The sequence below is a fragment of the Brevibacillus daliensis genome (assembly GCF_021245735.1).
Lineage (GTDB): Bacteria > Bacillota > Bacilli > Brevibacillales > Brevibacillaceae > Brevibacillus_B > Brevibacillus_B daliensis.
This window is the reverse complement of record NZ_JAJISB010000001.1, coordinates 230,687-461,372: the sequence shown is the minus strand read 5'-3', so window position 1 is coordinate 461,372 and position 230,686 is coordinate 230,687. Positions and strand designations below refer to the sequence as shown.

Below are 230,686 nucleotides of genomic sequence, written 5' to 3'. Positions count from 1 at the left end.
GGGAAAAGTTTGTCTAATTGCCCCTATTGCGACGGCTGGGAGCTACGGGATCAACCGCTTGTCGTTGTTTCAGAATATCCGACCGTTTTTCATACGGCCAAACTACTCCTCAATTGGAGCAAGGATTTGGTCGTCTGCACGAACGGTCAGGCCCCCCTATTGGACGAGCAAAAAAAACAGCTTCATTCAAAGGGAATCGTGGTGATGGAGCAACCTGTTGCGGCTTTCATCGGCCAAAATGGGCGGCTTGAGCAGGTTCGCTTTGCGGATGGAACTCAAGTCCCGAGGACCGGTGGCTTCGTGTTTCCTAAATTCGTGCAAAGTGCACCGTTCGTAGAAAGTTTGGGCTGTGAAAAGACGGAGTTGGGCGGGATCAGGACTGACGAATCGGGAAGAACCTCGATACCTGGATTATATTCCGCTGGAGATGCTTCATACTTCCTACCTTCCCAATTGATTTTTGCCGCTGCTGACGGCAGCCGAACCGCTATGGGTGTAAATATGGATTTGACGAAGGAAGATTTCGAATGACGCATTAACCTCTATCTTCTTGTATTCGGGGGCTTTGTTGTGGAGCCGCCAAAGTAGGTCTACATGACAGGATAAGGCGAGCTGTTGCTTTGTTTAACAATAATTATCACAGGAATGAGTTAGCGTATGCTTCCCACGAAATTCTAACTAGAGGTGGTATAAAATCGTCCGAGTTTAGGGGTATTGCTATGAGGAGGTGATTACTGGCAGATGCGTACGAAGCAGTAAGAGCAAGAAATGGTAGAGATTTTACGATTACATGCTTGAAGAAATACAGGATCTCCGATGTACTGAGCGGATGAGTGAGTTGTTCATTCAGAATATGTGTATCAAATTATAAATGGGAGGAAGTTACAAATGACCATTTGCCACACTACGGATACTACCTTTAAAAATGATTTAAAAAGCGAAGGCCTTACACTAGTCAATTTTTGGGCACCTTGGTGCGGGCCCTGCCGTTTTTTTGGAACCATACTCGAAGATTTTGATCGGGAATATAGCAACGAAGTGAGAATCCTCAAAGTCAATATAGATGAACAACCCGAAATCGCCAGTCATTTTGGAATTATGAGCATTCCAACTACTATTCTGTTTAAAAATGGCGAGCCGATCGACAATATAAATGGAGCTGTTAGTATCGAAAAAATGAAACAATTCATATCCAGTAAAAAAAATTAGCACGACCTGAAGAACAATAAAATTTCCGAACTGGTCAAACAACTTAAAGGTTAACGAAAAATACTTATTACCAATTTGTTCTTTTATATTTCATGTTTCTTACCTATAAGAAACGTCCCGTGAAGAAGCATGGTTGTCAGCGTCTCCCTTTGAAGTCTACCTAGCTTCACAAGAAAGACCAGGGATCAAAAATCTGTCAAAGAAGCCACTACGTGTTTGGCCTCTTTGGCAGATTTCCCTGGGCTTTTTTGATAGATAAGAATTTATAGAAATTCTTAACTGCATAAGTGCAACTAAGGCTTTACCTGCGCCAGAGGCTTGGTAAAGCCAAGTTTTCTAACTGTATCAGAAAGTATAAACTTCGAAGGCTCATTTCCTGATACGCATGAAAAACATCCTCTAAGGAAGAACCAGCTTACGAAAGGACTTCGATAGAAGTTTTCTTATGAAGCGGACAGTGAATCCAACAGCGAACTTCAACAGGAGTGTAGCCGACAACCATGCTTCTTCCGCCTCCGGTCTCCGAATATAATAAAACCTACCAATCATATACAAAAGGGCAGTTTACAGTTTGCCAGCACCTATTCCACCAGTCACCACGTCTGTAAAACACTTGGTTTGTTTCATGCTTTTTACCAATGGTTTAAAAGTATATCGATTAGACCAAGGCATATACTGTTTGTATAAACGGATGGGGGTGAGCAAATGCAAACAATTTCCGTGCTGCTCCAAAAGAAAAATGAACGTTCCTTAGAACGTTTTCGAAATATATTGGATAACTTGTTAGAGCAATTGTCAGCCGAGCCTGTCAGAGTTAAGTGGGAAGAACATGAGACATTCGCTTACCATGAATTTCGCTTTGTTAGCTGGTCGAGAGAAGAATACACATGTGATTCTCTCGACTTTCTACGTTCATTCGTAGCATTAAGTCTGACGGAATGGACCTTGCAGGTTGTGGAAGTAGATGTGTTAAAAAGCTTTTTGAAGCGAAGAGAAGATACTTCTCTCGTCCAAAAATTTGATGAAATTTACCCATATATACAGTTTGTCTTCCATGAATTGGACGAGCTTAGAGAAAGCCTAAACAGAACCACACGCAGGGTTGCTGTTTTCGAGCAATATTACGAGTACTTGGATATGGAAGCGGCTATCTATGTAGAAGGTTTTGTCACATTCCGTTTAAAAAATTACTTGATGCTTTTGAACAAGGCATTGGTGATGGGGATGGAGCAATATCATCAGGACAAGGAGTATCAGGAGTTCGTTGAATTGTTACGTCATTTTGTATCCAAACAGGAACAAAAATACCCACTTGTTCATGTTGTACAAGCCTCTAAGGGAGAGTACATGGTTTATAATGAGCAAGACGAGAGAATTAATGTCGATGAGTGGAACAGTATCTTTCATTTTGATCGAGAGAGGCAAGAGGATTTTATTGTAAGTACCTTGATTACGTTAGCACCTGAAAAGATCTTTGTTCATCGTATTGACAGCAATAGTCTAATGGGACAAACCTTACGTACTATTTTTGGAGAACGCGTTATCAGTTGTTCCAGTTGTGCACATTGTCTGACCACTCAAGAATCCTTGACTTCCTTTTCACCGCTTACTATAATACATAAATAAACCATAGTGAAAATACAGTGAGAAGGACATGGATGTTATATCGTTCGTCATAGAGAAGCGGGTCATCGGCTGCAAGCCTGCTACGTAACGAATAATAATCTACCCCCTTCAAGTAGCTGCAGGGAAAGGCAAATGCCGATTAACTGCTAGCCGGCTTTATGCCGTTATCTTTTTCTGGAGGGATTTACGTTCCTGTTTATTTGGCGTAAATCTGAACTAGGGTGGTACCACGAGAATAGCGCTCGTCCCTTTATTGGGATGGGCGTTTTTTGCGTCTTCGAAGATGAGTTATGAAGAGGCATGTAGTTACTATTTATGTAGATGAGAAAGGAAGGAACAACAATCATGGCACAGGTGAAAATTACATTTCCAGACGGCGCTGTAAGAGAGTATGAAGCTGGTGTATCCGTAGAAGATATCGCAGGCTCAATCAGCACCAGCCTAAAGAAAAAAGCAGTTGCAGGGAAAGTAAACGGTAAGGTAGTAGACGTTTATGCTCCAATTAATGAGGATTCCCAAGTGGAAATCGTGACACTTGATACAGCGGACGGCCTAGAGGTATATCGTCACAGTTCTGCTCACTTACTGGCACAAGCGGTAAAACGTTTGTATGGAGCTGATGTAAAGCTAGGTATTGGACCAGTTATTGAAGATGGGTTCTACTATGATATGGACATTCCGGTTAGCTTGACTCCAGAAGATCTGGGCAAAATTGAAGCGGAAATGAACAAAATCATCAAGGAGAACTTGTCTATCGAGCGCAAGGAAGTTAGCCGTGAAGAAGCATTGGGCATTTTTACAGAGCTGAACGATCATTTGAAACTGGAACTGATCCGTGATCTGCCAGAGGATTCCACGATCACAATGTATTACCAGGGCGAATTCTTTGACCTGTGCCGTGGACCGCATCTTCCTTCCACTGGACATATTAAATCCTTCAAATTGATGAGTATCGCGGGTGCTTACTGGCGCGGAAACTCAGACAATCAAGTGCTTCAACGCGTATACGGAACAGCTTTCCCGAAAAAAGCGGACATGGACGAGTATCTGCACTTCCTGGAAGAGGCGAAAAAACGCGACCATCGTAAACTGGGTAAAGAATTGAACTTGTATATGTTCTCCGAAGAAGCTCCTGGTATGCCATTCTACCTGCCAAAGGGTATGACTGTTCGTACTCAGTTGGAGAACTTCTCCCGTCGTCTGCAAGAGTTGGCTGACTATGAAGAAGTACGTACACCATTTATGATGAACAAACGCCTGTGGGAGCAATCAGGTCACTGGGATCACTACCATGAGAATATGTACTTCTCTGAGGTAGATAACACTACGTTTGCCCTTAAACCAATGAACTGCCCAGGTCACATGTTGATTTATAAGAGTGAAATGCACTCCTACCGTGATCTGCCAATCCGTTACTCCGAGTTCGGGCAGGTGCATCGCCATGAGTTCTCAGGAGCTCTAAATGGTATGCTTCGCGTTCGTACATTCTGTCAAGATGATGCGCATGTGTTCGTACGACCTGATCAGATTGAAGAAGAAATCACGAACATGATTCAATTGATTGATAAAATTTATAGCGTATTTGGTTTCACATATTCCATTGAGCTATCCACACGTCCAGAAGATTCCATGGGATCTGATGAGCTATGGGATCTTGCAGAAAACTCCCTGAAAAATGTGTTGGATAAAATGGGTCGTGAATATGACATAAATGAAGGCGATGGAGCATTCTACGGTCCAAAAATTGACTTCCAGATTACGGATGCATTAAAACGTAGCCATCAGTGCGGAACGATCCAACTTGACTTCCAATTTCCTGAGAAATTTGACCTGAGCTATATCGGACAAGATAACGAGAAGCATCGCCCAGTTGTTCTTCACCGTGCCATGTATGGTTCTATTGACCGCTTCATTGGTATTCTGGTTGAACATTATGCGGGTGCATTCCCAACTTGGTTGTCTCCAATCCAGGCTCGCCTGATGACAATTAACGAGGTACACGTACCATTTGCCAAAGAAGTTCGCAAAAAAATGATGGAAGCTGGCATTCGTGTGGAACTGGATTCCCGTAATGAAAAAATCGGTTACAAAATCCGTGAAGCACAAATGGAAAAAATTCCTTACATGCTGGTTATTGGGGAAAAAGAGATGGAAGAGGGAGCACTCTCTGTTCGTAAACGCGGGGAAGGCGACTTAGGCAGCAAACCGGTTGATGAAGTAGTTGCTCATCTTCTGGAAGAAATTTCTACCCGTAAATAAAGATCAGGCTTGACAATTGCCTATTGTACCTGTAATATTATGTAGGTGTAAAACACACATTTCGAGAATCAAGCAGAAGCGCCCTGCTTCTCACCTGAATCGACGTCTAAGTAGACAGTTGACGGGTCTAACGTAGGCAAAGCCTCCGATTCATTTCGTTGTATTTGCTAAAGGTGAGACTAATGCGGGCGCTATGGCGTCCGCATTTTTTGCATGGACGACTTCCTATACAGATCGTCCATGCGGGTTGAAAAGCCTATTTTCAACTAAAATAGATAGCTTTTCTACTATCCGTTTTTGCTCTCGAAACAATATGGAGGTGGCAAATCATTAGCAAGGATCAAATGTTGGTGAATGAGGCGATTCGTGCTCGAGAAGTTCGCTTGATTGGTCAGAATGGTGACCAGCTAGGTGTAGTACCGATCAGAGAAGCACTGCGTATTGCTCAAGAAGCAGAACTAGATCTTGTAAACGTAGCTCCTACTGCTAAGCCGCCAGTATGCCGTATCATGGACTTTGGTAAGTTCAAATATGAGCAGGCGAAAAAAGAGAAGGAAGCTCGCAAGAATCAAAAGATCGTCGAATTAAAAGAAGTTCGTTTTTCTTCTAACATTGAAGAACACGATTTTCAAACGAAACTTCGCAATGTGCGTAAGTTTCTGGGAGATGAAGACAAAGTGAAATGCACTATTCGCTTTCGCGGTCGTGAAATCACCCACTCCGGAATCGGGCAGCAAGTGCTGGAGCGCGTAGCAGCTGATGTGGAAGAAATCGCAACAGTTGAGCGTAAGCCTAAAATCGAAGGTCGTAGCATGATCATGATTTTGGCTCCGAAAACGGATAAATAGGATACGAGACAGGAGGATTTTCTAATGCCTAAAATGAAAACTCACCGTGGAGCAGCAAAACGTTTCAAAAAGACTGGTAGCGGTCGTCTAAAACGTGATTCTGCTTACACTAGCCACTTGTTTGCTAACAAAAGCACAAAAGCTAAGCGTCATCTTCGCAAAGGCGGTTTGGTAGCTAAAGGTGACCAAAAACGCATTGAACAATTGCTTACTTACATGTAAGATCTGGATTTTTGCTCTTATCTTTTACGAAAATATAGCTAGCATGAGCTCCATAAGCGTCTGAATGAAGCGGACCGCCATGCTAAAGATCAGGAGGAATTAATTATGCCAAGAGTTAAAGGTGGCATTGTGACACGTCGTCGTCATAAAAAAGTATTGAAAATGGCCAAAGGATACTTTGGTTCTAAACACCGTCTGTTTAAATCCGCTAATTCGCAAGTAATGAAATCTCTGATGTACGCTTATCGCGACCGTCGTCAGAAAAAACGTGACTTCCGCAAACTGTGGATCACTCGTATCAACGCACAAGCTCGCATGAACGGTTTGTCTTACAGCCGTCTAATGCACGGTTTGAAATTGGCTGACGTTGAAGTAAACCGCAAAATGCTAGCTGACCTAGCTGTTAACGATAAAGCTGGTTTCGATAGCCTAGCTGAAGTTGCAAAAGCTAAACTGAACGCGTAATAGTGTTCAGTGTGAGAAGGACTGCCGATTATTTCGGCAGTCCTTTTTTGTCTATGTTTACTGGATTACGCTCATATTTTCGAAAATACCACTAGTAGGAATATATGCGACCCGGAAGTATTGGTTCCGCACCTCTATACGAAGTTCGATGAGGCAGGTCAATTTACGGATGAGATGGGCAAGCAATTGCTCGAGCAATTAATGGGCAAATTTGTAGAAAAAGTCGAACGACACATGCAGGCGTAAAAACAATCCCCACACCCGTTAGTTGGGTGTGGAGATTTCTACATCGGTGAGCAGTTTACATGAAGGGCCACTTTCCACTTGGGAGGTGGCTTTTTTGGCATATTTTTCAGGGACATACTCTAATCTCCAAAATAGGCTTTTGCAGGAGGAACCAATCAAGGATGATCTGTCATACATGTAGTGTATATTCGCTGATGGGTATTCATGTATTGGATAGCTTCACCCATTCGGCAAAAGTTTACTAAGTATCATATTTGGATGCTGGAGGTAGTAATCATGGATGATTTCCAAAACGAACTTAAAAAGTTGAAGGTTGACAAATTCGAGGGTAGAGATGTATCGCCTTGGGAAAATGAAAGTGAGCAAGATGCAATGCTAGTTCAGAGAAGATGCGGACGGTGTCACCACTGCTCGTGCAGTTGTTCCTGTAGCTGTTCATGCAGTTCATGCAGTTGTTCGTGCAGTTGTTCCTGTAGCTGTTTTTGCATCTTCTTCAATTGCTCTCGATGCAGTCGTTGTTCCCGTTGCTTCTAGGTTCCTAAAGGCAACTTTGAGTTACCTGAGAAAAAGAGATAGCCCCTGCATAGTCAAAATGTTTGGATAGCAGGGGCTATTTCTCTAAAAGTTCAGGTATGAGGGACAAATAGTCATACATAAGATTACGGTGAAGGTGTTGACGCGTCATTTTGGGAACGGCTAACGGTAAGGAGGAGTAACATGACACAATTAGACTCTTCTATGCGTCTGAAAGTGAAAAGGGATACTTTTTTTCTCCCTGATGCAAAGGGAAATGTGTATTTTCGGAATAACGTAGGCTCATTTCGTATGGAAGGCAATGGCATTGATCAGTGGATTGAAAAACTGTTGCCGGTGTTTAACGGGGAGAACACGTTGGGCGAGCTGACGGACAGATTGCCGAAAGAATATCGAGATCGTGTGTTTGAAATCGCAGAAAATTTATTCCAAAATGGTTTTGTTCAGGATGTGAGCCAAGATCGCCCGCATCAGCTTACGGACAAGATTTGCAAAAAGTACGCTTCACAAATTGAATTTATAAGTAATCTGGCTGATTCTGGTGCTTATCGTTTCATGTCTTATCGTCAGGCTAAAGTGCTGGCGATCGGCTCCGGTCCGATCTTTGTCTCATTGATTGCGGCGTTGCTTGATTCCGGCTTGTCCAGGTTCCACATGCTGGTCAATCATGTGCTGCCAACGAATCGCCAACGGATAGAGGAACTGACATCTCATGCCCGCAAGACGGACCCCGAGGTAACCATAAAGGAGCTTGTGCTACAGGTGGAGGGATTAAATACTTGGCGCGAGGCTGTGCAGTCGTTTGATGCGATTTTGTACGTATCTCAGGAGGGTAATGTAGAGGAACTGCGGGGCCTTCAAGCTGTTTGCAGGGAAGAGGGCAAGGTGCTGCTAGCTGCGATCTGTGTGAAGCAGGCGGGTGTGGCGGGACTGCTTGTGCATCCAGACTCTGAGGAATGCTGGGAGTCGGCGTGGCGCCGTATACACCAATCCGCGCTCGTAAAAGACGAAAGGCTGCATGCATTTTCTTCTACTGCAGGAGCGATGCTGGCGAATGTGGTCGTATTTGAATTGTTCAAGTTCATTACGGCGGTGAACGAATCGGAACCGAAGAATAAGGTCTACCTACTTGATCTGGAGACGTTGGAAGGAAACTGGCATTCGTTCATGCCTCACCCGTTGGTGACAGGAAAAACGAAGGTCGAATGGATAGAAGATCTTGATGGACACCTCGAACAAAAAAAGGACCCAAGTGAGTCGAATGGTCTGATCCCTTACTTCAGCACACTGACATCAAGAGAAACAGGGATTTTCCACATCTGGGAGGAGGGGGAATTGAAGCAGCTTCCTTTGTCCCAGTGCCGCATTCAGGCAACGGACCCGCTGTCGGAGGGACCGGCCGAGTTGTTGCCGGAGATGGTGTGCACAGGTATGTCACATGAGGAGGCTCGGAAGGAAGCGGGGCTGACCGGAATAGAAGCGTATGTATCTCGTATAGTTCCCGTGTTCTTGACGGGACAAAAGCAAGATCCACATGATTTTGTCGGAGTCGGAGCGGGGGAGACCGCGGCGGAGGGTGTCAGCCGAGGGTTGCAGAAGTGTTTGCTCCAAGAAATGAGCAAGCAGAAGATGGAGGAGAATCCTCATTTTTTTCAGGTGCAGTTGAGTACGGTAGAAGATGATCATTGCCGTTTTTATTTGCAAGCATTAACCACCATACAAGGAACACCGAGGATCGGATTAGGAACAGAGGTATTCGGTTTCCCTGCAGTGTGGGTCGGTTCGGGCAATCGCTGGTTTGGTAGTGTAAGTTTGAATGTGACCATGGCGTTGCGTAACTCGTTGCAACAAGCCTTGCTAGTGACACAAAATCAGGCGGAATTTCGCATGTCGCTTGCGTTGTCCCGTGCATCCGTTCGTCTGAACGAACTGGAGCTAAATAGCCTTACGATTCCTGGACTAGACGATACAACGCAAACGGAAGTCTTGCAGTCCGCCCTACAGGTTTTGAAACGGAATCGTATGCGGCTTTTCCTCTTGGATTTGGCTATTGAGCCATTTTTGAAAAAAGAGCTGGCAGGCGTGTATGGAGTGGTGCTGCGTGAGGAGGAGTCCCGGTGAGTACAGTCGTTTTGGTTGTTGGAGAAGGGCGGCTAGCGGATTTCGTATGCAATGAACTGTCTGCTCCATACGAGGTTGTCCGTCAAAATGATTTGAAGGTCGGAATACCGAAAGGCACGCAAATGGCTCTGGTGTTGCACGATGCCTGGGACCCATTCATACATCGAGAGGCCGAAGAAGTGTTGCAGCCTTCTGGTATTCCCTGGCTGCGCGGTTTTGTTTTATTTGGTGAAGGCACGGTTGGACCGCTGGTTCGCCCTGGTGCACCGGGGTGTTCCCAGTGTGCGGATCTGCGGTATCTGATGGCGGGACGCGACCGCAAAGAGATGTGGGAGCTGCAACAGCGGCGGCTGGGTGAACACAGGGAAGCATCTCATGATGCCTGGGCATCGCATACGGGACTTTTGCAGATGGCTCACGTGCTTGTGGCAGAGACGAAGAGAGTGCTGACGGGCGGGCAAGCCCATTTGGAAGAACGGGTGTTTTTGATCAACCTGAAAACGTTAAAGAGCTCACGCCACTTCTTTCTGCCCGAACCTGCATGTGAGTTTTGCGGTCAAATGCCCGATGATTCTTTGCTAGCAGCTCAAATTACACTAAAACCCAATCCGAAGATCAGCGTCGACAGTTACCGCTCTCGTCCAATGGATGAACTCAAAAAAGTTCTGAGTAAAGATTACCTGGATTACCGGACAGGCTTTTTGAATAAGAAACTGCGTGATCTGGTGTCACCTTTTGCCGATGTAAGTGTGAATCTTCCGTTGTTCACAGGGGACGAGGGAACAGCAGGTCGGACTCATTCTTATGAGGATAGCGAGATGACGGCCATATTGGAGGGCTTGGAGCGGTACTGCGGAATTGCACCTCGCGGTAAGCGGACCGTGATCCGCGACAGTTTCCACAATCTTGCGGATCAAGCGCTCGATCCCGTCAAGGTAGGGCTGCACACCGAGGAACAGCATGAGAGGCCTGATTTTCCATTCGTACGGTTTGATCCGGACCGACCTATGTACTGGGTATGGGGCTACTCGTTCTTGCAAGAGCGCCCGATTTTGGTTCCGGAGATGCTTGCCTATTACGGTATGGGCGATGAGGATTGCTTTGTGTTTGAAACATCCAACGGATGCGCGTTGGGTGGCAGTCTGGAAGAGGCTATTTTCTACGCCATTTTGGAAGTGGTGGAGCGCGATTCATTCCTGATGACTTGGTATGCGGAGCTTCCTCTTCCGCGCATTGACCCCTTTTCGATTCATGATCAGGAATTGTGCTTGATGCTCGAACGCTTGCAGGCGGTGGCCGGTTATGATGTCTATGTGTTTAACGCGACGATGGAGAATGGGATTCCCAGCGTTTGGACACTGGCGAAAAACAGGAAAGAAAAGGGAGTCAATCTGATCTGTGCGGGCGGCGCTCATCCAGATCCTGTGCGGGCGTTGAAAAGCTCAATCCACGAATTGGCCGCCATGTTGCTGACATTCAACGAGAAGTTTGAGGCGAACCGGGAAGAGTATGTGCGTATGTTCCACGATCCGTTTCTGGTGAAAAAGATGGAGCATCATTCTATGCTATACGCTTTGCCGGAAGCGGAAGAGCACCTGCAATTTTTGCTGAATGATCATCGTCCATTGCGAACGTTTGAAGAGGAATTCATGCAGAAGCCAAAGTATGGCGACTTAACCGATGATTTGAAGTCCCTTCTTCAGACGTTCCACCGATTGAATCTTGATGTGATCGTGGTGGATCAGACGACACCTGAAATCTTGCGGAACGGACTGTATTGCGTAAAAGTGCTGATTCCGGGGATGTTGCCGATGACGTTCGGACATCACCTGGCCCGCGTTAAAGGACTGGATCGGGTACTACAAGTGCCCATGGAGCTTGGATATACGAAGCAGCCGTTAACGTATGAACAGCTCAATCCACATCCGCATCCGTTTCCATAAATCGTGACCAGGAGGGAAAAGGATGAGGCTGGATACTTTTCTGCACACTCTTCATTTCGACACAGAAAAGGCAATACCACTTGACTTCGAGGTGGACTGGGAAGACGCACCCTTGCCATTTAAGCTCTACCGTGGCTTGCCTGTCATCCCGTTGTCTGGGGAAATACCGCTTACGCTAGAGGGGCGGCAAGCGATCACGAAACCAGATCTGCGAGAAATGAGTCATTTTCTCTGGTACGTATACGGTCTGACTCAATTCAGCGAGTCTGTCTTTGATCTGAATCCGATGGAACAAGCTTTTGGACCGATACAATCGTACCGGCGGTTTGTTCCGTCTGGCGGTGCGAGGTATCCAAACGAAATATACGTATATCTGAAGCTGGAGGGTGCCCATACCGGTATCTACCATTATGATGTCGCTCACCAGCGATTGGTTTTATTGCGTAAAGGAAATTTCGATGACTATATGGCCCGTGCTCTCGGCAATCGCTGTGATCTATCGACTTGTTTTGCGACCGTTTTTGTGACGACCATGTTTTGGAAAAATTTCTTTAAATACAATAACTTCGCCTATCGCCTGCAAGGCCTGGATGCTGGCGTGCTGATAGGGCAATTACTCGAAGTTTCGAAACGGTTTGGCTATGAATCGGGGGTATACTTCCAGTTTCTCGATCGCGCGCTTAACCATCTGCTGGGGCTGTCAGAACAGGAGGAGAGCGTCTATGCGGTCATCCCGTTGTCGGTGGAGCCGGGGAGTACGTGGTTTGGGAAAGGGAATGGCGCAGATGGAAGCGTCACGGCCGCTGAATTGTGCCGGGAGTTGTTAACGGTAAAGCATGATCACTACGTGCGGTCGCAACGGGTTCTGCCATACCCGATGCTGATCCAAATGAACGAAGCGTCCCAACTGGAATCTCTACAATCGTTTCGGCGGTTTGAAGGAGAAAAGAACATTACTTATGAGGGCAACACAGTGGCACTCCCTCAAGTAGGGCGGTTCTTTTATGATCTGGGCTCGGCCTGCAGAAAAAGGGTTTCGCCGGAGAAGGGTTTTGTTTTGGGCAAGGTAAGCCAACAGCAATTGGCTACTTTACTACAAGAGGCGACTGCTTCCTTCCAATATCGAAACGATTTGGATGAGGACCAGGAGAACCGCCAACCCCGTGTCTTCCTGTATTGCTGTTTGTACAACGTAGAAGACATTCCGGACGGTGCCTACCGCTATGACAGTGAAGCCCATGCGTTGCGGCAGATACGACTTGGCGATCATCGGCTTTACCTGCAACAAGGCATGAGTCTGGACAATGTAAATCTGTTTCAGGTACCGCTCTGCTTTCATGTGGCAGGGGATAAAGATCACCTCAAAGCAGCACTGGGGTACAGAGGGTATCGCATCCAGCAGATGGAGGCGGGTATGCTCGTGCAACGTTTGCTTTTGGCGGCTACTGCTCTCGGCATGGGCGGGCACCCGCTGCTTGGCTATGACGTGGAGTCCTGTGATAATCTCAATCGGATGGATTCGCATGGAAAAACCAGCTTGATCCAGATTCCAGTTGGTCCCTATCGTCCGAGGTCCCGATTGGAGGGGGGGTTGCATGGCTAGGGGTGAATGAGAAGAAGCAAAAGGTTGTCGAGATATCACTCGGCAACCTTTTTGTATATGAAAACCCCCAGTTCGACTGAGGGTAGACAAGAATTATGAGCAGCTAACGATGAAAGAGATAATCGACCCGTTTACGGGTGAGTCGGTGAAAAAGGGCAGATAAAAAAGCCCTTAAGGGGTTTGCCCGTGACAGCACGCGGTTGGCAGTAGGCGCCTGCTTGTAACATGCCCTTATAGGGCTGATGGAAGCCACCATCTAAGCCGGTGGTTATAACTTGTATGTGTAAGTGATTAGGAATAGAGTTAAAATAAGTACATAATGATCGGCAGGGGTAAGCCCATACATTCGCAAATACTCTAGTGTTGCTTTAAAATAAAGTTTGTTCAAAAACACCTCATAAACCAGTATTTTACGCTAAATAAAAGAATCCATTTTGAAAAAAGATTGATCAAAATGGATTCTTCTCTAACAAATTTATATTTAGTCTTCATAAAAAAGTTTGATCATTTTAGCTGCGTTCTTCAACTAAAGCACCATAGAGTTTAATAACCTGATTTACTGATTATATCTTCAATTTTTCATATTTAACTACATAGATATAGTTTTTGTTGCAACTGTTTGTTGAAATGCCTGATCATGCTCAACAATAACCATTGTGGGATTAAATCTTTGAATAAGCTCTTCAATCTGCATGCGCGAATAAATATCAATAAAATTTAACGGTTCATCCCAAATATATAAATGAGCTTTTTCACATAAACTTTTGGCTATAAGCAGCTTTTTCTTTTGTCCACCAGAATAATGAGATATATCTTTCTCAAATTGAATTCGGTCAAAATCCATCTTACGTAGGATGGATTTAAATAAGGTTTCATCAATCTCATGCTCTTCAATAAAGTCCGATAACAGTCCCTTCAAATGAGAAGTATCTTGTTGGACATAGGAAATAATGAGGCCTGAACCTAAATTCATTGAGCCTGTATGATGTATCGGATTTCCTAGAATTAGTTTTAGGATACTACTTTTTCCGCTTCCATTCTTTCCATCAAGTACAATTCGGTCACCTTGTTCAACTTTAAAGCTAATTGGCTTATTCACTATTTGGTCATCGTACTTAACAGACACATCGTCCAAAACAATCAATTCATTTGACTTAAATTCCAATGGTTCTAATTTTATTGACTCAGTTTTTTCCACATTTTTTAGCAGTTTTGACTTTTCCTGAATAGCTTTTTGTTGCCTTGATTCAAGGTTCTTTGCTCTCTTCATCATCTTTGCCGCTTTATGTCCTACAAAACCCTTGTCCAACTTAGAACCCGAATTCGTTGTCCCATTTTTGGAAGCTTCCACTTGATTAGACCAACCTGCTGAACGCTTTGAAGACTGTTCTAATCTCCCTATGTCTTTTTGTAGACGCTGATTTGTTGCCTCTTCGTGTTCCTGCTGTCTATCAAAATTTAACTTCCAAGAAGAATAGTTACCACTTTGAACTTCAATATTTGCCCTATTTATAGATAAAATATGGTCAACGCACCCATCTAAAAAGATTCTGTCATGTGAAATTAAAATAAACCCTTTTTTCTTCCTTAGATAATCAGAGACCACCTTTCGGGCATCAGTGTCTAGATGATTGGTTGGCTCATCAATTAATAGAAATTGACCCTCAGTCAAAAAAAGTGCTGCAAGCAACACCTTTGTTTGTTCTCCATTTGATAATGTTTTAAATGGTCGGTACATGACCTCAGCATCAACATTTAGATAGGATATTTCACGAAGAAATTCCCAATCTTCTGCTTGGGGGCAAATTTCTTCAAAGATTTCATGGGTATACTTGTTTTTATCCGAAACTGGATAAGGGAAAAAATTAAATTCTACCGAAGAAATGATTTTCCCACTATACTCATAATTCCCTAATAATAAATTAAAGAATGTTGTTTTACCTCGTCCATTTCTACCGATAAATCCAAGTTTCCAATCCGTATCTATTTGAAAGTTTACACCTTCAAAAATATTGTCAAAGCTACCTGGGTAAGAAAAAGTTAAGTCTTGAACTTGTATCATTGACATGATAATTCCTCCTTTGTATATGAACATTTTTTACTTTTTATACAAAGTCGGCACATCCATCTATTCTAAATTACTCCGTATAAGTTTGATGGATATTAACGACTTATACGGAGTATTACATGCGTAACAATAGTGTCTGAATCGCTCATTTCTCTCTCTCCTTTATTTATTAGATTAAAGTTACAGATTAAAAAATATCAATCTTAACTATGAGAGAATAAAAAATCCTCCCAATTTGTAATTGGAAGGATTAGTCTTTCACTTATATTAAATAAGTTCTTTTTTGCCATTGGAATCATGACAAATAAAGTGTAAACTGATTTATAAAAATGGATAGACTAACCCTATATTTTGTAGTTTGAAGTTATTCATTTCAAATAAAAATATAGATTAGTTAATCATTGTCCATCCATCAGTCCTCTCATAATTGTACTTTTATAGTAACAAATTTTTTTATGGAATACAATTCAGCATCATCTTAACCTCAAATTACTGCTTGTTGCTCTTTTGATAATTTCCATACAATTGACCACAAGCAGCATCTATATCAATTCCAAATTGACTTCTAATGGTCACATTAATACCTGATGATTTTAATTTTTTGTAAAAATTAACAACATGACCTTCATCAACTTCACCGAACCTTAAAGGAGAACTGACGGTTGGGTTATATCTGATTAAATTTACATGATATAAACGTCCTTCTTTATATCGACCTTTTATTAGACTTACTACTTCTTTAGCATGGTCAATAGAATCATTCACACCAGGTAACATAATATAAGCAATATATACTTTTCTTGATGTTATTCGTATATGCTCATCTAATGTGTCCAATACATCTAATAATGGATACCTATCATTAATCGGCATCAACTTACTTCGTTGGTCATTAAAAGGAGAATGTAACGAAAACGTCAAATTGACTTGCGGATAATTCAGAGTCATTTTTTTTATACTTGGTATAATACCAATAGTTGAAATAGATAACCTACGAGGGCTTAAAGCAAACAGCGTCGGATCAGTGAGTACATCTAAGGCATCAAAAACTTGTACATTGGCTAACGCTTCTCCCATCCCCATAAAAGAAATACTATCAATTGAGTGACCTTGTAAGTAAAAATGGAGGATTTGGTCAGTTATTTCATCTGAAGTCAAATTTCTTTTTAATCCAATGTCACCTGTTGCACAAAATTTACACCCAAAATTACATCCGCACTGAGAAGATATACAAAATGATTCCCACCCAGCTTTATATTTCATATTTACCGTTTCTATTTTTTCATTTCCTGAAATTTCAAATAAGACTTTAGTGACTTGCTCAGAATGTTGTTCCTTTAAAGGAACAACATCTAAAATAGACTCTCCAAATTCCTTAACTAAAATTTCTCTTAACGATTTTGGAAGTACATTAATTTCGTTGAATTTATTTATCCTTTCTTTAAAAATGGCATTCAATATTTGTTTCATTCTAAAATTAGGGTAATTATGTTCCCTTAAAAATTCTTTTATTCTTCTATACTTATTGCTTAGTTTTAATTGCATCTTTCTCATCCTTCCATACGACTCTCTAGTTTTATAGGAGTAAATAGAAAGGAGTTGTCTATCCCTTAAGTTAAAAATAAACGCAAAAAAAGCACCGATAGAATTATCGGTGCTGAACTTTAAATAAAAAATATGCACAAATAAATAAACAAGGACACTAAGTCATTGCTTTGTAATTTATTTGCCATAGAGGCAAAGCTCCGATAACTGTTTTTATATGGTTGTATAGCATAAAAAAGGACAGACTACTCCCTTTGTCTGCTAAATCATTACCAATTTTCACATTTTTACCAAACAGAATTCTAAAAACAGTTAACATTGCTTGCACCTCCCTTTGTCCAATTTATTATTGAGTAAACTATCATAAAAGTGAGTATATGTAAAGTGTAATTCGAGAATAACTAACCTGCCTATATAGTTAAAGAAAAAAATTCTGCAAAAAAGAATTTTTAATCAATCTTTATTTTAAATAATCGAACTTTGTTTTAAATGATCAACCTTTTTTATAAAACTACATCTAGTAGGCATAAACGTGACAAAAAGGGAGTGCGAAAAATGGCCATCAAAGAAGTAACCGTGGAAAACCTACAGTCAGAGCATATTTGCTGTGCGATTTCAGACAAAAAAGGTGAATGTGGAGTCGCATCCAAAAAAGCATGGTTACAAGAGCGAATGTCGGAAGGTCTTGTTTTCAAGAAATTGGATGTAAGAGGCAAAGTCTTTATCGAATACGTCCCGGCTGAATATGCGTGGTGTCCGGTCGATGCAGAAGGATATATGTACATAAACTGCTTTTGGGTGTCAGGACAATATAAGGGGCACGGTCATGCCAAGCAATTGCTTGAGGAATGTATAAATGACGCTAAAGCGAAAGGTCGAAGGGGACTCGTTGTTTTATCCTCGAAGAAGAAAAAGCCATTCTTATCAGATGCAGCATTCTTATCATACAAAGGCTTTACAGTATGTGATACGGCAGCCCCTTACTTCGAGCTCATGTATCTACCCTTTCAGGAATCAGCAGAGCAACCCAAATTTAAAGAAGTAGCTAAACATGGTAAAATAAGTGAAAAAGGAATTGTTTTGTACTATTCCAATCAGTGTCCTCATACGGAAAAATATGTCCATCTTATAAAAGAGATCGCCTGTGAACGGCAACTGAATTTTACACTAATTAAAATCGAGACCACCAAACAAGCACAAGAATCCCCAACGCCTTGGACTACATATGGTTTATACATAGAGGGTGAGTTTATCACCAATGAAATATTGAGTGACAAAAAATTTCTAAAGATACTGGAAGAGAAAGGATGTATAGATAAACCTGAAGAAAAAGTGAAAGAAAAAGAGAGCAAACAGTAAATCATCTTTAATACTTGATAATATGCTGCCAATGTGGAGGTAACTCTTCTGTCCGTAGATGCTCATATTTGATTAGCCTGGTTTTACCCGGTGATATGGAAAAGGTTAGTTGATCCTGCCCAACACCAATGTGTGGTCCGATAACAGGGGAGACCATTAAAACGACAGTAAATCCAAACTTACGATAACCGCCAATTCGCTCTGCTTTTATTACTTTTACTTCATACGGGTACACGTGAGGTGATGTTGTCAGTATATCAGAATAATAGTGATGTACAGCTTTCTCAATGGAAGGACCAAGCATTGTAATAAAAATATCCTGATACAGCTCTTCAGGAGAGCCTTTGGGATAAAGAGGAATAGAAGAAGCTTCACCAATGGGAAATATAGGAAATAATGCTATGATAGCAAGTGTAATGGCTATTACATATTTTTTCATGGGTGACCTCCTTCTTTACTAGGCTACCCACTGAGAGGAGGAAATACATATGGTGGCAACGACAGGTTATGAAATAATTTTACTCAGTGTAAAACTAATAATGTTTATTTTATAGTCTTCAAAAAAGCGGACATTATAATTAATCCTTCTCACCAAAGTACAATCAACCAAGCGATCAGAAATTTCTTGACAGTCAGGGTGACGTCTGATAAATTGTAAATCAATACAAATTGAATAGCGATCTTCTTATCCAGAGAGGCGGAGGGACTGGCCCTATGATGCCCGGCAACCACTCGTTATGAAATATGACGAGATGGTGCTAATTCCTGCAGAGCGTAACAGCTCTGAAAGATAAGAAGGATTTGCTTGCGGATTCTAATGGCGCGACCAAAGCCTTCTTTCTTAGGAAAGAAGGCTTTTCTTTTTGATTTTATAAAGAGAGTAATGAGGGGAGAGAACCATCGTGCATATTGAAACGCGGTTGGTCCAAATCGGAGTAGGAAAAGAAAAAACAACAGGAGCGGTTAGTTTTCCCATATATCATGCAACAGCTTATCGTCATCCAGCATTGGGAGAAAGCACAGGATTTGATTATACGCGTACGGCTAATCCAACTCGGTCCGTGCTAGAAGAAGCCATTGCCGATTTGGAATCTGGAGACGGTGGTTTTGCCTGTTCGTCAGGGATGGCTGCGATTCAGACTATCTTGGGATTATTCTCATACGGAGATCATTTAGTTGTATCGCTTGATCTTTACGGAGGAACGTATCGTCTGTTTGAACAGGTTCTAAAGCGATATGGCATCACAACAACCTACGTAGATATGTGTAACCCAAAGCTAGTGGAAGAAGCAATCAAGCCAGAAACAAAGGCATTGTTCGTAGAAACGCCGACTAATCCACTTATGCAGATTACTGACCTTTCAACAATTGTGTCGATCGCCAAAAAGCACAATGTACTCTCCATTATCGATAATACATTCATGACGCCTTATTATCAGCGGCCATTGGAGTTAGGAGCAGATCTGGTTTTTCATAGCGCAACCAAATATTTAGCTGGACATAATGATGTACTGGCGGGATTGATTGTTACGAAAGGTGCGGAACTTACAGAAAAAATCCGTTTTCTGCATAATTCAATTGGAGCTGTCCTAGGTCCGCAGGATTGCTGGCTGATTATGAGGGGATTAAAAACCCTTGCACTAAGGATGGATCGTCATCAGGCTAACGCCTATAAGGTTGTGAGTTTCCTTCAAAACCATGAAGCTGTATCAGAAGTTTTTTATCCTGGACTTCCTACTCATCTTGGCTATGATGTGCAAACACGTCAAGCAAGCGGTTATAGCGGGATGGTTTCTTTTCGAATCAGGGATAAAGAGGATGTAGCCGTATTCTTGAAAAGTCTGAACATCATTTCTTATGCGGAAAGCCTTGGTGGTGTGGAATCGCTTTGTACATACCCGTCTACACAGACACATGCGGATATTCCTGTAGAAGTTAGGGAGTATGTCGGTGTTTGTGATCGATTGCTCCGCCTCTCTGTTGGGATTGAACATCCGAAAGATTTAATTGCTGACCTGGAGCAAGCCTTGGATCGATGTTTAACAAAAGAGGAGTGTTTACGATGAATTTTGCGACGAAACTGCTTCATGGTACGTGCGGGATCGATAGGGAAACAGGAGCTTCCAGCATACCTATTTTTCAAGCATCTACTTTTCATCAGTATGATATTGATCATCCAGGGCAGTTTGACTACGCGAGATCTGGTAATCCAACCAGGCAGGCGCTAGAAGAAGCTATTGCGGTACTTGAAGGTGGGGAACGGGGATTTGCTTTCGCCTCTGGAATGGCTGCTATTTCCAGTGTGTTTCTACTTTTTAGCAGTAATGATCATATTGTGGTTGCAGAGGATGTATATGGGGGTACTTTCCGCTTCCTTACTACGGTATTAAAGCGAATGGAGATTGAAGTTACCTTTGTTGATACTACGAATCTGCAAGCGATTGAGAAAGCGATTCGTCCTAACACCAAGGCGATTTATTTGGAGACACCATCCAATCCAACCTTAAAAGTAACAGATGTAGCTGGTGCAACAGCTATCGCAAAGCGTCATTCCTTACTAACCATAGTAGACAATACCTTCTTGACACCTTACTACCAACGTCCGCTTGAGCTAGGAGCCGATATTGTCATACACAGTGCGACCAAATTCATCGGTGGTCACAGTGATGTGGTTGCAGGATTGGTCGTAACAAAAACAGAGGAGATCGGAAACAAATTATATGCTATTCAAAATGGGTTCGGTGCCATTCTCGGGGTACAAGACTGCTGGTTGGTTATGCGTGGGTTGAAGACCTTGAAAACAAGGCTGGACCAAGCAACACGTAATGCTGTACAGATTGCAGACTATCTTTCTCAGCACCCTCTAGTAAAGCATGTCTATTACACAGGCTTATCAAGTCATAAGGGGCACGCGCTCCAAAACAGTCAGGCTAGTGGTCACGGAGCTGTTCTTTCTTTTGATCTGGGTGGTCGTGAGCAGGTTAAGGCATTATTTGAAAACCTGAAGCTTGCCTTGGTAGGAGTCAGCTTGGGTGGAGTGGAGAGTATTTACTCTTATCCCGTGCAAATGTCACATGCCTCTATGCCAAAAGCGGAACGAGAAAAAAGAGGAATTACGGACGGACTCGTGAGACTATCAGTAGGGGTTGAAGATGCAGGAGACATAATTGCTGATCTGGCTCAAGCATTGCAGATAGCAGCATCCGTCAAGTTTAAAATAGAAGCATGATGGGTAATAAACTGGTGCAGAGATGTGCCAGTTTTTTCTATTTCTATAGGTCGGGAGCTATGGTTTTTTGGAGAATTATTATAATTTTTTGTAACACTTAGAAGGTCAAAATTGTCTTATAATGGAAATGAACAATACTATCTGTTAACGTTCCAGGGGGACTATGCTATGAAAAATCTTTCCTACCGAATACTTTTATTATCAGGTTTGTTGTTTATTTTAAGTTCGTTCACAGTTATGTTTGGATTACCATCAGAAAAGACGGAGGCACTAGGCGTTGATGAGGTAGTAATGGCTAACGAGAAGGTCCAGGATAAAACACTTCAGAAGACAGAGCCTGCGACTAGCATCCCAACAGAGGAAGAATGGAGTATGAGAGAACAAGGATTTTATCTGTATGTAGATGAGAAAAATCCGAGTAAGCTTATGCTTAAACAAAACGGTCATGACCGTTTTGTTGGACCGCAAGAGGTTTTTTATCAATCGATATCTTCCACACTATCTAACGTAATGATTACACAAGATTCCACGGAGCCAGATCTTTTTTATATCTTGTTTCAAGAACAAAAGAACAAAAGCAACACTCAGCATCTATTCGTCTTAGATCGGACAAAGGGATATTTTGAAATGAAGAATCTCCCGCAGGCAGACGAAGCAGATTATCAATTTATTCGTTCGCCAAAAGGGGATAACGTGCTGCTTCTCGTAGAGACTCCAGCACATGAGGCTGTGGTAGGTTATCTGGACATGGCTAAAAAAGAAGTTATTCCATTGACTGGTAACATAGCCAAACACAACTTTTCTTCCGAAGACATCGTAGGCATGCAGAATGAATGGGTGGTAGAGTGGAGAAATAATCAGGAGATTTTGGTTTATAAGAAAGGCCTGTCATCCATTGATTTTACTACGAAAAAAATAAAGAAGCTGCCAATCAAAGATATAGAGCACGCTACAAAACCTGTGAAAAAATTAAAGAGGATAGAAGGGTTTCCAGATCTGATGCTGGTCGAAACTGGCTATCATGTCTATGATCTCTCTTTCCAAGGAAATCAAGGTTTATACCTACTCGATGTAAAAACGAATCAACTCCATCAGGTTGGCAAGGAACCAGGTGAGAAGTATGATCGCTATATGCTAGGGGTATTAGATCAGCATTTATATTATCTTGATACGGTTTCTACTGGAGAAATGGTTACAACAAGCATCAAGTCATACAACCTAGAAGATAAGAAAGAAGAGCAAGGTTATATGATCGGAACGCCAGTTTCAGATTTTGCATTAATAAGACCGTCTGGGGTGTTCTCACCTCAAAAGAACCTGCTAGCTTTCTTAGCATTACGAACGGATTATAAGGAAGATGAGGTTACTCCCTATACACTTTATATTTGGGATGTAAAAAATCATCGAGTAGTAGCGGAGAACCCACTCGATCATCTCCCAGAAGGTATGATATGGGTAGATGAAAATACGATTCAACTCATTCAATCTACCATCCATCTACCATAATCCCTCCTCTTTTTTCAAGATAAGTTACAAGGGAGCACCAGCTTATGGTATTAGAAAATTGTAAATTATTGTATGATTGATTCATAAAGGGAGATGATTATGAAGAAATCAGGGACAGCACAGGTAATGTCGGGATTCATCACGACGGCGATGATCATGACTGGATGTGGCTCTGAAACGAGCTCTAGTAACCTGCAATTAAATAGCGAGTGGTCATCAAGTGATGCTGAATCAGTTGAACCAGAGGTATTGTCATTATCGGATAGTAGTGGTTGTGGAGAAGAGGTTGACTTGCAACATCTTCAAGAGACCTATCCAGGATTGGATTTAACCAAAGTAGAAGATTATATAGAAACGAATTGTATCGCATATGACGAAACGGAATTCGTGGAGTATCTGGATGATATCTCGATCAATGGCGAAGATACTACTTATGATTCCACATATTCTAGCATTCCGCTTGCTATGTTTCTATTCGCAGGTACGGCTGCCGGATATAGTAGCATAAAAGGAAAAAGTGGTACTTCTAATAAAATTGGAAGTTCAGCAAAACCAACTAGCCCACGTTCAGGATCAGACTCTGATTTCGGATCATCATCTGGTATGAAATCTGGTTTCGGTTCAGGAAGCAGTTCAACTGGCTCGTAAAATCCATTACTAAAAAAAGGGCCTTTGCAGATTACATCTTGCAAGAGCCCTATTTTCATTTTATTCCAAGGTTTGAAAAACATATCCTCTGCCTTTTTCTAGATATTTCTTTTCGATGATTGTACTTTCTTTTATTTCTTGCGAGGGAGAGAACTGTCGTTTTGCCAAGGTTTGCGCATACTTAAAAGCGGCATCGTCTGAATCTGCAATAACTACAGCTACCAGATTTTTTTCATCCGTCGTACTAATTTCCACATGATACAAAAACATGGCGGTCACCTTTTTCTCTATCTAGAGGGGTTTCCCCTCAGATTGCATGATATACATCGGGATGATCCCTGTTATGATGCAGATACACTTGCAATCACATCAGAGAAATACTCTTGAATTCTGGGTGTACCGACTCGTCTAGCAAACTGATGGAATTTTTCCTCTGCTAGACGCTCTTTTTTATATAGTTCCAGCAGTTGAGCAATAACAGGAGCAACACGATCTGCTTTTACACGCCCCTTAAGACGGCTATTAAACTGTGCATCTGGTCCAAGACTTCCCCCGACAAAGAAATCGAAGGCATCTACCGTCCCACTCTCTGTTTTAACCAATGAGCCTTGCAGACCAATATCCGCGATCTGTTGCTGTCCGCAGGAATTGGGGCAGCCAATCATATGCAAACGGACAGGCGTATCCAATTCGACATGTTCATCCAGCCAGGTAGCGATGGAGAGCATGCGTGCCTTTGTTTCAACAATAGCCAAATTACAGTATTCGTTCCCCGTGCAGGAAACTGCATAGCCAACAAAAGTACGAGGAAAAGGTGTAAGCCGTTGTAACAGTGGCTCAGCTAGCAAGCTTTCCAGTTTTTCGTCGGGAATGTTAGGGAGAATGATATTTTGTGAGTTGGTAGTACGAACGGAACCACTGCCATAACGATCAGTCAAATCAGCCAGTTCAGCGAAATCTTCTGCTGTAAGCCTTCCTACAGGTAGGAGGAGACCCACATAATTCAGTTCGTCACCTTTTTGCTTATGAACACCAGTAAAATATCCAGCATTCCAGCCATCAGTCCGATCTTTCCCTTGTTCAGGCAGCGAACCAATCAGTTCCAACAATTTTTCTGTAAATTTTTCCGGTCCCCAGTCAGCCATGAGGAATTTCAGACGGGCTTGATGGCGCTTCTGGCGATAGCCATTATCACGGAAGATTTTCGTAACACCGTCTGCTACCCTAACCACATCTTCAGGCAGAACAAAAATTCCTAGTTGCTTTGCCAGATACGGTTTGGCTGAAAGACCACCGCCCACCCAAACATGAAAGCCAATACGCTCTTCTCCATCGATCACTTTGGAGGCAGGAGTAAACGCCAAGTCATTTATCTCTGCATGTCCTGTATTGTAGATATTTCCTGAAATAGAGATTTTATATTTTCGAGGCAGGTTATCAAATTCCGGATTGAGCAAGAAGTGTTTCTCCAATTGCTCAACAAGCGGTGCGGTATCGATTAGTTCATGAGGATCAATGCCGGAGAGTGGATTCCCAACGATTGTGCGAGGTACATCGCCACAGGCCTGATAAGAGAAAAGACCTACTTGCTCCAAACGGTCAAAAATATCAGGAAGAGACTGAGTGGTTAGCCAGTGAAACTGTATGGCTTGCCTTGTTGTTACATCAACAACATTACGGCCGTAATCACGACTGATTGCTGCTAGAGCACGCGTCTGTTCGGAAGTAAGGATGCCCCCAGGTATTCGAACGCGCATCATGAAGTGACCTTCACCTTTTGGCTTTTGCTCATAAACCCCTGCCCATTTAAAAAATACGAGATCTTCTTCACTAAATGCACTGTACCCTTGCGAAGCACGTTCACGAATGGTCTCAATAATCGACAAGCCTTCACGATCCAGTTTTGTCAGTTCAAAAGCGCTTAATTTGCTTTTATCTGATTCCCATGGGCGCTGCTGTTGATCTGCCATACCTAGTCCTCCTTTTAATTCATACATTATTTGTCGGAATACTTTGAATTGAGTATACTCGCTTGAGAAGGTATGGTCAACGAGAAAATAATGAATTTACATAATTGACAATCAATGGAATTGGAACTACTATGATAGACAGACAAAACAAAACCAATAAAATACATCGGAATTATATGTATTTATTGAAATCAGTAGGCAAGTATCCATCATGCAAGTACCAACATAAGATAGAACGTAAATGTTGTGAAAGAGGGGTAGAAGTATGAGTATGGAGTATTCCTTGCCAGAGCTTGAGGATCTGGCTGCAAAATTTGAAGAGGAACAGCCCGAAAAACTTCTTGCTTGGGCAACGGCGCAATTTGGGAATGATATTGTGCTGGCATCCAGCTTTGGTGCTGAGGATGTAGTTCTCATTGACATGTTACAAAAAATTGCTCCCGGTACACCTGTGTTTTATCTGGATACGAACAAACATTTTACAGAAACATACGAAACGATTGAACGAATAGAGAAGCACTATCAGGCATCATTTATTAGAATATTGCCACAAATTACATTAGAAGAGCAGGCAAACTTGTATGGAGATGAGTTGTGGAAATCAAACCCTACGTCTTGTTGCAATCTGCGAAAAGTGGAGCCATTAACACGCATTCTGGGAGAGTACACTGCCTGGATTACAGGGATACGGCGTGATCAGGCGCCAACGCGTGCCCATACGAAAAAGGTGGAATGGGACAGCAAATTTAATCTAGTTAAATTCAATCCGTTAGCCGCCTGGACGAATGATGATGTCTGGGCATATATCAGGGAGCATCAGGTTATTTATAATCCACTTCATGATCAGTATTATTCAAGCATTGGATGTGAGGTTTGTACCCGTCAGGTATTACCTGGTGAAGATCCACGAGCTGGACGCTGGTCAGGATTTGAAAAAACGGAATGTGGCCTGCATAAATAAACGGCTAAAAAGGAAAGGTGATAGGGACGTGGCAGAACGCGCATTAGCACATGGGGGATTACTGATAAATCGAATGATTTCCCCGAAAAGGCTGGATGAGTACAGGCAGGCAAGTAGACATTACAGAGTCTGGACAATTGATGAGTGGACATTATCTGACATTGACTGTATCGCCATTGGAGCATTCTCACCATTAACCGGGTTTCTAACAGAAGCAGAATATAACAGTGTTGTGGATAAAATGCGATTGCCTGATGATACGATCTGGTCTGTACCTATAACACTTGCTGTGACAGAAGAGTACAGCGACTTGGAAAAAGGTGAAAAGCTACTCTTACGCGGGCAAGATGGCATTGATTATGCAATTTTAACCGTAGCCGATGTGTATCAGCCTAACAAGCAAAAAGAGGCTCTGCATGTTTATCGGACAACGGATGTGGCACACCCTGGTGTCGCCAATTTACACGATCGACCAGATTATTACGTTGGAGGCAACATTGAGGTATTGCAGCGTCCGAAACCGGAGCAATTTGCTGATTACTACTATACGCCAAGCGAAACACGGAGAATGTTTAAAGAACTGGGATGGCGAACAGTGGTCGGGTTTCAGACACGCAATCCGGTACATCGGGCTCATGAGTATATCCAAAAAGCAGCAATGGAAATTGTTGACGGGTTATTTCTAAATCCATTGGTTGGACAGACAAAATCGGATGACGTACCTGCGGCAGTACGAATGGAGAGCTACTTTGCTCTGCTTCAAAAATATTATCCGGAGAATAGGGTTTTTCTAGGAGCTTTTCCTGCGGCTATGAGATACGCCGGTCCTAGGGAAGCGGTCTTTCATGCTATGGTGCGCAAAAACTATGGCTGCACTCATTTTATAGTTGGTCGTGATCATGCGGGAGTGGGCGATTACTATGGAACGTATGATGCACAACATATTTTTTCTTCTTTCTCACCTGATGAACTAGGAATTACGCTGCTCTTTTTCGAACATAGTTTTTACTGTACGGCTTGCCAGGGGATGGCAACAACGAAGACCTGTCCTCATGAAAAAGAGCATCATGTCGTTCTCTCTGGAACAAAAGTGAGAGAGCTACTTAGAAAAGGGGAGACACCTCCGCCCGAATTTTCTCGACCTGAGGTAGCTTGCATCTTAATTAATGGCCTGCGGGAGAAAGAGTCAGTGGAAAGAGAAAAAATCAAAAAATAATCATGATCCCTAATTTGATTTATCAAAAATATTTAAAATAAGGCAAAAAAATGCAGAGATCATGGCTGATTTCTGCATTTTTTTCGTTGGTATAAAGTAAATGTCAGGTTATTAATTCGAAAAGATTTATAAAAGAAAGGATTGTAAAAACTGAACATTATTTAAAAAATACAGAAAATTATAAGGAGAAAATATACATTAATATCCAGTTAATTAGCATGTGGCAAAAAAAAGTACAGATAAAACAAAGTATTTTTGTATGCGCTTTCATTCAAGGGATTCAATATGAATCAGCTTCCTACTGAGCAATCGTTCGGAAAAAACTTCGAAAAAAAGATTTTGATTTCATTGACACTTATTTTGACGGTAGCTATAATCATTCATAACACTTATTTTCAGACAATTTGAACCTTTCCTTAAGGCTTCAAATATTCATACATTAGCTTTGATGAGGACAACATCATTTACCTCTTCTTTCACAGAGAGTCTGGATAGCTGAGAACCAGACAAGAATGTAATGATCGCTCACCTCTGAGCTGTTCGCTGAACGATGAAACATTCATTTAGTAGGTGGAACCGAATGACGCTCGTTATCGCGTTGACAGTCAGTGTAGCTTTGCTAACTGAGCTGTCCAAGGCTGATTATCCGTGAGGAATCAGCAAATTTGGGTGGTACCGCGAATCCTTTCGCCCCAATTGACAACTTTTGTGTGTCGGGGGAGAAAGGATTTTTTTGTATTTATTTTTAGTAATTATGTAAGATTGCTTGAAATGAGAGGGAGGAGAGAACATGATATCGACCGCTGAACAGACACGTCTGTTGCCGGAAATGAGATTTGGGGAAGAATTGACAGGGGCAGAAACCCTACTACGTTGCTTGCTGCTGGAAGGTGTTGAACATATTTTCGGTTACCCGGGAGGTGCGGTTCTCCCAATTTATGATTCACTTTATTCCAGCAAGCTAAAACACATTTTGGCAAGACACGAACAAGGTGCAATCCACGCAGCTGACGGATATGCACGAGCAACAGGAAAAACTGGTGTAGTAGTAGCAACATCTGGCCCAGGCGCAACAAACTTGGTCACGGGTATCGCAACTGCACAAATGGATTCTGTGCCACTTGTTTGTATAACAGGTAACGTGCCACAAAATCTAATCGGAACGGATGCATTCCAGGAAGCGAACATTACGGGAATTACCATGCCGATTACCAAACACAATTACTTCGTGAGAGATATTCGCGATCTGCCAAAAGTAATTAAAGAAGCATTTTTTATTGCATCAACAGGCAGACCAGGTCCTGTATTGATTGATATTCCGAAAGATGTATGCAACATTTCAGCTCCTTTTTATCCAGCTGAAGAAGTAAATATTCATGGTTACCATCCAACACGAATTCCAACAGATGAGGATATGGAGGCGTTTGTGGAAGCGATCGGAAAAGCAACTCGCCCTGTCATTCTTGCTGGCGGAGGAATTCTTGCAGCAGGTGCACATGAGGAGCTTTTGCAATTTGCAGAAAAAACGCGCATTCCTGTAATCAGCACATTTATGGGATTGGGGAACTTCCCGGGAACTCATGAATTAGCGCTAGGCATGCCAGGTATGCACGGCAATTTTACAGCTAATCAGGCACTCATGAATGCGGACTGTGTAATTGGACTTGGAGCACGTTTTGATGACCGTATCACAATGGGACGAACGAAAGAGTTCGCACCGAATGCTACGATTGTCCACGTGGATATCGATCCGGCAGAGCTTGGTAAAAATGTAGAGACAGCCATTACTGTAGCAGGTGATGTGAAGAGCACCCTGACGAAAGCTCTTCCAATGGTAAAAGCAAATGCATCTGAAGCGTGGATTAAGCAATTACACATGTGGCAAGAACAATATCCATACAGCTATAAAAAAGATGGAACTTTGAAACCACAAGAAGTACTGGAAATCATTTATGAATCAACAAATGGGGAAGCGATTGTAACCACGGATGTTGGTCAACATCAGATGTGGACAGCGCAATACTATAAATTCAAAAATCCTCGTTCATTTGTTTCTTCCGGTGGACTAGGTACGATGGGCTTCGGTTTTCCAGCGGCAATTGGAGCACAAATGGCTTTTCCTGAACGCACAGTAATTAGCGTTGTAGGTGATGGCGGATTCCAGATGACGAATCAAGAACTCGCAATTCTCGCACAATATAAGTTGCCAGTTAAAATAGTTATCATTAATAACCAATGTTTGGGAATGGTTCGTCAATGGCAAGAAATTTTCTATGATCAACGTTACAGTTCCATTGATCTTACATGCAGTCCAGATTTCGTAAAATTGGCGGAAGCTTACGGTGTAAGAGGAATGAGAGCGACTACGTCTGAAGAAGCTCGTGCAGTATGGCAAGAGGCTCTGGATTATAACGGTCCAGTTGTTATTGACTTCCGTGTTGCATCTGGTGAAAATGTTTTCCCAATGGTAGCAGCTGGTTCAACCTTAGATCAAATGATGTTGGGAGATGAGGAATAAAATGGAGCGTCATACATTAGCAATTCACGTAAACGACCAACCCAACGTGTTAACACGAGTTGCCATTCTATTCGGACAGCGCAACTTCAATATCGATAGCATCACGGTTGGCGCAACCGAAGAGCCTGGTCTCTCCCGTATGATTATCACAACAAACGGTGATGAAAAACAGTTGGATCAGTTAATTAAGCAAGTCTCTAAATTGATTGATGTCATATCCGTCGATCATTTGAGTAAAGATCCAATGGTAGCTAGAGAAATCGCTTTGATTCGAGTTCAGGCAGCACCAGCTGTTAGAGCCGAAATTAATGGAATTGTAGAACCTTTCCGTGCCTCTATTATCGATATTGGACCTGAATCACTAATTATTCAGGTAACAGGGGACGTTGGCAAGGTAGATGCATTGGTTGCATTGTTGCAACCTTACGGAATTCAGGAGTTAACGCGCACAGGGACTGTCGCCATGTCGCGTTGTCTTAATACATCACTTATTTATGCGTAACACGTAAAAAAACAAATCACAACATTCTGGGAGGAAACCCGATTATGAAAATGTATTATGAACAAGATGCTAACCAACAAACGCTAGCTGGAAAAACAATTGCGATCGTAGGCTATGGTAGCCAAGGTCATGCTCAAGCACAAAACCTTCGTGATAGTGGAAATCGTGTCATTATCGGTCTTCGCCCAGGGAAATCTTGGGATCAGGCAGCAGAAGATGGTTTTGAAGTTTTCACGGTAGCAGAAGCAACAAAACAAGCTGATCTCATTCAAATCCTTCTTCCAGACGAACATCAAGGAAGAGTGTATAACGAAGAAATCAAGCCTAACCTGAAAGCAGGAGCAACGCTTTCCTTCTCTCATGGTTTCAATATCCACTTTGGTCAAATCGTAGCTCCAACTGATGTTGATGTAATCATGGTAGCTCCTAAGAGTCCAGGTCACCTGGTTCGCCGTGTATATGTTGAAGGCTTTGGCGTACCTGGTCTGGTTGCGATTCACCAAGACAACAGCGGTAAAGCAATGGAAACAGCTTTAGCTTATGCTAGCGGTATTGGTTGCACGAAAGCTGGTGTTATCGAAACTACTTTCCGTGAAGAAACAGAAACGGACCTGTTCGGTGAGCAAGCCGTACTTTGCGGTGGGGCAACTGAGTTGGTTAAAGCTGGTTTTGATACATTGGTTGAAGCAGGTTACCAGCCTGAGATCGCCTACTTCGAATGTCTACATGAATTGAAGCTGATCGTTGACTTGATGTATGAGGGTGGTCTAGCTCGTATGCGTCATTCCATCAGTGATACAGCTGAATACGGTGACTACAGTGTAGGCAAACGCATCATTACAGAAGAAACTCGTAAAGAAATGAAAAAAGTACTGGCTGAAATCCAAGATGGTACATTTGCACGCAACTGGATCTTGGAAAATCAGGCAAACCGTCCTGGATTCAATGCAACTCGCCGTATTGAAAGCGAACATGGCATCGAGCAAGTGGGTGGCAAACTACGCGACATGATGGCGTGGATTGACAAGAAATAAGGTAGACAACTCACAAGTATAACTACCCTACAATAAGTAAATATGCAATGTAAGCTAGCCCAAAGTGGGCAATGAAAGAGAACTGGGAGGAGGAAATGTAATGCGTACTATAGAGATTTTTGATACAACGTTACGAGATGGAGAACAATCACCTGGAGTAAATTTAAGCCTAAATGAGAAGGTGGAGATCGCCCTCCAACTCGAACGACTAGGTGTATCACGAATCGAGGCAGGTTTTGCCGCTGCTTCTCCTGGGGATCTTTTGTCCGTGGCAGAGGTGGCAAAGCGAGTCAAGGATGCGACTGTTATAAGTCTGTCTCGTTCTAAAACAGTCGACATTGATAAATCATATGAAGCAATAAAGCATGCTGTAAACCCAGGAATTCACGTTTTCCTGGCAACATCACCCATTCACCGTGAACATAAACTGCGTATGAGCAAAGAAGAGGTAATTGAAAATGCAGTTGCCTCTGTCAAATATGCGAAACAATATGTTTCCCATGTGCAGTTTTCTTGTGAGGATGCAGGACGTACTGAGATTCCTTACTTGGCTGAGGTAGTTCGTGCAGCAATTGCTGCCGGAGCAACTGTTATTAACCTACCTGATACGGTTGGATACTTGACACCTGCTGAATATGGCAATATGTTCCGGGAAATAAGAAGAATGGTTCCTGAGGTAGATGGCATTAAGCTAAGCTGTCACTGCCATGATGATTTGGGATTAGCTGTAGCAAACAGTCTTGCTGCGATTGAAGCAGGCGTAACTCAGGTAGAAGGAACCATTAATGGAATTGGAGAGCGTGCAGGTAATACTTCATTAGAAGAAGTCGTGATGGCTCTTGAAACTCGCAAAGATTACTTTAACGTGCATACGAACTGGCATCTGAAGGAAATTGCTCGTACTAGCCAGCTTGTGAGCCGATTGACGGGTATGATTGTACCTGGTAATAAGGCGATTGTTGGTGCAAATGCATATGCTCATGAGTCAGGTATTCACCAAGATGGTGTACTAAAAGAGAAATCAACATATGAAATCATAAAGCCGGAAACAGTTGGATATAAGTCAAACCTGCTGGTTCTTGGCAAGCACTCAGGTCGCCATGCTTTCAAGGGTAAACTGGAGGAGCTTGGATACCACCTTGAATCAGAGCAAATCGACAAAACTTTTGCAGAGTTCAAGATTTTGTGCGACAAGAAAAAAGAAGTTACAGATGACGATATTCTTGCCTTGATTGATGCAAAAATGGCTGAGCAAGAAGAGTTATACAGTATCGAATCCATTCAGCTTGCATATGGAAATCAGACGACACCAACTGCTAGCGTAAGAATCGTTACGTCAGATGGTGTAGTTAGAGAAGAAGCATCGGTTGGAAACGGTTCAGTTGATTCAATTTACAAAGCGATCGATCGAGCAGTAGGTGAGGATTTTACCCTGATTGATTATCGAATTGTATCAGTTACAACTGGTCAAGACGCACTGGGTGAAGTATTCGTCCGCTTACAGCAAGGCGAACTTTTTTCTCAAGGACGTGGCGTGAGCACCGACGTTCTGGAAGCAAGTGCAATTGCTTATGTTCGTGCCATTAATAAGTTAATCAAGCAACGCGGAGATGTTTTTGAACCAATTGCCTAACGTTTTAGGCTACATGGGGGAAACAAATCCAAGGTTCTGGTTCATGGATAGAGTGATACAGATAGAACGTGGGTTAGACGAGTTAGAGAGAAGTAGAGACAAGAAGAAGACTGAAGGAAAGCGAGAAGAGCTGGCCATGACAAAAACATTTAAAATTGCCGTCCTGCCTGGGGATGGTATTGGTACTGAAATAGTAGCAGAAGCGGTCAAAGTACTTGAGGCAGTAACTGAGCAAACCGGTCATTCTTTTGAAATTTCCTACGGACGCATTGGCGGTTGTGCGATTGATGAGGATGGTACTCCGCTTCCAGAAGCTACCGTTCAAATCTGTAAAGATGCTGACGCTGTACTGTTAGGAGCTGTAGGTGGTCCAAAATGGGATAACAATCCTGGACATCTTCGTCCAGAAACAGGCCTTCTTGGAATTCGCAAAGCATTAGGATTATTTGCGAACCTACGTCCGGCTACTATGCACAAAAGCCTGGTAGAAGCTTCATCCCTAAAACCTGAAGTAGTATCAGGCGTTGATTTGATGGTTGTTCGTGAATTGACTGGTGGTATCTATTTCGGAGAGAAAAAACGATACACGGATGAAAACGGACAGGATACAGCTGAGGATCTTTTGATCTATCGTGAAGATGAGGTAGAACGCATCATTCGCTCCGCATTTGATATTGCACGGAAACGGAATAAAAGACTGGTTTCTGTTGATAAGGCAAACGTTCTGGAGAGCTCTCGTTTATGGCGTAAGGTAGCAGAACGAGTAGGTGCGGATTATCCAGATGTGGAGCTGACTCATCAGTTGGTCGATTCCTGCGCTATGCAGTTGGTTCGTGCACCGAAACAGTTCGATGTTATTGTGACAGAAAACATGTTTGGGGATATCTTGAGCGATGAAGCTGCGATGCTAACAGGTTCCATCGGAATGCTTTCCTCTGCCAGCTTGGCAGAAGGTAGCTTCGGGTTATATGAGCCAGTGCACGGTTCAGCGCCTGACATTGCTGGAAAAGGCATTGCGAATCCATTAGCAACCATTCTTTCCGTAGCGATGATGCTTCGTTATTCGCTTAACCTGGATGAAGAGGCTGGTCGAATTGAAAATGCAGTCTGGGCAGTCCTTGATGCGGGTCATCGCACAGGTGATCTGACAGATGATCGCAGCAAAGCGCTAGGAACAGTTGAGATGGGGCAATTGGTTCGTGAAGAAATGAAGAAACAATTTGTCTCTAAATAAAATAGGAATTGTTGTGCAAATGACCTACGATAATGTATGTCACGGTATAACAAGGAATGGAACTCCTACTGGAATGAATAGCCAGTAGGAGTTTTTAACGTAACTCTGGCACTTTCAGAAAAAACGAAAAGACCGTTCCCTGGTGGAATACCGGGAAACGGTTTTTGCATGAGGATCTCTTGTTTTATTCAACAGACTTCTATTGTGAAAGAGATTCTTGCACCTCACCATAGGAAGGAATTCGAATACCATCAGGTACATTAAATGATCCCCCATTATGCTGAATGACTGCAGGATTTCGAATGGTGAAACTGATTTGTATATTTGAATTCCCTAGATAATTCGTGCCGTTGCCTGTTGGCATGTTATCAATGAATTCGCCATCATACACGAGCTTGCCGTTATCGTACATTTTTCCTGTACCACTTAGGATACCATTAGCGAAGTCACCTTCGTAGGCAATAGATCCGTTCATGTAGAATTTTCCTTTACCGTGGTAAACACCTTGTTGATGCTCTCCATCGTAGTAAATTGTTCCATCTTCATAGAACTTGGCCTTACCGCCTCCTAAATCACCAGAGATGAATTGGCCTTCGTAAGAAAGTCTTTGATCATCTGTAATGAATTTTCCTGAACCATGATACCTGCCTTTGTTAAAAGCTCCGATATATTTCATGTTCCCATTCTGATGAAATTCAGTACCTTGGCCATTTGGGAGACCGGACTCAGACGACACTTGTCCTGAAAATAGTATTTGGCCATTCGGGTAATAAATTTTTCCTATGCCTACTTTATTATTCTCTTTATTCGTTATTTCGGAATATCGGCTTCCGTCTTCATTATAGCCGGTCAATTGAATGACATCGTTCGTTCTTGTTCCTGCCGATCGAACACTTCCATTTTCAAAATAGGATTTGCCTACGAAATTAGGTTTTCCATTCAGAAATTCTCCTTCATATCGTTTGTTCCCATTCTTGTAATATGCTGTACCTTGTCCATTAGCAACTCCGTTAACAGTCTCACCTATGTACTTGTACGTCTCATCATAAATGTTAATTGTTGTTTCTTTGATGGTTGTCTGTTTTGCAGTTTTAGTTGGTGGTGATGAAGCAACCGTTTTTGAATCAGCTGCGGATACTTCTTTTGGTTCACCTTGAGAAGGAGTGACTTGATTTTCTTCTAATTGACTAGTTGGGTTTGTTTGATCCATAGTAGCTGTCGAAGCATTTACTGGCTGTACATATGCTCTAGGCTCAGACCCTTTTATCTCTTTGTAGAATTTATAATAAAGTACTCCATTAAATGCGAGAAGTGAGACTAATATAAATATAGGTAGAATTTTTTTCATGATATCGTAATGGAGACTAGTCTTTATGAGCTAACTACTCCATTGATCCTCCTTTCCATATTTTTTGATGTTCCCAAATTGTTCATCCATTATTAAGTATCGACAGTAAAGGCTAGATTAGTTAGTACTTTTTATCTAGGAGTTATTGCTCATTTGTAGGAAAGTAAAATATTTTTTAAATATTTTATATATTAATGTATAAAAAGTAGTTGTATAATACAGGTATCGTATAAAAAGTAGGTGACAGGCATGGAATCCATTTATCGTGACAAACGACTCTATCTCTTATTACTAGCTAACATTAGTTCATCGATTGGAATCGGTATTACATCAATTGCATTGCCGTGGCTTTTATTGCAAAAATCTGGCGGGGAAGTTATCATGGGCTATCAAATGTTAGCAGGAACATTATTGCTATTTTTCATCAGTCCGTATATGGGAATTGTGATTGATCGTTATTCCCGTAAAAGTTTGATCCTATTGAGCGATGTATTCAGCTTTGTCATTTTGTTACCGCTTTCTGTCATAGCTATTATAAGCGGTCAGCTTTCAACAAGTATTCTGGTTCTGATGATGTTTGTCCCTAGCATTTATTATTCGATTCAATATCCTGCACAAATGGCATTTTGCCAGGAGATTTTCAACAGAGACCAGTATTACCAATTAAACAGTGCATTAGAAGTACAAGGACAGACTGCATCGATGATTAGCGCTGGGATTGCTGCACTATTGGTAGGGAAAATCGACATTGGCTATATTTTAGCTATTAATCTTATTACGCATGTTATTGGCTACGTGGCAGTAAAAGTGATCCCTTATCAACAGAAAAAGGATTTGGAAGTATCTACTTCAGGGCGGATTGGGATCAAGACTGAATTCAGTGAAGGATATACATACCTACGCCAACATAAGAAGATGTTTTTCTTTATGCTGTGCTCCATGTTCCCGTTTATTGTAATTATGATGGATAACTATTTGGCACCTGTGTATGTCTACCAAACGTTAATGGAAGGTGCTCATATATATGGCATTTATTCAATTGTATATGCAGTCGGTGCCATATTAGGTGGTATTATGATACCAATCCTACTGAAAAAAGTAAGCATGTTTCAGACCACTGTAATCATGTTGTCCATCTTTATCGTTGGTTTACTAGGTATTGTGTCTGTTCAGACTACCTATGTTTTTATCACAATGAGTCTCTTGTTAGGGCTCGGAAACGCAGGCTCTCGTGTTACACGCAAAACGATGATGATGCATGTAATCCCATATACGTTAATGGGAAGGGTAAATGGGTTTCTTAACACGAGCGGTTTAGTCCTTCGATCACTGCTACTTTTGGGTTTCACCAACACGATCAGCTTTACCGGCGCTATTTTTTCTTATACGTTACTAACGATGTTTATGTTGGGTGGATTAGCCATCATTATTTCAACGAGGTCCATTTTTAAAAAAGAAGAAATGCCTTCTACTTAAGTAAGTCGGGAATTGCCCATGAATCACCAAAATGTAAGGAGGTTTATAACATGGGAAAGAAAATAGTTTCATTTGCTTTAGTTGCAATGATGTTGATGACATTTGGTTTTCGTGCATCAGCACAAGATGCTTCTGACAACTCGACCTTGTTGCTATATTGCTATAGTGTGCCAATCATAAATGTAATAAACATCATTTAATTATCTAAGATAAAATGTTGTTGTAAATAACAAAGCGAAATGGATAGGGGCCTCAGAAAATTTCTGAGGCCCCTATCCATTCTTTTTCGATGACAAATTGAAACGGCAACTATTCCATTTCAAACCATAGTGGGTCGTCGTTATCGACACCACCGTTATAGTTGATGAGAATCTCTTCTCCTGCTTTAATATCTTTATAAGCATAGAAATCAAACGTATCATTCTCAAAGTTGATTTCATAAATGGCATTAGGTTGATACGAATGGTTAAACAGCATTCCATAACCTAGCAGAATGGCAGTATGCTCTTCTCCATATTCAAACGCGTAATCGGCAAGTAAGGTTTTTTCGATATGCTCATGCTCTTCATTAGGATAAGCAATAACAGGTGCTTGATGGATAAGTGCGCCTTTAGCAATATGCTGCTTAGCGAATACCCCTCTATTAAACTCACCATTACTAAGTGTTGACTTCTTTATTTCTATCATTGAATAGGTACCTACACTTTTTCTAGAAGTTATCTTTCAGTACTTAGTGTGACAGGTAAATGAAACAAATGCAACAAGTAACTGATATTACCATCATACTAGTTGCTATCCAATCATGATTTTTCCACTCGGATAGCGGAAATACTCTTTACGTTTTCTTTGTGCAAGAGCAAAAGCAATCGTTAATGGACCGACCCGCCCAATGAACATAGTAATGGTTATAATTATTTTTCCAAGAGGCGATAGCTCAGGTGTTACTCCCATGGAAAGACCAACCGTAGCGAATGCAGAAACTGACTCAAAGAGAAGCATAAGGAAATCCTGCCCTGGCTCCGTGATCGTCAGCATCATCGTTACTCCAATAACAATAAACTGAGCGATCATTACCACTGTTAGTGATTTATAGATCATGGTAGGTAGAATGCGTTGACGGAAAAAGACAACATCCTCTTTCCCTTGGATTTTTACTTGATTGGTAAAGCAGTGATGATCATTACAAGTATCTATGTAGCATTCTCAAAAAATAGCAGATAAGCCACTATCTCTGCAACGATTTATTCTATAGCAAAAACCCCCTGAGAATAACTCATGGAGGTAAACATGCATCATAACTTCTGTTTAACGGAAGAGGGCCATTTGATAAGGGCATGGGGATATGCTTTTTGTAGAACCAGTTCCAGCTTTTTGTAATCTTCAGAAGTTAAATGGTGATAGTTAGAAGTGGGCGAAGGGGTAAGAATAAGATGTGTGACACTTCCAGATGTTTTATTGTCCCTTGTAAATTTTTCACCCTCAAATGTTGCCGATTTGTAGGTGATCCAAAGATTGCGTCTTATATTATGGGATGCATCCCATATGTACATCTGGCCTTTTTCTTGTGCTTGTTTAAAAAGCCGCTTTGGGTGGAAATATCTGCGTGCAAGGGTGTAAAACAGGAGAAGAATGCTTGAGCCTAGGAGAATTTTCACTAAGAGTGACATGTCGAAACGGGAAGCCCCCTTTCTCAAGTTTTCTAGTGTATACGAAAGAATTGAGGGTAAGTTTCAATAAAAAACTTTAAAATAAGTTAGTTACTTGATTTTTGTAAGTAAGGAAAGTAAGATAGCACTATACAAAGAAATATCGAATAATCCTGAAGGAGTGATTATATATGTTTACCATTTACCCTGCTGCTTCTAGATTTGTTGCCGACCATGGTTGGTTGAATTCCTCATTTAGTTTTTCTTTTGCTGAATATTACGATCCTGCTAACATGAATTTTGGTCCGATGCGTGTTTTAAATGACGATTATGTTAAGGCCGGATATGGCTTTGGAACGCATCCTCACAAAGAAATGGAGATTGTCAGCATTGTTTTGGATGGCGCGCTAAGCCATAAAGATAGTACAGGTAACGAAGAAACATTGTTTCCTGGGGAAATCCAACGCATGTCAGCGGGAACTGGAATCCTGCATTCCGAATATAACGGTTCCTTGGATGGCACAACGAACTTTTTACAGCTCTGGTTCGAGCCAGCTACTTATGGTTTAGCACCTTCTTATGAGCAGTTTGCATATGAACAAGAAGCGATGGTGAATGTATTGCTACCTGTCGTTTCATCGAAAAAACAGGAACATCGAGTAGCAACGATTAATCAAGATATGACTATTTATCTCTCCAAGCTGCAAGAGGGGAAAAAGCTGCAATTCACACAAGAAGTGGGACGTCGTATTTTTCTGTTTGTCATCGAGGGTTCACTAACTCTGGATGGTGATAAAAAACTGGAAAGACGTGACTCTGCTCGAATTACTGATCTACCTGAGCTTTCAATTGAAGCGAACAAGGACAGCTATTTCATGTTGATTGATTTACCTTACTAGAAGAAAACTGCATACTACTAAGATATCCGCTTTATCAAAACGATGATAAAGCGGTTTTTTCTGTGAAAAACGTCTCGACGTTTTTCATGAAATTGGAATGTGACCGCTTGCGGTCCACCAAAACTGTCATGACCGTTTTGTGTATAAAAATTTTACTATCCGACGAATCCATGAGAAAATAAGTAAATCATTGACACAGGAAAAGGAGGGATCATGAGTGAGCGTAAAAGAACATAAAGAGAGTGCTCCGACCAAGATTGGCGTGATGGTGATAACAGTTTCTGATACTCGTACAGAGGAGACTGATAAGAGCGGTCACTTAATGAGAACCTTACTTGAGGAGCATGGTCATCAAGTCACTATATATAAAATCGTCAAAGACAGCCCGGCTGAAATACGAATGGCGATAAACCAAGGAGTAGAGCATAATGAGGTGGATGTTATTCTGCTTAATGGGGGTACTGGTATTGCCACTCGCGACCAGACTTATGAAGCAGTGAAGACAATCCTGGATAAAGAGATGCCTGGTTTTGGCGAGATTTTTCGCATGCTAAGCTACAATGAAGATATCGGGTCCGCAGCAATATTAAGCAGAGCCATTGCTGGTACTTACCTTGGTAAAGGAGTCTTTTCTACACCAGGCTCAAGCGGAGCAGTTAAATTGGCAATGACAAAATTAATTTTACCCGAACTGGGACATGTTGTCAGAGAACTGCGGAGAACGATATAATGGATTGTTATTTTAAAGGAGTGTACAAGTTGTAATGAAGATAGTTTTAACTACATTGAATGCCAAGTTCATTCATTCATCCCTTGCCTTGCGTCTATTACGCAGTTATACCAAACCTCATTACCCAGATATAGAACTGGTAGAATACACCATCAATGATTTGATGATTAATATCGTCGGAGATATTTATAAACGAAAACCTGATTTACTAGCTTTTTCTGTTTATATCTGGAATATTCGTGAGACCCTTGACGTAATCTCCAACATCAAGAAAATTTGTCCAGATATACCGATTGTATTGGGAGGACCAGAAGTTTCCTATGATACGGACCATTGGATGAGAAACCATAAGGATATTGATGTAATTGTTATGGGGGAAGGTGAAGCGGCCTTCCTGGACTTATGCAATACGTATAATGAAGCTCGCCAAACAGGAAACCCACCAACTCTTTCTAATGTAGAAGGAATTGCTTACCGTGACGGAGAACGGGTTCGTTTTTCGATGCAACGAGAACAAATGAAGGACCTTAATGTTATTCCTTCTCCGTTTGAGGATAATCTGGATGAGCTAACGAATCGAGTTGTCTATTATGAAGCATCTAGAGGATGCCCATTCCGTTGCCAATACTGCTTATCGTCACTTGAAAAAGGTGTCCGATATTTTGAGATTGACCGAGTGAAAACAGAATTAAAACGTCTGATCGATCATGGCGTAAAAACCATCAAATTTATCGATCGTACTTTTAACATAAATAAACAGTATGCGATGGAAATTTTCCAGTTCCTGATTGATAACCATAATGGTACGATTTTTCAATTTGAGATTACGGCTGATATTTTAAAACCGGACGTGGTTGATTTTCTTGCTGAGAATGCTCCTCCAGGAATCTTCCGCTTTGAAATCGGAGTGCAGTCAACCAATGATGAGACCAATCGTATCGTAGAGCGTCGTCAAAATTTTGAGAAGCTAAGTTATACAGTGAAGAAAATTAAGGAATCTGGAAAGATTGTACAGCATCTGGATTTGATAGCAGGACTTCCAGAGGAAGATTACCAGTCTTTCCGTAATACATTTAACGATGTATTTGCCCTTCGACCAGAAGAATTACAGCTTGGTTTCTTAAAAATGCTACGTGGGACTGGCGTTCGAATGAGGGCACAAGATCATGGCTATGTGTATATGGACCAAGCTCCTTATGAAATTTTGGGAAATAATGTGTTGCCATTTGAAGATATGCGCAGAATCAGAAGAACAGAGGATATTTTGGAGAAATACTGGAATGACCACCGTATGGATGAGACGTTGGAATGGATTCTTCCTAGACATTTTGAATCAGCCTTTGATTTCTTCCAGGAATTCGGAAACTATTGGGAGGCACAAGGTTGGGGGCGGTTAGGCCATCAGCTGGAGGATTTATATACCCGTTTAGACAAGTTCCTTGAGGCAAAAGGGGTAAGCAATAAAGAACATGCACTTAGCATGATGAAATATGATTATCTGCGCCAGCAAAGATATCGTCCACGTAAAATCTGGTGGGACGACCATGTTGGAAAAAGTAGATTAAAAGAAATCTATAGTGAAGTGGCTGAACGTAGAGAGGCATTACGTGAGGATTTCCGGGAATCAGCTCGTACAGAAAAAGAGTATGCGAAACACACAACTGTTGCACATGTATCCTTTGACATTGAACTTTTTGAAAGAACAGGTGAAGTGGTAGAGGGAGAATATGCATTAGTTATGTATTATTCATTCAAAGAGGATGTACCAAATACATTCGTCTGTGTGGCTCTTCCGAATACAGCTGCGTAAAATCGAAGCGAATTTCTTATGTTTTTTTTAATAGTGTAACAATTTGGAGCAGAATAACGTATTACGTATGTCTATCCAGATAAAGAATCTGTGTGTAAAGGGGAGCTTTTTACCAGATGAATATAGATATTCTTGTACCGGTGATAGAGCAATACGGTTATGCTGCTCTGTTTTTTATGCTCTGGCTGGGTATTGTGGGATTACCTGTACCCGATGAACTAGTCGTCGCTTCAGGTGGACTAGTCGCTGCTCTTGGCTATCTTGATCCCGTTTTAGCTTTTGTCGTCGATTATCTCGGGGTTGTTTCTGGATTATCCATCGGGTTTTTCTTGGGGCGCTTTATTGGACCTCCAATTCTCGCAAGGTTAGCCAAAAAGAAGAAGCTTGGACCTTATATAGAACGATCGAGTGCGCTAATAAATCGATACGGAACCTACTCCATTTGTATCAGTTATCTGCTTCCGGTTGTTCGTCATGTTGTGCCATACGTAGTGGCTGTAGGTGGAATGAAGTTTAGAACGTATGCATTATTTGCCTATCCTACTGGCTTTGTATGGACATTAGCTTTTTATAGTGCAGGGTACTTCTTCGGTAATCATATCAGTACGATTATCGATTTATCCCGTCGCTATGGATTTATTTTACTTGGCATTGTTGTGGCGGCTATTGTAGTGATTATTATCCTCCGCTATTTCAAGTCTCAAAAAAAAAAATTATAAAGTGAGGAAGGAGAGTAACAATTGATTCCAGGGCAGTTGCATAAACATAGGAAACAACGCTCTTTTCTCCTTGTAGCTAGCTGGTTGTGTATCGTTACAGGTGTTCTTTTGACCAATGTGTGGATTTTTTTACTGGGTATGAGCATCATTAATCTGTATTCATTGGTGCTCATGCGTAAAGACAAGCTGCTTGCTCGCACGCATCGAGGCTTTCGGATACCGGAGAACACTTTTTTCTTGCTCTCAGCTCTGGGAGGGGCTACAGGCACAGGTTTAGGCATGCTTTGGTTCCGTCATAAAACAAAGCATGCTTCATTTTGTATTCTGGTTCCCGTTTGTTTATTATTACAATATGGCTTATTACTCGTATATTGGCCGTTTTAACAAGTTTTACTCCATACCATACTATACATCAAGGCTAACTTGTGAAAGGAATGATAAACATGGATCAGCAAACAGAACAAATGCTTCGAGAGTTAACAGAATGCTCAGGAGTTCCAGGTTTTGAACAAGAAGTTCGTCAAGTAATGAAAAAGTACATAGAGCCATATGCAGATGAAATTTCCTACGACAACTTGGGTAGCATAATCGCCAAGAAAACAGGGGATGAGAACGGGCCTAAAATTCTGATTGCCGGACATCTGGATGAAGTAGGATTCATGGTATCCAGAATTACAGATGATGGGTTTCTTAAATTTCAACCATTAGGCGGTTGGTGGTCCCAGGTTATGCTTGCCCAACGCGTACGTGTTCAAACGAAGGATGGCTATCTGGATGGAGTAATTGGTTCTGTCCCTCCGCATGTTATGCCTGTTGAACAACGCCGTAAAGTAGTAGAAATTAAAGACATGTTCGTTGATATCGGAGCTTCCAGTAAGAAAGAAGCGGAAGAGTTCGGTGCACGTCCTGGTGATGCGATTATTCCGGTTTGTCCGTTTACTGTAATGAAAAATCCTAAAATGTTGATGGCAAAAGCTTGGGATAACCGTCTTGGTTGTGCAGCTGCTATCGATTTAATGAAAGGATTGCAGGGCGTGGAGCATCCGAACGTTCTGTATGCAGCAGGTACAGTAATGGAAGAAGTAGGAACTCGTGGAGCTTATACAGTAGCTAATACGGTAAAACCTGATATCGGGATTGCTGTCGATGTAGGAATTGCAGGCGATACACCAGGCATTAACAAAAATGATGCGCCTTCTAAAGCTGGTAAAGGTGTAGAAATCGCCATGTATGATGCCCGTCTAATTGCACCGCAAAAATTGCGCCAATTCGTGATTGAAACAGCAGAAGCTGAAGGAATACCGTATCAGCTTACTACTATTCCAGGAGGAGCAACGGATGCAGCAGCGTTTTCTCTAACAGGAAGCGGCATCCCTTCCATAGCGCTGTCTGTAGCAACTCGTTACATCCACAGTCACGCATCCATCATTCATTATGATGATTATCAAAACATGGTGAAGCTGCTAGTTGCACTAGTGAAGCGCCTGGATGCAAAGCAAGTGGCTGAATTGACTAGTTTTGAGTAAGAGAAGTTATTAATAATGCCGGTCATCCAGGCTATCGATGGTATCGATGCTTGAGATGCCGGTTTTTTTGTTTTATTAGAATACATTCCCTATTCAAGAATTAGAAAGCACAGGACGACTCTTGATACGATTTCACGCTCACCTTAGAGTGGGCTTTTTTTATTTTGTTGTTACTGTAATCAATAATACCAAATTGACAATTGAATACAGTTACAGTAAACTGTAAACAATACACTTTAGTGTAACTAGTACAGTTGAGTGTCATTGGAGGTGTGTCATGAAAAGTTATACCGCTAAACAAATAGCAGAAGTTCTCCAACAAGACGACCCACGCATGAATTTACGAACGGTAAGGTATTACACGCAAATTGGTATGGTACCGCCCCTTGAATTACTCGGTAATAAAAGGGTATACACGGATAATCACATTCACTACTTTCGCGCTATTATCACCTTGTCAAGAACTGGCGAAACTTTGGCCTCCATACAGGAAACTTTGAAGAAACTTTCATTGGAGGACATTGAAAAAATCAGTCAGCAAATGGCACTGTATGAATCTAGCCGAATTATTGAAAACGAAACACTGAAAATAACTGATGATGTCATTATAACGATAAGCCCTCGGATTTCTGCTGAGTTAAAACAAAAAGTTATTGATTCGGTATCTCAGGCATTAAGGGGTGAAAATCAATGATGATTGAAACTAAATTAGCCAAGTCATTAATGGAGAACGAAGAAGGAATGAATCACTTATGGATACAAATCCTTTGGGAAGAATCTGTTTACCAAAAATCTGAAATGCAGATACAGCTTCCAAAAGGGATTTATCGCTCACATAATCTCAATGGTTATGCCGAGAATGAACGAAAACAAATTGTGCTTGATTCAAAGGACAAAGAGGTTATGATTGAAATTTTCACCCAAGACGCAATTGCTTGTGGTGAAGTGATAATTTCTGTGACCTTGTTTTCATGTGAAAAATCGATAAGCAAAGAAATACCAATTCATTTGGTAAGTGAAGATGAAATGGATATGGTCGAGATTGACGAACAAGTTGTCGAGCGAATTAAAGAATTAGGTAATGCCAATTTCCCACCCACTAGTGAAGATACAAATATCGTTTTCATTCAAACAAAGGTTTTGGAAGCAAGGAATAATGAGTTTTCATACTTAGAAAAGAAATACCGTGTTGATTACTGAAATGAAGGGAGTGTAAATATGAATCTAATTCCTTACGTTGTCGAGCAAACCTCTAGGGGCGAACGAGCCTACGATATTTACTCAAGGCTTTTGCAAGACCGAATCTTATTTGTGTCCGGTGAAATTACTGACGAGGTTGCTAATAGCGTTATAGCGCAGCTTCTTTATTTAGACGCTACTGATTCGGGGAAGGATATAAACATGTATATTAACTCGCCAGGTGGATCCATTACAGCAGGTATGGGAATTTATGATGCAATGCAGTTAGTGAAAGCTGACGTAACAACTCTATGTGTTGGTATGGCAGCTTCTATGGGTGCTTTTTTATTAGCAAACGGAGCGAAAGGAAAACGGCTAGCACTCCCTAATAGCGAAGTCATGATTCACCAACCTCTCGGCGGAGCACGAGGTCAAGCAACGGATATAGAAATAAGCGCTAAACGTATTATTCGATTACGAAGTAAGATAAATCACATACTGGCTCAACAAACGGGTCAAGCACTTGAAAAAGTTGAACGAGATACCGACAGGGATAACTTTATGGACGCCCACGAAGCAAAGGCATACGGGCTAATTGACAAAGTAATTCATGTGGCTCAATAACGGCAGAACGGTGGGTGGGGTTCGTGGAGAATGAACAAATTGAATATACCGTAGAATACCAAGACACTTATGGTGTGTTATATTTTGAAAATGTGAAAGCATTTAACCTATCCGATGCAAAAATGAAAATTCGTCAAAGATTCCCTGACGTCTTTATTAGAGCGGTTACAACTGTTCCGAATAGCAATGGAGATGATCAACAGTAATTACGATAGACCGTGCATGTATTGACGGTCTTTTTGTATGTACATAGATATTTAATAGTAACTACTTAGGAAGAGGAACAGAATAGTAGCATTTGATGAACAGTCCGTCCATTCACCAGCATAAATGAAAAGTAATGATATACTATACCTACATACATACACATAGAACTGAACGCAAAAGGCGTTCTTTTTTTCATTTCATTCTTTTCGTGGGAAGTGTAAATGATAGAGAGGTACAGTAAGGAGGAATAATTATGCTCATGCGCTTTTTTCGGCATCCATATGTATTTTTTCTGTATATGTTTATTGCACTTTCAGAAGCGATTGTTTTTTTTGTGGTAGCAAAAGGATATCCGAAGGGAGTAGCGGATGTGGGGCTGTTTGCAGTCGTTCTTGGATTTTTAGTTGCGGTATCGATTGCTTATGTGCTTCGTAGAGGCGAAGAATTAACATTGAGTAGCTTGCATCGAACGAAAACGTTTATGTCCGTTACCATTTTTGCCTGTCTGATTGTACTACCGGTGTTATTTTTCATGCGTTTGCCTTAAGGGAAAAAGCTGTTATCACTTAGTCTAGAGAAAACTTTTTTCATTTGATGGAAATAAAACAGGGAACATGCATGTTCGGTACAAGTCCGACAACAAGTTCCCTGTTTTCATGAAATAATAAAACGTGTTTACACGGGGGAATCAGTTTTTGCAGGGATGTGCTCAGAAATCGTCTGCACCATCTGGTCCTTTTGGGCTTCACCACTGTTTTGCCAAAGCACTTCGAATAAAACGCCAAGACCAGGAAGGGTTTTTTCCATTCCACTTGAAATAGCATCGTTAATGGTTTCTTCAACAGAGTCAGGACCAGATCCCTGCATTTTGTACATGATTGCCTGACGTAGGTTAAGTGAGTTAATATTCATCAATAGACACTCCTTTCTAGGTAAGAGAAACAAAATGCTTGTCATAGTATTCGTTGACCTCATGAATACCATTCAAAAAGAAGCTTCGCCTTTTGTCGGAAGATCAGCCCTTATGATATAATCAATGTGAAAATTCGGGAGGTAAAATCATGTCAAAACAATTTGCCATAATCGGATTGGGACGTTTTGGTTCCAGTGTGGCTAGGGCCATGTATGAGATGGGTTATGAAGTAATGGGTATAGATGAAAATGAAGAACGAATTAATGAAAATATTCAGTATGTAACACACGCGGTAGCTGCAGATACAACCGATGAAATAGCGTTGCGTGAGATTGGAATCCGCAACTTTGATGTGGTGGTCGTCTCTATCGGAGAAGATATTCAGGCGAGTATTTTGACCGTGCTCACTTTAAAAGAGATGGGCGTGAAAAAAATTGTTGCGAAAGCACAAAATGAACGCCATGGTCAGGTACTGTACAAGGTAGGAGCAGATCGTGTTGTTTTCCCTGAACGGGATATGGGAATACGTGTAGCGCACAATCTGATTTCCGCCAATGTGCTTGATTTTATTGAGTTAGCCGACGACTATAGCGTAGCGGAGGTAGTTGTAGCTCCATCGCTCGTCGGACAATCTCTGCGAAATATAGATGTACGTGCGAAGTTTGGTGTCAACGTAATTGCCATTAAGAGTGGAAGTTCCTTTAACATCTCACCAGGACCGGATGATGTTATTCATACAGATGACATTCTGGTAGTCCTTGGACATAATAAAGATCTAAAAGAATTTGAGGAGAAGGCATAAAACGATGAGGGAAGAACATATCAGCTCCTTACAAAATCCGTTGGTCAAGCGACTACGTGAACTTCAAAATAAAAAAAATCGAGAAGGTAAAGAACGCTTTCTCATTGAGGGTGAGCATCTGGTTGAAGAAGCCCTTTTGTCAAAAATGGAGCTTACGATTCTTATGTATGATGCAGATCGAGGGTTGCCTGCTACAGTAGAAAAAGCACTGTCTCAGTATCCTTATCCGGTCAAACGAATTACAACCAATCAGGCAGTATTGGAAAAGGTCTCTGAAACAAAAAGTCCTCAAGGAATTGTAGCTGAGGTGAAAATGCGTTCTCATGACTGGGATAAAAAATGGACATCCCTCAAGCAGGACGATTTTCTAGTGCTAATGCTGGACGGCTTGCAAGATCCAGGTAATGTGGGAACGATCTTACGTACAGCAGAAGCAGCAGGCGCAGACGCCATTCTTTTGGGCAAGGAAAGCGTTGACTTGTATAATGGCAAGCTCCTTCGTTCTACGATGGGTTCTGTGTTCCGCCTGCCTATCTTTATTGATGATCTAGCGACGGCAGCAAGAGAAGTTAAACGTGCAGGAGGTCGTCTATTGGTAACAGCGCTAGGGAAAGAGAGTAAAGCATATGATGAACCGCTTTATTCTGGAAAAGTAGCGATTGTAATTGGTAACGAAGCACGTGGAGTTTCAACTGAAATGCTAGAAGAAGCGAGTGATCTGGTTCACATCCCTATATATGGGCAAACCGAATCACTTAATGCTGCGGTAGCTGGCGGGATTATGCTGTATGAAGCTGTGCGTCAACGTAAACAAAAATAGATGATGATTGTACGAGTGAAGGCTGTCGATAATTCGGCAGTCTTTTTTCATACCCTCTGTTCTCTGATATTCCTCTGACAAACTGTTGGTATGATGAAAGAAAAATGGATTGTAGAGAGAGATAAAGGAGGAAGAAAGATGAAAGATCCAAGACTTGCAAAAATCGCTACCAATTTAGTTTCCTACAGTTTGGATGTTCAACCAGGTGAAAACATTTTGATTTGGGTATTTGACGATGGTGAGCCGTTGGCAGCAGAGCTGATGAAACAAATTTATGCCAAAGGGGCTTATCCTCATCTGAGAATGCAGCGCCAAAGCCTGCACCGTGAATGGCTTACAGGATTATCTGAAGCACAGGTCAAACAACAGATTCAATGGGAGCAGCCTTTTTTATACGGAATGCAAGGTTTTGTGACTATTCATGGTGAGCTAAATGATAGTGAACTAAGTAATGTTCCAAAAGAAAAATTCAGCATCTACGCCAAGGGTTATCAGGAGGTTTTTCAACATATGGACAATAGGAAAAAAGGCGTACGAATTAATTATCCAACAGCTTCTCTTGCCCAGAAGGCAAATATGTCTACGGAAGCCTTCACAGATTTTTATTTCGATGTTTGCTCCCTTGATTATCAAAAGCTGCATGAAGCAGTAATGCCCCTTCACAAGCTGATGGATCAGACAGACCATGTACGGATTATTGGACCAGGTACCGACCTTTCTTTTTCGATCAAAGGGATTGGAACTACGATTGCAGTAGGGAAGCGAAATGTTCCGGATGGAGAAGTATATACATCACCTGTCCGTGATTCCGTAAACGGAGTCATTTCCTATAATACCCCAAGTAATTACGAGGGTACTTCGTTTGATGACATTCGCTTTACATTTGAAAAAGGACGGATTGTGGAGGCAACAGCTAATCACCGTGAAAAGCTGAATAAGGTGCTGGATACGGATGAGGGAGCACGTTTCATCGGTGAATTCGCTATTGGGATAAACCCCTATATTCTCCACCCTATGAACGATATTCTGTTCGATGAAAAAATCGCCGGTAGTTTTCATTTCACACCAGGAAGTGCTTACGAGAAGGCAGATAACGGGAACCGAAGCAGTATTCATTGGGATTTAATCTGTATTCAACGACAAGAGTATGGTGGTGGCGAAATCTGGTTTGATGATGTGTTAATTCGAAAGGATGGATTGTTTGTCCATGAAGATCTCCTAGGATTAAATCCTGATCAGTTGAAACTATAGATGGATAGATGTGAAAGACGACCTTAGAGGCATTGCCTTTAAGGTTTTTTCTAGTATTTTTGACTGTAGTGGGTATGCAGAAGAAGCACAATTTTTGTCTGCGAACTCGTTAAGGTCCAGCAAGGGTGTCATGACTGTCCGCTACACAGCAAAGAGTGCGGAAAGTGCAAAAAGAAGAGTATGCTACGCAGTATTTCATGGGTTGCACTTTTTAATCCGCACTCTTTGTTATGTAGCTAGGCAGGACCTTAAATAGTTCTGGACAAAAAATGTGCTTCTTCTGCAAATGGCTTCAACGGAAATAAAATACAAAAAAACCAAAAGCATGAAAAACCAGATTCTCTTTTCACACGGAGCGTCTTGGCGAAGCCCGACCCAGCGGAGCACGATTCATCGGGAATAAGAAGTGAAACCCAGCAAGTCTTACAGTGAAGACATCGTTTTGCGCTTCCCCGATGAATCGTGCGGAGCGGACAGTCCAACTCCTTGCGGGGCGAAGACTTTTAGCGAAGGGTGAAAAGAGAATCTGGTTTTCTCCACGAAAGCAGGATGAAAGCAATCTTTTAAAATCCCAGAAAGTAAACGGAATCAGATTGGATACAGAGTGATTCTGACGCAGTTGAAGATAAAGCTAATAAATCGACGACGAAAGAGGTTTACATAAGGGGAAATCATGAAAGGATAATAACAAAGCACGTTTTATACTGAAATGAATGTCGGAGCAGGCTCCAATACGAAAAACGAGGAAATTGAAAATGAAATCATTAGAACGAATGCTGAGCTAACCAGAATGGTTCAGGAAAAAATCCTGCAAATGGAGAACTAATTCTACAACTGAATCTTTGCAAGTTGATAGGAGTACGGTATAATTAATCATTGTATATAATGAAATGCATGGACTGAGATTAGTACACAGAAGGTACATAACGTTACAGGGAGAAGGTGCCGAGACTGGAAGCACTTTTACGTTAGCACTGTGGAATTCACTCACGAGCAGTTCTCTGAATGGCAGGAATGCACTCGCATGGCCTAGTAGGAAGAACCGGACATCCCCCGTTATGGATATGGAAGGTGAGGCATCAACGTATGTCTAACCAGGGTGGTACCGCGGATAAATACTTCGTCCCTGATTTTATGGGGAGGAAGTTTTTTTGTTTTTCTTTGACAAAAGATTGTAAAGGAGAGATTGTTGTGCAAACGCGTTTACAGCAAATGAAAGAACACGCTCTTGACAAGCTGAAGCATGTAGCAGAAGCGCAGGAACTACAAGAGCTTCGTGTGAAATTCTTAGGTAAAAAAGGGGAGCTAACTGAGATTTTGCGTGGAATGGGTGCGCTATCTGCAGAAGAGCGTCCGAAAATTGGTCAATTAGTTAATGAAGTTCGTGAAGCAATTGAGGAAACCATCGCAAGCAAGCAGAATGAGATCGAAAAACGTATCCTGGAAGCTAAATTAGCGAAACAAACAATCGATGTAACATTGCCAGGTTTGCCAGTAGCGACAGGTACCATGCATCCGCTTACTCGAATCATTGAGGAGCTGGAAGATATTTTTATTGGTCTTGGCTTCGAGGTTGCCGAAGGTCCTGAAGTAGAGCTTGATCATTACAATTTCGAAATGTTGAACCTGCCAAAAGATCACCCAGCTCGTGACATGCAGGATTCCTTCTACATTACGGAAGAGATTTTGCTTCGTACGCAGACTTCTCCGGTTCAAGCACGTACGATGTTGAAAAAAGAAGGTAAAACACCAGTAAAAATCATTTGCCCAGGTAAAGTGTACCGCCGCGATGATGACGATGCGACCCACTCCCACCAGTTCACACAGATGGAAGGACTTGTGGTTGGTAAAAACATCAGCATGAGTGATCTGAAGGGTACGCTATTAACATTTGCTCGTCAAATGTTCGGAGAAGACCAACAGATTCGCCTGCGTCCTAGTTTTTTCCCATTCACAGAACCTAGCGTAGAGGTTGACCTGCAATGTGTAATTTGCCATGGCGAAGGTTGCCGTGTATGTAAACAGACAGGTTGGATCGAAATTCTGGGTGCCGGAATGGTTCACCCACGCGTTCTAGAGATGGCTGGCTACAATCCGCAGGAAGTAAGCGGTTTTGCTTTTGGAATGGGGATTGAACGTATCGCCATGCTGAAATATGGCGTAGAGGATATTCGTCATTTCTACACCAACGATGTACGTTTCCTGCGTCAATTTAACCGTTCCTAAAAACGGCTCACTGAAAGAAAGGGGATTATCATGAAAGTATCTTATCAATGGCTAAAAGAGTATGTAGATATAAATGATCTGACACCGCAAGAGCTAGCTGAAAAGTTGACTCGTAGTGGAATTGAAGTAGAGGGGATAGAATCCCTTAACGCGGGTGTAACTGGTGTAGTAATCGGCTATGTACAAGAACGTGAAAAACATCCTGACGCAGATCGTCTAAGCGTGTGTAAAGTGGATGTAGGCAAGGAAGAGCTTCTCCAGATCGTTTGTGGTGCACCGAATGTAGCACAAGGACAAAAAGTTCCGGTGGCAATGATCGGAGCTGTTTTACCTGGTGACTTTAAAATCAAGAAGTCCAAACTGCGTGGTGTTGAATCCCAAGGGATGATCTGCTCGGCAAAAGAATTAGGCTTAAACGATAAACTACTTTCCAAGGATCAGCAAGAAGGGATTCTTATCCTTCCAGAAGACGCGGAACTAGGTATGGATGCAACAGAATACCTAGGCCTCGATGATCATGTATTGGAGTTAGGTCTAACTCCAAACCGTTCTGACTGCTTAAGTATGCTTGGCGTAGCTTATGAAGTAGCAGCCATTCTTGGACGTGAGGTAATCTTCCCAGATACGAGCGTGGAGGAAAATGGCGATGCGAATCCGCTTAAAGTAGACATCGTGGCTACAGAAGATTGCTATCAGTACGCAGGCAGACATTTCACTGGAGCTACTATCAAGAGTGCTCCACAGTGGATGAAAAATCGTCTGATGGCAGCTGGTATCCGTCCGATCAACAATGTGGTTGACGTTACGAACTATGTATTGCTTGAGTATGGCCAACCACTTCATGCCTTCGATGCAAAGGAAGTAGCAGACCACCATATCGTTGTTCGTCTGGGACAAGAGGGTGAAAAACTAACTACCCTGGATGATCAGGAGCGTACCTTGGACGAAGAAACATTGGTAATTGCTGATCCAACTAAAGGTCTTGCTGTTGCAGGTGTAATGGGTGGAGCTAATTCGGAGATCGTAAGCGGTACTGAAGAGATTATTTTGGAATCAGCATATTTCACTCCGAAAACGATTCGCCGTACAGCGAAAATGCTAGGAATGCGTACAGAAGGATGCGTTCGTTGGGAAAAAGGCGTAGACCAGACACGAGTACGCCAAGCGGCTGATCGTGCGGCACACCTGATTCAAAAGCTGTCTGGCGCAAAAGTATCCAAAGGTGTTGTAGATACAACTGTAAAAGTTGTAGAACCAGTAACGGTTTCTGTCACACTGGAAAAAATAAATATTCATTTAGGTACTGACATGGATGCCTCCATAGTTGCAGACATTTTCTCTCGTCTACAATTCGAATTGGATCAAAAAGAAGAAGCGGGAACAGTTCTGTTTACAGTAACCGTACCAACCCGCCGTGGTGATATTACTCTGTCAGAAGACCTGATTGAAGAGGTTGCTCGACTGTTTGGTTACGACAACATCCCGACTACGCTTCCAGGTGGCGAAGTAATTCAAGGTTCTCTAACGAGAGAACAGAAATTACGCCGTATGGTTCGCAATCATTTGATTGGAGCAGGACTTCACGAAACCGTTTCTTATGGTTTATTGCATCCAGACAAATTGGCTAAATTTAGTGGATTACAGGATGATCGCAATCTTCGTCCAGTACCATTAGCTATGCCATTAAGTGAAGAACACAGCGTTCTTCGTACCAATTTAATTACGAGCCTGGTTGGAACGGCTATGTACAATAAGAACAGACAAACTCATGATCTAGCTTTCTTTGAACTGGGGCAAGTGTTCTTATCTGAACAAGAGCAATTGAATGAGCTTCCAGAAGAACGCTTATATCTAGGAGGTTTGTTAACAGGTAATTTCATCTCCGTAAACTGGATGGGTGTAAAGGCACCTGTAGACTTCTATACAGTAAAAGGTCTGATGGAATCTCTGTTGTCTCGCCTTGGTATCAATCAGCAATCTGTTCAATATGTAGCGAACAGCGAGCGTAAAGGAATGCACCCGGGTCGTACCGCAGACGTTCAAATTGACGGAAAGACGGTTGGTTTCTTAGGGCAACTACACCCGCAATCAGAAAAAGAATTTGACCTGGATGAAACATTTGTGTTCCAGTTTGACTTAGAAGAGCTGTTCCAATATGCAAATACTTTTAATGATTACAAGTTGTTACCTAAATATCCTGCTATTACTCGTGACTTTGCATTGGTTGTTGATCGTAGCATGCCAGTTGCCAAGCTGGAGAAGCTTATCCGTGAAGCTTCTGGCGAGCTTTTGGAATCTGTAACACTTTTTGATGTATATATGGGAGATCGAATTGCCTCAGATAAAAAGAGCGTGGCATACTCCATCGTATACCGTCATGCAGAGCGTACTCTTCAGGACGAAGAGATCCAGCAGATAACAGCGAAGGTCATTGAAGCATTGACGGAGGCAGGAGTAGAATTACGCTCTTAATCCATCAAATGGAGATCATTTCCTTGACGAAATGTGTCATTTTCAGTAACCTATAAAGTAATGAAGATTAGTCGGCCATTTCAAGGAGGAAGACTCCGTGCAGGATGACGTGAAAAAACGTTTGACAGTGGAAATATATGGTCAACAGTACCGATTGAGTGGGAAAGCTAGCACCAATCATATGCGGATGGTAGCTGGTTATGTTGACGATAAGATGAAAGAGATCGCGCAAGGTAATTATCGTCTCGACTCAGCGAAAATTGCCGTGTTAAGCTCGGTAAACATTGCTGATGAATATTTCCGTCTGCGGCAGGAGTATGAAGATCTGCTCAGATTGCTTCAAGATGATGCAACCTATAAAACGGATCGTGATGAATAACTACTACTAAAATGCGTAAAGGCTGTTGGGAGTGCAAGTTCCCGACAGCCTTTTTTCAATGTGTATTTGTAATTAGTGGTTATGTTGTTTAGACATCAAGCTGTTTAATGGTTCGGTAGTGGGTTCCCACGTCTTTTTTTTATCATTTGGGATAGCTGCCTTGCCAGCTGATAAGAGCGTACATTCATGGAAGGCAAAGTGCTTGCATCCCAGGCATTTAGAAGGAGTTAAGTTAGATAGGGCATAAGTGAGGGCTTCCCCTGTATGTTCATAAAAATTGTCCTCTCCTATCACTTGATCCAGCCCTGTTTTTCTCAGTACCTCACGTGGTTGGTCCTGAATACTTGAAAACAATACGATTCCATCATTTTTTTTGAAGTCTGTAACGACGCTAGCAAGATTGGATTCACCCGTCGTATCCATAAAGGGAACCTTCCCCATTCGTAAAAGTAATACTTTTGGTCGATAATGAATCGTGTTCATTATCGATTTTTCAAAGAGGGCAGCTGCACCAAAAAATAAGGCACCTTCAATCGTATAGATAGCAATTTGTGGACAATCATGTCCATCCTTAACCATATGAGGAACTACTTTTTCATGTTTTAACGTTGGGTCAGGCAAGACCTTAGCAACTGTAAGGATTTCACTCATACGCTTAACGAACAGAATAACAGCTAGAATCAGACCAACTGCTACAGCAGTGGTTAAATCAGTAAGTACAGTAAGAGAAAAAGTAACGGCGAGCACAAAAGAATCGCTCGTTTTTGTTTTTAGGATGTGAATAAACCCCTTACGCTCACTCATGTTCCATGCGACTACCATTAGAATAGGTGCCATACTCGCTAGTGGAATAGTAGAGGCTAATGGAGCAAAGATGAGCAAAACAAATAAAACAACTACACTATGAATCATTCCCGAAAAAGGACTTGCAGCACCACTTTTAATATTGGTAGCAGTCCTTGCAATTGCACCTGTTGCTGGAATTCCACCAAACAGTGGAGTCACAATGTTAGCGATCCCTTGCCCAATCAGCTCCCGGTTACTATTATGTTGTTTTCCTGTCATCCCGTCTGCAACTACTGCTGATAATAGGGATTCAATCCCACCAAGCATTGCTATGACAAATGCCGGAGGAAGTAGCATCATTATTTTCTCCCACGTAATTTCCGGGAAGTGAAAACTAGGAAGTGTACTTGAGATCGCACCATAGGTTGAGCCGATGGTTGCTACTCTTCCTTCAAACAGCAAAGCAGCAAGTAAACTAGAGAGAATCAGGCCGATAAGTGGTCCAGGAATTTTTGGGAAAAGTTTTGGCGTTACGATAATAATAGCTAAACAAAAGATTGCAGTAATAATGCTATAAATATTAATTGTGGAAATATGAAGTCCAATTTCTGTCATGTTGGAAATGAAATCTTCATGTCTTTCCAAGCCGGTTAAGCCCAAAAAATTGGCAATTTGTCCGGTAAAAATAATGACAGCAATTCCTGCTGTAAAACCAATTGTTACAGGTCTGGGAATGAATTTGATAAGTGCACCTAGCTTGAGAATCCCCATCAGAACAAGCATAATTCCTGCTAACATACCAGCAATTAGCAGATTCTCAAATCCGTACTGCATGACGATGGCAAATAAAATAGGAATAAATGCACCAGTTGGACCACCAATTTGGAATCTTGATCCACCAAATAAAGATATCAGAAAACCAGCAATGATTGTTGTGTAGATCCCATTCTCGGGACTAACGCCAGAGGCAATAGCAAAAGCCATCCCCAAAGGAATGGCTATAACACCAACTATTAACCCTGCAATGAGATCCCGTCGAAAATGTGTTGCATGATAATCAGAAAATCTTCCCGACAGCTTCATTATTTCTAACCTTCTTTTTATTTATATATTTGATTATTTGAATATATAGGGGACTATACACTCGTTACCGATTCTTGTCAATGCGAGATTATCACAGACAAGCGGCGATGCATTTCTTACTGTATCAAAATGTATAAACTTCGAAGGATCACTTCCTGATACGCATGAAAAACACCCGCTAACGAAGAACTAGCTTCTTCGAAAGGACTTCGTTAGAAGTTTTTCTTATTCATCACGTATATTTTTCAGGACTGAAATGGCATCTACTAGGTGATTGTCAAATATTTGTTTGGTCACGCTCAGTAGATCGATGATAAGAGGGTCCCGGAGTGAGTAGATTACAGAAGTACCGTCTTTCCTGCTACTCACTACATTCTTATTGCGAAGGACAGCTAATTGCTGTGACACAGCGGAGCCTTCCGAGCCTACTATTGTTTGGATTTCATTTACATTCTTATCACCCTGGCTCAGTATCTCAAGAATACGGATTCTCAGAGGATGCGCCAATGCCTTGAAAAAATCAGCTTTAAACTGTTGGATATCCTGATTCATACTTTGTACTCCTAACAATTTTAAATGTATGAATAGGATAACATAGATCAGAAGCCAGGTAAAAAAAGAATGGGGAAGATTAATTATTTCGGCTTAATCAAAAATGAATAAAAAAACCCCCTATATCTTACTTGGAGCCCATCCTCAAAAGGGAAACCTCCAAGTAAGATATAGGGGTGTATGTTTTCCATCTATGGAACTTAACTTGATTTTTCGTTGATCATGCTTTTACCTTTGTTAAGCAGATTCTGGATTTGTTTTCTCTTCTTCATATCGATTTCGCGGATGCTCACGACATTCATCAGAGCAGGAGCGTTTATATTTTGGTTCACACTCTGTGCAGCAGAAGTGCTGAACGTTACAGAACGGATTGGCACAGTTCACATAACGATCTTCTTCTTTTCCACAGTAGTGACATTTCCCGATAACTACGCTATCCTCTGTATGATTAATCTCAACTGAGATACGTTCATCAAAGACATAACATTTACCATCCCACAAACGGCCCTGTACTTCTGGGTCTTTCCCATACGTGACAATTCCGCCGTCCAGATGGTATACATCCTGGAAGCCTTGTTGCATGAGGATACCGGTCAGCTTCTCGCAACGAACGCCACCTGTGCAATAGGTAAGAACTTTTTTATCTTTAAACTGCGACATGTTTTCGCGAATCCACTCAGGAAACTCACGGGAGGAGTCTACTTCAGGGCGAATTGCACCGCGAAAATGTCCCAGATCATACTCGTAATAGTTACGTCCATCCAGAATGACTACATCATCTTCTTGCATCAACTTGTACCATTCCTCGGGGGAGAGGTACGTACCCACGATTTCATTCGGGTTAACATCTTCCTCAAGGCGCCAGGTTACTAGCTCTTTTTTAGGACGGACAAATATTTTTTGGAACGCATGCGTATCTGATTCATCAATCTTGAACCACATATCAGAAAAGCGAGGATCGCTCTTTACATATTCCATGTAGGCATCTGTCTGTTCAATTGTTCCCGAAACAGTTCCATTAATGCCTTCTGGTGCTACGAGGATTCGTCCTTTTAATCCGATTTCCTTGCAGAAAGCCAAGTGCTGTGCTGCATATTCCTCGTGATTCTCTACTTCAACAAATTTGTAATACAGTAAAATACGGTACGGTTTTTGTACTTGCAAGGTACAATCCACCTTTCTATTACTATTATGAATTTTTTTGTAACGGTGATTATAGCATAGAAGTCACAAAAATACCTTATGGTGATGTAGGAAATAAGGGAAGGAAGTGTTTTCCTTTCCTATTTTTAACAAGATGAAAGAAAGTGGCAAATGGGTTTGAGTACTCCCACGGCTTTCAGATCCAAATGATCCAGAAGTTATGGACAAGCTACTGCCATGGTCACCGTCGCTTCTAATGACCTGTCGGGTATTTATTCTCCAACTACAATTTTTCTAGCCCTCTTTTTATCATGTAATGTACCTCTCGTGAGTACATTTAAGGTAGAAAGGGGGTGAGTGAATTGGCGACACGGTTTATTAAGATAGCTGTCATTTATTTTGTACTGGCAATTGTTTTAGGTGTCTACATGGGGATGACAAAGTCGTTTCAATATGCCTCCGTACATGCCCATTTGAACTTGCTCGGGTGGGTGTCACTTGCTTTGGTAGGACTTATTTATCATATGTATCCACAGGCTGCCCGAACAAAACTGGCAAGCTGGCATTTCTGGCTGCATAATTTGGGGCTACCCATTATGCAAGGTTCATTGTTTTTGATGATCCTAACAGCAACAGAAAGCTTTGTTATTGGAACGATAGTTGGATCAATCATTGCAGGGGTTGGAGTATTGTTCTTCGCGTGGAACATTTGCTGTAATGTGAAGAGATGAACATAAAAAGAAAAAAACAAAAAGGAACAGAGCATCTACAATCAGGATGCCTGTTCCTTTTTGTTTATTCACAGTGATTTCTAGGGGCTAGTCGACTTTTCCTTTATCTCCGTTATTCATATCCATTTTGGATTTAATCGGAACGAACATATCGATAATCCCAATCACCAGTGCAGCAAGTAATGCTCCCAGTATGGTCACACGGAAACCTGTAATGAAAAACTGAGTGAAATAAATGACCGCAGCACTAACTAAAAAACCAACAAAACCCCGGTTGTATGGAGAGATATTGTTACCAAAGATTGCTTCAATCGCCCATCCAATCAACGCGATGATCACAGCAGCCAGTAAGGCTGTCCAAAAACTGCTAACAGCAAAACCAGGAACAAGGAAGCCGACAAACATAAGAACAATTGCGGCTACGATAAAACGAATCACATGACGCATGAATGTCATGAGGAGTTCCTCCTGTCTATAGATTTCTTCTCTTACATTGTGTCTATTTAGGAGAAAAAGTATGTAAAAAGCAGAAGGAGAAATTTTTTCTATTATAGAAGTTCGTTCGCCACGCCAATAGATGGAAGCGAGGTATTAACACATGATATAATAGTATGATGTTATTCATGAAGGAGGCAGCGTTGTGGAACGAAGGATCTTAAAGACGCTGGAATTTGATAAAATCATCTCCATGCTGATGGAGAAAACCACGTCAGAATTGGGGAGAGAGCTGGCAGCCGAGCTTGTACCCTTTACCAATATAGAAGAAGTACGTCACGCTCAAAAAGCTACTGAAGAGGCGAGTACCGTTCTTCGGTTAAAGGGCAGCGTACCGATGGGCGGTATCAGAAATATCCGTGGACCTATTGAGCGTGCCAGACTTAACTCGATGTTGGCACCTGCTGAGCTACTTGATATTGCCAATACGATCCGCTCTGGTCGTCGGTTGAAAAATTTCCTTACCGATATGAGCGAAGAACAGGATATCTTTATTCTACGTGGTTTGGTTGACCGTATCGAAGGAATGCGCGAGTTGGAAGACGAGATTCGTCGTTGTATTGATGAGAGCGGCGAAGTGATGGATAGTGCCAGTGTTGAATTGCGCCAGGTTAGACAAGAAATCAGAAGCTTAGAATCACGTATTCGCGAAAAGCTGGATCAGATGACGCGGTCTTCCTCTACGCAAAAAATGCTGATGGAAAACATCGTTACGATCCGTGGAGATCGATTTGTTATTCCGGTTAAACAGGAATATCGCTCCCATTTTGGTGGTATCGTTCATGATCAGTCAGCATCTGGAGCAACGCTCTTTATCGAACCAGAAGTGATTGTAACCATGAACAACAAGCTTAGAGAATCACGCTTGCAGGAAGAAAGAGAAGTAGAAAAGATCCTATATACGTTAACCGTGCAGGTTGCTGATCATTTAGAGCTGCTTAAAGAAAATCTTGAGGTATTGGCTGAGCTTGATTTTATTTTTGCCAAAGCACATTTAGCTGAGAGTATGAAAGCAATCAGTCCGAAGCTAAATGACCACGGCTATTTACTCTTGAAAAAAGGACGCCACCCGCTAATTGATCGCAATGTGGTCGTACCGCTAGATGTAGAGCTAGGAAAAAGCTACACCGGTATTGTGGTAACGGGTCCAAATACCGGAGGTAAAACCGTTTCCATCAAAACGATCGGACTGTTATCCCTCATGGCAATGGCAGGATTACATATTCCAGCTCAAGAAGAAAGTGAAATGACTGTTTTCTCCTCCGTGTTTGCTGATATTGGAGATGAGCAGTCCATTGAACAAAGTTTATCCACCTTCTCCAGTCATTTAACCAACATCATTCGGATTCTTGGACAATTGGATGAAAGAAGTCTTGTCCTTTTTGATGAATTAGGTGCAGGTACTGACCCTACAGAAGGTGCAGCACTAGCGATGTCCATTTTAGACTACGTTTTGTCCAAAGGTTCAAAACTGGTAGCTACAACGCACTACAGCGAGCTAAAAGCATATGCCTATGATACACCAGAAGTAATTAATGCCAGCGTTGAGTTTGACGTACAAAGTCTACGTCCAACCTATCGCTTACTCGTTGGGGTTCCTGGTCGTTCCAATGCTTTTGCTATTGCTAGTAGGCTCGGTCTTGATGCGGAAATTATTGCTCAGGCGCGTCGTTCCGTTTCCCAAGAAGAAAATCAGGTGGAAAAGATGATTGCCTCACTTGAATCCAATAAGAAAACAGCGGAAAAAGAACGGGAAGAAGCCGAGCAACTACGCAAACAGGCAGAGGAATTGCGTGGTCAATTGGAAGAAGAGCGCCGTCAATTTGCTGAGACCAAGAATCAGTTGCTAGAAAAAGCGGAGGATGAAGCGCGAATTGCCGTACAGCTTGCTAGAGAAGAAGCAGAAACCATCATTCGAGAGTTGCGTCAGATGAAGAAGGAAGGCGTCGATTTTAAAGAACACCGTTTAATCGATGCGAAACAGCGTCTTGGAAATGCTGTGCTGGAACTTGAAAAAGAAATAGTGAAAAAACCAGCCAAAGCTGTTCGTGCTACTCAAATTAAAGTGGGCGATGAAGTGATGGTAGACAGCTTTGGACAAAAGGGAACGGTTTTGGAGAAGGTATCTAATTCTGAGTTCCTTGTTCAGCTGGGTATCATCAAGATGAAAGTGAAAAAAGATGATATGCATCTTGTTAAAGAGACGAATACATCTAAACAGCCTGTCCAATACACAACGATTAAGCGGGATCGAAGCCATGTGAAAATGGATCTGGATTTAAGAGGTTACAATGTGGAGGATGGCATTCAGGAAATCGATCGTTATCTGGACGAAGCGGTTTTAGCTGGTTTTCATAATGTCTCCATTATTCATGGGCATGGCACAGGGGTTTTACGCAAAGGAGTTCATGAATTCCTGAAAAGCCATCGAAGCGTAAAATCATATCGCCTAGGTGGACAGGGTGAAGGTGGCGTAGGTGCTACTATTGTGACATTGAAATAAGGCGAGGTGTAATTACGTGACAGCGTTATTACAGAATACGTACGTGTCAACGGCAGCATATTTTGCTATTGCTGGTATGGCGATGATCCTGTTTTTATCCATCTTTGAACTAGTTACGAAGTATGGTGTCTGGGAAGAACTGAAAAAAGGAAATCTGTCCGTAGCAATGGCTACTGGGGGGAAGATTTTCGGGATATCCAATCTGTTCCGCTTCTCAATGGAACAACAAGAAACGTTAGGGCAAACGTTGCTTCATGCCGGATATGGCTTTATTTTACTCTTGCTAGCCTATCTTGTATTTGAATTTATGACACCTGTCATAAACGTGGACGAGGAGATTCAGCGAGATAACAAAGCCATTGGATTAATATCCATGATGATTTCTATCGGATTCTCATATATCATAGGGGCAAGCTTAATTTTATAAGGAAATCATACATCTAGAATGGGGTAGGCAAATTCTGTGAACGTCTATCCTTTTCATAGGTATGGCTGTATAATTAGGAGTTGAGAAATCAAGACTCAACTACCTCTTTGGTAAAAAGGAGAGGAAGTATGTTAAAACTCGCAAAGGTACTGATAGTTTGTTGCCTGGTTTTCTTAGGTTTGGGAATATACTATCTGTCTTAAATGACATCCACTTGAGAGAAATGTAGAAAGAGGGAATAACTATGGCTTATCCTATTCGTGTTGCAGTGGTAGGTATCGGATTTGTTGGACTTCCACTCGCTTTGACCTATGCATTGAAAGGTGCGAAAGTACTCGGTATAGATGTATCTGAGCAATTGGTGAAAGAGACGAATGAAGGAAAATCTCATCATCTAGAAGCATATAATGGCAAAGTGTTGCCTGAAATTTTAAAAGAGAATGTAGAAGCAGGAAATTTCCGTGCCGTCACCTCTTATGAAGAAGCAAAAGACGAAGTAGATAACTATATTGTGACGGTTGGTTTGCCAGTTAAAAATGGTGATCCAGAATTACAATATTTGAGAAGCGCAATGGAAACCCTTGGACGGAATCTGAAAAAAGGCGATCATGTGATGATCCGAAGCACAGTGGTTCCTGGTACGACACAAGAGGTTGTACTACCTATTCTTGAAGAAGCAAGCGGGATGAAAGCAGGAAGCGATTTTTACCTAACTTACTGCTCAGAGCGAATTGCTGAAGGACGAGCATTTGAAGAGTTCATGAAAATGCCTGTAGCAATGGGTGGAATTAACGAAGAAAGCGCTCAAAAAGGGAAAGAATTGCTTTCCTTTATTTGCGAAGCTGAAATCACATTGACAGATATTCGCGTTGTAGAAGCAGCAAAAGTAATTGAGAACATTCAGCGCGATGTTAATATTGCGATGTCTCAAGAATTCGCTCGATTTACAGAAGCGTTCGGTATAGATATTTTTGAAGTAATTAAGGTTGCTAATACGCATACACGCGTTAACCTGCTAACACCAGGCCCTGGTGTGGGTGGCTACTGCTTACCTAACGCCTACTACTATTTGTTGCCTAAGGCCCGTGAAATGAATGTAGGATTGCCACTGCTTGCTACTGCTCGCAACATCAATGATGGTATCCCGACAGTACTTGCTGGAATGCTGGAAGAAGCGTTGATTTCTAATGGCAAGCGTCTTGGTGAGAGCAAGGTTGCTGTACTTGGACTTGCTATGAAGGATTTCTCCAATGATGATCGCATTAGTCCGATTAATGATATGATCGCTATCCTACAGCAAAAAGGAACTGAGATTGCTTCTTATGATCCAGCTGTTCCGTCCTACTACGCACATAAGAAGGATCGTCTTGAGGACGCTCTTCATCAAGCTGATGCTGTGATATTAGCTGCGATGCAGAAAGAATTTACTGACCTTGATTGGGAAGAGTTAGTAAAAGGCATGACAGATTCACCTGTTTTGATGGATTTGAAGAATCGTATGCCGCGTGAACTCGATAAGAAGGTTAAAGTAGTTCGTATCTAAATAAGCAACGCCCCGACTCTCCCGTGATGGGAAGGTCAGGGCGTTTTTTATTACTGTAGTGGGTTATGCAGAAGAAGCACATTTTTTGTCTATGAACTCGTTAAGGCCCTGCAAGGGAGATATGACCGTCCGCTACTTGGTAAAGAGTGCGGAAAGTGCAAAAGGGTGCGAATACTAAGCAGTGTCTCACAGGTTGCACTTTTTTATCCGCACTCTTTACCAAGTAGCTAGGTAGGACCTTAAATAGTTCTGGACAAAAAATGTGCTTCTTCTGCTAACAGCTTCAGGGGATTAATGACTTGCATTAAAACCAAAAGCATGAAAAACCAGATTCTCTTTTCACACAGAGCGACTTGGCGAAGCCCGACTCAGCGGGGCGAAGACTTTTAGCGAAGAGTGAAAAGAGGAGCTGGTTTTCTCCACTGAAGTAGGATCAAGATGATCCTTAAAAACCTAGCAAGAAATATCCTTGTTGAGCGATATTAGCAAAAAGGAACTCCGCCAGCAAGGTTCATCATGGCACGCATGGTTTTATACATATCATACTGATCCTTGGCAATGTAGGTTACGAATGTTGAATCAGTTGATAGGACGGTACCCGGTACACTTGCAGCCATTTCAGCCATACCGTAATGAGAGAAATCAATTTTTAACTCCATAGGAACCTGTGTAGTAAGAGGTGCAATTTGTTTAGCATTTTGCAGAGCCAGACTTGCTTGCTCTGTTAAGACATCGAGCGATTCTTGACGAGATAGGCAAATAGCAGATGTACGAGAGGCTGCTTCCTTTACAATGGCTGTATGTATGGACGGAATAAGGCTTTTTGCTTCTTCGGCAATCAGGTTATCCCCAGATACCATACAAACAGGTACTCCTGTAAGCCCCGCATAAATGGCATTAAAACCAAATTCGCCGACAACGGAACCGTTCACATACAGATTTTTGATAACGCGAGACATGGTGTGGCTAAGGATGCCTGGTACACCGTGACGGGTGTGGTATCCGATAAAAAAGGCAGCGTCAAATGTTTGATCGAGTCCATGGACCATCGAATGATCACGAGGGGTTCCACGAAGAAGACGTGCCTTCGGATGCAAGTCCTCCCATAAGATATTATTAAAATTTTCATGACTGTCTGCAACAAGGATTTCTGTAGCACCAGCAGCCAGAGCGCCTTCAATGACGGCATTAACATCCTGGGTCATATAGTGACGACCCTGTTGGTAATTAGAGCCTGTCTGCGGATTTATGTAGGATGGATCGGTAATTCCAGAAATACCTTCCATATCACAAGAGATATATAATTTCATGGTACATGCACGACCTTTCTTCATTTTCATCTTTATTGTACAAGGATTCTGAATATGAGGCTAGTAGTAAAAAGAATAAAGAAATGCCTGAGAGCTTTTACTCCCAGGCATATGTAGTCATTATCTTGCGCTCTTAGCTACTAAGCGATGGTACAAATCCAATGTTAACTCTGCCATTTTATCAATCGTAAAGCGCTGTTCCACCATGTCACTCGCCTGTTCCACCAGCTTTTGTTGCAAGTCCGTATCTGCCTCTAGGGTAATCATCGCTTCTGTTAACTCTTCAGGAGACGCAGGAGTAACGAGGAGACCGGTTTCTTGTGATAAGACAAACTCTGGTACACCACCAGCGCTGGTTGCAATTACAGGCAGATGGGAAGCCATCGCTTCGACAATGGTATAACCAAGCCCTTCATAAAGTGCCGCGTGGACATACAGATCAATAGCATGCAAGCAGCGAGGCACATCGGTACGGAATCCAACAAAACGTATAAACGAAGTGATTCCTAGACGATTAGCCTGCTCTTCTAGGGAAGAACGTTCAGGACCATCCCCGATAATGACTAGATAGCTGTTTGTTGCATTCGTTTTCTTCAGATATAGGGAAAAGGCATCCAGTAAGTGAGGGAGACCTTTAATTTGTACAATTCGACCCACATTCCCAAAAACAAAAGCATCTTGAGGGAGATTCCATTCTTCTCGCAACGCTTTTCGATCTACTTCTTTCTCCATATGAAGCTGGTATGGAGTAAGATCCGTACCATTGTAGATGACCGTAGTTTTGGAAGCAGGTATGCCATCCTCTTGAATTAGCACGTCTTGCAAGGCGCGACTCACAGTGATAAAGTGATCGTTCCATTTGCGTGTGCGCTTTTCCATCTGGGTGGTAACAAACGAAGCGAAAGGGCTCACGTAATCATAGCGTAGATTACTGTGAACGGTAGTAATTGTGCGATACTGAAGATTACGCACCGCCAATCTGCCCAAGAAGTTCGCTTTCACACCATGCGTGTGTACAATATCAGGATCCATCTTTTCTATTTCGTGTTTGACACCCTGCAGAATGCGCATGTCAAAGCGTCCATATGTATGAAGTGTTGTTACGGTGATACCGGCTTCGCGCAATTTTCTCGCAAACAATGCATCGTAAAAGCATACGACGGCTACTTCTACCTTCTCCTTTGAAAAAGAAGTAAGCAGATTGAGAATATGCTGTTCAGCCCCACCAAATTCCCCACCGCCGATAATGTGGAGGACACGTAGTTTGCTTTTCATGAAATCCACCCGAACCTTTCCAACAGACCATTTTCAATATACCAGAAGAAGCCATGATTCGCAATAAGACCGCGGTTATGGTATGGTAATTTGTACATAAGAAGCTGGTAAGAGATAAGGAAGGTACCAATGGAAAAGAAACAGTCTGTGCTCATTATTTCATATTTATTTCCACCTATCGGAGGTGGAGGAATTCCCCGTGCATTAAAAATGGCTAAATATTTGGGGGAATACAATTGGAATGTGCATGTATTAACGACAGATCCTGCGTATCATGCCACACTTGATAACTCGCTATTGGCACAGGTTCCTGCGGATGTACAGATTCATCGTGCCAAGGAGCTGACATCGTTACTACGTAAACCTGCCCCTGCTATAGCGAAACAGACTACAGGTAAAACAGAGCAAGGAACGGAATCGAAGGGCGATTCAACAAACACAACCAATAAGGAAGAAGTTACCACTACTCATACGGTTTCTACTCCTTCTGCACCATCACTGCTCGGAAAGTTTAAAGGAAAGGCGTTCTCATTTGCCAAAAAGATCAAGTCTTATATACTTATTCCAGATGATCAGATTTTATGGTATCCAGAGGCAGTTAAAGCAGGCAGAAAGCTTTTACGTGAGAAGAAAATCGATGTCATTTTTTCGACGTCAGGACCTGTTACCAATCATCTGGTTGCCAGGAAACTAGCGGAAGAATTCGGCTGTAAATGGATAGCAGATTTTCGTGATCCGTGGACGCAGAATATGCATCGCTCTGGAATCGGATGGCGTGAGCGACTTGAAGAGAAGTTGGAAGAAAAAGTGATGCGCAAGGCAGATGTGATTACCACGGTAACGGCTACCTTTGCCAAAAACTTTACAAATAAATATCCCTCGCAGATTCAGCGAGTGGAACTGATATATAACGGATTTGATCGTGCAGATTTTCGTGATCTTATGCCGGTTAAAGAAGTCCCAGGTCGTTTCCATGCGGCATATGCCGGGATTCTCTATCAAAAAAGAAATCCCCGTCTTCTACTAGCTGCAATCAAAGAATTGATTGATGAGGGGAAGGTGAACTCAAACGAGATCAGTCTCTCCTTTGCTGGAGTATTTGATTACCCTGGCTATACAGAGAATCAGGACTGTGTAAATGCTTTAGGTCTACAGGATGTGGTTAGAGTGCTGGGTAATCTACCACATAAGGAAGCGCTAGGCTTGATGAAGGGAGCGGACGCCCTGCTCATGATCGGTGACGTAACACCTGATGCCGGGGCATATATTCCTGGCAAGTTGTATGAATATATGGGCGTAGGAAAACCAATCCTTGCGCTACATATGCCAGGTGAGGCAGCGGATATTATACGCAGCTTCCAATTGGGACAGGTAGCTGACCCAATGAATAAGGAAGCGATCAAAGAAGCCTATTACAAGCTGTTTCAGGCATGGAAACAGGAGCAGGAGACTAGCACCGAAACGAAGCGTGACGAGAGCTTCTACGATCGTGTGAGGCCGTATGAACGCCGTGAACAAGCAGGACAGCTAGCTCGGTTGATGAATGAAGTAGTGGGACAAAAAACGGAACGTGATCAGGCTGATCCTACAATGTAGAAGACCTATGTCGAAATGTTAGAAACAGCCACCACATAGCGGCTATAATTCAAAAAAGGCTTCACCTGTTTCTCCTCATGGAGAGTAGGTGAAGCCTTTACTTATATGATTGGTTTTATTCTTAAACTAGTCCAACAGGTATTTCTCAACTTCAGTCATCGGGGTCAATTGTAGATTTTCACCGTATTTGAAGAACTTGAAGTTAACCTCTTGGTCCATATAACCTGCTCCAGGAACTGGTACGATAATCCAGGTTTGATAACTGTGAATCAATCCATCTTTTTGTCCAATCCCAAATGTTGTTTTGATCGTGGTATTCTCCAGAATTTTATCCAGATCAGGACGTCCAGCCAACTCGTCTTGTAGCGGCTTGAATAGATCGATGTTACTATTTTCTACCCATTCTTTTCCTGTAATCTTGATTTGATAAGGAGTAGTCATGGTACTGATTACCTTTTCTTCAGGCATCTCGACAGCGCGATCTAAGAACGGAATCCAGTCATCAAAGCCTTTGAATACATCGACAGGAATTGATTCCTCACGAGCTGTAATCCAGCTGCCACCTCGATAAATATACTTATCATCGTTATTACGATAGTAGACAAACTCTTGAGCAGCAATGCGGCCCGTAACCTGATAGGAATCAGAATCTGCTACAATCCCATCAAACATACTGGTTAACTCGCGAGACATCATACGGTTTTTTACATATCCGCTGAACCAGAATTTTTGAGCTTCTGGGTCGGTTTTTGCTTTACTTAAAGCAGTTTGAAGTACTTGAGCAGGATTTTTTTCAGGTGTTTTACCTGGTTGTTCTGTTTCAAGTTTTACGAACTCTTTAGGGGCTGATTCATACGTACAGCCGGAGAGCAGGGCAAGAGCTGTCACACTTGCTAGCAAGTGTTTCCCTGGACGTTTACGAAGCATGGCGAACCCTCCTTACTATAGCGAATGCGTACAGCCCTATGGTGATAGCAATACTGATCGGGAATACAGGTATATTGTGACGTTTGAAGACCCAGATGCGATGTGTATTATACATGGACGCTATCAGTTCATTCTGCTTGTCTCCGTCAATATCGCCCACTTGCATTTTTATTAATGGCATATAGATTTTCCAGTTTTGTTTAAGCCCTTCTGGCGTGTAATCAAAACCTGTGAGATAACGAGTATTAAAGTTACTTACCCAGCTTTTTGTCTGGGCGATTAATTCAGGTTTTTCATTTTTGCCGATACTAGCAAAATTGGTCAAGCGGAAGCTCTTGTCTTTATCTTCGCTCTTCCAAAGAATCTCCCATGTATCGTTATCGCCAGGACGCAAGATATAGGATGGTACACCACCAACAATGAGTTCATCGAAACCATCATGATCAATGTCAGCGACCACGATATCACTCATTGTAATACCACCTTTTAGGGTCTTACGTGGTAGGTGATAAGCCTCTTGTACCAATCCGTCTGGCTTAACGGTTAGAACAGTAATATCCTCATCCAAAATGAGAAGCCCCTCGTCACCGTTAGGAAGACGTATCGTATCAAGGATAGTGGTTCCACGAGTCTCATAAAGGAATGACACCTGATTAAACTTCCCGCTCAGAATTCCATTTTTTATTGTTAGGTCATGGAACTGACTAGGCTTATCAAATTCATTTACCTGGTTTGTAACCCCACCTTGTTCTAGAAGCTTACGATCAATTTGGGCAAGGTCTAGCAAGAGAGCACGATAAGGTGCTGTACCCGATTGCATCATTGCCTCTGTATAAGATTGACGCTGTACAGTAGGCACCAATTTATCATTCAGCTGGGCATAGTATGGGAAGCCAGGATAATCGGTTGGCATTTGTGCCTGCGCTCTCTTCCACTGCTCGGGTGTAAAGTCAGACTCCTTCATGCGAACCATTTTATCTCCATTCCACTTCAATGCATACAGAGAAATAGGTTCTTCTTTCAAATAGAGAAGTTCTTCAGCAGAAGCTTTTTTCTCCTCAGCTGTTTCTGGAATTTTCTTTTCTTCATCAACAACCTCGTCAGCGTTCCCATAGGTGAGAATCTCCATCACACCGTCACCATCAATATCGTACAGGCTAAGTGGGAAGTAATCGACCCATTCTCCTTTATACAGACGCTCCGTCTCATCCATCAAATAAAAGTTATTAATGGCATATAACGTATCTCGGTTATATGTGAAATTGGTCAGGCATGCCACAATGATCATGGCAACGACTGCATTCCACTTATGCTTGCCATAAAATTTAACCAGAAGAGAAAGACCTACAATGGCTATAATAGCGCCTCCTACGTAGGCAGTAAGTTCTCTCTCATCCAGAGAGGTAAGAGCTTTATCCAGTAATAGAAAACCTAATGTAAACACTACAACTTGTCGACGTTCTTCCGGTCGAATCAGGAAGTACGTAATAACCATTAATGGAACAAAAATAACGACTGCAATCAGAGATAGTTCCAGAAAGGCAACCTTTACCACCAGGTTATAGACGACAAACAGTGCGAAGGCGTAAAGCGCCCAGTATAAGGTTTGCAGCTTAAACAGCTGTCGCATAACATTCACCTTTTTCTCGTTTATGATCTAGTGCCAATCTTTTTGTTAGCGTAACGGAAGTCTAGCGTAGCGAGCGCCGCAACCATTCCGCCTAACAACCAATAGAAGGTAGACATAAACGGCACTTCAAAAATATTTTCCGCAAAATTGTGGAAGAACACGGCAAGGAATCCACAGAAAAGCCCCAGTCCTGTGTAAAAATACGGGGAGTTTTTCCATTTCAAGGTAAGCCTCCCAGCATAGGTAACAACACCTAGCATGACAGAAATCATCAGCCCAAGACCGATCAGACCAGTTTCTGCCAAAGTTTTAAACATATAGCTGTCTGTGTAAATCGTTCCGAAATATCGGGAACCTACTGCTCCGCCCCAATGTCCTGGTCCTGCACCGAACAACGGCTCCATACGCATCTTGTGATAAGCGTTAGTCCAGCGAGCTACCCGACCGCTGTCGCTGCTTTTTTCCCAATAGTCAGCAGAGAATAGGTTGGTTATACGGCTTTTGACTGAACCAACTACAGGTGTTGATTCAGGTATGGCGATTAACAACACCATCCCAAGGACTGATGCAGCAATAATGGATAAGAAGACTTTACGATTGACAAAAGCCGAGCCAATTACCAATACACCAAGTAGAGCAAACCAAGCTCCACGAGATGAGGTTGCAATCAAAGCTGCCAGCATGATGAGACTAATGCCAGCCCAGATTAATTTTGATTTGCGCGTATTGCTTTGCAAAAAGAAACCAAAGGCAACAGGAAGTGTAAAAATCATGTAACTGCCTAAAACGTTAGGACTTGTTACAATGGAATAGGCACGAGTCGTAATGTTTTCATTTTCACCCTGCCAGGAGCTGCTTGTCTCCACTCCCAAAAATACTTGCAGCACCCCAATAAATGCAACAAAAAATCCAACAAAAGCAAATACTTTCAGATAGGTATTCAACTGTTCTTTAGACTCTATCAGGAAAAAACCGATAAAGAAGGCAATCATAAACTGATATATCGCCCGGAATCCTTCAATGCTGGCATTAAAATTGGTCATGTCCATAAACATAAGACCTAGTCCAAAGGCAAATAAAGCGATGAACAGGTGTTTAATGCCGGGCAGGGAACGGTTACCTTTCATATAAGCAATCAAGGTAAAGATCACGAGGACAAACAGTACGCCATCATCCCACAAAGATGCTACAACCGGAATCGGCAATATTTTACGCAACACGTAATCAATGATAGGAAAGGCAAAAAGCAGGTAAATCCAGCTGGTCGGAGTTAGCACCAGCTTCTTTAAATTCGTATTCAAGAGAAGTCCCCCTACACATATGTTCGACCCTACTATTATAATGAATGTTAAGATAGGGTAGCAAGGAAAGAAATCAGATGCTGTAATCACGCCCATGCATGATGAGCAAAGAATTAGGAGTTATGAAGCTGTGAATCTATTAAGAACCGCAACCATGATTGTAGCATTAACATTAATTGGCCGATTGCTTGGCTTTGTACGCACGTTATACGTTTCTAATCTGTACGGCACAGGAATGGAAGCAGATGCTTATTTTCTCGCGTTAACTATTCCCATGACATTGTTCATGATCATTCCAGGCGCTATCAATGCTGTGTTGATCCCAACGATGCGCGGTGTACTTGAAGATGGTAACAAGGAACGGGTATCTAACCTGTATCATAAAATGTTAGCCGTCATAGCTGTTGGCTTCTTTTTGCTAACTGCTCTAGGTATGTTATTCTCCCCACAAATTGCATCTATGTACGGCTTGGTTGGGGAAAAAGCAGATATTACGATTAGACAGCTGTACTTGATGTGGCCATCCGTCTTTTTTATCGGGATTGCTGGACTGTGGGCAAGTGTGTTGAATTCACATCAACATTTTTTCACCCCAACATTAGGATCTGTTGCAAACAGTGTTATCGTCATAATTGGTATGGTAGCCCTGGTTCCTCTAAGTGGTGTAGATGGCTTGTCCATCGCTACGACGCTAGGATACGTTGCAGCACTGCTAGTAATGATCCCGACCATGCGTAAATTTGGTTATAACCAACGCTTTAATTGGCATTTACGTGATGACGAGGATATGAAAAGCATGGGGGAACGCGTTGTTCCCATTATGATCGGTTCTATCATCTCGCAAACCACGATTTTCCTGGAACGAGGTCTTACCACGGGACTGGGAGACGGTAAAGTAGCTGCACTTTCGTATGCCAACCAAATTGCTCAGTTACCGATGGCAATCTTTGTCGGTGCCTTTACCTTGCCACTGTTCCCGCTACTGGCCAACTATGTAAAGCGTAATGAGATGCACCTGATGAAAGCCACATTGCAAAAAGGGCTTTCCTACCTGCTCATTCTCTTACTTCCGGTTACGGTTGGTTTTGTGCTGTATGGTGAACCTGTGATCCGCTTGTTATTCGTACGAGATGCAGGTGCGTTTGGTGATACAGCAGTTGTCTGGACGTTTACCGGGCTTGTATTTTATGGTGTAGGTCTTTACTTTTTAGCAGCACGCGACCTGATTACTCGTGCCTTTTATGCACTGGAAAATACCCGTACGCCAGTTATTATCGGTGCGATTGGAATAGGTGTTTATCTCCTTTCAGCTTATTTGTTCATTCCACCACTTGGTCACGGAGGAGTAGCACTAAGTGCTTCAATCTCTGCAATGGCTCAAGCGGGATTGTTGTTCCTTATGCTTTGGAAAGCGGTAGGTAAATTGCTGGACAAAGCCTTTTTACTTACATTGATCAAGGTAGTGATAAGCTGTGCAGTTATGTCAGCCGCTGCTTATGGATTAAACAGTATGCTATCCACTGTAACACCAGTTATTCAACTGCTAGTCGGAGTAAGTATTTCTATACTGGTTTATTTTGCCGCACTTTACGCGTGCAAGGAACCATTGATACATGAGATAGTAGGCAAATACTTGAAACGCTTCAAGAAATAAAGGTGTCCCATAAACAGGACGGTTCGTGCTTCGTTTTCGTTACGCATGATATGACAGGGAAGAAGAGACGAATCAGTAGTGGGAGGGAAGTACATGCAAAAAAATGATTAACAAAAAGCATGGGTCTTATGGACTGCGCTTATGGACATTTACAATTGGCATCTATCTTATGTTGAGGCTCCAATCAAAGAAATTGAAGTAACCTTGCAAAAATAAATGAGATATCCCAGATAGCAACTACTATTATCAGCTATGTGGGATGTCTGTTTTTGAGAATTGCTCAAGTTTCTAATTAGAACTGACGAATGAATGTAGAAGAACTCATATTCCATTAAGGAGGATGAATACCTTTGAAGACAACGGATCCATATAACATTCTCTGGCTTCTTCCCTTTATTTTTGCCCTACATAACTACGAAGAATATTATGGTTTGTTTATAACAACAGAGCCAGTAAGCTTCCTCACTGACAACTTTTTAGGGGATTTGGTAGGCGGTTTATACGATCGAGATACATTTTTAGTAGCCATTATCTTTCTTAGTGTTTCTGTTGCCCTGCTGGTCATACTGGAGTATCTGATTCGTAATCGAGTCACATTTGAGCTCATTTTGTTAGTAACAGCTATTTTACTTGTGAATGGGTTATCACATATCATACAAGCGATTATTTTCTTTACCTATGTGCCTGGACTGATTACGGCAGTATTGCTCCTTATTCCTTATATGTCTTATCTCTTGTACGTGTGGAAGAAACAGGGGAGGATAAATAGGAATGAAATGGGGAGAAGCTTATTAAAAGGTGCTGTATTCATGGTTCCCATTATTGTTGGAATCTTACTATTATCGAAATTTTTCGTGTAACGAGAAGGCTTTGAACAAACAAAAAGGTCATGCCCGTTTTGTTTGAACGCAAGCGCTCACATCCAATTTTATGAAAAACGGCTCGACGTTTTTCACAGAAAAAAGCTCAAAAAATGAGCTTTTAAAGTAAGACAGACGTTATTTTTTCTACAACTACACGATTCAGTTCATTCGTATCCTGATATTGTGAGGGATCGATTGGTTCGTGGAAAGTAATTTCAACCTGAGCTGGTTTGATGCGGTTACCATTGTCTTCCATTAGCTTACGCGTATCCTTCAAGGAAACAGGCACAATTTTTGCTCCTGATTTTGTTGCCAATCTGAGGCTTCCTGGCTTAAATTCACCAGGTTGGTTGGATTTACTTCTTGTACCTTCAGGAAAAACCGAAAGGGAGTATCCTTTTTTTAGCAAGTCTACGCCTTCTGAGATCGTTTTAATTGATTGACGAGGGTTATCTCTGTCCATGAAAAGACAATTACCCATTTTCATAAATTTCCCAAGTCCAGGAATATTCTCCATCTCTTTCTTGGCGATAAAACTCATTTTATTTGGAGAGGAAAGAAACAATACAGGAATATCCATGTTACTTTGATGATTGCTAACGAATAATACGGCCTCGTTTAGAGGGACGTTTTCTGCTCCATTCACCTTAATTTCTGCTCCTGCAATCTTCATCAGTCGTTGCAAGCTAATCGTTCCTAGCTCGTAATAGGTTTTGATACGGTTTCTGACAGCTTCTTCACCTTCTAGTTTTGATAGACGTTTAATGATGGGCATCTTACTGATGATGTAAAGAAACATGTAAGTATAATATTGTAGGGTTCTCATGAATAACAACAACTCCGTTTACTATTTTGAATGTAGTATTGTCTTTTTTAACAAAAATCCCTTCGACTAAACATAGTAAAGATTATGGGAAAGAAAAACAAGACTTTCGTATAAATCTTACAGAATCTTTCATAGATAAATGGGTAATCTTTCTTGAAATTGGCACGGAAAAACTATTTACCTTCATTTTTATCCATGAAGTCATGCATCTAGGTACATTGACTAGCTTAGTAAGAGTTATTTCGCATAAGTAAGTATTAAGAATGGAAAAATGCCGTTAGGGAGAGGTATTCCCCTAACGGCATTTCAATATATAGGAGCCTATTAATTAAGCTTCAAAAGCTTAGCACATGTATGACTTCATCCACTATTTAATCTTATATACATCGTCGGAATTTAATCCAAAACGATCAGGAGAATCTGCACGGGACTCTACAACTAGCCATTTGTCATTATACTTTTTCAGTGTATATTCCCAACACTGTATATCCTCACCATGGTCACTTACTTTATTCAATTCGAGGTTTTTCCATCTGTCTTCATAAACCTCGAGTACCAGGATAGTTAGAGACCCATCCTCCTTGGTTTGCAATGTTCCAAAATCTACTTCAAGCCGGATGGTATCGCCAGCAAACACGTCCTTGAAAATAGCAGGTGATTCTTTAAATTGGGCTATTTCTCGTTCATAACTTGTTAACTCGAATCCTTCAGGGTGAAGATAGGGGCGGAGCGGATCAAGCGATTCTTTCTTTCTGGCATAAGTAAGCCAAGCTTTGTTATAGTCGGAAAAAAGAGTAACGATTTCTTCTTTTAATCCATCAGCCTTCGAGACAGTAAAAGGAAGATCAACAAACTCTTCGCTTTTTAATATAGTACCAGTCTCAGACAATTCGCCTTGTGCTGTAGTTGCTTTTACCGTAAACTCCAGGTCTTCCGCAGGTACATTATGGATGGTTGTTACAACACCATTAAAACTTTGCTCAAACGTAACGGGTAGTTGCTGTCCCTTATGGAAAAGGATAGCCTGCTTTAAATTGGTATAGATTTTAATATCACGAATGGGAAATTCAACAGTAACCGGTTTAGATAGTCCATACATGACTGTCAACTTGGTTTCGGCACTCACTGTTCCTAGCATGGTTGAAAAACTTCCATTCAGCGTATATTCCCCGGGAAAATATGGACCTACCAAGAAGGTGTCAACACCTGGAACCTGTCCGGCTTCAATTGGCTTGGTAGTTTGTTCTGTCGCCGGTTTTTCTGTCGCCTGTAGCTTGATCTCCACACCAGACTCTCCAGTGGTAAGCTTCGTTCCAACGGGGCCTGTTACAGTGACGTAGGAAGGCCGAACCTGGACCTTGTATATTTTCCCTTCTTTTTTCAATACAAGTAAAGCGCTTGCTACTTTCTCATCAGTAAGGGCTTCTGGTACATAAGTCTCATTTTGTTGATAATAACGAGCCTGATCTTTCATATCCTCCATATAGGTTGCGAACGTTTCTTGATATTCCTTTAGCGTTGCCAGGATGTTAGCTGCATTTTTTTCATGAAGAGCCGTTTTTCCTTTTACATCATCAGGGATGGTGGTCAACTCCAAAAATTGCTTTACATTCCCTTCTTTAACAGCTAACTCGAATTTGTTTACAACCTCAGCAGGATCGTGGAAAGGGGAGACTTTTTGTTGCTGATAGATAAAATAGCCTATGGCCAGAATAGCGACTAACACTACTGGCACAGCAATTTTCCATTTCATATGTAATATGTAACCTCCTATCGGTGCTTCTTCTACTATTTTAGGGGATTGCATGTGGTCATTCAATGAGAGAAAGGATGCAAATCACCTGCAAATGGATAGCCACATTAGTAAAACAATCTCACACAGTGTAAAAATAAGTAACCCGGCAGTAGATATACTACCTGCCGGGTTACTAGATTAATTTTTTTGGTAGACACAGACAACCATTTTCACAAAGTATTCTCGGAAGAAAGGAAGCTTGGCAGCTGATGCAACGATGTTACGCAGAGGCATTTCCTTTTCGTAAACCGCTGGATACCTCACACCCTTTTGGATGTTACGGAAACGTTTGATTGTCATGCGATTAATGTAGGAAAAGTACTCGGAACCGTCAGGACGCTTGCTAATACGGAACTCTAGTCGATCTTCTCCATCGGGAAGGTCTTTTACGAGCTCTCGGTAAGCGTTAATAAGGGTCTGATCGGAAAAGAAAGAATGAACCCACGGGAAACCAATCGCATCGGACAAGTGGGCACCAAATGGGTGGTAATATGGCGGGAAGTTGATATAAAGAAGTCCGCCTTTTTTAAGGACGCGGAAGCATTCTTCCAGGGTTTTTTCTGGATTATCGACATGCTCCATAGCATCGTTCATGATGATTGTGTCAAACGTCTCATCTTCAAACGGCATGGCTGACGCATCCCCCGTCATAAAAGAAGCAATGTCATCCAGCCCTTTTTCTTTGGCAAATGCATTTCCTTCTTGCGCATAGTGAGGAACGATATCTATTCCGATAATTTTTTTTGGGCCAAACGTAGCGTAGTAGCATGTTTTACCGCCACCCCCGCAACCTATGTCCAGCACGGTTTTGTCCGTAAACATTTGTTGTTGGGAATGGAACGGCAAGAAAAACTGGATGGTTTGATCACCTTTTTGAAACTGCCATTCGGTATAGCTCATTTTCCCGTCATTAGCCAGATTAAATGGGTGGACGGGTAAAGGGAACAGCTTATTTAAACTTAGTAAAAGTGAGGTAGAGAGTGACAAGATTTGTTCCTCCTTATAAAAACGACAACGATTATTTCTTTGTGGCTAATGCTTGCAGCACAAGCTGGCTGCTTTTCATTGCATCTATTTTTAACAACTCTGCTTTTTCACGAATGATAGTTTGTTCGCGCTCAGGATTTTCCATTCGTTCGCTAATGAGGTCAACGAGAGACTTTTCATCAAGATCCTTAATGTGCCCTGCGCAGACCATACCAGCACGCTCTACAAATCGGTCGATTTTTGGGTCATAGGAAATTCCTAAAAACGGGATATGTAGCATACATGCGAGAATTAATGAATGAAGCCTCATCCCCACTACGTAATCAGCATGCTTTAATACGCTCATAATATCGTGGAAATTGACATGCTCAGAAATAATAGCAGCACCTGGTTGTTTCATCAGAGACATGATTTCTTCCGATGGCGCAATATCACTAGGGAAATGCATAGGTAAGAACAGGACATTCCAACCACGTTCCCGATAAAAATCTGCAGCATGAGCAAAAACCTGCTTGAAACTCTCTTCCGACTTCCAGTTACGAACAGAGAAGATCACGAGGGGTCGGGATAAATCTTCGAACAGAGGATCAATCAGATCGTGTCCACGCTTAGGATCAATATCGTCCGGATGAATGGTTAAGGCTGGATCAGCTGTAACAAATACAGGGGCCTTTTTCACTCCACATGCTTTAAAATCTTCGCCAGATTCATGATCACGCACGGTAATAATATCTACGTGATTCACAACCTGCTTGATCATTTGTCTGCTAAAAGACTTTAAAATCGGTCCGAAGCCTTGGGCATAGAAAACAACAGGTTTGCCAAGCATCTTGGCAATCATGGCAATCCCCAGATAGTAGAGTACACTTCGTGGGCTTGTCACATCCTGCATCAGAGTACCTCCTCCCATAACCAGGAGGTCACTTTTTTTCAACTCTCTTATGATCGTAGATAGGCTCCAACGATTATGAGCAGGAATCCCAAACAGCGATGTTGTCAGCTCAGGCTGATTCGACAACACAGAGAGGGACATATTCGGTTGTTCTCGTTTCAGTGAGCTAATAATACCATATAAGACAACATCGTCCCCGGCATTGTTAAAACCATAATAACCGGAGATGAGAATTCGTGACATGAGAGAACCTTCTTTCTATTCAAACGTACTGGCAACAGCACTGATTACTGGTATACAATTTGTAATGCATCACGTTTCGGCACATCCTCAAGTATAATAGAGAGGGAACCGGTAAGTAAAGCAAGGCAATCGAACTAGCTCAAATAGCTGACACCAGCCCATACTAATAGGATAGCTAGAATGATAAAAACGATCATGACATAAAGCATAAAATTATTCTTTCGTCTACGACGGAAAAACTCATCAAACATGGTGTTGGACCTCCCCTTCGGTACAACTTTTCTGTCCGTTCATATTACCATGTTAGGAAGGGAATATGCTAGATTTTTACCAGAAAGGAACAGATTGATGCAAAACTATTGGTTAAAATACACCCTGCAATTACCACAGGAATTAGAAGAAATCTTTTCATATGAAATGATGGAGTCTAGCTATACGTTAGGCTGGATTGAACCACAAGTAGAAGTAATCGTTACAGAGAATGGCTATGACTATGAAGAGAAAATGGAACAACCCATGACGGCTTTTATCTTTGAAGAAATCACAGAATCTGAAGAGATACATAAAGATAAAATGACGCAGTACCTGTCCCGATGGGAAGGGAAGATTAAGGTAGTAAACGTAGAAAAGGTAAAGGAAGAGAATGAATCGTGGAAAGAGGAATTCCAGACGGTTCAGGTAGGGGATTGGGTGATCGCTCCTTCATGGGAAGAGGGGGAGGAAGTGCAATCTGTTGATCAGATTATGTATATCGATCCGGGAGCAGCATTTGGAACGGGCTATCACGGAACAACCCAGGATATTATGCTCTTTTTGCAACAGATGAATCTGGAAGGAAAAACAGTATTAGATGTAGGAGCAGGTTCTGGTATTCTCTCTGTTTTTTGTCTATTAAATGGAGCAGCAACGCCTGTTTATGCAGTAGATATCAATCCGGAGAGCTGTTACGAGATCAAGAATAATCTTGCTCGTAATCAACTGGCTGAGGATTGTATTACACTAAGAATTGGCGATGCAGCGACAGATGAGCAACTAATGAGTTTGGAGCAATTTTTTGATTTCACATTTATTAACATTGGCGGAGACGAGGATATTGCTATGCTTCCTTTGGTTTTGCGTACCTTTAAGCCTGGGGGAACACTGATTTTGTCGGGAATTGTGGAATGGATATTACCCAAGGTGGAAGAGGCTTATCGTGAAGCCGGGTTTATAGTGCAAGACAAAAGACAAAGCGATGAATGGGTGACTCTGTTAATGAATCGCGTAAATTAAGTTTTGGCTTATGCCAGTAGATTTTTTTCTTTCCATTACATGGAATTGTCAATAGCTTGGCTTTGCATTGATGGCAGTAAGGGAGCAACTGCGTTCGCGATGAAAGAGCTAAATACCAATGATTTCTTCGCCATCATGAAATTGATTCAATTACTAAAAAACAGGGTGCCATTTAGTCACCCTGTTTTCTAGTTGTATTGGTAAAATACTCTTCGAAGAGTTATGTCCTGATACGCATGTAAATCATCCTCAAAAATAAGTACTAGCTTCTTCGAATGATTTTCGAAAGAAGTTTTTTTATTTTTACCGCACAACTTTCGAAGCAAAAGAAATCTCATCTGTTCGCTTCGTTTCCCCAAAAAACTTGAAAATTTGATTGTGATGAGAAATAATTTGCGCGGCGCTAAGCTCCTCCGTATCAAAAGTACTGTGGGCATCTGTAACAACTGTGACTTTGTAACCTAAACCAAATGCACGGCGGCAAGCGGTATCCACACAAATCTCTGTCTGAATGCCACATAGAAAGAGATGAGAAATCCCTAGTTTATTCAAATCGATAAGCAATTCAGTTTGACAAAAGGAATCTGCTGTTTTTTTCTGAATAAACACATCATTCTCTTCAGGAGCGAGGTCAGGATGGATTTCCCATCCATGTGTTCCAGGTTCGAATGGAGTGCCAGCAGGCGAGTTATGTTGAACATAAATGACGGGGACATCATTAGCACGAGCTTGTTGAAGCAGCTGCTTAATATTTGCAAGCAGAGATTCTCCTTGGTAAACCGGATCTGATTCTTCAAACATTGCTTGTTGTACATCGATTACGACGAGTGCAGGTTTATGCATAGCTGACCCCTTTCCGGTAAATGTTTCTATTATTCTATAAGACTATCACACAGATTCCCTCCGTGACATGAGTATGTAGTCATACCAAGTATGCAGATGTGACAGGAGACGGAGTGAAGGATAAGGTCCTACTGGTTGGAGACAAAATGGGAGGAGCAATGAATCTTCTCGCACAAAATTTACACATTGTCGCACGTACACCATGATTGGTTCGAAGCAAGACTATTTTTTTTGTTTAGAAATTGTATAGTTGAAATTAGTACAATAGTCATACTAATGGTTAAAAAGGAATTAGGAAATGGGGGTATTTACGCCTGTATAAAAAGCTTTGAAATCTTCCAGTCAAAGATTCATTACAAAATGGTTTGTTGTTTACACAATGGAAGTGTCATATCTTAATCATTTTCTTTCACTCTGTCTAGCGAATGATTAAAGCTATCATATGACGAAAAAAATGACCGATGGAAATATATAGAACGTGATGGGATGGAGTAGTCATGCGATTTGTTAAATCTTCATTGTTACTAGCGGCGTTGATTCTAGGGATGTTACTAGGATATTTTTGGAATTATTTAGCCGTAGCTAAGACAGGAGGGGGAAGTATCAACAACGGACAATCCCCCGGCGTACTACCGACAGAACAGTTTATGATCAGTCATATGACGAATACGAACGGGTCGATTAAAACTAATCTAAAGCACCAGAAGAGTAACGACGAGGGTATAGCTCTAGGGGAAGAGGCGTTGTCGGAATCGCTAGGACTGTGGATGATGTATGCGGTCGAAAAAGACAACAAGCTTTTGTTTGAACAAAGTGTCGAGGTGTTACGCACATACTTTTGGCAGGATGATGGCTGGGTTGCCTGGAAGACTGGGGCTACACCGAAATCTGTACATGCAAATGCGCTGGTAGACGATTTGCGTATCGCTGAAGCCTTGTTTCTGGCAGCCGAGCGATGGAAGGAGCCGGAATACGAGGACCTGGCCAGAAAGATTGGAAATAGTCTGGAGGAAAAACAGTATCGCAACGGGTTGTTCACCGATTTTTATGACAGAAATGCAAAGTGGACAAGTGATGTGCTGACGCTGTCCTACTTGAATGCAGCTTCCATGTCGATGCTGCAAAAGCTGAACAGTCTGGATGGGAAAAAGGTTCAGGAGAACATCTCTTTCCTAGAAAATCTGCCCATGCAAAACAATTTTTTTCCGTTTTCCTACAACCTGACCGAGAAGCAGTATCGTTATCATCAAGAAGTGAACTTGATCGATCAGCTGTACATCGTGCTTCACCGCGCGCAGGCTGGTACCACCTCCCCGGAAGTGTGGGAGTTTATAAAGCAGGAGTTCACAAAAAACGGACTGCTGTATGGCAGGTACGACGCAATAACCAAAAAGCCAGCGGTTGCCTATGAGTCTCCTTCCGTATATGGTCTGGCCATCATGTCCGCCATCGAGCTAGGAGATGCGGATTTTGCCAAAGATCTATATTATCGTATGCTACGCCACCAAACGCGCAATCCGCAAAGTGAATGGTTTGGGGCTTACATGGATTACAGTACGATGGATACCCATTCTTTTGACAATCTTGTTGCGTTGCTGGCGGAAAGGAAGTTGTACAATGAAGGACTATTACGCTAATCGTCGGAACTACATACTGTTTCAGGTTGTCATGTTTTTGTTTCTGGTCCTGCTGTGTCTGTTTGCGGCGGGAGTGGAGGAAATGACCACCACTAACTGGATACTGCTCGTGTGTACCTTGCTGATCAGCATGACAGGAATGCTTGGAGGACTGCTGGTCGGCTTGGGCGTAGGTCTTGTCGTTCTGTTTATATTCGGCAGCCTACTGATATGGAACGTATTTGCCTCGGTGCCAATTCCGCTTTCGGTCAGAGAAATTGTTCTCTGGATGGCAGCTTTTCTCGCCGCGGCTGTTACTTCCGGTCAGTTGAACAGGGCAGTAACAGGGATTTTGGCAGAAAATAAGGAGATGAACGGGAAGTTTGATGCCTTGGTCGCAATCGACGAAGTGACAGGGTTTGATAATGAAAAACGGTTTTCCTTCGATCTGGAGGAAGAGTTCAGTCGATCGCGACGTACAGGCGTACCTTTTTCGCTCTTGTTGGTACAGGTGAAATTCTTCGAACAATTTCGGGCTCTTTACGGGCAGAAAGAAGCGGATTACTTGTTGGTAACGTTGGCTAATATCTTCCGCAGCAATACCCGTATCACCGACCGAAAATTCAGGATTTCCCCAGACACATTCGCTATACTTCTGAACAACAGTGTGGATGAAAATGCGCAAATTGTCGTACGCAAGATTGAAAAGCTACTGCAGCATCACACGCTGCATAATAAAAAAAAGCAAGTGACGCTTACGATCTCCTTTGGACTAACGGACTACAGGGATGATGTGAGCGACCATCTGGAGTTGGTTGAGAGTGCAAAGCTGGAGCTTACTCAATATATACAATAAAAAGAAAATATCGGGACTGTTCCTTAGTCTGGTTCTGCTGCTACTTACGCTCTCACCGCTCTCTGCCGTACACGCAAAGGACGAGGGAGCAAAAGAGATCAGCGTGCTCGTAGTTTATTCAACGGACACAGGCGAGATCACAGAGGAAGTGCGAATGCTTGATTTGATGCTGGGCCATTTTACCGACCGCATTACGTTTGTCAGTGACGAGTCTTTGAGCGAAACGGATATGCAGGGGGCTACACATTTGGTGTATTTCGGCAGCTTCAAGAAAAGCTTGGGTACCCAGGCGAGACAACTTATGAGCGGATTTAGTGGTCCGTTTCTCACGATCGGCAAAAACGCAAAGCAGCTGGGTGAGCGATTCTCGTTTCTCACTGTCAGCGAGCAAGTGGAAGTCAATATGCTTTCTTTGGCTGACGCCCCCGACCGGGAGCGATTGGATCAAAATTATATGATTGAAACGGTGACACTCAAGCAGGGTGAGACACTTGTCCACGCGTGGAAGGGAGAGTATTCGTTTCCCTTGTTTGTAAAACAGGGAGAGACAGCTTACTTTGCCACTAACAATCTAGCTGAGCCGTTTCATAGATACTTTGGGGAGGGCTTGCACTCCTTTTTTCCTAACACTCATAACGCGGGGCATACGGCTTACATCCGTCTGGAAGACGTCCATCCTTTCTCAGACCCTGCTTTGGTGAAGCAGGCAGGAGATTATCTGGCCGATAAAGGAATCCCGTTCATGATCGCACTGATTCCTGTCTACACTGATCCCGAAACACGTAAGATGTACCATCTGAAGGACAAGCCCGAGATGGTGGAGGTGCTGCAACATCTACAAAAGAGAGGTGGGAGCATCCTCCTTCACGGGTATACACATCAGTACAGGGCGTCCGAAACGGGTGAGGGTTTTGAATTTTGGGATGTGGACAACAATATGCCAATTTCCGGTCCTCCTGATGTAGAGGTTGACGTGAAAGAGCGGTATCATTTTGTATCCAAAGAAGATTACGATGCCTACCAACAAGAACAGGTAGCGTTTGAAGAAAGATATACTAAAACGCGTCTGGAAAAGGGACTACAGGAGCTGGAGGAGCTGGGGCTTTATGCTCTAGGCTTTGAGGCACCCCACTACACGATCAGTCAACTAGGATACGAGGTCGCCTCCCGCTATTTCGGCTATGTAGCGGGACAGATGCAGCTGGGAGATCGAAACTGGCAGATCATGAGTGCGGCACCGTATATGTCACGCCCAACTTTTGTGCATGGAATGACCGTATTGCCAGAGACCGCTGGATTTTATGACCCTGCCTCTGAGACGCCGCTGGATGATTTTAAAAGCAAAGTAACGGATGCACGGTTGGTCCGTGACGGTATGATTGGCATGTTTTATCACCCGTATCTGGGCACGGATCACTTGCAAGAGATGATCACGTACATGGAGACGATTCCCGACTTGCGTTGGCTTGATTTGCAGCAATTGAGTGAATGGAACCCAGATGCGCACAAACAGATCAACTCACCCAGTGTCACACAGCAAAAGGAGCAGCCCCGATCGCAGGAAGAACTAGCGAGGGTCCTTCCGGATTTTGCTGAAACGGAGCATGTAGAGAAAATCCTGTGGGGAATCGCGGCACTTGTTTCCATCATGGTTGTGCTATTTTTGCTCTATACACTTCGCAATCGGTTCCAACTACGAAAACAACTATTCCAGGAGCGTGATCTCAATGGCTAATACTGTGTTCTACATCTCGCTTTCGGTCATTTGGATTATGCTTTTGTACCACATGTTTCTCATGCAAGGCGGGTATTTTCACTTCCTGCGTTTCACTCGACCAATACCAGAGTGGGAACGGACCAAACAACCGTTACCTCGAGTAAGTGTGTTGATCCCCGCACATAACGAGGAAGTTGTAATCGAGCGGACCATCAAGTCGATGATCCGGCTAGATTACCCCAAGGATAAGCTGGAAATCATCGTAATCAATGACAACTCGAAGGACCGGACAGGTGAGATCGCTGATGGGTACGCCAGCAAGTACCCGTTCGTTAAAGTGGTGCACACCAAGCCTCCTCACGCCGGAAAAGGCAAGTCAGGTGCGTTGAATCAGGGATTCCAGCATTCGACGGGAGATGTAATTGTCGTATATGACGCTGACAATACGCCTGAGCGAAAAGCGGTCTACTACCTGGTGCTGGCCCTTTTGAACGATCCGGAGGCAGGCGTGGTGGTGGGTAAATTTCGCGTCATTAACGCGGCAAAAAACTTGCTGACCCGCTTTATCAACATCGAGACGATCTGTTTTCAGTGGATGGCACAGGCAGGACGTTTTCATTGGTTTCGTGTCACCACCATACCTGGTACCAACTTCGCCATTCGTCGCCATTTGATCGAGGAACTGGGCGGCTGGGACGAAAAGGCGTTAGCGGAGGATACCGAGTTGACGATCCGTGTCTATAACAAAGGCTACAACATCCGCTTTTTCCCGGCAGCTATCACGTGGGAGCAGGAACCGGAAAACTGGAAAGTATGGTGGAAGCAGCGTACGCGCTGGGCCCGCGGGAATCAGTACGTCGTGCTGAAATTCATGGGCCGCTTATTTACGCTGCGGAAAAAAAGTATCATGTTTGACCTGATTTACTTTTTCTTTACTTATTTTCTGTTTTTCATGGGTGTCATCGTGTCCGACATTCTGTTTATAGTCAATCTGTTTGTTGACCTTCAGCTCAACGTGGGCATCGTTTCGGTCATCCTGTGGGTTTTGGCGTACTTTTTGTATGTGACAGAGGTCATGATCGCATTGAGCATCGAAAGAACCGAGCTGAACATGAAAAACTTCCTGATTGTACTGTTCATGTACTTTACTTACTCCCAGTTGTGGATTGCTCTCGTTATTTACGCGCTGTTCCTCGAAATCAAGCGAGTGCTGTTTGGTCAGGAAGTGAAATGGTACAAAACGGAGCGTTTTGAAGTAAAGAAAAAAATAAAGCAAGAGAGGATAGAAGTGGAGAAATGAAACGTTCATGGAACCAATCAATTGCGCTGCTGACGGTTTCCACTTTGTTGGCCGTCCAGCTGCCATCAGTCGTGTCTGCCCAAGTGACACCGACAAAAATTCCCGTTACTGCGGCTACCGAGATGGGGAATGTCACCTTTACACGCGTGGGGGACGGGAAAGTAGCCAGCTATACCCCGAATGCGTCCAGTTCTTCCCCAGGGTACTTGTATCGATTTATCTCGGAACCGTTAACGCTGAATGGTGTTGACGCTTCGCATGACTATTACTACAATGTGCCCAAGGCAACGCTTGGGACAAATAACTACCTGGAGCTTTCCTTCAGTCATTCAGAGCTACTGATCGATTCACAGTCTACATTGACGGTAAGCATTGATGACAAGCCTATTAAAAGCTTGTTTTTGACCGAAGAGACCAGTCGTCAAGGCAAGATTCGTATTCCGTTGGGACCAGATGAAACAAAAGCCGGATATCACAAGATTACCGTGAGCAAGCACAGCCTCGTATCCGATGATTTGTGCAACGACGATTACAATCCGGCCAACTGGCTGAAAGTAGACCAAGCGTCGTCTGTGTTTATTGATACGAAAACTGCCTGGTCATCCAATGACTTGCTGAATGACTTTCCCCACCCTTTCGTTGAGCCAGGCGTGTCCAGTGAGGTATACGGCGCGATCGTGGTGCCTGACACTGCATCTCCCGGCATAGTTTCGTCCGCCTTGGAGTTGGCCACCTCCCTTTCGTCTTACACGGCCGCACACAATTCCATCCCAGTACTGACCGAGTCGGAGTGGGCGAAACAAGCGAAACGACAACACGTCATCGCACTCGGAGGTATAGGTGAGTGGAAAGGGCCGATCAAGCAGCTGGTAAGCGACCAGCGCGTACAGCCAAAGGAACAAGCGCTCTCTATTGACTACTTTTCGATGCAAGCAAGCAACTCCAATCAGACAAACCTGCTGATGCTGGTAACAGCGACGGAGGAGAAGACGATTCAGGAAAAAATAGGAGTACTGACCGACTCTACGTTAACTAGACAGCTTTCCGGAAATCAAATGAATGTTCATCAAACCCCGGTGGTAAAACAGCTAGGGGAAACGAAGCCGAAGCAGCTGACTCTGTCATCGTCTGGCTACGATCACGTGAATCTCAATGCGATGAACGACAAATCAAACAACATGAGGCTTACCATTCCTTCCTCCTGGAAAGTGACGGGGGACGGCTCGCTCGATCTCAAGCTGAAAGTGTCGCCGTTGTTGCTGCAGGATGCAAAAGATCAGGAGAAAAACAAAGCGGATAAGAGCAACAAACGTGATCATAACGGGTTGACGGTGTATGTAAATGGAGTGCCAAGCGCCATTTCTTTGGCAAAGCTGGCTGAGGAAAATAAAGAGAGCGATGTATACACGGTCAGCATCCCAATCTCGGCAGAGTTGCTTGCGGAAGAAGGTAACGTCTTGACCGTTTCACTTGCGGCTCATATGGAACAAAAGGGTGCAGCTTGCTACCGTGATGAAAACAATGGACGCTGGATTTTTGTAGACAAGGAAAGTGTGCTGAACGTACCTCATGAGGTTGCTAAGGAGCATAGCTTTCAATACTGGCCAGCTCCATTTGCGGATGATCAAGGTCCTGACCGGACAGCGTTTTTGCTGCCAGAGAATGTAGGGACCGGATATCTTTCCCAGCTGTCGATGCTTGCAAACGATCTGGTAGTCGACTCCGTTTCAACCGCAGATATTCCTGTCTTCCGTGAGCCTTTGCAAGAGGAAGAGAAAAAGCAGCTGGCCGAATACAATCTGATTGCTGTCGGGGATCTCAGCCAATTTCCTTCACTCAGGGAAAAGCAAACGGAACTGTTAGTGCAGACTGAAGGGGAACAACTGCAGCTGGCTCCGTACAGCGTGTTGAATGAGACGACGATGTACGCTGCTTGGATTCAGCCATCACCGTGGAACAAAGAAAATGCCTTGGCCATCTTCCAGTCTGCAGACCGCAAGATGACGGGTAGCTCTAACCTTCACCCGGACATGTTCACCCACCTGAAAACATCCCATCAGGATGGACAAGTTCTGGTGATGAGCAAGTCGAAAGAGATTTTTACGATTGATGTGAATCAAAAATCGGGGAGTAAGAACGAGAGCGATTCATCCCCTCTTACGGAAAAGCTCCCGCTTTGGTTGATCGTACTGATGCCTACCGTTTTCATTGGCTTGCTCATTATATTTTTACGTATGTGGCGCAAGAAAAAGCTGAACAACTCTGACAGACGGGAATAAAATAAAACAGCATAGCCAGTAACCGAAGAAAAGGCATTCCTAGCGTCAGTCGACTAGGAATAGCCTTTTCTCTTGTTACTTATGCATTCTTTTTAAGCGAGCTTGGAAAGTTACTGCTTTTTTTGTAAGAATTATGTGATAATATAACCAAAAAATGGTGTAAGCAGGAGGGATTTCATTGCAAGATCCAGTCGTAGTGGTAGTGGCAAAGAGAACGCCAATCGGCACATTTGGTGGTATGTTTCAAGATGTTTCAGCTCGTAAGCTGGCTGAATTGACAATGAGAAATATTGTGGAGACAGCAGGAATTGATCCGACGATTATCTCTGACGTAATTATGGGTAACTGTATTCAGCGTACCGATGAGCCGAATATAGCACGAACAGCAGCACTTGATGCAGGTTTTCCCAAGGAGGTTACTGGTTGGACCGTACAGCGGCAATGTTCTTCGGGCATGCAAGCAATTATATCAGGATATCAGCAAATCACGCTGGGCGATAGTGAGGTGGTCTTGGCTGGCGGTGTGGAAAGCATGAGTTCAGCCCCTTATGTGTTAAAGGATGCTAGATTTGGCAAAAGACTGATGCATGGACAGATGACAGATGGCTTGTGGGAGCTATTAACTGATCCACATCACAATATATTAATGGGAGAAACAGCAGAGCGGCTGGTTGATTTGTATGGAATTACTCGGGAAGAGCAGAACGAGATCGCTCTTTCCAGTCATCAAAAAGCCTCCTTTGCAAGTAAATCGGGCAAGTTTGAAGACGAAATTATCCCAATTGAGCTAATAAAACGAAAAGAATCCATTACCATTACGCAAGATGAACATATTCGTCATGATATTACGGAAGAGGGGTTACGAAAATTAAAGCCCACATTCCGCACGGACGGAACAGTAACAGCAGGGAATTCCTCGGGATTAAACGATGGAGCATCTGCTGTACTGATGATGAAGAAAAGCAAGGCGCACGCCTTAGGACTAACACCTCTTGGAAAAATCGTCTCCTATGCCTGGGCAGGTGTGGAAGCTGATCTAATGGGGTATGGACCCGTTCCAGCTGTCAAAAAAGTTTTTGGAAAATCGGGTCTTACCCTTGCAGATATGAACCTGATTGAAGTGAATGAAGCATTCGCTGCGCAGTATCTTGCAGTAGAAAAGCTGTTAGAATTAGATCGCAGTATTACCAATGTAAATGGCAGTGGCATAGCACTTGGTCACCCTGTTGGCTCAACAGGTTCTCGCCTTATTGTTACTTTGCTCCACGAGCTGAAAAGACGAAACCAAACCTATGGTCTCGCCACACTTTGTGCTGGTGGTGGAATGGGAATGGCGATGGTAGTGGAGAGCATGTAGTTCCTCGTCGATTGATAGAGAAATCCCCCACCCTTTGCATAAGATCCCAACTTTTGGACAAAGTAATGGAGCATCAACATGATGCTTCTGGAAAGAACGATATTACTATCGCAACAGTGAAGGGGGGATCAAGAGCAATGAAGGTAAAACAAAAAGAAACCATGAAAAAGGTAATTGTAGTAACCCTGTGTGTTGCGTTTCTTGCCTTGCTTGCCTACGCCGGTTCATCCTGGCAACAATATAAGGAAACTTCTCAAAAATTGCATGGGTCGCTTCCAGCTGGCGACTCTTTTTCTTCTATTGTGAACACAGTGTTGTAGATGGTTCATTCTTGCCTCTATATAAATATAAACTTATTCCAGAACAAGATTTATATGGAAATGTCGGACTATTTCGAATAGAATATACAAGTAAGAGAGATTGTGAATGGGAATGATATGGGATAGATAGGGTATCAAAGGTTGGAGGGAAAGTGATGACAATTACCAAGCCTTGGTTATCTTGTTACCCAGCAGAAGTTTCCGCTACATTGGAATATCCCCGTGTTCCATTGACCTACTACTTGGAGAAAGCAGTACAGGATTATCCACACAAAAATGCCCTTTCCTTCATGGGAAAGCGCATGACCTATCAAGAACTACTTCAATATTCGTATCGGTTTGCCCATGTTTTGCAAGCAAACGGTATTAAAAAAGGTGACCGAGTTGCTATCATGCTCCCCAATCTGCCTCAAACGGTGATAGCCTTTTATGGTATCTTGTTTGCGGGTGCTGTTGTTGTAATGACCAATCCGCTTTATACGGAGAGGGAATTACTTCATCAATTAAAGGATTCAGGCGCATCAGCTATTGTCGCTCTTGATCTTTTGTATAAAAGAGTGATGAGTGTAAAACCGGAAACTGAGATTAAAACCATTTTTGCAACTGGTATTAAAGATTTTCTTCCCCCACTTAAAAAAGTAATATACCCTCTTGTCCAAAAATTTGATAAAAAGGCAATACCGGTTCCTGAAATCGCTTACACAAATGAAGTCGTTGATTTTGTCGGTGTAGTAAAAGAAGCAAAGACCGATCCTGTTTCTGTTGACGGCGATTGGGAAAACGATTTGGCTGTCCTGCAATACACTGGTGGTACAACAGGAATCGCCAAAGGTGTAATGCTCACACATCGAAATTTGGTAGCGAATGCGATACAATGTGATGCTATCATGTATCGGATCAAAAAAGGGGAGGCAAAAATCCTCGGTGCCCTGCCTCTGTTCCATGTGTATGGCATGACAACTGTAATGAATTGTGGCATTCAAAAAGCTGGAGAAGTGATTTTGATCCCAAAATTTGACGCTACTATGATCCTGAAAACCATTCAGAAAGAACAACCTAATTTGTTCCCAGGTGCACCCACCATGTATATCGGGCTGATCAACCATCCAGATATTCAGAAATATGATTTGTGTTCCATCGAGGCATGTGTGAGCGGTTCTGCTCCTCTTCCACTAGAGGTACAGGAACGGTTTGAGCATATAACAGGTGGTAAGCTTGTTGAAGGCTATGGATTAACAGAGTCGTCTCCAGTAACACATTCCAATAACTTGTGGGAAAAGCGTATTAATGGAAGTATCGGTATTCCATGGCCTGATACAGACGCTTGTATTATGGATGCTGCTACAGGAGAGCAATTACCTGTAGGCCAGATAGGTGAACTGGCAGTCAAGGGTCCTCAGATCATGAAAGGCTACTGGAACCGCCCGGAAGATACCGCCATGGTACTACGAGATGGATGGCTTTTGACAGGAGACATCGCGTATCAAGATGAAGAGGGATTTTTCTATATAGTTGATCGGAAAAAAGATATGATTATTGCTGGTGGTTATAATATCTATCCACGTGAAGTGGAAGAGGTGTTGTTCGAACATGTTTCTATTCAGGAAGCGGCGGTCATAGGAGTACCTGACCCTTATCGCGGAGAGACGGTAAAGGCTTTTGTTGTGATGAAAGAAGGCCACAAAATGAATGAGGAAGAGTTAGATCAATTTTGTCGAACAAAATTGGCAAGTTATAAAGTACCTCGCAAATATGAATTCCGTGAAGAGTTACCCAAAACGATGGTAGGAAAAGTGCTTCGCCGTCAGTTACAAGATGAAGAGAAGAAGCGTATGGCTGATGAAGAAAGCACGAGCAAACTGGGATAGGTATTGATTCTGGTTCCATTACAAATTTTCCGAACGGGAAAGTCCACTTCTTCAGGTGTGGGATGAGAGTGAGGTCGGATACGGAACACCACTAAAAACCGTAAGGTTTTGTGGTGCTTCAAGTATCCAAAAATTTCACTCTTTTTTGTTGTGCATCTGTTGTAGTTTTTAGATAGCACTGATACAATAAATATATGAATGAATATAGGGGTATCGCCAACATTTCGGAAATTTTGTACGCTAAGAAAATTTTCAACTTAAAAAAGTCGGATTCCTGTACGCTAAGGAACCGACTTTTTTATATGGGATACTGCCGACAACAACATAACTTCCGTTGTAAGATTGATTTCCATACGTGCATCTAACTTTTCATTAGTTTCAAGAAGTATTTCTTCTAAATTAGAATTAACAATAATGCAATTGACACCATCAACTCTTGTCCCTAATGCCATCTATTGAACCACATCATCAAAGATTTCTTCTGAAGCAAGATGCTCTAAACTTGATACTGCAACTATATGCTTCAGAGTTATTGTTTTTACTCATTATAAAAATATTGTGAAGTAAAACAACTTCTGATTATGCTTATTATGTAAAATAACTTAATAATCTATCAAAAGAATTGATCTCGGCATATGGTTTTATTTCGGTATCATTCTTGATCATATGTGGATTGAACCATATGCCCTTTATATTTGCATTTTGACAACCACCAATATCCTTTTCTATGTCATCTCCAACGAATAATGCGGCTTCCGGTTGCACATTAAGCTTATTTAATGCTAATTCAAATATGCGTTTGTCAGGTTTACTAAATCCCACTTCTTCAGAAATAATTATTATATCAAAACAACTATTTAATTTAGTGTTAATTATTTTAGCTTTTTGTCTCTGAGTTGAGCCGTTTGTTATAATTGCAACTTTAACATGCATCTTTATAGTATTTACGATATTTATAGTATTTTGGTTTATAGAAAAACAATGAGGAAAATTATTATTCCAAAAATCTTGAATGTAATTGCGTGGCAATCTATATTTTGGTGGAAATTCATCAAAAAATGATTCCAAAACTTTTATTTTATCACTATAGCCATAGCCTCTATTATCATATTCCTTGAATTTTTGTAACATTTCGTTTTTTGCTGAATGTTTAACATCCTCATAACACTTTTCTAAAATAATTAAAAACATTTTATCTACTGCCTTATCCCTATTAAGTAAGGTATCATCTAAATCAAATAGCATTGCTTGATAACCTCTCAAATAACTTCACAGCCTTTCTCACATTATATAAATAATCCCTAGTTCGCACCTTCAAACTAATTTGTAACAACTGATGCCATAATATCAAAAATGTGGTAGATATAAAATAGGTATGAAAATTTTATTGTTTCCACAACATCATCCAACGTAACGTTCAGTCGTCTGAACATTTGAAAAGGATTTTTCATCATCAGAAACCACTTTCCCTTTTTTTATACTTTGTGCATTTGGGAAACTATTTCTTCCAACACCAGAACCCAAATCTAAAACACTGTCCTCTAAGGAAGAACCAGCTACTTCGAAAGGACTTCGATAGAAGTTTTTCTTATCATGCAGCGTTCTGCTTTGACGGGTTTCACAATAGCTTTCTTTCCCAATAAAAAAAAGCGGTGAAGCATTCGTTAATTTCTTATACGGACTGTTTTCCCCTAATATGTGTGTGGTATTATAGTGTGGTGCTTGGATTCAGCTTGGATTATAGCTTCTTTTTTCTCATAATAGATCAGTTAATTGAGATATAATATAATCTAGTGAATGGAAGCATTAACCCTTGAAAGTATGATGATTACGGTTTGAAAGAGGCTTGAAAAAAAGCAGCTTATTTCATATGATTAATTAATTTTGTGAAGATGAAAGAGAGTGGGAATTATGGGTCGCAAGTGGAACAATATTAAAGAAAAAAAGGCGTCAAAAGATGCAAGCACAAGTCGCGTATATGCAAAGTTTGGAAAGGAAATCTATGTAGCGGCCAAACAAGGTGAGCCAGATCCAGAATCGAATCGTGCGTTAAAGGTCGTTCTTGAGCGTGCAAAAACGTATAGCGTGCCTAAGGCAATTATTGACCGTGCGATTGAAAAAGCAAAAGGTGGATCAGACGAAATTTATGACGAGCTTCGTTATGAAGGCTTTGGACCAAATGGCTCCATGGTGATCGTTGATGCGCTGACAAATAACGTGAACCGTACCGCATCTGAAGTGCGTGCTGCCTTTAATAAAAACGGCGGTAACATGGGAGTAAGTGGGTCTGTTGCCTATATGTTCGATGCAACGGCTGTTATTGGTCTTGAAGGAAAAACAGCAGATGAAATGCTTGAAATACTAATGGAAGCAGATGTAGATGTTCGTGATATTTTGCAAGAAGAGGATACAGTTATCATTTATGCTGAACCTGATCAGTTCCATGCCGTGCAAGAAGCATGTAAAAATGCTGGTATCACAGAATTTACAGTAGCTGAACTAACGATGCTTGCGCAAAATGAGGTAGAACTTCCAGAGGACGCTCAAGCTCTATTCGAAAAAATGATTGATGCAATTGAAGATCTAGACGATGTTCAACAGGTGTACCACAACGTTGATCTAGGTGAATAAGAGTTGGAATGAAAGCAAGCAGACCTTTGTCAGTAAACAAAAGTCTGCTTGTTTTTGTGTTCAGGTAATAATTCTTCATTCGCAAAGATAACACATACCCTAACAATACGTGGTTTTTTTGTTGGGTGATGTTCCGTCGAAATCCTTGACAGTGAATTAGGTTATTCCTAAAATAAATCATACTATTTTGGAATATAAAAGAAAGAAGGATACGGACATGAAGCAGAACCTATTTGATAATCCAGATTTCTTTCGAGATTTTCAACATAATCGTTTATCAGGGGAATCGGAGAATGATTTGATTGAACAACCAGCCCTTCGTAGTTGTCTTCCTCCATTAAAGGGACTGAAAGTTTTGGATCTTGGCTGTGGAGGAGGGCAATTTGCCAGGTACTGTATGGACCAGGGAGCACTTGCTGTGACGGGTGTAGATCTCTCGAAAAACATGCTGGAATATGCACATACACACAATGATCTTGCCGGAATTACCTACATACATGGAGCGCTTGAAGATATCGAGTTGCCAACCAATTATTATGACCTGATCGTGAGCTCGTTAGTTATGGATTACGTGCGAGATTATGAAAGTGTAGTAAAAAAGATAACTCAAGCTTTGAGTGATAGAGGATATTTTGTATATTCAACGTTACATCCTCATATTACTGCCCGTAAATTGGTAGAAGGGTGGGTGCGCGACGAGAAAGGGAACAAACATTACTGGCCACTTGATAATTATTTGGAAGATGGTCGTCGCGAGATGTATCTAGTAAAGGATCAAAAGGCAACTTTTTATCACCGTTCCATGTCAACTGCAGTTAATACCTTGATTAAAGCAGGGCTCATGTTACATGAAATAATTGAACCAACTTGTACGCCTGAAGGATTACTACGACAGCCACATCAAATATCCGAGATCAGACGGCCCACGTTTCTTATTTTAAAGACACAAAAAGTTTATTTAACTAAAGAGTAGGAATGAAAAAGACGAATTCATTTAGAATTCGTCTTTTTCTCATTCGACTTCTTTTAGCATTTTTTCAATGTTCACTAATCGCTTGTTTAAATCATCTACTCTCTTTTGAAGCGTTAAAGTATTTTCACGTTCAAGCATTAGCTTTTCATTCGCCCTTTTTTCATAACCTTTAATTGTTTTTAAGATAAAATAAATAACTAAAACAACAAATGCGATGGGAACTATTAATCCCAGTATCCCCGTAATACTTGATATAATCATTTACTCTTCTCCCTTAGTAATTATGTGTTTTTATTTTTCAATGTTAGTGTTGATGCTAAGCTAGAAATCATTTCCTCGTTGATTTCTAAATGAAATGAATTAAGCATATAGTATTTCGCTGTTTTTCCACTTTCTAAAATTTCCATGCTACTTGAAACTAATTTTGCCTCCTCTAGCTTTTGTAAGTGGAGATAAAGTAAAGGCCTACTCATACCTAACTCACGTGCCAACTCACTTACATACTGTCGTCCTTCTGATAAAACCGCAATAATTTTTAATCTGTGAGGATTCGATAAAGCTTCCAAAAACAAAAGTAACTCATGACCGTAATTAAAATGTATCATATGTAAGTATTTTATTACATGTATAGGTTAATAGCAAATGTTTTTAATATAGAACTGTATGGTGAGTATGGAGATACGATTCTGAGGACGGTGATTGGTTTGAAAATATTCTCTTTCTCCTCTTTCTTACGGAGCGGACTGTCAAAACTCCCAGTAGGATGTCAACAGGAGCGTAGTTGATATCTATGCTTCTTCCGAAGTACCCAAACGACATAAATTTCCTTTCCTCCATTGACACTCGAACAGCCCATGATATAAACTACTTATGAATGAATAGTCATTCATTTAATGCAATTCAAAATAAACTAACATACATCCTAGAAAATCAAAGTGGAGGGTAATATGGCCAAAAAAACGGGGGAAAAATATCAAGCCATTATAAATGCAGCCGTCAAGGTGATCGCCGAGCACGGTTATCACAACGCGCAGGTATCAAAAATCGCCAGAGAAGCAAAAGTAGCGGACGGCACTATTTATCTCTACTTTGAGAACAAGGATGATATCCTCATCTCGCTATTTAATGAAAAGATGGGACAGTTTGTTGAGAACTGCAAAGAAATGTCTCAGAGAGCGAGTCACGTATCAGAAAAGCTCCGTATCTTAATTCATTCGCATCTTAACCTACTGGCAGAAGATTACGATGTGGCGATTGTGACTCAAATAGAATTACGACAATCTAACCCAGAAGTAAGCCAGGGGATAGGAGAAGTGTTGAAATCCTATTTTAATCTAATCGATGAAGTAATTCGTCAGGGTATTGAGGAAGGTGTATTCCGTTCTGATATCGATGTCCGATTAGCTAGAACGATGGTTTTTGGCACATTGGACCAGGCTGTTACTTCATGGGTTATGAAAAAAAGCAAGTATGACCTTGTCTCTCTTGTTGATCCCATTCACAATCTCTTTCTTAAGGGACTTTGCAAGGAATAAACTGGTGTATAAGCGAAATCCTGGGGAAATTTTTCTTTTTCTCTGGGGTTTCATTTGATACAATATTTCCAGTTCCTATTTTTTGCACATAGACTGATCGGGCGCTCAATCACCCGTTCTTTTTGAAGGGAGACCTGTACATGTCTTATCCGAATGTAAAGCTTTCAAAAGAGAATCATGTTGCAGTGATTACGATAGACCATCAACCTGCTAACGCACTGAACCAAACCACGTTGAAGAGCCTGGGGGAGGCTTTGGATGATTTGGCATCAGATGATCAGGTGAAGGCGGTAGTACTTACTGGAGAAGGGCGCTTTTTTATTGCAGGAGCAGACATCAAAGAATTCACTGAATTAGATGAACAAAAAGCAGTGGCGGTCTCAGAGGTTGGTCAACAGCTATTCAACAGAATGGAAACCTTTTCTAAACCAATCATCGCAGCTATTAATGGAGCGTGTTTGGGCGGTGGCTTAGAGCTAGCTATGGCTTGCCATATCAGATATGCAGCTCCTGAAGCAAAAATGGGTTTACCTGAATTAAATCTAGGTATTATGCCTGGATACGGGGGAACGCAAAGACTTCCTCTTCTTGTGGGACGTGGAAAGGCAACAGAACTAATTCTTACTTCTCAATTGATTGATGGAGAAGAGGCGTTTAAAATTGGTTTGGTAGATGCTCTTTTCCCAGTTGAACAAGTGGTGGAAGAGGCCAAAAAGCTAGCGAACAAAATTTCAGAAAAAAGCGCAATTTCAGTTAAATTATCACTTGATGCTATTCATCACGGACTTTTACATGGAGTGGAAGCAGGATATAAACAGGAAGCTAAGCTGTTTGGACAGGTTTTCACGACAGAGGACCGGAAAGAAGGCGTCGCTGCATTTATAGAGAAGAGAAAGCCGAACTTCACCAATCGTTAGGAGGTAATACACATGAAAATCTTGGTAGCCATGAAGCAGACGTTTGACACAGAAGAAAAAATTGTGATTCAAGATGGCAAAATTAGTGATGACGGTGCAGAAACCATTATTAATCCGTATGATGAATATGCGATTGAGGAAGCAATCAAGCTCCGTGATGAGCATGGTGGAGAAGTTGTTATCATCTCAGTTGGTACTGATCGCGTAGAGAAAGAACTTCGCACCGCACTTGCGATGGGTGTAGATCGAGCAATTTTGGTAGATGACGAAACGTTGTTTGGTGATGAATATACCACAGCTAAAGTCTTGGCTGCCGTTGCTAAAAAAGAAGGATTTGACCTGATTCTGGGTGGCCAAATGGCTGTTGATTCAGGGGCAGGACAAGGTGGTCCCAGGTTAGCTGAAGAATTAGGCATCAACCATGTCTCTACTGCCGTAAAAGTAGAGATCGATGGTGAGAATGTACGTGTAGAGCGAGATGTAGAAGGAGATCTGGAAGTAATTGAAACCACTTTGCCTGTTCTAATTACAGCACAGCAAGGTCTTAATGAACCACGTTACCCATCTCTTCCTGGCATTATGAAAGCAAAGAAAAAACCTTTGGATCATTTATCCGCTGATGACCTGGGAATTTCTGTAGCAGATATCTCCGCTAAAACCGAAATTATTGAGCAGTACTTACCTCCGAAAAAAGAGGCTGGTCGTATTTTATCTGGCGATATTCCAAGTCAGGCATCTGAATTAGTACAATTGCTTCGTAATGAAGCAAAAGTGATCTAAGAGGAGGGACTCCCCAATGAAAAAAGTACTTGTTCTAGCAGAAGCTCGTGATCAACAATTGCGTAATGTTTCACTGGAAGCTTTGGCGGCAGCGCGTATTATTGCAGAGGGTGGCGAAGTGGTTGCAGCTCTATTTGGAAGTGGTGCTGATGAATATGCGGTAGCACTGGGCGAACACGGTGCGAGTAAATTATATGCCGTAAACAATGAAAAATTGGATCAATATACTCCTGATGCATATACGCAAGCTTTTATAAAAGTATTTGGTGAAGTACAACCAGACTCTATTGTAGTAGGACATACGTCAATTGGTCGTGACATTGCTCCTCGAATTGCTGCTCGCTTAGGCTATGGTTTAGTTACTGATGTGACGAGTGTAGAAGCAGGTCCGGTGTTCACGCGTCCCATATATGCAGGTAAAGCATTTCAAAAACGTGCCTTCATGGATGACAAAATTTTCATAACAATCCGTCCGAATAATATTGCTTTGGGAGAAGCAAATTCAGGTGCTCCCGCAGAAGTAGTATCGATAGATGTGGAAATTAAAGATTTACGTACAATCGTAAAAGAGGTCGTACGCAAAACATCTGGTAAGGTGGATTTGTCTGAGGCGAAGGTAATCATCGCTGGTGGTCGTGGAGTGAAGAGCAAAGAAGGATTCCAACCACTTGATGAATTGGCGGAGGTATTAGGCGCTGCAGTAGGGGCTTCTCGTGGTGCATGTGACGCTGACTATTGTGATTATGCTTTGCAAATTGGTCAAACGGGTAAAGTTGTTACTCCTGATCTATATATTGCGTGCGGTATTTCCGGTGCAATTCAGCATTTGGCTGGTATGTCTAATTCCAAAGTAATTGTAGCGATCAATAAAGATCCGGAAGCACCAATTTTTCAGGTAGCTGACTACGGCATCGTGGGTGATTTGTTCGAAGTGGTTCCGTTATTGACTGAAGAATTTAAAAAGGTACGTGTATAAGTGATAATCTTTTGCTGCCGAGTGAAAACCGGCAGTCTTTCTTTTAGCATTAATGATTTGATAAGGATGATTCGATTTATGTAAAAAAGGTTAAGATATATCCTAGAATAGGCGTTGAAAGTATTTTGACTGATAGTCATTTTTGGTGGTTGATGATATACTTTCAGAAGACTAAATAGTTGGCTTTTCAGTAATTTTTCTGAAGAGTGAAGGAGGATATTCATATGGCAATTACAAACGCATCTGATCAATCATTTTCACAGGATATCGAACAAGGAACTGTACTTGTAGACTTCTGGGCACCTTGGTGTGGACCATGCAAGGCGATCGCTCCTGTACTTGAAGATATGGATAAAGAAGTTGGCGATAAATTAAAAATCGTCAAAGTAAACGTAGATGACAACCCTGAATCAGCAGGTAAATTTGGTGTAATGTCTATCCCAACATTAATCATATTTAAAGATGGTCAACCAGTTGACAAAATGGTTGGTTTCAAACCAAAAGAAGCGTTGATGGAAACTGTAAACAAACATCTGTAAGCAATTGAATGATGAGACCCGGCTCCTCTAACAGGACCCGGGTTTTTTCATGAATGCTATTTAATCAATTTCTTTTTTTGTTAGAAACAAAGCACACCAAACCAATAGATACAAGTAGCCGATGATTGAATAAATTGTCTATTGTATAACATAACTGATAGTAAAATTTAATTATCTCAAATTTTTGTTGCAATTTTATCTTTATCATAAAGTATGATTTTCTTTCGTTTTCCATAACGAATAGGGATGCGTAAAAGAGAACGTTTGTGCTAGGATTAAGAGTGGGAAATATCCTTATCCTTGCAATAGGAAGAAAGGAGTGTAACGTGAGTCAATTAAAGGACAAATTGGCAGTTTTGCCAGACAAGCCGGGTTGTTATATCATGAAGAATGCAAGCGGTGATATCATTTATATCGGGAAGGCGAAAGTGCTAAAAAACCGCGTGCGCTCTTATTTTACCGGCAGTCACGACGGAAAAACACAACTTCTTGTCAGCGAAATTGCTGACTTTGAATATATAGTAGTAGGTTCTCCAATAGAAGCGCTGATCCTTGAATGTAACCTGATTAAAAAGCATAACCCACGGTACAATATTTTGTTAAAGGATGATAAGACATATCCTTATCTCAAAATTACGAATGAGTTACATCCTCGCCTGGAGATTACACGGCGTATTGTAAAAGATAAAGCAAAATATTTTGGACCGTATCCCAATGCGACCGCTGCTCAGGAAGTGAAAAAGCTATTAGACAGACTATATCCACTGCGCAAATGCAAAAATATGCCGAAGCAGGTCTGCCTTTATTATCACATGCATCAATGCATGGCGCCATGTGTCTACGATGTTGACCAAGCGGAGAATACGCGTATTGTAGAAGAAATCACGAGGTTTCTGGATGGTGGTCATAAGGCGACCAAGGAAACGTTAACGGAGAAAATGATGCAGGCTGCTGAAGACATGGAATTCGAACGCGCAAAAGAACTTCGTGATCAGATTATTAGTATAGAAGCGGTAATGGAAAAGCAAAAAATTACCCTTACAGATACTGTTGACCGAGATATATTTGGTTATCATACGGATAAAGGCTGGATGTGTGTGCAAGTTTTCTACATGCGTGGTGGAAAACTACTGGAGAGGGACACAAGTTCATTCCCATTCTATGGTGAGGCTGTAGAGGATTTTATGTCCTTTGTCGCACAGTATTACTTTGATAAACAGCATGCCTTGCCAAAAGAAATATTACTTCCGGAAGAAAGTGAATCTGAATTGATTTCTGAATGGCTAGGTGTAAAAGTACTTACACCTAAACGAGGTAAAAAACACGACCTAATTGATATGGCTGAGGAAAACGCAAGGATTGCTTTGGAAGAGAAATTCGCTCTGCTTGCAAAAGATGATGCTAGAACTGTGCAAGCCATTCAAAATTTGGGTCAAAGTATGGGGATTGGGACTCCTTATCGGATCGAGGCGTTCGATAATTCCAATATACAAGGAGCAGAGCCTGTATCTGCGATGATCGTCTTTACAAATGGTAAGCCAGATAAAAAAGAATACCGCAAATATAAGATTAAAACGGTGGTTGGTCCTGATGATTATGGGTCCATGCGTGAGGTAGTGCTTCGCAGATACAGTAGGTTGCTGCGTGAAAATCTGCCGCTCCCTGATCTGGTAGTCATTGATGGAGGAAAAGGACAAATCGGTGCCGCCATGGATGTATTGGAAAATGAGCTGGGGCTGTATATCCCTGTATGCGGGCTTGCCAAGGATGATAAGCATAAAACCGCAATGCTCTTGTTTGGAGATCCACCAGAACCAATTGAATTGAAACGAGACAGCCATGAATTTTATCTGTTGCAGCGGATTCAGGATGAGGTGCATCGTTTTGCGATTTCATTCCACCGGCAGTCCCGTTCCAAAACGATGCTCTCCTCTCAATTAGATGAGATTCCGGGTATTGGTGAGAAGCGACGCAAGAAGTTGTTCCAGCATTTTGGCTCGTTGAAAAAGATGAGAGAAGCAAGTATTGAGGAATATCGACAGCTAGGAATTGGAGATAAGCTGGCTCGTGATATTATTACTCATTTGCGAGGAGAAAAAGAAGAATAAACATATCGCGCATCCACTCTGCAAAGAATGGATGCGATTTTTTTGTGAGCCTCTCCAAAATGAAATGTGTACGAGCTTACCTCTATATATATCTTCAAGATAGATTACTAGGTATCCTCATTCATTAATCGGTTGATTTGTTTTGAGGCCAGCCGTTCTAGCCAGCGCCACGGAAGCACTCGCTTCATAAACAAAAGGCTGCGAACACCTTTACCTACCGGATATCGCAAGGTTGGTACTGATGTATGTATAATGCGCACGATCATCTCAATCACCTGGTTGGGGTCTTGCGAGGAACTGGAATTATGTTCAGCTATTTTGCGCATATTGGTCATAGCGTTACGGTAATCATCGTTGGACGGGAGGGCTACGCTATCTGCTAAACTTTTTTGCCAGATATCAGTTTGAAAAGAACCAGGTTCCACCAGAACAACCCTAACTCCAAAAGGACGCATTTCCAGTCGGAGTGATTCAGTGAAGCCTTCTACTGCATGCTTGGAAGCGGCATAAGGACCAAGTGCCGGAAACCCAAATTGACCACTGATGCTGCTCATGTTAATGATGAGGCCATCTTTTCTTTTACGCATGGAGGGAAGTACCGCCTGCGTAACGGAGATGGTACCGAATAGATTGGTTTCAAATTGTTTACGCCACACTGAAAGCGGAGTAATCTCTGTAAAACCACCCTGTGCGTAGCCAGCGTTGTTTATGAGAATATCTATTTTTCCATAGGATAAAAGCGTATGTTGTACGGCTTGCGAGACGCTATCTTCATCCGTTACATCGAGATAAAGAATTTCTAAACGATTGGCAACGTTTCGGTGTTTCGCTTCGGATAAGAGAGCATCCTGTTTGGTGAGATCTCGCATGGTAGCGACGACCTGATAGCCTTGCTCGGCTAGAGCCAGGCTGATTTTTTTACCAAAGCCACTGGAGCATCCAGTGATGAGTACAACAGCAGAAGACTTATCTATTTCAATTCCCTCCCATCTTCCATAATTGTAACATGAATATGTAAATTGCTAGTTTACCATTGTTTCGAGCCTTCGGTGTATGCTATAATTCGGAATAATCTCATAGCAGTAACCTCACTTCCCTATTACAGGAGTGAGGTAGAGGCGCAAAAACCATGAGTACTTCCCGGAGATGTGGGCATCTATGAAGGGATAGAAAAGGGGAATTTGCCGAAGTTTGTGCGTATTACCCATATCGCACATGCTGGGCTTACGTTGAAAAAGCGTAAGACTGTCATTTTCTTGTCACCCGGCAGGAAGATGGAGAGCTATCTCACCGGGCTGATCAGGTAAAAGAGTATTCTTTTATGATGATTGGTTCGTGATGAAGGGGAAGGAGGGTCCGATTATGTCCAATATGGGCAACGATGAAGGCTCCTTTGTCGTTGTCCTTTTTATTTTTATGGAATGTTATTGAATCATAAAGAATAAATAACTCAACAGAGCCTAAAGGAGAGATCACAATGGGTATTGTCGTGCAGAAATATGGGGGAACCTCTGTAGGGACGGCGGATCGCATCCATAAAGTTGCCGAGCGAATTATACGATATAAAAATGAAGGCCATCAAATGATTGTCGTAGTTTCAGCCATGGGGAAATCAACAGATGTCCTTGTTGATCTAGCTAAAGAACTACATACAAATCCGCCAGCTAGAGAAATGGATATGCTACTGGCAACAGGAGAACAGGTAACCATCGCTTTGCTCAGCATGGCGCTTCAGAACCGTGGGTACGAGGCGGTTTCCATGACAGGCTGGCAGGCTGGAATTACCACTGAACCGATTCATGGTAGAGCACGTATTCACCAAATTGATAATGACCGTATCAAACAGGAGCTAGAACAAGGTAGAATAGTAATTGTTGCAGGTTTTCAGGGTGCAAGTAATACAGGGGAAATTACCACACTCGGACGTGGTGGATCAGATACTACTGCTGTTGCGCTTGCTGCCAGTTTACAAGCAGAATGTTGTGAAATTTATACGGATGTTTCAGGTGTATTTACGGCAGATCCACGCATTGCCCCGTGTGCGCAAAAGCTAGACCGTATCTCTTATGATGAGATGTTGGAATTAGCGACTTTAGGAGCGGGTGTTTTACATCCCAGATCGGTTGAAACAGCCAAAAAATATCAAGTTAAACTAATAGTGAGATCTAGCTTTACAGATGAAGAAGGAACGATCGTGGAGGAGGAAAGCAACATGGAAACAGGAAAAGTGGTAAGCGGAATTGCTCACGATACAAGTGTTGCATCAATTACGGTAATCGGAATGCCTGTAAAAGTAGGAATGTTGTCCAATTTATTCAAAACCTTAGCTATTTCCGGAATTAACGTGGACATTATCATTCAAAGCACTTATCATGACAAAGCAAATAATATTTCGTTCACGACTTCAACAGAGGATCTCCCGAGAGCTATCCAAACACTACATGCTTATCAGGAGGATCTTGGATTTGAGTCTGTAGAGTATGAAGATGATCTTGCCAAGGTTTCTATTGTCGGAGCAGGTATGATTACGAACCCAGGCGTAGCGGCAGATATGTTCTCACATTTATCTGAACAAAATATCCTGATTCGTATGGTATCCACCTCAGATATCAAAGTTTCTTGCGTCATCCCACGGGATCAGATTTCGCTTGCTGTATCTACTCTTCATCGATCTTTTGGGCTGGATGTACAAGAAGCAGTTGTGCACGGATAACTGCTTGTAATAGAAACTCCCTTGAAAGCCAATCGAGGCTACAAGGGAGTTTCTATGTAACGTTATAAGGATGTATTAAGTCAAAATAGATTGACAATTCCTTACTGTCAAAGTATGATTATGAAAATTGCATATGATTCTCTTATCAAGAGTGGTGGAGGGACTGGCCCTATGAAACCCGGCAACCCCGTGTAAAAAGCGGAGAGGTGCTAAATCCAGCAGGCTAATTGTCTGGCAGATAAGAGTGGGTAAATGTTCCTAAATAATCCCCCTCTTCCCTGCGAAGAGGGTTTTTTTTCGTGAAAAACGTCGCGACGTTTATAAAATTAGATGTGACCGCTTGCGGTCCAACAAAACGGTCATGATCGTTTTGTTTTGCAAATAAAGACAGTTTTTCGCATTCAGGCAACCCGTTTCTAGATGAATGGGGTAGCAATTCAAGGATGAGTACAGAAAAATCATTTTGTGATCTAACAAAGCGGTTAGGTCCATTTTGCAGCGTGTAGGAAATCAACTGGACATGAAGCTTAGCGCTCATCATTGTTCATTATCTATAAATGGGACGCAGGATGGCGACAAGTAGGAAATAGGAGGAATTGCATTGAAAACAGCGACGATTCATGACCTGGAGCTAGAGTGTGGTGAGGTTTTATCTCATGTGGAATTGGGATATACAACAAGCGGAACCTACGATGCTAAGCGGTCCAATGCGATCTTGGTCTGTCATGCTTTAACTGGAGACAGCCAAGCGGTGCGAGACGGAGATAAACCTGGATGGTGGGATGGTTTGATCGGTCCAGGAAAAGCAGTAGATACCAATCAATATTATGTTATTTGTAGTAATGTTCTAGGAGGTTGTTATGGCTCAACAGGTCCAGCCAGTATCAACCCAGCTACAGGTAAGCCATATGGGACTTCTTTTCCTGTTGTAAGCGTGCGTGACATGGTAAAAGCTCAATATAAATTAGTAGAACAACTGGGTATTACCAAATTGTATGCAGTAATTGGTGGTTCGATGGGTGGTATGCAGGTGTATGAATGGGCAGTACAATACCCTACCATGATGGAGTTGGTTATGCCTATTGCCACATGTGCCCATCTTTCAGCAATGGCGATTGCTTATAATGATGTGGCTCGTCAAGCAATCCGTAACGATCCAGATTGGAGGGGCGGACATTATTATCCAGAGCCAGGCCCTATACGTGGATTATCTACAGCTCGTATGGTTGGGATGATTACGTATCGAACAGCTGAGCTTTTTGAGGAACGCTTTGGTCGTACCAGACAGCGTATGGAGCACGATAATCTGACGGAAACTACTTTTGAAGTTGAAAGCTATTTGCGCTACCAAGGTGACAAGTTGGTACAACGTTTTGATGCCAACAGTTACTTATATTTATTGAAGGCAATGGATACCCATGATATTGGGCGTGGACGTAATGGTCTTGAAGAGGCTTTAGATCAAATACAAGCAAAAATCGTTTGTATCTCTATCGCGAATGACTTGCTTTATCCAGTCCAGCATCAGATGTGGCTCTCCTCCACCTTGAAGCAACAGGGGAAAGACGTGGATTTTTACACGATTGATTCTATTTATGGGCATGATGGTTTTTTAGTTGAATTCGAAACGATGGCTCAGTTGGTGGGGCCGTATTTTCCAGTGAGAAAAGAAGTAGAGAGTTCGCAATTAATTGGTCAATGATTGATGAGTTAACCCAGTTCTTCCAAAAATTTTCTTCATTATAATAAGAGCCATACAAGATTTCAGATTTCGCGGCTATGCTGTGTATATTCTGATTTCTGCATATGGCTCTTTTTTTACTTCTTTTTCATGTATGGTTACTCTAGCTTCTACTTCTTGTTGAAGCAAAGTGCTGAATGCCCCTGCAAGAATACCTGCTTCAAATTGCAAGGAACGCTCTAGTCTCTCTCTTTTCCTCATTTGAAAGGAATCGTGGCGTAATTCATAAACAAGAGAGATTGTATCAAGATCTATAGTCGTGGGATCTAGCTGTCCAAGCCCCAATCTGATAAAGCTGAAAATAATTTCATCAGGACTCTGAGGTACTAGTTTTGCCCCGACATCTTTTCCCATCCAATATAAAATGGCAGCTTCACTCTCTCCTAATAAGGCTTGCGTAATCGTTTCTCGAAAAAATAGATAGCCAAGATACGGCATGTTGATTTGGCTTACTTGGCGCTGCTGCTCTGGTGTAAGGTTTTCTAGAACATTGTGCAGTTGATCCGATGCTTGTCTCATATTCTCCCCTGCTTTCTCGTCCTTTGTACTCTAGTCTATGAATCTATGTTCATAAAAATGACTTAGTTATGTATTTTTAAGATGGTTAAAAGTATAGAGAGGTCATTAATGAAAATAGATTAAAACAAATTCAACATTGTATTAAGTCTATTCATGACCTTGACGCTCCCAAGACTGAGGAGTACAATTGTTTTTGGTCACATAATTTCCAATCTTTCTTCTATCTTTCGACACATTTGAGCGTACTCTTTATGTTTTGGATTGACAGACTTTTATAATCATTTCGTAAACATTTATTATTTAGTAAAATTACGTGATTGTGAGAGTGATTTTTGAACGAGGGTTAAGGCGTTCTTCCAAAGCAGAAAAGGTCGGAATTGTGTCTGAAGCCCGCCCTTGCTGGGGCAGGCAAAATCAGCAAGGAGATAACAATATCCACACATCATTGAAGGGGGGACCCATGTATGGCAAACAAGAAAAGCTTTGCTCTTCACAAGCTTCACACACTTTTAGGCTTGTTTCCGATCGGATTGTTTGTTGTCTTTCATTTGACAGCTAACTTTCAAGCAACAAAAGGTCCGGAAGCGTTTAACTCAGCGGTACAAATGATTGAACATGCACCATTCCTACTTTTTTTAGAGTTTGGTCTCATCTATTTGCCAATCTTGTTTCATGCGATTTACGGGTTATATCTAGCTTTCCAAGGAAAGCCAAACAATTCACAATTTAAGTACTACCGTAACCAAATGTACTTGTTGCAGCGTGTTACAGGTGTTATTACACTTATTTTCGTTGCTTGGCACGTTTGGCAAACTCGCATTCAAAAAGCGTTTGGTGCTGAAGTTAACTTTGACATGATGGCTGATATTCTAAGCAACCCATTCATGATCGTGTTCTATGCAGTTGGTATCCTGTCTGCTGTGTTCCATCTCTCTAACGGTATCTGGTCATTCCTGGTACACTGGGGCATTACGGTAGGACCTCGTTCACAACGCTTCGCAAGTATTTTCAGCATGATCGTGTTCGTTGCTTTATCCTACGTAGGGCTACGTGCCATGTTTGCATTCGTGTAAGAGAAGGAGGAAGGAAAGATGGCGAAAGGTAAATTGATCATTGTCGGAGGCGGACTTGCAGGTCTCATGGCAACAATTAAAGCAGCAGAAAAGGGTGTGCCCGTTGAGCTTTTTTCCCTAGTTCCAGTAAAGCGCTCTCACTCAGTTTGTGCGCAAGGCGGTATTAACGGAGCGGTTAATACGAAAGGGGAAGGTGACTCTACTTGGGAGCACTTTGACGATACAGTTTATGGCGGTGACTTCCTAGCGAACCAACCACCAGTTAAAGCCATGTGTGATGCTGCTCCTGGTATCATCTACATGCTAGACCGTATGGGTGTAATGTTTAACCGTACTCCTGAGGGTCTACTAGATTTCCGACGTTTCGGGGGAACACAACATCACCGTACAGCGTTTGCTGGTGCAACTACAGGTCAGCAATTACTATATGCTTTGGACGAGCAAGTACGCAGATACGAAGCAGAAGGTCTCGTTAAGAAATATGAATACTGGGATTTCCTCGGTGCAGTTCTTGATGATGATGGCGTATGCCGCGGTATTACTGCTCAAAGCCTACGTTCAGGTGAAATCAAGTCGTACCGTGCTGATGCTGTCATTTTGGCAACAGGTGGCCCTGGTATTATCTTTGGTAAATCTACGAACTCCATTATTAACACAGGTACAGCAGCATCTATCGCATATCAGCAAGGTGTTGTGTATGCGAATGGTGAGTTTATCCAGATTCACCCGACTGCAATTCCAGGGGATGACAAGCTTCGTCTGATGTCTGAATCTGCACGTGGCGAAGGTGGACGTATCTGGACATATAAAGATGGTAAGCCTTGGTACTTCCTAGAGGAAAAATATCCAGCGTATGGTAACCTTGTTCCTCGTGATATCGCAACTCGTGAAATTTTCTCTGTCTGTGTAGATATGAAGCTTGGTATCAACGGTGAAAACATGGTTTATCTGGACCTTTCTCATAAAGATCCGAAAGAACTAGATGTTAAACTAGGCGGTATTATTGAAATCTACGAAAAATTCGTTGGTGAAGATCCTCGTAAAGTACCAATGAGAATTTTCCCTGCAGTTCACTATTCCATGGGCGGTATGTGGGTAGATTACAACCAAATGACGAATATTCCTGGATTATTCGCAGCTGGTGAGTGTGATTATTCTCAGCACGGTGCAAACCGATTGGGTGCTAACTCCCTATTATCAGCTATCTTTGGTGGTATGGTTGCAGGACCAAATGCAATCAATTATATCAACTCACTAGAAAAATCTTCAGAAGATTTGCCTAGTAACTTATATGATTCCTTTACTAGCAAAGAACAGTCGAAGTACGATAACATTCTGAAAATGAATGGTACAGAAAATGCGTATCAGATTCACAAGGAACTGGGCGAAGTGATGACTGATAACGTAACCGTTGTTCGCTACAATGATCGTCTGCAAAGAACAGATGACAAAATCGTGGAGTTGATAGAGCGTTACAAAAATATCAACATCAACGACACACAAGAATGGAGCAATGCAGGAGCTCAATTTACACGTCACCTGTGGAATATGCTTGTCTTAAGTCGTGCGGTTACACAAAGTGCGCTGAATCGTAACGAATCTCGCGGTGCTCACTATAAGCCAGAATTCCCAGATCGTGATGATGATAACTTCATGAAAACAACAATGGCGAAGTTCAATCCAGAAACAACTGCGCCTGAAATCTATTATGAAGATATTGATGTTTCCTTGATTCCACCACGTAAGCGTGACTACACAAGTAAGAAGAAAGGAGCGAACTAACTCATGGCAGAAAAACTGGTCCATCTGATAGTGACCCGTCAGGATACGCCTGATTCCACTCCTTATAAAGAAGAATTCAAAATTCCGTATCGCATCGGGATGAACGTTATCTCAGCACTGATGGAAATCCAGCGTACACCGGTCAATGCTCAAGGTCAAAAAACCAAACCGGTTATCTGGGAATCCAACTGTCTGGAAGAAGTATGTGGAGCTTGTTCCATGGTTATCAATGGTAAACCACGCCAAGCCTGTTCAGCTCTGATTGATAAATTGGAACAACCAATCCGTATAGAACCAATGACAACTTTCCCTGTGCAACGTGACTTAACAATTGACCGTAGCCGCATGTTTGATGCACTGAAACGTGTTAAAGCTTGGATTCCAATCGATGGTACACATAATCTTGGTCCTGGACCACGTATGCCAGAAGTTGATCGTCAATGGGCATATGAATTGTCCAAATGTATGACTTGTGGGGTATGCCTTGAGGCTTGTCCGAACGTGAATGACAAATCTCCGTTTATCGGTCCGTTTGCCATTTCCCAGGTTCGTCTGTTCAATGAGCATCCTACAGGTAAAATGAACAAAGCAGAGCGTTTGGAAACATTGATGGATGAAGGCGGTATCAGCTATTGCGGTAACTCGCAAAACTGCGTAATGTCTTGTCCTAAAGGCATTCCACTAACGACTTCCATCGCTCATATGAATAAAGAAACAACAAAACAAGCGCTTAAATCTTTCTTCTTCTCTTAATCGGTGAGAAGTTAGAGACGAATAGAAGGCTCCCTGCAAATCCTGTGGATTGTGGGGAGTTTTTTTAATAATGACTACTGTAGTGGGTATGCAGAAGAAGCACATTTTCTGTCTGCGAACTCGTTAAGGTCCAGCAAGGGAGTCATGACTGTCCGCTACTGGGTAAAGAGTGCGGAAAGTGCAAAATGATGTGGATGCTACGCAGTGTCTCATAGGTTGCACTTTTTATTCCGCACTCTTTGCCCAGTAGCTAAGCAGGACCTTAAATAGTTCTGGACAAAAAATGTGCTTCTTCTGCTAACGGCTACACAAGAAAGAAAAAAATCAAACAAAACCAGTCTCCTGAAAAAACATCTTTTTTCGATTAGCACCTTTTAACCTCTCACCTAGCGGAGTAATGCAGCGTGAGGAGACAAAAGGGCAACCCATGATATACATCGTGGTGATAACTTCTTGTTGCCCTTTCCTCACGATGTATTACGTAGCGGGCTGTCATGCTTCCTTGCGGGAGGTTAAACTGTGCACAAGCGAAAAAAGATGTTTTTTCTCCCCAACCTATCTAGAAAAGATGAAATCTCTTTTAGGTTTTACGAATACCTCCCCGCTTCCTTAGGCAAACTGATGAAGATAACATCAGGATCTGGGAGGACTCAGAAATGAAAAAGAAGCTACTTTATATGGGAATGATTCTCCCACTATTGCTTCCAACATCAGGTACCGTAAGCTATGCAGCTCCGGAACTTTCACGTAAACAAGTCTACGCAGACCTGCAAAAATGGATGTCGCATACAACACAAAAATCTACGAATACACCCCTTATAAAAGCAGACGAATGGTTGAGACTTGGAACCATTTTTAAAGGAGAAGCAGTGCAACAGACAGGACAAAGTGCACTTCAAATGATTGAAGCAGATAAAGCATGGAAGGAATTAGGGGTAAAAGGAGAGGGAACACTTATCTCTATCGTGGACACTGGTGTGAACAGCGAACATCCTGATTTTCCTAACCCGGTTGATAAACAAGCTGCCATGCAAAAATCAGGAGTAGCCAAAAAGGTAATTCCAGGCTATAACTGGGCTGATCGCAATCAAAGTACATATGATGTAGGCGAATCACAACACGGTGTTCATGTTGCAGGTATTGCAGCAGGAAATGGAAAAATAAAGGGTGCTGCTCCCGAAGCGCAGCTTTTAAGTGAGAAAGTGTTTAGTAACTACCAAGGCAGCCTTTCAGGATTAAGTGAATCGATCCTGTTTGCCATAACAGATTCCATTCAGAAAAAAGCAGACGTCATTAATCTAAGCTTAGGTTCAACTGCTGGCTACGTAGATGAGTCAAATACAGAGCAATATGCGGTGAAGAATGCGGTAGACAGCGGTGTAGTGGTAGTCGCTGCAGCAGGGAATGACAGTTATTTTGGCAGTGAAAAAGTAAAAGAGAACAACCCAGATTATGCGATGATCGGCTCTCCTAGTATAGCACCAGATGCGTTTAGTGTTGCTTCGGTTAATGCGAATACACTGGCAGGGACGAGTTTTTTAATCGGGGGGGCAGACGAGCAACCACGTGTCGTATATATTGCTGGTACACATACCAATGGGTTAGCTCTACAATCTGAGCAGATCCTTTCTAATTCCCATCAAGTCATTTATGTAGGAAAAGGGAAAAAAGAAGATTACAACGTGAATGTAAAAGGTAAAGTAGTATTAATCGAACGAGGAGATATTACTTTTGATGAAAAATTGAAATTGGCGAGAGAAGCAGGGGCAGTTGGAGCCATCATTTATAATAATCTACCTGGACCTTTTATGATGAGTGCAAATGAGACTAAAATGATTCCTGCGGTTTCTATTCTTCAGTCAACAGGACAAGCAATGGCAACCAAGCTTAAAAAAGGGAAAGCGATCTCTGTTACATTTGACGGTCAATTTGCTCAAAATGATCTTCCTTTTCCAGAAGGGGGAACCGTTTCTTCGTTTACTTCATGGGGACCAACACCAAATTTACAATTTAAGCCTGAAATTGCTGCTCCAGGCGGAGGCATTCTTTCTACGGTAAATAAGGAAGAGTACGGTGTGAAAAGCGGTACTTCAATGGCCACTCCACATATTGCAGGAGGAATGGCCTTATTGAAACAATATTATAAGAAGCAGGGCTATTCCATAGCGGGCAGGGAAATGGTAGAAACGATGAAAGCTGCTGTTATGAATACAGCGATGCCTGTGCTTGATCCACGAGACTCCTCTAAAGATGCGAAAAAAGCAGAACAAGTATTTCCATATTCTCCACGAGTTCAGGGAGCAGGAATCATGCAGGTGGTTAAAGCAGCCAAAACACCTGTCATCATAACTGATCATGCTGGAAAAGCAGGAGTCTCCTTGGGAGAGATCGGTAAAAAAACAACGTTCAAATTGAAGCTGACTAATAAATTTGGCAAGGAAGCAATCACGTACCAATTAACGGATGAGTATGGTGTGCTAACCGACAAAACAGAAAATGGATACTTTCGCATGAAAGAAATGCGTATTCCAGGTGCTACCTTGCAATTTTCTACGCCAAGCATTAAGGTGCCTCCCGGAGCAAGTAAAGAGGTTTCAGTAACGCTGACACTCCCTAATTCCATGAGTAAGGATCGTTTTGCAGAAGGCTATCTGCTATTTACACCAAAAGAGCAACAATATCCAGCTTTACGTGTGCCTTACTATGGATTTTATGGCGATTGGGATGAACCGAGAGTAATGGATGTACCAATGTGGGAAAAGGAAAGTCAGGAAAAGGTTAGTTCAGTCAAATCATCATGGTACCATGATCGTGAGAATGATAAATGGCGCTACCAGAATGTATTAGGTGTGAATGGTGTAGATGAACATGGAAATATACTGATTGATCCTGAACGAATTGCTTTCTCTCCTAACGGTGATGGTCATTTTGATAAGGCGGGTCCGTCTATTACCTTTTTACGAAATGCACGGGAGCTTTCCATTGTCGTTACAGACACTACGGGCAAACAAGTGCGTTCACTCGTACAAGATGCCAAGGTGAACAAGTATGATCAATCTAAAAAGGGAGCCTCCTATTACTTTACGGAAAAAGAAGAGTGGTCATGGGATGGCATGTTGTATTCCCAAAAAAAAGGTAGCTATGTCCCTGCACCAGATGGAGCGTATCAGTTTGTCATTCGAGCAAAAAATGACAGTCCCAATGCTAAGTGGCAAACGATCAGCATGCCAATCAGGGTTGACCGACAGGCTCCTACGTTAACAGCCACTTTAGACAAGAATGTGCTTAGCTGGCAAACAAAAGATAAGGATGTTCAAGGATTTTTACTATATGTGAATGGAAAAAAAGCAGGCGGACCATTTGCACCAACCATGAGCAAAACCATTGTCACTCAACCAAAGAAAAAAATGACATTGGTTGCCTATGACTATGCAGGAAACATGTCGTTTACTTATGTAAATGGACAAGGTGACCAAACGCCTCCTGCGATTGAGTTTCCTGATGAAATCTTTGAGCAGGTAGTTAATACCAATCAGCCTCAATTTGCTGTCAGGGGAACCATAACAGGGGAAGAAATGATGGATCGAGTTAGATTAACGATCAATAAGCAACCTGTAAAAGTGGAGAGTGACGGACGTTTTCAAACGGTTTTATCGTTAGCTGAAGGCTTACAATACGTAACATATCAGGCGCAGGATGGATTTAAAAACGTACGTGAATTTACTCAGCGAGTGATCGTTGATAAAACAGCTCCCATCTTACAGGTAGTAAATGATGGCAGTGAGGATTTACTATACGATCCGGTTACCAAAAAAGCAGTGATTCCGATTCGAATGATGTATCGAGATATGAATTATAAAGGCAAGGTAAAGGTAAATGGCAAAATTGCTGTTACCTGGGAGGAAGATCAATTAGAGAAATCGGTAAATAAATATGTAAGCCAGCCTGTTTCACTGGAACAGGGTGAAAATAAGATCTTGCTGGAAGGAATTGATGGAGCAAATAACAGTAGTAGTCTCGTGGTGCATGCCTATACAGATGCCTACTCTGGTGCTGTCGTTCTTCAGCAGGGAGAGAAGACCGTTACTTATCGTGGAAACCAAGCTAGTCCGTTGACGCTTCAGTTCACAAAACCAACCTATACGGATGTCGTGGGTGAATCATTACAGGTTACTGGAAAAATGGTGAAGCAAACAGACACAGAAGTATCCTTTTATTACGGTGACCAACATTTATTTGGTGATATAAGTGAAAATGGTGAGTTTCGAGTTGATATTCCAGAGATTAAGGAAGGAAAAGAAACTCTAACCGTAATGGCACGTGATCTCTTGGGACGTGAAAAGAAAGGACAGATAACTGTAACAGGTCTCAAATCACAACAAAGAACTATTAACCGTGGCATGGAATAAGAAAATGGGGAAGAGCGGTGGATGATAACCGCTCTTTCTTATTGTATAAGGAAGAACCCGTTTCTTCGAGAGACGTCGATAGAAGTTTTTCTTACTGAATTAAGTATGTATGGTTTTACATTCTATCCCTTCTCTGGGTAGCTAAGCAGGTCCTCTGTTAGGTTGCAGAGAAAAGCAAAGCCAAAACCAAAACCAATAGCATGAAAAACCAGCTTCTCTTTTTACACAGAGCGTTTTGGCGAAGCCCGCCCAAGCGTAGCACTATTCATTGGGAATAAGAAGCGAAACCCAGCAAGTCTTACAGTGAATACATCGTTTTGAGCTTCCCCAATGAATAGTGCGGAGTGGGCAGTCTAACCCCTTGCGGGGCGAAGACTTTTAGCGAAGGGTGAAAAGAGAAGCTGGTTTTCTCCACAAAAGAATGAAGAAAACGATCCTTTACAATCCTAGCAAGTAATCACATTATTAGGTATCCCTCCTGAAAGAAGGTATGGAAATGTTTTATCATGGTATCCCAGCAAAGTATATTAGAGAACATTATCCAATCTTATCTGCTAGAAAATCAGCGATGGAAAAAACAGGTGACTCATTAGCCGATCGTTTACATTTACTACAACAATTCGGCGTGGAGCCAGTTCACTTATTGGAGGAAAGAGGTGATTATGATCAAGAGCGGTGTTTGATTGAATGCCGTCAATTTGGTGATGTTGTATTTGCTTTTTCCTACCTTCCCTTACCTGTTTGGCAGTTGAGCAAACATGAAGTAGGGGTAAGTATTCTTGATTTGCGAAAAGCAGTTGCAATTTTTACACCGATTGAACACAAGGAAATGCTATTTGATATGTTTCCAAATAAAAATATATTTGTTGACTGAAAAAAATAGACTGGAAGTTTTTGGACTACTATAGTAAGCTGAGTTCATTAGCGGAGGTGTCTGAATTGTTACGCATTTTGAAGCAAACACTATTTATTATCCCACTTATCTTCCTTGTAGCTGGCTTGCCTACATTAGTAAGGATAACAGAGGAACAATTTGTCATCTTTTCTCCTTCTAGTTTTGTCGTGGATGTCAGTATGTTTATCTCAGATCTTCTTGATGGCTCTCTAGGGACCTATTATCTAAACCATCAGGAACGTGAGATCACAGATGATTTGTGGCCCTTTGCCTGGCAATCTTTTATCGTATTGATTAGTAGTATGCTTTTTGCGATTGTTACCAGCCTTATCGCAGGAATCTTTTTGCAAAGGTGGAAAATAGCAAATGCTATCAAGAGATTGCTAGATATGATCTCGATTGTTCCTGATTTTGTCATTATTCTGATGGTAACCTTACTTTCGGTCTTTATGTATAAATCAACGGGATTGCAACTTATTACGTTATCTCCTTTAAAAACAGATCTCAGTAAATATTGGTTTCCTATTTTTACTCTTTCTGTTGGACCTACCCTCTATTTAATTCGTCTCGTGGATATAAAGTATCGGCAGATCGGTGCGGAGGATTATGTTCGAACCGCAGTGGCAAAAGGGATGGGCAGCTTTCACGTACAGCTTCATCACTTGTATAAAAATATTAAGCCATATTTTATGGCAGATATCAAAAAAGCTTTATCCATTGCAGTTGCAAATCTATTTATCGTAGAGTACTTACTAAATATCTCAGGTGTCACCCGATTGATTTTTGGCCACTATCAGTTTGGCCTGACGGTAATTGGTTTTGCAACGCTTATTCTCATGATTGGGATTGTTTATTCTATTATTGCCGGTATTTTATATTTGTTCGAAAGAGGATTTATTTATGAATAAAAGAGGAAGTATATCATTGTGGACAGGCTGTGTAATTGTCGCTTTTCTTCTAGTCATTGCAGTCTTCGGTCCTAAACTGGCACCTTACGATATTACATTTCAATTAAAGGCAGGTACGGAGATCATTGACGGCAAGTCGCAATATGTGAAAATTCCTTATCCCCCTGATGAAAAACATCTGCTAGGAACAGACAGATGGGGGTATGATATGTTGACAAGACTGATGTATGGGGCAAGATATACCATTTTTGCCACAATCGCCATCGCTTTTTTTCGACTACTCATTGGAACCGCTGTTGGGCTGACCATAGGATTGGCAGAACGTAAACAGGCATGGTGGATTAGTCTGGAAAATACGTGGAGCTACGTACCGATCTTCATACCGATTTATTTTATGCTAATAGGTATTTCAATGAACTCACCGTTGGAACCTTTCCAATTAACAGTTATTTTTGTCGTGCTTGCCACCCTATTAGGTATTCCAAGTATTGTTTCGTCAGTGAGACAAAAAACAGAGCAGGTCAAACAGCTTCCTTTTATTACTGCAGCCATTTCTCTTGGTGCTGGACGTGAACACTTAATATTGCGCCATGTTCTGCCACAATTAAAAGAACAGCTTCTTCTTTTATTTGTATCTGAAATCATTGTGGTCATGGCGTTAATGGGGCAGCTTGGCATTTTTGACCTGTTTATCGGAGGAACGATTGCGGAGAATGATCCAGATATTTTTATATCAGCTTCCAATGAATGGGCAGGTTTAATCGGACAATCTCGTACTTCAATCCAATTTTATGCGTGGATGTTTTATGGACCTCTTGGTGCGTTCATATTGGCTATACTCGGATTTAGCCTGATTGTAAATGGCTTGAAAAGAAAATATGAAACCGCTTATAACCAGAGCCCATATGTATAAGCTCTTCTAACCAGCATAAAGATTGTAAGCACATCGCCAAATACGTTGCATACGATGTAAGGCAAAAGCCTAAAAGCATGCTACTCTGGCACCAACACCCACCTCTGATCATAGGATAAGGTGTGACTGTATCCCTCAACCTTGTTCCTGTAGAGCCCACAAGGAGGGGTGGACCGTTTTGAAGAGTAGCGACCAAAGTAAACCGTTATTGACCAATCGCGAAAGAGAAGTGTTCGAGCTCCTGGTCCAGGATAAGACCACAAAAGAGATTGCAGGACAACTCTTCATCAGCGAAAAAACAGTCCGAAATCATATTTCGAACGTCATGCAGAAGCTTGGCGTAAAAGGGCGGTCACAGGCGGTAGTCGAACTGGTTCGACTGGGCGAGCTGAAGATCTGATCGCTAGGATGTAATGCCCTCTTATCTTCGGGTGATTGAAGAGAAGAGGGCATTTTTTTGTTTTCTTTATCGAATTGTAAAAGTCGTTTTTTGTCATAAAGATGCGTCCAGGTAGTACTTTAGGAATTGTCCTATATGGGCAGTGGAATAGCCGTAATCGCTTAGGAATAGCATTTTCAATCTATCTAGTAAAATCCTCTACTAGCTATATTGGGCTTTCGATTATAGTCTCCTGGATAATCCTTTCCTAAAATTCTTTTCATGTTAGTAACATAAGCATTCCGATCCTTTTCTAACGCTTCATACTCTTCAATACTCATGACCTGCATTACTTTACCGACCAATTGCTTATGCTTGATCGGTCCGATGATTCTGCTGTCTAGGCTATCAGTTACATTATCCCCAATTACAAAATACTCATCGTCTTTTAAGGTTACCGGTTCAAAATCTTGTAATCCTTTGAAAGGGTAACGAATAGGTTTTTCGTTAATGAGCAGCCTTCCTTTTTTGTGACGAATGGTTTCATGGGGAAGTCCGACGACCCGTTTTACATACATCTGCTCCTCGTTTGCTTGAAAGATAACGATATCATTTCTTTTGACAAGCTGCTTGTAATAGTAGTGTCGATGTACGAGCAAGTGATCTCGATCGTGGATAGTAGGATGCATAGATTGCCCATCTGCTATGTACGTTTTAATTCTGGAATATGCTTCTATATAAACCTCACTGTTTAACAAGTCCTGTTGTAACGGAGTAAACAAGAGGGTCTGTATCAAAGACAGAACTAGAAGTCCAAACAATAGAATCCCTCCTAACTAAGGGTATAGACGGTAAATCAAGCAAGAAAGTTTTAAAAATCCATTATTTCCCTACACATTTGGAAAATAATATGATATGGTTAAAGCTGTAGTAGGTTACGATGCAGGAATTGTAAGTGAATTTCATAGCAAATACTTAACGGGAGCCGAGCAAACACGGCTGAGACTGTAACATAACGTGTTACTAACCGTAGAACCTGAACTGGGTAATGCCAGCGGAGGGAGAGGTATATATTTCAAGTAGACAGTTTGTTTTCCTTAAGGGAAACGAAACTGCTTTGTCTTGATCATGATAACCATCCGTCCAGGGTGGTTTTTTTGTTGATTGGGTCTGAAAATTTTCTCTTACATCTTATCCAACGTTACCACTCCTGGGGTGAGAACTCTGCTTTTCTCTGCTGTTTACATAAGGTTATACGAAATGGAGAGGATTGAAGCATGAACAGAGAAAGATTAATCGTTATGATGGAAATTGCCGTTATCACAGCTCTATCAGTAATACTAAGTAAGTTAAAAATATTCGATATGCCACAAGGAGGCAGTGTTTCCCTTGTGATGATTCCCCTTGCATTATTGGCATTCCGTCGTGGAATTGGTGCGGGAATGATTGCAGGATTCCTGGTAGGCTTGGTAAAACTAATCTTGGGAGCAGAGATTTTGCACCCTATTCAAGTAGCCTTGGATTATCCGCTTTCTTATACGTTCATGGGATTAGCAGCTTTTTTTTACATGCGCAATCAGACTAAAGGTAAGAAAATTGCATCCGTTTGGATTGGACTATTTATCTCATTTGCTTTATGTTGGGGTGTTCGGGTAATATCAGGTGGATATTGGTTCGGTCATTATGCGCCTGAAGGAATGAATCCTTTTATCTACTCAATCGGGTATAACGCAACCTACATGATACCTGAATTTATCATTACAGCTGTCATTATGTCATACATGGTACAAACAGCTCCACATTTGTTTAAAAGTACAGCGACTGCAAGGGTTGCATAATCATTTATTGAGATAACAAAAAACCATCCTTTCTTCGTTAATTCATGAAGAAAGAATGGTTTTTCTTACTGTATCAGAAAGTTTAAACTTCGAAGGATCACTTCCTGATACGCATGAAAAACATCCGCTAACGAAGAACCAGCTTCTTTGAAAGGACTTCGATAGAAGTTTTTCTTATGCTACGAGTAGTGCCATCATTTTTTGTCAAGGGGTGCAAATTTCTCTAAAAAATATCCGATCGTTACGGTAGCCATCGCTGCAAATAGTGGTGTTAGTGAAGTAAGCATAACTCCAGTTATCCAGGTACTGTTAATCAAATCGTACACAAAGGTCGTCACAATGATTTCTGGAATATATTTACCCCCAACAGGTAAGCGAAAGCGTTTTAAACCATGGATAATTAATGGTTCGATCAGAAATTCATAAAGGGCCAACAGAAAAAAGGACAGGGCAGCAAATGAAACAAGCCACCAAAATCCTGAATTGTCGATAAAAAATGGGAAGAATGCTCCCAATGCCCATAGGATTCCTGTTAATAAGAATACTGTGATAGAGCTGGACAAAAGAATCAACAGTAAAGAAACAAAAGCAACGAGACCTTTGCTTATCCCGTTGCCGTCTGTATCAGCGGTAGCCCGAAAAGAGTATCTAAACAGAAAAAAACCGCCTGTTGCAAATAGCCCAACAAGAATAGCCAAGGACAGCTGGTTTGTCATATTTAATCACCTTCTATAATATCTTATACGAAACGTAAAGGGAGAACGTTACAAAAAAGACACCAAAAAAAAGTAGACAAAAAAACGGATTGTCGTATATGATTGACACAATTGCATAAGGACAGGGAATAAAGAAACCGTTGTTCATAACGGTTATGGGGAAGTTGGTTAAATTCCAACACGGTCCCGCCACTGTAATTGGGGAGTCAGTCTTCTGCCACTGGATATTTTAGTCTGGGAAGGTAGAAGACAGCTAGGCATTGATCCAAGAGTCAGGATACCCTCTTTATTCTAACGACACCGATCGACCTACGAAAGATGGGGAGGTGTTATGCCGGGTAAATTTTCTAATAGCTATTAGGAAAAACAAGAGATAATCCTCTTATTGTAAACTCGACATAACAGCACATTTCTTCCGTAAGGCATGGAGGAGATGTGCTTTTTTTTCTGTGAAAAACGTCTCGACGTTTTTCATAAAATTGGATGTGACCGCGTGCGGTCCAACAAAACGGTCATGACCGTTTTGTTTTATGAAATGAAATGATACTACGGGGTGACAAGATGAAAAAAGGAAAAATTTTACTCATAGGTTTTGGACCTGGCCATCACGACCATATTACGCATCGAGCAAAAGAAGCAATTCTTGAGAGCGATATCATCATTGGCTACAATACATACGTTGATTTGATCAGGGAACTAATTTCTGATCAAAGTATTGTTCGAACAGGAATGACAGAAGAAGTAAGCCGTGCTATAGAGGCAGTTCGTTTAGCGGAGGAAGGACAAACGGTAGGTGTAATCTCTAGTGGTGATGCTGGAGTTTATGGAATGGCTGGACTTGTTTATGAAGTGCTGGTAGAAAAAGGGTGGACAGAGCAAACCGGTGTGTCCGTTGAGGTAGTCCCAGGCATATCTGCTATTCAATCATGCGCTTCCTTGCTAGGGGCACCTATTATGCATGATGCTGCAACAATTAGTTTAAGTGACCACTTAACACCTTGGGAGACGATTGCAAAACGGGTGGAGGCAGCGGCATCAGCCGATTTTGTCATAGCTCTGTATAATCCTCGCAGTGGCAGACGGACGAAACAAATTGAGGAGACGCAAAAAATACTTCTCCAATATCGCTCTCCAGATACGCCTGTTGGATTAGTGAAAAGCGCCTATCGTGACCGTGAACAGGTTATCATTACACGATTGGCGGATATGCTCAATCATGAAATAGGTATGTTGACAACGGTAATAATCGGGAATTCTACAACGTTTGTTTATGATTCAAAAATTATTACACCACGTGGTTATCAGCGTAAATATACTCTGAATCGATTGGATCAACCTTTGAAGCCACACGAGAGATTGCAGGAAAAAGCGGAGCCGTGGGCGTTGCATAGCCATCCAGATTTTAGAGATGAGAATACATCCTCGCAAGGGTTGACGGAAAATGGGGCAGTTGCAGTGCTGGAAGAGAGCGCCTCAGATTCATTGATTGAAACAAACTCAGATTCTATTAAGGCTTCGAGCACAATTGCACAGGAGAAAGAAACTGACCTTCCCCTGTATAATCTCGCTTTGGAAGCTTTGGCGTGTTTAGATCCAAATGCAGATAAGGAGCAGGACTCTACTGGTTCATTAAAAAAAAAAAAACAAAGTACTAATTTGATTCCCAGGCAAGGCATTATAGAAATCTTCGAAGTTCAAGTATCGCCAGGGGTTGCCAAAAAATCATTCAGCTCAGAACAGATGCTTACGTTGGCACAGCTCACATCAAATGAGGGAGAAATGATGTATTCTCCTGAACATACCATCTTTTTGCGATTACCTCAGGTTCAGCCAGAAGAGGTCGTAGAGAGCTTGAAAAGTGTCGGTTTTCTAGTCCTTCCCGTTGATTCTTGTGTGCAGGTTAAGGCTTGTGATTTTTGTGACATGGAAAAAGATGAATCGATACCGATTGCTGAGGAGTTAGGAAGACGACTCAATGGGCTTGCTGTTCCCAAGGAGTTGAAAATTGGCTTAAACGGGTGTGGCATGGCTTGTTATGGAGCGGTTTTGGAGGATATAGGACTGGTATATAGACGTGGAGCATTCGATGTGTTTCTTGGAGGAAAACGCATTGGTCGAAATGCACACCCAGGTCAGCAAGTGGTAGAAGGTGTACCAGCTGAACAGGTGATCGAGCTTGTAGAGCAACTAGTTACTACTTATAAAAACAAGGGGCACCTGGATGAGCGGTTTCACAAATTCTTCAAGCGTGTGGGATCAGTCCTTCAATTCAGACATGCTGAGTATACTGGTCCTTTAGAGATTGATTCGATATGTGGAGACTAAAGTGGATATCAAATCAATGAGGAGAGTGTTACATGAAAGGAATTTTGTTCGTAGGTCATGGAAGTCGTGATGCAGAAGGTAATGAGCATTTGCTCCAATTTACTTCCCGAGTGGAGGAGCGATTGAGGCAGGATACAGAGGGTTTGTTATATGAGACTTGTTTTCTGGAATTAACACGCCCAACCATTGGGCAGGGAGTGAAAAAAATCGTTGAGCGTGGAGCTACAGATGTTGGAATTGTTCCTTTGATGCTGTTCCAGGCTGGACACGCGAAGCTGCACATTCCACATGAAATCGATGAAGCAAAAGCTCGTTATCCCCATGTACAGTTCAATTATGGTCGACCAATCGGCGTACATGAAGAGATGGTAGAAATACTGACAGATCGTCTGTTGCACTCTACAAATTTTGGTCTTGAGGAAGAGCTGAAAGAGAGTGCCATATTACTTGTGGGACGTGGTAGCAGCGATTCTGATGCCAACAGTGATCTGTGCAAAATTGCCCGGCTCCTTTGGGAGAAGACAAAGGTTAGCAATGTAGAGGTAGCTTACATGGGTGTAACTTTCCCTGACTTGGAACAAGGATTGGCGCGCTGTGTGAAGCAAGGGGCAAAGCAGATCTATGTGCTGCCCTATCTCTTGTTTACAGGCATTTTACTAAAGCGGATGGCAGGGGTTATCGATACGTTTAACCAGCAGAATACAGGAGTAACTGCTTCAATGAGCGAAGCACTTGGATTCCATGAAAAGTTAGAAGGAATTGTCGCAGATAGATCCATGGAGGCGTTACAAGGACGTGCGCTGGCAAACTGTGATCACTGTCAATTTAGGAAGCTGGTGGTGTTTGATCACCACCACCATGATCACGAGCATGACCACGATCACGATCATCATGATCACGAACATGATCATCATGACCACGATCACGATCATGATGATCACGAACATGACCACGATCACGATCATGATGATCACGAACATGACCACGATCACGATCACTCCCATGAGAAGAAACGGGAGATAAAAATATGATTTTGTTCATGGCAGGAACGAGCGATGCACGAGAACTGGCAGTGCTTGTTAAAGAAGCCGGGTATCAATTAGTCACGACTGTTGTGACTGATTCTGCAGCCAAAAGTCTTCAAGATATCCAGATTCCCGTAAATGTTGGCCGATTATCACTACATGAGATGGTTGAATTCGCTAAAGAGCTCAAGGTCACCACGATTGTTGATGCCACCCATCCATTTGCCGAAGAAGCATCGACTAATGCGATGGCTTGTGCCAAACAACTAGAGGTTCCTTACATTCGCTTTGAACGTGAAATGCGCAGCTACATCGATAATCCCTCAGTCCTGTTTGTTAAGGATTATGAACAGGCGGCACTGGAGGCGAAGAAGCGAAAGGGTACAGTGATGCTGACGACTGGAAGCAAAACACTAGCAACGTTTACAAAGCATTTGCTTGGCGATCCAGACATTCGCTTGATTGCCCGCATGCTTCCTCGTCTGGATAACATGGAAAAATGTCAAGAGCTTGGCGTTGAACAAAAAAATATCGTAGCGATTCAGGGACCTTTTAGCAAGGAGTTAAATATGGCGCTGTTTAGACAGTTTGAGGTTGACATCATGGTTACCAAGGAAAGCGGAAAGGTTGGTTCAGTCGATGAGAAGCTGGAGGCCGCACTTGAATTGGGGCTTTTTACCATTGTGATCGATAGACCAAAGCTGGTATACGGAGCGATGTTTCAAACCTTTAATGGGATTTTACACGAGTTGGATCGACTCGAACATAAAAATTAAGATGGAGTGATAATATGTCGTCGAATTTTCATACCGAATTTATACCACTTACTATACAGCCACAGGAAATTGAATCCAAAAGCTTTGAAATGATCACGGAGGAACTGGGTGAACACTCCTTTACCGAGGAGCAGTATCCGATTGTTCAGCGAATCATTCATGCCACGGCAGATTTTGAGTTGGGACGCAGCCTTGTGTTTCATCCAGATGCAATTACAGCAGGTATTTCCGCTATTTTGGCAGGAGAACCAATCGTTGCTGATGTCCAGATGGTACAGGTAGGCATTAGTAAGCCTCGTCTTGCAGCTTATGGGGGCGATGTGCGGGTTTATATTTCCGATCAGGATGTGATGGAGCAGGCAAAGGCAGAGAACACAACAAGAGCCATTATCTCCATTCGTAAAGCCGTAAAAGAAGTAAAAGGTGGAATCTATGCGATCGGAAATGCTCCAACTGCACTCTTGGAACTGATTCGATTGGTTAAGGAAGGTATCGCAAAGCCATCTCTGATCATTGGTGTACCAGTTGGCTTTGTTTCTGCAGCTGAATCGAAGGAAGAATTGGCTAAGCTAGATATTCCGTTTATTACGAACCTAGATCGAAAAGGCGGCAGTCCAGTAGCGGTTGCAGCTGTTAATGCACTTTCCCTTCTTGCAGTTGAAAGAGGCGGACAAAAATGAGCACGGAAGAAATAGCGGTTCCGGAAAGTAAACCGCTGCGGCATGGCTACACAACAGGTTCCAACGCTACTGCAGCTACCAAAGCGTCTCTCCTTGCTCTGATTACTGGAGAACCAGTGAACGAGGTGGAGATTCTTCTGCCTAATGGGGAGAGAGTGACGTTTCAAATGGTTTCTCAGGAAAGAGGAGAAAACTGGGTAGAGACTGGAGTTATTAAGGATGGCGGAGATGACCCGGATGCAACACACAAGGCGTTGATTCTATCCCGGGTAAGTTGGAATGGAAAAGAAGGCATCCTGCTAGATGGCGGAATTGGGGTTGGAAGGGTAACAAAACCTGGTCTTCCCGTAAAAGTAGGTGAAGCTGCGATTAATCCCGTTCCGCGAAAAATGATAACTGGCGTTGCTCTTGAGGTATTATCTGACTATAAACTGGAGGACCAGGGAGTGGAGATAATCATCTCTGTTCCGGATGGAGAGGAGATCGCCAAAAAAACCTTGAACTTCCGACTTGGTATTGTGGGCGGTATCTCTATTCTGGGGACAAGAGGGAGGGTTGTTCCTTTTTCCACTGCAGCCTGGAAGGCATCCGTTGCCCAGTATATTAAGGTTGCTGGTGCAACACAATGTCAATCGGTCGCGATTACAACAGGGGGCCGCAGTGAAAAAAGTGCAATGGAACTATTTCCAGATTGGCGAGAGGAAGCCTTTATCCAAATGGGCGAATTCGTTGGATTTAGTGCCGTATTAATAAAAAGACAAGGCATCCGTCATGTAGTGCTTGTGGGTATGATGGGTAAACTCTCTAAGGTTGCCCAGGGCGTAATGATGGTTCATTCTAAATCAGCCTCGATAGATTTTAATTTTTTGGCTGATCTTGCTGAGCAAGCAGGTGCTTCAGAAGAGCTGAAGGAAGAAGTACGTGGCTGTAATACAGCTACACAGGCTGGTGAATTGATGAGTGAGGCAGGACTACACCAGTTTTTTGACCTGCTTGCAACCAAATGTTCTGAAGAGATTAACAAGCATGCGGGTGGCGAAATGAAGGTTGAAACGGTGCTGATCACGTTAAAAGGTGATCTGTTGGGACGAGGTGAAATAGATGACACAGGTAACGATTATCGGGATCGGGGATGAGGGTGCTGCGGGTATTTTTCCACAGGCCTTGGACAGGATTAATCAGGCTCAACTTCTTGTAGGTGGCGAACGTCATCTCTCTTTTTTCCCAGAATTAACTTGTGAGCGTGTAACGATAAAAAATGGTGTTGCGGCTCTCGTTGAAGATATTAAAAAGGCAATTCAGGCTGGAAAAAGTGTGGTGGTACTTGCTTCAGGAGATCCCTTGTTTTACGGGATTGGAGGGCTGTTATGCCGTAAGTTAGGAAAAGAATTCGTAGAAATCATTCCTCATTTGAGCAGCATTCAGCTAGCGTTTAGCCGAATGAAGGAGGCATGGCAGGACGTCCATATCGACAGTGTTCATGGGAGACCCATGCTAGGATTGGCACAACGAATAGACGGTAAACAGAAAGTAGCGCTTTTAACAGATAAAGATAATTCCCCAGCCAAGGTAGCCAAGTATTTGCTCTCTTATGGAATGGATGAGTATGAAGCCTTTATCGCAGAAAGATTGGGTAATCCAGAAGAGCGATGCAGATTTTTTACACTGGCTGACTTGAGCGAAATCGAATGTGATCCGCTATCGATCATGATTCTGAAGCGTAGGGCGGATGCTACACCTCGACGATATACCCTGGGAATCCACGATGAGGAATTTGCCCAGCGCAAACCGGATAAAGGATTGATTACCAAAAGAGAGATTCGGGTAGCAAGCTTGTCTGAGATGAACATCCAACCGGACAGCATAATCTGGGATATTGGTACAGCAACAGGCTCGGTGGCTATCGAAGCTGCAAAGCTAGCCCCATATGGTGCCGTGTATGCCGTAGAAAAAAACGAAGCTGATCTGGAAAATGTGAGAACCAATTGTCAAAAATTCCGTACTGACATTACGTTGATTCACGCCAAAGCACCAGAAGGTTTAGAACAGTTCCCAGACCCCGATGCTGTCTTTATAGGTGGGAGCGGAGGCGAATTACGAGAACTGATACAGCTTTTAGCGAAACGACTTCGTAGTAGTGGTCGTGTCGTAATAAATGCTGTAACAATCGAAAATTTGAATGATGCCATGCAATCTTTCAAAGAGGCAGGCTTTGATGTCTCTGTCACAATGATGCAGGTATCCAGAAGTAAACCAATACTTCATTTAACCAGATTAGAAGGCTTAAATCCTGTGTTTATCGTGACAGGCAAGCTAAACAGAGAGAAGGATGAAATATGACAGTAGGAACAAGCACAGAATTGATGGACTCTCAAAGTGAGAAGGTAGCAGTGGGTACCTTGTATGGAATCGGGATCGGACCTGGTGATCCCGAACTGATTACGGTGAAGGCATTCCGCTTAATGAAGGAAGCAGATGTGATCGCATATCCTAAAAAGCGGAAGGGTGGCAAAAGCTACGCTCTGATGATTGTTGAGCAGTACACGCAAGGGCTGGACAAAGAGATGCTTGGCCTGATTTTTCCTATGACCAAGGATGAAAATGTCTTAAATAAACAATGGTCGAAAACCGTTGAACAAGTGTATGAAAAGCTGGCAGAGGGAAAAGATGTGGTCTTCGTCACAGAAGGAGACCCTAACCTATATAGCACGTTTATCCATATGGCGCGGATGATGAACCAGTACCATCCTGATGTAAAGGTAGTGACTGTGCCAGGTATCTCCTCCGTACTAGGTGCAGCTTCCATACTGGAAATGCCATTAGCTGACGGAGATGAACAGGTGGGTATCATACCTGCTACGGATGATCGGGAAGAGATGCGAAAAGTGCTGATTTCGCATGATACCGTTATTTTTATCAAGGTAGCCAAAGTAATGGATCTGATGATAGATCTCTTAGAGGAACTTGATATGGTTCACACTGCTTCCGTTGTTACCAAGGTTACTTCTCATGAAGAAACCGTTTGGAAAAATGTACGAGAGTTAAAAGGAAAAGAACTGGAGTACTTAACACTAATGGTTGTCAGAAAGGGAGAACAATGATGGAGCAACAACTTGATAATCAGGTTTTTATTATTGGGGCGGGACCTGGAGATCCTGATCTAATTACAGTTAAAGGGCTATCTATTCTACAAAAGGCAGATGTTGTCTTGTATACGGATTCATTGGTAAACGAAGAACTGATTAACAGAGCAAAACCAGAGGCAGAAGTGATTAAAAGCGCTGGGCTAGCTCTCGATGAGATGGTAGAGATCATGATCGCTAAAGTACGTGAAGGGAAGAGCGTAGCCCGTGTTCATACAGGTGATCCTTCCGTCTACGGGGCGATTCTCGAACAGATGGTACTGTTAAAAAAGGCTGAAGTTCCCTTTACGATTGTTCCTGGTGTGAGCTCTGTTTTTGCTGCTGCGGCAGCGCTTCAAGCGGAGTTAACCGTTCCTGATCTGACCCAAACCTTGATCTTGACTCGAGCAGAAGGTAGAACACCTGTACCAGAACGTGAGCAACTACAGGATCTCGCCCGTCATCACTCTACGATTGCATTATATCTAAGTTCTACTTTAACGAAAAAGGTAGTAAAAGAGTTTTTGGCAGCAGGCTGGAGCGAAGAAACGCCTGTAGCCGTAGTCCAACGTGCTTCTTGGCCAGATCAAAAAATTGTACGGACCACATTAATGAATCTCGATCGTGATATGGCAGCAAACGGAATTCGCAGTCAGGCGATGATTTTGGCAGGGTGGGCGCTTGATCCAGAGCTACACGATCATTCCATGCATCGTTCCAAATTGTACGATGCCAGCTTCACCCATCGTTTCCGAAAAGGAGTGACGAAGGAGTGAGTGGTTCGGTTAAAGACAGCCACACAACCGAAGAAGTGCTACATAAGAGCTTGGTAAATAATGAGGATCAACGGCCGTATGCTATTGTTGCTATTACGAAGCATGGGGTAGAAAAAGCAAGAACACTACATCGCTTATTACCAGCTTCCCATTTGTACTATATGGAGAAATTTGCATGTGGGGATGAAAAAGAGCTGGATATTAGGATGTTTACCGGTTCTGTCAGGCTATTGTTTCCAGACTTTTTCAAGCAGTATTCCGGTTTGATTTTTTTCATCTCGCTAGGCGCAGTTGTTCGAATGATGGCACCTCTTTTGCAAGATAAAAAACTAGACCCAGGTATCGTTGTTGTAGATGACCGAGGTAAGCATGCGATAAGCGTATTATCTGGTCATTTGGGCGGTGCGAACGAATTAACAAGAGAGGTTTCCCGCTTAATAGATGCACATGCTGTCGTAACGACTGCTTCAGACGTGCAAAAAACCATTCCAGTCGATCTGCTTGGTCGTAAGTTCGGCTGGACATTGACTAGCTTTGAAAAAGTAACACCAGTCAGTGCCAGTGTTGTTAATGAAGAGCCAGTAGCAATCATTCAAGAATCTGGCGAAAAAAATTGGTGGATGTATCCTGACAAAACGCTTCCTGATCACTTTCAGCTATATTCATCCATGAAAGAAGCGTGGGAAGCGGATTTTAAGGCGGTTTTGCTGATAACGCATCGATTGCTATCCAAGGCGGAGGAAGAACGTTTTCTCACGAATGGTGTACTTTATCGTCCAAAAACAATCGTTCTAGGCATTGGTTGCAATCGTGGTACCTCTGCAACCGAGATCGAATCCGTAATTGATAAGGTGCTAATGGAGCAGGAATTGGCAAAAGCAAGCATTCGAAATATAGCCACAATAACGTTGAAGCAGGATGAAGAGGGTCTGCTTGAGGTATGTAACAAGTATGGTTGGGAACTAGTTGCCTATACCCCAGAAGAGTTGAATGAAATGCCAATGTCCGAGAAATCTGATACTGTGTATCGGTACACCGGAGCGTACGGAGTAAGTGAACCAGCTGCATTACGCTCAGCAGGTGTAACAAAACCATTACTTGCAAAAGTAAAAAGTGGTAATGTAACGATTTCGATCGCTCTAACAAACGACATTGATCATAAATGATGGGGTGAATGACCGACTATGATAGCAAGAAGCAATCGACCTCGCCTTGTCCTTGGTGGAACGAGCAGCGGGGCAGGAAAAACAACACTTACCATCGGTTTAATGGCAGCACTTCGTAGACGGGGCATGCAGGTGCAGGGATTCAAGGTAGGTCCTGATTATATTGATCCTACCTATCATACAGCTGCTACAGGACGAGTATCTCGCAATCTGGATACCTGGATGATGACAGAGAGTGCGATGCAGGAGGTTTTCTGGCGCGGTAGTATAGAGTCAGACATTAGCTTGATCGAAGGGGTTATGGGATTTTACGATGGAAAAGACCCCCTCAGTAATAAAGGAAGTACAGCAGAAATCAGCATGTCTTTACAAGCGCCTGTCATTTTGATTGTAGATGTCAAGGCTATGGCTCGTAGTGCAGCAGCGATCGTAAAAGGATTTCAGTTACTGGATTCTTCCGTTAACATTGCAGGGGTTATCGCGAATCGCTGTGGCAGTGAGAATCATTTCAAGCTGGTGAAGGCAGCAATCGAGCAAATGTGTCATGTACCTGTTATTGGTTATTTGCCACATGACAGCACCATAACGTTACCGGAGCGTCATCTTGGTTTAGTACCAGCCATCGAACGAGGTGAAATGGAGCCGTGGTTCGGACAATTAGCAGATCGAGTGGAAAAAACGATTGATCTGGATCAATTGGTTCAAATTGCAGAAGCAGCACCTATCCTTGAAAAACCGGAGAGTGGACTATTTACAGATATCGCTATAGAGCAAAATAATGGTAGCAAGGGGAAAGAGACTGTTACCATAGCGGTTGCAAAAGATGCAGCTTTTAATTTTTACTATCCAGAAAATCTGGAGCTACTCAAGGCTTATGGAGCGAAACTACATATGTTTAGCCCTCTAAAAGGAGAATTGCCTCCCGAGCACGCTGATGGGCTTTACATCGGTGGAGGGTTTCCTGAGGAGTTTGCTAAGGAGCTTTCAGAGTGGAAGGAAACCAATCTCCGACTGAAACAACGCATCACAGATGGCCTACCTACATTTGCAGAATGTGGAGGATACATGTATCTTAGTCAGAGTATAACGGATAGAGCAGGTGAACAGCATGAAATGGTAGGGGTCATTCCCTACCACGTGCAAATGACAGAGAAACTGGCGGCTCTCGGGTACAGGGAAGCTTTATCCCTTCAAAATTCTATTTTGCTCGAAGCTGGTGATAAGGCTAGAGGTCATGAATTTCACTATTCCAAGCTTATAGAAGATCCAATCGCTGATCATGCCTATGAGGTAAAAGGCTTGCGCGGTACCAAAAAGGAAGGATATGCGAAAGGAAATCTTCTTGCAGGTTATACTCACTTACATTTTGCCTCCAATCCTCGGATGGTAGAAAAGTGGTTAGACTCTTGTCGACAACGTAAACGACAAGTCACATAGGAGGAAGGTCCATGAATCAGGATATCAATCTAAGTCAACAAGAGGGTAATGAGCAGCGAGAAAAAGTAGGCAGAAGAGGTCTTTTCCTGATTTATACAGGGGATGGAAAAGGTAAAACCACAGCATCGTTAGGTGTTACGCTTCGTGCTGTTGGGAGAGGGATGAAGGTTGAGTATTTGCAGTATATCAAATCCCCCAAACGATCCTACGGTGAAGCACTCGCTATGAAAAAACTAGGGGTGGAATTAAAACAACTAGGTATCGGTTTTACGTGGACGAAAACTCCAGAAGAACACAGGGAAGCATTACGCAGGGCATGGGAGATTACAAAAGAAAAGTTAAGTGATCCAAGCATTGATCTCTTGGTGCTTGATGAATTAAATAATGCGCTTGCCATCACTTCATTCCCAATTGATGATGTATTACCACTATCAGAGATTGTGGAAGCAATTCGTAATCGTCCTTCTTCAATGCATCTCGTGGTAACAGGTCGAAGCGCTAGAAAAGAATTAATTGAACTGGCTGATCTGGTATCTACAATTGAAGCAACGAAGCATTATTACAATGATGGCATCGATGCGGTGAAAGGACTGGAATTTTAATGGATCAGCATAACCAACATCATGGCTCGACAAAAGCGAAAGCGATTATGATCCAGGGAACTTCATCAGATGTAGGGAAAAGCTTGATCTGTACGGCACTATGCCGCATGTTTGTAAACCGCGGATATAAAGTGGCGCCATTTAAATCTCAAAACATGGCACTTAACTCCTACGTCACGCAAGATGGGAAGGAGATTGGACGCGCTCAAGGCGTTCAGGCAGAAGCGGCGCGAATCACTGCGACCACCGACATGAATCCCATCCTGCTTAAACCAAAGCAGGATATGGTGGCAGAAGTAATCGTTCATGGGAGAACCTACGCGGACATGGATGGGATGGATTACCGTAATAATTATGTCGAGAATGCGATGCCGATTGTTGCAGAAGCATTAGGTAGATTACAGCAGGAGTACGAGGTTATTGTGCTGGAAGGTGCGGGAAGCCCTGCTGAAATTAATCTGAAGGATCGTGACATTGCCAATATGCGGATGGCGCACCTTGCTGATGCAGATGTGGTACTTGTGGCAGACATTGATCGGGGAGGCGTATTTGCTTCCATCGTTGGTACCCTCGCTTTATTAGATGACGATGAGCGTGCACGTGTAAAAGGCTTCATTATTAATAAATTTCGTGGTAGACGTGACTTGTTGGATGATGGGCTTACCTGGCTGGAAGAGAAGACAGGTTTACCTGTTTTAGCTGTTCTTCCCTATATGGAAGTGGAAATTGAAGCAGAGGACTCTTTAGCACTTTCATCACTTCGGTTCAAACGTCCAAAGACGAATGAATTCCCGATAGATATTGCTATAATCAAACTCCCTCGTATTTCTAATTTTACTGACTTTGATCCGTTATTTGAGGAACCAGATACAGGGGTTCGCTATGTGGGACATGTAGGAGAGTTACAAGATCCTGATTTAGTGATCATTCCAGGAACCAAAAACACTGTAGAGGATCTTGAGTGGCTTCAGCAAGAAGGGTTTGCTGACGCTATTGCTAAGCTACATCAAAGAGGCGCTAGGATTCTAGGCATCTGTGGTGGCTTTCAAATGCTTGGGGAAAAGCTACTTGATCCCGATGGAATTGAGGGTTTAAAGAAACAAGATTCTTTGTCAGGACTTGGCTTGTTACCCGTTGAAACAACATTTTGTTCAGTGAAAACAACCGTCCGTGTTGAGGGTGTTATGAATCAGGAACATCATTTTTATCACTCTCTCTTACAGTTAAATGAAGATGATGGGCAATCTGGCGAAACAACTACAGCATTTCATGAGGTATCAGGTTACGAAATTCATCTTGGTGAAACAAGATTGACCAGGTCAGATGCAAAACCATTTATACAGCTTTCATCAGACAAATCAGATGGGGCTGTTTCATTAGATGGTAGGGTTATTGGGACGTATCTGCATGGTATTCTTCATAATCGCCTCCTTACAAGACAACTGATTAATTTGTTGCGAAAAGAAAAAGGGTTGCCGCTCTTAACAGAAGATGTACTGACAGAAGAGATGAGACGAGAGCGAGCATACGAACAATTGGGTGACCACGTGGAGAAATATCTTGACATGGTACAACTGGAAAAAATGCTTGGTCTAACAAAATAGTCATTCGTAAAGGGTGGGAGAGCATGAGAATAGGGTTTTTAAAAAGAAGCAAGCTAGTATGGCTTCTTCCCCTGTTTGGGGTCTACTTTATGCTGACATCAGAGCAAACAACATATGCGATGCATATTGCTGAAGGATTTTTACCTGTAGAATGGGCGATTTTTTGGTGGGTTCTCTTTATGCCGTTTTTTATCTGGGGATTACGTTCATTGGTGCGAATCACGAGAGAAAACCCTGAGGTAAAGTTATTAATTGCTGTATGTGGGGCGTTTAGTTTTGTATTATCTGCCCTCAAAATTCCATCCGTCACTGGTAGTAGTTCCCATCCAACTGGAACGGGATTAGGTGCCGTTATGTTTGGACCACAGATCATGAGTGTGCTAGGTTGTCTCGTTCTGGTTTTTCAGGCGGTATTATTAGCTCATGGAGGCTTGACCACACTCGGTGCAAATGCATTTTCTATGGCGGTAGTAGGACCATTTGTTGCTTATGGTGTCTACCGAGCAAGTATCGGCATGGGAGCAGGTCAAGGCATTGCTGTGTTTTTTGCTGCTGCTTTGGCTGATTTAGCTACCTATCTCACAACATCCTTGCAATTGGCGATTGCTTTTCCAGCTACGATGGGTGGAATTGTAGCGGCCTTTGCAAAATTCGGTACTATTTTTGCAGTAACACAAGTTCCATTGGCCATTTGTGAAGGTTTATTAACCGTCATCATTTGGAACTGGCTCCAAACGTACAACCGTGAAGAGATGAGTCAACTGGTTGCTCTTCGGAAGGGAGTTAACCAATGAACTTTATAAAAAAATGGAAAAACATCTTCTTGCTTGCGCTCGTCGCTCTTATTGCCATTATTCCGCTTGTAATGATTCAGGACTCTGAATTTGGAGGGGCAGATGGGTTGGCTGAGGAAGCGATTGTAGAGCTTGCCCCTGATTACGAGCCTTGGTTTGAACCACTAATGGAGGCCCCTGGTTCGGAAACGGAGAGCTTGTTATTTGCACTGCAGGCAGCGCTTGGGGCAGGCGTTATTGGCTATGCAATCGGCGTATTTAAAGGGAGAAGAAAACCACATGAAGGAAAAAGATGATTAGCCGCATTGATTCTGTAGCTCATCAAAACGCCTTACGTTTCTTGTCTCCTCAGTTTAAAGTAATGTTTGGGATCGGCATGCTTATCACTGTCTTATTCGTTACTATGAGAGTCCAGTGGCTCATTTTTATCTGGATGAGCCTCTGGATTCTCTACTATGCCAAAGTTCCACTTCGTTTTTACCTGTATCTTACTGGTGCTTCTCTTCTTTTTTTCGTAGCAAGTCTGCCTGCCCTTATGCTTGAAATAGAATGGTACAAACAAGACGGTTTAATCAAAGCGGTATCAAGAGGCTGGACGTTGATCGATACAATGGGCTATCGAGTCTACTTCGATTCCAAAAATGCAATACTTGTCAGCCAACTCCTTAGCAGAACATTAGCTGCAACGGTTTGTATGGCTTTTCTCTTGTTAACTACACCTATTCATCAGATTATTCAAGTTCTACGCAAGTGGCATATACCAGAAATCATTCTGGATCTGATGATGCTTATGTACCGTTTTTTATTTATCTTGTTTGCTACTGCGAGAGAAGTCTGGATTGCTCAAAAAATGAGAGGCGGTCATGGGAACATGGCTGCACGAGTTAAGGATACGGGACGCCTAGTAGCTATGCTGTTTCAGAAAAGTATGAGGCGTTATCAGCAAATGAACATCGGACTTCAGTGTCGGGGGTATGACGGGCAGTTACGTGTGATCAGCATGGAACAATCTATGAAATCCCGCCGTTATTTGCTGGAAGCGGTTTGTGGAATGGTGATTGCTGTATTACTAACTGTTTTCTCGTTGATGATGTAAGATCGAGAAAAAGGAAGGTGCATCTCCCACATGAAGATAAATCCTATTATGCGATTTGAACAAGTAAGTTACATCTATGAAGAGAGTAAGGGATGCGCCCTCCAGGACGTCTCATTGATGATCCCAGCACAGATGAGAACAGCTCTAATAGGTCATAATGGTTCAGGTAAATCTACCTTGTTCCTTCATGGCACGGGTATTTATAAACCAACGCATGGTCAACTCTTTTATAAGGAAGAACCGTATCGATATGACAGGAAATGTTTACGAGAGTTGCGACAGAAGGTGGGGCTTGTCATGCAAGACCCGGAACATCAGCTACTAGCCGCAACAGTGGCAGAGGACTTATCTTATGGACTTTGCAATAAAGGGTTAACAGATGATATGACAAGAAAAGTAGTGGCAGAGATAGCTGAGCAATTTGGCCTGACCTCTTTACTAGATAAACCCCTTCATCAGCTAAGCCTGGGACAAAAAAAACTAGTCACATTGGCCGGAGTCATGGCACTTAAACCGGAAGTATTACTTCTCGATGAACCAACTGCCTATCTGGATCGATATCACGTTGACATATTGCTGGATCAGCTTGAGGCCATCTGGCAACAAGGAACATCTATTATGCTTGCAACCCATGATCTTGATCTTGCATATGGCTGGGCGGATTGGATAATTGTAATGCACCAGGGAAGAGTTGTGTTGCAAGGATCACCTGATGAGGTATTTCAGCAAAAAGAGTTGTTACATCAGATGAAACTAGGAGTCCCATTGATTTATGAGGTATGGGAGATTGTCCAAAACGCTCAGGAAACGAGTAAGAGAGGGAACGATGGAGATGAAAGGACAGTTGTAAAAAGAGGGTATGAAGAGCCTCCACGCTCGATAGAAGCTTTTCAAAATAAGTTGGCTAGATAAGGATTTGTTTAACCTAAGGGTTTATTTCCATGCGGAAGTAAATCCTTTTTTGTTTTGCACCGAGAAGTTCTCAAATTATTTGTGCCATCACGAAAACCATTTCTCTCCTTCCAGCATCTAAGAAGCGTAAAAGCAAAAATCACTGGGAGGAAACAAGTATGAAAAAAACGTATCAACAAGCTTTATCCATTCTGGCTATTTCAGCTGTAACACTGACAGCAGTTCCGCTCTGGACTGGGAATGTAGCAGCTTCAGGCTCACAACCTGCGCAAGCTACACTCGCATGCTTATGAATGTGGAAACCCGTATAGAGGGGGGTGGCAGAATTTATCTAGCACCTCCTCATGGTGGATCGAAAGCTCCAGATAATGTGAAGGTAACTGATGAAACAGGAAAGGGTTATTACATTCGAGGTGCACAATATTATCTGAAACTGCAACAGGCGGATATGGAAGAGACGTTGAGCAAGAATGGTGTCGATATCCGGACAGATGATACAGAGATGCTCCAGATGACGGGTATGGAGCTAAGAGAGTTGTATGACACCAAATATAGTGAGAGAGTACCAGTGCTCTGGAGTCCCGATCTAGGTCTATATTCACCAAATATCTGGTTGAAGGATAAGACTAAGACACAGGAGCAGTATCCAAAAAAATATGAGTTGAAAATCATGGCTCCTGAACAGGAAGAATATGAGATTTCCATACGCCGATACTATGGGCCGATTCCTACAAACCAAAAAATTAGGTTTACGATACCAAAAGCGGGTTCAGGAGAATAATAGTGAACACTTATACTTGACTGTCTGTAAGACTAAGTCATACGTTTCATAAATTTGGAGGTGACTCCCTTTTGTCCGGTGCTAATCTCAAATTGGGACTTCGTAATTCTAGATCAGGTTTGAACATATAATTTTTGATATGTTAATTGGGAATGACAATTAAGCCTGTATACTTTATTTATAAACGAAAATATATTCAGCTTTACTATAAAATAACAAATAGGAGAGGTCTAATCATGATCGTAGAAGCAGCCATGCTACAGGTACTACCAGGAAAAGAAGAAGCATTTGAACAAACCTTTCGTCAAGCATCTACTATCATCTCATCCATGAAGGGATATATGTGGCATAGCTTAAATCGGTGTATGGAGGCACAGGGGAAATATCTTTTGCTTGTGCATTGGGAGACACTTGAGGATCATACCGTCGGATTTAGGGGATCAGATGGGTATCAGGAGTGGAAACAGCTCTTACATCACTTCTATGACCCATTTCCTGTCGTGGAGCATTTTGAGATTGTAGCACTGAATAATTAACAATTAACAATGAATAATTAATAATTAAAAAGGCTAGCATTCTAACCGTTTAAGGTTGAGATGCTAGCCTTTTTTTGTCCTCTATGTAGGGACGAAAACTACTTAACAGCTTCTTTCAATTCTTTACCTGCTTTGAAAGCTGGCAGTTTGCTTGCTGGGATTTCAATTTCTTCACCAGATTGAGGGTTGCGGCCTTTACGAGCAGCACGCTCACGTACTTCGAAAGTACCAAAGCCCATTAGTTGCACTTTGTCGCCTTCTTGTAGAGCGCCAGTGATTGCACTGAATACTGCGTCTACTACTTGTCCAGCGTCTTTTTTAGTCAATTCTGCTGTTTCAGCTACTTTTGCAATTAGTTCTGTTTTGTTCATTTTTCTAACCTCTTTTCTTTAAAAAACTACTACTCATAATACCAAAGAATCTTAAATTAGAATAGATAAAAGCACGTAAATATCGAAAAAATAAGCTTTTTTTTCAGAGAATCAGGAAAAAACTCTCTTTGTTCCCTAATTCTATATCCAGTATAGCCAAAAAAATCCCAGTTGAATCAATAAAAAGGGGAAAGAAGGGGGGTTTTTAGTAGGACATCCCTTCTTTCCTAAAGTAATTAAAATGGCTTCCATTTTAGCTGACTAGCACATAAGTAACGTTTTTCCACCTCATCCCAATTGACGAGGTTCCACCAAGCTTTGATATAATCGGCACGTTGAGAACGGTAGGAAAGGAAGTAAGCGTGCTCCCACACATCTAGTACGAGTAGGGGCACGACATCCCACTGGGATAAATTTTGGTGTTTTTCCGCTTGCAATATTTCTAAATGATGGGCACGTGGGGACCAAACAAGGATCGCCCATCCGCCACCTTCTACTTTTTCTGCGGCTTGGGAGAAATGCTCTTTCATTTTTTCGAAGGAGCCGAAGTAGCGATTGATTTGTTCAGCTAGCTCCCCGGAAGGCTCTCCACCGCCATTCGGCTTCATAATGAACCAGAAAATCGTATGAAGATAGTGGCCTGCTCCGTTAAAGGCAGCCTCCTTTTCCCAAAACTTAATCAGATCAAAATTACCGGTCTGGCGAGCTTCAGCCATCATTTTTTCAGCTTTATTCAAGCCGTTTACATAATTTCTGTGTAGCTTGTCATGATGGATACGCATCGTTTCTGCATCAATGTATGGTTCAAGTGCGCTGTAATCGTATGGTAACGGAGGCAGACGATGCCCACCGATAGGAACAGCGTTAGAATGATTTACGTAGCGAGCTTCAGCCATTACAGGAACTGTATTACGGATGGTTTGAACGGAAGGAGTCGGCTGCTCTTTATGGAGCTTTTGAACTTCGCGTAACAGCTCGTGAAAATTGGACTGGATTTCTTCAGCTTGATGGGTAAGATGAACTTTTTCAGGTTCGCGATTTGGTTTTTCTAGATAGTAAGCTGCTTTTCTACCTACTTCACTAAAGGCTACATAGAATTTGTGCAACTCCCGCTTTTTTTCCGAGCTTCGCGGGTTTTGACGCAGATATTCAATCCACTGTCGCCCCCATTCACTCCAATCCAGGAGATGCTGCATGTGTTCGTTCACTTGGTATCCCCCTTTTTTGCCTATGCAGTATAGGGTATGATGGCGGATGCCCAGTGGTTCATCTTTTTACATCAGGGGAGTCATGTTCACGTGTAAATGTGGCGGCATATGGTAAAGTAAAGGACAGAAGATAGAGATAAAGACGATTCTCTACCGAAAAGGGAGTTTTACAACGATGAGTATGAAAAAAGCAATAGGCATAATTGACTCTGGGGTAGGCGGGTTAACCGTGGCGAAGGAGGTAATGAGGCAGCTTCCTCGTGAGAAAATCATTTATTTCGGCGATAATGCAAGATGTCCATATGGTTCGCGCGATTCGCAAGAGATACGCTTATTCACCAATCAGCTGATTCAGTTTGTCTCCAGGTTCGAATTAAAGGCATTGGTAATTGCATGTAATACAGCAGCTTCCGTTGTCTTGCATGAGGCGAAGGAGCGGCTTGATTTACCAGTGCTTGGAGTTATAGAACCTGGGGCACGTGCTGCTATTTCAGCGACTCGTACAGGACGAATTGGGATTATTGGTACGGAAATGACGATTCGGACAAAAGCATATGTAGAAGCGCTGCGTGCTATTAATCCAGATTTATATGCGGTTAGTTTGGCATGTCCAGAGTTCGTACCTTTAGTAGAAAATCGGTTACTTCATACGGAAGATGCATGGCAAACGGTTAGAGATACGCTTGCACCACTTAAGAATGAAAAACTTGATACGCTTATTTTGGGCTGTACCCACTATCCCCTCCTTGCTCCCTTAATCAGAAAAGCAATGGGAGACGATATTTTTCTTATCAATTCTGCTGAGGAGACGGCGCGTGAATTAAGTACGCTCATGGCTATTCAGGAATTGCATCGGAGTTCTGGCGAATCTGGGGATCATGATCATCTGTTTTTTACCAGTGGAGATCCAGCCATTTTTAAAGAGATTGGAGAAGAGTGGCTCCAAGTTCCGATACATGTGGAACAACGCAATTTGGAGGAGCAACTATTTCTATAAGACAAGAGTCATAAACCCAAGCCCTGCTCGTATACATGGTAGTACAAAGTGTCTTGCGAGGAGGAAATAGGGATGAGGAAAAAAACTATCGGAAAAGCGGTGGCAATCATAGGGCTCAGTTCGGTGCTGATGAGTGGATGCGGCTTGTTTGGACCATCTGAAGAGTCGAACGCCCCTCTGGATGCTCCTACTCCAATAACTGTCGAGCAGGGTAATACAAGTACGAATACACAGGACCCTGCAACAGGTAAGGAGGGGACGGGGGAAGCTACCGTTCAAACGTGGCAACGCACCGTCTATCTCTTTGATAGCAATGGTTATGTTGTTCCCGTTTCGCTAGTTCTACCTAAAGAAGAGGGATCAGCAAAACAAGTGCTGAAGTACATGGTAAAAGGCGGTCCGGTGGAAATGCTGAAACCTCAGGGGTTCGAGCCGGTTCTTCCAGAAGGTACGAAGGTACTTGGGATGACCATTAAAGAAGGTAAAGCAACGATTGAGTTTTCATCAGAATTCAAAAATTACAATAAGCAAAACGAACAGAAGATTTTGGAAGCGATCACCCGATCCATGACGGAATTCTCTAATGTAAAAGACATTGCCATTTGGGTAAACGGACAGCAGCTAGAGGAAATGCCGCAGAATGGCACGCCAATCTCCCTTTTAACCAGGGAGAAAGGAATTAATACAGAGCTGGCTGAGGGTGCTCACCCAGGAAGAACGACTGCGGTAACCGTCTATTATCAGGGGATGCTGGATGACAAACGAAGCTATTTTGTCCCTGTAACTCGATTAGTTCCCGAAACAGATAAAATTGCTGAGGTTGTTGTGCAGGAATTAATAAAAGGGCCAAAGGAAGGCTCGCAGTTAATCAGTTCGTTGATACGAACCACTAAGCTGCTTGGCGTTGAGGAAAAGAAAGATACCTTAGTGGTCAATCTGAGCGATGACATCCTTACTTTTGATAGCAAAAAAGAAGCTAATCCCGAAGTCTTGGACTCCTTGGTTCTTTCTCTGATCGAGAACACGGGGGTTAAACAGGTGCAGGTCCTGGTAGAAGGTAAGCCACTAGCCCAATCAGGAGAGCAAAAATATGATCAGCCTGTTTCGAGACCAGCTACAATCAATACATTTGAATTCTAGTACCTCTCCACGTCTAATTGGCGTGGTTTTTTTCACTGTATAAGAAAGTATTAATTTCTAGATTTCGCTTCCTGACTACAAATGAAATAAATTCGCAAAAGAAGAGGTTTGGAAGGGTATAGTAAGGAAGGTAACTAAGGATATCGTGATGAAGAGTGGAAAAACTGGCAGATCGCTCTGTGCCTTGGTATACTATATGAAAGCTTTTTATGGATCAAAACGGCTTGAACCGTTGTTAAGATTCGTATCAACTACTAAGAAGGATATTGTAGGAGGTTTTTCATGAGATTTGATGGACGTGCCAACGACCAATTGCGTTCAGTAAAGATTACTCGTAACTATATCAAGCATGCGGAAGGTTCTTGTCTAATCGAGGTTGGTGACACGAAGGTGATCTGTACGGCAACGCTAGAAGATAGAGTACCTCCTTTTATGAGAAACGGAGGAAAGGGCTGGATCACAGCTGAGTATTCCATGTTGCCACGAGCCACCGAGACGCGTAATGCCCGGGAATCTTCCAAGGGAAAAGTAGGCGGTCGTACGATGGAGATTCAACGTTTGATTGGTCGAGCGCTTCGTTCCGTTGTTAAGCTGGAAGCAATGGGAGAGCGCACCATTTGGCTTGATTGCGATGTAATTCAAGCAGATGGTGGCACAAGAACAGCCTCGATAACAGGTGCATTCGTAGCAATGGTTGATGCAATGCGTACTTTTGTTGATTCTGGAGTGTGGAAAGAGTATCCGATTACTGATTTCCTGGCAGCCACATCTGTTGGTGTAGTAGGCGAGGAAGCAGTCCTTGATCTTAATTATAAAGAGGATTCCAGTGCCATTGTTGATATGAATGTCATCATGACAGGCGCAGGTAAATATGTAGAATTGCAAGGTACAGGTGAGGAATCACCTTTTAGTAATGATCAATTGATCGATCTGCTTGGATTGGCACAAAAAGGGATCAATGACCTCGTTTCGTTACAAAAAGAAGTACTTGGTGACGTAAAACTATATAAAGCAGAGTAGTGACTACATGAGAGACGGGAGTAAGAACATGACGGAACAAGTGGGTAAAAAGAAAGTCGTTCTGGCTACGCGTAATGCAGGTAAGGTGCGCGAGATGAACCGGCTGTTTGCAGAACTTGACTGGGAAGTGGTTAGTGTAGCTGATTTCCCTGATGCCCCTGAAGTGGAAGAGGATGGCGCGACATTCGAAGCGAACGCGGTTAAAAAAGCAAAGACGATTGCTGAGTTCTTGCAGCTTCCTGCTATTGGAGACGATTCAGGTTTAGAAGTGGATGCCTTACATGGTGAGCCAGGAGTCTATTCAGCTCGCTTTGCAGGAGAAAATGCTACCGATGAAGAAAATTATCGAAAGCTCCTTGATAAATTATCTGATGTCCCATTGGAAAAAAGAACTGCGCGTTTTCGATGTACTTTAGCCTATGTTGAACCGGATAAGGAACCTGTTATTGCAACGGGAACTTGCGAGGGAGCTATTGCTCATACTCCAGTTGGAACAAATGGTTTTGGTTACGATCCAGTCTTCTTTTTACCTGGCAGATTAAAGCATATGGCTGAAATATCTCCAGAGGAGAAGAATCAAATCAGCCATCGCGCTCAAGCGATGTGTGAGCTACTAGATAAACTGAGGGAGAGATAGGGCATGAGCATTCTCATCATCAGCGATACCCATGGTATGGTAAAAGAAGTGCAAGAGGTTGTGGATCGTCATCAGACTGAGGTCATTCTACATTGCGGTGATTTTTGTGTTCAACAAAATCTGGCCCCTTTTTCTTCGATGGAATTAGTCCAAGGGAATTGTGATTTCGAGAAGGTACCGAAGGAAAAAGTTACTCGGTACAAGGATCTAACCATTTTTCAAACTCATGGACATCTGTATGATGTGAAAAGCTCTTTGTTACGACTGCACTACAAAGCAGAAGAAGTAGGGGCGAATGTCGTTTTGTTCGGTCACTCCCATTATCCAATTTGTGGGATAGAAAAAGATGTTCTATTTATTAATCCAGGTAGCTTGTTAATGCCAAGAGGGTTTCATACCCCAAGCTACGCGGTGCTTGAGCAGCTTGAGGTAACGGAGGAGAACGTTTCTGTTCAAGTTACGTTTTACAATCCAAAAGGTGTAATAATCAACGAACGCGGCGGCCAATTTTTAACTAGACGCTGATTTCTTGAAATTTATTTCGTATGTGATATACTGGAATGGTTATAATGGCAGGTAAATTAATTGCTTCCTAGTACATATATAATTTTGTGTGTTTGAGGCAATGTTTTCTGGATTTGATCTAGGAGGGGAAGTTTAAGTGGTAGCAAAATGGGAAAAGTTAGAGAATAACCAGGGAGTCCTGACTATTGAAGTCGAAGCTCAAGAAGTGGACCTTGCTCTGGATGATGCATTTAAAAAAGTAGTTAAAAAAGTAAACGTTCCAGGATTCCGTAAAGGTAAAGTACCTCGCAAAATGTTTGAAAATCGTTTTGGCGTGGAATCTCTGTATCAAGATGCTCTTGATATCTTACTTCCAAAAGCTTACGGACAAGCTGTTCGTGAAGCAGGTATTGATCCTGTAGATCGTCCAGAAGTTGACGTTGAGCAAATGGAAAAAGGTCAAAATCTTATTTTCAAAGCTACTGTAACAGTTAAACCTGAAGTTAAATTGGGAGACTACAAAGGTCTTGCAGTTGAAGAAAAAGACTTCAGCGTAGCTGATGAGCAGTTGAATGAAGAATTGACTAAAATGCAAAACCGTCATGCTGAATTGGTTTCCGTTGAGGAAGGCAAAGCAGAAAACGGCGATAGCGTAAACATCGACTTCGAAGGCTTCCAAGATGGTGTAGCTTTTGAAGGCGGTAAAGCTGAAGACTACTCTCTTGAACTAGGTTCCAATACTTTCATTGCTGGTTTCGAAGAGCAAGTAGTTGGTCTTGGAATCGGGGAAGAAAAAGACATCACTGTAACATTCCCTGAAGAATATCATTCTCCAAACCTTGCAGGTAAAGAAGCTGTGTTCAAAGTTAAATTGAACAGCATCAAGCGCAAAAATCTGCCTGAGTTGGACGATGAATTCGCTAAAGACGTAAGTGAATTCGATACTCTGGAAGAGTACAAAACAGATTTGAAAGCGAAGCTAGAACAAAATGCTGAAACTGACAAATCTAACTACATTCGTGAACAGCTTGTTCTAACAGCAACTGAAAAAGCTGAAATCGAAATTCCTGAGGTTATGATTGAGTCAGAACTTGATCAAATGGTTAAAGAATTTGAGCAACGCCTTTCTATGCAAGGTATGAACCTTGAATTGTACTACCAATTCTCAGGTACAGATGAATCTGCTCTTCGCGACCAAATGCGCAACGATGCAAGTCTACGTGTACGTACAGCACTAGTTCTTGAAGCAATTGCTAAAGCAGAAAACATCGAAGCAACTGAAGAAGATGTGAATGCTGAACTAGAAAAATACGCTACAATGTATGGTCGTCCTGTAGATGAGCTTCGCAAAATCTTTGCAGCTCAAGACGGACTTGCTGGTTTGTTCCGTGAAATTTTGACTCGTAAAGTTGTAGATTTGTTGGTTGCAGAAAGCAAATAAATTGCATAATCTTAAGATATAGGCGCAAGGCACGATTACTTCGTGCCTTGTTTTCTCAGATGAACAACACCTTGGCATTGTATCCTAAATAAAGTAGAGGAGGTCCCCCTTATGCTGATCCCAATGGTCGTAGAGCAAACTAACCGAGGCGAACGTTCGTATGATATCTATTCTCGTCTGTTGAAAGACCGTATCATTTTCCTGGGCAGCGAGATCGATGACGATGTAGCAAATGCTGTTGTAGCACAATTGCTGTTTCTTGAATCGGAGGAACCAGGGAAGGACATTAATCTGTACATAAATTCACCAGGCGGTTCTGTTACCGCTGGAATGGCGATTTATGATACCATGCAATTTATAAAGTCGGATGTCTCGACGATTTGTATTGGCATGGCGGCCAGCATGGGTGCGGTACTTTTGGCAGCGGGAGCAAAAGGTAAGCGCTATGCGTTGCCAAACAGTGAAGTGATGATTCATCAACCGCTGGGAGGCGTGCGTGGTCAAGCGGAAGATATCCGTATTCACGCAGACTGGATTTTGAAGACGAAGCGTCAATTAAACGAGATTTTGGCAGAAAGAACTGGGCAGCCTTATGATATTATTGATCGTGATACTGATCGTGATAACTTCATGTCTAGTGAGGAAGCCAAAAACTACGGATTGATTGATAACGTCATTGAGCGCCGATAAGGCCAGAGCCATCCCGTTTTGCGGATGAGAAAATCATCGACGTGAGGTGAAAAATATGTTTAAATTTAATGACGATAAAGGCCAATTGAAATGCTCATTCTGCGGCAAGTCTCAGGAGCAGGTTCGTAAGTTAGTAGCTGGTCCAGGTGTCTACATCTGTGACGAGTGCATCGAGCTTTGCAATGAGATTGTACAAGAAGAGCTTGGTACTGATGAAGATATCGATATGAAAGAGATTCCTAAACCATTGGAAATCCGTAATATCCTAGATGATTATGTCATCGGTCAAGATCAGGCGAAAAAGTCTTTGGCGGTAGCGGTTTATAACCACTACAAACGTATTAATTCCGGTGCGAAGATTGAGGATGTTGAGTTGTCTAAATCCAATATCGTGCTGATCGGACCTACTGGTAGCGGTAAAACACTTCTTGCACAAACGTTAGCTCGCATTCTGAACGTTCCATTTGCTATTGCAGATGCAACCTCATTGACAGAAGCTGGCTACGTAGGTGAAGACGTAGAAAATATCTTGCTTAAACTGATTCAAGCTGCTGACTACGATGTGGAGAAAGCTGAAAAAGGTATTATCTACATTGATGAGATCGATAAGGTAGCTCGTAAATCAGAGAATCCATCTATTACACGTGATGTATCAGGTGAAGGTGTACAGCAAGCACTGTTGAAAATCTTGGAAGGAACAGTTGCAAGTGTTCCACCACAAGGCGGACGTAAACATCCGCACCAAGAATTCATTCAGATTGACACGTCTAACATCTTGTTTATCTGTGGTGGTGCTTTTGACGGTATCGAACAGATTATCAAGCGTCGTGTTGGTAAAAAGGTAATTGGCTTTGGATCTGATCTTGTAGAGGGTATTAAATCTGACCTGAAACAAGGTGAATATCTGAAGTACGTATTGCCTGAAGACCTGCTCAAATTCGGTTTAATCCCTGAATTTGTAGGTCGTCTACCAGTACATGCAACCCTGGAACCACTAGATGAAGAGACGTTGGTACGCATCTTGACAGAGCCGAAGAATGCTCTGATCAAACAATACCAAAAGCTTCTCAGCCTAGATGGTGTGGAGTTAGACTTCTCGTCAGGTGCGCTTACTGAAATCGCTAAAGAAGCGATTAAACGTAACACAGGTGCACGTGGATTACGTGCTATTATTGAGCAAATCATGCTAGATATGATGTATGAGCTTCCTTCTAGAGAAGATGTGGAAAAGTGTCTAATCACCGAAGAGGTGGTAAGCGCGAAAGTAAAACCACAGCTTACCAACAAAGAAGGCGACATTATTCAATCTGCATAACCATAGGCAACCCTGGAGCGATGCTCCGGGGTTTTTCTTTTTATAGCATGTTTTTTTGTGGCGCTAGTGCAGGTGGAAGAAGCATATTTGTCGGCTTGATTTCTGTTGACTTCCAGCGAGGAAGAATAGACTGTACGCTCCGCAAGGAAGCGCGTGGAAATTGCAAAAAGTAGCAATTACAATAGATGTTGCTCATGGGTTGCAATTTTTTCTCCCCGCGCTTGCTTGCTCCGCTAAGTAGTCAGTCAAAGGAAAAGCGCCGACAAATATGCTTCTTCACCAATGGGGCGTGACAAAGAAACATGTAGCTTCGCGTTGGTGATAGGGTTGAAAGTGAAAGCTTCGAAGTGTATGACATAGTAAGTTTAAATCACCGACGCAGAAGAAGCATATGTTTTGGCAAAAACCTTTTAAGGGCCAACCTAGCGTACAAAACAGAGTGAGGATCAAAAAGTGCAATCCATGAGATAACAGCGTAGCGGCTACTTCTTTTTGCACTTTCCTCACTCTGTCTTGCGAAGCGGACATACGTAGCTTCCTTGTGGGACCTTAAACAGTTTACAGCCAAAACATATGCTTCTTCCGCTACAGCTAATAATCTCGGAAGAGGCTACGTTTTGGTTCCCTTCATGCTATTGGTTTACACTCCCCACAACTAGGAAATACTACCTCATATGATCACGCCTATTCAGGCATATCTCGGGGAGGGATTCATATGCAATATACAACGCTAATAATAGGAATGGTTGAATTAGTAGTCGGGGTCATCATTGGCGTATACTTTTTCAATCTATTAAAGATGCAACGGACAACGAAGACAACATCAGATAAAGAAACACGAAAAGAAGGAGATTATCTTCGCAAAATGAAGATGGTGGCATTAACAGAACCGCTATCTGAAAAAACACGTCCAAGTACCTTGGAAGAAATTGTTGGACAGGAAGATGGGTTGAAGGCGCTTCGTGCTGCTTTATGTGGTCCAAATCCTCAGCATGTGATTATTTACGGTCCACCTGGTGTAGGGAAAACGGCAGCAGCTCGTGTGGTTCTGGAAGCAGCGAAAAAAACTGCTATCTCTCCATTTAAAGTTGACGCCAAATTCGTAGAAATTGATGCGACGATAGCCCGATTTGATGAAAGAGGTATCGCTGATCCCTTGATTGGTTCTGTTCACGACCCGATTTATCAAGGAGCAGGTTCAATGGGTCAGGCTGGCATTCCGCAACCGAAACCAGGAGCTGTAACCAAAGCGCATGGTGGAATCCTGTTTCTAGATGAAATAGGCGAGCTACATACGGTACAAATGAATAAACTGCTAAAAGTGCTGGAAGATCGTAAAGTAATGCTGGAAAGTGCCTATTATAGTGAAGAAAACAATCAAATCCCTGCGCATATTCATGAAATTTTTCAGTATGGTCTGCCAGCTGATTTTCGGTTAGTGGGTGCAACGACAAGAACGCCTGAAGAAATTCCGCCTGCGCTCCGGTCACGTTGTTTAGAGATTTTTTTCCGTCCACTTAAACCAAATGAAATTGGTAGTATCATAAAGAATGCGATGAAAAAAATGAATATCCAAATGGATATTGAAGCAATTCCAATTATTGAACGATATGCTACTAATGGTCGTGAAGCTATTAATACCTTGCAAATTGCAGCAGGTATTTGTATGACGGAAAACAGGCAAGTTGTAACGACACAGGACGTGGAATGGGTCGTTCACAGCAGTCAGAAGTCCCCGCGCCAGGAGAAACAAGTCCACGAAAAAGCTCAAATTGGGGTAATTAACGGGCTAGCCGTGTATGGACCTAACATGGGTACAGTGATGGAGCTTGAAGTAACAGCTTCGCTAGCATCCATAAAAGGCGCTGGACGAATGATTTTAACAGGAATGGTAGAAGAAGAAGAAATGGGCAGCCGCAGCCGGACGATTCGTCGCAAATCAATGGCGAAAGGCTCCATTGATAATGTAGTAACCGTGTTACATCGTTTGGGGGTTCAGCCTTATGATTATGACCTCCATATTAATTTCCCAGGCGGTGTCCCTGTAGATGGGCCATCTGCTGGGCTTACCATAGCGATTGCGATTTACTCGGCAATCAAGCAAAAACATATTGATAATCTGCTTGCGGTAACCGGAGAAATAAGTATACATGGAAAGATAAAGCCGGTTGGAGGCGTCGTTGCGAAAGTGGAAGCTGCCAGACAGGCTGGAGCAAACAGAGTACTGATTCCAGCGGAAAATTGGCAGTCGATTTTCAGCGAAATGGAAGGTGTAACTGTCATTCCGGTTGAACGCGTTGAGGAAGCAATCCGAATTGCTTTTGTGGAAACAGAGGAGCAGGAAGAGTATGCAGATGGTTATATTCCGCCGTTTACCCTACCTGTACAAATTGAAGGGTTAAATCAAGGTGGGCTTCCCCTCTAATTTTCCACGAAGCTACAAGAGAAAAATTAGATATGGGCAGGGATCATTCATGACTTTCAAGCAGCTTCCAGTAGGAAAATACTACTCTCTTTCGTTATAATAGTACTCTGTCGATCTGCTACATTAATTTGATTCAAGTGAAGACATCCAAGTGTAAGCAACTGCAATGACAAATTAGACATCGGACGACTTTTTGCGATACAATAAGTTGATAACTAATTGTAGAGAAAGAGAAATCGTGGCCGTTGAATGGGAGGTGCTTGGTCATGGGTGAACATACTGGAACTAGGGAATTACCTTTATTGCCGCTTCGAGGCTTGTTGGTTTATCCCAGTATGGTTTTGCACTTGGACGTAGGACGTGAAAAATCCGTTAAAGCTCTTGAAAGAGCAATGGTGGATGATAATTATATTTTGCTTTCAACACAAGAAGAGGTTCAAGTCGAAGAGCCTGATGTTGAGCAAATTTATCCGGTAGGAACAGTAGCACGCGTAAAGCAGATGCTTAAATTGCCTAACGGGACAATACGAGTACTTGTTGAGGGGATTCAACGCGCTCGGATTGAGGAATTCCTGCAAAAAGATGAGTACTTTTATGTTTCCATTACATATTTGCAGGAAACAAGCGAGAATCAGAACGAAATTGAGGCGTTGGTTCGCACGGTATTGCAGCATTTCGAACAATACATCAAGATTTCTAAGAAGGTTTCTCCAGAAACACTTAGCTCCGTTAGTGATATTGAGGAACCAGGTCGTATGGCTGATGTGATTGCATCCCATCTACCGCTAAAAATGAAGGATAAGCAGGATGTACTAGAGGAAACGGATATTTACAAACGCCTTGAGATCCTGCTTACAATCCTTAATAATGAGCGTGAGGTACTGGAGCTTGAGCGCAGAATCGGTCAACGTGTAAAAAAACAGATGGAAAAAACGCAGAAGGAGTATTACCTGCGTGAACAAATGAAAGCAATCCAAAAAGAATTGGGCGACAGAGAAGGTCGTGGTGGCGAGATTGAAGAGCTTCGTGCCCAATTGAATGAGTCAGACGCACCAGAGCGTATCAAGACCAAGCTGGAAAAAGAGATTGACCGATTGGAAAAGATGCCGGCAACCTCAGCTGAAAGCAGTGTGGTTCGTACGTATATTGATACACTGCTTTCTTTGCCATGGTCAGTTAATACCGAAGATAATCTGGATATTGCCCATGCTGAGGCAATTCTTGATGAAGACCACTATGGATTGGAAAAACCAAAAGAACGTATGCTGGAATATCTGGCAGTTAAAAAGCTGGTTAGTCAGATCCAGGGACCGATCCTTTGTCTAGTTGGACCTCCTGGTGTGGGTAAAACCTCTTTGGCGAAATCGATTGCTCGTGCAATGGAAAGACAATTCGTGCGTATTTCTTTGGGTGGCGTACGCGATGAGGCCGAAATTCGTGGGCATCGTCGGACATATGTAGGTGCTATGCCTGGTCGTATTATTCAGGGCATGCGTTCTGCCAAAACTGTGAACCCTGTCTTTTTGCTGGATGAAATCGATAAGCTAGCAAGTGACTTCCGTGGAGATCCAGCGTCTGCTCTCTTGGAAGTACTGGACCCGAATCAAAATGACAAGTTTAGCGATCATTATGTTGAAGAAACCTATGATTTAACCAATGTCATTTTCATAACAACAGCAAATACCTTACACACGATTCCACGTCCATTGCTTGACCGGATGGAAACAATTGAGATTTCCGGATATACGGAAGTGGAAAAGCTAAAGATCATGCAAGGCTATTTGTTACCTAAAAATATGGAAACACATGGCATCAGCAAAGATAAACTAAAAGTGTCAGAAGAAGCCATGATGAAAATTGTTCGTCAGTACACGCGTGAGGCTGGCGTTCGTAACCTGAACAGAGAAGCAGCTAACCTGTGCAGAAAGGCCGCTAAAATTCTTGTGAGCGGAGAGAAAAAACGCGTTGTCGTCACACCGAAAACATTGGAAAACCTGCTGGGTAAACCACGTTTCCGCTATGGACTCGCTGAAGTAGAGGATCAAATTGGTTCTGTTACTGGTCTAGCTTGGACACAAGTAGGTGGAGATACCCTTAGTGTGGAGGTAAGTGTGTACCCAGGTAAAGGGAACTTCACATTAACAGGTCAGTTAGGTGATGTGATGAAGGAATCGGCGCAAGCAGCATTTAGTTATATTCGCTCCCGTGCTACTGAATGGAAAATTGATCAGGAGTTTCTGGAGAAGCATGATATTCACATCCACGCTCCAGAGGGTGCTATTCCTAAGGATGGACCATCCGCAGGGATTACCATGGCAACAGCCATTCTGTCTGCCTTAACCAATATTGCAGTGCGTAAAGAAGTGGGAATGACGGGTGAAATTACGTTGCGAGGTCGCGTTTTACCTATTGGTGGATTGAAAGAGAAAGTTCTTTCTGCCCATCGCGCTGGCCTAACAACCATCATTTTCCCGAAAGATAACGAAAAAGACTTAGAAGATATTCCAGACAGTGTGCGAGATGAAATGACTTTCCATGCTGTAGAGCATATGGATGAAGTAATCAAGTATGCTTTTGTCACAGGAAAAACGGAGAAGAAAAAATGAAAATAACGTCTGCAGAATTTATCATCAGTGCCGTAGGTCCGAAACAATATCCAACAGATGGCCTGCCAGAGATTGCTCTGGTAGGTCGCTCTAATGTGGGGAAATCCTCGCTTATCAACAAAATGCTCCAGCGTAAAGCGATTGCGAGGACAAGCTCACGCCCAGGTAAAACCCAAACCCTGAATTACTTCAAAGTAAATAAGGAAATTTATTTTGTGGATTTCCCTGGCTATGGGTATGCTAAGGTATCCAAATCGATTAAATCAACTTGGGGCGCCATGATTGAAAGTTACTTGAGAAATCGAGAAGAATTGAAGTTTGTAGTACAACTGGTAGATATTCGACATGCTCCTTCCAAAGAGGATGTTGGAATGTACCATTGGTGTAAAGAGATTGGACTACCAACTATTGTCGTAGCAACCAAAGGTGATAAAATATCCCGAGGCAAGTGGCAACAACATTTGAAGGTAATCCGTCAAACCCTTGAATTTCAGTCTACCGATACAATGATCGTCTTTTCCTCTGAATCAGGAGTGGGAAAAGATGAGCTGTGGGGCGAGATACTACGCCGTTTAAAAGGTAAAGATGACGAGGAAATCGTATTGGAAGAGCCGGTATCATCTGATAATTGAGCAGGAAACCACATAAGCTAACAAATAATAATCGGGGTATTTAACTCTATAATTGGATAAGATCAAACAGCTTAGGAGGACAACGTTTGAGTGCACAGACATTTACACGCCGGGGTCTGATTGAAGGGTACTATGGTACCCCGTGGTCGCATGAAGATCGGTTGGAAATGATTCGCTTTGCAAGCAGGTATGGATTTAATTCATATTTCTACGCACCCAAGGCGGAAGCTCTGTTGCATGAACGCTGGCAGGAATTACATCCTCCAAAGGAAATGCGTCTCCTTAAGGAGCTGGTAACTGAGGCACATTCGCAGGGGTGTGCCTTTTATTATGGCATTAGCCCTGGTCTTACCATGCAATATAGTAATGAAGAGCATCAACACATGCTTTGGGGAAAATATAAGAGCATGCTTGATATTGGAGTACGTCATTTTACTCTTCAGTTTGATGACATCCCGCTAAGATTGATGCATAAGGCGGATCAACAGACGTTCCGCAAGCTTTCTGATGCTCAGGTACATACAATTCTTACCTTATGGAATAAGCTACGCTATTACGATGAAAATATTCATCTTGTCATCTGTCCTACCATCTACAATGGGCTGGGAGATGAAATATATGTGCGGGAATTGGGGAATGCGTTACCGGAGGAGATTGACATATTCTGGACAGGACGCTTCGTTTGCTCTCCCTATCTGTTAGAAGAAGACGCACAGTATTTTTATGATCAGACTGGACATTATCCTTTTTATTGGGACAATTATCCAGTGAATGATATGGCAATGACCGCCGAGCTTCATATCGGTCCTTTGCAAAATCGTGGAAAACAGTTACATAGGTTAGCAAGAGGGTATGTTGCCAATGTGATGGAGTCACCGGAAATCTCAAAGATTGCTCTTATTACCATCTCCAACTATCTAGCTAAACCAGAAAAGTATGTAGCGGATCAGGCTTTCCAGGAGGCAGTAAGAGAAGTAGTGGGTAAGCAGGATTATCAAGCATTTATGCAGTTTTCTGATCACGTACGCCGCTCTTTTTTGTGTGAACAAGATTCACCACGATTAATGGAGAAATTACACCAGTTTCGCTTTCACTTTTTTCATGGCGATCAGGAGTTAGCCATGCGTTTATTGAGTAAAACTTTTACCGAGATGGAAGTGTCCGCGTGTCGCTTGTTAACCAAAATGGAAAATCAACGTTTGGCAACGGAAATAAAGGGCTGGCTAACAAAATACTTTTATTGGTCGCAAGTAGGAAAGTGGTTAACTCGCTTGGTGGATGCAGGTAGAAAAGGAAAGGTATTATTTACTATTTTTCATCTTCTACAGGTAAAACGATGGCTTCGTAAGACGAACCGATTACCACAATACGAGGTAAGTGGCAATGTGATGCGCATGCTCGTCCAGGTAGTCTTTTCAGAGATGCGAAATTTAAAAGGCTGGAAGAGAACATGAAAAACCACCATACAGAATTGATAATGGTGGTTTTTCATATAGATGTAGCTATACATTTGTTCTCCGGTCCTGCTTAAATAACATCCGCCTGTTTTTTAGCCAGGCAGCAAACGGAAGTTCTGATAGTAACATACCTCCCAGAATCAACGCACAGCCGAGCATCTGCTTACCGGTCAGAATTTCGTTGATCCATAAGTAGGAGGTTAATGCAGCAAAAACCGGCTCCAAGGCGTAGATCAAAGCGATATGAGTAGGAGAGGTCTCCTTCTGAAAAGCGGTCTGAGCGAGAAAAGCAAGCGCCGTTCCTGGAATAGCTGTGATAAACAAGGCCCAGATTACTTCACTGTGGAAGATGATGCTCGGATCAACGATTCTGCTCCAATCTTCAAACAGGAAGGCATAGACCATGCTGAGCAGCGAAACGGTGAACAACTGCACGATAACCAGCGGCAACGTGGGAAAGCGAGGAGAGAATTTTCCGGTCAAGACAATCTGCATGGCGAAACAAATAGCGCATATCAAGATCAGAAAATCACCCAGCGAAAGCGCAAACGAGCCGCTCATCGACAACAGGTAAAGTCCAACAACGGCTAGACCTACGCCAAGCACGGCAGTAATTCTGATCCGTTGCTTCAGCAGAAGGAAAGCGAACAGAGGGACTAGTACTACGGACAATCCGGTGATGAAACCAGCTTTGGACGGCGTGGTGTACAATAATCCAACCGTCTGTGTAGCATAACTGACGAACAACACGAAGCCAAGAATGCCCCCACATAAAAAAAGGGAAGCGGTGAACTTTTGCAGGGCTTGCCGGTCACGAATGAAATAAATGATGGCAAGAAATAGGGTAGCAATGAAAAAGCGCACACTGTTAAAGAGATTTGGTGGCAGCATCTGTATCGCATTTTGCACGACAACGAATGTGGCTCCCCAGATAAAGACGATCAGGAGTAGGATGAGATCAACAACCATAGTTTTTTTCATGAGATACCTCACTTCAAATTAATCGTATCCATATTATATGAAATTATTTTGCCTGATTAAAGACGTGAATTTGATTATTCTGAAAAAGTAGCGAAAATTATTAGTTCGTAGGGTGTAACCACAGAGTAAGGGTGTGGATGCGAGAAGTGGGGAGATTGAAAAGGAATAAGGACTTTCGATTCAATTTGAATAGAACCGATGATTATTCGATATTTTATCCTTTTTCTTATGCAAAGTTTTTGAAGTGTACCGTATTGCTTGAAAATAGAGTAGAATATTGTAGAACACGTTGTGAAAGAATTTACAAGGTGTTTTGCATATTCTTAATAGAATTTTCACATTTTAAACCACTTGCTACTGGACATAATGATATAATTAAGATGCTAAAAAACCGTATTAGAATGACACGGGAGGAAGGCTATGGAAATATTGTTGATTGGCCTCAACTATAAAACTGCACCTGTCGAGATTCGTGAAAAGTTCACGTTTAATGACGACAGCACACCGAGGGCTCTTCATCTCCTCTCGCAGACGAAAAGTGTTCTTGAATGCATTATTGTAGGAACTTGTAACCGCACAGAAATTTATGTCGTTTGCGACCAGTTGCATACAGGTCGATTCTATACACGGAATTTTCTTGCAGAATGGTTTGGAGTAGAGAAAGAATCATTGTTCGACTATTTCTATATAAAGGAAAATGAGGAAGCGGTTGACCATTTATTCAACGTCACCTGTGGGCTTGATTCTATGGTGATGGGTGAAACTCAGATTATCGGACAGATTCGCAATTCTTTCCTACTAGCACAACAGCATGAAACGACAGGAACTATTTTTAATACGTTGTTCAAACAGGCTGTCACTTTGGCAAAAAGAGCACATACCGAAACGAATGTGAGTCAAAATGCTGTCTCCATCAGTTATGCTGCTATTGAACTTGGTAAAAAGATCTTTGGTTCCTTTGCAGATAAGCATGTTCTTATTCTGGGCGCAGGAAAAATGAGTTTACTCACCGCAAAACATTTGCACGCTAACGGTGTTGCTCATGTAACGGTTGCCAATCGCACACTAGAACGTGCCAGAGTACTGGCTGATCAATTTAATGGAGTAGCCTGTACGATGGAGGAGCTACCACAGAAGCTCTTGAAGGCTGATATAGTAATCAGTTCTACAGGAGCAGATGGTTTTATTCTGAGTAAAGATCAGTTGAAACCGATAATGAAGCAGCGTCCTCATAAACCATTATTTATGATTGATATTGCGGTACCTCGTGATCTTGACCCTGGTATTCATGACCTCGAAAATGTATTTTTGTATGATATCGATGATCTGGAAGGGATTGTAGAGAGCAATCTGGCTGAACGCTCCAAGGAAGCAGAGCGCATTACCGTCATGATTGAGGAAGAGAAAGAAGAATTCATTAATTGGAAGCAGACACTAGGTGTTGTTCCCTTAATTGCTGCATTGCGTGATAAGGCATTTTCCATACATGGAGAAGCAATGCGTAAAATCGAGAATAAACTTCCACATTTAAGTGAAAAGGAACTTCACATTATTCGTAAACACTCACGTGGTATTATCAGTCAGTTACTACACGATCCGATCGTACAATTAAAAGAATTGACAGTGCAGAAAAAGGGAGACGAGGTTCTTGATATCTTCTCTACCATTTTTGCCTTAGATGAGATGCTTGAGCGTAAAAAACAGGAAGCATTATGGGAAAAACAGAAAAAAGAGGCGCTTGCTCGAGAAAATGTAACTGTCATCTCAACCAGAGAGCAACGATACTAAAGAAAACTTCTCACAAATAGTCCTAGGAAAAGAACAGGTTCTCCCGTAGTGGAGTTAATTATAGCGGATATGGAAGCAGGACTTGAAGTTTATATGTAGCAAAGAAGAGGGACTGCCTTCTTCTTTGTTGCTTGCCCGTATAATAAGTAGTATTTTTATTGTCGGAAAAGGTGAGAATGTATGGCAGATCTAAGGTGGGTCTATGACTTGACCATCTTTCTCTATGCGGCAAGCGTGCTCTGTTACTTTAACGATTTTTTGCATAGCAACCGCAGGATGAAACAAATCGCAACAGTATTATTGAGTACGGTTTGGATATTGCAAACCGCTTATTTCGTTTACCAAATGATCATGAAAGAGCATATTCCAATCATTACCTACTTTGAAATACTATTTTTCTATTCTTGGATATTAGTTACGATCTCACTTCTCATTTATTTATTCACACGTATTGAATTTCTGATCTTTTTTACGAATGTAATTGGATTTGGCGTCTTTGTCTTATCCATGTTTTTTTCAGAGCCAACGGCACCGCACACAAATGGTGTAAACTCTGAATTTATTTTTATACATGTATCGATAGCGATTATCAGCTATGCTTTGCTTGCTGTTTCCATGATATTCTCAGGTATGTACTTGTTAAGTCTTAAAATGTTGAAGCAAAAACGATTTACTCCTCTGTTTCAACGGTTGCCCAGTTTAGAGAAAATGGATGCGTTTTCTTATCGGTTACATATCTTTGGTGTTCCACTTCTTTTGTTATCAGTCATATTGGGTAGTATTTGGGCTCAGCTCATATTCGGCCAACAGTTTTTGACAGATGCAAAGGTGTGGATGTCAATTTGGGTCCTTCTTTTATATATGACCTTGTTGTTTCAAAGATTTCGGAACCAATGGATGGGTAAGGTTGTAGCGTGGGTGAATATCTTTGCTTTTATCTGCCTATTGCTCAACTTCCTGTTGATTGATCCGTACTCACAATTTCATCGATGGTCGTAGGAGAGGAGGGAGCTCATGAAACCGCACTTTCCCATGATGGTTAATTTAGACGGTCGGCCCTGCCTTGTCGTAGGCGGTGGAGGGGTTGCTGAACGTAAAATTGCTTCATTACTAGAATCAGGCGCAGTCATTACCGTTATTTCACCTGAAGTGACGGCTACCATTGAAAATTGGGGAGTTACGAATCGACTTACCTGGAAAAAGGAAATGTTTTCTGATCAAGAAGTGAGTGGTTATACACTTATCATAGCGGCAACGAATCTGCGAAGGGTGAATCATGCCGTATACGAAAAAGCGAAAGAGCATCAGCTCTGGGTGAACATTGTAGATCGCCCTGATTTATGTAATTATATTGTGCCATCCATTGTAAGACGTGGAAAATTAGTGATGGCTGTTTCTACATCAGGAGCAAGCCCAGGATTAGCGAGTAAGATTCGCAAAAAGCTGGAGAACGATTTTGGTGTAGAGTATGAAAGCTACGTTGATTTTTTAGCAGAGATGCGCATGAATGTGATGAAAGAGATTACACAAGCATCAGTACGTAAATATATTTTTAAAGAATTGCTAGATGAGCGATTTATTTATGCACCGCCAGAAGAGCGGGAGCAGATGGCAATCGAACTCATAAAACTAGCAAAAGATACCAAGCAGGTTTAGGGAGGCAGACATGAAGAAGTGGAAAGTTGGATCTCGTAAAAGTATGCTAGCGATGACTCAAACAAAGTGGGTCATTAAATGTCTGTCAGAAGTAGAACCGAAAGCTGACTTTTCTATTGAAGAAATGGTTACAAAAGGTGATCGTATTCTTGACGTCACCTTATCAAAAGTTGGTGGTAAAGGGTTATTTGTAAAAGAGATTGAGCAATCTCTTCTTGATAAAGAAACAGACATGGCAGTACATAGTATGAAGGATATGCCTGCGATATTGCCAGAAGGACTGACGATTGGTGCAATTCCAAAGCGGGTTGACCCCCGTGATGTGCTAATTTCTAAAGACGGAAAAACCTTGGATGAGTTGCCAAAAGGTGCAGTAGTTGGTACAAGTAGTCTTCGTCGGGCATCACAAATCTTGCATTATCGTCCAGATTTGACTATTAAGCCGATTCGCGGAAATATTGATACACGTATCCGTAAGCTGGAAGAAGAGGATTATGATGCAATTGTTCTAGCAGCAGCAGGATTAAAACGAGTTGATTGGAAGGGCACCATTACACAGGTTCTTGATCCTGCTGTAAGCTTACCTGCTGTGGGTCAAGGGGCACTTGCTATCGAATGTCGTGCTGATGATACAGAGACGCTTGCTTTATTAGCTGAGATTGATGATGTTGCCACACGTCTTGCCGTGGAAGCAGAGCGTACCTTCCTATCAAAAATGGAGGGTTCCTGTCAGGTGCCGATTGGGGCCTACGCTGTGGTTCTCTCTGATGAAGAAAGCACAGATGCTACTATTACCATGACGGGAATGGTTGGTTCTCCAGACGGAAAAGAGATGCACAAAATGACTCTTACAGGCACAGATCCTGTTGCCTTGGGAGAAAAAATGGCAGAAGATATGCTGGCACAAGGAGCAAAGGAATTGCTAGCCAAGGTACTGGAGGAGAACATGTAATGAACAAGGGATATGTATATTTAGTAGGAGCAGGTCCAGGAGATCCCAAGCTGATTACTGTTCGTGGTCTGGAAACGATTCAAAAAGCAGATTGCATTGTGTATGATCGTTTGGCTAGTCCTCGTCTACTGGCTTATGCAAAACCAGATGTAGAACTAATTTATTGCGGTAAATTACCTGATCGTCATACATTGACACAAGAAGAGATTAATCAGGTATTGGTAGACAAGGCGCTGGAAGGTAAAGTGGTTACTCGACTGAAAGGTGGAGACCCATCCATTTTTGGACGTGTTGGAGAAGAAGCAGAAGAATTGGTGAAGCATGATATCTCCTTCGAAATTGTTCCAGGTATCACTTCAGGAATTGCTGCACCAGCTTATGCAGGTATTCCGGTAACCCATCGTGACTTCAATTCATCACTCGCAATCGTAACTGGTCATGAACGCCCAGAAAAAACCGAATCAAGTATTAATTGGGAGAACCTTGCTACCGCAGTTGGTACGATTATCTTTTACATGGGTGTAGGCAATCTTCCATTTATCACAGAGCAACTGATTAAATATGGTCGATCGAAAGACACACCAGTCGCTTTGATTCGCTGGGGAACCATGGTGGACCAGGAGACGTTAGTTGGTACGCTTGGTGATATCGTAGAGAAACGTGAACAAGCAGGACTTACCAATCCAGCTATCATTGTCGTAGGTGAAGTGGTAGAGTTACGGAAAAAACTGCAATGGTTTGAGAAAAAACCGCTATTCGGCAAACGTGTGCTGGTTACTCGTGCAAGAAGCCAATCCAGTGAACTTTCTGAGAAAATTAATGAATTAGGTGGAGAAGCTTTTGAATTCCCACTTATTAAAATGGTGGAACCAAAAGGACTTCCACAGCTTGATGACGCACTTTCAAGTCTATCAACATTTGATTGGGTTATGTTTACCAGCCCAAATGGTGTTGGTTTCTTCTTCAAGCGGTTACGAGAGTTAAAAATCGATATCCGTACGTTAACAGGTAAAATTGCGGTTGTCGGACCAAAAACGGCAGAGCTGTTGGAAGAGAAGGGCTTAACCGTAGAGGTCGTTGCCAAGGAATTCCATGCAGAAGGGTTACTAGAATCGGTACAAGATCTGCTTCATCCCGGACAAAAGGTATTGTTGCCACGAGCAGATATCGCTCGCAAAACATTGCCAAGGCAACTCCGCGAAATGGGACTGGATGTGACGGAAGCAGATACCTATGATACAGTAGTAGATGCACAAAATGCAGCGCAGGCTGTAGCACTTTTCGAAGAGAAAGCTATTCATGTTGTTACATTTACAAGTTCATCCACGGTGAAGAATTTTGTGGATGCTCTAAAAGAATACGACCTGAAAAAGCTATTAGAGGGTGTAACGATTGCATGCATCGGACCTATTACAGCACAAACAGCTACTGACCTAGGTCTTCACGTGGATGTAACAGCCAGCGAATTTTCCATTACTGGCCTACTAGATGTGCTAACACAAAAATAGAAGATAAGTTTTTGAGATTCATGTGATAAAGGAGAGGTAAGCAGATGCTACATTATGATCGTCATCGTCGCCTGCGCCAAAGCGCTGCGATTCGCGATCTTGTACGCGAACATCATGTACGCGTGGAAGACTTGATTTATCCATTGTTTGTGGTGGAAGGGGAGAATCATAAAGATGAGATTCCTTCCATGCCAGGCGTTTATCATTTTTCTCTGGACAAACTAGGTGAAGAACTAGATGAAGTGGTACAACTGGGCATTCGCTCTGTTCTCATTTTCGGTGTTCCTAATGAAAAAGATCATTGCGGCTCCCAGGCATATGCGGAGAATGGGATTGTACAACAAGCCATTCGCTTCATCAAGGAAAGTCATCCACAGCTTGTAGTCATTGCGGATAACTGTTTGTGTCAGTTTACCGATCATGGACATTGTGGTGTCCTACATGAGAGTGGAGAGCTATTAAACGATGAGTCACTAACCCTACTGGGTAAAACAGCTGTTTCTCAAGCAAAAGCTGGCGCTGATATCATTGCGCCATCCAACATGATGGATGGATTCGTAGCTGGAATCCGCCAAGCGCTTGATGAAGCAGGTTTTATTAACGTACCAATCATGTCCTATGCAGTTAAATATGCTTCTACGTACTATGGTCCATTCCGTGAGGCTGCTCATTCTACTCCACAATCTGGAGATCGAAAGACGTATCAAATGGACCCGTCCAATGCTCGAGAAGGCTTGCGTGAAGCGGCTTCTGATGTAGCGGAGGGTGCAGACTTTTTAATGGTGAAGCCAGGTCTTGCTTACATGGATATGGTTCTTCGTCTGCGTGAAAGCTTTGATCTACCAATCGTTGTCTATAATGTGAGCGGTGAATACTCCATGGTGAAGGCAGCAGCAGCGAATGGCTGGATTGATGAGCGTGGTGTTGTTATGGAAACAATGGTTGGTTTTAAACGTGCTGGTGCCGATATGATTATTACGTACCACGCGAAAGATATAGCAAAATGGCTACAAGGAGGTCTGTAATATGTCCGTCGATTTATTGGATGCTTTAGATAAAGAACTGTTGGACGTTATCCAGAAGGCTATACCGCTCGTACCTGAACCGTTTAAGGTAATTGCTGAACAGGTTGGCACGACAGAGGAAGAGGTATTGACTCGTCTAGCTAAGATGAAGGGTGATTCTATCCGTCAGATCTCCGCTATTTTTGATACAAAAGCACTTGGATACAAATCCAGTCTGGTAGCTGCACGTATTGCTCCAGATAAACTGGATCAAATGGCAGTAAAAGTGTTTAATACACATCCAGGTATCACTCACAACTACAAACGTAACCATGATTTTAACTTATGGTTTACGATCGCTGTACCTCCTAACAGCCGTCTAGGCTTGGAAAAATCAGTTGGGATTTTAGGCGAGATGGCTGGAGTAGAGTCCATTCGTATTCTGCCAACGCTGAAGCTGTTCAAAATTGGCGTTCAACTTGATGTAAAAAAAGAGTCAGAAGCAAACAGTAAGTCAGCTCCAACCTACACAGAGGAGATGCGCCAGGCAGCGGTTGATAAAGGTATCACTGATGAAGATATTAAAGTAATCATTGAACTTCAAAAAGATTTGCCAATCGTATCCCGTCCATTTGACGAGTGGGCAACCAATTGCGGTTTGACAACAGAAGAGCTCTTAGACCATGCAAAAGTATTGGAAGAACGTGGACAAATGCGCCGATTCTCTGCGGTACTGAACCATCGCAAAGCTGGTTTCAGAGCAAATGGTATGGGTGTATGGAGCGTGCCTGTGGAAGAAGCAAATGAAATGGGTCTAAAAATGGGTTCATTCCGTGCAGTTAGTCACTGCTACCTGCGTCCAATATATCCTGACTGGAAATATAATATCTTCACGATGGTACATGGACGTGATATGGAAGAGTGCGAGTCTATCTTACAAGCAATTGAGGATGAGACTGGTATCAAGGAGCGCATCACTCTCTACTCTACGAAGGAGTACAAGAAGACACGCGTTTCCTACTTCACACCTGAGATTTATGACTGGGAAAATGAGATGATCGAGAAATTGGGTCTAGACAAATAGATAACATATAGTAAAAAAACTTGGTTGTTCTAGTCCTCTAGTTCAACCAAGTTTTTTGTTTAGGAAACGATGCATCGGTAAAATCATTCAGGCTTACCTATGTTTTATTTTTACAAGTAATCTATCCATTGATTTTTTCCACGCAGATCTCGTATCTGGTAAGAGGGTGAGTCCACTTTGTCTCGCGATTTCCTCCACCGTCCAGGAGATAGATTTATCATCATTATGAATGATAGTCTCAGTAATTTCTTGGTCAAAAGCAGCCAGACAACGATCAATTTGCTGTGCTGCCCATGAAGTTTTACTGGTTCCTCTTGATTGTAACCTGCGCAGTAGTTCAGTTTTCGAAGCATATATGATATAATGATTAACCCTCACATTATCCAGTTGCTCTATGATTTCCTGATAATAGATAGGATTAGTTATGGTCATGGGAACAATGATGATCCCGTCAAAAGTTGACGACATATACTGTAACATGCTACCAGTAAAATTACGCCAGAGAGGATAGTCTTGAAAATCTTCTACTTTGCTACTTGCAGGGAGATTTTTTCTAATAAAGTACCCTGTCTTCTCTGGATCAAATACAAATGAATGTTCAAGCCTGCGATGTAACTCGTAGGCAGTTTGAGTTTTCCCGGAACCGAAAGCCCCGTTAATCCAAATAATCAAAACAAAATCCCTCCGATATATTTTCTCTCGATTGGTACAAGTTTTCTTCTTCTACAACTATTTCTCACTTTGTCACTAAATCCTTCTTATTTTCAGGGAGAGACAATTCCAATAGGCTAGTCTTATGAAAAACATGGTACAATAAGAACAAATAAGCGGACCAACGAGGTGAGCAGAAAAGATGCGTATTTTTGATACATCTAAAAAACTTTTTACTGAAGCAGTTGAATACATACCTGGTGGAGTTAATTCTCCTGTACGTGCTTTTAATAGTGTTGGAGGTAATCCTGTTTACATGATTAAAGGGGAAGGCTCCCGTATTACTGATGTAGATGGTAATTCTTATATTGACTATATTGGATCATGGGGTCCTCTAATTCTGGGACATGCCCATCCTAAAGTGATTCAATCGATTCAAGAGACTGCTATTCTTGGTACTAGCTTCGGTGCTCCTACAGAACGAGAGACAACGATGGCTAAGCTGGTTTGTGATATCGTACCTTCTGTTGAAGTAGTTCGAATGGTGAACTCAGGAACAGAGGCGACAATGAGTGCTTTGCGCCTAGCTCGCGGATATACCAAGCGAGACAAAATCATGAAATTCGAAGGTTGTTATCATGGTCATGCAGACAGCTTACTAATCAAAGCTGGTTCCGGTGTAGCAACACTGGGATTGCCAGATAGTCCGGGTGTACCTGAATCAATCGCTGTTAATACCATTAATGTACCGTACAATGATCTGGATAGCGTACGTATCGCTTTTGAAAAATATGGGTCTGAATTAGCGGCAGTAATTGTTGAGCCTGTAGGTGGTAATATGGGTGTTGTTCCACCGCAACCAGGATTCTTGGAAGGATTGCGTAGCATTACGGAGGAACATGGAACATTACTTATTTTTGATGAAGTAATGACTGGATTCCGTGTAGCTCGTGGTGGCGCGCAGGACCTGTATGGGATTACTCCTGATCTGACTACAATGGGTAAAGTCATTGGCGGTGGCCTTCCAGTAGGTGCATATGGTGGGAAGCGTGAAATCATGAATCATGTAGCACCAGCAGGTAATGTTTATCAAGCTGGTACCTTGTCGGGTAATCCACTTGCTATGGCAGCAGGTATTACAACGCTTAATGAATTAGGTAAAGAAGGCGTCTACGAGCGTCTAGATAAATTATCTTCACGATTAGCGGAAGGTCTATTAGAAAATGCAAAGAAATGTGGCCTGCCGCATACGATTAACCGAGTAGGTTCAATGGTTTGTTTATTCTTTACAGATACACCAGTCACTAATTACGAGACTGCGAAGACATCCGACCAAGATCTCTTCTCTCGTTATTTCCATAACCTATTGCAAGAAGGTGTCATGATCCCTCCTTCACAGTTTGAGGGCATGTTCATCTCTACTGCACATTCAGAAGAAGATATTGAACGTACCATTGAGGCAAGCTATAAAGCAATGGCGGCACTATCATAACTAAAACCTACTAAACTGGCAAATGGACGCGTTCCGTTTGCCAGTTTTTGTACTTTAAATGACTAGAAGTGGACTGGCAGAAGAAGCACATTTTTTGTCTACGAACTCGTTAAGGTCCCGCAAGGGAGCTATGACTGTCCGCTACTGGGCAAAAAGTGCGGAAAGTGCAAAAGGAGGAGAATGCTACGCAGTATCTCACAGGTTGCACTTTTTAATCCGCACTCTTTACCTAGTAGCTAAGTAGGACCTTAAATAGTTCTAGACAAAAAATGTGCTTCTTCTGCTTACGGTTGCGGTGGAAAAACACTAACAAATCCAACAACATGAAAAACCAGATTCTCTTTTCACACTGGGCGACTTGGCGAAGCCCGACCCAGCGGAGCACTTTTCACCGGGAATAAGAAGCGAGACCCAGCAAGTCTTACAGTGAAAACATCGTTTTGAGCTTCCCAGGTGAATAGTGCGGAGCGGACAGTTTATCCCCTTGCGGGGCGAAGACTTTTAGCGAAATGTGAAAAGAGAAGCTGGTTTTCTCCACGAAAGCAGGATCAAGGCAATCCTTAAAAATACTAGCAAGGATAGTGGAACAACAAGTATGATATATATTGAATTTTTTGATATTACCGACAGTATTCTGCCGATAGATGCAATGGAGTGATATAATCACAAAAGAGAAAGTTGATAGAAAGCTGATAAAAGAAATCTTCTCAGGGGAGAAAAAATATGAAAAAAGAACGATTTACTGCATCTGTTACGGTACATATGTTTTTGCTACGAGAGCAGGAGGTACTACTGTTACGACGATTTCAAACAGGTTATGAGGACGGGAATTACAGTGTGGTAGCAGGGCATTTGGATGGGGACGAAGAAGTGATGCAGGCGGCCTTTCGTGAGACACGAGAGGAAGCAGGAGTGGAATTAGTCCCTCAGCATACACGGATTGTAGGTGTCATGCATCGTAAATCTGGAGAAGAACGAATTGACTTTTTTGTCGTGGCTACTGACTGGATTGGAGAGATTGTTAATTGTGAGCCGCATAAATGTGATGAGTTAGCGTGGTATCCACTAGATAACCTGCCATCTACTATCATCCCATATGTGCGTGAAGCGCTTCAGCTTTCAGTAAGTGAGAGCGGAATGTGGTTTCAAAGCTATGGCTTTGCAAATAAAGGAGGGATAGTGTGCGAACAGCGCTAATCTTAGGGGGTACTCGTTTTTTTGGGAAGAGACTGGTTCAGGAACTACTGGATAAAGGCGTAGGCGTGACGATAGCGAATAGAGGCAAAACCAATGATCCTTTTGGAGAGCAAGTAAGGAGAATCATTGTAGATCGTACGGATGAATCTGCAATGCAACAGGCTTTTCAAGATTTTCAGGTTGATGTTATCTTTGATCAGATTTGTTATAGCTCAGAAGATGCCAGAATTTCCTGCCAGGTATTTGCGGGAAAAGTGAGTCATTATGTCTTTACTTCTACCTTGTCGGTCTATGATTCAAGCGAGGAACGATTAGTAGAAGAAATGTTTGATCCGTATACGTACCCGATTCGCTACGAAGGAAGAGAGCAGGTTACCTATCAAGAAGGGAAGAGACAAGCAGAAGCTGTTTTTTTCCAAAAGGCGGATTTTCCAGTAGTGGCTGTTCGCTTTCCAATCGTGCTTGGTGACGATGATTATACCAAACGCTTACATTTTCATATCGAGCACGTTGCGAATCAACAACCTATCGGAATGCCTAATACAGGAGCCACAATCAGTTTTATTCCTTCTGATGAGGCTGCGCGCTTTCTGCTCTGGGCAGCAGAAGAGCAACTAGTAGGGCCGTATAATGCTGCATCGCTCGGGGATATCAAGCTACACGATCTACTTAGCATGATTGAAGAGAAGACGGGGAAAAAGGCGATCATCGTAAATGAGGCTTCAGCAGAACACTCGTCTCCTTTTGGTATCACGCAATCCTGGTACATGAGTACAGAAAAGGCTAGGGAAACAGGGTTTTTGTTTACATCCATACAGGAATGGCTGCCATCACTCGTGGAGCGAATTGCCAATAAAAACTGAAACATTATTTCACTGTATCAGACTGTAGTAACCTCGAAGACATAGCAATGCTCGTACATGATTGATAAGGAGTGAAACGTGTGTACAATCGAATTATCTTTGAAGGAAACCCGTGGCCAGAAGGGCATAAGATTAATGAGTTCGAGTGGAGTGGACGACTAGAGCCTAATGGTGGAGTCTGGTTTGACCTTCACTTGGCGAGTGAGGATTATTATGCAAATGATCCAGACGACAATGATGACGATAACGAGGATGAAGATGAGGACGATGGAAGCGATTGGGAGGCAAAGATTGTTTGGAACAACTACCATAGTTGCACCATGTCCTCTACCTATTGGGGAAATAACGGCTTTATTGTTGGCTCTGAACAGAATCCATTTGATTTCGGCTCATTTGATAATCTGACTCTGCACGTTGATCCTTTGGATACATATGACTTTGAGGAGCCAGCATTTCATATTTATTTACTAGGGCACGATGCAGTTGCGGATCACCACATTCATTTCACAAAAACTGATGAGGATCATTTTTTAATAAAATGGAACGGCAAAATTGCCATGTATTACGTGGGTTCAGAAGAATTTACATATGACTTCCGCGCTGTAGTAGACAAGATAGCTTTTAAAGGTTTTCTTATACCAGAAGAACTAAATGATGACGCAGCTTTTGAGGAACTAAAGAAGTATGTACGTGAGCCAGAACGCTATTTCATTACGGAGAAACAAGGCGAAAGATATTTTGTCTATAAATAACAGTTCATTCTTTAGTTGACTTCTTTCTAACCTCATGTATTAATAATAACAAGATGGTTCTATAGAAGGTTCCATTTCATAGAGATGAGAAGAGTACAGTTGAGGAGGAATATTAGATGAGTAAAGCAGTTGAAACAACAGGTTATTTTGGTCAATTTGGCGGTAGTTTTGTACCGGAAGAATTACAGGAGGTATTAACCTACTTAGCAGAACAATTTGAACAGTATAAACAGGACCCAGAGTTTCAGGAAGAACTGCGGTATTATTTACGTGAATATATTGGACGTGAAAATCCGCTGACTTTTGCAAAGAACCTTACGGACAAACTAGGTGGAGCTAAAATATATCTGAAGCGCGAAGATCTTAACCATACAGGTGCTCATAAGATCAATAACGCACTTGGCCAAATTCTATTGGCAAAACGGATGGGTGCCAAACGAATTATTGCTGAAACTGGTGCCGGACAACATGGTGTAGCGACAGCGACGGCATGCGCCATGTTTGACATGGATTGTGTAATATACATGGGTGCAGAGGATATTAAGCGACAAGCGCTAAATGTGTTCCGAATGGAATTGCTTGGTGCAAAGGTCATTTCTGTCGCCAAAGGACAAGGACGCCTAAAAGACGCAGTAGACGAAGCACTGGCTGATTTGGTAGCAAATTATCTAAACACCTTTTATCTGTTAGGCTCTGCTGTTGGACCGCACCCTTATCCTACTATGGTAAAATATTTTCAAGCGATCATTAGTGAGGAGTCACGTCGTCAAATTTTATCCAAAGAAGGGAAGTTGCCAACCGCTGTGATTGCATGTACAGGCGGTGGAAGTAATGCCATTGGAGCATTTGCCCACTATTTGGAGGATGCAGAGGTTCGATTGATTGGTGTAGAGCCTGATCAGGCTGCTACCATGAACGAGGGAGTACCTGCTGTTCTTCACGGATTTAAGTGTCTGGTGCTACTTGATGAAGAAGGAAATCCTCGACCAACCTACTCGATTGCGGCAGGTTTAGATTATCCAGGAGTTGGACCAGAACATAGTTACTTGAAGGAGTCAGGTCGAGCTGAGTACGTAACCGTTACAAATGATGAGGTGCTAGAAGCGTTCCAATTGTTATGTAAGACAGAAGGAATTATTCCTGCCTTGGAAAGTGCTCATGCGGTAGCTCATGTATGTAAGCTGGCACCGACATTATCCAAAGAAGATATCCTGATCATTAATTTATCGGGACGCGGCGATAAAGACGTAGAGCAAGTATTTCATATGTTACGTGGTTAATAACAATAATAATAAGACTGGCGAATGAGGCTACTCAGGCTTCATTCGCTTTTTTTGTAACTGTATCAGAAAGTATATAATTTCAGGTGTGAAAGACCTAATAATGACTACTGAAGTGGAAAGGCAGAAGAAGCACATTTTTTGTCTGTGAACTCGTTAAGGTCCAGCAGGGAGCTATGACTGTCCGCTACACAGCAAAGAGTGCGGAAAGTGCAAAATGGTGCGATGCTACGCAGTGTTTCATGGGTTGCACTTTTGATTCCGCACTCTTTGCTGTGTAGCTGAGTAGGACCTTAAATAGTTCTAGACAAAAAATGTGCTTCTTCTGCAATGGGCTTCAGGCGGTTAACAAACTAGAAACAAACCAATAGCATGAAAAACCAGATTCTCTTTTCACACAGAGCGTCTTGGCGAAGCCCGACCCAGCGTAGCGCTGTTCATCGGGATAAAAAAGCGAAACCCAGCAAGTCTTACAGTGAAGACATCGTTTTGAGCTTTCCCGATGAATAGTGCGGAGCGGTCAGTCAAACCCCTTTGGGGCGAAGACTTTTAGCGAAGGGTGAAAAGAGAAGCTGGTTTTCTCCACTGAAGTAGGATCAAGAAAATCCTAGCGCGATCTGGTTCAGGAATGACTAGCATCCGATATCTTAACAGATAGGAACAGGTCTATTTCTTTTGCTCTGTCCATATAGATATAGGGAATGTGTTTGCACCTGAAAGGAGGAGCATGTGTGTCTGTTCAAGATGGATTGCTATCATTTCAGATGAGGGAGACGGTTTTCCTTTCATCCGATAAACCGGATATTGACGAGCTACGTGAACTTGAACTATTACCGGATCTGGAAATACGGGAAACAGATGCGGAGATTAACATTGTGGGGTCACTTCAACTGTTGGGAAAATATGCGGCACAAAGAGACGCCAGCACGGGTGCTGAAGGCGGAACGGACACTCTGGTAGCTGCTATGAAATTCACCCCTCTTCAAATGGAGCAAGGGGAGAGCCCATCCATTTTACCAGAAGAAAATGAAGCTATCTCACATCGAATCCCTGTCAGCATTTCCATTCCGCTTTCCCGAACGAAAGAGGTTGGGAGGGTTTTTGGTATTGTTGACAGTTTTGATTATGAAATAAAGGGGCCAAGACACCTTGTCATCATGGCTAATGTAATTATTGAAGGAGTGACGCTAAAAGATCAGGATGAGATCAAAGCAGAGCTACAGGCAAATAAACAACCCAATGCTTGGGAATATATTCACGTAGCCAATCAACAAGAATCAGCTGACAATGAATATAAGAATATTACCATTGACGATTTGGAAAGAAAGCTGGCGGCATTAGAGCGGGAAGTAGAAGCGCAGTTTGAACAGCCACTCGGCTATGACGAGTCTTCTATGGAAATAGCTGATGAGATCATGCCTAATAAGCAGTACCGTAATCCAAATGCTTATGATACTTTTCATCTTAATGCTTTAGATGTGGATTCAGCTGAACGCTTTCGAGAGCAACACCCGTATTTTGATGCAGAGGAGCAGCATGATGAATCCCAAGCCGATGATAGTTATCGTGCTTATCCATACCAAGAGAATCATTACGTTGAGTCGTCAGATCAGCTGACAGATTCGGGATACGATTTTCATTCCTACAAACAGGTTAGTCAGCAACAGGAACCAGCTGAAAAGGCGTATGATAGTGAAAAGCCATATAACCCTGCAGACTATTTTCAACAGCATGATCACCAACAAGCCCCATCTTTTAAGCCGTACACACCTTATTATCCAAACCAACAAACAGGTTATATGCACCCCCCTTACGAGCAACAATCTTACGAGCAACCACCTTACGATCAACAATCTTATGTGCAACCACCATATGCAAAACCTCCTTATCCATTTCAGCCCACATCTCAACAATCGTATTATCAGCCACCTAATACGCAACCCTATTCGCATTCGTACACAGAAGCAAAATCGAATCATATTGAGCCAGAGAATGACTTCCCAAGCGCACTAGCTTATCAGCAAAATATGATTAAAAAGCAAGCAGCATCTCAAGAGGATAAATCCACACCAAAATTTGGGGATTTGTCACTCTCTCAATCACAGCCAGCCAAACCTGAAGCAGATGATTCTAAGATGATAACGAAGGAAGAGTCTACTTTTAGTCATTTGCGACACATTGCTGAACAAATGGAGACTCAGGAAAGACCGCAACAATTGAATAATCAACCAGAACAGTCCATTCCACCACAAGCTACTTATCAATTAACAGCCAATGGAGATCCATACGGGAAGTATTGGGAGGATCAAAGTGACCGGGATGAGCAAGAGTACCAAGAGAACCAAGAGAACCAAGAGAACCAAGACGATGATCAAATCGACCAAGTGACCCAGGAACAAGAAGTGATATCGGTCACGGAAGAAGAGCTTTCAACCGTAAATCCAGTGATTACAGATGTAAGTCATGCAGTAAGCGTGGATTCGGATGCTGGTGAGAATGTGAGCCACATCGAGGAAACGGAGCAGACAACAGATGAGGATGTCGCATCTTCTCTGGAAGAGGAACAACAAGAAGTGGCTCATTATGCCGCTGTTAGTAAAGTGGAAGAAGCGGACGATGCAGAAGCTGTAGATGAACAGATGGAAGAGCAGGAAGAAGCAAAATTAACAACAATGGAGCAGGAAGCTATCCATGTAACACATCAAGAAACAGAGCTGAACACTCAACTGCCTGAGGAAGTGGAGCATGTAGCAGAGATAGCTACCGAGCAGACGCAAGAAATCATCAGTACAACGGACCATACGAAGGACCCTGAAGCAGAGCTTGATTTACTTCTCACCCAGCTAGAAGAGGAAGTTCAGGCAGAAGAGGAGCAAATTGAAGAAGTCCATGCAACTGAAGTTACTCAGGCAGAACCAGAAAAAGAGATACGGGTTGCCATTTCGCCTAAAGGAAACCGACAAGAAGATAGTAAAATGAATTTTTCCAATATCTTGTCCCACTTTAGTGGATCAAATCGCTCTGTGAAGAAAAAAGAGGATCAAAACGAGAACGAAACACATGCATCAAAAGAAACGAATGCATTACGGCCTAGATCAACGGGGCTTGGTAATTTGACTTCATTTACTCAAGGAAGAGAAGAAAAATACAGTAAATTAAAAATGTGTATCATCCAGCGAAATGATACGCTTGAAACGATTGCACAACGTTACGATGTCTCCATATCTCGTTTACGTGAAGCGAATAAATTGACAGGAGAACGGATTGAGGAAGGACAGATCATTTATATACCGCTTTGATGGGGAGGGGTAAAATGTGGCGAGTGAACAATTCGATCTGACACCCATTTGCAAAAAGTATAAGATCAGGACCATCAAGGTAACTCCCAAAGATGATTTTTATCTGATCGAAACAAACAGAGGGACAAAGGAGATGCGGGTGTGGCCGCGTGTAGATTACATGCGGTGGTCGTTTTCCTGGCGAGAGCAGATGGTGAAAAACGGGCAGAGAAATGTAGAGAGGTTTATTCGAACGAAGGATTCTAAACCTTACGTGATATACAGTAATAAAGGATATAGTCTAATCGATCACCAAAAAAACAGTGAACAAGTGCCCCTTATTCCTTCCATGATAAAGGAATGTGGGCGAACAACGGCATGGATGCATATTGCTCAACAAGCGCAGGATGTACCCATTGGATCAGAGTTGTTAAGGAGAGAACAGGAAAGAATTAATGAAGAAATTGTGCAAGCAAAACAAAAAATTAGAGAATGGCAGATTGGTCATCAAGGTGATGAAGTCGCTGAGCTTGTAGAGTTACTGGAGCCAGTTTGGGAGAGGATGGAACGTAGTGCTTCCCTTCTGGCGGCAATTTCTTTACCTGAAGAATTATTACATGTGACTCATAAGGAAATGCTTAAGGAAAACTGGATTTTGGTTGGAAATCAAGTGTTTTTACGGGGATTTTATCGACCGCAGCTTTCTGTTCAACAAAGAGACACAGCCTCTTACTTAAGGCAACTGGCAGGTGAAGAGGGAAATGAGCAGTTGATCGAAGCATTTTTGGATGGTTATGAAGAGCAAAAACAACTAAGTTATGAAGAGTATAAATTGTTACTTGCTTTTATGGCTTATCCGAGGGAATTATGGCAAGCAATTTCTACATGCTTTTTGACTGACGATGGTATAAACGATCAGGAATTGCGAGCGAATGTACAGAAAATGGTAGAGCAACAAAGTTGTATTGACCATACCCTGCAAGAGATAGCCAAGCGCGCTGAACAGGGAAGAGTGTTGTCATGAGTCGGTTTGATCAGTTATACCCATTGTTTCAAGACTATGATATGTACATCGAAAGCATTGAAGTGATCAAAGCTCCTCAGGTTCATAAAGGTATTACGCCATACGGGGCCTATGTCTGTAAACAAACATTCGCGCCGCCCGACCGTCTCACTCATGTTGGTGGAGTACTACGACATCTTCAGGAGCGTGGATGGGAGGGCGCCGTTCCCTTCCTGTATACCAAGTTTGATGAGCCATTTGTCAAGAAAGGCGAGGAAGTATATTACCTAACGGAGTGGGTAGAGAGCAATTCGATTACGATTGATAATTTATCAACCTGGGCAACAGCGACAGCAGTGAGATTAGCAGAGTTTCATCAATTAACGCAAAACTACCGCTTTGATGATCCCAGACAGATTGAACCTTTGGTGGATGCCTTGCTTACTAGATGGGTATTCTGGATCCAGCAGATGAATTTGTATCGAGATCTGGCGTTGGAAAGAGAGTATCCATCTCCTTTTGATGTTGTTTTCTTGGCTAATTATCCTTTTTTAACAGATATTTCGAATCAAGCGCTGGAATCATTAAAATTATGGCGCAGAAGGCATGAGACCAGCAATCATTTTCGACTATGCCTGATTCATGGATTTCCTCACCCGAGCCATACGATTATGGACGATCTGGATCATGTTCGTCTGCTTAATTTTGATCGCACGGTATTTGATACTCCTGTACGTGATATGACCGCACTCTTACGTAACTATTACCAGTTAGGTGGTGATGACAAGGGGGCTTCTCAGGTAATGGAGCAGTATGGAGAAGTATTTCCACTACGTCCTGAAGAAACTGCATTGATGAAATGCTTTTTACACTATCCAGAACGAGTCATGAGAGATTTGGAGTCTTATTATCAGAGAAGATACGAGTGGACAGAGCTATTTGCTGTTAGACGGATAGAAAAAGACCTGGATCGGCTAATGAGATTACAACGATGGGTCAACCAAAAATGGTGATGAGAACGCCTCATGTTGCCCGGGGGCGTTTTTTCTATGAAAAACGTCTCGATGTTTTTCATAAAATTGGATGTGACCGTTTTGTTTGGTTACTTCTTGCCTGTTCATTATAGCCAATCCAGTTGCACTGCCAGATAAGCAAAAGCGATACCTCCCAGAATGAGGACATCAATAGCTGTCGGGAGCAATAACGTCCGTACAAATTGAAAGAGAACAAGTGGAACCAGTAGCTCACGGCTGCGTTTTATCTGTTTGAAAAATAAATGATGTTTCAAACGACGCCAGTTCATAGTAACACCACCTCTTATTCCTTTAGAATATGCATGGGAATTTGAACAGGTGATGCACTTAGAATTCGCCACAGTTTGAATATTAATGTAAAATTAAAATATAGTTCGTGGAGTTTTTCACTAGAAGGGAGTAATTTCTATCGGGACGAAGAAAAAAAACATTATTACTACCATTAAAAGAGCAGTATTTATTGTGCTTGGAGCCATCCTTGTATCCATTGGTCTAGAAATTTTCCTTATCCCTAACAAATTGATTGATGGAGGGGTAGTGGGCATCTCAATTATTGCTGCTTACCTCACAGAGTGGCCAGTTGGGGTGTTCCTGTTTCTGTTGAATTTACCTTTTTTAATTGTCGGGTACAAACAAATCGGTAAAACATTTGCTTTATCAACGCTGGCTGGAGTAACTGTTATGTCAATTGGAACGACCTTGCTTCATCCGGTTGATCCCATCACGTACGAACCGTTTCTTGCCGCGATTTACGGAGGATTTTTCCTTGGGATTGGGGTCGGGTTAGTCATTCGGTATGGGGGTTCGTTAGACGGAACAGAAATTGTCGCGATTCTTATTAATAGAAAGAGCTCGTTTTCTGTTGGTGAAGTTGTTATGTTTTTAAATATCTTCATCTTGGGCAGCGCAGGGTTTATCTACGGCTGGGACCAAGCTATGTACTCATTGATTGCCTATTATATTGCATATAAAATGATTGAGCTTACGATTGAGGGCTTTAACGAGTCTAAATCGGTCTGGATTATCAGTGATAAACACAAGGATATTGGTGATGCACTGCTTGCCAGGTTGGGTCGAGGAGTGACCTACCTGAATGGAGAAGGCGGATATTCAGGAGACGACAAAAAGGTAATTTTTACGGTTGTGACTCGATTAGAGGAAGCCAAGCTAAAAGAGATCGTGGAAGACCATGATGACTCAGCTTTTTTGGCTATTGGAAATATCCACGATGTCAAAGGTGGACGCTTTAAAAAGAGGAATATCCACTAAATGGGGGAGACGTAACCATACTGATGTAAGATTACATCAGCACGTTTGCGTCTCCGCTCTACCTGTATTTGACGAACAACTCCTTGTTCGCTATAATATGCTGTAGTAAAAACCTTTAATATGACATGCTATGATTGGAAAGAGTACACTGTTTTACCTTGACAGAGAGGGAGGACGTTCGCTGCGAGATCCTCTAAGGACAAAAAATAGTGGAAAGTCGTCCATGAGCAATTCCAATGAACCACGTTCGTTAAGTAGTTGGAATCGGTTTTCATGCCGTTATCTGTGTTTGAGTGAATGCACTTGTTTCTTAATGGTGCATTAACAAAGGTGGTACCGCGAAACAAACTCCTTTTCGTCCTTTGATGAGATGGGGTTTTTTTATTTGTCAAAAAGTAGAAATGCGAGTCCTACTTACTCGTCGACTAGGATACAAGGAGGAAAAAATTATGGCAAACGAACAAGCGTCTTTAGATGCCCAGTTACCGAAGAACTACGATCCAAAAGCGGCTGAATCCAAATGGTATCCCTACTGGATTGAGAAAGAATTCTTTAAAGCGGAACGTGATCCACAAAAAGAACCTTTTACGATTGTAATCCCGCCTCCGAACGTTACTGGTAAGCTTCATTTGGGCCATGCATTGGATACAACCTTGCAAGACATCATCACCCGTTCCAAGCGCATGCAAGGCTACAGCACACTTTTCTTACCAGGCATGGACCATGCAGGGATCGCTACTCAAACAAAAGTAGAAGCAAATCTGCGTGAAGAAGGGATCTCCCGTCATGACCTTGGTCGTGAAAAGTTCCTAGAGAAGGTATGGGAATGGAAACATATCTATTCCGGCAACATCCGTGAGCAGTGGGAAAATCTTGGTTTAGCTCTTGATTACTCCCGTGAGCGTTTTACTTTGGATGAAGGGTTGTCTCGTGCTGTCCGAGAAGTATTTGTTCGCTTTTATGAAAAAGGCTTGATTTATCGTGGAAAACGCATCATTAACTGGGACCCTGCTGCACGTACGGCTCTCTCTGATGTTGAGGTAATTTATAAGGAAGTTAAAGGTGCTCTTCATCACATGCGTTACCCTCTAGCTGATGGAAGTGGCTATATCGAAGTTGCTACCACTCGTCCGGAAACGATGCTTGGTGATACAGCAGTTGCTGTTCATCCAGAAGACGAACGCTACAAAGATTTAATTGGTAAAACGGTTATTCTACCAATTACCGGACGTGAGATTCCAATCGTAGCTGACGATTATTGTGATCCGGAATTTGGTTCTGGTGCGGTAAAAATCACACCTGCTCATGACCCTAACGATTTCGAGATTGGTCAGCGTCATAATTTGGAGCAGATCATTGTTATGGATGAATCAGGTATCATGAATGATGAAGCTGGTCCTTACAAAGGTATGGATCGTTTTGAATGTCGCAAACAAATCATTAAAGACCTTGAGGAGCAAGGTGTTATGTTCAAAATCGAAGAGCATATTCACCAAGTTGGTCATAGTGAACGCAGTGATGCGGTTGTTGAACCGTACCTGTCTACACAATGGTTCGTTAAAATGCAGCCACTTGCTGACGATGCATTGGCGAATGCGGCTTCTGAAGATAGTGTTACATTTGTACCAGAACGGTTTAAAAATACGTATCTGCGCTGGATTGAAAATATCCGCGACTGGTGTATTTCTCGCCAATTATGGTGGGGTCACCGTATCCCTGCCTGGTATTGCCAGGATTGCGGAGAAATGCACGTAGTTCGTGAAGATTTAACAACGTGCCCAAGCTGTAACGGAAGCAACCTTTCCCAAGACAATGACGTCTTAGATACGTGGTTCAGCTCGGCTCTATGGCCGTTTTCAACATTAGGCTGGCCAGATCAAACGGAAGATCTTAAATATTTCTATCCAACTAACGTATTGGTTACTGGATATGACATCATCTTCTTCTGGGTAGCCCGAATGATCTTTAGTGGTCTGGAGTTCACTGGAGAAAAACCATTCGAACATGTATTGATTCATGGTATCATCCGTGACTCGGAAGGTCGCAAAATGTCCAAGTCGCTTGGAAATGGTGTTGACCCGATGGAGGTTATCGAGAAATACGGTGCTGATGCTCTTCGATTTACACTGGCTACGGGTAACTCTCCGGGTAATGACCAACGTTTTTATTGGGAAAAAGTAGAGGCAAACCGCAACTTTGCCAACAAAATTTGGAATGCTTCTCGATTTGCACTGATGAATTTACAAGGGTTTACGTATGAGGATATTGATCTGACTGGTGAACTATCCACTCCTGATAAATGGATTTTGACTCGACTTCAGTCAACAATTTCTGATGTAACTCGTTTGATGGATGCGTTTGAATTCGGAGAAGCAGGTCGTTCCCTGTATAACTTCATTTGGGATGATCTGTGTGACTGGTATATTGAGATGGCGAAATTGCCATTGTACGGTGACGATCAAAAAGTGAAGAAAACTACGCAATCCGTTCTAGTGTATGTACTTGACCAAACACTGCGTCTCCTTCACCCGATGATGCCGTTCATTACGGAAGAAATCTGGCAAGCATTGCCGCACCAGGGAGAGAGTATCACGATTGCTAACTGGCCTGTGGCAAAATCAGAATTCGTATATAACGAAGCTGAAAAAGAAATGAGCCTGTTAATGGATATTATTCGTAGCGTACGTAATATCCGTGCAGAAGTGAATGTACCGATGTCGAAGAAAATTGAACTGCAAATCAAAGCATCGACGCCACAAGCAGAAGAACAACTAAAGCGCGGTGAAGAGTTCTTGGTACGCTTCTGTAATCCAGAAAAGCTGGTTATCGCAAGCGACTTGCAAGCACCGGAAAAAGTAATGTCGGCTGTCGTAACAGGAGCAGAATTATTCCTTCCATTAGCTGGGCTAATTGATACGGAACAAGAGCGCAAGCGTTTGGAAAAGGAAATCGATATACTAAATAAAGAAGTAGAACGTATTGAGAAAAAGCTAAATAACCCTGGATTTATGGCAAAAGCGCCTGAACATGTCATCGAGGAAGAAAAAGCGAAGATGGCTGATTATGCTAGTAAGCGTGAAAAAGTAATCGCACGTTTAGCGGATCTGTAAATCTTAGGCTTGCCCGCTTCATTTTTGTCATAACCAAACGATTGGGGTCATACGGTAAATGAAGGCAGATCATGATTTTTCCTATGAAGAAGCGTTAACATGGCTGCATGGTTTGCTCCGTTTCGGTCAAAAGCCGGGACTTGAGCGCATGAACTGGATGCTAGAAGAGCTAGGGCATCCACAGAGAAGATTGATGTTTGTCCATGTGGCAGGTACTAATGGTAAGGGTTCTACCTGCAGTTTTTTAACACATGTATTGCAGGAAGCAGGTATTAGTGTTGGTACATTTACCTCGCCATATATTACAGATTTCCGTGAACGAATTCGATACAACAATCAAATGATCCCCCAGACTGACCTTGCTCGTCTGGTGGATCAGATCAAACCGCTGGTGGAGCGCTGTGCTATGGAAACAGAGTACGGTTCCCCAACAGAGTTTGAAGTGATTACCCTCTTAGCTATTTGTTATTTTGTACAAGTGCGCCCAGCGGTCGTCGTTTGGGAGACTGGTCTCGGAGGCCGACTTGATTCAACCAATGTTGTGAATCCATTGGTAACGGTGATTACCAATATTGGTTTGGATCACACAGATATCCTCGGCAGCACCTTGGAAGATATTGCTTATGAGAAAGCGGGAATTATTAAATCAGGTGTTCCTGTTGTATTGGGGCAGATCAAAAACGATGCATTAGCTGTGATTGAGCAGATCGCCTCGTCCAAACGAAGCAATCTATTTAGGTTGGGAGTAGATTTTCACTCGCAGTCAGTCACAACGAGTTTGACGAAGGGGTATCAGGAGTTTACGTACAGCAGCGTATACAGAAGAGGTGCATCATTATATCGAATACGAATGCTTGGTGCGCACCAAATTCAAAATGTTGGTGTAGCGTTAATGGTCCTTGATCTTTTACGTGAATCTTATGCGTTTTTGCTGGAAGAAGAAGATATAACAAAAGGGCTGGCTCGAACTAGCTGGCCAGGTAGACTGGAAATAATTTCAAGCAAACCGCTATGTATCATAGACGGAGCACACAACACGGAAGGAATGGAAATGCTTGTTGCAAGCATGAAAGAATTTGCACCGGAGTTGAAACGTCTCCATCTGATGTTCTCTGCTCTAGGAGATAAACCCCTCTCACAGATGACGTCTGTCCTTAAGGAATCGTCACTGCCTATTGAGAAAATATATGTAACAACCTTTGATTTTCCACGAGCAACTTCAACGGAAGTATTGGAAGATGCATTTATAACAGGCGGTTTTGATCCAGAGCAAATTGAGCGATCGGAAGATTGGAGAACAACCTTGCAACAATGGCATAGCGATGAAGCAACTAATGAGGATGCACTGCTCGTTTGTGGATCTCTGTACTTCATCTCTTTGGTACGCTCATTCTTTCCCATTCCCGTAGAACAGGTAGGTGAATAAGGTGGAACCATTGCAACATGTCCACTTCGTCGGTATCGGCGGTTATGGTATGAGTGGAATTGCACGTGTATTGGTTGATTTAGGTTATAAAGTAACAGGTTCAGATGTGTCAATGAATGAGTTGGCAAAAAAATTACAGGAACGTGGCGCAACAGTAGTGATCGGTCATGATGCTGCTCATATTGAAGGAGCAGATATGCTCGTTTATTCCACTAGTATCTCGAAAGAAAATCCAGAGATAAAAGCTGCGTCGGAAAAAGGAATACCACTTTTGCACCGTTCTCAAATGCTTGCCCAAATTTTGAATGAAAGAACGGGAGTAGCCATAGCGGGTGCTCATGGAAAAACGACCACAACTTCTATGACAGCACACATTTTGGAAGATTGCGGAGTTGACCCTACTTTTATTATTGGCGGGGAGCTCGTAAATGCAGGAACGAACGCCAAGGCTGGTAAAAGTGATTTTGTAGTGGCAGAAGCAGACGAGAGCGATGGTTCTTTTAAAGAATATCATCCTGCTTATGCGATCATTACAAATATTGAACCTGATCATTTGGAGCATTTTGATGGTGATTTTGCTAATTTGAAAAATGCCTATGTTCATTTTTTAGATAACATTAAACCGGATGGAACGGCTATTTTATGCGTGGATGATGCACATGTGCGTGAAATCCTGCCAAATGTTGGACGTAAGGTTATTACCTATGCCATAACTCCTGATTTTAGAGGAGAGGCTGATTATCGTGCAACTGATATCGTATGTAGCGATTTAGTAACCAGATACCTTGCTTGGCATGGGGATGAGATGCTTGGTGAAGTTGTTCTGCACTTCCCTGGTGAGCATAATGTAGCTAATTCGCTCGCTGCCATGGTTGTTGCGCTACAAGCAGGTGTTCCATTTGCGGAAATTTCCAAAGCATTGACTACTTTCCGTGGAGCGAAACGCCGTTTTCAAATTATTGGTGATGCTCAGGATATTCTGGTGGTGGATGATTACGCCCATCACCCGACAGAAATCATGGCAACACTGCAAGGAGCCAGATCTTGCAACCGACGAGTGTTTGCTATTTTCCAACCTCAACGATATACACGTACTTTCTTCTTGATGGAGGAGTTTAGTCGTGCGTTTGCTGATGCGGACGAAGTAATTATTACAGACATTTTTTCGCCTCCAGGAGAAGAAAAGATTGAAGGTGTCTCTTCACAAGTACTCGTGGAGAAAATTATTCAAAACAGCCATCCTCGCGCGCAATATATTCCTTCCAAGGAAGAAGTGCAGGAGAAAATGCTAAGCCAGCTTAGACCGGGTGACCTTGTAATTACTATGGGTGCAGGGGATATCTGGAAGTCAGCATGTTGGTTTGCTGAGCAGCTGAAGCAGGGTGTAACAGAAAAGTAAACCATAGGTAGATCTGCCTCGTTAGAGATAAGGAATTATTTCTAGCGGGGCAGTTTTTTTGTCCATTGGTGCTCCGATATGGTAGGAAAGAGAACTACAGAGAGGGGTACGATAGCTGATGACGGGACAATGGGAGAGAATAGGTGAAAATGGAATCGTCAGCATTTTTATAGGTGTCATGATTATTTCGGTCTGGTCAGATAGTAGAGAAAGGCTCATCTATGATAAGGTAGTTTTGCCCGCGTTATTTCTATGTTTTATCGGTCGATATTTTTTCCCTGACGATCAAGAAAGCTTCTCTTCACACCTTTTTGGTATGGCAATCGCTTTTATCCTTTTATATCTAACGGCTGTTCTAACAGGGGGTGGAATAGGAGGAGGGGATATTAAACTGTCTGCTTTTATCGGATTAGTTGTGGGGAAACAACAGATCATCTGGATACTTCTCGTAGCAAATATAGTGGCGGTTTGCTGGGCAATCCTATTATGGATTGGGAGTAGAGGGAAGGGGAAAATTGAGATTCCTTATGCATGTTGTCTGGCCGTTGGTAGCATACATTTTTTGGTAGATATATAAAATGATATTTATTATAATTAATTTGATTATTCAATAAATTTTGATGTACAAGGTTAGGAGTAATAATGAGGAGGTGTAAGTATATTGCTTGTTTTCTTATCATTGCTGGCATGTTTGATTGTATTTATTGTGATCTATAAGGTTTTGGAATATAAGAAATGGGACATCATTTATGAAGGTCTGATCGACAAGGGCTTTGCAAGATACAGCTATCTACAATCGCAATCGATAACATGTAAAATAAAATATACTTCGAACAACTCCATTTCTTCACTGGGAACAAATCGTAATGCTGAAACAATAGTAGCGATATATGTATACGTAACTGATTTTCAAAAAGCGATAAAACTATTAGGTAACTATCGTGATATGTAAGTATCCTCTGTCTTTTTAATACGGCCATTACCTTTCTAAAGATGAATTATCTAACAGGAGGGAGAAGGATTGTTGTATCTTCATTAAAAAATATATTCACCTTTCACTTCACGATACTGTTTCTAAGTCGAATTGTTTCAAAACTGGGAGATTGGATTTATCTGGTCGTAATCAGCTTGATAATCGCAGAGCATAACCCTGCTTGGATTCCTCTACTATTTTTGATGAAAATCACAGCTAACTTTGTTTTTAGTTTCATTGCCGGCTCAATCGTAGACAGGTTGGGACCAAAATTTACAAGTATTAGCTCAGACATTGGTCGTGCATTCGCAATTGCACTTATGCCGTTTTTTTTAGATTCGTATATATTATTTCTTCTTGTTTTTATCGACCACATGCTAAGTACATTCTTCTCTGCAGCATTAACCCCCATTTTGACGAAAACTACTACCAAAGAAAATCGTCATACAGCTAATTCTTTGATGGAAATGATCGTTCCGTTCTCTCAATTTATCGGACCTTTCATTGGAACTCTTTTGCTACTGATTAATCAGGCTTTTTCCTTCTATATTCAGTCGATAACCTTCATTCTTTCCGCTTTTTCTCTTATTTTTATCCCATATCGTGATGACGTGAGGAAGGGAAACCCATTAGACGGATATAAAAAGAGTATTGCGATACTCTGTGATGACATCATGTTTGCAGGAAGGTATCTCTGGGAGAACCACATCCTTAAAAATACTACCTTGGCAATGACTTTATTTATCTTGGGATCGACGGTGATTGATGCATATGAAGTACTCTATATTACACGTACATTAGGCTTACAGGAGGAGTACTATGCCATAATCATCAGTTTTGGTGGAGTTGCTTACTTTATTAGTACACTCTCAAATGTTCTTTTGTCCCAACGACTGGGATTACATAATCTTTTTTTCGTTGGCTTACTACTCTCTATTCTAGGCAATGTAATATTTGTTCTGGCAACGAATGTACCAATGCTTATGATTGCTTTGATTCTAATGGCAATAGGGGGGACTCCGTTTTTTGTTACCATATTTACTGTTATGCAAAACATCGTTCCTATCGAATATCAGGGGAGGGTAAGCAGTATACAGGATGTATTGCCGAGTGCAGCAGCCATTGTTGCGACTGCTGTTTCATCCTTGTTCTTTTACGTAGAGGATTTACGCATCATGCTTATCATCAGTGCATGCGTTATGTTTTTGGCAACGATTCCAGGTTTTTTTGCATATCGAGGAATGAAAGATAGTCATAATTCTGCTTCCTCTCTCGTAGACTTGTAATACTAGAGTTGAGAGAATGAGGAGGCAGTTTTCATGAGTGGACAATCATCCAATCGGATTTCTATTAAATTGTCATCTGCCAAAAAAGAGGACGGACAGTCTAGTAAAGAAATAAGTAAAGAGAACCAGGTGAAGTCTCGTTCTAAAATCGTAGAATTACACCCACCTAACAAACAAATTGAAACCAAGCAGATAGAAGAAACCGAGAACAAAGTAGAGTCTAAGGTACAATCAGAAGAACCGAAAGCAGATTGGCATGATGCCATGCAACGGCTAAGGGAAGTAGAAGAAGAGTGGGTTAGTCACCAAAGTAAGGAAGCTTTTTTTGCGGAGCTGGACAAACATGAACAGTATTCCACCTATGAGATGCCAAACGATACTCGCAAGGAGTTTTCTCAGCTTGATTATCAGGAAATAAGTATGTTAGACGATAGCGAGGATAAAGCTTGGTGGGAAAGATTATTTGCAGATCAGAATAAGCTTCATAAAAGACCCTTGTTGCGTTTTTTATTTACTACGATAGGAGCAGTTAGTTTAGGACTGTTATTTGGTTATATGGTTCTTCAAGTATTTTTGGAAGATAAAAATGTTCAACCTACTACCTCATCGCTACCAGTAATATCGCCAACAGTGACAGTAGATTCAGGGAATCAGACGGAAGCTCCTCCCACTCAGCCTTCTACTGGTAACGATCAGAACACGCAAACGATGGGCAAACCAAGTACGCAAGCGTCTACAGGAAATGCAGGAGCGGTCCAATCAATCGTACAATTCCCTGAAATGAAGTTTTACATGGTTCAACTAGGGGTTTTTACAAATCCAGAAGCAGCACAACCTGCTATAGACATGTTAAATGAAGATAGCCTCCCCCATTTTTTATATCAAATGGAGGGAAAACATCATTTATTAGTAGCGCTTGCACCTTCTCGTGATGCTATTCTAGGTTTCGCAGATAGTGTAAAGCAAAAGCAAATGGATGCTTATGTAAAAGAAATCTTGTTACCAGCCAGTCAAAAACAAATGGAATTAGTTCCTGGCTCGGCATTAGAAATAGGTAACTCAACGGATAAAGGGGCTGTTGCTACTTTTTTTAAGACAGGAGCAGAGCTTACCCAAGCATTAGCTAGTGAGTCAGGAAAGGTAGTTAATACAGATAAACAAAAGATAACACCTCTTACAGCAGAAGTAGAGAGCAAATTAAAATCGAAGCATGTACAGTTTCTAGATCAAAGCCGAGTTGCCTTGCAGTCCCTTCCCAAAGAATATCATCCATATGTCAATGGGATGATAGACGGGATGAACCAGGCTATAACCTCAATGACTCAGATGAAAACGGTGAATGCTGAACCGTATGCATGGCAAGTACAAAAAGGTTTGATGCGATATTTGGATCAATATGCGAAGCTACTCCAAAAATAGTGGAAAAATGAGAGGTACAATAAGCGCAATTTTCTTGCGCTTTGTACCTTTCTTTCGTTAAAGTACAATCAAAGATTCTTATTTACATGTATCAGATAATCTAGTTGTCTCTTGCGGTGTTATTTTGCTACACTAAGGTGTGGTAAATACATTTTCTTTCAGATATCGACATAAACGAGGGATGGGAGAATGACAGGAAAAGACTTTATTATTATGATAATTGTCCTGATTGCAGGTATGCTATTCGGGAGTCTGGTAGGACAACTTTTAGGTCCATGGCTTCCTTTTTTACATGCAAGCAAAGTGATAATATGGAATCCTGCAGCAGATCTTGATATTATTTCGTATGATTTGCACTTTCAGGTAAAACTAAACCTAGCCAGTATTGTTGGGTTAGCTTTGGCCTTCTGGATTTATAAAAAAATACATTAGGGGGAGATTCACATGAATTCTTATCCACCAATTGTTTTAGCGTCTTCTTCCCCGCGTCGTCAAGAGCTGTTAAAGAATCTTGGACTGCCATTTACCATTCAGGTAAGCGATATTGACGAGACCGTTTCTCCAGATCTAAAACCGGAAGAAATTGTTCAAACACTCTCATTTCAAAAGGCGGAAGTAATTACCAGAAATTTGTCATTTGGTCTAGTTATTGGCTCTGATACAATTGTTGTGCTGGATGGACAAGTTCTTGGAAAACCGACTGATGAACAGGATGCTTATCGTATGCTTCGTGCCCTATCAGGACGCATGCATCAGGTATTTACTGGTATTGCGATTATTGATGTAGCCAGTGGTAAGGCAGAAGTAAGCTATTCCTCGACGTACGTAACTATGGAAGCGATGACAGATGAGACCATCTATAGCTATATAGCATCGGGGGAGCCGATGGATAAGGCTGGTTCCTATGCCATCCAAGGTTTGGGAGCTACATTGGTACAAAAAATTGAAGGTGATTATTTCACTGTTGTGGGCCTTCCGTTACATCTTTTGGCTCACATGTTGACGAGATTTGGTGTTTCCCTTTTAAACAGGTAGGGTATTCCTCTTTGTAATCTCTTCGTCGACCTTTTGCCTGCTCGGGAATAAGACAGAGGAGGTAAAGGTAATGGCGTGTAACAATTTTAAGCAGGTAAACGTCCCTAATTATGAACGCCCACGAGAACGGTTGTTACAACAGGGAGCTTCCTCGTTATCTGATGCGGAGCTCTTGGCAATTTTGTTACGTACTGGGACAGAAAAGGATACTGCTTTCCACGTTGCACAGCGTTTGCTGGCGAAATTTGGAGATTTGTATCAATTATCCATTGCAACACAAGAGGAATTGATACAGAACAAGGGAATTGGACCTGTAAAAGCTATGGAAATTCGGGCAGCTATTGAACTAGGACGCAGGTCTGCAAAAAATCTGCAACTTACTCGCAAGCCAATACGTCTACCTAAAGATGTGGCAGATTTAATGATGTCAGAAATGGCTCAATTACTTCAGGAACATTTTATCTGTCTATTTCTTAATACAAAGAACCATGTACTGGGAAAAAAGACGATTTTTGTCGGGAGTCTAGATGCTTCCGTAGTTCATCCCCGTGAGGTGTTTCGAGAAGCAATTAAGAGAAGTAGCGCTTCCTTGATCTGTCTTCATAACCATCCTAGCGGTGATCCAACTCCGAGTAAAGAAGACATCATGGTAACAAAAACACTGAGAGAAGCAGGAGAAATAGTGGGTATTTCTTTGCTCGATCACATCATCATTGGAGATGGACGTTACATAAGCTTGAAAGAACAAGGTTACATGTAACGACTAAAAACTGAAACAAAAACAGCTGTCAGTGATCGGAACCAATTGTGGGAACCCGTTTGACATAATGGAAGGAGATTTTTTATATGTTTGGAAGCTTTACACGTGATATGGGGATTGACTTAGGTACTGCCAATACCCTTGTATATGTAAAAGGAAAAGGTATTGTTGTACGAGAACCATCTGTTGTTGCGATTCGCACGGATACCAATACAATTGAAGCGGTAGGTAATTCCGCAAAAAATATGATCGGACGTACTCCAGGTAACATTGTAGCTGTTCGTCCAATGAAAGACGGAGTTATTGCAGATTTTGAAACGACTGCAACGATGATGAGATACTTTATTCGTCAAGCTCAGAAGAATCAAAGTATGTTTAGTCGTCGCCCAAGCGTAATGGTTTGTGTACCATCTGGCATTACCGCTGTTGAAAAACGCGCTGTTGAGGATGCTACCAAGCAAGCGGGTGCGAAAGAAGCGTTCACAATTGAAGAACCATTTGCAGCAGCAATCGGTGCTGATTTGCCGGTTTGGGAACCAACTGGTAGCATGGTAGTAGATATTGGTGGAGGTACAACTGAAGTTGCAATTATCTCACTCGGCGGTATCGTTACTAGCCGTTCTATTCGGGTTGCAGGTGATGAAATGGACGAAGCAATCATTCAATTTATTAAACGCCGCTACAACTTGATGATTGGGGAACGTACATCTGAGACGTTAAAAATGGAAATTGGTTCTGCTATTGCACCTGATGAGACAGAAACAGTAGAAATCCGAGGACGTGATCTTGTAACGGGTCTACCAAAAACAATCTCAGTAACAAGTACGGAAATTGCTGAAGCATTGTCTGAGACAGTTCTGTCAATTGTGGAAGCAGTAAAGGTTACTTTAGAGAAGAGTCCACCAGAATTAGCTGCTGATATTATGGATCGTGGTATTGTTTTAACAGGTGGAGGAGCTTTGTTACGCAATCTGGATCGTCTGCTCGCACGCGAAACAGGGATGCCAGTACATGTGGCTGAAAATGCTTTGGACTGTGTAGCGGTTGGTACAGGGCGTGCTCTGGATAACATGCATTTGTTTAAATCAAAGGCAGGTATTACCTCATCAAGAGCTAAGCGTCGATAATTAGGTGGCGAAAACACATGTCATTCTTTGGTAACCGCAAATTAATCATTGTGCTAATAGGTTTGGTATTGTTGCTTGTGGTCATGGGCTCCACAGCTAGAGACAGGCTTAACCTGACATGGCCAGAAAAATTCTTAAAAGATACTGCCAGCGTGGTGCAGGAGATATTTTATCGTCCTGCCCAAGCTGTTTCTACTTTCTTTCATGAAGTTCAAGATGTATTTAACGCATATGAAGAGAATCGCGTTCTTAAATCCAGTTTGGACCAATATACACAAATGGCTGCAGAATTAAAGGCAGTGAAAGCGGAAAACAAGAAACTGCTAGAAAATTTGCAGGTAAAGCAGGATATGAATGATTACAATCTTATTTACTCTCAGGTCGTAGCACGTAATACGAGCCAGTGGAATGATGTTTTGGTTATTGGTAATGGTAGTAAGAATGGCGTGAAAAAGGATATGGCAGTTATTACATCCCAAGGATTGGTTGGCCGCGTGGAAAGCGTCTCGAATTTCTCTTCCACAGTGGAACTATTAACAAGTCTGGAAACCTCTGCCAAGAATCGTGTATCCAGTTATATCATTACGACTGTACCCGTCCAACCCCCAGCTGGAACACAACCCGGGAATACTCAGCAGGGGGCGGGGAATCAAAATACCGCTAATCAGGGTACAACCAATCAAAATGTAGGCAATCAAGACCAACAAGCCGTAGGGCAAAACAACACTACAGTACCAACGCCGGTTAAAACGGAGAATGGCTGGGCTCCAGGTATTCTGGAAGGCTATGATTCGACTGCAAAATTACTAATTATGCGCAAGATCCCACTTGAACACAAGATAAAAGTTGGAGATCCTGTTATTACTTCTGGGCTGGGAGGGACAATTCCAAGTAAACTTCCGGTTGGTATCGTGGAGAGAATTGAACCAGGAGATTATGGGCTCACCCAGACTGCATATATTAAACCTTACGCAGATTTTTCATTGATTAACGATGTATTTATAGTAAATCGTGATTTTATTACAACGCCATCTGGAGAAGTAATACCTTCTAATGCAGCAGAACAACAAACAAAATCCGCTGATAAAGGAGGCGACAAGTAATATGGTAGCTCGTATCAAGTTTACGTTGCTCTTGCTTGTCTTCTTCTTTATGGAAAGCACGTTGGCTCAGTTTATTACACCTGGTGTATGGGGAATGTCATATGAGACGATTCCCCGCTTTGCTTTAGTGGGAATCATTTATGCCTCTCTTTTTATTGGAAGACGAGAAGGATTGTATTATGGTATGGCATTTGGACTACTTCAAGATATGCTCTATGGAAATGTAATTGGGGTATATACCTTGTCCATGATGGTAGCAGGTTATATGGCAGGACTTGTGCTCATGATCTTCCATAGAAGTGTGGCAGTTGTAATTAGCACGTTAACGCTAGTTTTGTTTGGTCATGAGTGGCTTACCTATACATTGTTTAGGCTTTTCTACACAAATCCTGTAAATGTGCAATGGACTCTTACGAACGAAATTATCCCTACCCTTGTGGCTAACATGATTTTTGCCATATTGGTATATAAGCCGGTTAGGAATCTTTGCGATCAGGTGCTACAAAATAAAGAGCGCGCTCACGAGTAGTGGAACGAAGGAGGTGGGGCGCGAATGGGAGAGAATCAGGAACCGAAGTCTCATATTCCGATTCGGTTGAATATCTTATTTTTTATCGTGTTTATATTTTTTGCCGCGATCATTTTACGGCTTGCCTATGTTCAAATCGTAGAGGGAGAACAGTATCAGCATGATTTAGAGAAATACAGTACTCGTAAGCTCCCAATACCAGCTCCACGCGGGCGTATCATGGATGTTAACCAGAACATACTTGTTTCAAACAAGCCGGTTTTCACTGTAACCTATACTTCTGAGCAAAATATGAAGCTGAAATCAGAAGACGAAGAGCAGTTGGCTTCTAATTTAGCTTCGATGCTTCAGACCGATGAAAAAATAGGAACAGATAAAGAGTTGGTAAAGAAAGTAACTGATTTGAAAACGACAATTGATGTTACTTTCAGCCCTGAGCAAAAAAACCAGTTGATTCAGATGATTACACCCAAATTACAAGCATTACCGAAGCATGAAGAGCTTGAAAATATGAGTGATTATGATTTGATCAAAACAGCACACACACTGAGAGAGCCGATTCGTTCTCCTTTTGATGATGCTGATCGGGATGAATTACAAAAAAAATTACCTAAGACAATTCCAGTTGATGGAAAGCAGGTTGAAACCGCTAATGCTTATGACCGTGACCTGATCAACCACTTAATGACTACGAATACACCTTATCCGATTGTAATGGAAGATGAGGCTCGTACTTCTATGCAGGAAAATCTGAACTTGGTGCTCTCAAAGCTGCCGCAAGTAAAAGATCTACCTAATTTAGATGCAACAGGCATTCTGCAATTGGTTTCACGGTTTAATCTCGATATCAGCTTGCCGCTAACTCCAGAGCAACGGTTGAAAGAGTGGAACAGGATTACGATTTTAGGAAGAATGAGAGATTCATCAATGCCGAAGTTTATTCCTCGTCGCATTAAGGAAAACGCTACAGAGGTAGAGGTAGCACGTGTTAATGAAAGATTGGGAGAACTTCCAGGAATTGATGTTATCGTTGAACCTGTTAGACAAATTAAGAAAGATGTTGATGGGAAAGCGTTTGCTACTCATATCCTTGGATACATTAATCCGATTGAATCTTATGAGGTTGAGGAATTGCTGTCACAAGGCTACTCGCAGACAGACCGTATTGGTAAGGAAGGGCTGGAGAAGTCCTATGAAAAAGAATTGCGTGGTAATGACGGTGTCATGGAAGTACAGGTTAATCAGAGTTCTGAGACTGTAGTGAAAAAAGAAACACGACGCGCGGAGCCAGGAAATGATTTAATCCTGTCACTTGATTGGCGATTCCAGAGCAAAGTCGAAGAGATCTTGAAAACAAGAATGGAAGAGATGAAACGATCATCCAAATCGAGGGAAGTTGAAACTGCATCAGTTGTTGTAATGAACCCGAATACAGGTGAGGTTCTAGCTCTTGCTAACTATCCTGATTATGATTTAAATCTGCGTTATAACCGTAAAGAATTTAATGAGAAATATGAGAAGGAAATTATGCCTGCAGAGAATAATCTCGCTACTCGCGGATTGTATCCGCCCGGTTCAACGGTAAAACCAGTCTCTGTCATGTTAGGACTGCAAGAAAAGCTGATTACACCACAAACGACGATCAATGATCCAGGTTATTTTTGGTTCGGAAATGTAAAAAAACGAAACTGGCGATCAGGTGGTCATGGAATAGTTAATGTAAGGAGAGCTCTTGGTGTTTCTAACAACACGTACATGTACAATATTGGTTGGAGATTGAAGGAGCGGGAACAGGCAGCAGGTAATGGTTACCGTGAATCTTTTAATGTAATTGAATTCTATAACCAACAATTCGGGTTGGGAGTTAAAACCGGAATTGACTTACCAGGTGAAAAATCAGGACTAAAACCTACTGCAGATGAAATGGGACGTATTGCCGATGCGATGATCGGTCAGTATGAGAACTTCACCCCAATTCAATTGGCTCAGTACACATCAGTAATTGCAAATGGTGGCTACCGTATTAAACCACATCTGGTAAAAGAGATTCGTAAAGGCTCGGAAGATCCTTTGAAACCAGGTGAGGTATTAAGCATTATTAAACCGACTGTTCTAAACAAAATAAGCATTGATCCGTCCTATATTAAGCTGGTTCAGGAAGGGATGTTACAAGTTACCAGAGGTGAAGGTACAGCCAGAGTTTCAATGGCAGGCTTACCTTATAATGTAGCAGCCAAAACAGGTACAGCACAAACTGGTGTGGGAGCCGATAACTCGTTGATTGTCGGGTATGCACCTTATGAAAAGCCTGAGATGGTTTTTGTTGTAGTTGTGCCTAAGGCAAATCACGGTTCTGACTATATTGCACGCGATATTTTGGACGCCTATCATGAAATGTTTTCCCTCTTCCCAAATGATCAGCCAGCGACAAATTCTGACACTGAGTGACAAAAGTAAAGGCATTTTTAAAAGAGGAGCAGGATTTCTTTCAGCTAATGGCGAATGGTAACGGTCGAGGTGAAACATCTCCATGAATACGACTAAAAGTAAAGTGGTAATTAAAGGAACAAAAGACGGTCTTGTCTTTTTTATGGATGATACCTGTTCTTTTCAGGAGCTAATAGAAGATTTGCGAGAAAAAATAGAACATAGTCACCAGCAAATCCTGAGCGGTCCTTTGATCCGAATCTCGATTAAGTTGGGAAAACGTTATTGTAGCCCTGAACAACAGGAAGAATTAACCCAGATCATTCGCCAAAAAGGCAATCTGGTCATTCATATGATCGACTCAGATGTAATTTTGAAAGAAGAAGCAGATAAACAGAACGAAACTCCCGGATTTATTATCCAGACAAACACCGTTCGTTCCGGACAGGTATTGGAATTCGATGGAGATATCCTGTTGCTAGGGGATGTAAACCCAGGAGGTACAGTAAAGAGCACCGGTAGTGTTTACGTGTTAGGTAATCTTCGAGGTGCGGCTCAGGCTGGACTGAATGGAAATCGGAATGCAGTGATTGCATCCGCCTCCATGCGCCCTACCCAACTTAGAATTGCAGATGTGATCAGTCGTTCTGGAGAAGAATGGTCAGATCAGAATGGTGCGACAGAATTTGCTTATTTGGAGAATGACCAGATGGTTGTTGCCAAAATGAACCTATTGCATCGTCTACGTCCAGATTTGGGTGAGAAGAAAGCATAACTGTACGGAATGAAGGAGAGGAAGTAAACGTGGGAATCGCTATTGTTGTAACGTCAGGAAAAGGTGGAGTCGGTAAAACAACAACTTCTGCTAATATTGGAACAGCTCTGGCATTAAATGGTCAGAAAGTATGCATGATTGATACAGACATTGGTCTTCGCAATCTTGATGTGGTTATGGGTTTGGAAAATCGCATTATTTATGACTTGGTGGATGTGGCAGAAGGAAGTTGTCGTCTACAACAGGCATTGATTAAGGATAAGCGTTTCGAAACTCTAGCACTGCTTCCGGCAGCACAGACAAAAGATAAGTTAGCTGTAACACCTGAGCAGATGGAAGAGATTGTGACTCAATTAAAACGTGAGTATGATTATGTCATTATCGATTGCCCAGCAGGAATCGAACAAGGCTTTCGCAATGCTGTAGCGGGTGCTGATCAGGCAATCGTCGTGACCACTCCTGAAAAAGCAGCTGTCCGTGATGCGGATCGCATCATTGGATTGTTGGAAAAAGAGGATGTGGGTATGCCGAAGCTGGTCATCAATCGAGTACGCTCTCATATGGTGCAGAATGGTGATATGTTGGATGTGGAAGATATTCTTGATCTTTTAGCGATTGATTTACTGGGTGTCGTACCTGATGATGATCATATAATTAAATCTGCTAATGCTGGAGAACCTGCTGTCATGAGTCACGAATCGCGTGCTTCTCTAGCTTATCGGAATATAGCACGTAGATTGCTCGGGGAAACTGTTCCATTGTTACCTTTACAAGAGAAAAAAGGCGTTCTTCAAAAGTTCCGCAGGATGTTTGGTTTTAAGTAAACGTTGAACAGGGGTATACTCCTGTTCCTTTTTTTGCAGGATAATACTTAAACAAGAGGAATCACCATACAGATGCAAGGGGGGAGAAACGTGGATTTTGATAAAAAATATATAAAACAGCTAGATTGGCTGATCGTACTCATCCTCCTTGGTCTTGCCGTGTTTAGTTATTTGGGAATTAGCGGGTCTGCTCATGTGGGGCTTGCTATGACACAGATGAAGTGGTATTTCTTAGGTTTTGTTGTGTTACTTATTATACTAACCATAGATTATCGATTCTTTCGTGCACTTAGCTGGGTTTTCTATGCAATTGGTATTGCTATGTTGATTGGTGTTTTCTTCACCGATGCGGTTAGAAACACAACAAGTTGGTTTTCCGTTGGTCCGATTGATATCCAGCCTGCCGAGCCAATGAAACTGTTTACCATTTTAGCGGTGGCCCATTTTTTAGCAAAACGGGAAGAGAAGAAGGGAAAACCGGAATACTTCTACGAATGGATCCCCGTTTTTATAATCGTTGGAATACCGATGTTACTGATTGTGAAGCAACCGGACTTGGGTAATGCACTGGTCTATTGCGCTATTCTGGCTACTATGCTGATTGTTGGAGGCATGAAAGGCAGGCATATTGCTATAATGGGTGGTCTGGTAGTAGGGTTCCTGGGATTACTATCCTACTTCTATATGTTTCACAAGGAAGATATTTTCGATAAGCTGATTAAACCGTATCAGTTCGCTCGAATAGAATACTGGTTGCATCCTTATTCAGATGCAACAGGACAGGGGTTCCAACTATTGCAATCTCTCATTGCTATTGGTTCAGGCCAGTTAACAGGAAAAGGCCTAACAGCTACAACACAGGCCAGCTTAAACTGGGTTCCGGTTGGAGAGAGTGATTTTATTTTCACGATCATTGCTGAACGACTTGGCTTTATTGGTGGTGGGTTGATGATGATCTTATTCTTCGTCATGATCTACCGAATGATTCGGATTGCAATGGAGACACATGATCCATTTGGGGCGTATGTGGTTTCTGGGGTACTAGGCATGTTTACCTTCCAAATCTTTGAAAACATTGGAATGACCGTTCAGCTGATGCCTATTACAGGGATTACTCTTCCATTTATCAGCTATGGAGGTAGCTCACTATTAACCAATTTCTTGATCATGGCTATCGTGTTAAATATAGGTATGAGGAAGCAGAAACTTAGTTTTGATTAAGTGAAATATCGTGACAAACCCAAAAAGGTATGATAAGATCGAATTAAGTTAACCATATTTACTTACCTAGTGATATGATGGATTGGATGATGTGCCGTGCTTTTCAGAGATAGCGTCACCATGTGATCAGATCTCTGGTGAGCACGGCTTTTTTTCCTTGAAAACAAGCTTAAAGTGATGGTTAACAGAATATTTTATAATCGTCTAAAAGGGCGAACATTTTTAGGAGGTTTTTATCCATGCAACAAGGTACAGTAAAATGGTTTAACGCTGAAAAAGGTTTTGGTTTCATTCAAGTTGAGGGCGGCGAAGATGTATTCGTACACTACAGCGCAATCCAAACTGATGGTTTCAAATCGCTTGAAGAAGGTCAAAAAGTAGAATTCGAAATCGTTCAAGGATCTCGTGGTCCTCAAGCTTCTAACGTAGCTAAACTGTAATAGACAGATTAGATACAAAGAACAGTCTCTCACAGAGGGGCTGTTTTTTTTTGTTACTGTATCAGAAAGTATAAACTTCGAATGCTCACTTCCTGATATGCATGAAAAACATCCTCTAAGGAAGTACCAGCTTCTTCGAAAGGACTTCGATAGAAGTTTTTCTTAATAAGCGGTTTAATTGCGACATCTCTTACGTCATATTTCTGTTAGACAAGTCATATACTCCGAGTATAGCTTGGCCGGAAAAGAGGTGTAGTCGGATGTTTGATAGAGTTGAACAAGCAAAAGAAAGACGACGACAGCGCATGCAACAGATCGTGCTTCAATCACGAGACCAATATCCTCCGCATCGTGATGAATTGCATGATCCTCCACCAGTAGAGTTATGGAAAGAACAAAAACTGTCTGGCGGTCACGAGTGGAAGGAGACACCTCCAGATCGGCCGTATCGAGATGTGTTACGTAGACAAGTTATTATGTCCTTGATTTTGTTTGGTATTGCTTATATCGTGTTCCAAAGCACGCTTCCCGTCCCTCATTCCTGGAAGCAATTTTCTCGGGAAGTCATGACGCGTGATTTTAATTTTAACGGAGTAGCTGTCTGGTATCAACAGGTAATCGGTCATTCCCCAAGTTTTCTTCCCGTTTTTTCTCCTAAACAAGAGAGTATCCCTGTTTCTTCACCTCTGACAATGAAATGGAATCTGCCTCAAAATTGGAAAGTGGTAAAGCCTTATGATCCCAATAGTGCAAAAATCGTACTTGATTTAGGACAGACAGGGGATGTAATTAACAATGAAACAGGATGGGTTCTGGAAGTGGGCGAAAAACCAGGGTATGGCAAGACGGTTGTTGTTCAATACGCCAATGGCAGAGAGGTCTGGTTCGGAAATCTGGAAGTGGTACATGTGAAAGTAGATGATTGGTTATCAAAAGGGGATATTGTGGGCAAAGCAAAAACCTTTACTGGAACAGATCCCGAAACAAGATACCTCTATTTATCAGTCAAACAGCGTGATTCCTTTATTGATCCTCTGGACGTGATTACGGTTGAATGACGTACGAATTGCTGGAATCTGCATACGTATTCATATTCTTTTTTGGCTAATTATCGGGGTGTCAGTCTTAACAGGGTATTTTTTGGAGACGATTACGTTGTTTATCATTGTAATTATCCATGAATTGGGTCATGTGGCTGCAGCTAGGGAGGTAGGCTGGGATGTCACAGAAATACAGCTGTTACCTTTTGGCGGGGTAGCTATTATGAATGAAAATGGAACAACAGGCCCACTAGAAGAAGTAATAATTGCTTTAGCAGGTCCTTTTATGAATATATTGATGATAGGTGCCTCCCTGATTTTTGAATGGGGGGGAATTTGGACGGAGGAATGGTCCGGATTTTTTATGCAGAGTAACATGATGATCGCGTTATTTAATTTATTGCCCGTGTGGCCACTTGATGGTGGGCGTATTTTACAGGCGTTGCTTACTGCTCGTTTTCCCTATCGGCAAGCAGTGCTGACGTCTATTTCTATCAGTTTTTTTATGGCTTTATTTATGTTGGGGATTGGACTTAAGTGGTTTCATCCTAATTTAATTGCAGTATCACTTTATCTGTCATTCGTGAATGGTCAGGCATACAGGCGTTTTCCTTTTCAATTTATTCGTTTCTTGATGGAACGACAACGTAGGACACCCGACAAAACACGTGTGGAACCAATCAGTATTTCTTCAGTCCAGACCATTTGGGAAGCAGTCCACATGATGCAGAAAGGGAAGTATCACCTCTTCTTTGTTAGAGGAAAGCAGGGTGGAGTGCTGACAGAAGAGGATTTGCTTGATGCCTGTCTGTTTGGAAGGAATCCGCATGATGGTATTGGGCGATTGCTTTAATTTTTCAAATCCGTTACCAATAGGGTACAATGAATGAAAAACATCCAGGAGGATGAGAGATTGAGCAAAAAGCAGCAAGGTAAGCAAGAAACCTTACAAATTATCGTGACGAATGAAATAGATGAAACGAAGATCGCCATTATGGAGAACGGTCGCTTGGCGGAGTTATGGTCAGAGGCAGCGAACGATGAGATAGCAGTAGGCAACATTTACAAAGGCCGAGTGCACAAGGTTCTTCCAGCCATGCAAGCAGCATTTGTGAAGACGAACCAGCAACAGGAGACTTTTTTATATATTGATGAAGCACTTCCACCTGGCTGGAAGACAGAAAACCGGGGGCAAGAAAAGCCGAATATCGGTCAACTTGTTCAGGTGGGAGAGGAAAAATACATACAAATCAGTAAGGAAGCAATGGGAACCAAAGTACCGCGTGTAACGACAGAAATCAGTTTGCCCGGGCGCTTACTGGTTTATTTGCCTTTTGGTCAGCAAGTATCCTTGTCACGAAAAATAACGGAAGATAAAAAGCGTAAAAGTCTCCTAGCGTGGGCGAAAGAAACTCTTCAACCAGATGAAGGTGTTATTCTGCGAACGAATGCAGAGGAAGCAAGTGAACAGGTTCTTATGCGTGAACTCACCTACCTACGTGAACTCTGGCAAAGCAAAGAGGCGGAGTGCAAGGACAAAAAAGCACCAACGCTTATTTATGCAGCTGAAACGGGAATAAAACGGTTGTTGATGGAATTATCCTCGTCAACGATTACGGAAGTGGTAGTGGATGATCGCAAGCTATATCAAGAGTTGCTTGCACAGGCCAAGGTGTTTGATGTGAACATGGTGGACAAGATTTCATTTTATCAGGGAAAACTGTCCATTCTAGAGGCGTATCACGTTGATACAGAGATTGAGAAAGCAATGTATCGACAAGTATGGTTGAAGCAAGGTGGTTTTCTAGTAATCGATCAAACGGAAGCAATGACCGTCATTGATGTAAATACGGGGAAATTCACTGGAAAAAGCGGTCAACGTCTGGAAGAAACCGTAACGGCGACCAATCTTGAAGCAGCTGATGAAATTGCCAGACAGCTGAGATTACGGGATATCGGTGGAATCATTATCATTGACTTCATCGATATGAAACAAGCCTCCAATCGACATTTGGTACTGACAAGATTGCAGGAAGCGCTGGCAAATGATCGAACGAATAGCTATGTCATGGGCTTTACTCAACTTGGTTTAGTAGAGATGACTCGGAAAAAAGTAAAAGAAAACTTGTTATCTACGTTGACTCGTACATGCATTACCTGTGGCGGAAAAGGTAGAATTCTTCGTGAACGTGAAGTGGCTGGTCGACTATTTCGCGAGACAAAGTCTCTGGTACGGATGCAGGAGATTGAAAGTGTGGTAATCGAATGCCATCCTAATCTTGTTACCTATTTACATGATGAAAAACGAGCCGAGCAATTTGCTAGTGAATGGGGAATCTCGCTACAAGTTATTGAAAAGGGAACCATACATCCAAGTGAATACCACATCGTTCATGCAGGTAGCTTGGCAGATGCAAAACGCTTTTTAACGTAGCCACGAAGGCTAGGGCGTGAGTACGTACGAGGTTACGACGTAAAGATGCGAATGCAACGAATTTAGTACGTATCTTGACGGTACACAGACGATATGTTATTATATTGTAGTTCATGCAGCTATGCTTGTACCTACGAGCATACTGTAACCGCACGAATCAGGTATGCAAGCTGGCGCATCTTGCGTCACACCTGCAAAAGGCGAGTCTGAGTATAGGAGGTGCAATAGAATGTACGCAATTATCGTAACAGGTGGTAAACAATACAAAGTTGAAGAGGGTGCTACTCTTTTCATCGAAAAACTAACTGCTTCTGAAGGTGAAACAGTTACTTTTGACCAAGTATTGTTAGTAAGCAAAGATGGTAAAGCTTCTGCTGGTACTCCAACTGTAGCTGGTGCAACTGTAACAGCTAAAGTTGAAAAGCACGGTAAAGGTGAAAAAGTTATCGTGTACAAGTACAAAGCGAAGAAAAACTACCGTCGTAAGCAAGGTCACCGTCAACCATTCACTAAAGTTGTTATCGAAAAGATCAACGCGTAATTAGGTGAATCTATGGTTACTGTTGACATAAAGCGAACAGATACAGGGATTGCAGAGCTGACGATTGCTGGACATGCGAATGCAGGGAAGCATGGACAAGATATTGTATGTGCTTCTGTATCAGCAGTTAGTATCGGTACCCTGAATGCTGTACATCAATTGCTCGGTATTAGACCAGACGTTGAGATGGCTGAGAAGGGCGGTGGTTTCATAAGATGGACTCTCCATCCTCATGAAAACGCAGACCTTGAGGGAAAACAACAGTTGCTTGCTGAAAGCGTTGTTGTTACCTTAGTAGCTATCTCACAACAATACGAAAAATATATTACTGTGAATGACCCAAAATGGCAAGGAGGTGCTCTCTCATGATGAACATGCTATTCACAATGGACCTACAATTTTTCGCATCGAAAAAAGGGGTAGGTTCTACTAAGAACGGTCGTGACTCCATCGCTAAGCGCCTTGGCACTAAACGTGGAGACGGTCAATTCGTTAAAGCTGGTAACATTCTTGTTCGCCAACGCGGAACAAAAATCTATCCAGGTACTAACGTAGGAATCGGCGGCGACGATACATTGTTTGCAACTGCTGACGGTATCGTTCGTTTCAAACGTCTGGGCCGCGATCGCAAACAAGTTGTGATCGAACCAGTTGTTGCTGAAGCGTAATTATTGGATAAAAGCCAAAACCCAGCGCATATTGCCTGGGTTTTTCTTTTTGCCGAGATGTTTTTCTTCTCATGCCTATACTTATGGTACAATAATGGGGAAACTATGAAAGTGTCGGGTGGATGAAATGAAGGACGATCAGAAACTAATAATCGAGCATGCTGACCAGCTTCTTCAGGTACTGAATCAGGAGCGTCATGATTGGTTAAATCATTTTCAGGTAATCCATTCTTACATAAAGTTAGGGCGCTATCAGGACGGAGAACATTACTTGGGAAGAATCATACAAGAATCACAACAAGATAGTATGATTGCTCGGATGAACTGTTCGAAGTTGTCCGCTTATTTAATGACCTTTAATGCCATGCATAAAGATGTAGCACTAGAAGTAGAAATGAGAAATCAAGTGGATGCGGGGCAGCTTGCAATCACACATGCAGGCTTTTATGATGTGATTAGCAAGAGCATTGAACTGCTACGTTCACACTTGCTTTCTGAACAAGATGAGCATCCCAACCTATTGGTAACACTGTTCCAATCCGAGGATCATATCATTGCCAATTTTGACCTTGAAGGACAGGTCTCTGCATCAGTTGCAGGGGAAGTGGAAAAGCTTATTCATGATCTTAATGGTATGGCTAAGCTCACAAGTGAACAGTTACATACCAACTCAAGCTGGAATGCGGAAATAAGCTTTCCTTGCAAAATGTAGAGAGGTGACTTACGTGTTTGTCGATCAAGTAAAAGTGTACGTAAAAGGTGGAGATGGCGGGAATGGAGCTGTTTCATTTCGCCGTGAAAAATATGTTCCTATGGGTGGACCAGCAGGTGGAGATGGCGGTCGAGGAGCAAATGTAGTGTTTATCGTCGACGAAGGACTACGCACGCTGGTAGATTTCCGCTACCAACGCCACTTTAAAGCTACCCGTGGAGAGCATGGAAAAATTAAAAGTATGCATGGTGCTGGAGCAGAAGATATGATTGTTCGTGTTCCACCGGGCACGACTGTGTATGATGATGATACGCAAGAAGTTATTGCAGATTTAGTAGAACATGGGCAACGTGCTATTATTGCCAAGGGTGGCCGTGGCGGTCGTGGAAACATTCGTTTTGCCACTTCTGCGAACCCAGCACCAGAGATTGCTGAAAACGGAGAACCAGGACAAGAACGTTATATTCGAATGGAGCTTAAACTAATTGCTGACGTAGGATTGGTAGGTTATCCTAGCGTAGGTAAATCCACTCTTCTTTCTTCTGTCACGGCTGCTAGGCCAAAGATTGCTGCTTATCACTTCACTACATTAAGCCCAAAACTAGGTGTTGTTGATTTAGGTGAGAAAAGCTTCGTTATGGCTGACCTTCCAGGTTTGATTGAAGGTGCTCATGAAGGTGTAGGTCTTGGACATCAATTCTTACGTCATGTTGAGCGTACTCGTCTGATTGTCCATGTCATTGATATGGCTGGAACAGAAGGACGCGATCCATATGATGATTATGTACAGATTAATGAAGAACTAAAAAAATATAACGTTCGCCTAGAGCAAGTGCCTCAGATCATTGCAGCGAATAAAATGGACATGCCTGAAGCAGAGGAACATTTGAAAAGCTTCCGTGAAAAATGCCCGGATTTAGAGATTTATCCGATTTCCGGTGTAACTCGCCAGGGGCTGCAAGAATTGATGTATGCCATTGCAAATACGCTTGAAACTATACCAGAGCGTGTGGAAGTTGAAGAGGTAGCTGAAGTAGAAGAACGTGTTGTATATAAAGCGGAACCGGAAGAAATCCCGTATGAGATTCACCGGGATGGAGCAGTCTTCGTCGTAACGGGAGATAAGATGGAGAAGCTGGTTAAAATGACGAATTTGAACAGCTACGATTCTATTCAGCGCTTTGCTCGCCTAATGAGAACAATGGGTGTTGATCAGGCGCTGCGTAATAAAGGTGCCAAGGATGGCGATACCGTACAAATTGGAGACTTTGAGTTTGAATTTACAGAGTAGATTCATAAGAGAGAGTGACAAAATGATAGATCGTGATAAAGCAACTTTAATGAAACGTGGAACGATGGTGATCATTTCCAAAGAACGGGAGTTAACTTTGCAAGAGGCGATTGTTGAACATGCGAAAGGCGATTATATCATGCTTTCTTTTGTGCAAAACGAGCCTGGGACAACTTGTGTAGGAAATAGATATCATATCCGACTAATAGATGCCCCCCGTGATTCTATTCGAACTTATGAAGTTATTCTTGAGCATAAAGCATGGCCTGTCATGATTATTGGTTTGTTACCTGTAGAAGAAGAGAAACAGATGCAGCAGGAACAGCAATTACGACATTTGCAGAAATTACAGTTAAAGATACAGCGTGCACGGGAACAAATGAAACAGGAAGAAAAACAGATCGTACAAAAACAGAAACATCAAGAAAAACAAGCTGAAGTAAAAAAGGTACCTACTAACAGCGAAAAAGATGATCATAACCCGACTACTGAAAAGTATAGCCCGGATGTGATGGCTTACCCTGATTATATTATCAGTGTTCCTTATAAACGTATGGGAGCCAAGCCCTTTGAAGAAAATGGAGAAGGTGTTTTGCTTGCCTGTTCTAAGAATCAGTTTCAAATGGGTACGGGTGGTTATTTGGCAGTTGGTGATTATGTCAATTTATCCTTTGTTATTCCTCGTACAAAGACACAGGTTGTTGCAATGACGAAAGTAACCGATAAAAACTTCGTTGATAACAGCACTATCGTTACGCTACTCATTACGGATATGGCCAGCGATCAGTTAAGTGAGCTACTTAGCTATCATAAAAGCTTGTAGCGTTAATCGGTGAAATTCTAACCGAGACAAATAATGAGGCACCTTGTTCCAGGAGAACAAGGTGCCTTTTTTTGTGCTTATATCAGCATGTAATAATGACAGAACACTACATCCTGATATGTTGAAAAACATCTGCTACAGAAGGACCAGCTTCTTCGAGTGGGCTTCGACAGAGGTTTTTCCTATCCTACCTAAACTACAATTCGCGACCACGCTGTTCATAAGGAGTGAATGACATACGTTGTTGATCAATTTTCTTTCCGAATTGATCAAGTGAACCGGGTTTTGCAAATGCGCTATGGTTGCGACGACGAGATTTATCTCCTTTACCGCGACCTCCCATGTACATATCCCTCCTAACAAATTGAACAATCAACAGGCAGCAAAAGTACTGTAGCATGTGGCATAAGTAGTGTACACGATGCTTCTAGTTTTCATGTATGAAAGAGAGAAAAAGACAGGATAATCAGACTTATTGTAATAGAAGCTGGTTGTACGATTCAGATTTGGGGTTGCCAGTAGCGACATGGAGGGGTATAATGTCCTCTATAAGAAAACATCTGTATCTTCCAGGAGGACATATGAGTAAGAAAGATGAGAAATTCTACTTAATACGAGCAGATATCCTCCCCGAATCAATTGCGAAAACAATTGAAGTAAAAAAATTACTGGAGTCAGGCGAGGTAGTTACTGTCAATGAGGCAGTTGATCGAGTGGGATTAAGCCGAAGTGCTTTTTATAAGTACAAAGACGCAATCTTTCCATTTAATTCCATGATGAGCGAAAAAATAATGACAGTCAGTCTCACCCTGGATCATCGTTCTGGTATCTTATCCAGAGTTCTTCAGTTCATAGCTGAAAACGGTGGGAACATCCTGACGATCAATCAAACGATACCATTGCAAGGGATTGCCAATGTAGCCATGTCAGTTGATATGGCACATTTAAATATGCCAACCACCGAGTTTCTAGATTTATTAGAGAGACAGAATGGTGTACGTAAGGCATTGATAGTAGGAAGAGGATAAGCTGTATACAACTGAGGGGGAAAAGAGCATGGAGAAGAAACTGGTACAAATCGGGTTAATGGGACTGGGAACTGTTGGCACAGGTGTGGTTCGCATAGTGGAAGGACATCAGGAGGATCTCTTTAATCAAACAGGCCTGAGTGTTAACATTCATAAAATTCTGGTTCAAGATAAGAATAAATATCGCAATATTACGATTGATCCAGATAAAATCACAACAAATCCAGCTGACCTATTAGACAACCCAGAGATTGATATAATTGTCGAAGTGATCGGTGGGATTCAGCCTACGAAAGATTATTTAATCAAAGCGCTTGAAAACAAAAAACATGTTGTGACAGCGAATAAAGATTTGATGGCTTTGCACAGTTCTGAAATCTTGCGTAAAGCTCAGGAAAACAACTGTGATGTTTTTTATGAAGCGAGTGTGGCAGGAGGCATTCCAATTCTACGAGCATTAGTTGAAGGCTTTTCTTCAGATCGTATCACCAAAATGATGGGGATTGTGAATGGAACAACCAATTACATTTTGACAAAAATGAGTAAAGAGGGCGCAGAGTATCAAGATGTGCTGGCAGAAGCACAAGCGCTAGGCTATGCAGAAGCTGACCCAACTTCAGATGTAGAAGGCTATGATGCGGCACGTAAAATGGCGATCCTCTCTACACTTGGCTTCCGTGTTCCAATGAATTTGGAGGATGTACAGGTTAAAGGAATCAGCCAGGTAACCAAGGAAGATATCGCATATGGTAAAAAGCTGGGCTATGAAGTGAAATTACTTGGTATTGCTCGACGTGATGATGATGAGGTGGAAGTAAGCGTACAACCAACCATGATCCAGAAAAATCACCCTCTAGCGTCCGTAAATGGCGTATACAACGCTGTTTACGTACATGGTGAAGCAGTAGGGGAGACTATGTTCTACGGACCAGGTGCAGGGGAAATGCCGACGGCTACAGCTGTGGTATCCGACTTAATAACTGTCGTGAAAAATATGAAGCTGGGCGTTAACGGGCGTGGCACGGTTGCTCCATACAAGGAAAAGAAGTTAAAGTCTGATGGTAAAAAATTTGCTAAATATTTCATGCGTATAATTGTAGCGGATAGACGTGGCGTCTTGGCACAGATTACGAATTTATTGGCGGAGAAAAATGTAAGCCTTGATCAAGTGATTCAACAATCCTATCAAGAGAGTGGGCAGGCGGAGATTGTCATGGTAACCCATACTGCTACGCAACAAGATGTGAATGTCGTAATACAAACATTAGAAGGAATGGACGTTATTCATCAAATTAAGAGCTGCTACCGGGTTGAAGGAGGAGAAAAAAATGAGTAATCTGCGTCAAGGCATCATTTCTTCGTATAAGGAATTTCTACCTATCAATGAAAAAACACCGAAGCTTACTTTACATGAGGGGAACACTCCTTTAATTTATGCGGAAAACCTATCAAAAGAATGGGATGTAGAATTATACGTTAAGTATGAAGGTCTCAACCCAACAGGATCGTTCAAAGATAGAGGAATGGTTATGGCTGTAGCCAAAGCAGTAGAAGAGGGAAGCAAAACGATCATGTGCGCTTCTACAGGAAATACATCTGCCGCAGCCGCAGCCTACGCAGCACGCGCAGGACTCAGATGTATTGTACTGATCCCGGATGGCAATATTGCTTTGGGTAAGCTGGCTCAAGCTATTGCATATGGCGCAGAGGTAATCGCTGTGGAGGGTAACTTTGATGAAGCGTTGCAAATCGTTCGGGATATTACTGCTCAAGAGCCGATTACGCTTGTAAATTCAGTTAACCCATATCGGATTGAAGGGCAAAAAACAGCTTCATTTGAAATTTGTGATGTATTAGGAGATGCACCGGATATCTTAGCGATTCCTGTAGGGAACGCAGGTAACATCACAGCATATTGGAAAGGATTCAAAGAGTACCAGGCAGCGGGAAGAAGCTCCTCTCTTCCACGTATGTTCGGGTTCCAAGCTGCCGGATCAGCACCGCTTGTTAAGGGCTATACAATCGAAAATCCAGAAACCCTTGCAACTGCTATTCGTATCGGTAATCCTGCAAGCAAGGATGGGGCACTGCAAGCATTAAAAGAATCAAACGGACAGATCGACAGTGTAACGGATGAAGAAATTTTGGAAGCTTATCAGATTTTAGCTAAAAATGAAGGGATTTTCTGCGAGCCTGCTTCTGCGGCATCGGTGGCAGGAGTTATCAAGCTGCACCGTGCAGGAAAGCTGGAAAAAGGTACTACAATTACCTGCGTGCTGACTGGTCATGGTTTAAAAGATCCTGATATCGCAATCAAAACGATTGCAAATGAACCTGTAAAAGTTCCAGCGACAAGGGGTGCTGTTCTAGGTTTGATTAACAATAAAGTAGGGGTGTAGCATCATGTCTAATCAGAAAGTAACTGTCCGTGTACCAGCGAGTACTGCTAACCTGGGTCCGGGATTTGATGCACTAGGGCTAGCTTTTCAACTTTACACAACCGTATCTATGTGTGTAGCAGAAGAGACCAGTGTTCATCCACACGGAGAAGAGTTACAAAGCTTACCCCGAGATAAAAGTAATCTGCTTTATCAAGCAGCGGCCTTCTTGTATGAGCAGGCCGCCCTTCCTATTCCTGAACTTCGAATCGAAGTATCGTCAGAGGTTCCGCTAACCCGCGGACTTGGAAGCAGTGCAGCCGCATTGGTGGGCGCTCTTGTAGCAGCTAATAGCCTGGCAGGAGAGCCGTTTACCCGTAATCAGATCTTTACCTTTGCGAGTAATTGGGAAGGTCATCCTGATAATGTAGGTGCTTCGCTTTTTGGGGGATTTATCGTAGCTGCTTTACCAGAGAATAAGGACGAGGAAGTCCCGTTTGCCAGATTCACAGTGCCATCTCGCTTAAAAACATTGGTGGTTATTCCAGAATTCGAACTACCCACACATAAGGCGAGATCCGCTTTACCAGAATCATACGCACGGGAAGTAGCTATCTATAATCTGTCGCGTACAGGATTACTCGTGGCTGCATTCGCACAAGATAAACTAGAGTTGCTTCGTACAGCCATGCAGGACCAGTTGCATCAACCATATCGCACTGAACTTGTTCCCGGCTTGTCCGAAATCGTGTCGGGTGCAGTAGAAAATGGTGCGCTTGGAGCTGCTCTTTCTGGTGCAGGTCCTACCATTCTCTGCTTTTATGAGGATGAGGATGCAGGAGAGAGCTTGGTTAGTTTTGTAGATAAAATTATGCAACAACATGAAATTAGTTATCAGAGCATGACGCTATCTCCTGATGACATAGGAGTGTCCATTGACATATCCCCTGTTGTGAAGCATAATGCATAAAAACTAACCAGATAGGAGCAAGGGGAACCATGGGAAGATCGTTAGCATTTTTGGGACCATCTGGTACTTTTACGGAGGAAGCAGCACGCTCTTTACCGATCGCCAAAGGGTTTACCTTTCAACCGTATGCCAATATCATAGATGTACTGGAAGCCGTCTTGCAGAGAAAAAACGATATTGGCGTGGTACCGATTGAGAACTCAATTGAGGGAACAGTAAATTTGACGTTAGACTGGTTGATTCATGGAGAGGAACTTCCAGTTCTGGCGGAAATAGCTTTGCCAATTACACAACATTTGCTGGTCTCTAGTAAAAAAGAAAAATTTGATATTCAGGATATTCAGAAGGTTTTATCACATCCACATGCAATAGCGCAATGTCGTTTGTATTTAAAAGAGGTATTACCTAACGTACAAATTGAATATACAAACAGTACTGCCGAGGCAGCAAAACTGGTAAGTGAACATCCGGAAGAACCTTGGGCAGCAGTAGGAACCAGATTAAATACAGAAATCTATCCGTTGCAAATGGCTAGTGAAAGTATTCAGGATTATTCGAACAATGTGACGAGGTTTTTCCTGGTTGGAATTAAGCCGTTGGAATTACCTTCATCGGACGCGCATAAAACGACCATTTTAGTTACGCTTCCCGAAGATTATTCTGGAGCTCTATACCAAGTACTAGCTGCCTTTGCATGGAGAAAAATTAACTTAACACGTATCGAATCACGCCCCACTAAAAAGGCGTTAGGAAGTTATCATTTTGTACTTGATCTGGTCAATAAACTGGATGATGTATTAATGCCAGGAGCCTTTGCTGAAATAGAAGCGTTAGGTTGTCAGGTACGTGTTTTAGGTAGTTACCCTGTGTATTCCTATAGGCCTATAGATGAAAAGAATTGACGATAGTACTGGGGAGCCTTATACTAATTAGAAAACTTAGCTTTGCCAAGCCTTTGGCGCAGGAAAAGCATTAGTTGCACTTATGCAGATAAGAATTCGTAAATTTATCTGTCAAAAAACGTAACATCACTTGAAGAGATACTAGGTTACACAGATTCGAAAGGATGGAGTTATCATGGGACAGCAATTGATTTACTTAAATGGGGAATTTGTTGAGAAAAAAGATGCAAAGGTATCTGTTTATGACCACGGATTTCTGTATGGTGATGGTATTTTTGAAGGAATCCGCGTTTATAACGGAAACGTATTCCGTTTAAGAGAGCACATTGAGCGTCTGTATGAATCTGCTCTATCTATTATGCTAGAGATTGGCATGCCAATTGAAGAAATGATGGATGCAGTGGTTGAAACAATTAGACGTAATAAACTGAAAGATGCTTATATACGTTTAGTTATTTCCCGTGGCGATGGAGATCTTGGCTTGGACCCTCGCACATGTAAGAAACCAAATATCGTTATTATTGTGGAGCAACTTCGTCTATTCCCTCAAGAAGTATATGATACAGGAATGGAAATTGTAACAGTTCCAACACGCCGTAACAAGCCAGACGCTCTTAATCCAAAAATTAAGTCACTTAACTACCTGAATAACGTTATGGTACGTATGGAAGCAACGATGGCTGGCGTAAGCGAAGCGATGATGTTAAATAGTGAAGGATATGTTACGGAAGGCTCTGGGGATAATATCTTCCTTGTAAAAAAAGGAGTTATTTATACACCACCAACATATCTGGGAGCACTTGATGGAATCACTCGTCAAACAATCATTGACATTGCGAAGCGTCTCAACTTTGAAGTCGTAGAAACTCCATTTACTCGCCATGATGTATATATTGCCGATGAGGTATTCCTGACTGGTACGGCTGCAGAAGTTATTTCTGTAGTACAAGTAGATGGTCGTACAATCAAGGATGGTAAACCAGGTCCTGTTAACAAACAATTGCTAGAAGAATTCCGTCGTGTGGTGGAAGTCGAAGGCGTACAGGTTTACTAAGAGTCCCAAGAATAAGGACAACCTTAACTTTTAAATTGGCTTATATAGCCATGAATAAATAGTGGACACTATGGTTAACCAATCATAGCTGATCCACTATTTTTTTGTTCTGCTTCTCTACAATAGAATAATTTCGTAATCTTGCTATTACGTTCGATAAACCGTACGTATTGCTAATGCTCGCGTTATACTAGTCGTAGAGGTGATTTCATGAATAACAAACCGAAATCAACGGGCAGCAAGATGCCGCTGTATACACATGAAAACAATGAAGAAGGTAGTCATTCCAGGAGAATGACAGACGAGGAATGGCAAGCAATTGTGGAGAATGAAGCGTCCTATGACGGCACATTTTATTATGCGGTAAAGACTACAGGTATTTTTTGTCGTCCCTCATGTAAATCTCGAGCTCCCAAAAAAGAGAACGTACTTCTTTTCAGGAATGCAAATGAAGCATTATCAGAGGGGGTTCGTCCCTGTAAACGATGTAAACCTAATGGATTACGTCTGCCGGATGAGGATTGGACTCGGCAGATTATACATGTGATAGACATGAATTATCATGAGCCTTTTACACTTATGAGGCTGGCTGATATGTGCCATGGTAGCCCTTATCATTTGCATTGTACGTTTAAAAAGATGACAGGCTATACACCGAAACAATATCAGAAGCTGCAAAATCAAAAGGATCATAGGGAGGCGTAGGACAATGGAACAAAGTAAGCATTTATCTATCTTCTGGACGCTTTTTGTTCATGAACAGTGGCGATTTTTTATGGCAGCGACAACGAAGGGACTTTGTTACGTCGGTTCTCCTGGTCAACCTTTTGAAGTAATGGCAGATTGGGTCGGAAAACATTTCCCTGCCTATAGTTTGTTCCAGGATGATTTCAAATTACAACCATATATGAAAGAGTTTGAGGAGTATTTTAAGGGAGAACGTCATGAATTTACACTTCCAGTTGATTTTACAGGTACACCATTTCAAATGTTGATCTGGAATACATTAAAAGAGATTCCATACGGACAAACCTACTCCTATACGGATGTCGCAGAGCTTATTCAACATCCTGCTGCAGTTCGTGCGGTTGGAGCCACAATTGGTGCAAACCCTGTATTAATATTAATCCCTTGCCACCGTGTCATTGCTAAAAGCGGTTCATTGACCGGTTATCGAGGAGGATTAGAAATGAAAAAAAAAGCTGCTGCACTTGGAGAGAGTAAGTCTAGAGTCCGATAGTTGCAAAAGTGGAGTAGTGCTGGCCCGAGCTCCTATATAAAATAAGAAAGACTCAGATATAGAAATGGTACCTATCTATATCTGAGTCTTTTTTGCAAAGCTTGAACACAACTATTTTTTTAATCGGTATGTCTCAAAGAATTCTTTATTAGCAATACGGTATACCTCGGAGTAGTCAGTCGGTGAAACCAAATAATCGCCTTCTTTTACAACCATCTTTTCATCCCAAGCGGCAATAAAATAGAACTCATTGCCAACTTTTAATGTTTTAAGTAATTCTGGTGTTACATGAACGGCTTTAATCTCACCAACTGCTTGATATTCTTGGAAGCCATCTGTAGATTGACCAATCAGTTTGTATCTTTTACCGAATTTATCTTTCTTTAAAATGTACATTTCTTCAGCATCAGTCTGGTTTTTTACCAGCATGTCACCAGCTTCCGCCGTATTTTGTGTTTCTAGACCGTCTGATGTAACGGTTGCAATTTTTTCTCCACCTTTGGCAGCCTTAGCGTATACCTTCGTATATTTTTCATAGGTAGGTGCTTTTTCTAATTCATTTTTAAGCAGTTGCACCATTTTCTGTTGTGGGAATGGAGAAACGGATGCCTGTGCTTCTTCCATAACTTTAGTTGCTTCAGAAGTTTTAGTAGCCTCAAGACCTATTTCATTAGTTGCCAGCATACTTAAAGATAAAAATACTGATAATATTAATTCCATTTCGAAACCTCCCTTTAATTGAAGTATACAAAAAAGAGAGTGATTGAAACAACATTTATAAATAAAGTTGTAATTGTTGGAAAAGTGTATTATTGATATCAGAATAAAAAAGAAGAGAAGTTTGAAATCGTCCTCTTCTTTACGTGTACGATGATCTATTAAAAAATACTCGTATCCGACAAGTATTTTTTATAGATTCCAAAATTCACGAAGAGTGTACAGAATGATGCCTTACCATAGCGAAAAGCTGCCTTCTAAAGGCAGCTTTTCTGAGGATTATTTCGTTTCTAGCCACAACATCATATGAGGCTCTTATCATCATGCGCATTGACCTTCTAGGGATGTCACAAGGGACATCCTCGGTAACATTGAGATCGGTTCATTACCAATATAATTAGACTCTTTTTCATTACGAGTACATTTCTGTTCTAGAGTACTTGGTGTCAAAACCAAGCATATAGTGTTTTTCTATAATTACAATCATCTTGATAAGATGGTTACGTAAATGACATATATGGAAGCTACTCAATGGTCAGCTTTTTATTCGAGAAAGAACAGAATTGTTCTGTACATTTTTGATACCTAACACAACGAAAGCCCTACCTCTCTTCCGTCCTTGCGGCTCCGAAGACCGCGCCAGTTTGAATCGGGTCATGCAAAAATACTGTTTGGATAAATTAGTCTCAATTCGTTTAACGGGTAAACTGAAAAGTTTAGGGTGGGAAATCTTGGGGATGAGAGTAATTCATTCAGAGATTCAGAGGAAAAAGAATCTGATTCTTATAGAAGGGGGTTAATAAATCAACACGCTAAATTTCATAATAGCATTATTTTAATCAATTGTCAATAAAAATCGTCTTTTGATAAATTAGGCGAATATGTAGTAGTGAGTGTATGGAGTGAGCAAGGTGTAATGAATCTTGCTCTCAGGTGTTTTCATATCTATTTTCTCCAATGCAACCCTTATATTCTCACTAGCCTATCTCCGCTCATGTCTAGGAGCAAAAAGCCTATAGGTGCATACCATGTAGTGACCTAAGCTTAGCTGAAAGGAGAGGCACTTTGTGAAAATCCATATCGTTCAAAAAGGAGACACCATGTGGAAAATCGCCAAGAAATATGGTGTTGATTTTCAGGAATTGCTACGTTTAAATAGCCAGATACCTAACCCAGATCTCATTTATCCCGGGATGAAAGTGAAAGTCCCTACAAGAGCGATGCCGATTCCACCCGGGGCGGGAATGCCACCCAATATGGGGCGTCCAGTACCCTCTGCACCGTTAAAAGAACAACCAGTTCCTCCTGCATTTGAAACACCAGAGGATATGACGCCTTCGCCAGAAATGATGCCTAAATTACCACTTCCCAATCTTGATGAGGATATGACTCCATCTCCAATGATGCCAGCACCAGAACAAACGCCTGTCCCACCAATGATGCCACTACCGCCTATGAAGGAAAGACCAAGGATACCGTTACCACCTATTCCATTCCCGTTCCCATTCCCACCGAAAAAAGAGATGCCAAGACCAATGCCGCCAAGACCGATGCCATAGCCACTACCACCGAAAAAAGAGATGCCTAGACCACTGCCGCCAAGACCGATGCCGTTCCCACTACCCCCGACAAAAGAGATGCACAGACGAATGCCGCCAAGACCGATGCCAAAGCCACAACCACCGAAAAAAGTGATGCCGAGACCAAAGCCGCCAAGACCGATGCCATAGCCACTACCACCGAAAAAAGAGATGCCTAGACCACTGCCGCCAAGACCGATGCCGTTCCCCCTCCCACCGAAAAAAGAGATGCCGAGACCAATGCCGCCAAGACCAATGCCACCTAGACCTGTACCACCTATGATGCCGTTCCCAATCCCTATCCCAATCCCAATACCGTATTGTCCACCGGAGCCACGTATGCCAGTGTGCCCTCCACCTATGAAGATGCATCCGTGCCCTGATTCATACTCATCTACTAATGTATGGAGTGAGTCATTAAGCAAACCAGAGTCCACGTCTTTTGTTGATTGTACAATATCTAGCTCCAGTAGTATGAAAAAAGCGAAAAAAGAAGTGTGCGAAGAAAGATACCCGACTGCTAGGAAAAAAGAGATGAGTTGCGACAGCATGGAAGCTGGTCAAGATTATTACGGAAGACGTCATCGACACCATTACGATCCGTATTCCTATTGTCCGCCTCATCGAGCCTATCCTGTACCTCCGATGATGGAGTATGAACAACGAATGCCTTATCCTGGTCAAGGAGATTCACACGCTTTTCCTCCACCTACTCCGTACCATACCACACAGGATCTCTGGCCACGCTGGGATAGAGGACATGATGAATCCTCGTCCTCTTCGTACTGAGTAATTGTATGGATAGTTATACAATAACAGCTCTTGAAAACGCCTTTCGCTGCAAGATACATTCTGTTAAACCACTACGGAGCGTTTATTCTATTAAAACTGACCGAGGCGACTGGATCGTTAAGGAATACAGGAATGAAGAAAAGGCTTTGTGGGTAACGAATTTGTCAGATATATTATTGGATCAAGGGTTTTTTCAGACGGTACAGTATGTGGGGAATCGTAGTCATCACTGGGTGGAGCCTATAGGAAATCGTTTTTTCACAGTCATGAAGACAATTCATGGTAGGGAAGCGACATACTCTTCGAAATCCGATATTAAAAAGTCAGTTGCGACGTTAGCGAAATTTCACCGGGCAGCAGAGGGATTTCCTCCTGATCCTACGACAGTTAACAATGAGGGCAGACCTCCGCTTTTAGAAAAATGGGAACGAAGATTGGACCAATTCCAAAAAATTTCAAAAAAAATTAGTGTAAAAGGTCCTCAGAACCGTTTAGAGACCATAATCAGTAACCTATCAAAAGAGATAAAAAGAGATGGGTACGAAGTTATGCAGCTTGTTCATCACATGCCCATTCAAGAGCAGATGCAACACGCCATAGATTTGGGGACGCTTGCTCATCGTGATGTAGCCAGTCACAACTTTTTAATAAAAGAATCGGGAAGTTGCTATCTGATTGACCTAGATACAGTTGCTCCAGATATGCAGCTAGTTGACTTAGTCCAGATTTTGCACCGCTTACTCTTCTTACACGGTTATAGCAGGAGAGTCTATTATGATACGATCGAAGCGTATCAAAAAATAAAACCATTATCCGATCAAGAAATACAGATGGTGTTTCAGTTACTGCGTTATCCTGATAATGCTTTACGTGAAATTACAGGGATATATGGGAAACAGCCAGGATATAGAGTCAATGGAGTTACGCAACTATTGCAGATGGAGCAGCAATGGAAAAAGGCGCGCAGAAAGTTCCTGAATCAGTACTCCTGAAGAAAGGTTAATAAGAAAAACTTCTATCGAAGTCTTTTCGAAGAAGCTGGTCCTTCTTTAGCGGAAGTTTTTCATGCGTATCAGGGTGAGAAGCTCCGAAGCTTTATACTTTCTGATACAGTAAGAATAAAAAACCAACCACTTCAATGAAAAATGAAGTGGTTGGTTCTATCTAGCGAGGATTATTTAATGGTTACTTGAAAAGTTTCTTCCAACAATCCAGCAGTCAGATACAGACGATCATCAACTAGATCAGTTTTGGCATCAACTTTTTTACCATTAACAGTTACAAATTCATCACCAATAACGTGTACCAATGTAACAGTACCTTTAGTAAGAGTAACTGTTCTTGTGCTGTGCTCATAAGTTACTTTAATTCCGTTAGCATCACCAACAGAACGAACTGCAACTAATCGGTTAGGATCAGCTTTAGGCTCTTCTTTTTTAGGCTCTTCTTTTTTAGGTTCTTCTTTTTTAGGTTCTTCTGTTTTAGGCTCTTCTTTTTTAGGTTCTTCTGTTTTAGGCTCTTCTTTTTTAGGTTCTTCTGTTTTAGGCTCTTCTTTTTTAGGTTCTTCTGTTTTAGGCTCTTCTTTTTTAGGTTCTTCTGTTTTAGGCTCTTCTTTTTTAGGTTCTTCTTTTTTAGGCTCTTCTTTTTTAGCTTCTTCTGCTTTAGCTTCTTCAGTTTGGGCAGGAGCAGCTACTGTAGATTTAGAAAGATCGATGCTGTATTTTGCGAATCCATCTGCTGCTTCACCAACATATTTGATGTGATCAAATTTGTTAGCATAATCTTTAGCTTTAGGAGAAGAAACGAAAGTCAAGTTTACATCGCCTTTGATTGGTGCAAAGCCCCAGTTGTTATCAGCAGAAGGGTTGAATGTTTTTTGTTCTCTCAGGTAGTTGATTACAACTTCACGGTTTTCTTCTGGAGAGTCAATGATTACAGTTGAACCATCCATTTTAGGGAAGTTTCCGCCACCGAAAGCACGATAGTTGTTTGTTACGATGATGAATTTTTGAGCTGGATCAATTGCTTTTCCTTCAAATTGAAGGTTCACGATACGGTTAGCATCCTTGTTAACCAGGTTACCTTTTGTATCGTATTTATTAGGTTGAGTAACATCTACTTCATAAGTTACGCCATCCAACGTATCGAAGTTGTATGTTGGGAAAGTAGCATCTACAAGCTCTTGTTCTTCTTTTTTGTTCGGATCAATTTGTTTGAATTGACCAGCTGCACGCTCTAGGTAATCTTTCACAGTAGCGCCATCAACTTGAACAGCTTTGATTGTATTTGGATATAGATAAAGGTCAAAAGCACTCTTAACTGCCATTGTTCCTGCTTTGATGTCTGTGTAGTATTCTACACCGTTACGTCCGCCTGCTTTAAATGGAGCAGCAGAAGAAAGGATTGGAAGACCTTCATATTCAGTACCTTGAACTGCTTTTTCAGCCCACCATTTTTGTGCATTTGAAACCACTTGGACAGATGGATCGTCATTAACTAATGCAAAGTAACTGTTGATATCTGCAGTAGTTTCACCGATTGGGCCACGAATGTAATCGATTGCACCAGCATGTTCATCTTTAACCGCTTCTACAATTGCCTTGTCAGCCTCAACAAGAGCTTTTTTGGCAGTAGCGTCATAGATTGGACGAGCTTCTGTTTTTGTGTCAACAACATCCCATTTACCATCAATTTGTTTCAATGTAAGGTCGATAACACCTAGGTGATCGCCCCAGTATCCAGGCATTACAGAAGGTACACCATTGATTGTTCCTTTTTCTAAATCAACGCCTTCTTTACCTTCGAAATCTTTGCTAGGGAATAGTTTGTGAGAGTGACCAAACATGATCGCATCAATGTCAGCTACTTTGCTCAAGTAAGCAACAGAGTTCTCGTCCATTCCTTTCGCAGGAAGATCTTCGAAACCGGAGTGAGGAACAGCAATAACAACATCTGCACCTTTTGCTTTCATTTCAGGAACGTATTTTTTTGCGCTTTCTACGATATCTTTCGCGATTACTTTACCTTCTAGGTTAGCTTTGTCCCAAGTCATGATTTGTGGTGGAACAAAACCGATAACGCCTACCTTAACAGTAGCTTCTTTACCATTCTCATCTACTACTTTTTTGTCGATGATTTTGTAAGCATCAAATAGAAGCTTATCATTGTCAGGATTCTTATCCTTGTCATCAACATATACGTTAGCGTTTACATAAGGGAATTCAGCTCCAGAAAGAGAAGCTTTAAGGAAGTCTAAACCATAGTTGAACTCGTGATTACCAATATTCCCTACATCATAATCCATTAGGTTCATTGCTTTGTATACTGGGTGAATTTCACCAGTTTTCAAGCCTTTTTGGTTCATGTAATCACCTAGTGGATTACCTTGAATCAAGTCACCGTTGTCAAACAGCATGCTGTTCTTTACTTCAGTGCGAGCATTTTTTACCAGCGTAGCTGTTTTTGCCAGACCGAATGAATCGGTAGGTCCATCTTTGTAATAATCATAGTTCAGTACGTTTACGTGAATGTCTGTTGTTTCCATTAGACGAAGCTTTACAATACTTTCGCCTTCAGCAGCAGACGCTTGCGCCGTTGGTAGAACGAAAACGCTCAGTGCCAAGGAAGAGGCAAGCAAGCTATTCACATACTTCTTCTTACTCAAAATGGTGTTCCCCCTTAATAGAATATTAATGAGATTTTGACAGTTTTGATCATATCACATCTTTACCTGTTTAAACAGATTAAATATGGATAATTTCAGGTCTTTACAAAGTTTTAACAAGTGTTAATCGGCTGTTTTTGGAAGAAAAGAGTCTTTCTTTTATTAATAAAATATAATTTTTCTTCTATTCTATAAGTGTTCGGTATTTTCAAATGAGCAAGGGTAGTATAAAAGCTTAATGAATTGGAGAAAATAGGAAAAAACCGTCTGAAGGGGTTTTTCCATTATGTTTAAACAATTCCGTTTCCGAACAATTAATAGAAAACTGTTTTTGTTCGTTCTCATGATTGGAATTGGAGTATTCTTGGGTGTTTGGTTATCCCAGTTGGGAGGAGCCTTTCAAGCATCCCTGGAGGCTTCCAAAGAACAAAGAACGATATCAGAAAAAGAAAGTGTCCCAGTATTCTCTAGCCCTAGACAGCTAGTATTAACTCGCACATATATTTGTGGAGTGGAGAATGAAGAGAGAGTAGAAACAAACGTTACCTCGATGGAACAACTATTAAAACCATATCAGGGATGGCGTTTAGTCTCGATAAATCAAGATGAGATTGTCCTACATAAAGATGAAGAGGATTTGGCACCAATCTGTAAACAAAAGGGGTATTTTGGACTCTCTCCTGATGGCTTTCTGACCTTGTTTGAGGGATTACCTGACGATCAGAAAGCAATTCAAACCTTTTATCGAATCAATACAGATCGACTAGAAGCTAATCTTACGAAAGCTGAACTCGATCAATTGTATAAGGGTATTCGAATTTACGATTTAGCAGATTATAACAGCATTCTCTCTTCGTTAAGTGAGTTTCAACGTGATCAATTGGTAAATTAATTGAGAGCTTAGATGATGCTTGTCGAACAGCTTCGGGTATGTTAAAGTGTACCTAATCAATTTGATATGTCTCGTATAATTCATGGGGATATGGCCCATAAGTTTCTACCAGGTGACCGATTATTTTACCTGACTACGAGTGGACATGCATCTAGGGTTCCGTTTTGTTGAACGTGACGTAGAAGCGAGGAGTGATAGGAGAGTTGCTCTCTATCATTTGTACTCGTTTTTTCTTCGTTATGGAGGCTAAAAGTCTGGACCAAGCGTTGCAGGTTTACTGATTTTTTGGTCAGTAGGCTACACCTTAGGGATAAAAACCCAGAAGGACAGGTTTCACTTGAGTGGTTATGTTTTCGTTCAAGTGTCTTGTCCTTTTGGGTTTTTAATTTTTTCAAAGATTATGGAGCATCGCAGAACAGAAAGGGGTTACTTTTACGTTATGAAAGAGTTACAAGAGAGAATTTGTCAGAATGGAATTGTCTTATCAGATTCCGTACTAAAAGTAGACGCCTTTTTGAATCATCAAGTGGATTCAGCATTGGCTATGAAAATTGGTCAGGAGTTTGCTAAACATTTTGGGGATAAAGAAATTACGAAGGTATTGACGATTGAAGCAAGCGGAATTCAATTTGCTTTGGCAACAGCATTCGCACTAGGCGTTCCGTTTGTCTATGCGAAAAAGAAAAAAGCGGTAACACAAACAGATGAGCTATATACAGCATTTGTCCATTCATTTACAAGACAAGAAACGTATCAAATTAGTATACAAAAGCGTTACTTGCAAAAGGGTGAACGAGTTCTGATCGTTGATGATTTCCTGGCGACTGGAGCAGCGCTGATAGGCTTATGCGATATTGTACAAGATGCAGAAGCAGAGTTGGTTGGTGTAGGCTGTGTAGTTGAAAAGAGCTTCCAGGAAGGTAGAGGTTTACTTGAGCAACGTGGGGTAGCAATTCATTCATTAGCTCGAATTGAGTCTATGTCACCAGATACTGGTATTCAATTTATTGATTAATAAATTATAGAAACATAGAGGAGTAAGGAGAGAAAAGGATGTTAAGCAAGCAAAGAATTTTTGCGCTCGGTTTTCAACAAGTATTAGCGATGTATGCAGGTGCTGTCGTTGTTCCTTTGATTATCGGACAAGCACTGAACCTTACTCCACACCAGATGGCGTATCTGATAGCAGCAGATTTGTTCACATGTGGACTAGCTACCTTACTTCAAGTATATGGTGGTAAGTATATCGGTGCAGGGTTACCAGTTATGCTAGGATGTACATTTACAGCAGTGGGACCAATCATTGCAATTGCTAGTACAAGTAATCTGGCTACTGCTTACGGTGCCATCATCATTTCAGGTATTTTTGTATTTTTGTTTGCTCCTTTATTTGGTAAGCTACTCCGCTTTTTCCCGAAAGTTGTTACAGGTACGGTTGTTACTATCATTGGATTATCTTTGATCCCGGTAGCGATGAAAAATGCAGCAGGTGGAGAAGGAGATCCTACATTTGGTTCACCAACGAATCTGATACTTGCACTTCTGACACTATTATTAATCCTGTTCGTTAACCGCATGTTTACTGGATTCATTCGTTCGCTCTCTGTACTAATTGGACTCATTGCTGGTACGATGGTTGCTTACTTGCTAGGCATGGTTAGCTTTGGCTCAGTTACAGAAGCCTCATGGGTGAGTGTTGTACAACCATTCTATTTTGGTACACCTGAGTTTAACATTTCCGCTATTTTGACGATGATACTGGTTAATATGATTAGTATGGTTGAATCTACTGGGGTTTATTTTGCAGTAGGAAAGGTAACCGATCAAAAGATTGAGAAAAAGACTGTCGTAAAAGGATTGCGTGCAGAAGGCTTAGCGATCACCATGGGTGGGGTTTTCAATGCGTTCCCTTACACTGCATTTTCTCAAAACGTAGGGCTTCTCTCCCTAACTGGAATTAAAGGTCGCGAAGCAATTATGGGTGCAGGTGCGATTTTGGTCGTGCTTGGTATGCTGCCGAAGCTGGCTGCTTTAACGACTGTTATTCCTAATGCTGTATTAGGTGGCGCAATGATTGCTATGTTCGGTATGGTTGTAGCGTCGGGCGTTAACATGTTGTCTGCTGTTGATCTGAAAAAGAATGAAAACATGCTGATTATAGCGTGCAGTATTGGTGTTGGACTAGGCTCTGCTGTCGTTCCACAAATGTTCGAGCAACTACCAATCATTTGGCTGCAAATGCTTTTGCAAAACGGTATTGTTACTGGTTCCATTACAGCTATTGTTCTTAACTTGCTATTAAATTTCCAAAGTGTAAAAGATGAAGGAAACCAGCAACCTGTCATAAAAACACAACCAAGTAATACAGTTTCCGTGTAAAGGTAAGGAAATCGAAACAGCTTTATTTCAAGCAAAATGCTAAAAGGCTACCTAATGTAGATGTTCGCAATAAGACGGATATCAATCAAAAGCGGGTGAGGATTTTCCTCCCTCGCTTTTTTCTTTGGGAGTAAGTTAAGTACTGGAATTCAGTTCGAATATTCCAACTCCTCTGATTGCTTTAGGATATAAGATGTGACAAGATAAATATGAGTAGTGATACGATTGTAGTTGAGTTTATATTGAAGGACAGGATAGGGATGCAGAAAGTAAATTTCTCGCATCCCTATTTTTATATGAAAGGAGAAATAGTATGGATTTGAAAAATAGAAATATTTTAATTACAGGAGTGAGCCGTCCCGAAGGAATAGGAACAGCGATTACCAAGAAATTGGCAGGGGTAGGAGCAAATGTTGTCATTCATGGCTTTTCCACTTATGATGAAGCACTGAATTATTCAGATGCATCCAATGATTTCTCCCATCATCTGGCTAGAGAATTATCGGAGAAAGGCTATCGGGTGATTTCGTTATCACCTTCTGACCTTTCTATAAAGGGTGTGCCTGAACATGTGATAGCAGAAGGTGCAAATAAACTGGGATATCTTGATGGTCTGGTTTTAAATCATGCCTATTCTGTAGAAGCTCCCATTGGGGAATGGACAATGGAGAATATTGACGCCCATTTAAACGTAAATGTGAGAGCGTCTATGCTAATGATCCAGACCTTTTCCGAGCAAATTCCAACTGGTAAGGACGGGGCAATTACTCTGTTTACTAGCGGACAGTATTTAGGTCCGATGACCAACGAAATAGCATACGCGGTTTCGAAGGAAGCAATTATTGGGCTATGTAAACAAGCAGCAGTAGCTCTTGCACCTCAACATATACGTGTGAATTGCATTAATCCAGGTCCAGTGGACACAGGCTATCTTACGGGTGAAGCTTATGAGAAAGTTGCACGTATGTTTCCATCTGGACGTTGGGGTACTCCAGAAGATGCTGCTAAATTGGTTCATTTTCTGCAAAGCGATTATGCGAGCTGGATTACTGGTGAAATAATAGCAAGTGAAGGTGGGTTTAGAAGAGATGGTAATGGATAGATGCGCTCCTATTGTGCACTGTGCATGAAATATCATCAGGTAGAAGGAACTGTAATCTGGTATAATGAACTCTATGAATTGAGTCAAAATTATGAAAACAATACGCAGGTTAATAGTCAGTAACACTCATTCTATTCTGCGAAGGAGCGAGAATTTATGGAAGTGTCCGTTGCTCTTGTATTTACCAAAGATATTATTTCTGAAGGGGCAGATCGGTTTGGGGTTACCGTATCGGGGAAGCCACTGGGTGATTTTGAAAACTATATATTTGAAGCCGAGCGTGCGGGAATCAAATATGTACTGCGTTTTACCCATTCTTCCCATCGTACAGAGGAGGAAGTGAAGGCAGAAATGGAATTCCTCACTCATTTGGCAAATGGTGGGGCTCATGTAGCAACCCCTATATTATCTCGACATAATCAGGAAGTGGAGACAGTTCGTGCAAACGATGGCTCGCTATTCTATATAGCCTTATTTTCCTATGCTCCGGGATCAAAAGTAGATTGGAAAAACAACCAAGTCTGGAACGATGACTTATTTTATGAATGGGGAAAAACGATTGGTCAACTTCATCGTCTAGCCACGAATCTGCCCAAAACAATAGCTAGAATACACGGAATACAGGAAGAACTGAATCGGATCATGCTACTCCCTGAAGATGACCCAGTCAAGGCGTATGGATTGGAACTGATTGAGAAAATAAAAGAGCTTCCTGTTAATCCAGAAAGCTACGGATTGATACACAGTGATATACACCTTAATAATTTTCATTACGATAACGGCAAATTGACTGTATTTGATTTTGACGATACCATTTACTATCACTACATTCATGACTTGGCTATAGTAGTTTATTACTCTACATGGAGATCAGGAGAAACCGTTGAAGAAAGATCAAAGTTCGCTCGTCACCAATTACGTCTTTTGAAAAAAGGGTATGAAACAGAATATAAACTGGATGACAAATGGTATGAAGAGATTCCTCTCTACTTATTGATGAGAGACGTCTCCTTATATGCGATCATCTATCTTAAGTTTAGGGATCAGTTGATGCCAGATCATATTAAAACAGTATGCGATGCTATTACACAACGAATCCAAAAAAGAGAACCTTTAGTGAAACTGGATTAAAAGTGACAAAAATACTTGCTCAGCTGTTTTAACTAGGGGTAAAATGATTGAATATACTGTATATTTAATTAATTTTATCCCTGTTAGGGGGCAAGAGATGAGACGCTGGCTTCTCATTGTATTTGGAATTTCTCTCATCACAGCAATTACGAGTGAGGTAAAGATTACGCCGTTCTTCGGAGCATTTCGACTCAGTTTGGGAACTGCTTGTTTTTTCTTTTTATTATTATGGTATCTTCCGGCTAGATTGCCGCTTGTTGGCTTAATAGTCGGTTCTTTTGTTTCATTTTTCAGGGTAGTGGAAGATATGCTACTTGGTACGGATATTTTATGGACGGAGAGTATATACACCCATTCACCTGCTGCCTGGTTTTATTTTTCCTTTGCCAGTTTGCTTCATGTAATTCGGGTCTCCAGATTGCGCCCTTCTCCTATGCTACTTGGTTTTATTGGGGGCATTATTGATTGTATCTCCAATATTGTTGAATTGGTAGCACGCAAATGGATAGAAGCTGGTGATGTTGTTTGGATGGACAACCTACCTGCGCTCCTGTTAATTGGTTTTTTGCGCAGTTATTTGGTAGTCGGTTTCTATACCATGCTTGAAATGCGCAGAATTCGTGCCATTAGTGCTGAAAAGGATAAACGGATGGAAAAAATGCTCTTGATCCACTCCCAACTCCACCAGGAACAATTGTATATACATAAAATGATGGAACAAGTGGAACAAATCACAATGGAAAGTTATCTACTTTACCGAAAACTATCAGGAGATAGCAGGTCCAAACAAGCATTATCACTGGCGGAAAAAATTCATGAGGTGAAAAAAGATGCACAAAGGCTTTCGGCAAGCCTTTCACAGTTCATGAAGCAGGAAACAATGGTGCAAAACATGTCTATCCCCGATATTATTTCGCTCGTGACGAAATCAAATGAATGGTATGCAGAAGAGTTACAAAAAAATATTCAGTTTAAGGCAGAGGTATCTAGTCCCTTATCAACCCAGCGCCATTATTCACTTCTATCCATTATTAATAACCTAGTGGCAAATGCAATAGAAGCAATTGATCATGAAGGAACTGTGATAATCAGGGCTAAGTTGTATCAGCAATACCTCCTGATAGAAGTAGAAGATGACGGTCCAGGAATTAATCAGGATGACGTGGGATTGGTTTTTCAACCAGGATATACAACCAAATATGATACACAAGGGAATGCTTCTACAGGGATTGGCCTGGTGCACGTAAAATCATTAGTGCACGAACTGTCGGGGACGATAACTTTACAAGGGAATTCTGATGGAGGGATGCTCTTTCGGATCATGTTGCCCCTAGCTCCTCTGCAGATACATAGAAAGATGAACCACCAAACAAGCAGATGGAGGGATACTAAAGATGATCACCTTCTTTCTAATGGATGATGACGTGGCTTTAAGACGTATGCTCTCTGCAATGATTGAAGATTATGATTTAGGAGTTAATATCGGTGAGGCATCAGATGGATCTGGTATGGAAACATCGATTGTGAGGTTAAAACCTGATATCCTTCTGCTTGATATGCTAATGCCCGAACAAGATGGAATTGAGACAATCAGGAGATTACGTTCGTTAGGTTTTACTGGCAAGATTGTTATGTTATCACAAGTGGAACATCCTGATTTGGTAAGCGAGGCTTATGATCAAGGAGTGGAGTTTTATATTAAAAAACCGTTAAACCGCATCGAAGTGGTTGCTATTCTGAGAAAAGTGATGGAAAGAATTCAGCTCGAACAATCCATTCAACAAATTCGCAGATCACTTGCCTGGATAGGAGGGGGAGCGATTACCCCCATGCCTGAAAGAAGAATAAGCGTAGCGGATTGTGCCAGATCTCATCTCAGTCAGTTGGGTGTGGTAGGGGAAGCGGGTAGTAATGATATCGTCAGGATTATGGAGTATCTGCTTGGGACTCAGGATATTTGGCAAGAAGGCAGATTCCCTGCACTGAATGATCTATATGCAGCTATTTTACCTTCAGGTTTAGATGAAGAGGTGGTTCATAAGGAGAAAAAGGCTCTCGTACAGCGAATTCGTCGAACTGTTATTCAAGCATTGCGTAATGTATCTTCTCTTGGACTAGCAGATTATGGACATCCTGTTTTTGAAACATATGCTACAACCTACTTTGATTTCGCAGATGTTCGTCAGAAGATGCGGGAATTAGAAGGGGAAAGCAATGTTTCCAAGGTTAGGCTAAATTTAAAAAAGTTCCTGTTCGCCCTCTATCTTGATGTAAAAAAAGAAATCAAGGTAGTTTCCAAATAGGAAAGTAGTAAGTGTATGTTGAAGTTGATCGATTAATAAAACAAGGTAATATGATATCTATTATGTTTGGGGCGACATCCAGACGATTTATTACATTCAAGCAAACCTAATTAGATGATGATGAGAATCCAGTACCCAAAACTGAGATCATAGTCTTCGAATAGACTGTAAAAACAAAAAAATAAACTAAGAGGTGATCGCTTCTCGTTTTTCAATCGGGAAAGTTGGGAAGCGTTCTCCGTAATAGTAATTGATATACTTAGTTATACCAGTCCTCATATGAGCAATGAACGATTCAGTGCAGGTGTTGTAAAAAGTAGTTTCCACATCTTAGGTGATTGTCACGAAGATTGTTAAGATCGCTTCAGTTTTGAACTCGCTGTTAAGAACAACCAGAAAGACAATAGTGGGGGGCGATTTGTCTGGTATTACTCATATGTTTTTCAATACGTAATCATACTGCCTCTTTCTTCGTTCTTTTTCATAACGATTAAATGATTACCCTTTATTAGATGGCAAAAAGAAATCCCCTTCGGTCAATAGTGATGAGTTCGTAATAACTTGAACTACTTTTTCACTATCCACCTTAAGGGGTGAATATCCTACACTATTAATAGGGTCATTCTTTTTATTTATTAAACCATTCTGATTGAATTTTATACATACGAAAATATTCTTTTTCAAGTTTTAACAACTCATCATGTGTTCCTTGCTCAATAATACTCCCATCTTTCATTACAATTATTTTATCTGCTAATTTAGCTGCGGCCATGCGATGAGAAATATAAATAGCAGTTTTATTTTTTGATAGTAATTCAAATTGCTTGTAAACCTCGATTTCTGCTTTTGGATCTAGGGATGCAGTTGGTTCATCAAGAATTATTATTTCGCCTTCTTTAAATAACGCTCGTGCTAATGCTATCTTTTGCCACTGGCCACCTGATAAGTCTTCACCGTCATACAAAAATCTTCCAAGATAGGTTTCATAGCTCTTAGGGAGTAACTCAATAAATTTGCTAGCACCACTATTAATTGAAGCTTCTTTCATTTTGTCCTCGTTATTTATGTTTGTAATATCTCCGAAAACTATGTTATCCCTTACTGAAAACTCGTACCTCATAAAATCTTGAAAAATAACAGTTATATACTTTCTAAGGTCAGTTTCTTTGATATCATTGATACAATGATTATCGAAAGAAATGGTTCCTTTTGTCGCTGGATAGAGACCCATTAAACATTTTACTAGTGTGGTTTTACCAGAACCATTCTCTCCAACAATTGCAATTTTTTCTCCGGCAGATATTGTAAATGAAATGTCTTTTAAAATGTAATTATCATTGTTTGCATATTTAAAATGAAAATTTTTCACTTGTATCCCTTGTTTTAGTGGATTTGGGAAATTTAACTTGCTATAATCTTGGTCGTTATCAATATTATTAAACTCAGTAAATTTAAAATAATCTTCAAGATATAGATTTTCTTCTGTTATACTTGCTAAGGATTCTGAAATATTATTTATTGCTGATTGACTCGCTTGTACAGCCTGGCCAATAGCTACAAAGTCGCCTATTTTAACCTGGGTTTTTGTAATTAACCAGATAATTATTCCAGCGGAAGAAGAATAAAATAACGTAGTTAATGCATCCAAACTAACATTAAGGAATTGTCTTTTTCTCATAAGTTTTAAATTTAGATTTTCATTTACTAAATACTTTGAAGACCAGTGTTTTATAAGGTGACCACCTAAATTAAATAATCTAATTTCTTTAGCGTTTTGTCGATCTTGCAAAAGATATGAAGTATAATTTACTTCTCTAGCTAGAGGGGTTTGATTTAAATGAAACATAAACATCTGATTACCAAATTTATAATTAAAAATGAAATAGGGTATTGCTGCTAATAAGCTTAATAATACTAAACTCCAATGTATACTCCATAAGTAAATCATAATGGAAGAAAGTACTATAGTTTCTTGTAATATTTTAAAAATACTGTTTATTGGAGAGATAAATCTAACTCCTTGGCTCCCGCTAATTCTGTCTAAGTGATTATAGAACTCTGGAAGGTCAAAGTAGTAAAAAGGAACAGAGGTTGTCTTTTTAAAGATTTTGATTTGTAAAACATGATCTAGCTTTACTTGAAATTTGCGATCTATATATATTTGAACATTTTTTAAAACCGATGATATTACTATTAATGAAAATTGCAAAAGGAGAAAGGTAAAAGAGTAACTTTTGCTTGAGGATTCGCCTTCAATAAGCGAAAGTACCGAATTTATTAATTCTTTTGTAATCCATATACTTAGAACTGGTATTAACCCATTAACTATAGAAAAAAGGACAGTGATTAAAATCCAAAATTTACCTATTGGCCAAATTATATTTAGTGCTTTTTTAAAATATAAAAACATTATGCCTCAATCCTTGTTTAATAATATATTTTTACTATTCGAATGAGAAAAGCCCCTTCAGAAATAGGGGCTTTTTTATTGTTTAAGTAGTCGCTGAAAATATTATGCAGTTTGTGGACACTTATCGTAACAACCTTTTGGACTAGTCCAAATATAGCACTCTTTGCAAGCGGTAGTGTTTTTAACAGTTTGACTAAAGTACCATGGCTTGCTTTTTGAACAACTGGAACGACGTTCACATACTGTTACTACACAACCATCACACACATTTTTACTCATTTTGAATCACCTCCTCTCAAC

At 41.9% G+C, this 230,686-nt stretch carries 209 protein-coding genes, 5 pseudogenes, 6 riboswitches and 3 other annotated features (1 of these 223 only partly in view); of the genes and pseudogenes, 171 read left to right on the top strand and 43 right to left on the bottom strand.

Going from position 1 to position 230,686, the window contains the following annotated elements:
- The 12 genes and pseudogenes from LM917_RS02265 to LM917_RS24880 all read left to right on the top strand — a co-directional run.
- A protein-coding gene (locus LM917_RS02265) for an NAD(P)/FAD-dependent oxidoreductase (protein ID WP_232695806.1) crosses the window boundary here: on the top strand, window positions 1-531 show its 3' portion. The gene continues 372 nt to the left of window position 1, outside the view; 531 of the gene's 903 nt are visible here — the last part of the coding sequence; the start codon falls outside the window, past its left edge; its stop codon occupies window positions 529-531.
- A 357-nt stretch (window positions 532-888) separates the two neighbouring features.
- Window positions 889-1,209, top strand: a complete 321-nt coding sequence (gene trxA, locus LM917_RS02260) for a thioredoxin (protein ID WP_232695805.1) — start codon at window positions 889-891, stop codon at window positions 1,207-1,209.
- 705 nt (window positions 1,210-1,914) lie between these two features.
- Window positions 1,915-2,835, top strand: coding sequence for a putative sporulation protein YtxC (gene ytxC / locus LM917_RS02255; protein WP_232695804.1), 921 nt, complete (start codon window positions 1,915-1,917; stop codon window positions 2,833-2,835).
- Between the two features lie 345 nt (window positions 2,836-3,180).
- Complete coding sequence (gene thrS / locus LM917_RS02250) at window positions 3,181-5,094, top strand: threonine--tRNA ligase (RefSeq protein WP_232695802.1); 1,914 nt, start codon at window positions 3,181-3,183, stop codon at window positions 5,092-5,094.
- 344 nt (window positions 5,095-5,438) lie between these two features.
- Window positions 5,439-5,942: a translation initiation factor IF-3 gene (infC, locus tag LM917_RS02245; protein ID WP_232695801.1), complete on the top strand. Its 504-nt coding sequence runs from the start codon at window positions 5,439-5,441 to the stop codon at window positions 5,940-5,942.
- 24 nt (window positions 5,943-5,966) lie between these two features.
- The gene (gene rpmI, locus LM917_RS02240) at window positions 5,967-6,164 is read left to right on the top strand and encodes a 50S ribosomal protein L35 (protein ID WP_232695799.1); all 198 of its coding nucleotides are present in this window, start codon (window positions 5,967-5,969) and stop codon (window positions 6,162-6,164) included.
- 105 nt (window positions 6,165-6,269) lie between these two features.
- Complete coding sequence (gene rplT / locus LM917_RS02235) at window positions 6,270-6,629, top strand: 50S ribosomal protein L20 (RefSeq protein WP_232695796.1); 360 nt, start codon at window positions 6,270-6,272, stop codon at window positions 6,627-6,629.
- Window positions 6,630-7,079: 450 nt separating this feature from the next.
- Complete coding sequence (locus LM917_RS24700) at window positions 7,080-7,409, top strand: heterocycloanthracin/sonorensin family bacteriocin (RefSeq protein ID WP_373688745.1); 330 nt, start codon at window positions 7,080-7,082, stop codon at window positions 7,407-7,409.
- 183 nt (window positions 7,410-7,592) lie between these two features.
- On the top strand, window positions 7,593-9,530 hold the full coding sequence (locus LM917_RS02230) for a putative thiazole-containing bacteriocin maturation protein (protein ID WP_232695795.1): 1,938 nt from the start codon (window positions 7,593-7,595) through the stop codon (window positions 9,528-9,530).
- Window positions 9,527-11,473, top strand: a complete 1,947-nt coding sequence (locus tag LM917_RS02225; RefSeq protein ID WP_232695793.1) for a TOMM precursor leader peptide-binding protein — start codon at window positions 9,527-9,529, stop codon at window positions 11,471-11,473. Before LM917_RS02230 ends, LM917_RS02225 begins: the two co-directional genes overlap by 4 nt.
- Window positions 11,474-11,495: 22 nt before the next feature.
- Window positions 11,496-13,076, top strand: a complete 1,581-nt coding sequence (locus tag LM917_RS02220; RefSeq protein WP_232695790.1) for a SagB family peptide dehydrogenase — start codon at window positions 11,496-11,498, stop codon at window positions 13,074-13,076.
- A gap of 85 nt (window positions 13,077-13,161) precedes the next feature.
- Window positions 13,162-13,239: pseudogene (locus LM917_RS24880) on the top strand (IS200/IS605 family transposase); the annotation flags it as partial.
- A gap of 426 nt (window positions 13,240-13,665) precedes the next feature.
- Here LM917_RS24880 and LM917_RS02215 read toward each other — a convergent pair.
- The 3 genes from LM917_RS02215 to LM917_RS02205 all read right to left on the bottom strand — a co-directional run bounded on the left by LM917_RS02215 (window position 13,666) and on the right by LM917_RS02205 (window position 17,008).
- Window positions 13,666-15,144 carry an Lsa family ABC-F type ribosomal protection protein gene (locus tag LM917_RS02215; RefSeq protein ID WP_232695789.1) on the bottom strand — a complete coding sequence of 493 codons (1,479 nt, stop codon included), beginning with the start codon at window positions 15,142-15,144 and terminating at the stop codon, window positions 13,666-13,668.
- 489 nt (window positions 15,145-15,633) lie between these two features.
- A complete protein-coding gene (locus tag LM917_RS02210; protein ID WP_232695788.1) occupies window positions 15,634-16,689 on the bottom strand; it encodes a Cfr family 23S rRNA (adenine(2503)-C(8))-methyltransferase in 1,056 nt (351 codons plus the stop codon).
- A 157-nt stretch (window positions 16,690-16,846) separates the two neighbouring features.
- Entirely contained in the window at window positions 16,847-17,008 is a 162-nt protein-coding gene (locus LM917_RS02205; protein WP_232695787.1) for a hypothetical protein, read from the bottom strand.
- Window positions 17,009-17,244: 236 nt separating this feature from the next.
- Between LM917_RS02205 and LM917_RS02200 the strand changes: the two genes are divergently transcribed.
- Window positions 17,245-18,048, top strand: a complete 804-nt coding sequence (locus LM917_RS02200; protein WP_232695786.1) for an N-acetyltransferase — start codon at window positions 17,245-17,247, stop codon at window positions 18,046-18,048.
- Window positions 18,049-18,055: 7 nt separating this feature from the next.
- On the opposite strand, the gene LM917_RS02195 is transcribed toward LM917_RS02200, so the two are convergent.
- Window positions 18,056-18,487: a DUF3888 domain-containing protein gene (locus LM917_RS02195; protein WP_232695784.1), complete on the bottom strand. Its 432-nt coding sequence runs from the start codon at window positions 18,485-18,487 to the stop codon at window positions 18,056-18,058.
- A 243-nt stretch (window positions 18,488-18,730) separates the two neighbouring features.
- A riboswitch (SAM riboswitch) is annotated at window positions 18,731-18,845 on the top strand.
- Window positions 18,846-18,950: 105 nt separating this feature from the next.
- Between LM917_RS02195 and LM917_RS02190 the strand changes: the two genes are divergently transcribed.
- The 4 genes from LM917_RS02190 (at window position 18,951) to LM917_RS02175 (ending at window position 23,431) form a co-directional block, all read left to right on the top strand.
- Window positions 18,951-20,114: a trans-sulfuration enzyme family protein gene (locus tag LM917_RS02190; protein WP_309241915.1), complete on the top strand. Its 1,164-nt coding sequence runs from the start codon at window positions 18,951-18,953 to the stop codon at window positions 20,112-20,114.
- Window positions 20,111-21,277 (top strand): aminotransferase class I/II-fold pyridoxal phosphate-dependent enzyme, encoded by a 1,167-nt coding sequence (locus tag LM917_RS02185; protein WP_232695781.1) that lies wholly within the window; start codon window positions 20,111-20,113, stop codon window positions 21,275-21,277. The genes LM917_RS02190 and LM917_RS02185 overlap by 4 nt, the downstream gene beginning before the upstream one ends.
- Before the next feature lie 168 nt (window positions 21,278-21,445).
- On the top strand, window positions 21,446-22,783 hold the full coding sequence (locus LM917_RS02180; protein ID WP_232695780.1) for a hypothetical protein: 1,338 nt from the start codon (window positions 21,446-21,448) through the stop codon (window positions 22,781-22,783).
- A 99-nt stretch (window positions 22,784-22,882) separates the two neighbouring features.
- Window positions 22,883-23,431 carry a hypothetical protein gene (locus tag LM917_RS02175; protein WP_232695779.1) on the top strand — a complete coding sequence of 183 codons (549 nt, stop codon included), beginning with the start codon at window positions 22,883-22,885 and terminating at the stop codon, window positions 23,429-23,431.
- A 60-nt stretch (window positions 23,432-23,491) separates the two neighbouring features.
- Here the strand turns inward: LM917_RS02175 and LM917_RS02170 are convergent, their stop codons facing one another.
- Entirely contained in the window at window positions 23,492-23,701 is a 210-nt protein-coding gene (locus tag LM917_RS02170; protein WP_232695778.1) for a DUF3906 family protein, read from the bottom strand.
- 71 nt (window positions 23,702-23,772) lie between these two features.
- Window positions 23,773-25,401, bottom strand: coding sequence for a nitrite/sulfite reductase (locus LM917_RS02165; RefSeq protein ID WP_232695775.1), 1,629 nt, complete (start codon window positions 25,399-25,401; stop codon window positions 23,773-23,775).
- A 265-nt stretch (window positions 25,402-25,666) separates the two neighbouring features.
- Here LM917_RS02165 and LM917_RS02160 point away from each other — a divergent pair, with 265 nt between their 5' ends.
- The 7 genes from LM917_RS02160 to leuB all read left to right on the top strand — a co-directional run bounded on the left by LM917_RS02160 (window position 25,667) and on the right by leuB (window position 34,499).
- Window positions 25,667-26,362, top strand: coding sequence for a phosphoadenylyl-sulfate reductase (locus LM917_RS02160; protein WP_373688744.1), 696 nt, complete (start codon window positions 25,667-25,669; stop codon window positions 26,360-26,362).
- A 28-nt stretch (window positions 26,363-26,390) separates the two neighbouring features.
- Entirely contained in the window at window positions 26,391-27,578 is a 1,188-nt protein-coding gene (gene sat / locus LM917_RS02155) for a sulfate adenylyltransferase (protein ID WP_232695774.1), read from the top strand.
- 790 nt (window positions 27,579-28,368) lie between these two features.
- Window positions 28,369-30,096 (top strand): biosynthetic-type acetolactate synthase large subunit, encoded by a 1,728-nt coding sequence (gene ilvB / locus LM917_RS02150; protein WP_232695772.1) that lies wholly within the window; start codon window positions 28,369-28,371, stop codon window positions 30,094-30,096.
- Window position 30,097: 1 nt separating this feature from the next.
- Window positions 30,098-30,598, top strand: a complete 501-nt coding sequence (ilvN, locus tag LM917_RS02145) for an acetolactate synthase small subunit (RefSeq protein WP_232695770.1) — start codon at window positions 30,098-30,100, stop codon at window positions 30,596-30,598.
- 41 nt (window positions 30,599-30,639) lie between these two features.
- Window positions 30,640-31,632 carry a ketol-acid reductoisomerase gene (gene ilvC, locus LM917_RS02140; protein WP_232695967.1) on the top strand — a complete coding sequence of 331 codons (993 nt, stop codon included), beginning with the start codon at window positions 30,640-30,642 and terminating at the stop codon, window positions 31,630-31,632.
- 100 nt (window positions 31,633-31,732) lie between these two features.
- Window positions 31,733-33,265, top strand: a complete 1,533-nt coding sequence (locus LM917_RS02135; RefSeq protein WP_232695767.1) for a 2-isopropylmalate synthase — start codon at window positions 31,733-31,735, stop codon at window positions 33,263-33,265.
- A 136-nt stretch (window positions 33,266-33,401) separates the two neighbouring features.
- On the top strand, window positions 33,402-34,499 hold the full coding sequence (gene leuB, locus LM917_RS02130) for a 3-isopropylmalate dehydrogenase (protein ID WP_232695966.1): 1,098 nt from the start codon (window positions 33,402-33,404) through the stop codon (window positions 34,497-34,499).
- Between the two features lie 199 nt (window positions 34,500-34,698).
- Here the strand turns inward: leuB and LM917_RS02125 are convergent, their stop codons facing one another.
- Window positions 34,699-35,847, bottom strand: a complete 1,149-nt coding sequence (locus LM917_RS02125; RefSeq protein ID WP_232695764.1) for an MORN repeat-containing protein — start codon at window positions 35,845-35,847, stop codon at window positions 34,699-34,701.
- 249 nt (window positions 35,848-36,096) lie between these two features.
- Between LM917_RS02125 and LM917_RS02120 the strand changes: the two genes are divergently transcribed.
- Window positions 36,097-37,323, top strand: a complete 1,227-nt coding sequence (locus LM917_RS02120; RefSeq protein ID WP_232695763.1) for an MFS transporter — start codon at window positions 36,097-36,099, stop codon at window positions 37,321-37,323.
- Between the two features lie 50 nt (window positions 37,324-37,373).
- The gene (locus tag LM917_RS02115) at window positions 37,374-37,523 is read left to right on the top strand and encodes a hypothetical protein (protein ID WP_232695762.1); all 150 of its coding nucleotides are present in this window, start codon (window positions 37,374-37,376) and stop codon (window positions 37,521-37,523) included.
- Between the two features lie 109 nt (window positions 37,524-37,632).
- On the opposite strand, the gene LM917_RS02110 is transcribed toward LM917_RS02115, so the two are convergent.
- The 3 genes and pseudogenes from LM917_RS02110 to LM917_RS24915 form a co-directional block, all read right to left on the bottom strand.
- Window positions 37,633-38,010, bottom strand: coding sequence for an SET domain-containing protein (locus LM917_RS02110; RefSeq protein ID WP_232695761.1), 378 nt, complete (start codon window positions 38,008-38,010; stop codon window positions 37,633-37,635).
- Between the two features lie 105 nt (window positions 38,011-38,115).
- Window positions 38,116-38,475 (bottom strand): annotated as a pseudogene (locus LM917_RS02105) (potassium transporter TrkG); the annotation flags it as partial.
- 140 nt (window positions 38,476-38,615) lie between these two features.
- Complete coding sequence (locus LM917_RS24915) at window positions 38,616-38,990, bottom strand: hypothetical protein (RefSeq protein WP_507236589.1); 375 nt, start codon at window positions 38,988-38,990, stop codon at window positions 38,616-38,618.
- A 170-nt stretch (window positions 38,991-39,160) separates the two neighbouring features.
- Between LM917_RS24915 and LM917_RS02100 the strand changes: the two genes are divergently transcribed.
- The 11 genes from LM917_RS02100 to LM917_RS02050 all read left to right on the top strand — a co-directional run bounded on the left by LM917_RS02100 (window position 39,161) and on the right by LM917_RS02050 (window position 47,210).
- Window positions 39,161-39,868, top strand: a complete 708-nt coding sequence (locus LM917_RS02100) for a pirin family protein (RefSeq protein ID WP_232695759.1) — start codon at window positions 39,161-39,163, stop codon at window positions 39,866-39,868.
- 217 nt (window positions 39,869-40,085) lie between these two features.
- Window positions 40,086-40,598 (top strand): MogA/MoaB family molybdenum cofactor biosynthesis protein, encoded by a 513-nt coding sequence (locus LM917_RS02095; RefSeq protein WP_232695757.1) that lies wholly within the window; start codon window positions 40,086-40,088, stop codon window positions 40,596-40,598.
- Window positions 40,599-40,632: 34 nt separating this feature from the next.
- Window positions 40,633-42,408 carry a B12-binding domain-containing radical SAM protein gene (locus tag LM917_RS02090; RefSeq protein WP_232695755.1) on the top strand — a complete coding sequence of 592 codons (1,776 nt, stop codon included), beginning with the start codon at window positions 40,633-40,635 and terminating at the stop codon, window positions 42,406-42,408.
- 116 nt (window positions 42,409-42,524) lie between these two features.
- A complete protein-coding gene (locus LM917_RS02085; protein ID WP_232695753.1) occupies window positions 42,525-43,127 on the top strand; it encodes a DedA family protein in 603 nt (200 codons plus the stop codon).
- Between the two features lie 21 nt (window positions 43,128-43,148).
- Window positions 43,149-43,511: a DUF1294 domain-containing protein gene (locus LM917_RS02080; RefSeq protein ID WP_232695752.1), complete on the top strand. Its 363-nt coding sequence runs from the start codon at window positions 43,149-43,151 to the stop codon at window positions 43,509-43,511.
- A gap of 59 nt (window positions 43,512-43,570) precedes the next feature.
- Window positions 43,571-44,653, top strand: a complete 1,083-nt coding sequence (locus LM917_RS02075) for a M42 family metallopeptidase (RefSeq protein ID WP_373688743.1) — start codon at window positions 43,571-43,573, stop codon at window positions 44,651-44,653.
- 277 nt (window positions 44,654-44,930) lie between these two features.
- A complete protein-coding gene (locus LM917_RS02070; RefSeq protein ID WP_232695751.1) occupies window positions 44,931-45,347 on the top strand; it encodes a MerR family transcriptional regulator in 417 nt (138 codons plus the stop codon).
- Window positions 45,344-45,853: a hypothetical protein gene (locus LM917_RS02065; protein WP_232695750.1), complete on the top strand. Its 510-nt coding sequence runs from the start codon at window positions 45,344-45,346 to the stop codon at window positions 45,851-45,853. Before LM917_RS02070 ends, LM917_RS02065 begins: the two co-directional genes overlap by 4 nt.
- A gap of 18 nt (window positions 45,854-45,871) precedes the next feature.
- Window positions 45,872-46,456, top strand: a complete 585-nt coding sequence (clpP, locus tag LM917_RS02060) for an ATP-dependent Clp endopeptidase proteolytic subunit ClpP (RefSeq protein ID WP_232695749.1) — start codon at window positions 45,872-45,874, stop codon at window positions 46,454-46,456.
- A gap of 23 nt (window positions 46,457-46,479) precedes the next feature.
- The gene (locus LM917_RS02055; protein WP_232695747.1) at window positions 46,480-46,662 is read left to right on the top strand and encodes a hypothetical protein; all 183 of its coding nucleotides are present in this window, start codon (window positions 46,480-46,482) and stop codon (window positions 46,660-46,662) included.
- 254 nt (window positions 46,663-46,916) lie between these two features.
- Window positions 46,917-47,210, top strand: coding sequence for a hypothetical protein (locus LM917_RS02050; protein WP_232695746.1), 294 nt, complete (start codon window positions 46,917-46,919; stop codon window positions 47,208-47,210).
- Window positions 47,211-47,338: 128 nt separating this feature from the next.
- Here LM917_RS02050 and sspI read toward each other — a convergent pair whose 3' ends face one another.
- On the bottom strand, window positions 47,339-47,575 hold the full coding sequence (gene sspI / locus LM917_RS02045) for a small acid-soluble spore protein SspI (protein WP_232695745.1): 237 nt from the start codon (window positions 47,573-47,575) through the stop codon (window positions 47,339-47,341).
- A 140-nt stretch (window positions 47,576-47,715) separates the two neighbouring features.
- On the opposite strand from sspI, the pseudogene LM917_RS02040 reads away from it, so the two are divergent.
- From LM917_RS02040 to zapA, 6 genes and pseudogenes are all read left to right on the top strand, one after another.
- Window positions 47,716-48,378: pseudogene (locus LM917_RS02040) on the top strand (potassium channel family protein); the annotation flags it as partial.
- A gap of 4 nt (window positions 48,379-48,382) precedes the next feature.
- On the top strand, window positions 48,383-49,198 hold the full coding sequence (locus tag LM917_RS02035) for a TrmH family RNA methyltransferase (protein ID WP_232695743.1): 816 nt from the start codon (window positions 48,383-48,385) through the stop codon (window positions 49,196-49,198).
- Window positions 49,199-49,336: 138 nt separating this feature from the next.
- The gene (locus LM917_RS02030; protein ID WP_232695742.1) at window positions 49,337-50,449 is read left to right on the top strand and encodes an aminopeptidase; all 1,113 of its coding nucleotides are present in this window, start codon (window positions 49,337-49,339) and stop codon (window positions 50,447-50,449) included.
- 886 nt (window positions 50,450-51,335) lie between these two features.
- Window positions 51,336-51,580 (top strand) — a binding site (T-box leader).
- A 60-nt stretch (window positions 51,581-51,640) separates the two neighbouring features.
- Window positions 51,641-52,675 (top strand): phenylalanine--tRNA ligase subunit alpha, encoded by a 1,035-nt coding sequence (gene pheS / locus LM917_RS02025; protein WP_232695741.1) that lies wholly within the window; start codon window positions 51,641-51,643, stop codon window positions 52,673-52,675.
- Window positions 52,676-52,705: 30 nt separating this feature from the next.
- The gene (gene pheT / locus LM917_RS02020; RefSeq protein WP_232695739.1) at window positions 52,706-55,147 is read left to right on the top strand and encodes a phenylalanine--tRNA ligase subunit beta; all 2,442 of its coding nucleotides are present in this window, start codon (window positions 52,706-52,708) and stop codon (window positions 55,145-55,147) included.
- A gap of 97 nt (window positions 55,148-55,244) precedes the next feature.
- Complete coding sequence (gene zapA, locus LM917_RS02015) at window positions 55,245-55,526, top strand: cell division protein ZapA (RefSeq protein ID WP_232695737.1); 282 nt, start codon at window positions 55,245-55,247, stop codon at window positions 55,524-55,526.
- A gap of 72 nt (window positions 55,527-55,598) precedes the next feature.
- Here zapA and LM917_RS02010 read toward each other — a convergent pair whose 3' ends face one another.
- The 3 genes from LM917_RS02010 to trhO all read right to left on the bottom strand — a co-directional run bounded on the left by LM917_RS02010 (window position 55,599) and on the right by trhO (window position 59,111).
- A complete protein-coding gene (locus LM917_RS02010) occupies window positions 55,599-57,395 on the bottom strand; it encodes a SulP family inorganic anion transporter (RefSeq protein WP_232695736.1) in 1,797 nt (598 codons plus the stop codon).
- 225 nt (window positions 57,396-57,620) lie between these two features.
- Window positions 57,621-57,947, bottom strand: a complete 327-nt coding sequence (locus LM917_RS02005) for an ArsR/SmtB family transcription factor (RefSeq protein ID WP_232695735.1) — start codon at window positions 57,945-57,947, stop codon at window positions 57,621-57,623.
- A gap of 237 nt (window positions 57,948-58,184) precedes the next feature.
- Entirely contained in the window at window positions 58,185-59,111 is a 927-nt protein-coding gene (trhO, locus tag LM917_RS02000; protein WP_232695734.1) for an oxygen-dependent tRNA uridine(34) hydroxylase TrhO, read from the bottom strand.
- A 341-nt stretch (window positions 59,112-59,452) separates the two neighbouring features.
- Between trhO and LM917_RS01995 the strand changes: the two genes are divergently transcribed.
- Window positions 59,453-59,821: a cytochrome-c oxidase gene (locus LM917_RS01995; protein ID WP_232695733.1), complete on the top strand. Its 369-nt coding sequence runs from the start codon at window positions 59,453-59,455 to the stop codon at window positions 59,819-59,821.
- A gap of 87 nt (window positions 59,822-59,908) precedes the next feature.
- Here the strand turns inward: LM917_RS01995 and LM917_RS01990 are convergent, their stop codons facing one another.
- Window positions 59,909-60,277 (bottom strand): phage holin family protein, encoded by a 369-nt coding sequence (locus LM917_RS01990; RefSeq protein WP_232695731.1) that lies wholly within the window; start codon window positions 60,275-60,277, stop codon window positions 59,909-59,911.
- Between the two features lie 184 nt (window positions 60,278-60,461).
- On the opposite strand from LM917_RS01990, the gene LM917_RS01985 reads away from it, so the two are divergent.
- The 3 genes from LM917_RS01985 to LM917_RS01975 all read left to right on the top strand — a co-directional run bounded on the left by LM917_RS01985 (window position 60,462) and on the right by LM917_RS01975 (window position 64,789).
- Window positions 60,462-62,819: an endonuclease MutS2 gene (locus LM917_RS01985; RefSeq protein WP_232695730.1), complete on the top strand. Its 2,358-nt coding sequence runs from the start codon at window positions 60,462-60,464 to the stop codon at window positions 62,817-62,819.
- A 16-nt stretch (window positions 62,820-62,835) separates the two neighbouring features.
- A complete protein-coding gene (locus LM917_RS01980; RefSeq protein ID WP_232695729.1) occupies window positions 62,836-63,246 on the top strand; it encodes a DUF350 domain-containing protein in 411 nt (136 codons plus the stop codon).
- Window positions 63,247-63,490: 244 nt separating this feature from the next.
- Window positions 63,491-64,789, top strand: coding sequence for a nucleotide sugar dehydrogenase (locus LM917_RS01975; RefSeq protein WP_232695728.1), 1,299 nt, complete (start codon window positions 63,491-63,493; stop codon window positions 64,787-64,789).
- Window positions 64,790-65,271: 482 nt separating this feature from the next.
- Here LM917_RS01975 and LM917_RS01970 read toward each other — a convergent pair whose 3' ends face one another.
- Together LM917_RS01970 and LM917_RS01965 are read right to left on the bottom strand one after the other, a co-directional pair.
- Complete coding sequence (locus tag LM917_RS01970) at window positions 65,272-66,099, bottom strand: M55 family metallopeptidase (protein ID WP_232695727.1); 828 nt, start codon at window positions 66,097-66,099, stop codon at window positions 65,272-65,274.
- 120 nt (window positions 66,100-66,219) lie between these two features.
- A complete protein-coding gene (locus LM917_RS01965) occupies window positions 66,220-67,374 on the bottom strand; it encodes a glycosyltransferase family 4 protein (RefSeq protein ID WP_232695725.1) in 1,155 nt (384 codons plus the stop codon).
- 129 nt (window positions 67,375-67,503) lie between these two features.
- Here LM917_RS01965 and LM917_RS01960 point away from each other — a divergent pair, with 129 nt between their 5' ends.
- Window positions 67,504-68,970: a glycosyltransferase family 4 protein gene (locus tag LM917_RS01960; protein WP_232695724.1), complete on the top strand. Its 1,467-nt coding sequence runs from the start codon at window positions 67,504-67,506 to the stop codon at window positions 68,968-68,970.
- A gap of 126 nt (window positions 68,971-69,096) precedes the next feature.
- Here LM917_RS01960 and LM917_RS01955 read toward each other — a convergent pair whose 3' ends face one another.
- The 3 genes from LM917_RS01955 to LM917_RS01945 are packed head-to-tail and all read right to left on the bottom strand — an operon-like array spanning window position 69,097 to window position 72,828.
- The gene (locus tag LM917_RS01955) at window positions 69,097-69,897 is read right to left on the bottom strand and encodes a hypothetical protein (RefSeq protein ID WP_232695723.1); all 801 of its coding nucleotides are present in this window, start codon (window positions 69,895-69,897) and stop codon (window positions 69,097-69,099) included.
- Window positions 69,887-71,527 (bottom strand): hypothetical protein, encoded by a 1,641-nt coding sequence (locus tag LM917_RS01950; RefSeq protein ID WP_232695722.1) that lies wholly within the window; start codon window positions 71,525-71,527, stop codon window positions 69,887-69,889. Before LM917_RS01950 ends, LM917_RS01955 begins: the two co-directional genes overlap by 11 nt.
- Before the next feature lie 20 nt (window positions 71,528-71,547).
- Window positions 71,548-72,828, bottom strand: coding sequence for an O-antigen ligase family protein (locus tag LM917_RS01945; protein ID WP_232695720.1), 1,281 nt, complete (start codon window positions 72,826-72,828; stop codon window positions 71,548-71,550).
- 130 nt (window positions 72,829-72,958) lie between these two features.
- On the opposite strand from LM917_RS01945, the gene murJ reads away from it, so the two are divergent.
- Complete coding sequence (gene murJ / locus LM917_RS01940; RefSeq protein WP_232695719.1) at window positions 72,959-74,482, top strand: murein biosynthesis integral membrane protein MurJ; 1,524 nt, start codon at window positions 72,959-72,961, stop codon at window positions 74,480-74,482.
- Window positions 74,483-74,832: 350 nt separating this feature from the next.
- Window positions 74,833-75,342: an HXXEE domain-containing protein gene (locus LM917_RS01935; RefSeq protein ID WP_232695718.1), complete on the top strand. Its 510-nt coding sequence runs from the start codon at window positions 74,833-74,835 to the stop codon at window positions 75,340-75,342.
- Window positions 75,343-75,463: 121 nt separating this feature from the next.
- On the opposite strand, the gene LM917_RS01930 is transcribed toward LM917_RS01935, so the two are convergent.
- Both LM917_RS01930 and LM917_RS01925 read right to left on the bottom strand, forming a co-directional pair.
- Entirely contained in the window at window positions 75,464-76,171 is a 708-nt protein-coding gene (locus LM917_RS01930; RefSeq protein ID WP_232695716.1) for a lysophospholipid acyltransferase family protein, read from the bottom strand.
- Between the two features lie 367 nt (window positions 76,172-76,538).
- Window positions 76,539-77,924: a zinc ribbon domain-containing protein gene (locus LM917_RS01925; RefSeq protein WP_232695714.1), complete on the bottom strand. Its 1,386-nt coding sequence runs from the start codon at window positions 77,922-77,924 to the stop codon at window positions 76,539-76,541.
- A gap of 52 nt (window positions 77,925-77,976) precedes the next feature.
- Here LM917_RS01925 and LM917_RS24350 point away from each other — a divergent pair, with 52 nt between their 5' ends.
- Window positions 77,977-78,108 carry a hypothetical protein gene (locus LM917_RS24350; protein WP_255667865.1) on the top strand — a complete coding sequence of 44 codons (132 nt, stop codon included), beginning with the start codon at window positions 77,977-77,979 and terminating at the stop codon, window positions 78,106-78,108.
- On the opposite strand, the gene LM917_RS01920 is transcribed toward LM917_RS24350, so the two are convergent.
- Both LM917_RS01920 and csaB read right to left on the bottom strand, forming a co-directional pair.
- Window positions 78,105-78,953 (bottom strand): class I SAM-dependent methyltransferase, encoded by an 849-nt coding sequence (locus LM917_RS01920; RefSeq protein WP_232695713.1) that lies wholly within the window; start codon window positions 78,951-78,953, stop codon window positions 78,105-78,107. The two genes, LM917_RS24350 and LM917_RS01920, sit on opposite strands and share 4 nt — an antisense overlap.
- A gap of 31 nt (window positions 78,954-78,984) precedes the next feature.
- Complete coding sequence (csaB, locus tag LM917_RS01915) at window positions 78,985-80,088, bottom strand: polysaccharide pyruvyl transferase CsaB (RefSeq protein ID WP_232695712.1); 1,104 nt, start codon at window positions 80,086-80,088, stop codon at window positions 78,985-78,987.
- Window positions 80,089-80,436: 348 nt separating this feature from the next.
- Here csaB and LM917_RS01910 point away from each other — a divergent pair, with 348 nt between their 5' ends.
- On the top strand, window positions 80,437-81,360 hold the full coding sequence (locus LM917_RS01910) for a 50S ribosomal protein L11 methyltransferase (RefSeq protein ID WP_232695711.1): 924 nt from the start codon (window positions 80,437-80,439) through the stop codon (window positions 81,358-81,360).
- 303 nt (window positions 81,361-81,663) lie between these two features.
- Here the strand turns inward: LM917_RS01910 and LM917_RS01905 are convergent, their stop codons facing one another.
- Window positions 81,664-82,203, bottom strand: a complete 540-nt coding sequence (locus LM917_RS01905; protein ID WP_232695710.1) for a cysteine hydrolase family protein — start codon at window positions 82,201-82,203, stop codon at window positions 81,664-81,666.
- A gap of 497 nt (window positions 82,204-82,700) precedes the next feature.
- Between LM917_RS01905 and LM917_RS01900 the strand changes: the two genes are divergently transcribed.
- From LM917_RS01900 to LM917_RS01865, 8 genes are all read left to right on the top strand, one after another.
- Window positions 82,701-83,840 (top strand): glycosyl hydrolase lipoprotein, encoded by a 1,140-nt coding sequence (locus tag LM917_RS01900; RefSeq protein WP_232695709.1) that lies wholly within the window; start codon window positions 82,701-82,703, stop codon window positions 83,838-83,840.
- Window positions 83,821-84,675 (top strand): GGDEF domain-containing protein, encoded by an 855-nt coding sequence (locus LM917_RS01895; protein ID WP_232695708.1) that lies wholly within the window; start codon window positions 83,821-83,823, stop codon window positions 84,673-84,675. The genes LM917_RS01900 and LM917_RS01895 overlap by 20 nt, the downstream gene beginning before the upstream one ends.
- Window positions 84,641-86,410, top strand: a complete 1,770-nt coding sequence (locus tag LM917_RS01890; RefSeq protein ID WP_232695706.1) for a polysaccharide deacetylase family protein — start codon at window positions 84,641-84,643, stop codon at window positions 86,408-86,410. The genes LM917_RS01895 and LM917_RS01890 overlap by 35 nt, the downstream gene beginning before the upstream one ends.
- The gene (locus LM917_RS01885; protein ID WP_232695704.1) at window positions 86,403-87,692 is read left to right on the top strand and encodes a glycosyltransferase family 2 protein; all 1,290 of its coding nucleotides are present in this window, start codon (window positions 86,403-86,405) and stop codon (window positions 87,690-87,692) included. Before LM917_RS01890 ends, LM917_RS01885 begins: the two co-directional genes overlap by 8 nt.
- Window positions 87,689-89,971 carry a cellulose biosynthesis cyclic di-GMP-binding regulatory protein BcsB gene (locus LM917_RS01880; protein WP_232695702.1) on the top strand — a complete coding sequence of 761 codons (2,283 nt, stop codon included), beginning with the start codon at window positions 87,689-87,691 and terminating at the stop codon, window positions 89,969-89,971. The genes LM917_RS01885 and LM917_RS01880 overlap by 4 nt, the downstream gene beginning before the upstream one ends.
- Before the next feature lie 178 nt (window positions 89,972-90,149).
- Window positions 90,150-91,328 (top strand): thiolase family protein, encoded by a 1,179-nt coding sequence (locus LM917_RS01875; protein ID WP_255667864.1) that lies wholly within the window; start codon window positions 90,150-90,152, stop codon window positions 91,326-91,328.
- A gap of 137 nt (window positions 91,329-91,465) precedes the next feature.
- A complete protein-coding gene (locus LM917_RS01870; RefSeq protein ID WP_232695701.1) occupies window positions 91,466-91,648 on the top strand; it encodes a hypothetical protein in 183 nt (60 codons plus the stop codon).
- A 155-nt stretch (window positions 91,649-91,803) separates the two neighbouring features.
- Window positions 91,804-93,516: an AMP-binding protein gene (locus LM917_RS01865; RefSeq protein WP_232695699.1), complete on the top strand. Its 1,713-nt coding sequence runs from the start codon at window positions 91,804-91,806 to the stop codon at window positions 93,514-93,516.
- A gap of 281 nt (window positions 93,517-93,797) precedes the next feature.
- Here LM917_RS01865 and LM917_RS01860 read toward each other — a convergent pair whose 3' ends face one another.
- Together LM917_RS01860 and LM917_RS01855 are read right to left on the bottom strand one after the other, a co-directional pair.
- Window positions 93,798-93,968: a hypothetical protein gene (locus LM917_RS01860; protein ID WP_232695698.1), complete on the bottom strand. Its 171-nt coding sequence runs from the start codon at window positions 93,966-93,968 to the stop codon at window positions 93,798-93,800.
- Between the two features lie 136 nt (window positions 93,969-94,104).
- On the bottom strand, window positions 94,105-94,761 hold the full coding sequence (locus LM917_RS01855) for an HAD family hydrolase (protein WP_232695696.1): 657 nt from the start codon (window positions 94,759-94,761) through the stop codon (window positions 94,105-94,107).
- 666 nt (window positions 94,762-95,427) lie between these two features.
- Here LM917_RS01855 and LM917_RS01850 point away from each other — a divergent pair.
- Entirely contained in the window at window positions 95,428-96,147 is a 720-nt protein-coding gene (locus LM917_RS01850) for a YebC/PmpR family DNA-binding transcriptional regulator (protein WP_232695694.1), read from the top strand.
- Between the two features lie 217 nt (window positions 96,148-96,364).
- Window positions 96,365-97,120 carry a class I SAM-dependent methyltransferase gene (locus tag LM917_RS01845; protein ID WP_232695693.1) on the top strand — a complete coding sequence of 252 codons (756 nt, stop codon included), beginning with the start codon at window positions 96,365-96,367 and terminating at the stop codon, window positions 97,118-97,120.
- Window positions 97,121-97,159: 39 nt separating this feature from the next.
- Here the strand turns inward: LM917_RS01845 and LM917_RS01840 are convergent, their stop codons facing one another.
- Both LM917_RS01840 and LM917_RS01835 read right to left on the bottom strand, forming a co-directional pair.
- Window positions 97,160-97,381: a hypothetical protein gene (locus tag LM917_RS01840; protein WP_232695692.1), complete on the bottom strand. Its 222-nt coding sequence runs from the start codon at window positions 97,379-97,381 to the stop codon at window positions 97,160-97,162.
- A 20-nt stretch (window positions 97,382-97,401) separates the two neighbouring features.
- On the bottom strand, window positions 97,402-97,686 hold the full coding sequence (locus LM917_RS01835) for an ArsR/SmtB family transcription factor (RefSeq protein ID WP_232695691.1): 285 nt from the start codon (window positions 97,684-97,686) through the stop codon (window positions 97,402-97,404).
- 381 nt (window positions 97,687-98,067) lie between these two features.
- On the opposite strand from LM917_RS01835, the gene fadR reads away from it, so the two are divergent.
- The 6 genes from fadR (at window position 98,068) to uvrC (ending at window position 103,975) form a co-directional block, all read left to right on the top strand.
- Window positions 98,068-98,655, top strand: coding sequence for a fatty acid metabolism transcriptional regulator FadR (gene fadR, locus LM917_RS01830; protein ID WP_232695690.1), 588 nt, complete (start codon window positions 98,068-98,070; stop codon window positions 98,653-98,655).
- 140 nt (window positions 98,656-98,795) lie between these two features.
- Entirely contained in the window at window positions 98,796-99,572 is a 777-nt protein-coding gene (locus tag LM917_RS01825) for an enoyl-CoA hydratase (RefSeq protein ID WP_232695689.1), read from the top strand.
- Window positions 99,573-99,584: 12 nt separating this feature from the next.
- The gene (locus LM917_RS01820; RefSeq protein ID WP_232695688.1) at window positions 99,585-100,352 is read left to right on the top strand and encodes an electron transfer flavoprotein subunit beta/FixA family protein; all 768 of its coding nucleotides are present in this window, start codon (window positions 99,585-99,587) and stop codon (window positions 100,350-100,352) included.
- Between the two features lie 16 nt (window positions 100,353-100,368).
- On the top strand, window positions 100,369-101,328 hold the full coding sequence (locus LM917_RS01815) for an electron transfer flavoprotein subunit alpha/FixB family protein (protein ID WP_232695687.1): 960 nt from the start codon (window positions 100,369-100,371) through the stop codon (window positions 101,326-101,328).
- 224 nt (window positions 101,329-101,552) lie between these two features.
- The gene (trxA, locus tag LM917_RS01810) at window positions 101,553-101,867 is read left to right on the top strand and encodes a thioredoxin (RefSeq protein ID WP_232695686.1); all 315 of its coding nucleotides are present in this window, start codon (window positions 101,553-101,555) and stop codon (window positions 101,865-101,867) included.
- A 383-nt stretch (window positions 101,868-102,250) separates the two neighbouring features.
- Window positions 102,251-103,975: an excinuclease ABC subunit UvrC gene (gene uvrC, locus LM917_RS01805; RefSeq protein WP_232695963.1), complete on the top strand. Its 1,725-nt coding sequence runs from the start codon at window positions 102,251-102,253 to the stop codon at window positions 103,973-103,975.
- A 107-nt stretch (window positions 103,976-104,082) separates the two neighbouring features.
- On the opposite strand, the gene LM917_RS01800 is transcribed toward uvrC, so the two are convergent.
- Window positions 104,083-104,922: an SDR family oxidoreductase gene (locus LM917_RS01800; RefSeq protein ID WP_309241919.1), complete on the bottom strand. Its 840-nt coding sequence runs from the start codon at window positions 104,920-104,922 to the stop codon at window positions 104,083-104,085.
- 158 nt (window positions 104,923-105,080) lie between these two features.
- Window positions 105,081-105,268, top strand: a riboswitch (Lysine riboswitch).
- Between the two features lie 184 nt (window positions 105,269-105,452).
- On the opposite strand from LM917_RS01800, the gene LM917_RS01795 reads away from it, so the two are divergent.
- Together LM917_RS01795 and metX are read left to right on the top strand one after the other, a co-directional pair.
- Complete coding sequence (locus tag LM917_RS01795) at window positions 105,453-106,688, top strand: aspartate kinase (RefSeq protein ID WP_232695685.1); 1,236 nt, start codon at window positions 105,453-105,455, stop codon at window positions 106,686-106,688.
- A gap of 139 nt (window positions 106,689-106,827) precedes the next feature.
- Window positions 106,828-106,933, top strand: a riboswitch (SAM riboswitch).
- Between the two features lie 356 nt (window positions 106,934-107,289).
- Window positions 107,290-108,390, top strand: coding sequence for a homoserine O-acetyltransferase MetX (gene metX, locus LM917_RS01790; protein ID WP_232695684.1), 1,101 nt, complete (start codon window positions 107,290-107,292; stop codon window positions 108,388-108,390).
- A gap of 75 nt (window positions 108,391-108,465) precedes the next feature.
- Here the strand turns inward: metX and LM917_RS01785 are convergent, their stop codons facing one another.
- Window positions 108,466-108,948 carry a DUF2507 domain-containing protein gene (locus tag LM917_RS01785; RefSeq protein WP_232695683.1) on the bottom strand — a complete coding sequence of 161 codons (483 nt, stop codon included), beginning with the start codon at window positions 108,946-108,948 and terminating at the stop codon, window positions 108,466-108,468.
- A 464-nt stretch (window positions 108,949-109,412) separates the two neighbouring features.
- Between LM917_RS01785 and LM917_RS01780 the strand changes: the two genes are divergently transcribed.
- From LM917_RS01780 to LM917_RS01745, 8 genes are all read left to right on the top strand, one after another.
- Window positions 109,413-110,021 carry a succinate dehydrogenase cytochrome b558 subunit gene (locus LM917_RS01780; RefSeq protein WP_232695682.1) on the top strand — a complete coding sequence of 203 codons (609 nt, stop codon included), beginning with the start codon at window positions 109,413-109,415 and terminating at the stop codon, window positions 110,019-110,021.
- An 18-nt stretch (window positions 110,022-110,039) separates the two neighbouring features.
- Complete coding sequence (gene sdhA, locus LM917_RS01775) at window positions 110,040-111,803, top strand: succinate dehydrogenase flavoprotein subunit (protein ID WP_232695681.1); 1,764 nt, start codon at window positions 110,040-110,042, stop codon at window positions 111,801-111,803.
- A 3-nt stretch (window positions 111,804-111,806) separates the two neighbouring features.
- The gene (sdhB, locus tag LM917_RS01770; protein ID WP_232695680.1) at window positions 111,807-112,556 is read left to right on the top strand and encodes a succinate dehydrogenase iron-sulfur subunit; all 750 of its coding nucleotides are present in this window, start codon (window positions 111,807-111,809) and stop codon (window positions 112,554-112,556) included.
- A gap of 656 nt (window positions 112,557-113,212) precedes the next feature.
- On the top strand, window positions 113,213-116,965 hold the full coding sequence (locus LM917_RS01765; protein WP_232695679.1) for a S8 family serine peptidase: 3,753 nt from the start codon (window positions 113,213-113,215) through the stop codon (window positions 116,963-116,965).
- Window positions 116,966-117,461: 496 nt separating this feature from the next.
- On the top strand, window positions 117,462-117,839 hold the full coding sequence (locus LM917_RS01760; RefSeq protein ID WP_232695678.1) for a hypothetical protein: 378 nt from the start codon (window positions 117,462-117,464) through the stop codon (window positions 117,837-117,839).
- A gap of 65 nt (window positions 117,840-117,904) precedes the next feature.
- Window positions 117,905-118,768 (top strand): ABC transporter permease subunit, encoded by an 864-nt coding sequence (locus LM917_RS01755; protein ID WP_232695677.1) that lies wholly within the window; start codon window positions 117,905-117,907, stop codon window positions 118,766-118,768.
- Entirely contained in the window at window positions 118,761-119,681 is a 921-nt protein-coding gene (locus LM917_RS01750) for an ABC transporter permease (RefSeq protein ID WP_232695675.1), read from the top strand. Before LM917_RS01755 ends, LM917_RS01750 begins: the two co-directional genes overlap by 8 nt.
- A 178-nt stretch (window positions 119,682-119,859) precedes the next feature.
- A complete protein-coding gene (locus LM917_RS01745; RefSeq protein ID WP_003334928.1) occupies window positions 119,860-120,081 on the top strand; it encodes a helix-turn-helix domain-containing protein in 222 nt (73 codons plus the stop codon).
- 185 nt (window positions 120,082-120,266) lie between these two features.
- Here the strand turns inward: LM917_RS01745 and lepB are convergent, their stop codons facing one another.
- Window positions 120,267-120,881: a signal peptidase I gene (lepB, locus tag LM917_RS01740; protein WP_232695673.1), complete on the bottom strand. Its 615-nt coding sequence runs from the start codon at window positions 120,879-120,881 to the stop codon at window positions 120,267-120,269.
- Window positions 120,882-121,028: 147 nt separating this feature from the next.
- A riboswitch (TPP riboswitch) is annotated at window positions 121,029-121,140 on the top strand.
- Window positions 121,141-121,337: 197 nt separating this feature from the next.
- On the opposite strand from lepB, the gene thiT reads away from it, so the two are divergent.
- Entirely contained in the window at window positions 121,338-121,898 is a 561-nt protein-coding gene (thiT, locus tag LM917_RS01735; RefSeq protein WP_232695672.1) for an energy-coupled thiamine transporter ThiT, read from the top strand.
- 194 nt (window positions 121,899-122,092) lie between these two features.
- Here the strand turns inward: thiT and LM917_RS01730 are convergent, their stop codons facing one another.
- Window positions 122,093-122,614 (bottom strand): hypothetical protein, encoded by a 522-nt coding sequence (locus LM917_RS01730; protein WP_232695670.1) that lies wholly within the window; start codon window positions 122,612-122,614, stop codon window positions 122,093-122,095.
- Between the two features lie 114 nt (window positions 122,615-122,728).
- Window positions 122,729-122,917, top strand: a riboswitch (cobalamin riboswitch).
- A 258-nt stretch (window positions 122,918-123,175) separates the two neighbouring features.
- On the opposite strand from LM917_RS01730, the gene cobJ reads away from it, so the two are divergent.
- The 19 genes from cobJ (at window position 123,176) to LM917_RS01640 (ending at window position 140,246) form a co-directional block, all read left to right on the top strand.
- Window positions 123,176-124,939 (top strand): precorrin-3B C(17)-methyltransferase, encoded by a 1,764-nt coding sequence (gene cobJ / locus LM917_RS01725; protein ID WP_232695669.1) that lies wholly within the window; start codon window positions 123,176-123,178, stop codon window positions 124,937-124,939.
- A gap of 32 nt (window positions 124,940-124,971) precedes the next feature.
- A complete protein-coding gene (locus LM917_RS01720) occupies window positions 124,972-125,970 on the top strand; it encodes a sirohydrochlorin chelatase (RefSeq protein ID WP_232695668.1) in 999 nt (332 codons plus the stop codon).
- On the top strand, window positions 125,967-126,740 hold the full coding sequence (gene cobK / locus LM917_RS01715) for a precorrin-6A reductase (RefSeq protein ID WP_232695667.1): 774 nt from the start codon (window positions 125,967-125,969) through the stop codon (window positions 126,738-126,740). Before LM917_RS01720 ends, cobK begins: the two co-directional genes overlap by 4 nt.
- A 14-nt stretch (window positions 126,741-126,754) precedes the next feature.
- Window positions 126,755-127,420 carry a precorrin-8X methylmutase gene (locus tag LM917_RS01710; RefSeq protein WP_232695666.1) on the top strand — a complete coding sequence of 222 codons (666 nt, stop codon included), beginning with the start codon at window positions 126,755-126,757 and terminating at the stop codon, window positions 127,418-127,420.
- Window positions 127,417-128,556 carry a cobalt-precorrin-5B (C(1))-methyltransferase gene (locus LM917_RS01705; RefSeq protein WP_232695665.1) on the top strand — a complete coding sequence of 380 codons (1,140 nt, stop codon included), beginning with the start codon at window positions 127,417-127,419 and terminating at the stop codon, window positions 128,554-128,556. The genes LM917_RS01710 and LM917_RS01705 overlap by 4 nt, the downstream gene beginning before the upstream one ends.
- Window positions 128,522-129,760 (top strand): precorrin-6y C5,15-methyltransferase (decarboxylating) subunit CbiE, encoded by a 1,239-nt coding sequence (cbiE, locus tag LM917_RS01700; RefSeq protein WP_232695663.1) that lies wholly within the window; start codon window positions 128,522-128,524, stop codon window positions 129,758-129,760. Before LM917_RS01705 ends, cbiE begins: the two co-directional genes overlap by 35 nt.
- The gene (gene cobI, locus LM917_RS01695; protein ID WP_232695662.1) at window positions 129,757-130,521 is read left to right on the top strand and encodes a precorrin-2 C(20)-methyltransferase; all 765 of its coding nucleotides are present in this window, start codon (window positions 129,757-129,759) and stop codon (window positions 130,519-130,521) included. Before cbiE ends, cobI begins: the two co-directional genes overlap by 4 nt.
- Entirely contained in the window at window positions 130,521-131,318 is a 798-nt protein-coding gene (cobM, locus tag LM917_RS01690) for a precorrin-4 C(11)-methyltransferase (RefSeq protein WP_232695660.1), read from the top strand. Before cobI ends, cobM begins: the two co-directional genes overlap by 1 nt.
- A gap of 50 nt (window positions 131,319-131,368) precedes the next feature.
- A complete protein-coding gene (locus tag LM917_RS01685) occupies window positions 131,369-132,484 on the top strand; it encodes a cobalt-precorrin 5A hydrolase (protein ID WP_255667889.1) in 1,116 nt (371 codons plus the stop codon).
- Between the two features lie 18 nt (window positions 132,485-132,502).
- Entirely contained in the window at window positions 132,503-133,921 is a 1,419-nt protein-coding gene (locus LM917_RS01680) for a cobyrinic acid a,c-diamide synthase CobB (RefSeq protein WP_232695659.1), read from the top strand.
- 11 nt (window positions 133,922-133,932) lie between these two features.
- Window positions 133,933-134,523, top strand: a complete 591-nt coding sequence (locus LM917_RS01675) for a cob(I)yrinic acid a,c-diamide adenosyltransferase (RefSeq protein ID WP_232695658.1) — start codon at window positions 133,933-133,935, stop codon at window positions 134,521-134,523.
- Entirely contained in the window at window positions 134,523-136,127 is a 1,605-nt protein-coding gene (locus LM917_RS01670; RefSeq protein ID WP_232695657.1) for a cobyric acid synthase, read from the top strand. The genes LM917_RS01675 and LM917_RS01670 overlap by 1 nt, the downstream gene beginning before the upstream one ends.
- Before the next feature lie 23 nt (window positions 136,128-136,150).
- Window positions 136,151-136,921, top strand: coding sequence for an energy-coupling factor ABC transporter permease (locus LM917_RS01665; protein WP_232695656.1), 771 nt, complete (start codon window positions 136,151-136,153; stop codon window positions 136,919-136,921).
- Window positions 136,918-137,217: an energy-coupling factor ABC transporter substrate-binding protein gene (locus tag LM917_RS01660; protein ID WP_232695655.1), complete on the top strand. Its 300-nt coding sequence runs from the start codon at window positions 136,918-136,920 to the stop codon at window positions 137,215-137,217. The genes LM917_RS01665 and LM917_RS01660 overlap by 4 nt, the downstream gene beginning before the upstream one ends.
- The gene (gene cbiQ, locus LM917_RS01655; protein WP_232695654.1) at window positions 137,214-138,017 is read left to right on the top strand and encodes a cobalt ECF transporter T component CbiQ; all 804 of its coding nucleotides are present in this window, start codon (window positions 137,214-137,216) and stop codon (window positions 138,015-138,017) included. The genes LM917_RS01660 and cbiQ overlap by 4 nt, the downstream gene beginning before the upstream one ends.
- Before the next feature lie 30 nt (window positions 138,018-138,047).
- Entirely contained in the window at window positions 138,048-138,929 is an 882-nt protein-coding gene (locus LM917_RS01650; protein ID WP_232695653.1) for an energy-coupling factor ABC transporter ATP-binding protein, read from the top strand.
- A 158-nt stretch (window positions 138,930-139,087) separates the two neighbouring features.
- The gene (locus LM917_RS24345; protein ID WP_255667863.1) at window positions 139,088-139,222 is read left to right on the top strand and encodes a hypothetical protein; all 135 of its coding nucleotides are present in this window, start codon (window positions 139,088-139,090) and stop codon (window positions 139,220-139,222) included.
- A 2-nt stretch (window positions 139,223-139,224) separates the two neighbouring features.
- A complete protein-coding gene (locus LM917_RS01645) occupies window positions 139,225-139,710 on the top strand; it encodes a hypothetical protein (RefSeq protein WP_232695652.1) in 486 nt (161 codons plus the stop codon).
- A 236-nt stretch (window positions 139,711-139,946) separates the two neighbouring features.
- On the top strand, window positions 139,947-140,246 hold the full coding sequence (locus tag LM917_RS01640) for an antibiotic biosynthesis monooxygenase family protein (RefSeq protein WP_232695651.1): 300 nt from the start codon (window positions 139,947-139,949) through the stop codon (window positions 140,244-140,246).
- Between the two features lie 98 nt (window positions 140,247-140,344).
- Here the strand turns inward: LM917_RS01640 and hbs are convergent, their stop codons facing one another.
- Window positions 140,345-140,617, bottom strand: a complete 273-nt coding sequence (gene hbs, locus LM917_RS01635; protein ID WP_232695650.1) for a non-specific DNA-binding protein Hbs — start codon at window positions 140,615-140,617, stop codon at window positions 140,345-140,347.
- 236 nt (window positions 140,618-140,853) lie between these two features.
- Window positions 140,854-141,825 carry a superoxide dismutase gene (locus tag LM917_RS01630; RefSeq protein WP_232695649.1) on the bottom strand — a complete coding sequence of 324 codons (972 nt, stop codon included), beginning with the start codon at window positions 141,823-141,825 and terminating at the stop codon, window positions 140,854-140,856.
- 175 nt (window positions 141,826-142,000) lie between these two features.
- On the opposite strand from LM917_RS01630, the gene racE reads away from it, so the two are divergent.
- The 12 genes from racE (at window position 142,001) to LM917_RS01570 (ending at window position 156,686) form a co-directional block, all read left to right on the top strand.
- On the top strand, window positions 142,001-142,822 hold the full coding sequence (racE, locus tag LM917_RS01625) for a glutamate racemase (RefSeq protein ID WP_232695648.1): 822 nt from the start codon (window positions 142,001-142,003) through the stop codon (window positions 142,820-142,822).
- A 72-nt stretch (window positions 142,823-142,894) separates the two neighbouring features.
- Window positions 142,895-143,962 carry a GerMN domain-containing protein gene (locus LM917_RS01620; protein WP_232695647.1) on the top strand — a complete coding sequence of 356 codons (1,068 nt, stop codon included), beginning with the start codon at window positions 142,895-142,897 and terminating at the stop codon, window positions 143,960-143,962.
- Window positions 143,963-144,244: 282 nt separating this feature from the next.
- Window positions 144,245-144,982, top strand: a complete 738-nt coding sequence (rph, locus tag LM917_RS01615; protein ID WP_232695646.1) for a ribonuclease PH — start codon at window positions 144,245-144,247, stop codon at window positions 144,980-144,982.
- A 28-nt stretch (window positions 144,983-145,010) separates the two neighbouring features.
- On the top strand, window positions 145,011-145,619 hold the full coding sequence (locus LM917_RS01610) for an XTP/dITP diphosphatase (protein ID WP_232695645.1): 609 nt from the start codon (window positions 145,011-145,013) through the stop codon (window positions 145,617-145,619).
- A gap of 3 nt (window positions 145,620-145,622) precedes the next feature.
- A complete protein-coding gene (locus LM917_RS01605) occupies window positions 145,623-146,144 on the top strand; it encodes a metallophosphoesterase family protein (protein ID WP_232695644.1) in 522 nt (173 codons plus the stop codon).
- 136 nt (window positions 146,145-146,280) lie between these two features.
- Window positions 146,281-147,564, top strand: a complete 1,284-nt coding sequence (gene tig / locus LM917_RS01600; RefSeq protein WP_232695643.1) for a trigger factor — start codon at window positions 146,281-146,283, stop codon at window positions 147,562-147,564.
- Window positions 147,565-147,675: 111 nt separating this feature from the next.
- Window positions 147,676-148,254 carry an ATP-dependent Clp endopeptidase proteolytic subunit ClpP gene (clpP, locus tag LM917_RS01595; RefSeq protein WP_232695642.1) on the top strand — a complete coding sequence of 193 codons (579 nt, stop codon included), beginning with the start codon at window positions 147,676-147,678 and terminating at the stop codon, window positions 148,252-148,254.
- 55 nt (window positions 148,255-148,309) lie between these two features.
- Complete coding sequence (gene clpX / locus LM917_RS01590) at window positions 148,310-149,569, top strand: ATP-dependent protease ATP-binding subunit ClpX (protein WP_232695641.1); 1,260 nt, start codon at window positions 148,310-148,312, stop codon at window positions 149,567-149,569.
- Between the two features lie 715 nt (window positions 149,570-150,284).
- On the top strand, window positions 150,285-151,994 hold the full coding sequence (gene lonB / locus LM917_RS01585; RefSeq protein WP_232695640.1) for an ATP-dependent protease LonB: 1,710 nt from the start codon (window positions 150,285-150,287) through the stop codon (window positions 151,992-151,994).
- Window positions 151,995-152,260: 266 nt separating this feature from the next.
- Window positions 152,261-154,600, top strand: a complete 2,340-nt coding sequence (gene lon, locus LM917_RS01580; RefSeq protein ID WP_232695639.1) for an endopeptidase La — start codon at window positions 152,261-152,263, stop codon at window positions 154,598-154,600.
- Window positions 154,597-155,232: a ribosome biogenesis GTP-binding protein YihA/YsxC gene (gene yihA, locus LM917_RS01575; protein WP_232695638.1), complete on the top strand. Its 636-nt coding sequence runs from the start codon at window positions 154,597-154,599 to the stop codon at window positions 155,230-155,232. The genes lon and yihA overlap by 4 nt, the downstream gene beginning before the upstream one ends.
- Before the next feature lie 86 nt (window positions 155,233-155,318).
- A complete protein-coding gene (locus tag LM917_RS01570) occupies window positions 155,319-156,686 on the top strand; it encodes a protein O-GlcNAcase (RefSeq protein WP_232695637.1) in 1,368 nt (455 codons plus the stop codon).
- Between the two features lie 48 nt (window positions 156,687-156,734).
- Here LM917_RS01570 and LM917_RS01565 read toward each other — a convergent pair whose 3' ends face one another.
- On the bottom strand, window positions 156,735-157,670 hold the full coding sequence (locus LM917_RS01565; RefSeq protein ID WP_232695636.1) for a DMT family transporter: 936 nt from the start codon (window positions 157,668-157,670) through the stop codon (window positions 156,735-156,737).
- A 420-nt stretch (window positions 157,671-158,090) separates the two neighbouring features.
- On the opposite strand from LM917_RS01565, the gene hemA reads away from it, so the two are divergent.
- From hemA to ahbA, 7 genes are all read left to right on the top strand, one after another.
- Window positions 158,091-159,458: a glutamyl-tRNA reductase gene (gene hemA / locus LM917_RS01560; protein WP_232695635.1), complete on the top strand. Its 1,368-nt coding sequence runs from the start codon at window positions 158,091-158,093 to the stop codon at window positions 159,456-159,458.
- A 180-nt stretch (window positions 159,459-159,638) separates the two neighbouring features.
- Window positions 159,639-160,457, top strand: coding sequence for a cytochrome C assembly family protein (locus LM917_RS01555; RefSeq protein ID WP_232695634.1), 819 nt, complete (start codon window positions 159,639-159,641; stop codon window positions 160,455-160,457).
- 15 nt (window positions 160,458-160,472) lie between these two features.
- Window positions 160,473-161,114 (top strand): precorrin-2 dehydrogenase/sirohydrochlorin ferrochelatase family protein, encoded by a 642-nt coding sequence (locus tag LM917_RS01550; protein WP_232695633.1) that lies wholly within the window; start codon window positions 160,473-160,475, stop codon window positions 161,112-161,114.
- 10 nt (window positions 161,115-161,124) lie between these two features.
- Entirely contained in the window at window positions 161,125-162,066 is a 942-nt protein-coding gene (gene hemC, locus LM917_RS01545) for a hydroxymethylbilane synthase (RefSeq protein ID WP_232695632.1), read from the top strand.
- On the top strand, window positions 162,066-163,574 hold the full coding sequence (cobA, locus tag LM917_RS01540) for a uroporphyrinogen-III C-methyltransferase (RefSeq protein WP_232695631.1): 1,509 nt from the start codon (window positions 162,066-162,068) through the stop codon (window positions 163,572-163,574). Before hemC ends, cobA begins: the two co-directional genes overlap by 1 nt.
- Before the next feature lie 44 nt (window positions 163,575-163,618).
- A complete protein-coding gene (hemB, locus tag LM917_RS01535) occupies window positions 163,619-164,599 on the top strand; it encodes a porphobilinogen synthase (RefSeq protein ID WP_232695630.1) in 981 nt (326 codons plus the stop codon).
- Between the two features lies 1 nt (window position 164,600).
- A complete protein-coding gene (gene ahbA, locus LM917_RS01530) occupies window positions 164,601-165,662 on the top strand; it encodes a siroheme decarboxylase subunit alpha (protein WP_232695629.1) in 1,062 nt (353 codons plus the stop codon).
- A gap of 93 nt (window positions 165,663-165,755) precedes the next feature.
- Here ahbA and LM917_RS01525 read toward each other — a convergent pair whose 3' ends face one another.
- Window positions 165,756-166,334 carry an AAA family ATPase gene (locus LM917_RS01525; RefSeq protein WP_232695628.1) on the bottom strand — a complete coding sequence of 193 codons (579 nt, stop codon included), beginning with the start codon at window positions 166,332-166,334 and terminating at the stop codon, window positions 165,756-165,758.
- A gap of 181 nt (window positions 166,335-166,515) precedes the next feature.
- Here LM917_RS01525 and hemL point away from each other — a divergent pair, with 181 nt between their 5' ends.
- From hemL to LM917_RS01485, 8 genes are all read left to right on the top strand, one after another.
- Window positions 166,516-167,805, top strand: a complete 1,290-nt coding sequence (gene hemL, locus LM917_RS01520; RefSeq protein ID WP_232695627.1) for a glutamate-1-semialdehyde 2,1-aminomutase — start codon at window positions 166,516-166,518, stop codon at window positions 167,803-167,805.
- 723 nt (window positions 167,806-168,528) lie between these two features.
- Window positions 168,529-169,002 (top strand): NUDIX hydrolase, encoded by a 474-nt coding sequence (locus tag LM917_RS01515; protein WP_232695626.1) that lies wholly within the window; start codon window positions 168,529-168,531, stop codon window positions 169,000-169,002.
- Entirely contained in the window at window positions 168,987-169,865 is an 879-nt protein-coding gene (locus LM917_RS01510) for an NAD-dependent epimerase/dehydratase family protein (protein ID WP_232695625.1), read from the top strand. Before LM917_RS01515 ends, LM917_RS01510 begins: the two co-directional genes overlap by 16 nt.
- 80 nt (window positions 169,866-169,945) lie before the next feature.
- Complete coding sequence (locus tag LM917_RS01505) at window positions 169,946-170,617, top strand: hypothetical protein (RefSeq protein ID WP_232695624.1); 672 nt, start codon at window positions 169,946-169,948, stop codon at window positions 170,615-170,617.
- Between the two features lie 116 nt (window positions 170,618-170,733).
- Window positions 170,734-171,897, top strand: coding sequence for a tryptophan synthase subunit beta (gene trpB, locus LM917_RS01500; RefSeq protein WP_232695623.1), 1,164 nt, complete (start codon window positions 170,734-170,736; stop codon window positions 171,895-171,897).
- 731 nt (window positions 171,898-172,628) lie between these two features.
- Entirely contained in the window at window positions 172,629-175,196 is a 2,568-nt protein-coding gene (locus LM917_RS24600; RefSeq protein ID WP_232695622.1) for a LysM peptidoglycan-binding domain-containing protein, read from the top strand.
- A gap of 16 nt (window positions 175,197-175,212) precedes the next feature.
- Window positions 175,213-176,199: a YutH/CotS family kinase-like spore coat protein gene (locus tag LM917_RS01490; protein WP_232695621.1), complete on the top strand. Its 987-nt coding sequence runs from the start codon at window positions 175,213-175,215 to the stop codon at window positions 176,197-176,199.
- Window positions 176,196-177,191 (top strand): YutH/CotS family kinase-like spore coat protein, encoded by a 996-nt coding sequence (locus tag LM917_RS01485; protein WP_232695620.1) that lies wholly within the window; start codon window positions 176,196-176,198, stop codon window positions 177,189-177,191. Before LM917_RS01490 ends, LM917_RS01485 begins: the two co-directional genes overlap by 4 nt.
- A gap of 107 nt (window positions 177,192-177,298) precedes the next feature.
- On the opposite strand, the gene LM917_RS01480 is transcribed toward LM917_RS01485, so the two are convergent.
- Window positions 177,299-177,481 carry a YszA family small membrane protein gene (locus tag LM917_RS01480; RefSeq protein WP_232695619.1) on the bottom strand — a complete coding sequence of 61 codons (183 nt, stop codon included), beginning with the start codon at window positions 177,479-177,481 and terminating at the stop codon, window positions 177,299-177,301.
- Window positions 177,482-177,620: 139 nt separating this feature from the next.
- Between LM917_RS01480 and LM917_RS01475 the strand changes: the two genes are divergently transcribed.
- The 28 genes from LM917_RS01475 to LM917_RS01340 all read left to right on the top strand — a co-directional run bounded on the left by LM917_RS01475 (window position 177,621) and on the right by LM917_RS01340 (window position 205,844).
- Window positions 177,621-178,481: a YitT family protein gene (locus tag LM917_RS01475; protein WP_232695960.1), complete on the top strand. Its 861-nt coding sequence runs from the start codon at window positions 177,621-177,623 to the stop codon at window positions 178,479-178,481.
- A gap of 121 nt (window positions 178,482-178,602) precedes the next feature.
- Window positions 178,603-178,847, top strand: a binding site (T-box leader).
- An 83-nt stretch (window positions 178,848-178,930) separates the two neighbouring features.
- A complete protein-coding gene (locus tag LM917_RS01470) occupies window positions 178,931-181,591 on the top strand; it encodes a valine--tRNA ligase (protein ID WP_232695618.1) in 2,661 nt (886 codons plus the stop codon).
- Window positions 181,592-181,649: 58 nt separating this feature from the next.
- Complete coding sequence (locus LM917_RS01465) at window positions 181,650-183,017, top strand: bifunctional folylpolyglutamate synthase/dihydrofolate synthase (protein WP_232695617.1); 1,368 nt, start codon at window positions 181,650-181,652, stop codon at window positions 183,015-183,017.
- Window position 183,018: 1 nt separating this feature from the next.
- The gene (gene murC, locus LM917_RS01460) at window positions 183,019-184,416 is read left to right on the top strand and encodes a UDP-N-acetylmuramate--L-alanine ligase (protein WP_232695616.1); all 1,398 of its coding nucleotides are present in this window, start codon (window positions 183,019-183,021) and stop codon (window positions 184,414-184,416) included.
- Window positions 184,417-184,534: 118 nt separating this feature from the next.
- A complete protein-coding gene (locus LM917_RS01455) occupies window positions 184,535-184,993 on the top strand; it encodes a prepilin peptidase (protein ID WP_232695615.1) in 459 nt (152 codons plus the stop codon).
- 84 nt (window positions 184,994-185,077) lie between these two features.
- Complete coding sequence (locus LM917_RS01450) at window positions 185,078-185,368, top strand: hypothetical protein (RefSeq protein WP_232695614.1); 291 nt, start codon at window positions 185,078-185,080, stop codon at window positions 185,366-185,368.
- 41 nt (window positions 185,369-185,409) lie between these two features.
- A complete protein-coding gene (locus tag LM917_RS01445; RefSeq protein WP_255667862.1) occupies window positions 185,410-186,675 on the top strand; it encodes an MFS transporter in 1,266 nt (421 codons plus the stop codon).
- 33 nt (window positions 186,676-186,708) lie between these two features.
- Window positions 186,709-188,094 (top strand): sporulation protein, encoded by a 1,386-nt coding sequence (locus tag LM917_RS01440; protein WP_232695612.1) that lies wholly within the window; start codon window positions 186,709-186,711, stop codon window positions 188,092-188,094.
- Window positions 188,095-188,283: 189 nt separating this feature from the next.
- The gene (locus tag LM917_RS01435; RefSeq protein WP_232695611.1) at window positions 188,284-188,526 is read left to right on the top strand and encodes a DUF4321 domain-containing protein; all 243 of its coding nucleotides are present in this window, start codon (window positions 188,284-188,286) and stop codon (window positions 188,524-188,526) included.
- Window positions 188,527-188,538: 12 nt separating this feature from the next.
- Window positions 188,539-189,129: a Maf family protein gene (locus tag LM917_RS01430; protein WP_232695610.1), complete on the top strand. Its 591-nt coding sequence runs from the start codon at window positions 188,539-188,541 to the stop codon at window positions 189,127-189,129.
- Between the two features lie 70 nt (window positions 189,130-189,199).
- Window positions 189,200-189,889 (top strand): RadC family protein, encoded by a 690-nt coding sequence (gene radC, locus LM917_RS01425; RefSeq protein ID WP_232695609.1) that lies wholly within the window; start codon window positions 189,200-189,202, stop codon window positions 189,887-189,889.
- 86 nt (window positions 189,890-189,975) lie between these two features.
- Entirely contained in the window at window positions 189,976-191,016 is a 1,041-nt protein-coding gene (locus LM917_RS01420) for a rod shape-determining protein (protein WP_232695608.1), read from the top strand.
- A gap of 17 nt (window positions 191,017-191,033) precedes the next feature.
- Entirely contained in the window at window positions 191,034-192,119 is a 1,086-nt protein-coding gene (mreC, locus tag LM917_RS01415; RefSeq protein WP_232695607.1) for a rod shape-determining protein MreC, read from the top strand.
- Between the two features lies 1 nt (window position 192,120).
- Entirely contained in the window at window positions 192,121-192,648 is a 528-nt protein-coding gene (gene mreD / locus LM917_RS01410; RefSeq protein WP_232695606.1) for a rod shape-determining protein MreD, read from the top strand.
- Window positions 192,649-192,672: 24 nt separating this feature from the next.
- Entirely contained in the window at window positions 192,673-195,096 is a 2,424-nt protein-coding gene (locus LM917_RS01405; RefSeq protein ID WP_232695605.1) for a penicillin-binding transpeptidase domain-containing protein, read from the top strand.
- Between the two features lie 82 nt (window positions 195,097-195,178).
- On the top strand, window positions 195,179-195,850 hold the full coding sequence (minC, locus tag LM917_RS01400) for a septum site-determining protein MinC (RefSeq protein WP_232695604.1): 672 nt from the start codon (window positions 195,179-195,181) through the stop codon (window positions 195,848-195,850).
- Between the two features lie 29 nt (window positions 195,851-195,879).
- On the top strand, window positions 195,880-196,674 hold the full coding sequence (minD, locus tag LM917_RS01395) for a septum site-determining protein MinD (protein WP_232695603.1): 795 nt from the start codon (window positions 195,880-195,882) through the stop codon (window positions 196,672-196,674).
- Between the two features lie 90 nt (window positions 196,675-196,764).
- Entirely contained in the window at window positions 196,765-197,895 is a 1,131-nt protein-coding gene (locus tag LM917_RS01390) for an FtsW/RodA/SpoVE family cell cycle protein (protein WP_232695602.1), read from the top strand.
- A gap of 239 nt (window positions 197,896-198,134) precedes the next feature.
- Window positions 198,135-198,335: a cold-shock protein gene (locus LM917_RS01385; RefSeq protein ID WP_232695601.1), complete on the top strand. Its 201-nt coding sequence runs from the start codon at window positions 198,135-198,137 to the stop codon at window positions 198,333-198,335.
- Between the two features lie 260 nt (window positions 198,336-198,595).
- On the top strand, window positions 198,596-199,393 hold the full coding sequence (locus LM917_RS01380; RefSeq protein ID WP_232695600.1) for a M23 family metallopeptidase: 798 nt from the start codon (window positions 198,596-198,598) through the stop codon (window positions 199,391-199,393).
- A complete protein-coding gene (locus LM917_RS01375) occupies window positions 199,386-200,228 on the top strand; it encodes a M50 family metallopeptidase (protein WP_232695599.1) in 843 nt (280 codons plus the stop codon). The genes LM917_RS01380 and LM917_RS01375 overlap by 8 nt, the downstream gene beginning before the upstream one ends.
- 60 nt (window positions 200,229-200,288) lie before the next feature.
- A complete protein-coding gene (locus tag LM917_RS01370; protein ID WP_232695598.1) occupies window positions 200,289-201,809 on the top strand; it encodes an Rne/Rng family ribonuclease in 1,521 nt (506 codons plus the stop codon).
- Between the two features lie 136 nt (window positions 201,810-201,945).
- Window positions 201,946-202,027 (top strand) — a sequence feature (ribosomal protein L21 leader region).
- 11 nt (window positions 202,028-202,038) lie between these two features.
- A complete protein-coding gene (gene rplU / locus LM917_RS01365; RefSeq protein ID WP_232695597.1) occupies window positions 202,039-202,350 on the top strand; it encodes a 50S ribosomal protein L21 in 312 nt (103 codons plus the stop codon).
- Between the two features lie 12 nt (window positions 202,351-202,362).
- Window positions 202,363-202,719, top strand: coding sequence for a ribosomal-processing cysteine protease Prp (locus LM917_RS01360; protein ID WP_232695596.1), 357 nt, complete (start codon window positions 202,363-202,365; stop codon window positions 202,717-202,719).
- 5 nt (window positions 202,720-202,724) lie between these two features.
- Window positions 202,725-203,018, top strand: coding sequence for a 50S ribosomal protein L27 (rpmA, locus tag LM917_RS01355; RefSeq protein ID WP_232695959.1), 294 nt, complete (start codon window positions 202,725-202,727; stop codon window positions 203,016-203,018).
- A gap of 127 nt (window positions 203,019-203,145) precedes the next feature.
- On the top strand, window positions 203,146-203,730 hold the full coding sequence (locus tag LM917_RS01350; RefSeq protein WP_232695595.1) for a Spo0B domain-containing protein: 585 nt from the start codon (window positions 203,146-203,148) through the stop codon (window positions 203,728-203,730).
- Between the two features lie 13 nt (window positions 203,731-203,743).
- Window positions 203,744-205,021, top strand: coding sequence for a GTPase ObgE (obgE, locus tag LM917_RS01345; RefSeq protein ID WP_232695594.1), 1,278 nt, complete (start codon window positions 203,744-203,746; stop codon window positions 205,019-205,021).
- 22 nt (window positions 205,022-205,043) lie between these two features.
- On the top strand, window positions 205,044-205,844 hold the full coding sequence (locus LM917_RS01340) for a PilZ domain-containing protein (RefSeq protein ID WP_232695593.1): 801 nt from the start codon (window positions 205,044-205,046) through the stop codon (window positions 205,842-205,844).
- A gap of 196 nt (window positions 205,845-206,040) precedes the next feature.
- On the opposite strand, the gene LM917_RS01335 is transcribed toward LM917_RS01340, so the two are convergent.
- Window positions 206,041-206,187 (bottom strand): hypothetical protein, encoded by a 147-nt coding sequence (locus tag LM917_RS01335; protein WP_232695592.1) that lies wholly within the window; start codon window positions 206,185-206,187, stop codon window positions 206,041-206,043.
- Window positions 206,188-206,425: 238 nt separating this feature from the next.
- Between LM917_RS01335 and thrR the strand changes: the two genes are divergently transcribed.
- The 8 genes and pseudogenes from thrR (at window position 206,426) to LM917_RS01295 (ending at window position 213,416) form a co-directional block, all read left to right on the top strand.
- Window positions 206,426-206,872, top strand: a complete 447-nt coding sequence (thrR, locus tag LM917_RS01330; RefSeq protein WP_232695591.1) for a transcriptional regulator ThrR — start codon at window positions 206,426-206,428, stop codon at window positions 206,870-206,872.
- Window positions 206,873-206,900: 28 nt separating this feature from the next.
- Window positions 206,901-208,208 (top strand): homoserine dehydrogenase, encoded by a 1,308-nt coding sequence (locus LM917_RS01325; protein ID WP_232695590.1) that lies wholly within the window; start codon window positions 206,901-206,903, stop codon window positions 208,206-208,208.
- A complete protein-coding gene (gene thrC / locus LM917_RS01320) occupies window positions 208,201-209,271 on the top strand; it encodes a threonine synthase (protein ID WP_232695589.1) in 1,071 nt (356 codons plus the stop codon). Before LM917_RS01325 ends, thrC begins: the two co-directional genes overlap by 8 nt.
- 4 nt (window positions 209,272-209,275) lie before the next feature.
- The gene (gene thrB / locus LM917_RS01315) at window positions 209,276-210,220 is read left to right on the top strand and encodes a homoserine kinase (protein WP_232695588.1); all 945 of its coding nucleotides are present in this window, start codon (window positions 209,276-209,278) and stop codon (window positions 210,218-210,220) included.
- 29 nt (window positions 210,221-210,249) lie between these two features.
- Window positions 210,250-211,122, top strand: coding sequence for a prephenate dehydratase (gene pheA / locus LM917_RS01310; RefSeq protein ID WP_232695587.1), 873 nt, complete (start codon window positions 210,250-210,252; stop codon window positions 211,120-211,122).
- A 175-nt stretch (window positions 211,123-211,297) separates the two neighbouring features.
- Window positions 211,298-212,176: a branched-chain-amino-acid transaminase gene (gene ilvE / locus LM917_RS01305; protein WP_232695586.1), complete on the top strand. Its 879-nt coding sequence runs from the start codon at window positions 211,298-211,300 to the stop codon at window positions 212,174-212,176.
- Between the two features lie 294 nt (window positions 212,177-212,470).
- Window positions 212,471-212,863 (top strand): annotated as a pseudogene (locus LM917_RS01300) (Ada metal-binding domain-containing protein); the annotation flags it as partial.
- A gap of 22 nt (window positions 212,864-212,885) precedes the next feature.
- Complete coding sequence (locus LM917_RS01295) at window positions 212,886-213,416, top strand: methylated-DNA--[protein]-cysteine S-methyltransferase (protein WP_232695585.1); 531 nt, start codon at window positions 212,886-212,888, stop codon at window positions 213,414-213,416.
- Between the two features lie 111 nt (window positions 213,417-213,527).
- On the opposite strand, the gene LM917_RS01290 is transcribed toward LM917_RS01295, so the two are convergent.
- Complete coding sequence (locus LM917_RS01290; RefSeq protein ID WP_232695584.1) at window positions 213,528-214,136, bottom strand: hypothetical protein; 609 nt, start codon at window positions 214,134-214,136, stop codon at window positions 213,528-213,530.
- A gap of 1,097 nt (window positions 214,137-215,233) precedes the next feature.
- Here LM917_RS01290 and LM917_RS24695 point away from each other — a divergent pair.
- Window positions 215,234-215,287 (top strand): annotated as a pseudogene (locus LM917_RS24695) (LysM peptidoglycan-binding domain-containing protein); the annotation flags it as partial.
- A 29-nt stretch (window positions 215,288-215,316) separates the two neighbouring features.
- On the opposite strand, the gene LM917_RS01285 reads toward LM917_RS24695, so the two are convergent.
- A complete protein-coding gene (locus tag LM917_RS01285; RefSeq protein WP_232695583.1) occupies window positions 215,317-216,138 on the bottom strand; it encodes a hypothetical protein in 822 nt (273 codons plus the stop codon).
- Between the two features lie 109 nt (window positions 216,139-216,247).
- On the opposite strand from LM917_RS01285, the gene LM917_RS01280 reads away from it, so the two are divergent.
- Window positions 216,248-216,502 (top strand): hypothetical protein, encoded by a 255-nt coding sequence (locus LM917_RS01280; RefSeq protein WP_232695582.1) that lies wholly within the window; start codon window positions 216,248-216,250, stop codon window positions 216,500-216,502.
- 8 nt (window positions 216,503-216,510) lie between these two features.
- Window positions 216,511-217,497 carry a YutH/CotS family kinase-like spore coat protein gene (locus LM917_RS01275; RefSeq protein WP_232695581.1) on the top strand — a complete coding sequence of 329 codons (987 nt, stop codon included), beginning with the start codon at window positions 216,511-216,513 and terminating at the stop codon, window positions 217,495-217,497.
- A gap of 182 nt (window positions 217,498-217,679) precedes the next feature.
- On the opposite strand, the gene LM917_RS01270 is transcribed toward LM917_RS01275, so the two are convergent.
- On the bottom strand, window positions 217,680-220,169 hold the full coding sequence (locus LM917_RS01270) for a bifunctional 2',3'-cyclic-nucleotide 2'-phosphodiesterase/3'-nucleotidase (protein WP_232695580.1): 2,490 nt from the start codon (window positions 220,167-220,169) through the stop codon (window positions 217,680-217,682).
- Between the two features lie 286 nt (window positions 220,170-220,455).
- Between LM917_RS01270 and LM917_RS01265 the strand changes: the two genes are divergently transcribed.
- The 7 genes from LM917_RS01265 to LM917_RS01235 all read left to right on the top strand — a co-directional run bounded on the left by LM917_RS01265 (window position 220,456) and on the right by LM917_RS01235 (window position 227,976).
- Window positions 220,456-221,061 (top strand): BofC C-terminal domain-containing protein, encoded by a 606-nt coding sequence (locus tag LM917_RS01265; RefSeq protein ID WP_232695579.1) that lies wholly within the window; start codon window positions 220,456-220,458, stop codon window positions 221,059-221,061.
- A gap of 51 nt (window positions 221,062-221,112) precedes the next feature.
- Window positions 221,113-221,217, top strand: a riboswitch (purine riboswitch).
- A gap of 283 nt (window positions 221,218-221,500) precedes the next feature.
- Window positions 221,501-222,076: a xanthine phosphoribosyltransferase gene (locus tag LM917_RS01260; protein ID WP_232695578.1), complete on the top strand. Its 576-nt coding sequence runs from the start codon at window positions 221,501-221,503 to the stop codon at window positions 222,074-222,076.
- A gap of 38 nt (window positions 222,077-222,114) precedes the next feature.
- Complete coding sequence (locus LM917_RS01255; RefSeq protein WP_232695577.1) at window positions 222,115-223,440, top strand: nucleobase:cation symporter-2 family protein; 1,326 nt, start codon at window positions 222,115-222,117, stop codon at window positions 223,438-223,440.
- A gap of 313 nt (window positions 223,441-223,753) precedes the next feature.
- Window positions 223,754-224,542 carry an SDR family oxidoreductase gene (locus tag LM917_RS01250; RefSeq protein WP_232695576.1) on the top strand — a complete coding sequence of 263 codons (789 nt, stop codon included), beginning with the start codon at window positions 223,754-223,756 and terminating at the stop codon, window positions 224,540-224,542.
- Window positions 224,543-224,698: 156 nt separating this feature from the next.
- Entirely contained in the window at window positions 224,699-225,673 is a 975-nt protein-coding gene (locus LM917_RS01245) for a phosphotransferase enzyme family protein (protein WP_232695575.1), read from the top strand.
- Between the two features lie 97 nt (window positions 225,674-225,770).
- A complete protein-coding gene (locus LM917_RS01240; protein WP_232695574.1) occupies window positions 225,771-227,093 on the top strand; it encodes a sensor histidine kinase in 1,323 nt (440 codons plus the stop codon).
- Complete coding sequence (locus LM917_RS01235; RefSeq protein ID WP_232695573.1) at window positions 227,068-227,976, top strand: response regulator; 909 nt, start codon at window positions 227,068-227,070, stop codon at window positions 227,974-227,976. Before LM917_RS01240 ends, LM917_RS01235 begins: the two co-directional genes overlap by 26 nt.
- A 628-nt stretch (window positions 227,977-228,604) precedes the next feature.
- Here LM917_RS01235 and LM917_RS01230 read toward each other — a convergent pair.
- On the bottom strand, window positions 228,605-230,386 hold the full coding sequence (locus LM917_RS01230) for an ABC transporter ATP-binding protein (protein WP_232695572.1): 1,782 nt from the start codon (window positions 230,384-230,386) through the stop codon (window positions 228,605-228,607).
- Window positions 230,387-230,686 lie beyond the last annotated feature (300 nt).

Bases quoted from the DNA above. Each gene is read 5' to 3' on its own strand.
- trxA (WP_232695805.1), top strand. From the start codon at position 889: ATGACCATTTGCCACACTACGGATACTACCTTTAAAAATGATTTAAAA.
- ytxC (WP_232695804.1), top strand. From the start codon at position 1,915: ATGCAAACAATTTCCGTGCTGCTCCAAAAGAAAAATGAACGTTCCTTA.
- thrS (WP_232695802.1), top strand. From the start codon at position 3,181: ATGGCACAGGTGAAAATTACATTTCCAGACGGCGCTGTAAGAGAGTAT.
- infC (WP_232695801.1), top strand. From the start codon at position 5,439: ATGTTGGTGAATGAGGCGATTCGTGCTCGAGAAGTTCGCTTGATTGGT.
- rpmI (WP_232695799.1), top strand. From the start codon at position 5,967: ATGCCTAAAATGAAAACTCACCGTGGAGCAGCAAAACGTTTCAAAAAG.
- rplT (WP_232695796.1), top strand. From the start codon at position 6,270: ATGCCAAGAGTTAAAGGTGGCATTGTGACACGTCGTCGTCATAAAAAA.
- LM917_RS24700 (WP_373688745.1), top strand. From the start codon at position 7,080: ATGTATTGGATAGCTTCACCCATTCGGCAAAAGTTTACTAAGTATCAT.
- LM917_RS02230 (WP_232695795.1), top strand. From the start codon at position 7,593: ATGACACAATTAGACTCTTCTATGCGTCTGAAAGTGAAAAGGGATACT.
- LM917_RS02220 (WP_232695790.1), top strand. From the start codon at position 11,496: ATGAGGCTGGATACTTTTCTGCACACTCTTCATTTCGACACAGAAAAG.
- LM917_RS02215 (WP_232695789.1), bottom strand. From the start codon at position 15,144: ATGTCAATGATACAAGTTCAAGACTTAACTTTTTCTTACCCAGGTAGC.
- LM917_RS02210 (WP_232695788.1), bottom strand. From the start codon at position 16,689: ATGCAATTAAAACTAAGCAATAAGTATAGAAGAATAAAAGAATTTTTA.
- LM917_RS02205 (WP_232695787.1), bottom strand. From the start codon at position 17,008: ATGTTAACTGTTTTTAGAATTCTGTTTGGTAAAAATGTGAAAATTGGT.
- LM917_RS02200 (WP_232695786.1), top strand. From the start codon at position 17,245: ATGGCCATCAAAGAAGTAACCGTGGAAAACCTACAGTCAGAGCATATT.
- LM917_RS02195 (WP_232695784.1), bottom strand. From the start codon at position 18,487: ATGAAAAAATATGTAATAGCCATTACACTTGCTATCATAGCATTATTT.
- LM917_RS02185 (WP_232695781.1), top strand. From the start codon at position 20,111: ATGAATTTTGCGACGAAACTGCTTCATGGTACGTGCGGGATCGATAGG.
- LM917_RS02180 (WP_232695780.1), top strand. From the start codon at position 21,446: ATGAAAAATCTTTCCTACCGAATACTTTTATTATCAGGTTTGTTGTTT.
- LM917_RS02175 (WP_232695779.1), top strand. From the start codon at position 22,883: ATGAAGAAATCAGGGACAGCACAGGTAATGTCGGGATTCATCACGACG.
- LM917_RS02170 (WP_232695778.1), bottom strand. From the start codon at position 23,701: ATGTTTTTGTATCATGTGGAAATTAGTACGACGGATGAAAAAAATCTG.
- LM917_RS02165 (WP_232695775.1), bottom strand. From the start codon at position 25,401: ATGGCAGATCAACAGCAGCGCCCATGGGAATCAGATAAAAGCAAATTA.
- LM917_RS02160 (WP_373688744.1), top strand. From the start codon at position 25,667: ATGAGTATGGAGTATTCCTTGCCAGAGCTTGAGGATCTGGCTGCAAAA.
- ilvB (WP_232695772.1), top strand. From the start codon at position 28,369: ATGATATCGACCGCTGAACAGACACGTCTGTTGCCGGAAATGAGATTT.
- ilvN (WP_232695770.1), top strand. From the start codon at position 30,098: ATGGAGCGTCATACATTAGCAATTCACGTAAACGACCAACCCAACGTG.
- LM917_RS02135 (WP_232695767.1), top strand. From the start codon at position 31,733: ATGCGTACTATAGAGATTTTTGATACAACGTTACGAGATGGAGAACAA.
- leuB (WP_232695966.1), top strand. From the start codon at position 33,402: ATGACAAAAACATTTAAAATTGCCGTCCTGCCTGGGGATGGTATTGGT.
- LM917_RS02125 (WP_232695764.1), bottom strand. From the start codon at position 35,847: ATGAAAAAAATTCTACCTATATTTATATTAGTCTCACTTCTCGCATTT.
- LM917_RS02120 (WP_232695763.1), top strand. From the start codon at position 36,097: ATGGAATCCATTTATCGTGACAAACGACTCTATCTCTTATTACTAGCT.
- LM917_RS02115 (WP_232695762.1), top strand. From the start codon at position 37,374: ATGGGAAAGAAAATAGTTTCATTTGCTTTAGTTGCAATGATGTTGATG.
- LM917_RS02110 (WP_232695761.1), bottom strand. From the start codon at position 38,010: ATGATAGAAATAAAGAAGTCAACACTTAGTAATGGTGAGTTTAATAGA.
- LM917_RS24915 (WP_507236589.1), bottom strand. From the start codon at position 38,990: ATGTCACTCTTAGTGAAAATTCTCCTAGGCTCAAGCATTCTTCTCCTG.
- LM917_RS02100 (WP_232695759.1), top strand. From the start codon at position 39,161: ATGTTTACCATTTACCCTGCTGCTTCTAGATTTGTTGCCGACCATGGT.
- LM917_RS02090 (WP_232695755.1), top strand. From the start codon at position 40,633: ATGAAGATAGTTTTAACTACATTGAATGCCAAGTTCATTCATTCATCC.
- LM917_RS02085 (WP_232695753.1), top strand. From the start codon at position 42,525: ATGAATATAGATATTCTTGTACCGGTGATAGAGCAATACGGTTATGCT.
- LM917_RS02075 (WP_373688743.1), top strand. From the start codon at position 43,571: ATGGATCAGCAAACAGAACAAATGCTTCGAGAGTTAACAGAATGCTCA.
- LM917_RS02070 (WP_232695751.1), top strand. From the start codon at position 44,931: ATGAAAAGTTATACCGCTAAACAAATAGCAGAAGTTCTCCAACAAGAC.
- LM917_RS02065 (WP_232695750.1), top strand. From the start codon at position 45,344: ATGATGATTGAAACTAAATTAGCCAAGTCATTAATGGAGAACGAAGAA.
- clpP (WP_232695749.1), top strand. From the start codon at position 45,872: ATGAATCTAATTCCTTACGTTGTCGAGCAAACCTCTAGGGGCGAACGA.
- LM917_RS02050 (WP_232695746.1), top strand. From the start codon at position 46,917: ATGCTCATGCGCTTTTTTCGGCATCCATATGTATTTTTTCTGTATATG.
- sspI (WP_232695745.1), bottom strand. From the start codon at position 47,575: ATGAATATTAACTCACTTAACCTACGTCAGGCAATCATGTACAAAATG.
- LM917_RS02035 (WP_232695743.1), top strand. From the start codon at position 48,383: ATGAGGGAAGAACATATCAGCTCCTTACAAAATCCGTTGGTCAAGCGA.
- LM917_RS02030 (WP_232695742.1), top strand. From the start codon at position 49,337: ATGAAAGATCCAAGACTTGCAAAAATCGCTACCAATTTAGTTTCCTAC.
- pheT (WP_232695739.1), top strand. From the start codon at position 52,706: ATGAAAGTATCTTATCAATGGCTAAAAGAGTATGTAGATATAAATGAT.
- LM917_RS02010 (WP_232695736.1), bottom strand. From the start codon at position 57,395: ATGAAGCTGTCGGGAAGATTTTCTGATTATCATGCAACACATTTTCGA.
- LM917_RS02005 (WP_232695735.1), bottom strand. From the start codon at position 57,947: ATGAATCAGGATATCCAACAGTTTAAAGCTGATTTTTTCAAGGCATTG.
- LM917_RS01990 (WP_232695731.1), bottom strand. From the start codon at position 60,277: ATGACATTCATGCGTCATGTGATTCGTTTTATCGTAGCCGCAATTGTT.
- LM917_RS01975 (WP_232695728.1), top strand. From the start codon at position 63,491: ATGGCTTATCCTATTCGTGTTGCAGTGGTAGGTATCGGATTTGTTGGA.
- LM917_RS01970 (WP_232695727.1), bottom strand. From the start codon at position 66,099: ATGAAATTATATATCTCTTGTGATATGGAAGGTATTTCTGGAATTACC.
- LM917_RS01965 (WP_232695725.1), bottom strand. From the start codon at position 67,374: ATGAAAAGCAAACTACGTGTCCTCCACATTATCGGCGGTGGGGAATTT.
- LM917_RS01960 (WP_232695724.1), top strand. From the start codon at position 67,504: ATGGAAAAGAAACAGTCTGTGCTCATTATTTCATATTTATTTCCACCT.
- LM917_RS01955 (WP_232695723.1), bottom strand. From the start codon at position 69,897: ATGCTTCGTAAACGTCCAGGGAAACACTTGCTAGCAAGTGTGACAGCT.
- LM917_RS01950 (WP_232695722.1), bottom strand. From the start codon at position 71,527: ATGCGACAGCTGTTTAAGCTGCAAACCTTATACTGGGCGCTTTACGCC.
- LM917_RS01930 (WP_232695716.1), bottom strand. From the start codon at position 76,171: ATGAGAACCCTACAATATTATACTTACATGTTTCTTTACATCATCAGT.
- LM917_RS01925 (WP_232695714.1), bottom strand. From the start codon at position 77,924: ATGAAATGGAAAATTGCTGTGCCAGTAGTGTTAGTCGCTATTCTGGCC.
- LM917_RS24350 (WP_255667865.1), top strand. From the start codon at position 77,977: ATGTGGTCATTCAATGAGAGAAAGGATGCAAATCACCTGCAAATGGAT.
- csaB (WP_232695712.1), bottom strand. From the start codon at position 80,088: ATGTCACGAATTCTCATCTCCGGTTATTATGGTTTTAACAATGCCGGG.
- LM917_RS01910 (WP_232695711.1), top strand. From the start codon at position 80,437: ATGCAAAACTATTGGTTAAAATACACCCTGCAATTACCACAGGAATTA.
- LM917_RS01905 (WP_232695710.1), bottom strand. From the start codon at position 82,203: ATGCATAAACCTGCACTCGTCGTAATCGATGTACAACAAGCAATGTTT.
- LM917_RS01900 (WP_232695709.1), top strand. From the start codon at position 82,701: ATGCGATTTGTTAAATCTTCATTGTTACTAGCGGCGTTGATTCTAGGG.
- LM917_RS01895 (WP_232695708.1), top strand. From the start codon at position 83,821: ATGAAGGACTATTACGCTAATCGTCGGAACTACATACTGTTTCAGGTT.
- LM917_RS01885 (WP_232695704.1), top strand. From the start codon at position 86,403: ATGGCTAATACTGTGTTCTACATCTCGCTTTCGGTCATTTGGATTATG.
- LM917_RS01880 (WP_232695702.1), top strand. From the start codon at position 87,689: ATGAAACGTTCATGGAACCAATCAATTGCGCTGCTGACGGTTTCCACT.
- LM917_RS01870 (WP_232695701.1), top strand. From the start codon at position 91,466: ATGAAGGTAAAACAAAAAGAAACCATGAAAAAGGTAATTGTAGTAACC.
- LM917_RS01865 (WP_232695699.1), top strand. From the start codon at position 91,804: ATGACAATTACCAAGCCTTGGTTATCTTGTTACCCAGCAGAAGTTTCC.
- LM917_RS01860 (WP_232695698.1), bottom strand. From the start codon at position 93,968: ATGGCATTAGGGACAAGAGTTGATGGTGTCAATTGCATTATTGTTAAT.
- LM917_RS01855 (WP_232695696.1), bottom strand. From the start codon at position 94,761: ATGCTATTTGATTTAGATGATACCTTACTTAATAGGGATAAGGCAGTA.
- LM917_RS01850 (WP_232695694.1), top strand. From the start codon at position 95,428: ATGGGTCGCAAGTGGAACAATATTAAAGAAAAAAAGGCGTCAAAAGAT.
- LM917_RS01845 (WP_232695693.1), top strand. From the start codon at position 96,365: ATGAAGCAGAACCTATTTGATAATCCAGATTTCTTTCGAGATTTTCAA.
- LM917_RS01840 (WP_232695692.1), bottom strand. From the start codon at position 97,381: ATGATTATATCAAGTATTACGGGGATACTGGGATTAATAGTTCCCATC.
- fadR (WP_232695690.1), top strand. From the start codon at position 98,068: ATGGCCAAAAAAACGGGGGAAAAATATCAAGCCATTATAAATGCAGCC.
- LM917_RS01825 (WP_232695689.1), top strand. From the start codon at position 98,796: ATGTCTTATCCGAATGTAAAGCTTTCAAAAGAGAATCATGTTGCAGTG.
- LM917_RS01820 (WP_232695688.1), top strand. From the start codon at position 99,585: ATGAAAATCTTGGTAGCCATGAAGCAGACGTTTGACACAGAAGAAAAA.
- LM917_RS01815 (WP_232695687.1), top strand. From the start codon at position 100,369: ATGAAAAAAGTACTTGTTCTAGCAGAAGCTCGTGATCAACAATTGCGT.
- trxA (WP_232695686.1), top strand. From the start codon at position 101,553: ATGGCAATTACAAACGCATCTGATCAATCATTTTCACAGGATATCGAA.
- uvrC (WP_232695963.1), top strand. From the start codon at position 102,251: ATGAAGAATGCAAGCGGTGATATCATTTATATCGGGAAGGCGAAAGTG.
- LM917_RS01795 (WP_232695685.1), top strand. From the start codon at position 105,453: ATGGGTATTGTCGTGCAGAAATATGGGGGAACCTCTGTAGGGACGGCG.
- LM917_RS01785 (WP_232695683.1), bottom strand. From the start codon at position 108,948: ATGAGACAAGCATCGGATCAACTGCACAATGTTCTAGAAAACCTTACA.
- LM917_RS01780 (WP_232695682.1), top strand. From the start codon at position 109,413: ATGGCAAACAAGAAAAGCTTTGCTCTTCACAAGCTTCACACACTTTTA.
- sdhA (WP_232695681.1), top strand. From the start codon at position 110,040: ATGGCGAAAGGTAAATTGATCATTGTCGGAGGCGGACTTGCAGGTCTC.
- sdhB (WP_232695680.1), top strand. From the start codon at position 111,807: ATGGCAGAAAAACTGGTCCATCTGATAGTGACCCGTCAGGATACGCCT.
- LM917_RS01765 (WP_232695679.1), top strand. From the start codon at position 113,213: ATGAAAAAGAAGCTACTTTATATGGGAATGATTCTCCCACTATTGCTT.
- LM917_RS01760 (WP_232695678.1), top strand. From the start codon at position 117,462: ATGTTTTATCATGGTATCCCAGCAAAGTATATTAGAGAACATTATCCA.
- LM917_RS01750 (WP_232695675.1), top strand. From the start codon at position 118,761: ATGAATAAAAGAGGAAGTATATCATTGTGGACAGGCTGTGTAATTGTC.
- thiT (WP_232695672.1), top strand. From the start codon at position 121,338: ATGAACAGAGAAAGATTAATCGTTATGATGGAAATTGCCGTTATCACA.
- LM917_RS01730 (WP_232695670.1), bottom strand. From the start codon at position 122,614: ATGACAAACCAGCTGTCCTTGGCTATTCTTGTTGGGCTATTTGCAACA.
- cobJ (WP_232695669.1), top strand. From the start codon at position 123,176: ATGAAAAAAGGAAAAATTTTACTCATAGGTTTTGGACCTGGCCATCAC.
- LM917_RS01720 (WP_232695668.1), top strand. From the start codon at position 124,972: ATGAAAGGAATTTTGTTCGTAGGTCATGGAAGTCGTGATGCAGAAGGT.
- cobK (WP_232695667.1), top strand. From the start codon at position 125,967: ATGATTTTGTTCATGGCAGGAACGAGCGATGCACGAGAACTGGCAGTG.
- LM917_RS01710 (WP_232695666.1), top strand. From the start codon at position 126,755: ATGTCGTCGAATTTTCATACCGAATTTATACCACTTACTATACAGCCA.
- LM917_RS01705 (WP_232695665.1), top strand. From the start codon at position 127,417: ATGAGCACGGAAGAAATAGCGGTTCCGGAAAGTAAACCGCTGCGGCAT.
- cbiE (WP_232695663.1), top strand. From the start codon at position 128,522: ATGACACAGGTAACGATTATCGGGATCGGGGATGAGGGTGCTGCGGGT.
- cobI (WP_232695662.1), top strand. From the start codon at position 129,757: ATGACAGTAGGAACAAGCACAGAATTGATGGACTCTCAAAGTGAGAAG.
- cobM (WP_232695660.1), top strand. From the start codon at position 130,521: ATGGAGCAACAACTTGATAATCAGGTTTTTATTATTGGGGCGGGACCT.
- LM917_RS01680 (WP_232695659.1), top strand. From the start codon at position 132,503: ATGATAGCAAGAAGCAATCGACCTCGCCTTGTCCTTGGTGGAACGAGC.
- LM917_RS01675 (WP_232695658.1), top strand. From the start codon at position 133,933: ATGAATCAGGATATCAATCTAAGTCAACAAGAGGGTAATGAGCAGCGA.
- LM917_RS01670 (WP_232695657.1), top strand. From the start codon at position 134,523: ATGGATCAGCATAACCAACATCATGGCTCGACAAAAGCGAAAGCGATT.
- LM917_RS01665 (WP_232695656.1), top strand. From the start codon at position 136,151: ATGAGAATAGGGTTTTTAAAAAGAAGCAAGCTAGTATGGCTTCTTCCC.
- LM917_RS01660 (WP_232695655.1), top strand. From the start codon at position 136,918: ATGAACTTTATAAAAAAATGGAAAAACATCTTCTTGCTTGCGCTCGTC.
- cbiQ (WP_232695654.1), top strand. From the start codon at position 137,214: ATGATTAGCCGCATTGATTCTGTAGCTCATCAAAACGCCTTACGTTTC.
- LM917_RS01650 (WP_232695653.1), top strand. From the start codon at position 138,048: ATGAAGATAAATCCTATTATGCGATTTGAACAAGTAAGTTACATCTAT.
- LM917_RS24345 (WP_255667863.1), top strand. From the start codon at position 139,088: ATGAAAAAAACGTATCAACAAGCTTTATCCATTCTGGCTATTTCAGCT.
- LM917_RS01640 (WP_232695651.1), top strand. From the start codon at position 139,947: ATGATCGTAGAAGCAGCCATGCTACAGGTACTACCAGGAAAAGAAGAA.
- hbs (WP_232695650.1), bottom strand. From the start codon at position 140,617: ATGAACAAAACAGAACTAATTGCAAAAGTAGCTGAAACAGCAGAATTG.
- racE (WP_232695648.1), top strand. From the start codon at position 142,001: ATGAGTATGAAAAAAGCAATAGGCATAATTGACTCTGGGGTAGGCGGG.
- LM917_RS01620 (WP_232695647.1), top strand. From the start codon at position 142,895: ATGAGGAAAAAAACTATCGGAAAAGCGGTGGCAATCATAGGGCTCAGT.
- rph (WP_232695646.1), top strand. From the start codon at position 144,245: ATGAGATTTGATGGACGTGCCAACGACCAATTGCGTTCAGTAAAGATT.
- LM917_RS01610 (WP_232695645.1), top strand. From the start codon at position 145,011: ATGACGGAACAAGTGGGTAAAAAGAAAGTCGTTCTGGCTACGCGTAAT.
- LM917_RS01605 (WP_232695644.1), top strand. From the start codon at position 145,623: ATGAGCATTCTCATCATCAGCGATACCCATGGTATGGTAAAAGAAGTG.
- clpP (WP_232695642.1), top strand. From the start codon at position 147,676: ATGCTGATCCCAATGGTCGTAGAGCAAACTAACCGAGGCGAACGTTCG.
- clpX (WP_232695641.1), top strand. From the start codon at position 148,310: ATGTTTAAATTTAATGACGATAAAGGCCAATTGAAATGCTCATTCTGC.
- lonB (WP_232695640.1), top strand. From the start codon at position 150,285: ATGCAATATACAACGCTAATAATAGGAATGGTTGAATTAGTAGTCGGG.
- lon (WP_232695639.1), top strand. From the start codon at position 152,261: ATGGGTGAACATACTGGAACTAGGGAATTACCTTTATTGCCGCTTCGA.
- yihA (WP_232695638.1), top strand. From the start codon at position 154,597: ATGAAAATAACGTCTGCAGAATTTATCATCAGTGCCGTAGGTCCGAAA.
- LM917_RS01565 (WP_232695636.1), bottom strand. From the start codon at position 157,670: ATGAAAAAAACTATGGTTGTTGATCTCATCCTACTCCTGATCGTCTTT.
- hemA (WP_232695635.1), top strand. From the start codon at position 158,091: ATGGAAATATTGTTGATTGGCCTCAACTATAAAACTGCACCTGTCGAG.
- LM917_RS01555 (WP_232695634.1), top strand. From the start codon at position 159,639: ATGGCAGATCTAAGGTGGGTCTATGACTTGACCATCTTTCTCTATGCG.
- LM917_RS01550 (WP_232695633.1), top strand. From the start codon at position 160,473: ATGAAACCGCACTTTCCCATGATGGTTAATTTAGACGGTCGGCCCTGC.
- hemC (WP_232695632.1), top strand. From the start codon at position 161,125: ATGAAGAAGTGGAAAGTTGGATCTCGTAAAAGTATGCTAGCGATGACT.
- cobA (WP_232695631.1), top strand. From the start codon at position 162,066: ATGAACAAGGGATATGTATATTTAGTAGGAGCAGGTCCAGGAGATCCC.
- hemB (WP_232695630.1), top strand. From the start codon at position 163,619: ATGCTACATTATGATCGTCATCGTCGCCTGCGCCAAAGCGCTGCGATT.
- ahbA (WP_232695629.1), top strand. From the start codon at position 164,601: ATGTCCGTCGATTTATTGGATGCTTTAGATAAAGAACTGTTGGACGTT.
- hemL (WP_232695627.1), top strand. From the start codon at position 166,516: ATGCGTATTTTTGATACATCTAAAAAACTTTTTACTGAAGCAGTTGAA.
- LM917_RS01515 (WP_232695626.1), top strand. From the start codon at position 168,529: ATGAAAAAAGAACGATTTACTGCATCTGTTACGGTACATATGTTTTTG.
- trpB (WP_232695623.1), top strand. From the start codon at position 170,734: ATGAGTAAAGCAGTTGAAACAACAGGTTATTTTGGTCAATTTGGCGGT.
- LM917_RS01485 (WP_232695620.1), top strand. From the start codon at position 176,196: ATGAGTCGGTTTGATCAGTTATACCCATTGTTTCAAGACTATGATATG.
- LM917_RS01480 (WP_232695619.1), bottom strand. From the start codon at position 177,481: ATGAACTGGCGTCGTTTGAAACATCATTTATTTTTCAAACAGATAAAA.
- LM917_RS01470 (WP_232695618.1), top strand. From the start codon at position 178,931: ATGGCAAACGAACAAGCGTCTTTAGATGCCCAGTTACCGAAGAACTAC.
- LM917_RS01465 (WP_232695617.1), top strand. From the start codon at position 181,650: ATGAAGGCAGATCATGATTTTTCCTATGAAGAAGCGTTAACATGGCTG.
- LM917_RS01455 (WP_232695615.1), top strand. From the start codon at position 184,535: ATGACGGGACAATGGGAGAGAATAGGTGAAAATGGAATCGTCAGCATT.
- LM917_RS01445 (WP_255667862.1), top strand. From the start codon at position 185,410: ATGAATTATCTAACAGGAGGGAGAAGGATTGTTGTATCTTCATTAAAA.
- LM917_RS01440 (WP_232695612.1), top strand. From the start codon at position 186,709: ATGAGTGGACAATCATCCAATCGGATTTCTATTAAATTGTCATCTGCC.
- LM917_RS01435 (WP_232695611.1), top strand. From the start codon at position 188,284: ATGACAGGAAAAGACTTTATTATTATGATAATTGTCCTGATTGCAGGT.
- LM917_RS01430 (WP_232695610.1), top strand. From the start codon at position 188,539: ATGAATTCTTATCCACCAATTGTTTTAGCGTCTTCTTCCCCGCGTCGT.
- radC (WP_232695609.1), top strand. From the start codon at position 189,200: ATGGCGTGTAACAATTTTAAGCAGGTAAACGTCCCTAATTATGAACGC.
- LM917_RS01420 (WP_232695608.1), top strand. From the start codon at position 189,976: ATGTTTGGAAGCTTTACACGTGATATGGGGATTGACTTAGGTACTGCC.
- mreC (WP_232695607.1), top strand. From the start codon at position 191,034: ATGTCATTCTTTGGTAACCGCAAATTAATCATTGTGCTAATAGGTTTG.
- mreD (WP_232695606.1), top strand. From the start codon at position 192,121: ATGGTAGCTCGTATCAAGTTTACGTTGCTCTTGCTTGTCTTCTTCTTT.
- LM917_RS01405 (WP_232695605.1), top strand. From the start codon at position 192,673: ATGGGAGAGAATCAGGAACCGAAGTCTCATATTCCGATTCGGTTGAAT.
- minC (WP_232695604.1), top strand. From the start codon at position 195,179: ATGAATACGACTAAAAGTAAAGTGGTAATTAAAGGAACAAAAGACGGT.
- LM917_RS01385 (WP_232695601.1), top strand. From the start codon at position 198,135: ATGCAACAAGGTACAGTAAAATGGTTTAACGCTGAAAAAGGTTTTGGT.
- LM917_RS01380 (WP_232695600.1), top strand. From the start codon at position 198,596: ATGTTTGATAGAGTTGAACAAGCAAAAGAAAGACGACGACAGCGCATG.
- rplU (WP_232695597.1), top strand. From the start codon at position 202,039: ATGTACGCAATTATCGTAACAGGTGGTAAACAATACAAAGTTGAAGAG.
- LM917_RS01360 (WP_232695596.1), top strand. From the start codon at position 202,363: ATGGTTACTGTTGACATAAAGCGAACAGATACAGGGATTGCAGAGCTG.
- rpmA (WP_232695959.1), top strand. From the start codon at position 202,725: ATGCTATTCACAATGGACCTACAATTTTTCGCATCGAAAAAAGGGGTA.
- LM917_RS01350 (WP_232695595.1), top strand. From the start codon at position 203,146: ATGAAGGACGATCAGAAACTAATAATCGAGCATGCTGACCAGCTTCTT.
- LM917_RS01340 (WP_232695593.1), top strand. From the start codon at position 205,044: ATGATAGATCGTGATAAAGCAACTTTAATGAAACGTGGAACGATGGTG.
- LM917_RS01335 (WP_232695592.1), bottom strand. From the start codon at position 206,187: ATGGGAGGTCGCGGTAAAGGAGATAAATCTCGTCGTCGCAACCATAGC.
- thrR (WP_232695591.1), top strand. From the start codon at position 206,426: ATGAGTAAGAAAGATGAGAAATTCTACTTAATACGAGCAGATATCCTC.
- LM917_RS01325 (WP_232695590.1), top strand. From the start codon at position 206,901: ATGGAGAAGAAACTGGTACAAATCGGGTTAATGGGACTGGGAACTGTT.
- thrC (WP_232695589.1), top strand. From the start codon at position 208,201: ATGAGTAATCTGCGTCAAGGCATCATTTCTTCGTATAAGGAATTTCTA.
- thrB (WP_232695588.1), top strand. From the start codon at position 209,276: ATGTCTAATCAGAAAGTAACTGTCCGTGTACCAGCGAGTACTGCTAAC.
- pheA (WP_232695587.1), top strand. From the start codon at position 210,250: ATGGGAAGATCGTTAGCATTTTTGGGACCATCTGGTACTTTTACGGAG.
- ilvE (WP_232695586.1), top strand. From the start codon at position 211,298: ATGGGACAGCAATTGATTTACTTAAATGGGGAATTTGTTGAGAAAAAA.
- LM917_RS01295 (WP_232695585.1), top strand. From the start codon at position 212,886: ATGGAACAAAGTAAGCATTTATCTATCTTCTGGACGCTTTTTGTTCAT.
- LM917_RS01290 (WP_232695584.1), bottom strand. From the start codon at position 214,136: ATGGAATTAATATTATCAGTATTTTTATCTTTAAGTATGCTGGCAACT.
- LM917_RS01280 (WP_232695582.1), top strand. From the start codon at position 216,248: ATGAGTTGCGACAGCATGGAAGCTGGTCAAGATTATTACGGAAGACGT.
- LM917_RS01275 (WP_232695581.1), top strand. From the start codon at position 216,511: ATGGATAGTTATACAATAACAGCTCTTGAAAACGCCTTTCGCTGCAAG.
- LM917_RS01265 (WP_232695579.1), top strand. From the start codon at position 220,456: ATGTTTAAACAATTCCGTTTCCGAACAATTAATAGAAAACTGTTTTTG.
- LM917_RS01260 (WP_232695578.1), top strand. From the start codon at position 221,501: ATGAAAGAGTTACAAGAGAGAATTTGTCAGAATGGAATTGTCTTATCA.
- LM917_RS01255 (WP_232695577.1), top strand. From the start codon at position 222,115: ATGTTAAGCAAGCAAAGAATTTTTGCGCTCGGTTTTCAACAAGTATTA.
- LM917_RS01250 (WP_232695576.1), top strand. From the start codon at position 223,754: ATGGATTTGAAAAATAGAAATATTTTAATTACAGGAGTGAGCCGTCCC.
- LM917_RS01245 (WP_232695575.1), top strand. From the start codon at position 224,699: ATGGAAGTGTCCGTTGCTCTTGTATTTACCAAAGATATTATTTCTGAA.
- LM917_RS01240 (WP_232695574.1), top strand. From the start codon at position 225,771: ATGAGACGCTGGCTTCTCATTGTATTTGGAATTTCTCTCATCACAGCA.
- LM917_RS01235 (WP_232695573.1), top strand. From the start codon at position 227,068: ATGATCACCTTCTTTCTAATGGATGATGACGTGGCTTTAAGACGTATG.
- LM917_RS01230 (WP_232695572.1), bottom strand. From the start codon at position 230,386: ATGTTTTTATATTTTAAAAAAGCACTAAATATAATTTGGCCAATAGGT.